218 protein-coding genes, 3 tRNA genes and 1 riboswitch (1 of these 222 cut by a window edge) are annotated in these 230,686 nt (G+C 50.3%); of the genes, 91 read left to right on the top strand and 130 right to left on the bottom strand.

Annotated features, from left to right (window positions below):
• Window positions 1-1,097, bottom strand: the 5' portion of a protein-coding gene (locus tag DU002_RS04030) for a porin family protein (protein WP_114337077.1). Its footprint begins 91 nt before the window's first position; 1,097 of the gene's 1,188 nt are visible here — the first part of the coding sequence; it begins with the start codon at window positions 1,095-1,097; its stop codon lies beyond the left edge, outside the window.
• Complete coding sequence (locus tag DU002_RS04025; RefSeq protein ID WP_114337076.1) at window positions 1,066-1,491, bottom strand: substrate-binding domain-containing protein; 426 nt, start codon at window positions 1,489-1,491, stop codon at window positions 1,066-1,068. The genes DU002_RS04030 and DU002_RS04025 overlap by 32 nt, the downstream gene beginning before the upstream one ends.
• 176 nt (window positions 1,492-1,667) lie before the next feature.
• Between DU002_RS04025 and DU002_RS04020 the strand changes: the two genes are divergently transcribed.
• From DU002_RS04020 to glgA, 3 genes are all read left to right on the top strand, one after another.
• Window positions 1,668-2,699 carry a methyltransferase gene (locus DU002_RS04020; protein WP_114337075.1) on the top strand — a complete coding sequence of 344 codons (1,032 nt, stop codon included), beginning with the start codon at window positions 1,668-1,670 and terminating at the stop codon, window positions 2,697-2,699.
• Between the two features lie 63 nt (window positions 2,700-2,762).
• Complete coding sequence (gene glgC / locus DU002_RS04015; protein WP_114337074.1) at window positions 2,763-3,989, top strand: glucose-1-phosphate adenylyltransferase; 1,227 nt, start codon at window positions 2,763-2,765, stop codon at window positions 3,987-3,989.
• The gene (gene glgA, locus DU002_RS04010; protein ID WP_114337073.1) at window positions 3,979-5,457 is read left to right on the top strand and encodes a glycogen synthase GlgA; all 1,479 of its coding nucleotides are present in this window, start codon (window positions 3,979-3,981) and stop codon (window positions 5,455-5,457) included. Before glgC (DU002_RS04015) ends, glgA begins: the two co-directional genes overlap by 11 nt.
• 4 nt (window positions 5,458-5,461) lie before the next feature.
• Here glgA and DU002_RS04005 read toward each other — a convergent pair whose 3' ends face one another.
• Window positions 5,462-5,860, bottom strand: coding sequence for a DUF3293 domain-containing protein (locus DU002_RS04005; protein WP_114337072.1), 399 nt, complete (start codon window positions 5,858-5,860; stop codon window positions 5,462-5,464).
• 146 nt (window positions 5,861-6,006) lie between these two features.
• Between DU002_RS04005 and DU002_RS04000 the strand changes: the two genes are divergently transcribed.
• Together DU002_RS04000 and arcA are read left to right on the top strand one after the other, a co-directional pair.
• Complete coding sequence (locus tag DU002_RS04000) at window positions 6,007-7,674, top strand: HAMP domain-containing sensor histidine kinase (protein WP_114337071.1); 1,668 nt, start codon at window positions 6,007-6,009, stop codon at window positions 7,672-7,674.
• A 167-nt stretch (window positions 7,675-7,841) separates the two neighbouring features.
• Window positions 7,842-8,549 carry a two-component system response regulator ArcA gene (gene arcA / locus DU002_RS03995; RefSeq protein WP_114337070.1) on the top strand — a complete coding sequence of 236 codons (708 nt, stop codon included), beginning with the start codon at window positions 7,842-7,844 and terminating at the stop codon, window positions 8,547-8,549.
• A 74-nt stretch (window positions 8,550-8,623) separates the two neighbouring features.
• On the opposite strand, the gene arcB is transcribed toward arcA, so the two are convergent.
• Window positions 8,624-10,939 carry an aerobic respiration two-component sensor histidine kinase ArcB gene (gene arcB, locus DU002_RS03990; protein ID WP_114337069.1) on the bottom strand — a complete coding sequence of 772 codons (2,316 nt, stop codon included), beginning with the start codon at window positions 10,937-10,939 and terminating at the stop codon, window positions 8,624-8,626.
• A 224-nt stretch (window positions 10,940-11,163) separates the two neighbouring features.
• Between arcB and folE2 the strand changes: the two genes are divergently transcribed.
• From folE2 to DU002_RS03975, 3 genes are all read left to right on the top strand, one after another.
• Window positions 11,164-12,090 carry a GTP cyclohydrolase FolE2 gene (gene folE2, locus DU002_RS03985; RefSeq protein ID WP_114337068.1) on the top strand — a complete coding sequence of 309 codons (927 nt, stop codon included), beginning with the start codon at window positions 11,164-11,166 and terminating at the stop codon, window positions 12,088-12,090.
• A gap of 418 nt (window positions 12,091-12,508) precedes the next feature.
• Window positions 12,509-16,972 (top strand): glutamate synthase large subunit, encoded by a 4,464-nt coding sequence (gene gltB / locus DU002_RS03980; protein WP_114337067.1) that lies wholly within the window; start codon window positions 12,509-12,511, stop codon window positions 16,970-16,972.
• A 13-nt stretch (window positions 16,973-16,985) separates the two neighbouring features.
• A complete protein-coding gene (locus DU002_RS03975; protein WP_114337066.1) occupies window positions 16,986-18,401 on the top strand; it encodes an FAD-dependent oxidoreductase in 1,416 nt (471 codons plus the stop codon).
• 133 nt (window positions 18,402-18,534) lie between these two features.
• Here DU002_RS03975 and DU002_RS03970 read toward each other — a convergent pair whose 3' ends face one another.
• Window positions 18,535-20,985 carry a carbohydrate-binding module family 20 domain-containing protein gene (locus DU002_RS03970; RefSeq protein WP_114337065.1) on the bottom strand — a complete coding sequence of 817 codons (2,451 nt, stop codon included), beginning with the start codon at window positions 20,983-20,985 and terminating at the stop codon, window positions 18,535-18,537.
• A 461-nt stretch (window positions 20,986-21,446) separates the two neighbouring features.
• Here DU002_RS03970 and mtnN point away from each other — a divergent pair, with 461 nt between their 5' ends.
• The 4 genes from mtnN to DU002_RS03950 all read left to right on the top strand — a co-directional run bounded on the left by mtnN (window position 21,447) and on the right by DU002_RS03950 (window position 24,447).
• On the top strand, window positions 21,447-22,145 hold the full coding sequence (mtnN, locus tag DU002_RS03965) for a 5'-methylthioadenosine/S-adenosylhomocysteine nucleosidase (RefSeq protein ID WP_114337064.1): 699 nt from the start codon (window positions 21,447-21,449) through the stop codon (window positions 22,143-22,145).
• A 40-nt stretch (window positions 22,146-22,185) separates the two neighbouring features.
• On the top strand, window positions 22,186-23,175 hold the full coding sequence (locus DU002_RS03960; protein WP_114337063.1) for a cobalamin biosynthesis protein CobD/CbiB: 990 nt from the start codon (window positions 22,186-22,188) through the stop codon (window positions 23,173-23,175).
• 153 nt (window positions 23,176-23,328) lie between these two features.
• Entirely contained in the window at window positions 23,329-23,949 is a 621-nt protein-coding gene (locus DU002_RS03955) for a trimeric intracellular cation channel family protein (RefSeq protein WP_114337062.1), read from the top strand.
• Between the two features lie 156 nt (window positions 23,950-24,105).
• Entirely contained in the window at window positions 24,106-24,447 is a 342-nt protein-coding gene (locus tag DU002_RS03950) for a hypothetical protein (protein ID WP_130566335.1), read from the top strand.
• Window positions 24,448-24,454: 7 nt separating this feature from the next.
• On the opposite strand, the gene DU002_RS03945 is transcribed toward DU002_RS03950, so the two are convergent.
• The 4 genes from DU002_RS03945 to tyrS form a co-directional block, all read right to left on the bottom strand.
• Window positions 24,455-25,831, bottom strand: coding sequence for an L-serine ammonia-lyase (locus tag DU002_RS03945; protein WP_114337060.1), 1,377 nt, complete (start codon window positions 25,829-25,831; stop codon window positions 24,455-24,457).
• Window positions 25,832-26,050: 219 nt separating this feature from the next.
• Window positions 26,051-26,479 (bottom strand): universal stress protein, encoded by a 429-nt coding sequence (locus tag DU002_RS03940; protein ID WP_158537954.1) that lies wholly within the window; start codon window positions 26,477-26,479, stop codon window positions 26,051-26,053.
• 15 nt (window positions 26,480-26,494) lie between these two features.
• On the bottom strand, window positions 26,495-26,887 hold the full coding sequence (gene crcB / locus DU002_RS03935; protein WP_114337058.1) for a fluoride efflux transporter CrcB: 393 nt from the start codon (window positions 26,885-26,887) through the stop codon (window positions 26,495-26,497).
• Between the two features lie 196 nt (window positions 26,888-27,083).
• Window positions 27,084-28,271 carry a tyrosine--tRNA ligase gene (gene tyrS / locus DU002_RS03930; RefSeq protein WP_114337057.1) on the bottom strand — a complete coding sequence of 396 codons (1,188 nt, stop codon included), beginning with the start codon at window positions 28,269-28,271 and terminating at the stop codon, window positions 27,084-27,086.
• Between the two features lie 160 nt (window positions 28,272-28,431).
• On the opposite strand from tyrS, the gene DU002_RS03925 reads away from it, so the two are divergent.
• The 6 genes from DU002_RS03925 (at window position 28,432) to DU002_RS03895 (ending at window position 33,944) form a co-directional block, all read left to right on the top strand.
• Window positions 28,432-29,742, top strand: a complete 1,311-nt coding sequence (locus DU002_RS03925) for a peptidoglycan DD-metalloendopeptidase family protein (protein ID WP_114337379.1) — start codon at window positions 28,432-28,434, stop codon at window positions 29,740-29,742.
• Complete coding sequence (locus DU002_RS03920) at window positions 29,742-30,863, top strand: anhydro-N-acetylmuramic acid kinase (RefSeq protein ID WP_114337056.1); 1,122 nt, start codon at window positions 29,742-29,744, stop codon at window positions 30,861-30,863. Before DU002_RS03925 ends, DU002_RS03920 begins: the two co-directional genes overlap by 1 nt.
• 117 nt (window positions 30,864-30,980) lie before the next feature.
• Entirely contained in the window at window positions 30,981-31,541 is a 561-nt protein-coding gene (locus DU002_RS03915; protein WP_114337055.1) for a cytochrome b, read from the top strand.
• 157 nt (window positions 31,542-31,698) lie between these two features.
• Window positions 31,699-32,073, top strand: a complete 375-nt coding sequence (locus DU002_RS03910; protein WP_114337054.1) for a DUF7674 family protein — start codon at window positions 31,699-31,701, stop codon at window positions 32,071-32,073.
• Window positions 32,074-32,156: 83 nt separating this feature from the next.
• Window positions 32,157-32,651: a hypothetical protein gene (locus DU002_RS03905; RefSeq protein ID WP_114337053.1), complete on the top strand. Its 495-nt coding sequence runs from the start codon at window positions 32,157-32,159 to the stop codon at window positions 32,649-32,651.
• 696 nt (window positions 32,652-33,347) lie between these two features.
• The gene (locus tag DU002_RS03895; protein ID WP_114337051.1) at window positions 33,348-33,944 is read left to right on the top strand and encodes a TrmH family RNA methyltransferase; all 597 of its coding nucleotides are present in this window, start codon (window positions 33,348-33,350) and stop codon (window positions 33,942-33,944) included.
• Window positions 33,945-34,124: 180 nt separating this feature from the next.
• Here DU002_RS03895 and gltS read toward each other — a convergent pair whose 3' ends face one another.
• The 5 genes from gltS to DU002_RS03870 form a co-directional block, all read right to left on the bottom strand.
• On the bottom strand, window positions 34,125-35,348 hold the full coding sequence (gltS, locus tag DU002_RS03890; RefSeq protein ID WP_114337050.1) for a sodium/glutamate symporter: 1,224 nt from the start codon (window positions 35,346-35,348) through the stop codon (window positions 34,125-34,127).
• 241 nt (window positions 35,349-35,589) lie between these two features.
• A complete protein-coding gene (locus DU002_RS03885) occupies window positions 35,590-35,931 on the bottom strand; it encodes a PBPRA1643 family SWIM/SEC-C metal-binding motif protein (protein ID WP_114337049.1) in 342 nt (113 codons plus the stop codon).
• Window positions 35,932-35,970: 39 nt separating this feature from the next.
• Window positions 35,971-36,705 (bottom strand): RluA family pseudouridine synthase, encoded by a 735-nt coding sequence (locus tag DU002_RS03880; protein ID WP_233496410.1) that lies wholly within the window; start codon window positions 36,703-36,705, stop codon window positions 35,971-35,973.
• Between the two features lie 136 nt (window positions 36,706-36,841).
• The gene (gene erpA, locus DU002_RS03875) at window positions 36,842-37,189 is read right to left on the bottom strand and encodes an iron-sulfur cluster insertion protein ErpA (RefSeq protein WP_114337047.1); all 348 of its coding nucleotides are present in this window, start codon (window positions 37,187-37,189) and stop codon (window positions 36,842-36,844) included.
• Window positions 37,190-37,245: 56 nt separating this feature from the next.
• Entirely contained in the window at window positions 37,246-37,980 is a 735-nt protein-coding gene (locus tag DU002_RS03870; protein WP_114337046.1) for a DUF6776 family protein, read from the bottom strand.
• Between the two features lie 95 nt (window positions 37,981-38,075).
• Here DU002_RS03870 and DU002_RS03865 point away from each other — a divergent pair, with 95 nt between their 5' ends.
• Both DU002_RS03865 and hemL read left to right on the top strand, forming a co-directional pair.
• Window positions 38,076-39,755, top strand: coding sequence for a chloride channel protein (locus tag DU002_RS03865; protein WP_114337045.1), 1,680 nt, complete (start codon window positions 38,076-38,078; stop codon window positions 39,753-39,755).
• 92 nt (window positions 39,756-39,847) lie between these two features.
• Window positions 39,848-41,128, top strand: a complete 1,281-nt coding sequence (gene hemL / locus DU002_RS03860; protein ID WP_114337044.1) for a glutamate-1-semialdehyde 2,1-aminomutase — start codon at window positions 39,848-39,850, stop codon at window positions 41,126-41,128.
• 78 nt (window positions 41,129-41,206) lie between these two features.
• Here hemL and DU002_RS03855 read toward each other — a convergent pair whose 3' ends face one another.
• From DU002_RS03855 to hrpB, 3 genes are all read right to left on the bottom strand, one after another.
• Window positions 41,207-42,073 (bottom strand): OmpA family protein, encoded by an 867-nt coding sequence (locus DU002_RS03855; protein WP_199405160.1) that lies wholly within the window; start codon window positions 42,071-42,073, stop codon window positions 41,207-41,209.
• Window positions 42,074-42,149: 76 nt separating this feature from the next.
• Window positions 42,150-44,516, bottom strand: coding sequence for a penicillin-binding protein 1B (mrcB, locus tag DU002_RS03850; RefSeq protein ID WP_114337042.1), 2,367 nt, complete (start codon window positions 44,514-44,516; stop codon window positions 42,150-42,152).
• An 11-nt stretch (window positions 44,517-44,527) separates the two neighbouring features.
• Window positions 44,528-47,044 carry an ATP-dependent helicase HrpB gene (gene hrpB, locus DU002_RS03845; RefSeq protein WP_114337041.1) on the bottom strand — a complete coding sequence of 839 codons (2,517 nt, stop codon included), beginning with the start codon at window positions 47,042-47,044 and terminating at the stop codon, window positions 44,528-44,530.
• Between the two features lie 75 nt (window positions 47,045-47,119).
• Between hrpB and thpR the strand changes: the two genes are divergently transcribed.
• Window positions 47,120-47,650 (top strand): RNA 2',3'-cyclic phosphodiesterase, encoded by a 531-nt coding sequence (gene thpR / locus DU002_RS03840; protein WP_114337040.1) that lies wholly within the window; start codon window positions 47,120-47,122, stop codon window positions 47,648-47,650.
• Window positions 47,651-47,692: 42 nt separating this feature from the next.
• Here the strand turns inward: thpR and pepB are convergent, their stop codons facing one another.
• Window positions 47,693-49,018, bottom strand: a complete 1,326-nt coding sequence (pepB, locus tag DU002_RS03835) for an aminopeptidase PepB (protein WP_114337039.1) — start codon at window positions 49,016-49,018, stop codon at window positions 47,693-47,695.
• A 134-nt stretch (window positions 49,019-49,152) separates the two neighbouring features.
• Between pepB and sfsA the strand changes: the two genes are divergently transcribed.
• From sfsA to panD, 8 genes are all read left to right on the top strand, one after another.
• Window positions 49,153-49,857 (top strand): DNA/RNA nuclease SfsA, encoded by a 705-nt coding sequence (gene sfsA, locus DU002_RS03830; protein ID WP_114337038.1) that lies wholly within the window; start codon window positions 49,153-49,155, stop codon window positions 49,855-49,857.
• Window positions 49,858-50,004: 147 nt separating this feature from the next.
• The gene (gene dksA, locus DU002_RS03825) at window positions 50,005-50,454 is read left to right on the top strand and encodes an RNA polymerase-binding protein DksA (RefSeq protein WP_114337037.1); all 450 of its coding nucleotides are present in this window, start codon (window positions 50,005-50,007) and stop codon (window positions 50,452-50,454) included.
• Between the two features lie 31 nt (window positions 50,455-50,485).
• Window positions 50,486-51,397 carry a tRNA glutamyl-Q(34) synthetase GluQRS gene (gene gluQRS, locus DU002_RS03820; RefSeq protein WP_114337036.1) on the top strand — a complete coding sequence of 304 codons (912 nt, stop codon included), beginning with the start codon at window positions 50,486-50,488 and terminating at the stop codon, window positions 51,395-51,397.
• A 160-nt stretch (window positions 51,398-51,557) separates the two neighbouring features.
• Window positions 51,558-52,853 (top strand): polynucleotide adenylyltransferase PcnB, encoded by a 1,296-nt coding sequence (pcnB, locus tag DU002_RS03815; RefSeq protein WP_233496409.1) that lies wholly within the window; start codon window positions 51,558-51,560, stop codon window positions 52,851-52,853.
• A complete protein-coding gene (gene folK / locus DU002_RS03810) occupies window positions 52,853-53,371 on the top strand; it encodes a 2-amino-4-hydroxy-6-hydroxymethyldihydropteridine diphosphokinase (protein WP_114337034.1) in 519 nt (172 codons plus the stop codon). The genes pcnB and folK overlap by 1 nt, the downstream gene beginning before the upstream one ends.
• A gap of 90 nt (window positions 53,372-53,461) precedes the next feature.
• Window positions 53,462-54,259, top strand: coding sequence for a 3-methyl-2-oxobutanoate hydroxymethyltransferase (gene panB / locus DU002_RS03805; protein ID WP_114337033.1), 798 nt, complete (start codon window positions 53,462-53,464; stop codon window positions 54,257-54,259).
• Complete coding sequence (panC, locus tag DU002_RS03800; protein ID WP_114337378.1) at window positions 54,259-55,122, top strand: pantoate--beta-alanine ligase; 864 nt, start codon at window positions 54,259-54,261, stop codon at window positions 55,120-55,122. Before panB ends, panC begins: the two co-directional genes overlap by 1 nt.
• Window positions 55,123-55,203: 81 nt before the next feature.
• Window positions 55,204-55,584 carry an aspartate 1-decarboxylase gene (gene panD / locus DU002_RS03795; protein WP_114337032.1) on the top strand — a complete coding sequence of 127 codons (381 nt, stop codon included), beginning with the start codon at window positions 55,204-55,206 and terminating at the stop codon, window positions 55,582-55,584.
• 93 nt (window positions 55,585-55,677) lie between these two features.
• Here panD and trmB read toward each other — a convergent pair whose 3' ends face one another.
• Genes trmB through DU002_RS03780 form a run of 3 tightly spaced genes read right to left on the bottom strand, consistent with a single transcriptional unit; the run spans window position 55,678 to window position 58,058 of the window.
• Window positions 55,678-56,361: a tRNA (guanine(46)-N(7))-methyltransferase TrmB gene (gene trmB, locus DU002_RS03790; protein ID WP_114337031.1), complete on the bottom strand. Its 684-nt coding sequence runs from the start codon at window positions 56,359-56,361 to the stop codon at window positions 55,678-55,680.
• The gene (locus tag DU002_RS03785; protein ID WP_114337377.1) at window positions 56,362-57,135 is read right to left on the bottom strand and encodes an ABC transporter permease; all 774 of its coding nucleotides are present in this window, start codon (window positions 57,133-57,135) and stop codon (window positions 56,362-56,364) included. It lies immediately after the preceding gene.
• Window positions 57,135-58,058, bottom strand: a complete 924-nt coding sequence (locus DU002_RS03780; protein WP_114337030.1) for an ABC transporter ATP-binding protein — start codon at window positions 58,056-58,058, stop codon at window positions 57,135-57,137. Before DU002_RS03780 ends, DU002_RS03785 begins: the two co-directional genes overlap by 1 nt.
• A gap of 116 nt (window positions 58,059-58,174) precedes the next feature.
• On the opposite strand from DU002_RS03780, the gene can reads away from it, so the two are divergent.
• Window positions 58,175-58,825 carry a carbonate dehydratase gene (gene can, locus DU002_RS03775; RefSeq protein ID WP_114337376.1) on the top strand — a complete coding sequence of 217 codons (651 nt, stop codon included), beginning with the start codon at window positions 58,175-58,177 and terminating at the stop codon, window positions 58,823-58,825.
• A gap of 26 nt (window positions 58,826-58,851) precedes the next feature.
• On the opposite strand, the gene DU002_RS03770 is transcribed toward can, so the two are convergent.
• The 4 genes from DU002_RS03770 to DU002_RS03755 form a co-directional block, all read right to left on the bottom strand.
• Complete coding sequence (locus DU002_RS03770) at window positions 58,852-59,508, bottom strand: flavin prenyltransferase UbiX (RefSeq protein ID WP_114337029.1); 657 nt, start codon at window positions 59,506-59,508, stop codon at window positions 58,852-58,854.
• Complete coding sequence (gene mpl, locus DU002_RS03765; protein WP_114337028.1) at window positions 59,505-60,869, bottom strand: UDP-N-acetylmuramate:L-alanyl-gamma-D-glutamyl-meso-diaminopimelate ligase; 1,365 nt, start codon at window positions 60,867-60,869, stop codon at window positions 59,505-59,507. Before mpl ends, DU002_RS03770 begins: the two co-directional genes overlap by 4 nt.
• A gap of 80 nt (window positions 60,870-60,949) precedes the next feature.
• A complete protein-coding gene (locus DU002_RS03760) occupies window positions 60,950-61,258 on the bottom strand; it encodes a hypothetical protein (RefSeq protein WP_114337027.1) in 309 nt (102 codons plus the stop codon).
• A 181-nt stretch (window positions 61,259-61,439) separates the two neighbouring features.
• Window positions 61,440-61,877 (bottom strand): hypothetical protein, encoded by a 438-nt coding sequence (locus DU002_RS03755; RefSeq protein WP_114337026.1) that lies wholly within the window; start codon window positions 61,875-61,877, stop codon window positions 61,440-61,442.
• Window positions 61,878-62,041: 164 nt separating this feature from the next.
• Between DU002_RS03755 and DU002_RS03750 the strand changes: the two genes are divergently transcribed.
• The 3 genes from DU002_RS03750 to DU002_RS03740 are packed head-to-tail and all read left to right on the top strand — an operon-like array spanning window position 62,042 to window position 66,240.
• A complete protein-coding gene (locus DU002_RS03750; RefSeq protein ID WP_114337025.1) occupies window positions 62,042-63,217 on the top strand; it encodes a sugar ABC transporter substrate-binding protein in 1,176 nt (391 codons plus the stop codon).
• Between the two features lie 7 nt (window positions 63,218-63,224).
• Window positions 63,225-65,438, top strand: a complete 2,214-nt coding sequence (locus tag DU002_RS03745; RefSeq protein WP_114337024.1) for a GGDEF domain-containing protein — start codon at window positions 63,225-63,227, stop codon at window positions 65,436-65,438.
• Window positions 65,428-66,240: a TIGR03899 family protein gene (locus DU002_RS03740; protein ID WP_114337023.1), complete on the top strand. Its 813-nt coding sequence runs from the start codon at window positions 65,428-65,430 to the stop codon at window positions 66,238-66,240. The genes DU002_RS03745 and DU002_RS03740 overlap by 11 nt, the downstream gene beginning before the upstream one ends.
• Before the next feature lie 9 nt (window positions 66,241-66,249).
• On the opposite strand, the gene cobA is transcribed toward DU002_RS03740, so the two are convergent.
• From cobA to DU002_RS03705, 7 genes are all read right to left on the bottom strand, one after another.
• Window positions 66,250-67,062, bottom strand: coding sequence for a uroporphyrinogen-III C-methyltransferase (gene cobA / locus DU002_RS03735; RefSeq protein WP_114337022.1), 813 nt, complete (start codon window positions 67,060-67,062; stop codon window positions 66,250-66,252).
• Between the two features lie 65 nt (window positions 67,063-67,127).
• Window positions 67,128-67,877 (bottom strand): phosphoadenylyl-sulfate reductase, encoded by a 750-nt coding sequence (locus tag DU002_RS03730; RefSeq protein ID WP_114337021.1) that lies wholly within the window; start codon window positions 67,875-67,877, stop codon window positions 67,128-67,130.
• Entirely contained in the window at window positions 67,864-69,576 is a 1,713-nt protein-coding gene (cysI, locus tag DU002_RS03725; RefSeq protein WP_114337020.1) for an assimilatory sulfite reductase (NADPH) hemoprotein subunit, read from the bottom strand. Before cysI ends, DU002_RS03730 begins: the two co-directional genes overlap by 14 nt.
• Entirely contained in the window at window positions 69,576-71,390 is a 1,815-nt protein-coding gene (locus DU002_RS03720; protein ID WP_114337019.1) for an assimilatory sulfite reductase (NADPH) flavoprotein subunit, read from the bottom strand. Before DU002_RS03720 ends, cysI begins: the two co-directional genes overlap by 1 nt.
• Window positions 71,391-71,607: 217 nt before the next feature.
• Window positions 71,608-72,387, bottom strand: coding sequence for a TIGR04219 family outer membrane beta-barrel protein (locus tag DU002_RS03715; protein WP_114337018.1), 780 nt, complete (start codon window positions 72,385-72,387; stop codon window positions 71,608-71,610).
• A gap of 9 nt (window positions 72,388-72,396) precedes the next feature.
• Window positions 72,397-73,383, bottom strand: a complete 987-nt coding sequence (locus tag DU002_RS03710) for a DUF2333 family protein (RefSeq protein WP_114337017.1) — start codon at window positions 73,381-73,383, stop codon at window positions 72,397-72,399.
• Between the two features lie 14 nt (window positions 73,384-73,397).
• On the bottom strand, window positions 73,398-73,856 hold the full coding sequence (locus tag DU002_RS03705; protein WP_114337016.1) for a copper chaperone PCu(A)C: 459 nt from the start codon (window positions 73,854-73,856) through the stop codon (window positions 73,398-73,400).
• A gap of 83 nt (window positions 73,857-73,939) precedes the next feature.
• Here DU002_RS03705 and DU002_RS03700 point away from each other — a divergent pair, with 83 nt between their 5' ends.
• A complete protein-coding gene (locus DU002_RS03700; RefSeq protein WP_114337015.1) occupies window positions 73,940-74,695 on the top strand; it encodes an enoyl-CoA hydratase-related protein in 756 nt (251 codons plus the stop codon).
• Here the strand turns inward: DU002_RS03700 and DU002_RS03695 are convergent.
• From DU002_RS03695 to dusA, 4 genes are all read right to left on the bottom strand, one after another.
• On the bottom strand, window positions 74,661-74,867 hold the full coding sequence (locus tag DU002_RS03695) for a PspC domain-containing protein (protein ID WP_114337014.1): 207 nt from the start codon (window positions 74,865-74,867) through the stop codon (window positions 74,661-74,663). The genes DU002_RS03700 and DU002_RS03695 overlap by 35 nt on opposite strands.
• A gap of 127 nt (window positions 74,868-74,994) precedes the next feature.
• Window positions 74,995-75,246, bottom strand: a complete 252-nt coding sequence (locus DU002_RS03690) for a hypothetical protein (RefSeq protein ID WP_114337013.1) — start codon at window positions 75,244-75,246, stop codon at window positions 74,995-74,997.
• Window positions 75,247-75,875: 629 nt separating this feature from the next.
• Window positions 75,876-76,166 carry a hypothetical protein gene (locus DU002_RS03685; RefSeq protein WP_130566297.1) on the bottom strand — a complete coding sequence of 97 codons (291 nt, stop codon included), beginning with the start codon at window positions 76,164-76,166 and terminating at the stop codon, window positions 75,876-75,878.
• Between the two features lie 228 nt (window positions 76,167-76,394).
• A complete protein-coding gene (gene dusA, locus DU002_RS03680) occupies window positions 76,395-77,381 on the bottom strand; it encodes a tRNA dihydrouridine(20/20a) synthase DusA (protein WP_267896990.1) in 987 nt (328 codons plus the stop codon).
• Window positions 77,382-77,627: 246 nt separating this feature from the next.
• Between dusA and DU002_RS03675 the strand changes: the two genes are divergently transcribed.
• From DU002_RS03675 to DU002_RS03650, 6 genes are all read left to right on the top strand, one after another.
• Window positions 77,628-78,011 (top strand): DUF3718 domain-containing protein, encoded by a 384-nt coding sequence (locus DU002_RS03675; RefSeq protein ID WP_114337010.1) that lies wholly within the window; start codon window positions 77,628-77,630, stop codon window positions 78,009-78,011.
• 235 nt (window positions 78,012-78,246) lie between these two features.
• Window positions 78,247-78,711 carry a chemotaxis protein CheX gene (locus tag DU002_RS03670; RefSeq protein WP_114337009.1) on the top strand — a complete coding sequence of 155 codons (465 nt, stop codon included), beginning with the start codon at window positions 78,247-78,249 and terminating at the stop codon, window positions 78,709-78,711.
• A gap of 2 nt (window positions 78,712-78,713) precedes the next feature.
• Complete coding sequence (locus DU002_RS03665; RefSeq protein WP_114337008.1) at window positions 78,714-79,136, top strand: secondary thiamine-phosphate synthase enzyme YjbQ; 423 nt, start codon at window positions 78,714-78,716, stop codon at window positions 79,134-79,136.
• Between the two features lie 69 nt (window positions 79,137-79,205).
• A complete protein-coding gene (locus DU002_RS03660) occupies window positions 79,206-79,973 on the top strand; it encodes a type 1 glutamine amidotransferase (RefSeq protein ID WP_114337007.1) in 768 nt (255 codons plus the stop codon).
• Window positions 79,973-80,950 carry a M61 family metallopeptidase gene (locus DU002_RS03655; protein ID WP_114337006.1) on the top strand — a complete coding sequence of 326 codons (978 nt, stop codon included), beginning with the start codon at window positions 79,973-79,975 and terminating at the stop codon, window positions 80,948-80,950. The genes DU002_RS03660 and DU002_RS03655 overlap by 1 nt, the downstream gene beginning before the upstream one ends.
• A gap of 103 nt (window positions 80,951-81,053) precedes the next feature.
• The gene (locus DU002_RS03650) at window positions 81,054-82,088 is read left to right on the top strand and encodes an acyltransferase family protein (RefSeq protein WP_114337005.1); all 1,035 of its coding nucleotides are present in this window, start codon (window positions 81,054-81,056) and stop codon (window positions 82,086-82,088) included.
• Window positions 82,089-82,141: 53 nt separating this feature from the next.
• On the opposite strand, the gene DU002_RS03645 is transcribed toward DU002_RS03650, so the two are convergent.
• Complete coding sequence (locus DU002_RS03645; RefSeq protein WP_114337004.1) at window positions 82,142-82,492, bottom strand: putative quinol monooxygenase; 351 nt, start codon at window positions 82,490-82,492, stop codon at window positions 82,142-82,144.
• Between the two features lie 178 nt (window positions 82,493-82,670).
• Between DU002_RS03645 and DU002_RS03640 the strand changes: the two genes are divergently transcribed.
• Complete coding sequence (locus DU002_RS03640) at window positions 82,671-83,201, top strand: GNAT family N-acetyltransferase (protein WP_114337003.1); 531 nt, start codon at window positions 82,671-82,673, stop codon at window positions 83,199-83,201.
• The gene (locus DU002_RS03635; protein ID WP_114337002.1) at window positions 83,201-83,437 is read left to right on the top strand and encodes a DUF2164 domain-containing protein; all 237 of its coding nucleotides are present in this window, start codon (window positions 83,201-83,203) and stop codon (window positions 83,435-83,437) included. Before DU002_RS03640 ends, DU002_RS03635 begins: the two co-directional genes overlap by 1 nt.
• Window positions 83,438-83,605: 168 nt before the next feature.
• On the opposite strand, the gene sstT is transcribed toward DU002_RS03635, so the two are convergent.
• The 3 genes from sstT to DU002_RS03620 all read right to left on the bottom strand — a co-directional run bounded on the left by sstT (window position 83,606) and on the right by DU002_RS03620 (window position 90,535).
• Complete coding sequence (gene sstT, locus DU002_RS03630) at window positions 83,606-84,826, bottom strand: serine/threonine transporter SstT (RefSeq protein ID WP_114337001.1); 1,221 nt, start codon at window positions 84,824-84,826, stop codon at window positions 83,606-83,608.
• A gap of 719 nt (window positions 84,827-85,545) precedes the next feature.
• On the bottom strand, window positions 85,546-88,809 hold the full coding sequence (locus DU002_RS03625) for an alpha-amylase family glycosyl hydrolase (protein ID WP_158537951.1): 3,264 nt from the start codon (window positions 88,807-88,809) through the stop codon (window positions 85,546-85,548).
• Window positions 88,810-88,981: 172 nt separating this feature from the next.
• Window positions 88,982-90,535: a helix-turn-helix transcriptional regulator gene (locus DU002_RS03620; RefSeq protein WP_114336999.1), complete on the bottom strand. Its 1,554-nt coding sequence runs from the start codon at window positions 90,533-90,535 to the stop codon at window positions 88,982-88,984.
• 113 nt (window positions 90,536-90,648) lie between these two features.
• Between DU002_RS03620 and DU002_RS03615 the strand changes: the two genes are divergently transcribed.
• Window positions 90,649-91,218 carry a DUF1287 domain-containing protein gene (locus DU002_RS03615; RefSeq protein ID WP_114336998.1) on the top strand — a complete coding sequence of 190 codons (570 nt, stop codon included), beginning with the start codon at window positions 90,649-90,651 and terminating at the stop codon, window positions 91,216-91,218.
• Here the strand turns inward: DU002_RS03615 and DU002_RS03610 are convergent.
• Both DU002_RS03610 and DU002_RS03605 read right to left on the bottom strand, forming a co-directional pair.
• Entirely contained in the window at window positions 91,215-91,892 is a 678-nt protein-coding gene (locus DU002_RS03610) for a penicillin-insensitive murein endopeptidase (RefSeq protein ID WP_233496408.1), read from the bottom strand. The genes DU002_RS03615 and DU002_RS03610 overlap by 4 nt on opposite strands.
• Before the next feature lie 81 nt (window positions 91,893-91,973).
• Window positions 91,974-92,330, bottom strand: coding sequence for a DsrE/DsrF/TusD sulfur relay family protein (locus DU002_RS03605; protein ID WP_114336996.1), 357 nt, complete (start codon window positions 92,328-92,330; stop codon window positions 91,974-91,976).
• A gap of 191 nt (window positions 92,331-92,521) precedes the next feature.
• On the opposite strand from DU002_RS03605, the gene DU002_RS03600 reads away from it, so the two are divergent.
• Both DU002_RS03600 and DU002_RS03595 read left to right on the top strand, forming a co-directional pair.
• Window positions 92,522-93,403 (top strand): LysR family transcriptional regulator, encoded by an 882-nt coding sequence (locus DU002_RS03600; RefSeq protein ID WP_114336995.1) that lies wholly within the window; start codon window positions 92,522-92,524, stop codon window positions 93,401-93,403.
• A 300-nt stretch (window positions 93,404-93,703) separates the two neighbouring features.
• Complete coding sequence (locus tag DU002_RS03595) at window positions 93,704-94,297, top strand: hypothetical protein (protein WP_114336994.1); 594 nt, start codon at window positions 93,704-93,706, stop codon at window positions 94,295-94,297.
• 83 nt (window positions 94,298-94,380) lie between these two features.
• On the opposite strand, the gene DU002_RS03590 is transcribed toward DU002_RS03595, so the two are convergent.
• Window positions 94,381-95,445 (bottom strand): MntP/YtaF family protein, encoded by a 1,065-nt coding sequence (locus DU002_RS03590; RefSeq protein WP_147271762.1) that lies wholly within the window; start codon window positions 95,443-95,445, stop codon window positions 94,381-94,383.
• 195 nt (window positions 95,446-95,640) lie between these two features.
• On the opposite strand from DU002_RS03590, the gene DU002_RS03585 reads away from it, so the two are divergent.
• Window positions 95,641-96,738, top strand: a complete 1,098-nt coding sequence (locus DU002_RS03585; protein ID WP_114336992.1) for an alkene reductase — start codon at window positions 95,641-95,643, stop codon at window positions 96,736-96,738.
• Window positions 96,739-96,825: 87 nt separating this feature from the next.
• Here the strand turns inward: DU002_RS03585 and DU002_RS03580 are convergent, their stop codons facing one another.
• From DU002_RS03580 to dnaB, 6 genes are all read right to left on the bottom strand, one after another.
• Window positions 96,826-97,206: a VOC family protein gene (locus tag DU002_RS03580; RefSeq protein ID WP_114336991.1), complete on the bottom strand. Its 381-nt coding sequence runs from the start codon at window positions 97,204-97,206 to the stop codon at window positions 96,826-96,828.
• Window positions 97,207-97,245: 39 nt separating this feature from the next.
• Complete coding sequence (locus DU002_RS03575) at window positions 97,246-97,785, bottom strand: DUF4377 domain-containing protein (RefSeq protein WP_114336990.1); 540 nt, start codon at window positions 97,783-97,785, stop codon at window positions 97,246-97,248.
• Between the two features lie 79 nt (window positions 97,786-97,864).
• Window positions 97,865-98,410, bottom strand: a complete 546-nt coding sequence (locus tag DU002_RS03570; RefSeq protein WP_114336989.1) for a VF530 family protein — start codon at window positions 98,408-98,410, stop codon at window positions 97,865-97,867.
• 301 nt (window positions 98,411-98,711) lie between these two features.
• Window positions 98,712-99,413, bottom strand: coding sequence for a TIGR02117 family protein (locus DU002_RS03565; protein ID WP_158537950.1), 702 nt, complete (start codon window positions 99,411-99,413; stop codon window positions 98,712-98,714).
• Between the two features lie 325 nt (window positions 99,414-99,738).
• The gene (gene alr / locus DU002_RS03560; RefSeq protein WP_114336987.1) at window positions 99,739-100,827 is read right to left on the bottom strand and encodes an alanine racemase; all 1,089 of its coding nucleotides are present in this window, start codon (window positions 100,825-100,827) and stop codon (window positions 99,739-99,741) included.
• 3 nt (window positions 100,828-100,830) lie between these two features.
• A complete protein-coding gene (gene dnaB, locus DU002_RS03555; RefSeq protein ID WP_114337375.1) occupies window positions 100,831-102,231 on the bottom strand; it encodes a replicative DNA helicase in 1,401 nt (466 codons plus the stop codon).
• A 218-nt stretch (window positions 102,232-102,449) separates the two neighbouring features.
• On the opposite strand from dnaB, the gene DU002_RS03550 reads away from it, so the two are divergent.
• Window positions 102,450-104,936, top strand: a complete 2,487-nt coding sequence (locus DU002_RS03550) for a S9 family peptidase (protein ID WP_114336986.1) — start codon at window positions 102,450-102,452, stop codon at window positions 104,934-104,936.
• Window positions 104,937-105,039: 103 nt separating this feature from the next.
• Here DU002_RS03550 and DU002_RS03545 read toward each other — a convergent pair whose 3' ends face one another.
• From DU002_RS03545 to DU002_RS03525, 5 genes are all read right to left on the bottom strand, one after another.
• Entirely contained in the window at window positions 105,040-105,216 is a 177-nt protein-coding gene (locus DU002_RS03545; RefSeq protein ID WP_114336985.1) for a DUF6435 family protein, read from the bottom strand.
• A 197-nt stretch (window positions 105,217-105,413) separates the two neighbouring features.
• On the bottom strand, window positions 105,414-105,836 hold the full coding sequence (locus tag DU002_RS03540) for a DUF3010 family protein (RefSeq protein WP_114336984.1): 423 nt from the start codon (window positions 105,834-105,836) through the stop codon (window positions 105,414-105,416).
• Window positions 105,837-105,965: 129 nt separating this feature from the next.
• Complete coding sequence (locus DU002_RS03535) at window positions 105,966-106,181, bottom strand: TIGR02450 family Trp-rich protein (protein WP_158537949.1); 216 nt, start codon at window positions 106,179-106,181, stop codon at window positions 105,966-105,968.
• A 161-nt stretch (window positions 106,182-106,342) separates the two neighbouring features.
• Window positions 106,343-107,170 carry a transglutaminase domain-containing protein gene (locus DU002_RS03530; RefSeq protein WP_114336982.1) on the bottom strand — a complete coding sequence of 276 codons (828 nt, stop codon included), beginning with the start codon at window positions 107,168-107,170 and terminating at the stop codon, window positions 106,343-106,345.
• Window positions 107,171-107,191: 21 nt separating this feature from the next.
• Window positions 107,192-107,422 (bottom strand): DUF350 domain-containing protein, encoded by a 231-nt coding sequence (locus tag DU002_RS03525; protein WP_114336981.1) that lies wholly within the window; start codon window positions 107,420-107,422, stop codon window positions 107,192-107,194.
• A 255-nt stretch (window positions 107,423-107,677) separates the two neighbouring features.
• On the opposite strand from DU002_RS03525, the gene DU002_RS03520 reads away from it, so the two are divergent.
• From DU002_RS03520 to malG, 4 genes are all read left to right on the top strand, one after another.
• Complete coding sequence (locus DU002_RS03520; protein ID WP_114336980.1) at window positions 107,678-108,832, top strand: efflux RND transporter periplasmic adaptor subunit; 1,155 nt, start codon at window positions 107,678-107,680, stop codon at window positions 108,830-108,832.
• 13 nt (window positions 108,833-108,845) lie between these two features.
• Entirely contained in the window at window positions 108,846-112,019 is a 3,174-nt protein-coding gene (locus DU002_RS03515) for an efflux RND transporter permease subunit (protein WP_114336979.1), read from the top strand.
• 353 nt (window positions 112,020-112,372) lie between these two features.
• Window positions 112,373-114,034, top strand: a complete 1,662-nt coding sequence (gene malF, locus DU002_RS03510; RefSeq protein ID WP_114336978.1) for a maltose ABC transporter permease MalF — start codon at window positions 112,373-112,375, stop codon at window positions 114,032-114,034.
• A gap of 2 nt (window positions 114,035-114,036) precedes the next feature.
• Entirely contained in the window at window positions 114,037-114,924 is an 888-nt protein-coding gene (malG, locus tag DU002_RS03505; RefSeq protein ID WP_114336977.1) for a maltose ABC transporter permease MalG, read from the top strand.
• Window positions 114,925-115,214: 290 nt separating this feature from the next.
• Here malG and DU002_RS03500 read toward each other — a convergent pair whose 3' ends face one another.
• From DU002_RS03500 to DU002_RS03420, 17 genes are all read right to left on the bottom strand, one after another.
• On the bottom strand, window positions 115,215-115,421 hold the full coding sequence (locus tag DU002_RS03500; RefSeq protein WP_114336976.1) for a hypothetical protein: 207 nt from the start codon (window positions 115,419-115,421) through the stop codon (window positions 115,215-115,217).
• Between the two features lie 10 nt (window positions 115,422-115,431).
• A complete protein-coding gene (locus tag DU002_RS03495; protein ID WP_114336975.1) occupies window positions 115,432-115,809 on the bottom strand; it encodes a Tse2 family ADP-ribosyltransferase toxin in 378 nt (125 codons plus the stop codon).
• Window positions 115,810-115,918: 109 nt separating this feature from the next.
• Window positions 115,919-116,248 carry a class I ribonucleotide reductase maintenance protein YfaE gene (gene yfaE / locus DU002_RS03490; protein WP_199405157.1) on the bottom strand — a complete coding sequence of 110 codons (330 nt, stop codon included), beginning with the start codon at window positions 116,246-116,248 and terminating at the stop codon, window positions 115,919-115,921.
• On the bottom strand, window positions 116,245-117,381 hold the full coding sequence (gene nrdB / locus DU002_RS03485) for a class Ia ribonucleoside-diphosphate reductase subunit beta (RefSeq protein ID WP_114336974.1): 1,137 nt from the start codon (window positions 117,379-117,381) through the stop codon (window positions 116,245-116,247). Before nrdB ends, yfaE begins: the two co-directional genes overlap by 4 nt.
• Window positions 117,382-117,563: 182 nt before the next feature.
• Window positions 117,564-119,894, bottom strand: coding sequence for a class 1a ribonucleoside-diphosphate reductase subunit alpha (nrdA, locus tag DU002_RS03480; protein WP_114336973.1), 2,331 nt, complete (start codon window positions 119,892-119,894; stop codon window positions 117,564-117,566).
• A 136-nt stretch (window positions 119,895-120,030) separates the two neighbouring features.
• Window positions 120,031-120,257, bottom strand: a riboswitch (cobalamin riboswitch).
• Between the two features lie 195 nt (window positions 120,258-120,452).
• Window positions 120,453-121,337 carry a DUF2167 domain-containing protein gene (locus DU002_RS03475; protein ID WP_114336972.1) on the bottom strand — a complete coding sequence of 295 codons (885 nt, stop codon included), beginning with the start codon at window positions 121,335-121,337 and terminating at the stop codon, window positions 120,453-120,455.
• Between the two features lie 269 nt (window positions 121,338-121,606).
• Window positions 121,607-121,861, bottom strand: coding sequence for a GrxA family glutaredoxin (locus DU002_RS03470; protein WP_114336971.1), 255 nt, complete (start codon window positions 121,859-121,861; stop codon window positions 121,607-121,609).
• A 61-nt stretch (window positions 121,862-121,922) separates the two neighbouring features.
• Window positions 121,923-123,005: an AI-2E family transporter gene (locus DU002_RS03465; RefSeq protein ID WP_114336970.1), complete on the bottom strand. Its 1,083-nt coding sequence runs from the start codon at window positions 123,003-123,005 to the stop codon at window positions 121,923-121,925.
• Between the two features lie 213 nt (window positions 123,006-123,218).
• A complete protein-coding gene (locus DU002_RS03460; RefSeq protein WP_114337373.1) occupies window positions 123,219-123,416 on the bottom strand; it encodes a (2Fe-2S)-binding protein in 198 nt (65 codons plus the stop codon).
• A 154-nt stretch (window positions 123,417-123,570) separates the two neighbouring features.
• Window positions 123,571-124,974, bottom strand: coding sequence for a DUF3373 family protein (locus tag DU002_RS03455; protein ID WP_114336969.1), 1,404 nt, complete (start codon window positions 124,972-124,974; stop codon window positions 123,571-123,573).
• Between the two features lie 32 nt (window positions 124,975-125,006).
• Window positions 125,007-125,333, bottom strand: coding sequence for a hypothetical protein (locus DU002_RS03450; protein ID WP_114336968.1), 327 nt, complete (start codon window positions 125,331-125,333; stop codon window positions 125,007-125,009).
• A 58-nt stretch (window positions 125,334-125,391) separates the two neighbouring features.
• On the bottom strand, window positions 125,392-125,982 hold the full coding sequence (locus DU002_RS03445; RefSeq protein WP_114336967.1) for a cytochrome b/b6 domain-containing protein: 591 nt from the start codon (window positions 125,980-125,982) through the stop codon (window positions 125,392-125,394).
• A 14-nt stretch (window positions 125,983-125,996) separates the two neighbouring features.
• Window positions 125,997-127,613 (bottom strand): tetrathionate reductase family octaheme c-type cytochrome, encoded by a 1,617-nt coding sequence (locus tag DU002_RS03440; protein ID WP_114336966.1) that lies wholly within the window; start codon window positions 127,611-127,613, stop codon window positions 125,997-125,999.
• A 297-nt stretch (window positions 127,614-127,910) separates the two neighbouring features.
• Window positions 127,911-128,354 carry a YeeE/YedE family protein gene (locus DU002_RS03435; RefSeq protein ID WP_114336965.1) on the bottom strand — a complete coding sequence of 148 codons (444 nt, stop codon included), beginning with the start codon at window positions 128,352-128,354 and terminating at the stop codon, window positions 127,911-127,913.
• Entirely contained in the window at window positions 128,354-128,797 is a 444-nt protein-coding gene (locus DU002_RS03430) for a YeeE/YedE family protein (protein ID WP_114336964.1), read from the bottom strand. The genes DU002_RS03435 and DU002_RS03430 overlap by 1 nt, the downstream gene beginning before the upstream one ends.
• A 4-nt stretch (window positions 128,798-128,801) precedes the next feature.
• The gene (locus tag DU002_RS03425) at window positions 128,802-130,484 is read right to left on the bottom strand and encodes an FAD-dependent oxidoreductase (protein WP_114337372.1); all 1,683 of its coding nucleotides are present in this window, start codon (window positions 130,482-130,484) and stop codon (window positions 128,802-128,804) included.
• A gap of 58 nt (window positions 130,485-130,542) precedes the next feature.
• Window positions 130,543-130,896, bottom strand: a complete 354-nt coding sequence (locus tag DU002_RS03420) for an ArsR/SmtB family transcription factor (RefSeq protein WP_199405155.1) — start codon at window positions 130,894-130,896, stop codon at window positions 130,543-130,545.
• 181 nt (window positions 130,897-131,077) lie between these two features.
• Here DU002_RS03420 and DU002_RS03415 point away from each other — a divergent pair, with 181 nt between their 5' ends.
• Window positions 131,078-132,193 (top strand): AI-2E family transporter, encoded by a 1,116-nt coding sequence (locus DU002_RS03415; RefSeq protein ID WP_114336962.1) that lies wholly within the window; start codon window positions 131,078-131,080, stop codon window positions 132,191-132,193.
• Between the two features lie 117 nt (window positions 132,194-132,310).
• The gene (locus DU002_RS03410) at window positions 132,311-133,024 is read left to right on the top strand and encodes a DUF3313 domain-containing protein (protein ID WP_114336961.1); all 714 of its coding nucleotides are present in this window, start codon (window positions 132,311-132,313) and stop codon (window positions 133,022-133,024) included.
• Here DU002_RS03410 and DU002_RS03405 read toward each other — a convergent pair.
• Window positions 133,021-133,683, bottom strand: coding sequence for a YitT family protein (locus DU002_RS03405; RefSeq protein ID WP_114336960.1), 663 nt, complete (start codon window positions 133,681-133,683; stop codon window positions 133,021-133,023). The genes DU002_RS03410 and DU002_RS03405 overlap by 4 nt on opposite strands.
• A complete protein-coding gene (locus DU002_RS03400; RefSeq protein WP_114336959.1) occupies window positions 133,680-134,306 on the bottom strand; it encodes a YitT family protein in 627 nt (208 codons plus the stop codon). Before DU002_RS03400 ends, DU002_RS03405 begins: the two co-directional genes overlap by 4 nt.
• Before the next feature lie 456 nt (window positions 134,307-134,762).
• On the opposite strand from DU002_RS03400, the gene DU002_RS03395 reads away from it, so the two are divergent.
• The 6 genes from DU002_RS03395 (at window position 134,763) to DU002_RS03370 (ending at window position 140,566) form a co-directional block, all read left to right on the top strand.
• Window positions 134,763-136,748 carry an FAD-dependent oxidoreductase gene (locus DU002_RS03395; RefSeq protein ID WP_114336958.1) on the top strand — a complete coding sequence of 662 codons (1,986 nt, stop codon included), beginning with the start codon at window positions 134,763-134,765 and terminating at the stop codon, window positions 136,746-136,748.
• Between the two features lie 10 nt (window positions 136,749-136,758).
• Entirely contained in the window at window positions 136,759-138,138 is a 1,380-nt protein-coding gene (locus DU002_RS03390) for a cytochrome c3 family protein (protein ID WP_114336957.1), read from the top strand.
• 25 nt (window positions 138,139-138,163) lie between these two features.
• On the top strand, window positions 138,164-138,727 hold the full coding sequence (locus DU002_RS03385; protein ID WP_114336956.1) for a Tll0287-like domain-containing protein: 564 nt from the start codon (window positions 138,164-138,166) through the stop codon (window positions 138,725-138,727).
• 10 nt (window positions 138,728-138,737) lie between these two features.
• A complete protein-coding gene (locus tag DU002_RS03380; RefSeq protein WP_114336955.1) occupies window positions 138,738-139,058 on the top strand; it encodes a c-type cytochrome in 321 nt (106 codons plus the stop codon).
• A 10-nt stretch (window positions 139,059-139,068) separates the two neighbouring features.
• The gene (locus DU002_RS03375) at window positions 139,069-139,491 is read left to right on the top strand and encodes a group I truncated hemoglobin (RefSeq protein WP_233496406.1); all 423 of its coding nucleotides are present in this window, start codon (window positions 139,069-139,071) and stop codon (window positions 139,489-139,491) included.
• 118 nt (window positions 139,492-139,609) lie between these two features.
• Window positions 139,610-140,566, top strand: a complete 957-nt coding sequence (locus DU002_RS03370) for a 2Fe-2S iron-sulfur cluster-binding protein (protein WP_114336953.1) — start codon at window positions 139,610-139,612, stop codon at window positions 140,564-140,566.
• A 113-nt stretch (window positions 140,567-140,679) separates the two neighbouring features.
• Here the strand turns inward: DU002_RS03370 and DU002_RS03365 are convergent, their stop codons facing one another.
• The 5 genes from DU002_RS03365 to rpsF all read right to left on the bottom strand — a co-directional run bounded on the left by DU002_RS03365 (window position 140,680) and on the right by rpsF (window position 142,816).
• Window positions 140,680-141,078, bottom strand: coding sequence for a rhodanese-like domain-containing protein (locus tag DU002_RS03365; RefSeq protein WP_114336952.1), 399 nt, complete (start codon window positions 141,076-141,078; stop codon window positions 140,680-140,682).
• A 244-nt stretch (window positions 141,079-141,322) separates the two neighbouring features.
• On the bottom strand, window positions 141,323-141,775 hold the full coding sequence (gene rplI, locus DU002_RS03360) for a 50S ribosomal protein L9 (protein ID WP_114336951.1): 453 nt from the start codon (window positions 141,773-141,775) through the stop codon (window positions 141,323-141,325).
• A gap of 38 nt (window positions 141,776-141,813) precedes the next feature.
• Window positions 141,814-142,041 (bottom strand): 30S ribosomal protein S18, encoded by a 228-nt coding sequence (gene rpsR / locus DU002_RS03355; RefSeq protein ID WP_114336950.1) that lies wholly within the window; start codon window positions 142,039-142,041, stop codon window positions 141,814-141,816.
• 11 nt (window positions 142,042-142,052) lie between these two features.
• Window positions 142,053-142,364, bottom strand: coding sequence for a primosomal replication protein N (priB, locus tag DU002_RS03350; protein ID WP_114336949.1), 312 nt, complete (start codon window positions 142,362-142,364; stop codon window positions 142,053-142,055).
• A complete protein-coding gene (rpsF, locus tag DU002_RS03345; RefSeq protein ID WP_114336948.1) occupies window positions 142,364-142,816 on the bottom strand; it encodes a 30S ribosomal protein S6 in 453 nt (150 codons plus the stop codon). The genes priB and rpsF overlap by 1 nt, the downstream gene beginning before the upstream one ends.
• Window positions 142,817-143,037: 221 nt before the next feature.
• Between rpsF and DU002_RS03340 the strand changes: the two genes are divergently transcribed.
• Together DU002_RS03340 and DU002_RS03335 are read left to right on the top strand one after the other, a co-directional pair.
• Window positions 143,038-144,288 (top strand): cation:proton antiporter, encoded by a 1,251-nt coding sequence (locus DU002_RS03340; RefSeq protein ID WP_114336947.1) that lies wholly within the window; start codon window positions 143,038-143,040, stop codon window positions 144,286-144,288.
• A 137-nt stretch (window positions 144,289-144,425) separates the two neighbouring features.
• A complete protein-coding gene (locus DU002_RS03335) occupies window positions 144,426-144,839 on the top strand; it encodes an HIT domain-containing protein (RefSeq protein ID WP_114337371.1) in 414 nt (137 codons plus the stop codon).
• A gap of 8 nt (window positions 144,840-144,847) precedes the next feature.
• Here DU002_RS03335 and rlmB read toward each other — a convergent pair whose 3' ends face one another.
• From rlmB to DU002_RS03320, 3 genes are all read right to left on the bottom strand, one after another.
• Window positions 144,848-145,588 carry a 23S rRNA (guanosine(2251)-2'-O)-methyltransferase RlmB gene (gene rlmB / locus DU002_RS03330; RefSeq protein ID WP_114336946.1) on the bottom strand — a complete coding sequence of 247 codons (741 nt, stop codon included), beginning with the start codon at window positions 145,586-145,588 and terminating at the stop codon, window positions 144,848-144,850.
• A 31-nt stretch (window positions 145,589-145,619) separates the two neighbouring features.
• Window positions 145,620-148,127, bottom strand: coding sequence for a ribonuclease R (rnr, locus tag DU002_RS03325; protein ID WP_114336945.1), 2,508 nt, complete (start codon window positions 148,125-148,127; stop codon window positions 145,620-145,622).
• Window positions 148,128-148,212: 85 nt separating this feature from the next.
• A complete protein-coding gene (locus tag DU002_RS03320; protein ID WP_114336944.1) occupies window positions 148,213-148,908 on the bottom strand; it encodes a tetratricopeptide repeat protein in 696 nt (231 codons plus the stop codon).
• Window positions 148,909-149,134: 226 nt separating this feature from the next.
• Between DU002_RS03320 and DU002_RS03315 the strand changes: the two genes are divergently transcribed.
• Entirely contained in the window at window positions 149,135-149,638 is a 504-nt protein-coding gene (locus DU002_RS03315; protein WP_114336943.1) for a hypothetical protein, read from the top strand.
• A 74-nt stretch (window positions 149,639-149,712) separates the two neighbouring features.
• Here the strand turns inward: DU002_RS03315 and DU002_RS03310 are convergent, their stop codons facing one another.
• From DU002_RS03310 to DU002_RS03260, 11 genes are all read right to left on the bottom strand, one after another.
• Window positions 149,713-151,011 carry an adenylosuccinate synthase gene (locus DU002_RS03310; protein ID WP_114336942.1) on the bottom strand — a complete coding sequence of 433 codons (1,299 nt, stop codon included), beginning with the start codon at window positions 151,009-151,011 and terminating at the stop codon, window positions 149,713-149,715.
• A 67-nt stretch (window positions 151,012-151,078) separates the two neighbouring features.
• The gene (locus DU002_RS03305) at window positions 151,079-151,279 is read right to left on the bottom strand and encodes a DUF2065 domain-containing protein (RefSeq protein ID WP_114336941.1); all 201 of its coding nucleotides are present in this window, start codon (window positions 151,277-151,279) and stop codon (window positions 151,079-151,081) included.
• Window positions 151,280-151,341: 62 nt separating this feature from the next.
• Complete coding sequence (gene hflC, locus DU002_RS03300) at window positions 151,342-152,220, bottom strand: protease modulator HflC (RefSeq protein ID WP_114337370.1); 879 nt, start codon at window positions 152,218-152,220, stop codon at window positions 151,342-151,344.
• A gap of 2 nt (window positions 152,221-152,222) precedes the next feature.
• Window positions 152,223-153,383, bottom strand: a complete 1,161-nt coding sequence (hflK, locus tag DU002_RS03295) for an FtsH protease activity modulator HflK (RefSeq protein ID WP_114336940.1) — start codon at window positions 153,381-153,383, stop codon at window positions 152,223-152,225.
• 71 nt (window positions 153,384-153,454) lie between these two features.
• Window positions 153,455-154,741 carry a ribosome rescue GTPase HflX gene (gene hflX / locus DU002_RS03290; RefSeq protein ID WP_114336939.1) on the bottom strand — a complete coding sequence of 429 codons (1,287 nt, stop codon included), beginning with the start codon at window positions 154,739-154,741 and terminating at the stop codon, window positions 153,455-153,457.
• Between the two features lie 20 nt (window positions 154,742-154,761).
• A complete protein-coding gene (gene hfq / locus DU002_RS03285) occupies window positions 154,762-155,019 on the bottom strand; it encodes an RNA chaperone Hfq (RefSeq protein ID WP_114336938.1) in 258 nt (85 codons plus the stop codon).
• An 88-nt stretch (window positions 155,020-155,107) separates the two neighbouring features.
• Window positions 155,108-156,046, bottom strand: coding sequence for a tRNA (adenosine(37)-N6)-dimethylallyltransferase MiaA (gene miaA, locus DU002_RS03280; RefSeq protein WP_114336937.1), 939 nt, complete (start codon window positions 156,044-156,046; stop codon window positions 155,108-155,110).
• Complete coding sequence (gene mutL / locus DU002_RS03275) at window positions 156,036-157,910, bottom strand: DNA mismatch repair endonuclease MutL (RefSeq protein WP_114336936.1); 1,875 nt, start codon at window positions 157,908-157,910, stop codon at window positions 156,036-156,038. The genes miaA and mutL overlap by 11 nt, the downstream gene beginning before the upstream one ends.
• A 4-nt stretch (window positions 157,911-157,914) precedes the next feature.
• The gene (locus DU002_RS03270; protein ID WP_233496405.1) at window positions 157,915-159,243 is read right to left on the bottom strand and encodes an N-acetylmuramoyl-L-alanine amidase; all 1,329 of its coding nucleotides are present in this window, start codon (window positions 159,241-159,243) and stop codon (window positions 157,915-157,917) included.
• A gap of 1 nt (window position 159,244) precedes the next feature.
• On the bottom strand, window positions 159,245-159,757 hold the full coding sequence (gene tsaE, locus DU002_RS03265) for a tRNA (adenosine(37)-N6)-threonylcarbamoyltransferase complex ATPase subunit type 1 TsaE (RefSeq protein ID WP_114336935.1): 513 nt from the start codon (window positions 159,755-159,757) through the stop codon (window positions 159,245-159,247).
• Between the two features lies 1 nt (window position 159,758).
• Window positions 159,759-161,264 carry an NAD(P)H-hydrate dehydratase gene (locus tag DU002_RS03260; RefSeq protein ID WP_158537948.1) on the bottom strand — a complete coding sequence of 502 codons (1,506 nt, stop codon included), beginning with the start codon at window positions 161,262-161,264 and terminating at the stop codon, window positions 159,759-159,761.
• Between the two features lie 4 nt (window positions 161,265-161,268).
• Here DU002_RS03260 and queG point away from each other — a divergent pair, with 4 nt between their 5' ends.
• From queG to DU002_RS03245, 3 genes are all read left to right on the top strand, one after another.
• Window positions 161,269-162,417, top strand: coding sequence for a tRNA epoxyqueuosine(34) reductase QueG (gene queG / locus DU002_RS03255; RefSeq protein WP_114336933.1), 1,149 nt, complete (start codon window positions 161,269-161,271; stop codon window positions 162,415-162,417).
• A 120-nt stretch (window positions 162,418-162,537) separates the two neighbouring features.
• On the top strand, window positions 162,538-163,449 hold the full coding sequence (locus DU002_RS03250; RefSeq protein ID WP_114336932.1) for an SPFH domain-containing protein: 912 nt from the start codon (window positions 162,538-162,540) through the stop codon (window positions 163,447-163,449).
• Window positions 163,450-163,451: 2 nt separating this feature from the next.
• Complete coding sequence (locus DU002_RS03245; RefSeq protein ID WP_114336931.1) at window positions 163,452-163,919, top strand: NfeD family protein; 468 nt, start codon at window positions 163,452-163,454, stop codon at window positions 163,917-163,919.
• On the opposite strand, the gene DU002_RS03240 is transcribed toward DU002_RS03245, so the two are convergent.
• Window positions 163,908-165,062, bottom strand: a complete 1,155-nt coding sequence (locus DU002_RS03240; protein WP_114336930.1) for an HIT family protein — start codon at window positions 165,060-165,062, stop codon at window positions 163,908-163,910. The two genes, DU002_RS03245 and DU002_RS03240, sit on opposite strands and share 12 nt — an antisense overlap.
• Before the next feature lie 113 nt (window positions 165,063-165,175).
• Between DU002_RS03240 and ppgK the strand changes: the two genes are divergently transcribed.
• Window positions 165,176-165,946 (top strand): polyphosphate--glucose phosphotransferase, encoded by a 771-nt coding sequence (gene ppgK, locus DU002_RS03235; protein ID WP_114336929.1) that lies wholly within the window; start codon window positions 165,176-165,178, stop codon window positions 165,944-165,946.
• Here the strand turns inward: ppgK and amrA are convergent.
• Window positions 165,943-166,563 (bottom strand): AmmeMemoRadiSam system protein A, encoded by a 621-nt coding sequence (gene amrA / locus DU002_RS03230; RefSeq protein WP_114336928.1) that lies wholly within the window; start codon window positions 166,561-166,563, stop codon window positions 165,943-165,945. The genes ppgK and amrA overlap by 4 nt on opposite strands.
• Window positions 166,535-167,323 (bottom strand): AmmeMemoRadiSam system protein B, encoded by a 789-nt coding sequence (gene amrB, locus DU002_RS03225; RefSeq protein ID WP_114336927.1) that lies wholly within the window; start codon window positions 167,321-167,323, stop codon window positions 166,535-166,537. Before amrB ends, amrA begins: the two co-directional genes overlap by 29 nt.
• Window positions 167,324-167,376: 53 nt before the next feature.
• Between amrB and amrS the strand changes: the two genes are divergently transcribed.
• A complete protein-coding gene (amrS, locus tag DU002_RS03220; protein ID WP_114336926.1) occupies window positions 167,377-168,465 on the top strand; it encodes an AmmeMemoRadiSam system radical SAM enzyme in 1,089 nt (362 codons plus the stop codon).
• Here the strand turns inward: amrS and DU002_RS03215 are convergent.
• The 9 genes from DU002_RS03215 to orn all read right to left on the bottom strand — a co-directional run bounded on the left by DU002_RS03215 (window position 168,455) and on the right by orn (window position 173,490).
• Complete coding sequence (locus DU002_RS03215; RefSeq protein ID WP_114336925.1) at window positions 168,455-169,150, bottom strand: aspartate/glutamate racemase family protein; 696 nt, start codon at window positions 169,148-169,150, stop codon at window positions 168,455-168,457. The two genes, amrS and DU002_RS03215, sit on opposite strands and share 11 nt — an antisense overlap.
• A gap of 42 nt (window positions 169,151-169,192) precedes the next feature.
• On the bottom strand, window positions 169,193-169,690 hold the full coding sequence (locus tag DU002_RS03210) for a GNAT family N-acetyltransferase (protein WP_114336924.1): 498 nt from the start codon (window positions 169,688-169,690) through the stop codon (window positions 169,193-169,195).
• 13 nt (window positions 169,691-169,703) lie between these two features.
• On the bottom strand, window positions 169,704-170,159 hold the full coding sequence (locus DU002_RS03205; RefSeq protein ID WP_114336923.1) for a hypothetical protein: 456 nt from the start codon (window positions 170,157-170,159) through the stop codon (window positions 169,704-169,706).
• Window positions 170,160-170,236: 77 nt separating this feature from the next.
• Window positions 170,237-170,713, bottom strand: coding sequence for an Hsp20/alpha crystallin family protein (locus DU002_RS03200; RefSeq protein WP_114336922.1), 477 nt, complete (start codon window positions 170,711-170,713; stop codon window positions 170,237-170,239).
• A gap of 129 nt (window positions 170,714-170,842) precedes the next feature.
• The gene (gene glgC, locus DU002_RS03195; protein WP_325048489.1) at window positions 170,843-172,138 is read right to left on the bottom strand and encodes a glucose-1-phosphate adenylyltransferase; all 1,296 of its coding nucleotides are present in this window, start codon (window positions 172,136-172,138) and stop codon (window positions 170,843-170,845) included.
• A 437-nt stretch (window positions 172,139-172,575) separates the two neighbouring features.
• Window positions 172,576-172,651, bottom strand: a tRNA-Gly gene (locus DU002_RS03190).
• Between the two features lie 29 nt (window positions 172,652-172,680).
• Window positions 172,681-172,756, bottom strand: a tRNA-Gly gene (locus DU002_RS03185).
• A gap of 27 nt (window positions 172,757-172,783) precedes the next feature.
• Window positions 172,784-172,859 (bottom strand) — tRNA-Gly (locus tag DU002_RS03180).
• A gap of 88 nt (window positions 172,860-172,947) precedes the next feature.
• Entirely contained in the window at window positions 172,948-173,490 is a 543-nt protein-coding gene (gene orn, locus DU002_RS03175; protein WP_114336920.1) for an oligoribonuclease, read from the bottom strand.
• Window positions 173,491-173,601: 111 nt separating this feature from the next.
• Here orn and rsgA point away from each other — a divergent pair, with 111 nt between their 5' ends.
• The 6 genes from rsgA (at window position 173,602) to DU002_RS03145 (ending at window position 184,154) form a co-directional block, all read left to right on the top strand.
• Window positions 173,602-174,654 (top strand): small ribosomal subunit biogenesis GTPase RsgA, encoded by a 1,053-nt coding sequence (gene rsgA, locus DU002_RS03170; RefSeq protein ID WP_114337368.1) that lies wholly within the window; start codon window positions 173,602-173,604, stop codon window positions 174,652-174,654.
• 99 nt (window positions 174,655-174,753) lie between these two features.
• Window positions 174,754-175,614, top strand: a complete 861-nt coding sequence (gene asd, locus DU002_RS03165; RefSeq protein ID WP_114336919.1) for an archaetidylserine decarboxylase — start codon at window positions 174,754-174,756, stop codon at window positions 175,612-175,614.
• Window positions 175,611-176,468, top strand: coding sequence for a DMT family transporter (locus DU002_RS03160; protein WP_114336918.1), 858 nt, complete (start codon window positions 175,611-175,613; stop codon window positions 176,466-176,468). The genes asd and DU002_RS03160 overlap by 4 nt, the downstream gene beginning before the upstream one ends.
• 121 nt (window positions 176,469-176,589) lie before the next feature.
• Window positions 176,590-179,850, top strand: a complete 3,261-nt coding sequence (locus tag DU002_RS03155; RefSeq protein WP_114336917.1) for a mechanosensitive ion channel domain-containing protein — start codon at window positions 176,590-176,592, stop codon at window positions 179,848-179,850.
• 156 nt (window positions 179,851-180,006) lie between these two features.
• Entirely contained in the window at window positions 180,007-181,407 is a 1,401-nt protein-coding gene (locus tag DU002_RS03150) for an SLC13 family permease (protein ID WP_114336916.1), read from the top strand.
• 512 nt (window positions 181,408-181,919) lie between these two features.
• Window positions 181,920-184,154, top strand: a complete 2,235-nt coding sequence (locus DU002_RS03145; RefSeq protein WP_114336915.1) for a carbohydrate-binding protein — start codon at window positions 181,920-181,922, stop codon at window positions 184,152-184,154.
• Window positions 184,155-184,382: 228 nt separating this feature from the next.
• Here DU002_RS03145 and efpL read toward each other — a convergent pair whose 3' ends face one another.
• The 4 genes from efpL to DU002_RS03125 form a co-directional block, all read right to left on the bottom strand.
• On the bottom strand, window positions 184,383-184,949 hold the full coding sequence (gene efpL, locus DU002_RS03140; protein ID WP_114336914.1) for an elongation factor P-like protein EfpL: 567 nt from the start codon (window positions 184,947-184,949) through the stop codon (window positions 184,383-184,385).
• Window positions 184,950-185,157: 208 nt separating this feature from the next.
• Window positions 185,158-185,634, bottom strand: a complete 477-nt coding sequence (locus DU002_RS03135) for a response regulator (RefSeq protein ID WP_114336913.1) — start codon at window positions 185,632-185,634, stop codon at window positions 185,158-185,160.
• Complete coding sequence (locus DU002_RS03130; protein WP_114336912.1) at window positions 185,621-186,994, bottom strand: ATP-binding protein; 1,374 nt, start codon at window positions 186,992-186,994, stop codon at window positions 185,621-185,623. Before DU002_RS03130 ends, DU002_RS03135 begins: the two co-directional genes overlap by 14 nt.
• Window positions 186,995-187,004: 10 nt before the next feature.
• The gene (locus DU002_RS03125; protein WP_114336911.1) at window positions 187,005-188,420 is read right to left on the bottom strand and encodes an SLC13 family permease; all 1,416 of its coding nucleotides are present in this window, start codon (window positions 188,418-188,420) and stop codon (window positions 187,005-187,007) included.
• Between the two features lie 233 nt (window positions 188,421-188,653).
• Between DU002_RS03125 and DU002_RS03120 the strand changes: the two genes are divergently transcribed.
• The 4 genes from DU002_RS03120 to DU002_RS03105 all read left to right on the top strand — a co-directional run bounded on the left by DU002_RS03120 (window position 188,654) and on the right by DU002_RS03105 (window position 194,428).
• The gene (locus DU002_RS03120; RefSeq protein ID WP_114336910.1) at window positions 188,654-189,397 is read left to right on the top strand and encodes a glycerophosphodiester phosphodiesterase; all 744 of its coding nucleotides are present in this window, start codon (window positions 188,654-188,656) and stop codon (window positions 189,395-189,397) included.
• 71 nt (window positions 189,398-189,468) lie between these two features.
• On the top strand, window positions 189,469-190,986 hold the full coding sequence (locus DU002_RS03115) for a carboxypeptidase M32 (RefSeq protein ID WP_114336909.1): 1,518 nt from the start codon (window positions 189,469-189,471) through the stop codon (window positions 190,984-190,986).
• 35 nt (window positions 190,987-191,021) lie between these two features.
• A complete protein-coding gene (locus tag DU002_RS03110; protein WP_114336908.1) occupies window positions 191,022-193,781 on the top strand; it encodes a DEAD/DEAH box helicase in 2,760 nt (919 codons plus the stop codon).
• A gap of 38 nt (window positions 193,782-193,819) precedes the next feature.
• Window positions 193,820-194,428, top strand: coding sequence for a hypothetical protein (locus DU002_RS03105; RefSeq protein ID WP_114336907.1), 609 nt, complete (start codon window positions 193,820-193,822; stop codon window positions 194,426-194,428).
• 126 nt (window positions 194,429-194,554) lie between these two features.
• Here DU002_RS03105 and DU002_RS03100 read toward each other — a convergent pair whose 3' ends face one another.
• The 11 genes from DU002_RS03100 to DU002_RS19620 all read right to left on the bottom strand — a co-directional run bounded on the left by DU002_RS03100 (window position 194,555) and on the right by DU002_RS19620 (window position 206,841).
• Complete coding sequence (locus tag DU002_RS03100; RefSeq protein WP_114336906.1) at window positions 194,555-195,433, bottom strand: DUF1444 family protein; 879 nt, start codon at window positions 195,431-195,433, stop codon at window positions 194,555-194,557.
• 165 nt (window positions 195,434-195,598) lie between these two features.
• Window positions 195,599-196,156, bottom strand: a complete 558-nt coding sequence (locus DU002_RS03095; protein WP_114336905.1) for a sugar O-acetyltransferase — start codon at window positions 196,154-196,156, stop codon at window positions 195,599-195,601.
• 207 nt (window positions 196,157-196,363) lie between these two features.
• On the bottom strand, window positions 196,364-196,729 hold the full coding sequence (locus DU002_RS03090) for a hypothetical protein (RefSeq protein ID WP_114336904.1): 366 nt from the start codon (window positions 196,727-196,729) through the stop codon (window positions 196,364-196,366).
• Between the two features lie 248 nt (window positions 196,730-196,977).
• Entirely contained in the window at window positions 196,978-197,976 is a 999-nt protein-coding gene (locus tag DU002_RS03085; protein ID WP_114336903.1) for a GGGtGRT protein, read from the bottom strand.
• A 10-nt stretch (window positions 197,977-197,986) separates the two neighbouring features.
• Entirely contained in the window at window positions 197,987-198,679 is a 693-nt protein-coding gene (locus tag DU002_RS03080) for an iron-sulfur cluster assembly scaffold protein (protein WP_114336902.1), read from the bottom strand.
• Between the two features lie 305 nt (window positions 198,680-198,984).
• Window positions 198,985-202,614, bottom strand: a complete 3,630-nt coding sequence (locus DU002_RS03075) for an alpha-amylase family glycosyl hydrolase (RefSeq protein WP_158537947.1) — start codon at window positions 202,612-202,614, stop codon at window positions 198,985-198,987.
• Between the two features lie 575 nt (window positions 202,615-203,189).
• Window positions 203,190-203,978 carry a metal ABC transporter permease gene (locus DU002_RS03070; protein WP_114336900.1) on the bottom strand — a complete coding sequence of 263 codons (789 nt, stop codon included), beginning with the start codon at window positions 203,976-203,978 and terminating at the stop codon, window positions 203,190-203,192.
• Window positions 203,978-204,928: a metal ABC transporter solute-binding protein, Zn/Mn family gene (locus tag DU002_RS03065; RefSeq protein WP_114337366.1), complete on the bottom strand. Its 951-nt coding sequence runs from the start codon at window positions 204,926-204,928 to the stop codon at window positions 203,978-203,980. Before DU002_RS03065 ends, DU002_RS03070 begins: the two co-directional genes overlap by 1 nt.
• Window positions 204,867-206,099 carry a hypothetical protein gene (locus tag DU002_RS03060; RefSeq protein WP_233496401.1) on the bottom strand — a complete coding sequence of 411 codons (1,233 nt, stop codon included), beginning with the start codon at window positions 206,097-206,099 and terminating at the stop codon, window positions 204,867-204,869. The genes DU002_RS03065 and DU002_RS03060 overlap by 62 nt, the downstream gene beginning before the upstream one ends.
• A 57-nt stretch (window positions 206,100-206,156) precedes the next feature.
• Window positions 206,157-206,471 (bottom strand): hypothetical protein, encoded by a 315-nt coding sequence (locus DU002_RS03055; protein WP_114336899.1) that lies wholly within the window; start codon window positions 206,469-206,471, stop codon window positions 206,157-206,159.
• A gap of 145 nt (window positions 206,472-206,616) precedes the next feature.
• On the bottom strand, window positions 206,617-206,841 hold the full coding sequence (locus tag DU002_RS19620) for a DUF2375 family protein (RefSeq protein ID WP_114336898.1): 225 nt from the start codon (window positions 206,839-206,841) through the stop codon (window positions 206,617-206,619).
• 378 nt (window positions 206,842-207,219) lie between these two features.
• Between DU002_RS19620 and frdA the strand changes: the two genes are divergently transcribed.
• From frdA to frdD, 4 genes are read left to right on the top strand one after another with little or no spacing between them, the layout of a single operon-like run.
• Complete coding sequence (frdA, locus tag DU002_RS03045) at window positions 207,220-208,998, top strand: fumarate reductase (quinol) flavoprotein subunit (RefSeq protein WP_114336897.1); 1,779 nt, start codon at window positions 207,220-207,222, stop codon at window positions 208,996-208,998.
• Window positions 208,995-209,834, top strand: a complete 840-nt coding sequence (locus DU002_RS03040; protein WP_114336896.1) for a succinate dehydrogenase/fumarate reductase iron-sulfur subunit — start codon at window positions 208,995-208,997, stop codon at window positions 209,832-209,834. Before frdA ends, DU002_RS03040 begins: the two co-directional genes overlap by 4 nt.
• Window positions 209,831-210,226, top strand: a complete 396-nt coding sequence (locus DU002_RS03035; protein ID WP_114336895.1) for a fumarate reductase subunit C — start codon at window positions 209,831-209,833, stop codon at window positions 210,224-210,226. The genes DU002_RS03040 and DU002_RS03035 overlap by 4 nt, the downstream gene beginning before the upstream one ends.
• A complete protein-coding gene (gene frdD, locus DU002_RS03030; protein WP_114336894.1) occupies window positions 210,223-210,576 on the top strand; it encodes a fumarate reductase subunit FrdD in 354 nt (117 codons plus the stop codon). Before DU002_RS03035 ends, frdD begins: the two co-directional genes overlap by 4 nt.
• A gap of 70 nt (window positions 210,577-210,646) precedes the next feature.
• Here the strand turns inward: frdD and DU002_RS03025 are convergent, their stop codons facing one another.
• On the bottom strand, window positions 210,647-211,207 hold the full coding sequence (locus tag DU002_RS03025; RefSeq protein ID WP_114336893.1) for an NnrU family protein: 561 nt from the start codon (window positions 211,205-211,207) through the stop codon (window positions 210,647-210,649).
• Between the two features lie 206 nt (window positions 211,208-211,413).
• On the opposite strand from DU002_RS03025, the gene DU002_RS03020 reads away from it, so the two are divergent.
• Window positions 211,414-212,694 (top strand): glycosyltransferase, encoded by a 1,281-nt coding sequence (locus DU002_RS03020; RefSeq protein WP_233496399.1) that lies wholly within the window; start codon window positions 211,414-211,416, stop codon window positions 212,692-212,694.
• Between the two features lie 66 nt (window positions 212,695-212,760).
• On the opposite strand, the gene DU002_RS03015 is transcribed toward DU002_RS03020, so the two are convergent.
• The 5 genes from DU002_RS03015 to DU002_RS02995 form a co-directional block, all read right to left on the bottom strand.
• Window positions 212,761-214,236: an MAC/perforin domain-containing protein gene (locus DU002_RS03015; RefSeq protein ID WP_114336891.1), complete on the bottom strand. Its 1,476-nt coding sequence runs from the start codon at window positions 214,234-214,236 to the stop codon at window positions 212,761-212,763.
• A 147-nt stretch (window positions 214,237-214,383) separates the two neighbouring features.
• Complete coding sequence (gene arfB, locus DU002_RS03010; RefSeq protein ID WP_114336890.1) at window positions 214,384-214,797, bottom strand: alternative ribosome rescue aminoacyl-tRNA hydrolase ArfB; 414 nt, start codon at window positions 214,795-214,797, stop codon at window positions 214,384-214,386.
• Complete coding sequence (locus DU002_RS03005; protein ID WP_114336889.1) at window positions 214,797-215,348, bottom strand: GNAT family N-acetyltransferase; 552 nt, start codon at window positions 215,346-215,348, stop codon at window positions 214,797-214,799. Before DU002_RS03005 ends, arfB begins: the two co-directional genes overlap by 1 nt.
• 201 nt (window positions 215,349-215,549) lie before the next feature.
• Complete coding sequence (locus DU002_RS03000) at window positions 215,550-216,218, bottom strand: esterase/lipase family protein (protein ID WP_233496397.1); 669 nt, start codon at window positions 216,216-216,218, stop codon at window positions 215,550-215,552.
• A 135-nt stretch (window positions 216,219-216,353) separates the two neighbouring features.
• Window positions 216,354-218,402, bottom strand: coding sequence for a VIT and vWA domain-containing protein (locus DU002_RS02995; protein WP_199405153.1), 2,049 nt, complete (start codon window positions 218,400-218,402; stop codon window positions 216,354-216,356).
• A 148-nt stretch (window positions 218,403-218,550) separates the two neighbouring features.
• Here DU002_RS02995 and DU002_RS02990 point away from each other — a divergent pair, with 148 nt between their 5' ends.
• Complete coding sequence (locus tag DU002_RS02990) at window positions 218,551-219,141, top strand: TetR/AcrR family transcriptional regulator (RefSeq protein ID WP_114336886.1); 591 nt, start codon at window positions 218,551-218,553, stop codon at window positions 219,139-219,141.
• 222 nt (window positions 219,142-219,363) lie between these two features.
• A complete protein-coding gene (locus DU002_RS02985) occupies window positions 219,364-219,963 on the top strand; it encodes a hypothetical protein (protein WP_114336885.1) in 600 nt (199 codons plus the stop codon).
• Window positions 219,964-220,012: 49 nt separating this feature from the next.
• Here the strand turns inward: DU002_RS02985 and DU002_RS02980 are convergent, their stop codons facing one another.
• From DU002_RS02980 to DU002_RS02970, 3 genes are read right to left on the bottom strand one after another with little or no spacing between them, the layout of a single operon-like run.
• Window positions 220,013-220,606 carry a DUF3833 domain-containing protein gene (locus tag DU002_RS02980; RefSeq protein ID WP_114336884.1) on the bottom strand — a complete coding sequence of 198 codons (594 nt, stop codon included), beginning with the start codon at window positions 220,604-220,606 and terminating at the stop codon, window positions 220,013-220,015.
• Window positions 220,606-221,121: a chalcone isomerase family protein gene (locus tag DU002_RS02975; protein WP_114336883.1), complete on the bottom strand. Its 516-nt coding sequence runs from the start codon at window positions 221,119-221,121 to the stop codon at window positions 220,606-220,608. Before DU002_RS02975 ends, DU002_RS02980 begins: the two co-directional genes overlap by 1 nt.
• Window positions 221,118-221,693 carry a DUF2878 domain-containing protein gene (locus DU002_RS02970; RefSeq protein ID WP_114336882.1) on the bottom strand — a complete coding sequence of 192 codons (576 nt, stop codon included), beginning with the start codon at window positions 221,691-221,693 and terminating at the stop codon, window positions 221,118-221,120. The genes DU002_RS02975 and DU002_RS02970 overlap by 4 nt, the downstream gene beginning before the upstream one ends.
• 162 nt (window positions 221,694-221,855) lie before the next feature.
• On the opposite strand from DU002_RS02970, the gene DU002_RS02965 reads away from it, so the two are divergent.
• Both DU002_RS02965 and DU002_RS02960 read left to right on the top strand, forming a co-directional pair.
• Window positions 221,856-222,413 carry a PhnA domain-containing protein gene (locus DU002_RS02965; protein ID WP_114336881.1) on the top strand — a complete coding sequence of 186 codons (558 nt, stop codon included), beginning with the start codon at window positions 221,856-221,858 and terminating at the stop codon, window positions 222,411-222,413.
• A gap of 200 nt (window positions 222,414-222,613) precedes the next feature.
• Complete coding sequence (locus DU002_RS02960) at window positions 222,614-223,780, top strand: DUF3179 domain-containing (seleno)protein (RefSeq protein WP_114336880.1); 1,167 nt, start codon at window positions 222,614-222,616, stop codon at window positions 223,778-223,780.
• Window positions 223,781-223,865: 85 nt separating this feature from the next.
• On the opposite strand, the gene DU002_RS02955 is transcribed toward DU002_RS02960, so the two are convergent.
• Complete coding sequence (locus DU002_RS02955; protein WP_114336879.1) at window positions 223,866-224,774, bottom strand: LysR family transcriptional regulator; 909 nt, start codon at window positions 224,772-224,774, stop codon at window positions 223,866-223,868.
• A 177-nt stretch (window positions 224,775-224,951) separates the two neighbouring features.
• Here DU002_RS02955 and DU002_RS02950 point away from each other — a divergent pair, with 177 nt between their 5' ends.
• The 5 genes from DU002_RS02950 to DU002_RS02930 all read left to right on the top strand — a co-directional run bounded on the left by DU002_RS02950 (window position 224,952) and on the right by DU002_RS02930 (window position 229,234).
• Complete coding sequence (locus tag DU002_RS02950; RefSeq protein WP_114336878.1) at window positions 224,952-225,143, top strand: hypothetical protein; 192 nt, start codon at window positions 224,952-224,954, stop codon at window positions 225,141-225,143.
• Between the two features lie 163 nt (window positions 225,144-225,306).
• The gene (locus DU002_RS02945) at window positions 225,307-226,284 is read left to right on the top strand and encodes an aldo/keto reductase (RefSeq protein WP_407642896.1); all 978 of its coding nucleotides are present in this window, start codon (window positions 225,307-225,309) and stop codon (window positions 226,282-226,284) included.
• A 17-nt stretch (window positions 226,285-226,301) separates the two neighbouring features.
• Window positions 226,302-226,694, top strand: coding sequence for a GlcG/HbpS family heme-binding protein (locus DU002_RS02940; RefSeq protein WP_114336876.1), 393 nt, complete (start codon window positions 226,302-226,304; stop codon window positions 226,692-226,694).
• A gap of 412 nt (window positions 226,695-227,106) precedes the next feature.
• On the top strand, window positions 227,107-228,618 hold the full coding sequence (locus DU002_RS02935) for a methyl-accepting chemotaxis protein (protein WP_114336875.1): 1,512 nt from the start codon (window positions 227,107-227,109) through the stop codon (window positions 228,616-228,618).
• A 49-nt stretch (window positions 228,619-228,667) separates the two neighbouring features.
• Window positions 228,668-229,234, top strand: coding sequence for a DUF6436 domain-containing protein (locus DU002_RS02930; RefSeq protein ID WP_147271761.1), 567 nt, complete (start codon window positions 228,668-228,670; stop codon window positions 229,232-229,234).
• A gap of 397 nt (window positions 229,235-229,631) precedes the next feature.
• Here DU002_RS02930 and DU002_RS02925 read toward each other — a convergent pair whose 3' ends face one another.
• On the bottom strand, window positions 229,632-230,609 hold the full coding sequence (locus DU002_RS02925) for an IS110 family RNA-guided transposase (protein WP_233496395.1): 978 nt from the start codon (window positions 230,607-230,609) through the stop codon (window positions 229,632-229,634).
• Between the last annotated feature and the right edge of the window lie 77 nt (window positions 230,610-230,686).

Below are 230,686 nucleotides of genomic sequence, written 5' to 3'. Positions count from 1 at the left end.
GCAGAGCCATCTACATAGTGGTACTCACCGCGCACCAACCAATCTTCAGCTACCTCATAGGTTAGCCCGACAGTCCAATCCTTGCTGTACATAAAATAACTCGGCGCACCAGTGGCTTGCTCAAAATCGCTGCCATCACGATCATCTTTGTTTAAGTATTTCGCATCGTAACGCCCCAACAAGGTCAACTCAGGGGTGAGGAAGTAGCGCAGCTGCAGATAGTAGCCATCACTGTGAGAACGGTCGCGAAACCCAGGATAGTAGAGACCATAAAGCTTGAATTGATCGTCAATATACTCAAAGGTCGCTTCCCAAGTCGCTGCACTATAACGTAGCGACGCGATTGACTCCCAAACGTAGGTTTGTCCGGAAAATGCTTGCGAACCATCGTCTGCATGAAAATCAAGATTGGAGCGGAGGACACTCAGCCCAGCCGTCCAAGCTCCGTCAGCGGTAGTGAAATAGCCGGAGCCCTGCACCACCCAGTCCTCCTGATATTTACCGCTTGACTCAGAACCAAGTACCCACTTTTCCATATCATCGTGAATATCAGTCGCACCACCACTGAACTGCCATTCGAAACTTCCCGCTTCGAGTTGATGAAAACCAAGCAGGGACAAGCCATCGGTATTTAAAGTTTGATCGCGGTACATATCCCAGTAGATAGACTGAGGTAAAAATATGCTCGGTTGTGCCGCAGGCACGTCACGACTGTCCCGATAGAGGCCATGTTGGTTTTTATACCGGCCTAATTGCAGATGAACCTCATCGTCCTCTCCGCGATAAGCTAATCGGTCCAACAGAAAATAGTCTAAACGCACCCCTTCCGGATAGCGGTTGCCGCCATTGAGATAAACCACCTGACCGGCCACACGCCAATTGTTATCAATTTGCCAGGACGCATTGACGCCAATCTCGGTTTGGCGTTCTGACCAACCGTTGTCATCTTCGACAAAACCGTTGTCGTCGGTATACACCGCCCCTTGCGAGAAAAAGCCATGGGTCTGCACTCTGTCTAACCAATCATTTTCCGCCGATGCGAACGATGAGTACAACGCAGTCAGGCTAATCAATAAGGATAATTTTGACACTGTCATCCACGTCCTCCTTCTTGATATAGCCAATAGCACCAGGGGTCGTTGCGACTGCGTCGCGCAGCTCTTCTGACGTCGCCATCTGCTTGGGCGCCTGACCAAAGCCTGAATAAACAAGTCGATTCCAAGATCGCTCCAATTGATAGCTAAAGAGCTCCAGATAACTGCGACAGAATGTTTCATGGAGACGATTTTGTTTTGGCAGCACGTAGACTGCGATCATCTGCCCTTCGGACCAGGCAGTCAGTCGCATGGAAAAAATGGATTTAAGTTCTTTAACGGTCAGTGCGTCGGTTTGCACGGATGGATGAGCCACGACAGCAATATCTGCCGCCCACGCTGTGGTGGGAACACAGAGCGATAGCAACAAGATAAATGGAAGCATCAATCCTTTCATCACCGTCCTTGGCTATGGCAGCCACAATCAAGACAAAGGGGAGCAAACTTGTTGGGAGAATATCTCTATATTAGTTATCAACAGCTTAATCGCCAATTATTGGCTTAATGTAGATCACAATTTGCAGATCTAGCAGACATTAGCGACAATCCCTAGCGCTTAAGCAGGAGCCCAACATGTCGTCGTTGTCACCAATCAGTGAGATAGTAATGCGTAATCTGGCGCAGCTAACTAAAGCGCCCTTATTATTCATCAACCCCCCTGCGGACAATTTATCGTTTGAACTCAAACAAGCTGATATTGCTGCCCATTTTTTCACCACTGATTTGATCACCGCGAAGCGGCTCGAAACCAATGGCGCGGACGTTAGCTTCGGCGATACGCCAGCCAATGACTGCCATCCATGGTCACAGGCCATCCTATGCTGGCCAAAAGCCAAAGCGCATGCTGAATTACTGCTTACCCAAACACTCCCTTTGCTAGCTGATGGCGCAGAGCTTTGGCTCGTTGGTGAAAACAGAGGTGGCATTAATAGTGCCGCAAAAGTGTTAAAAAGCCTCGGCTATAGGTGCCACAAGAGCGACAGTGCAAGACGCTGCTCTCTATTTTTCAGCAACATCACCTCTGCCGCGAAAAGCAGCTCTTATCAATTCCAATATTTTTCCGTGCCTTTTCAACAACAATCGTTCGAGTGCGCCAGCTTGCCTGGGGTGTTTAATCATGGAAAATTAGACGCTGGCACCTTGCTATTGCTGCAGACGCTAGAGCAATCCCCACCATATCAAGGACGCGCTGTCGATATAGGCTGTGGTGCAGGCGTTATCACAACGGCGCTGCATTACCACTCGCCGAAACTTGAGCTAACCAGCTGTGACGTCAACGCAATGGCCTTGGCAGCAACAAAGCAAACGGCCATTCACAATGGCTATCAAACGACCGTCGTTGCCTCGGATCTACTGACCAATACCGAAGATCAATTTGATCTGGTCATTTCCAATCCCCCTTTCCACCAAGGGCTAGCTACCGATTACGATATCAGCGCCAACCTGTTTAAGCAGGCATATGCTCGGTTAAACGCCTCAGGCGAATTGCGTATCGTCGCCAATGGGTTTTTGCCCTACGCCGAGCAGATAGGTCGCATTTTTGGGAACTGCAGGGTGTTATCTGAAAATCGACAGTTTAAAGTGTACTCAGCGACCAAATCTTAGGCAGTCAGATCTGGCAGGATCCCCGCCTATTTGTGGCAAATAGAACAATACGGAGTGTTTTTCATGGCTGGTATTTTGTCCGTTATATTAGCCGGTGGGGCAGGGACTCGTCTCTATCCACTGACGGAAACCCGGACTAAACCCGCGGTTCCATTTGGCGGCGGGTATCGCCTCATCGATTTTGCTCTCAACAATTTCGTCAATTCTGATCTATTAAAGATCTATGTACTGACGCAATTTAAATCTCAGTCTCTCAACGTTCATCTGCGCCAAGCTTGGTACCTGTCCAGCCTGACCGATCACTTTATTGACCCTATTCCGGCGCAGATGCGCATGGGTAAACGGTGGTATGAAGGGACTGCGGACGCAATATACCAAAATATGCGTTTAATCGAGATCCACGATCCCGACCAGGTCTGTATTTTCGGCAGCGATCACATCTATAAGATGGATATACGGCAGATGATCGACTTTCATAAACGGCGCAGTGCTCAGCTCACCGTGGCAGCCATTAAAGTGCCCGTCGCTGAAGCTCATCTATACGGCGTCGTTCAGGTAGATGAACAGGGGCGGATGACAGGCTTCGTCGAGAAGCCACAAAATAATCCACCAACCATACCCGGCGATCCAGAGCATGTGCTGGCGTCTATGGGGAACTATGTGTTCGATACCCAGACCCTGTTTGCAGCATTAAAAGCCGATGCAAAAGAGCCTGGTTCTACCCACGATTTTGGCCTGGATATTTTAACCAAGCTTTACCAAACCCACCCTGTTTACGTCTACGACTTCGCATCCAACGTTATTCCCAATGAACCCAATAGCACAGCCTACTGGCGCGATGTCGGTACCATAGATAGCTTCTGGCAATCCAATATGGATCTGCTGGCAGACGATCCTCCGTTAGATCTGTTTAACCCCAAATGGCCGCTGCGCTCATATCACCCACCCGTGCCGCCGGCCAAATATCTCGACAGCACCGATGGCCAACGCAGCGAAGTCAGTAAATCGATGGTGGCATCCGGCTGCGTCATACGTGGTGCCAAAGTAAGGCGTTGCGTACTTGGGTTTAATGTCGATGTACAACCAGGAACAGAACTTACCGATGTGGTATTTCTGGGGGACAGCGCCATCGGCCAGAATTGCCGTATCAGCCGAGCGCTTATCGATAAAGATGTCGAGATTGCCGATGGCGTGATAATAGGCGAAGACCTTGACGCCGATAAGGAACGCTATAAAGTGTCGCCGAGCGGTATTGTAGTAATTCCTAAAGGCAGTCGTATTGGTTTCTGACAGAAAGCTCAAGATCCTTTTTCTCGCTACTGAAGTTGAGGATCTAGCAAAAACAGGTGGCTTAGCTGATGTGGCAAAGGCATTGCCGCAAGCGTTGACTCGCCTGGGTCATGACGTGCGTATTGTCTGCCCCTTTTATCCCCAGGTACAAGAGCGTCTTAAAGAAGATAACCACCTGCACAGTGAGCTGTCTCTCCAATTAGGCAATTTGCAGTACCTCTACAATATCCACCAATTGCACTTAGGTGATGTGCCTGTTTATAGCGTCGACTATCCGCCCTATTTCTCCCGCCAGGGGCTTTATGACAACGGTTATCACGCGTATCAGGATAATGGCGAACGTTTTGCTTTCTTTTCGATGGCTGCATTACAAATTACCCAAAGTCTGGACTTTGCCCCAGATATTATTCACTGCAATGATTGGCATACGGCGATGGCGCCGTTTTTCTTACGTAATGAGTTAGCAGATAATCAATTTTTCTATCGCACGCGTACCCTGCTTACGCTGCATAACGCCGCCTACCAGGGGGTTTTCGACCTTGACAGCATCCCGTTCCATCAACGCTTTATCTCTGCTTTAAGTAGTGATCATATGGAGCAAGGGAATAAAATAAACTTCCTAAAATGCGGCTTGCTTACGGCGGATAAGATTAATGCCGTCAGTCCCTCTTATGCAGCAGAGTTACTCACGCCGTTAGGTTCCCACCATATATTGTCGCTGTTCCAACATCGCCACCGCGACTTCAGTGGCATCTTAAACGGCTGTAATTACGACGACTGGAACCCGGCCACAGACCCACTGCTTCCCAAAGCCTATGATCAACATAATTTAGCCGGGAAGGCTGAGTGTAAGGCACATTTACAACAGTACGTTGGCTTACCTGAGCAAGCAGATACCCCACTGTTCGGCATGGTCAGTCGGCTTACCGGACAAAAAGGGTTTCATCTCCTGCTACCTGCTCTGCAGCGTTTTTTAGAGCAAAATGTCCAAGTTGTGATCATCGGCTCAGGCGAACAAGAGCTGGCAGATAATTTGCGAGCCCTGGAAGCCCAATACCCTGACAAATTGATATTTCGAGAAGGTTACACAAGCAAGATCGCACATTGGGTGCAGGCGGGCGCAGACTACTTCCTCATGCCATCCCTGTTTGAGCCTTGCGGCTTAACCCAAATGTATAGTCTGGCCTACGGCACGCCGCCCATTGTTCGCGGAGTCGGCGGCTTAAAAGACACGGTAAAACCGGTCAAGCCCAATGGCAGCATTGATGACGCCACCGGGTTTGTCTTCAGCCACCCCGAACCTGATGCGTTACTCGATCTGCTGATGCAGGCTCTGACCCTGTTTAATGACGCACCTGAAGCGTTCAAGCAACTGCAACAAAACGGCATGGCGTATCGTTTTTGCTGGGAAGAAACCGCCAAAAATTACGTTTCGCTCTACCATGAGATGCTCTTACCCGCCGCTTAACCTACTACGCCGACACGATCACCCGCTGGCTAAACGTACCGATATGCTCTTCACTCTGATCTTTCAATAAACATGGCGTTAGATAGAGCTGATTGGCATCTACCCAATAGATAGCATTTTGCTGATATGCCCGAGCAAGAGTGAGCATTATCGATTTGTCCGCCAGTACAGCCCAGCTTTTTTCCCGATGAGAGAGATCTGGCGCGCTACCCCATAACTCACGGTAGGGCACATTGAGTCGCACGATATCTTGCTGCAGTCGATAGTCGAGCAAACGATTATAGGTATCGCTGACTTTGTCGCCTTGTGGGTTATGGGCAGTGATCACAGCAAAGCTCAGTTCTGGAGCCAACGGCTGCGCCATCAAAAAACAGGTCTGTTTATACAGATCCCAATCACTCATCACTCTGTTCTCCTTATGTATCTCTATCGCGCTAACCATGCGCTTACCATTATAGTGATTAATGTGACGTTTCAGAGGCAAATGCTTTGCTTCAACAAAGACTTATTCGCTAGACTGAGATTAATCCCGTCTTTTATAGGAAAGCTATGGGCACAGGCGCTCCCAGCCGTTCTATCCGCGGCTCGTTGATCATGGTCGTTATGCTGATCACGACGAGCTCGTTAGCGATCGCGTTGGGTATCAACCAATACTTCGATTACCAAACCCAGCGACAAGACCTTCTTGAACAACTCCAGACCCTTGCCAAGTTAACGGCTGACCACGCCCAAGACACTATCGTTGATAATAAGCCGGCATTAGAAACACGGCAGCTTAGAGCGCTTTCAGTTTATAAGTTTCTGCAATCTGCACAAACCTATCAGTTAGACCGGTACACGCAGCAACTCAATTTTTTCGCTGGCTACACCCGCAGCGGCGTGCTTCCGAATACGTTTACTGACAGTCAGCTACGCGCATTAAAACAGCCTAGGATCACCGCAGACACCATAGAAATAACATCAGAGATATCGTTTGAAGGTGAACTACTTGGCTTCAGCTATCTGCGTATTTCCCTCGATACTCTCAATCAACGGCTGTGGAACAACCTTTATCAGGCACTCGCCATTATTCTCGTGGCTTCAATATTCGCCTTACTCATTACGCTACAACTACAGCGGCGTTTTAGTCAGCCTATCGACACGTTGATCAGCCTCGTGCAACAGGTCGACTTAAACAAAGATTATGCGCTCAGGGCACCGACCCTTGAGTTGCAAGAGCTGGACTTTCTTGGCAATGCCTTTAATCGCATGTTGTCTCGGGTATCCCGGCGTTTGGAGAAACAACAGCAAGCGGAACAAGAGATACGCCAGTTAAACCAAAGCCTGGAAGATAAAGTCACCGAGCGCACCTTCGCGCTGAAACAAGCGAACAGCGAACTGCTACAAACCTTAGAAAAGCTGCACCTGTATCAGGGACAGATGCTGGAAAAAGAGAAGTTGCACAAATTAGGGCAGATGGTCGCAGGCATTGCTCATGAATTAGATACACCGCTTGGTCTTGGCATCACAACATCAACTTCGATGCAGCAGGCGCTTAGCGAACTAAAGCACTCACTGGAGCACGGAGAGTTATCGCAACGACGACTGAACCAGTTTCTATCACTGTCGGACGAAGCCTTTAATATTCTCACCAGAAACTTGCAGCGAGCCTGCCAATTAATCGAAAGCTTTAAACATGTCGCAGTGGACCAATGCTCAGAGCAGGATCGAACCTTTGAAGTTCATCACTTTATTGACGAAGTTTTGTTAACGCTCAAACCCAAATTAAAAAAAAGCAGGCATATTATTGAGGTGATATGCGACCAAGAGCTGACCATCACCAGTAAACCGGGTGCCATTAGTCAAATTTTAATCAATTTGGTTTTAAATTCACTCAAGCATGGGTTTAAAGATATCAGCCAAGGCACCATAGTTATTCAAGTAACCATGGATAAAGATTATTTAACGGTAATCTACGAAGATAACGGCCGCGGCATGAGCCAAGAAGTCAAAGCACAAGTCTTTTCGCCCTATTTCACCACAGCGAAAGAGAGCGGCGGCAGCGGTCTGGGCATGTACATAGTACAAAGTTTGGTGCAACAAGTACTCGGTGGAAAGTTAGAGCTAGAGACTGAGCCGGAGCAAGGTATTCGACTCAAGATGATGATACCTTTGGCCGATACAGAAACAAACCAGCCCGCTGTGGCGGATACAAATCAAACACATTTGTTAAGTTAATGTAACCAAGCTAAGATTGAATGACTATTGTTTGACCATGTTTACGTTTGCTAACAGTTGGTTATGGAACAATTAAAGAATTAGGCACTCTAACGTTGGGCATTACGTTAATGTAGTACCCGACCGGCCGGTCGAATTAACAGAAATTGACACGCGGAAAAAGACGCATGGAAATCCCAAAAATATTGATCGTCGAAGACGAACTGGTCACCAGAAACACGTTACGCACACTGTTTGAAGCCGAAGGTTATCAGGTCATTGAAGCCAGTGATGGCGAAGAGATGTACCAAAGCCTAGAGAAAGGCGTGGTAGATCTGGTGATCATGGATATCAACCTGCCAGGGAAAAATGGCCTATTGCTTGCTCGTGAACTCCGCGAAAAAACCGATATGGCACTCATTTTCCTGACAGGCCGGGATAATGAAGTTGATAAGATCCTTGGCCTGGAAATTGGCGCAGACGATTACATCACCAAGCCGTTTAATCCGCGCGAGCTGACTATTCGGGCTCGGAACCTATTACAACGCACCTTGCACCAGTCTGAAATCGACGGTGACGAGCCAGACCAATATAAATTTGAAGGCTGGCTGCTCGATGTAAATAGTCGCATGCTGACCGGCTCTGACGGCAATGCGTTCAAACTGCCACGTAGTGAGTTTAGAGCGTTACAACTGTTCCTGAAGAACCCTGGCAAGATCCTAACTAGAGCCCAGCTCTTAAAAGAGATGACTGGCCGCGAGTTACGTCCAAACGACCGTACTGTCGATGTCACCATCCGGCGCATTCGTAAGCACTTTGAAAGCGTCCCCGGCACCCCTGAAGTGATCGCTACCATTCACGGTGAAGGCTATCGTTTTAGCGGTTCACTAAGTTAGTTATCGAAAATTGATGGCATCAAAAAAGGGCCTGAGCAGGCCCTTTTTTATTGCTCGCTATCCGCAAGAGAACATCATTCACTTTCAGCGGCTTCTGCCTCTGTCAGCCAGCGCTTTAATACCATTAAATCTTGTGGGTAGTGATGCTTCATCGCATCCACCCAGTCAGGTACATTTTCCCACCAAGCCGGTTCATCTTTCTGCTGAGCTTTAGCTGCGATCTGTTGTACCCGCTTCAATCCCACAGAGCCCGCTGCGCCCTTAATTTTATGGGCTTCTGATGCCACTGCGCTCTTATCTTCAGCGGTTAAATTGGATTCCAAAATTTCCAGGTACTCTGGCATCAAGGTTTCCAGTAACTCAACACTGTTCAAAAGTGCACCCGCACCAATTACCTCACTGTACTGCTGCAACATTTCAATATCTAAAATGTCATCCAGCGCATCATCTGCTTGCGAAGCTGTTGGCACCGCAGTACCTGAGGGAGCGAATAGCTTAGCTAATGCACTGTGCAGCACGTTCATCTGAATTGGCTTAGTTACGATATCAACAATACCGCACTCCTCGTAGCGAGTTTTGTCCTTAACCGTATTGGCGGTCAAGGCAACAAGGGGAATATCAGCCGTCAGTGGATCAGCCTTAAGTTTCTCTGCGACATCAAAACCACTCATATCTGGCAATTGAATATCCAGCAATACCAGATCAGGTATCTCCGACGCCGCCGTCAACGCACTCTGACCATCCATAGCGACACTGATTGTGTGACCCATTTTCTCCAGTAGAGTTTTGGCAACCAGCACATTGAGTTCAATATCTTCGACCAACAGGATATTCAATGCTGGTACCTTTTTCGCTTCATCTGATAACACATGACTCTCCGGTGCTTCCAGTTTTGGTAGCGTCAACTGAATAGAAAAACAGCTTCCCACATCCACTTCACTGCGAAGCTTAATCTCCGAGCCCATGGCTCGAACTAATTGCTGTGATATAGCTAAGCCTATACCACTTCCAGTGCCGGTGTGATGTCCTTGGCGGCTGCCCTGGTAATACATTGCGAAGATCTTTTTCTGCTCTTCGTCCGGTATTCCCAGACCAGTATCCTCGATCTCAAACTGCAAATAGACGTTGGTATCGTCCTCTCGCGTTAAGGTTGCACTCAGCGCAACAAACCCCTGCGGCGTAAATTTCACCGCATTACCAAGCAAATTCCACAACACTTGGCGCAATCTCGCACCATCCGCTTCCACATACTCTGGCAGCTCAGGATCCCAGCGGCAGCGGAAGCTGACGCCATATTGTTGTGCCAGCAGCACTCCCATGTTTTCAACTTCAGCCAATAACGCCTTAAATGCTACCCGCGTCGGATTAAGCTTAAGTTGTTGTCGGTCTAAACGGTCAAGATCAACAATGTCATTAAAGATGACCCCAAGGGTTTCTGCACTGAGATAAATCGTGTCGACATATCGCAACTGCTCGGCTGACAACTCGGTATCACGCAAAATACGACTTAAACCGACAATGCCATTTAATGGTGTACGCAGTTCATGGCTGATGGTGGCAATAAATTCAGCTTTCTCATTACTTGCTTTACTCAGTAAATCCGCGGCCTGTTTTCTTTCGGTAATATCACGACCGAATGCCACCAACCCAAGGCGCTCACCTTTAGCGCCAAAAAAAGGCACTTTACTAAATTCAAACAAGGTCTTACGACCGTCGGGGTAACGCATCCACTGCTCAAACTTCAGCGGCCGATTACTCGCCATGACCGCCGCGTCAGTTTGAACCACTTGTTCAGCTAGCCGTTCGGGATACACATCAGCAGGAGTAAGACCCACAAGTTCCTCACGAGTTCGCCCCAAGAGCAATTCAGCAGCCCGATTGCAGCTAGAAAAATAGCCATTGTCATCACGATAGAAGATCACATCGGGTGAGCTATCAATCAAAGATCCCAGTTTTGCACTCTGTTCTGCCGCCTTTATCTCTGCCTGACGGCGCTGCATCACTTCAGCTTCCATCTCAGCAACCACCTCCGCTAACGCCTGCTCGGCCTTCACCCGTTCGGCATTTTCCGCTTCCAGCAAGATAAGTTGATGTTCCAGCTTCTCCGCCTTCTCACGATCTTTTGCCCGCAGGCGATCAGTACGTCGACGGGACAGATCAAGTTCGCGCACCACAAGTACAAAAAGAAAAACCGTGGGCGGAGTCAGAATAAAGCCCAGTAGGAGAGCCCTGGCGATATCCAGAGTATCCACATCACCGCTAATTGCTAGGCGCAAAGAAACGTTGATCGCAATCCCCAAAACAATAATGGAGCCAGCAACAACCAGCGTCAGGCGCAATACGCCAATTTCCGTCATCAAATTGATAAAGCGTTGTGCCCACAATTTCATGGCACCATCCTTGAAACGTCGTTAATTGGAAAGTCGATCTTGTCGCCCTAAAAGCCACAAGATTCAGCGGTGTTTATGTTGGTCAAAGCCCTTTATAATAGCTGCCCCGAAACGGGGAGAGATTCAACAGCGTCTCATTTTTGTGATATAAAGACGCTCTTTTTTTAACCGCCATGGCAATTTAGCAGAAATTTTCGCCAGTTAGCGCCCAGTGGAGTACCCCGATGCCATCCATCATGCCAGATATCGCCAACCACGCCAGTGCCCAAACAGAGGGAACATTAGACTGGGTTGGAATGGACAATATCGAGCTACCACTGATGGTAGAAGTGCGTGGGGAAGCGCCACGGCAAGTCAGCGCTCATGTCGGTGCTTTCGTAAACTTGACCCGTCCGAAAGCAAAAGGGATCCACATGTCCCGTCTCTATCTGCTGCTGGATACCCTATCTACCGAAGGCACACTGAATAGCCAGGCACTGATGACCCTGCTGGACAACTTCATCACGAGCCATGATGAGCTTAGCGATCACGCCAAAGTCTCTTTTACCTTCGACTACCATATGCGCCGGAAGTCACTGATCAGCGGTAAGCAGGGCTGGAAAGCCTACCCGGTCACACTAACAGGTGAGCTTAAGCAAGGTGAACTCAGCATTGAGATGGGTGTACAAGTCCCCTATTCATCGACATGCCCTTGCTCCGCTGCCTTGGCACGACAGCTCATTCAGGACGCCTTTGAAGCGAAATTTAGCGGCCAAGGCAGCATTGATCGGGCAGAGATGCATGCTTGGTTAGGCACGACTGAAGGGGTTGTTGCAACGCCACATAGTCAACGCAGCATTGCTGACGTCAAGATTAAGCTGGATAACGCCAACTTAGGTTTCCCGTTACGCCAGCTAATTGACCAGATCGAAGATGCCTTACAAACACCCGTACAAGCTGCGGTGAAACGGGTAGACGAACAGGAGTTTGCTCGCCTGAACGGCCAGAACCTGATGTTCTGTGAAGATGCCGCCCGTCGCCTCAAGCATCTACTAAACCAACATGCCGAATACAAAGACTTTCTGCTGCGCGTGAATCACTACGAAAGCTTACATGCCCATGATGCGGTCAGCATCACCGCCAAAGGTGTTAAAGGCGGATATCACGCCTAAGTAAACCGCCGTTATAATTTTTTGCATGGTCAGGAACTCTCCTGACCATATCACCAACAATTTCCCTTTTGCCCCAGCAACAACAAACTGCAACCATTTTCCCTTTCAGCACGATAAAAGTTGTTATTTTTCATCTTTGCCCCGCTACGCTACTACCCAACAGATAACAACAAAGCAGCAAAACAAATAGGCTAACAACCTGTTTTAATGCAGGTTATCTTTGATCTGCCCCAAACAAAACAGCCATTTTAAGTGATGGACTTCACATTGTTTTAACATTACATTAGTTGTACTAATGTAATGCCCTTTGCGGATCTTTCTTTTCATCAGCTCGAATTTCTACCGCAAAACTGGTCTAAAAATAGATAGTCAGCCGGAATAAATCATCGGGCTGCATTCTGCCTGCATGGGAGGTTTTATGAGCTTGTACGACCCGTCTTTAGTCAAAGACAACTGTGGATTTGGGTTAATCGCCCATATGGACGGCGAACCCAGTCATCGTTTGGTACGTACCGCTATCTCCGCTCTGGATCGAATGACCCACCGAGGCGGCATCGCCGCTGACGGTAAAACTGGCGATGGTTGTGGCCTGTTGATGCAAAAGCCAGATGCCTTTTTTCGCGCGATTGCTGAAGAAAACGATTGGCATTTAGGCAACCACTATGCCGTCGGTATGATTTTCCTCAGCCATGACGACAACAAAGCCCAAGCGGCGCGGGATGTTTTCAGTGAAGAGCTGCAACAGGAAACGCTGGAAGTCGTCGCCTGGCGTCCGGTACCGACAGATAATAGCTGTCTCGGTGAGATCGCCCAGCAAACAGTACCCTGTATCGAACAGGTGTTTGTCAACGCCAACCCAGGCTGGAGCATTCACGATATTGAACGTCGGCTCTATCTAGCGCGCCGCCGCGCGGAGAAGCGTTTGGCTGATGACAGTGATTTTTATGTGGCCTCGCTCTCCAACTTGGTGATTGTTTATAAAGGCTTGATGATGCCTGCAGACATCCCCAACTTTTATACTGATCTGGCGGATATACGCCTGCAATCTTCAATCTGCCTATTCCACCAGCGCTTCTCAACCAACACAGCCCCCCGTTGGCCGCTGGCACAGCCGTTCCGTTTTCTCGCCCACAATGGTGAAATCAATACCATTGAAGGCAACCGCCAATGGGCAAAGGCGCGGAGCTATAAGTTTAAGTCACCGCTGCTCCCAGATTTGCAAGATGCCGCCCCGTTTGTCAACGAGTCCGGCTCTGACTCATCGTCCCTCGACAACATGCTAGAACTGTTTTTGGCTGGCGGGATGGATCTGTTCCGTGCCATGCGTTTGTTGATCCCACCAGCATGGCAGTCTCATCCGAAGATGGATAAAGAGCTGAAGGCATTTTACGACTTCAACTCTATGCATATGGAACCCTGGGATGGCCCGGCAGGTATTGTTATGACCAACGGTCGCCATGCCGCCTGTAATCTGGACCGAAATGGTCTGCGCCCTGCCCGTTACGTGATCACCAAAGATGGCTTTATAACTCTGGCCTCAGAGGTGGGGATCTGGGATTACACCCCGGACGAAGTGGTGGATAAAGGGCGCGTCGGCCCCGGTGAATTGCTGGTAATCGACACCAAAACCGGAAAACTATGGCGCTCCCGCGAGATCGATGACGATCTAAAAACTCGCCACCCTTATGCCCAGTGGCTCGATAAGAGCTGCAAGCGCCTGATCCCATTTGAGGAGCTCTACGCTAAACAAGCGGTTAAGCGACAACTCGACGACGACCAGCTGAAAACCTATCACAAGCAGTTTGGCTTCAGTTTCGAAGAGGTGGATCAGGTGATCCGCGTACTCGGCGAGGCTGGTCAGGAAGCCACAGGCTCCATGGGCGATGACACACCAATGGCGGTTCTTTCCAGCCGCTCACGGAGCATTTATGATTACTTCCGGCAGAAATTTGCTCAGGTAACCAACCCGCCGATCGATCCGCTGCGGGAAAACCACGTGATGTCGCTGGCTACCTGTATTGGTCGTGAACAAAACGTGTTTAACGAAACCAGCGGTCACGCCAAGCGCGTACTGTTTGACTCCCCTGTGCTGCTCTATTCTGATTTCCAGCAGTTGCAGGACTTAGATGACACCCATTACAAGCCCTGCACCCTGGATCTTAACTACGACCCAGGCAAGCAGGATCTGCAACAGGCGATACAGGCGTTAACCGACGAAGCCGCAGCCAAAGCAAGTAATGGCTCGGTGCTATTGATCCTTTCCGATCGTCAGCTCAACAAGGATACTCTGCCTATTCCTGCAGCGATGGCGGTGGGTGCCGTACAACGGCGTTTGGTCGATGACAATCTGCGCTGCGACTCCAATATCGTCGTAGAGACCGCCTCAGCCCGTGACCCACATCATTTTGCCGTGCTACTCGGCTTCGGCGCGACAGCTATCTACCCCTATCTGGCGTATGAAACGCTGGCCGAACTGGTCGACAGAGGCACGCTGGATATCTCGAAACAGCAAGCGTTGGTCAACTACCGTAAGGGGATCAATAAGGGGCTGTTTAAGATCATGTCGAAGATGGGGATCTCGACCATTGCTTCGTACCGCTGTTCGCAGCTATTTGAAGCGGTTGGCCTGCATCAGGATGTCGTCAACCTCTGCTTTAAAGGTGTCGTCAGCCGAATTCAGGGCGCCAATTTTGACGATTTCCAACAAGATCTGACCAATCTCGCCCGTGTTGCCTGGCTGAAACGTAAGCCGATTGAACAGGGCGGATTACTTAAATATGTCCATGATGGCGAATACCACGCGTACAACCCTGATGTGGTCGCGACCCTGCAACAAGCCGTAAAGACAGGTAGCTACAGTGACTATCAGGAGTATTCACGACTGGTGAATGAGCGTCCGGTAGCCACTCTACGTGACTTGCTGGAGCTTAAGGATGACTGTCAGCCGATCGAGATCGACGCCGTAGAACCGGCGGAAGAGCTCTACAAGCGCTTTGATAGCGCCGCCATGTCGATAGGTGCCCTATCCCCGGAAGCCCACGAAGCACTCGCTATCGCCATGAACCGTCTAGGCGGCAAATCCAACTCAGGTGAGGGTGGTGAAGATCCCAAGCGCTATGGCAATGAGCGTGTCTCCAAAATCAAGCAGGTCGCTTCTGGCCGTTTCGGTGTCACCCCGCACTACCTGGTCAATGCCGAAGTGATCCAGATTAAGGTTGCCCAGGGAGCGAAGCCCGGTGAAGGTGGTCAGCTACCTGGTGAGAAGGTTAATCCATATATTGCCAAACTGCGTTTCTCAGTACCTGGCGTCACGCTGATTTCACCACCGCCGCATCACGACATCTACTCCATCGAGGATTTAGCGCAGCTGATCTTTGACCTTAAACAGGTCAACCCCACCGCTACCATTTCGGTCAAATTGGTGTCAGAACCCGGTGTCGGCACGATCGCCACCGGCGTGGCAAAGGCTTACGCCGATCTGATCACTGTCTCTGGCTATGACGGCGGTACCGGAGCCAGCCCACTGACCTCAGTGAAATATGCTGGCAGCCCATGGGAACTTGGCCTGGTTGAAACGCAACAGGCGCTAGTTGCCAACGGATTGCGGCATAAAGTGCGACTGCAGATCGATGGCGGCATGAAGACCGGCCTGGATATCATCAAAGCCGCCATTCTCGGTGCCGAAAGTTTCGGCTTTGGCACCGCACCTATGGTCGCTTTGGGTTGTAAGTACTTGCGTATCTGTCATCTCAACAACTGTGCCACCGGCGTAGCAACACAAGATGAAAAGTTACGCCGCGACCACTTTATTGGTCTGCCTGAGATGGCGATGAACTACTTCAAGTTCGTCACGCAGGAAGTGCGGGAGATCATGGCCAGCCTCGGGGTCGCAAAACTCACCGATCTGATCGGTCGTACCGATCTGTTGGAGGTTGTTGATGGCTTTACCGCCAAGCAGAGCCGCTTGGCATTGGAGCCGTTACTGGAAACCTTTGAACCAAAGAACGGTGCTGCACCCTATCATCAGGAGCTAAACCCACCGCACGATAACGGTGATCTCAACAAACAGCTACTGGCCGATATGCAGGACAGTATCGACGGCAAATTGGGCGGTTTTGGCAATTATCCAATCCGCAATACCGATCGTTCGGTGGGTGCCCTGCTCTCTGGCTATATCGCCAGCAAGCATGGCAACCAAGGCATGGCAGGTACACCGATCCAGTTGTCATTTACCGGTACAGCAGGTCAAAGCTTCGGCGTCTGGAATGCGGGCGGCCTAGAGATGGTACTGACCGGTGATGCCAACGATTACGTCGGCAAAGGGATGGCGGGCGGTAAACTGGTTATTCGGCCACAAAAAGGTTCGGAGTTCCTCTCCCATCAAGCCACGATTTGCGGCAACACTTGTCTCTACGGTGCTACCGGCGGTCGCCTCTATGCTGCGGGTAAAGGCGGTGAACGATTCGCCGTACGTAACTCAGGCGCCATTGCTGTGGTTGAAGGGATCGGTGATAACGGCTGCGAGTATATGACCGGCGGTATTGTCACCGTACTGGGTAAAACGGGTGTTAACTTCGGCGCAGGGATGACCGGTGGTTTCGCCTATATCTTTGATGAGCGCGATAACTTCAAAGTGCGGATGAATCCAGAACTGGTCGAGATCGTCGACATGAGTAAGATTACCATCCACCACGAACACCTGCGTGGCATGATCAATCAGCATTTAGATGAGACAGGCAGCTCGCGAGCCCAGGAGATCCTGGATAACTTCGAAGCCTACCTGCCACTGTTTAAGCTGGTGAAGCCAAAAGCGGCAGATATCAAAGCCCTGCTCGGCCATCGTAGCCGCAGTGAAGCAGAACTCATCGTCGAAGCGCAGTAAGGTAGGAATACAGATGGCTAAGAATGTTTATCAGTTTGTCGACGTCGATCGTGTAGACCCGCCAAAAAAGGCGATAGAAACGCGACGAGTAGAGTTTGTCGAGATCTACGAACCGTTCAAAGATGATCAGGCCCGTAATCAGTCTGATCGCTGCCTTGAGTGCGGTAATCCCTATTGTGAGTGGAAGTGCCCGGTGCACAACTACATCCCCAACTGGTTGAAGCTGGCCAACGAAGGGCGAATAGAGGAAGCAGCAGAGCTGTGTCATCAAACCAACAGCTTGCCCGAAGTCTGTGGTCGGGTCTGCCCGCAAGATCGCCTGTGTGAAGGCGCTTGTACGCTCAATGACCAGTTTGGCGCAGTCACCATCGGCTCGGTGGAAAAATATATCACCGACAAAGCGTTCGCCATGGGCTGGCGCCCTGATATGTCGAAGGTAGTGTGGACAGATAAGAAAGTCGCTGTCATTGGTGCTGGCCCAGCAGGTTTGGCCTGTGCTGATATTCTTATCCGCAACGGTGTAAAACCCGTGGTATTTGATAAGTACCCAGAGATCGGTGGCCTGCTAACCTTTGGTATTCCAGCGTTTAAGCTAGAAAAAGAGGTGATGACCCTGCGCCGTAAAATCTTTAGCGAGATGGGCATCGAGTTCCAACTGGAAACCGACATCGGCAAAGATATCCCGTTCCAACAACTGTTGGACGATTACGATGCAGTCTTTTTGGGCATGGGCACATACAAGTACATGACCGGCGGTTTTCCTGGCGAAGAAGCTACTGGCGTTTATGACGCGCTGCCTTTCCTGGTTGCCAATACCAATCGCCAAATGGGTTTCGAAAAGGATCCTGCTGACTTTATCGACATGGCAGGCAAAAAGGTCGTGGTGCTTGGTGGTGGTGATACCGCCATGGATTGCGTGCGCACCTCGGTACGCCAACAAGCGGAGCGTGTGATCTGCGCCTATCGTCGTGATGCGGCCAATATGCCGGGGTCACGGCGAGAAGTCGTCAATGCCCGCGAAGAGGGCGTGGAGTTTATGTATAACCTGCAGCCCACCGAGATTGTGGTAGATAGCGCAGGCAAAGCAACCGGAGTGAAGATGGTGAAGACCCAATTGGGAGCACCAGATCAACGCGGCCGTCGTCGACCAGAGCCGATCCCAGGATCAGAGCATATTCTGGAAGCTGATGCCGTGATTCAAGCATTTGGTTTCCAACCCAGCCCCTCGCCTTGGTTTGCTGATTTTGGCATTGAGCTGGACGATTGGGATCGTGTGAAAGCACCGGAAAATGGTGAATACAAATTCCAGACATCAAATCCGAAAGTATTTGCGGGTGGCGATATGGTGCGGGGCTCAGATCTAGTCGTCACAGCAATCGCTGAAGGCCGTAACGCCGCCGAAGGGATCATGGATTACCTAAACGTCTAACACGACCTGGCGCTGACCATAGTTAGCATGGCCATAAATAAAAAAGCCCGCCAAAACACTGGCGGGCTTTTTAGTTAACGAAGCAGCGGTTCACCCAGACCAAAATGAACCAACAACGTCACGAACTTAGGTTCTAAAACTGACTCTCAGTCTGATAATGGCTGTCAGTGCCAATTGTCAGCTGATTATTGTCACCAGATTGCCACTCCACGCCAGCAGTCGGGTTGTTTTCCTCACGCTTAACACACTTCCACGCCAACGCAGTGTTGGTCGGCAGCGATAGTGCCCCCTGCCATGTCGGATAAGCGTCAGAGCTCAACAGTAGAGCAGCAGCTGGATCCCAGTTTCCAAGCTCGGGCTGATTACCCACGACATAAACGCTCTGCCCTGGATACGTTTCGCCGTTGAAGCAGCGGAAAGTCACCTCACTGGTCGGCGCCGCATTCACATCACGCCATGTCACTGTCAGAGGCGCTGATACACTGCTCCCTTCAGTAACAACAAGGTAATAACTCCCCGCCGGCAAAGTGATGCTGGCATTGTCACCACCGCTAGTCAGGGTCGCTGATGCACCGATAGCACCGCCACCCCAGTTGGTAGCCCAGTCATTATTCAGCACTAACTTGTAAGGTGACGCATTCAGGCCACCAGTGGCAACCACCAACTTGCGCCACTGACCGTTTCCGATATAGGTCAATGCCCAAGCTTCGTTATCCATCATCCAATCATCGAAATCAGCACCACTGATTTTCAGATTAGCTGAGGCACCAAACACACTGTCACTCTGATCAGCGGAGATCACCTGCCAATCAACCTGCAGTGGCGCATTGGCATTATCACCTTCCGTCACCGTCAGACGGTACTCACCTGCAACCAAAGAGACTTTGGCATTGCCACCATCTCTTGCCAGCGCAACGCTCACACCGTCACCACTGCCACCCCAGTTCGTTGCCCAGTTCGCATCTAATACCAACTTATACTCACTGTCCGTCAAACGCTCAGGCACGGTCAAGGTCAGTTCCCAAGTGTGGTCATCAACCAAAGTCAGTTGATTCTGCGGCACATACAATGTCCACTCACCAAAATCAGCACCGGCCAATGTGAGTGATGGTGCATCACCAAGCACAGAGTCAAAGCCCTGCTGCGGCTCTAAGAGCGAATCAATCGCTGTCTGCAGGTTAGGTAGAGGCCCGATACGACGTGCTAGATCGCCGGTTTGAGGCGTCCCTGTTTCGCTAACCAAAGCGCGTACTTGCTGGGGCGACAAAGGGGCACCTAGCTGCGACTTGGCGATCCCTTGCAGTACGGCAACAGAGCCAGTCACGATAGGCGAGGCACTTGAGGTGCCACTAAAGTAAGCGGTATACCAGAACTGTTCATCTATGCTCTGCAGGTCACCATAGCCCATGGTTGTCACAAACTGACCCCAGCCGTGGGCATCAATACGCTCACCATGGTTAGAGAAACAGGAGGGTGAGCGTTGGTCGTAATCACTGGCACCGACCATAATCGCGCCAGAATCACGCACCTGCTTATCAAAGATACCGTTGAAAACCGGCGCATCCAGATTCACATCACCGTTACCGGCAGCTTCCACCACCGTGATCCCCATATCCGTGACCATACGGATGGCATCGAACACCGCTTGGTAATACTCCATCGGAACATAGTGACACTGCCCCTGGTTACAGGTACAGGCGGTGCCATCATCAGGGCCACGGCTATGCAGCTCAATCAAGATCACATCACCTGGTGACAGATGGCCTGCGGCCTGCAAAATAGCGTTGGAGGTAGAGTAGCTACCAATGCTGACGTAACCCATTTCAGCCTGATTCGCGATCCCCGTAACACCGTAGTTGTTATCCATGCCACCGATAACGCCTAACACTGCGGTGCCATGGTTGCGCCAACTCGAATTACTAATCTGTGTGCCCATGGTTAAGAACAGCGCAGGCATATCTTCGTGGGTAACATTCCAGCCCCCTTCGATATCGACCACTTTGATCTGCTCACCGCGGCCACCAGGGAAATCCCATGCATAACGCGCATTAATGCCGTTACTGCCGCTATTCAGATAACCCTGACGAGATTCAAAATCTGGGGTAAAGATCAGCGGTGTGACGACACTGTCAGAGTCTGTTGTAGCCAGCTCAGGTACAGGTTGCACATAGGCCAGTTCAACTTCAGGCAGCAGTTGTAACTGCTGATAGAGTTCAGCCAGTTTCTGCCGGTCAGTTTGAGGACTCAGCGGTAACTCGTAATAGCCTCCCAGACGAGTCATGGGGTCGAGTATCGGCGCACTGATATTTTGTTGCAGCCCCGACAGTTCGGTAGCGGTAAACAGCGGCTTTGCTTCAAGCTCCGCAGACGCAAACAGCGCGCCCATATTAGCCACCAGATCCTCATTACTGGGCCCACCGATACCGCCAGCCGAATGAGCTAGCTTGAACACCAGGCGTTGCAACGGGACATCAGCACCGTAGCCTAAAATTTCGTTACTGTTATCTGGGGGATCATTCGCCCAAACGGAACCGGCGAAGATCAAAAGTGACAATATGATTGAAGGTAACATCAAACATTTCATAGAAAGCTCCTTGCTTAAAACCGCGACATGTATTTCCACTACAGAGGTTTCTGTTCACGCCCCAACAAAATACAGCCGTGGCAGCGTTCCCCTTATCTGGGGCTTTCGTCGCCACGCTCTCGTTGTAGGTCGCTCAAGCACGCGTTCTTTGACACGTTCAATCTTTGAGGCTTGTCACAGTTCCAAAAAATGTGAGCGATATCAACTCCTACCAGTTGTTGATAATTAACTAATAAATAATAAGTTAACTGAAAAAATGCTCGATAAACCATTTGTTATCAGGCTGTTAATGGGATCGCTACCATGGAGATAGCAAGCTAAATAAGTGTATGATTTTTTTATGTCAGAGCAGTGTCATTTCGCTTTCAAGCAGCATTTCATAGAAGAAATTCAACCATCTATGTTCACAACCCCTTCTAATAGCTAAAATAGTCAGATACTTATCTAAGAGACTTAGCCCTATGAAAATCGGCATTATCGGCGCCATGGATCAGGAAGTGACTCAGCTGCGTTCGCAATTAACGCCAAGCGATAACGTAATCAAAGACGCAGGCATTGAGTTTTATCCTGGCGAGCTGCACGGGCATGAAGTGATCTTGCTTAAATCGGGTATTGGCAAGGTAGCTGCGGCCATCTCCACCACCCTGTTACTGGAGCGCTTTGCTCCCGATATTGTCATCAATATCGGCTCTGCCGGTGGTTTTGACCCAGCCCTTCAAGTCGGCGATGTGGTGATCTCCAGCGAAGTGCGTTACCACGACGTTGATGTCACCGCCTTTAACTATGAGCCGGGACAACTGCCAGGGCAGCCTGCAGCCTTTACCCCTGCGGCAGATCTTGTGGCGCTTGCCGAACAAAGCCTCAACGCCGTTGGTGAAGCCAAGGCGGTCAAAGGACTGATCTGTAGCGGTGATATCTTTATGGCCGATCCGGCACGGGTAGAACAGGCTCGCGCGTTATTTCCAACCATGGCCGCTTGTGAAATGGAAGCCGCAGCAGTAGCGCATGTCTGCCATCAATTTTCTGTGCCCTTCGTGATTATTCGGGCGCTTTCAGACATCGCGGGCAAGTCCAGTCACCTCTCGTTTGAGCAGTTCCTCGACAAAGCTGCTCATCACTCCTCATTGGTGGTCGCTGATATGCTCAAGCGATTGGCATAGAAGATCGGTAAAGCAACGCTGAACAGGTGGTAAATAGGGCGTGGATCAAGCATTGTTCATCGGCTGGTTAGGTTATCTAACCACACCACTAACAATATTGGCTGTACTGGCCTTAAGCCGTGTCGCGCCCATTCCCCCCCACTACCACCCACTGACCCTGCTAAGTGGCCTCGCCAGCAATTTACAGAAAAAAGTCTATCCCAATGCTGAGCGCCCCGTACTGCAGCAGCAGATCGCCGGCGCGCTCGGCACATTGATGCTGATTGCGCCATCATTAATCATATTGGCAATCATCGGCATGGTGTCTGAGTTCCCTGTGCTGTGGAATGCACTGTTGCTGTATCTGGCTTTGGATTGGGAACAAACTCGGCGCACAGCCATACGAATAGCCGCGCAATTGGAGAAAGGCTACAAGCTGCAGGCCAGAGAGAGCCTCAACAGCTTGGTGCTACGACAATCGGGACGGCTATCCTCCATGGGGATCGCAAAAGCCTGTATAGAAACTCTGTTACAGCGTGCAAACCTGCAGCTGTTTGCCGTACTGTTTTGGTTTGCTATCGGCGGTGGTTTGATGGCCGTGACTTACCGCGCTCTGCGCGAACTGGCGATGGTATGGAATGGCAAAGATCCTTTCTTTAAACAGTTCGCCTCGTTGCCTGCCGCACTGACGATTCTAATGGATGCCATCCCTACGCGACTGTTGGCCTTTAGCTACGCGCTATCCGGATCACTCAAGCCTTGGTTTAAACTCAGCTACCACTGGCAAAAAACGTTTCCTAACAATCACGCAGGATTACTGCTCAGCTGCGGTGGCAGCGCCCTAAAGCTAGGCTTAGGTGGACCGCTGTACTACCAACAACTGAAGCAGCAACGGCCGCGACTGGACACGGGTGCGGAGCCACAAGCCGTCGACATTTTGCGCACCCTGCGCCTAATTAATAACGCCATCAGCTTTTGGCTGGCGATCACCCTGGTTATAGCTCTGACCATTGGTCTGCTTAGCCAATTGTTACCATCTCTATCCAGTTGACAAAAATGATTCACTTTTCAACGGCTCAGGCACTAAACTCATCGCAGGCAGTTCAGTTTTTGCAACTGCGCTGGTCACATATAAGTTTGGTATAGCGGACATCGCGACAAGCAAACGCAGCGATAGTTTTGCAGTAGACGATCAGGTATAGCAATGACAATTCTTTATTGGCTCAACGTAATTGGTCTTGCGGTGTTTGCCATTTCAGGTGCACTGATGGCGGCACGATTAAAAATGGATCCCTTTGGTGTGGTGGTTCTGGCGGCGCTCACTTCAATCGGTGGCGGTACCATTCGAGATATCATCTTGGACGTGCCACAGGTTTTCTGGATCGAAGACCCTAGCTATTTAAACACCATCATCATTACCGCCTTAGTCACCATGGTGTTTGTTAATTATCTGCATCGTATTCCCGAGAAATTACTACTGATCGCTGATGCTGCCGGTTTAGCACTTTTTTCCGTACTCGGTGCGCAAAAAGCGCTGTTGTATGGGGCGCCAGGAGAGATAGCCGTGGTTATGGGGGTTATTACTGGCGCTGCAGGCGGTATCTTACGGGACGTCGTTTGTCGACAGATCCCTATGGTATTGCGCAAAGATATATACGCCACGGCCTGCTTACTCAGCTGTGTTACCTACACCGGCTTGCTTCTAATCGATGTCGACGATCTTACCGCGTCGTTAGTGGGGATTGGCGCTGGTTTTATCTTAAGATTGGCCGCGATCCAGTGGCATCTGCAACTGCCAGCCTATCAGTTGAGAAGACGATCATGATCAAATTGCTTAGGATTTCCTGCAACTCTCGCGCACTGCTGTGGTCTACCAACCAGACTTAATTTTTGCTGGTGGAAACCAGCCCATGGTTGTATGCGCACAATGATTATCAGTTGTACTTTATTGTTATCCTGGTTTGCAGCCGCGGACTCTTGGATGCCGCTATCTTATGCCGAGCAACCCACTCGCGGTTTCAACCGTCTGATCTCTGAATCTGAAGCTAAGCAAGAGAATTGGGTCAAAGACAGCGAACAGGTAGCATTGCACTACCTTGGAAATCCAGATGAACTGGAGATCCTGCAGCAACAGGGCGACGGCAAACAGCTTGAACTCACGGTACGCCAACCACTGGATCGAGCCGGGGTTGAGTCCGCTCTGTACCTGCTGCAGTTAAAGAAAACCGCACAAGGCACCTGGCAGTTACAGAACGCCCGCATGGCTTGGCGTTGCAAAAATAGCAGCAATTTTGATACCCGCCGCTGTCAGGCGAACTACTAAGTCACAGTTAGCAAAGTACGATATTGACCGCTAATCCCCCTAAAGCGGTCTCTTTGTATTTTGACTGCATATCAGCGCCTGTCTGTCGCATAGTTTCTATCACCGCATCCAACGACACCCGATGTTGACCATCACCCAACAACGCCAAGCGAGCAGCATTGATCGCTTTGATCGCCCCCATCGCATTCCGTTCAATGCAAGGCACCTGTACCAATCCTTTGGCGGGATCGCAGGTCATGCCCAAATGGTGTTCCATCGCCATTTCCGCTGCATTTTCAGCTTGCGCCACACTACCGCCTAACACCGCACACAAGGCGCCTGCGGCCATCGAACTGGCGACACCAATCTCACCCTGACACCCCACCTCTGCTGCTGAGATCGAGGCGTTACGCTTGTAAAGCCAACCAATCACCGCCGCCGTCAGCAGAAACTCCCGTGCTCCGGCATCTGTCGCCCCTGCAACAAAACGCAGATAGTAGGCTAATACCGCTGGGATCACCCCCGCCGCCCCGTTAGTCGGCGCCGTAACCACTTGCCCACCATTGGCATTCTCTTCATTGACCGCCAACGCAAACATGCTAACCCAGTCCATCAATGCCAATGGATCTTGCTGCAAGCTACGTACTTTTAAGCGTTGATGTAGTTGCGGTGCACGACGCACCACCTGCAAACCTCCAGGTAAGATCCCCTCCTGTTCACAGCCACGCTCGATAGCGCTGAGCATCACCCGTTTGATCAGATCCAGATGTTGATCAATAACCGCATCATCACAACCTAATGCCCGTTCGTTGCGCCGAGCAATCGTTGCTAATCTCACCCCTTCGTTTTGGCAGATTGTCAGTAGTTGGGCAGCGTTATCAAACGGGAAAGCTCGATGATCAAACTGCTCAGCTTGATCAAGATTAGCAATATCATCGGCAGAAACGATGTAGCCCCCTCCCACCGAAAACCAGGTTTCCGTCAACAAGCGATTACCGGCTTTATCGTCCGCGGAAAGGCGCATGCCATTGGGGTGGGCAGGAAGAAAAACATCACAATGGTAAAGAATATGACGCTGTGGATTGAAATGGATCGGCAGGCGATCAGCCAACCGTAATTGATTCCCGACTTTCACCGCAGCATAGGCTGCTTCAGCAACATCAGGTTCAAGGGTTTCCGGTTGCATCCCCAGCAATCCCAAGATCAACGCCTTGTCAGTGGCATGCCCCTCTCCGGTTAATGCCAGCGAACCAAACAGTTCACAAGAGACCGAGTAGACCTGCTCCCCGTGCTCCGCCATCAGGCGTTCGGAGAAAGCGGCGGCTGCGAGCATTGGCCCCAAGGTATGAGAGCTTGACGGGCCAATACCCACCTTGAACATAGGCAACACACTGAACGGTTCCATCGGACCAACCTCATCAACACACAAAAGCAACGTGTTTAAGTTTAGACAGCAGAATCAGCTTATCTTTCTGTGATGACTCTATATAGCTCTGACGGAAAAGGCAGGGGAAGAGGTAAACATTGCCCGTTGCAATAGCAGGCTCTGACGGCAAGTTGCCGTTACAAATCAGCCAGCAACGGCTCTACTGGGGGAGATCAGCCACGGCAGACAACAGCCAGTTCAACTGGTTTCCAGTGTTACCAACAGCAGGTCGCTGATCACATGGCCAGCCAGTGATTGTCCGGTATGCTGAGTAAACCAACGATGATCCATATGCTTACCCGCAACCAGCAGATCGGCCTCAGTGGCGGTGATCACTTTATTCACCTGACGATTCATCTCACCACTCATGAGCCATTGCCCAGTCACCGGATAATCGACATTGTCGCTAATAAACTCGGCCATCATCTGTTGGCGTTTAGGTTGAATACGCGCCGACAGGTCGAGTCCTAACTCAATCTCTTCCAAAGAGGAGTCGCCGATCCCGGGTTCCACCATCACAAAGGAGAGTTTAGCGCCGTAGGCACGCGCCAGCGCCGCCCCACGTAAAGCCACTTTTGCCGAATCCACACCTAAATCGATGGCGACTAAAATATGTTTGTATATCACCGACAGCTCCCCTATTTAGACGCCCGCCGATTTGGCAAACAACTGATAACCAGCCCAAGCGGCAAACACACAGCCCACAACATTCAAGCCAATATTCATCGCGAACTTCAGCCACTCCCCCTGCTGCATCAACACCACATTGTCCATAGAGAAGGTAGAGAAAGTGGTCAAAGCGCCTAGAAACCCCAGTCCAACCACAGGGCGCCACGGCGCAGCCACCAAGGTACCGTTCTCCAGCAGGGCAAACAGGCCTCCCATCATCAGGCTACCGGCAATATTCACCGTCAACGTGCCATAGGGAAACCCTTTACCAAACAGTGCCACACACCATTGTGAGACAAGAAAACGGCCACAGGCACCGAATGCGCCGCCCAGTGCAACAAAAGCTAAGGTGGTCCACTGCGACATAAAGGCTGGCTCCTGAATTGCAAAGATAATGTACGAGATGAATCGCTTAACAACCCGCTTGGCCAATGATAATGACCAATTTACAACGAGTTGCAATCACTGGATCATAGCATCCCAGCAAAGCGATGCAGTGACAACGCCAAGATCGAGAAACAAAAAACGGGCCGTAGCCCGTTTATCCAGTCAACGTGCCTGATTAAGCGAGTGTAATGCGGGCAAACTTACGCTTACCAACCTGATAAACCGCCGTACCGGCAGTCAATTCCACTTTCGCGTCAGCCACTTTGTCGCCATCAATCTTCACTGCGCCCTGTTTGACCATCCGCAACGCTTCCGATGTACCACCTACCAAGCCCGCTTCTTTCAGCAGGTTCGCCAGCGGTAAGCCGATGTCAAAACTGAACTCAGGCATCTCATCAGGTATCGCGTTCTTCTGAAAACGCTGAATAAAGTCCTGATGCGCACCCTCTGCTGCGGCTTCGTCGTGGAAACGAGCAATGATCTCTTTCGCTAACAAGATCTTATAATCACGCGGGTTAGCACCATTGGCGATCGCCTCACGGAACTCCGCCAACTCGCCCAACGGACGGAAGCTCAACAGATCAAAGTAATCCCACATCAAATCATCAGAGATAGACATGATCTTACCGAACATATCGTTCGGCGCGTCACTGATGCCGATGTAGTTATTCGCCGATTTGGACATCTTCTTGACGCCGTCCAAGCCAACTAACAGCGGCATCATCACCACACACTGGGCTTTCTGACCCGCATCTTTCTGCAGTTCACGCCCCATCAGCAGGTTGAACTTCTGATCGGTACCGCCCAGTTCAACATCCGCTTTCAGCGCTACTGAGTCATAGCCCTGCAACAACGGATACATAAACTCATGGATGGCAATCGGTTGGCTATCGGCATAACGCTTTTTAAAGTCATCACGCTCTAGCATGCGCGCCACGGTTTGCTTGGAAGCCAAGCGGATCATCCCCTCAGCACCCAGCTCGTTCAACCAGCTTGAGTTAAACTCGATGCGGGTTTTATCCGCATCCAGGATCTTAAAGATCTGCTCTTTATATGTTTCCGCGTTCTGCAGTACGTCTTCACGAGTCAAAGGGGGGCGCGTGCTGTTTTTGCCTGAAGGATCACCCACCATGGCAGTAAAATCGCCGATCAGGAAAACCACTTCATGCCCCAGCTGCTGAAACTGACGCAGCTTATTCATGATCACCGTATGACCCAGATGAATATCCGGCGCAGTCGGATCGGCACCCAGCTTAATAATGAGTGGGCGACCTTCTTTGAGCTTGGCCACCAACTCCTCTTCTACCAGGATCTCTTCGGCGCCTCGCTTGATTTCGGCCAATGCCGCTTGCCAGTCACTCATTAGGATATTTCTCCGTGAAAACTATCAATTCAAAATTCAGGGGGGGATTGTACGAAATGGCGCCGCAAAGGGAAACAGTGTATGCTGGGCGCGATAGTTGCATTGGCGTTATACTAGTCAATGTACCGGTTTTATAGCGATGTACAAGCAAGATCCTGATATGAATGCTTATATTGAACAGCTGCCTAAACAGCACAAAGTACTGGTAGCCATTATCAGTGTCATTACCCTACTGCTGCTTTTTATGCCGGCAGAAGACGCCAGCGCTTCCCGTAACACTGAAGCGTCACTAGAGCTTGGCAAGCGTTATCCCCTGCCGCTGGAAATCGCCCCCGTTGACGATGCCGTGCAACAACAAGCGAACCAGCCTGCACCACTGCCAGAACTCAGCTGGCAAACCTTTACCGTGAAAAGCGGTGATTCACTGGCAAAGATCTTCCAGCGTGCCGGTTTCAGCCCTCGCACCCTGCACAACATTGCCAACTTAGGTGACAGCACCAAGGCACTGAAAAAAATTCATCCCGGCGACCAACTTAAATTTGGCGCCGATCGTGACGGCCAATTGATCCAGCTGGTTTATCCGCAGGACAAGATCAATACCTTGACGGTGACCCGTTACGACGACACATACGTTGCAGAGCAACACGCCAAACAGGTCGAAACCCGTACCAATTTTGCCGCCGCAACCATCACCAGCAATTTCTATAATGCCGGAGTGGATGCAGGCCTTAGCCCAAATCAGATCATGAGCCTGGCAACCATTTTTGGCTGGGATGTGGATTTTGCTTTGGACCTGCGTAAAGGCGATAGTTTTAGCGTGATGTACGAAGAGCGCTTTGCTGATGGTGAGATGGTTGGCGAAGGCGCCATTGTTGCCGCAGAGTTTATCAACCAAGGCGACAGCTTTCAGGCAGTACGCCATACCGACGGCGTATATTACTCTCCTGACGGTAAAGCGATGAAGAAAGCTTTCCTCCGAGCGCCGGTTAACTTCAAGTACATCAGTTCCAGTTTTAATCCGCGCCGCTTGCATCCGGTCACCGGCAAAGTGCGAGCCCACAACGGCATCGATTACGCCGCTAAAACCGGTACGCCCGTCATGGCTGCGGGTGATGGCCGGGTAACCAAATCAGGTTACAACAAGCTCAATGGTAATTATGTTTTCATCAAACACGGTGAAGGCGTGATCACTAAGTATCTGCACCTGCATAAGCGTCATGTAAAAACCAACGCCAGAGTCAAACAGGGACAGAAGATTGGTACTGTCGGTGCAACAGGCCGTGTGACTGGCGCGCACCTGCATTACGAATTCCTGGTGAACGGCGTGCACAGAAATCCTCGCACCGTGAAGTTGCCCGATGCTAAGCCGATCAAAGCCAGCGATAAAAAGTCATTTATCGCCCATGCCGAGACCATGATCTCGCAACTCAATGCTAACCGTCGCCTACTACTGGCAATGCAGCAGGGGTAATGGCCGGTTACTATATTGGCCTAATGTCCGGAACCAGCATGGATGGTATTGATGCCGTGCTGGTGGACTTTTCACAACCCCAACCCGCTATTCTCGCTAGTCACCAGCATCCGCTACCGGAACAGCTGGTGTCTGGTTTACACCAGTTATGCCAACCCGCAGCCAATGAGATCAATCGCCTCGGCGCGATGGATCGAGAGCTAGGGCAGTTGTTCGCTGAAGCGGTTAATGCCCTTCTGGCAAAAACCGATATTCCAGCCAGCGAAATCACCGCCATCGGCAGTCATGGCCAAACCGTACGTCACCACCCCCACAGCTGTAAGGGCTTCACCCTGCAACTGGGCGATGCCAACACCATTGCCGTAGAAACCGGTATCGATGTGGTGGCCGATTTCCGCCGCAAAGATATTGCGCTGGGTGGCCAGGGCGCACCGCTGGTTCCCGCTTTTCACCATGCGCTATTGGCTAGCCCTGAGTGCGACCGCGTAATTCTGAACATTGGTGGCGTAGCCAATATCACCTGGTTACCCGCCACTGACCACACCGTATTAGGGTTTGATACCGGCCCCGGAAACACCCTGATGGATCAGTGGTGCTTAAAACATCAAGGCAAGCCCTACGATAATAATGGTGAATGGGGCGCCACAGGGACGGTGAGCAAGCCGCTGCTGAAACAGCTATTAAGTGAAGATTACTTCGAGCTGCCAGCACCCAAAAGCACTGGCCGTGAACTGTTCAATCTGTCCTGGTTGCAGCACCGATTAGACACCTTCAGTGCCTTACCACCGCAAGATGTGCAAGCTACATTGTGTGCTTTAACCGTACACAGTATCGCCGAACAGATAGCACAACTGCCGCTTGCGGATAACAAGCAACGCGCGGAACTCTGGATCTGCGGCGGCGGTGCCCGAAATGCACAACTGGTCTCAGGGTTGCAGCAAGCCCTGCCGCAGCTGAGTGTCGCGCCACTGGACGCCCTAGGTGTTTCTGCCGACGATCTCGAGGCCCTGGCGTTTGCCTGGCTGGCCTACCGCCATATTAACCGCCTGCCCGGTAACCTGCCAGCGGTCACTGGCGCGAGTCGCCCAGCCATTTTAGGCGCGCTATTCCCCGCGGGCTGACATTTCCCGCAAACTGACATTCCCTGCAAACTGACATTCCCTCCAAACTGACAAAGCAACTTCTACCTTCTAGGCTTCTGATACAACACCACACATCGCCCAAACAAGGTGGTTGCTATGCAACGAGACACACCGAATAAATTTAGTCCCACGACACTCGCCCTGCACTGGATCGTTGGACTGATGATGATCACACTCTTAGCCATCGGCGTTTTCATGGTCGAAACAAAAGCCTATGCCCTCTATCCATGGCACAAATCATTTGGCTTTATCATCTTCTTCATTGTCCTTATTCGCGTGTTCTGGCGAGTCACCAATGGCTGGCCAACCCCCGCCGGGAAATATAGCCAGATAGAACACCTGCTGGCGAAAGTCGTTCACTGGGCGCTGATCCTCGGCACTGTGTTTATGCCCATCTCCGGCGCTATCATGTCGACAATGGGTGGCCATGGCTTAATGGTATTCGGCATGGAAATCGTAGCAATGAATCCCGATCCTGCGGATCCGAGCAAAGTGATCCCCCACATTGCGGCTATCGCTTCTTTTGCTCATGCCTGCCACAGCTGGCTCGGCTATCTGGTTATCGCCGCCGTTGTGCTGCATATCGTCGGCGCACTTAAGCACCACATCATCGATAAAGACGGCACCCTGAAGCGCATATTTGGCGCAAAAATCTAGCCCTTGATTTAGCCTCTGGATGTGATATCAGCCAATACACAAGCTAAAACAGCAGGTTATGATGCGATTATGAAGCCTAATGAGGCGTGATAGATAGCATCGATCCGCTATCTGATTAGACCTACGATGTATAACTATCTAGCGTTAGAGTAAATTTATGCCAGTAATCGAACTATACAATGAGTTTCGTAATAGGTTCCCTGAAATCACAACAAAAGCTGATAGGGTGCATATCAAATATTGGGGAGATCTTAACCCTGAGTTTGCTTATTCATGGTTTGAAAGCTTGGCAAATACAATAAATAACGAAATGGCAAAGTGCATATCAGCCTCCAAGTACGCAGGCGTCTTTAGATACATTTGTGTCCAATGGAAAACGGGTGATGAAGAAATTAAAAACTGTATCGATGTAGCGTTTACAGAAAATTTGTTCTATCAAATTAAACCAGAGAAAATTGAGCCATATTGGAAAATACTACCCAGAGAGATAAAGTCTTTGTATGTTAACTTCCATGGCCATCACCCACTCTAACCAGAGCATGTTGCGGACAGTCATTACGCGTGGAATTTTGTGCGCGCAAATACAGGCGTTATACGTTTTAAGAAGGATTATCCATGACATGTGAGTGTGCGAAATATGATCACATCACTATGGATCGCGCAGCTATATCCAAGCGCGTTAGGGAAACGAAAAAACTACGCACTTGGCTAAAACCATTAGCGCGCAGCAATGACAAAGAGCATGAACTGTTTGTTTGCGAGGCGTGCTCGCAGTATTGGCAAAGTAGCCGAGCTTGGAACTGGGGAAACGATGTCTACTGCTTCAAGGTTCCGCAAACAACCGTTGATGAATGGTTACTACTAAGGTTTGTTAGTCCTGACGAGCTAATGGTTTATGGGTACGCAGTATCTGATTTTCTTAATAGCGGTATCGAGTTGGGTGATGTTGAGTGCAACGAGACGGATTGCACATCTAAAGCCATTGGTGGATTAAAGAAGTGTGTCAATCATCACCTAGCTAACTTACAGCAGGTTGGCTCATTTCCGTCAGAACCAGAGGGACGTTGGTTTTTTCCTTATGAAGAAAGAAATTTCAAACCAAACGTATAACAAGAAAAACCATTGGGACAAGTTAAGCAGCGCGGCTTTGCAGCTAACTTGATCCCTGTTTTAGGCGTTAAGTCGCTGCTTTGAATATGGAGTAAACTCAAATCAGATCTGATTTATACTATTCACCTCCTGTGGAATGGAGGCGAGAATACGTAATTCAAAGGTATGAGCAGCTAGCTAAATCTTTGAGGGTATGTCAGCCCATTAGCTTTGATGGCGTATCTAAAACTTCTCCGTCGGTATCGTCTAAGCATGCCCTTTGGGCCATATCACATGCTGTTGCCAAGGGGGATGAAGCTGCGATTAAGATAGCAAAGCAATTTGTTTTAGCTGATGTGTATTTTCATTACTCTGGTTTTATAAGGGCAACGATGGCTCGAAGGTTAAAGTCAGCAAACCTCTCTCTGCATGACCGAGAGGAGTTGAGAGAAGGACTTTACAAGCTATTCTACTCTGGGCAGTTTGGGCCAGAGTACAAAGAATTTTGCCGACTTCTTAGGCGTATTGGCCTAGGACACATGAAAGAAAAGTACAAAGAGCTAGGAAATATGGGGGGTAAACAGGTCAAGTTACTCAACTATTTAACGGCAGCAACTTAACAAGAAAAATCATTTGGACTAGTTATACAGCGCGGCTTTGCCGCTAACTTGCCCGTTATTTGGGCATTAAACCTCAATTCGTGAAATTAAAAGAGTAATGGAATCTAAAAAAAGTGCTATCAGACAGCAGGCTGATGAGATCAAACCATATCAGTGTAAAAACCTAATAGTTGTTTTAGAGAATCCAATGGATCCTAAAAATATTGGGTCAGTGATAAGAAATGTTAATGCTCTTGGGGCTGAGAAAATTTATATCGTCGATAGTGGTAAAACTCTCCCAGATGAATGGGAAAAAATTAGAGAACGAAAAACTATCTATAAAGTCTCGGTATCCGCTTCAAAGTGGACGTTTGTAAAGAGGTTTGATAGCACTGAGCAGTGCTTGGAGCACCTCAAAAAGAAACGGTTTACTTCAATCGTCACTTCTCCCCACGTCAAGGGCAAAGATAACTTCATCTTGCACGAAACTAATTACACTCACCCTAAGCTAGCCGTTTGGTTCGGAAATGAATCGAGAGGGATCAGCGATCTTGCAGTAGAGAGTAGTGATTTCTGTGTTTCTATTCCCATGTTCGGAATGATTGAAAGCCTCAACCTGGCTACTACAACAGGTATAGTTCTCTATGAGATCACTAAACAGCGACGAGCATACCAAGCAAAATATAAGCGTGCTAATCGAGGGCCTAAGGCCTAACAAGAAAAACCATTGTGATAACTTTTACAGTACGGCTTTGTCGCTAACTTGTTCCCAGTTTTAGGCATTAGAAACGCTACAATGATTAAAAGCGCAGACGAGTTCTTCCCAGCTCAGAAACTGCGATATTCAACAAAACATCAGCGTCATTTAGCAATCAGATCAACTCAGTGCAACCGCTCAATCAAGAAACCCAATGTAGCCCTGCAACACAATCAAATTTACGATATCGATAAAGAAAGCGCCCACCACAGGGACAACGATAAATGCCTGTGGTGAGGGCCCATTGCGCGCGGTGAGCGCACTCATATTCATCACTGCCGTCGGGGTGGCGCCCATACCAAAACCACATTGTCCGGCAGAGATAATCGCGGCATCGTAACTTTTACCCATGGCTCGAAAGGTCACGATAACCACGAAAGTGATAACCAGCAGGGTTTGTGCGACAAGAATTATCAACAAGGGCAATGCGAGGTTAAACAGTTCCCAAAGTTTCAAACTCATTAGCGCCATCGCCAAAAATAGCGTCAGGCATAGGGTACTCACCACATCCAGCACTTCGTTGTTAATAGTGTAGAGCTTGCTAACGTCGAGCAGATTGGAGAGCACCACACCAATAAACAAGGCGTAAACAAATTGCGGCATATTTAGCCAAGGAATATCGAGTGACACCACCCAGGTTTGCAACTCCATTGCACCCACAGCACAAAGCAGCAACAAAAACAGTATTTCAGCCAAATTGGTGGCCGACACGCGATCTTCTTCGCGGCGGTCGTAGGTCATCACCTTTTTATCTTTCAGATGGTGATTTTCTTTGTGGTTATAGCCTTCCCTGAGTTTATATTTGTTGATCAAACCCTGCCCTACAGGGCCACCCACCACACCACCAATGATCAAGCCAAACGTTGCGGCTGCCATGGCGAACTCCATCGTATTCAGGCCATAGTTTTCAGCAAACGTCTGCGACCAAGCCGCACCAGTTCCGTGGCCACCAGAGAGGGAGATAGAGCCCGCCACAAGTCCCATCAAGGGATCTAATCCGAGAGTTGCAGCTAACCCCACGCCGACGGCGTTTTGCAGGATCAGGAATAGCATCGCCAGCAGGAGTAAGACAAAGACCTGACGGCCCCCTTTTAGCAGCATTTTATAACTGGCAGAGAGCCCTACCGCGCTGAAAAAGAACAGCATTAAAATATCTTTCATCGGCACACTGAATTCGACCTGGATCCCCTGATACTTCAGCACCGTAACCAGAACCGCGACCACCAAACCACCGACAATCGGCTCAGGGATATTAAACTTCTTCAGTGCTGCAATCGAAGAGCAAAGGGCTCGACCGATAAATAAAACGAGGATGACAAGAATAAAAGAGTGCAACGCGCCGATCTGATAAGTGGTTTCCATCGATATCTCTCAAAGACAATGAGCTAAGCGTGACGAGAGCACCAACAAACTAAATAGTGCAGTGGTGATTTAAGCGTAGCCCAAAACTATAAGTGATTAAGTTAAGTCTCCGGTTAATATAGAAATTGTTGAGCTAGCGCGGCTCTATCGCAGATAGTTGCAGGCAAACCGTTAGCAGGCAAATTGATGAGTGCAGCACACCAAGCCTACGGCTCGGTGTCCCCGCCTAAGTCAATAACCGCTAGCCACAGCACTTTTTATATTTCTTGCCGCTGCCACAGACACAGGGCTCGTTGCGGGCAGGCACTTTCTCAACTTTAACGGTGTCACTTTTAGCCAATAACACAGTCAGTGCAGCAATCGATTCTTCAGCACCATCACGCGTGTCGACGGTGACTTGACCATACAACTGAGCCTCCGCCAGTTGCGCTTCGATCGCTAGTTTGCGCTCCTCACTGGTGACCACCAAGCTAAGAGGAAATTTCTTGCTGCCAGGCTTTTGGTTGGCTTTGGTCTGGTAACCTGACTGAACGTGGTTAACCCGCGCATCCTGACGCCCTTTGAAGAAAAATTTATCTGACATGTTCTGTTCCTGATCGCTGAAAATGGGTGGTTTAAACAGTTAAAACGGACAAACGCTACGGCCATGGATCGGCAAACCACTGGTGGGATGCGCAAACTGTAATTCTGTCGCATGCAGCAATAGCCGTTCAGCCATAGGTTCACTGCGTGAATTTTTATACAGATCGCAACCCAGTATAGGGTGCCCTATGGCTTGGCTGTGGATCCGCAATTGATGAGTTCGGCCAGTTTTTGGGGAAAAGCGCACACGGCAACGATCTGGCTGCTGCAGGCGTTCTAGCACTTGATATTCACTTCGCGCGGGCTTGCCGCTCTCTGAGCATACCTTGAGCAGCGGGAAGTTAGGCTTGTCTTTGGCAATAGGAAGGTCGATAACGCCCTGCTCATTCTCCAATTGCCCCTCTAAGATAGCGATATAGCTTTTGCTGACACTACGGGCCTGAAACTGCTTGCTGAGCTCAGCTGTGGCCCGCTTGTGCAACGCTGCCACCATGATCCCCGACGTGCCAAAATCTAAGCGATGAACTAGTGCTGCTATGGGAAACGCTTGTAGCTCCTCAGTATTGGCAGGCCTTGCGAATAGCCCCTTTAGTTGGCCCGTCACTAGGCGATAGTGCACGGAATCTTTATTCAGCGGGTGCTTACCTGACAAGCTGAGTAAGCCTGTAGGCTTGTCGAGCAACAGAATGTCATCATCCTGATAAAGAATACGGATCTCACCATGACACAGCGGTGCAATAAACTCATCAACAGGTGCAGATGGCGAAACAGTCACAATCACAAGCGCCTATAGGCAGCAGAAAGGGCGCGCATTATCGCACGGACTTGCCTCACTCGGTAAAGAAAACAAACCAGCGGCTTGCTAAAGGAGAAAGTCAAAAGGCCGCCAAAGCAATGGCAGCCTAGGGAATTTAGACAGAGAACGAAGAGCCACAACCACAGGTCGTGGTAGCGTTGGGGTTATTAACAAAGAATCGAGAGCCTTCCAGGCCTTCGGTGTAATCCACTTCCCCACCTACAAGATATTGCAGGCTCATCGGGTCGATCACCAAGGTGACGCCCTCTTTGTCGATGGTGGTATCACCTTCGTTCACTTTCTCGTCAAAGGTGAAGCCGTACTGGAATCCAGAACAACCACCACCAGTAACATAGACCCGCAGCTTCAGTGCTGGGTTTTCTTCCTCTTCGATCAGGCGCTTCACTTTATGCGCAGCTGATTCAGAGAATCCGATCGGTGTGGCCTCGGCGGCTAACGACATTTTTAAACCCTTTTCATCAAACAACGGCGAAATTATCTAATACCTGAGTGTTACGTTCAAGTATTGTCCAACAATTGTTGCCAGGTATACATCTTGGCGGTACTACTGGCTTTGCGCGAGCCACGCTTTGGCAGGCTCGCCCGGATCTCTACCCGCTCAGGCACAAAGCCCTCCGGCAGGGTAAAAGCACCCTCAATTTCCTGGAAATAACGGAAGCTGAATTTTTGCTGCTTATCTGTTAATCCGGCCAGTTCAGCGAGATTGAGCGTCGCAGGCTCGCCCGTCTGGCTGCCCTCAATGCGCAACTCTATCGCGCCTTTGGCAAACTGCTTCGAGCGTTTTAACTGCATCAATACCAGTCGAAAGCGGAAAAAGCCAGCGCTGGCAGTGGCACTAATGCCAAACTCATCGATCACCACGCCACTGGCTTCTTTTTCCGGTGCCATGATCTTGCGGTAGAAGGTCAGCTCGCGACGCTGCTCATAGATCTCGTTAAGGTGAGCAACCATCTCCTGCTGCATCGCGGCATTGGCCGCTTGCTCCACTTGCAACTCAGCGGTCAATCCTTCGATTTGGCTTTCTAACCTGACCTGCGTGGTGGCACCTTGGTCGGCTTGCGTCTGCCAGCCGTTCAATTGATTAAACAGTGAGGTTTTACCAAACTCACCGATCATCAGCCCCACCATTAGCGCACACCACACCCCCAGCAAGGGTTTGCGATGATCTCGCACCCACTGGAGAAAACTGATCGTCCCGTTACGAAAACGGTTTAAATTATCGTTATCATTCACTGATTCATGTAATCTATTGTTAATGTTGACTCATTATTGCCAGACTATGCACCTAATTAGGCATACAACACAGTCAAGCAGATACTGACAAAGGCATGGATAAGCTACCACTAATCAAGCATCTGAGATATTCGCTCTCTTTCCCTAGTGTAACGGTTTATCACTGTTTCATGGGATTGGTTGGCGGAATTTCTGCTGCCACACTTATCCTGATATTTCGCTTTCTTGTAGAATTTTGCCAGCACGCCATTCTCGGTCCCAATAAAGACTTTACCACGCTACCCGGCTGGGCGAACTTTATCTTACCCCTCAGTGGCGCCGCACTGATCTTGATCCTCGCCCTGACCATGGGGGTAAAATATTATCGACTCGGTATCCCCTTTGTCATCTATCGCGTTAAGTTTCATCATGGATTAATTCCCCTACGTAATACCATTAATCAGTTTCTTGGCGCCGCACTGTCTCTGATTTGTGGCTTCTCCGTCGGGCGAGAAGGCCCTGCGGTACATATGGGGGCGGCGGGCAGTGCAATGATCGGCCACTACCTCCGCCTGCCTTACAATGCCACCCGGATAATGGCAGCCAGCGGCATCGCCGCGGGTATCTCCGCATCATTTAATACCCCACTGGCCGCGGTCATTTTCGTTATGGAAGTGGTACTTCGCGAATACAAAGTACACATGTTCTTGCCGATTATGCTGGCATCGGCCTGTGGTTCGATCATGAGCCGCCTGGCCTTCGGCGAGTCACACACTTTTGAGGGGCTGGATTTTGTCATCCTCGATCAGTTGCATCACGTGCCGTTTTTACTCCTTTCTGGTGTCATCATTGGCTGCATGGCGGCACTGTTTAATCAGTTATTACTGATATGCATGCGCAGTGGTCAAAAGCTGCCCTTTTCAGCGCGGATCTTGACGGCGGCCATCGCGACTGGGGTGTTAGCGACAATGTTCCCAGAGATCATGGGCACAGAGGACGCATCGCTGGGTTTGGCGTTAAGCGAATCACCGGCGATGACGCTGCTTATTGGCGTGTTTGTCGGCAAGATGGTGGCAACGGTGCTAGCCATTGGCTTGGGTATTCCTGGCGGGATCATTGGCCCACTATTCGCACTTGGGGGGCTGGCCGGAATGATTGCGCTGCAAATCATGCTGCCTATCGCCCCTGATCTCGCCTCTCATCAGGGAGTCTATGTGGTGATAGGCATGGCTTCGATGATGGGCGCGTCACTGAATGCACCGATGGCAGCCTTGGTAGCGATCCTGGAGCTGACCAACACACCAGCAGTTATCGTACCGGCGATGCTGGTATTAATTTCGGCACAGTTGGTCGCCAGTCAGGTGTTTCGATCCCGCTCCGCCTTTTTAACCCAGATGGAGCTGCAACGTCTGCCGTATCAGATCTCACCTGTGGTACTTAACCTGCAAAAGATTGGTGTGCAGGCTGTCATGCGCAAAGACTTTGTTCTGCTGGAGCGCCCCGATGACAGCGTGATCCAGCATGCGCTGGAGCGCTCTGGCGATCGCCCTGTTCTCCTAATCAATCAAGGAGACCAGCCGTGGCGACTGGCGACGGCTGACAGCACCCAAGAGTGCGGTTACCTGTTAGAGCCGATGCCAGAATTAAGTGTTCGTCGCACGCTCGGCGACGTATATGAACAGCTATCAAAGAATCGCCGAGGCGCAGTAATCATCCATGCCGGTGACACTAACACGCCGATTGGTGTGGTGAATTGGCAGCACCTGACCCAACGTCTGCATACAGATCTCGGCTAGGGTCAATTCTCGCTGTCGATTTAGTTTGCTATAGTCCCTGCTTGTTGTTTAATTCCCCCAGTTAATATCTGGCTCATCCTGTTGAGGTATCCATGACTCGTTCTGCCGAACTCTTTTCCCAAGCTAAGCAATATATCCCTGGAGGCGTGAATTCTCCGGTACGCGCTTTCAACGGTGTCGGCGGCACACCTCTCTTTTTCCAACGGGCGGATGGCGCACGCTTATATGATGTCGATGACAACGCCTATATAGATTATGTAGGCTCTTGGGGACCGATGATCCTGGGTCATAACCACCCTGCCATCAAACAAGCGGTGCTCGATGCCGCTGAAAATGGTTTGAGCTTCGGCGCCCCCACCGAAATCGAAGTAACCATGGCCGCCAAAGTGGTTGAGCTGGTTCCTTCGATCGAGAAAGTACGCATGGTCAGCTCAGGCACAGAAGCGACCATGAGCGCGATCCGCTTGGCACGAGGCTATACCGGCCGTGACAAGTTACTCAAATTTGAAGGCTGTTATCACGGTCATGCTGACTCGCTGCTGGTGAAGGCGGGCTCAGGAGCGCTGACACTGGGCGAGCCGACTTCACCGGGCGTGCCGGAAGATGTGGCAAAACACACCCTGACCGCAACTTTCAACGATATCGACAATGTGAAGCAGTTCTTTGCCGAATATGGCGATGAGATCGCCTGTGTCATTGTCGAGCCGGTCGCTGGCAATATGAACTGTATTCCACCCCTGCCAGGCTTTCTCGAAGGGTTGCGGGCGCTGTGTGATGAGCATGGTAGCGTACTGATATTTGATGAGGTAATGACCGGCTTCCGCGTCGCCCTCGGCTGTGCCCAAGCTCATTACGGCGTCACCCCAGATCTAACCACCTTAGGTAAGGTGATCGGCGGCGGTATGCCGGTTGGTGCGTTTGGCGGGAAAGCGGAAATCATGGCCCATATCGCTCCACAAGGTGCGGTTTATCAGGCAGGCACGCTGTCGGGAAATCCGGTAGCAATGGCTGCTGGCTTAGCCTCGCTGACCGAGCTACAACAACCCGATCTGCACCTTGCGTTAAGCGCCAAGGCGAAGATGTTGGCAGACGGGTTTAAAGCCGAAGCAGACAAGGCGGGGATCCCACTGACTATTAATCAGGTGGGGGGGATGTTTGGCTTTTTCTTTACCGAGGCCGCCGAAGTGAGCAGCTTTGCCCAGGTCACCCAGTGTGATTTACAACGTTTCCAACAGTTCTACCACCTGATGTTGGCTGAGGGGGTCTATCTGGCTCCTTCTGCCTATGAAGCAGGGTTTATCTCTACCGCTCACTCAGAAGCTGATATTCAAGCCACCATTGCCGCTGCAGGCCGTTGTTTCGCCAAGCTGTGATACTAGGCTCGAAGCCGCTAAAAACAAAAAAGGGAAGCCATAAGCTTCCCTTTTTTATTCAGCGGTTAGACCAATTGCCTATTCCGGACTGACTTCTACCCGACGATTGAGGTAACGGGCACCCAAATCGTTATTGTCAGCCACAGGGTTAGAGTCACCATACCACTCAACGCGGATCATGCTCTCTTTAACGCCTTGACTAATCAGGTAGTCTCGAGCGGAATTCGCTCGTCGCTGAGACAATCGTTTGTTGTACTCTTGATCACCGACAAAGCAGGTGTAACCATCCAGCTCCAACGGGATGTTGGTCTCTTCATAGACCGCGGCAACACAGCTCAACACTTGTTGACCTTGCGCCTTGATCTTGGCGGAATCAAAATCGAACAAGATATGTTTGAAGCCAACAATACGTGGACCATCCATCATGATCATATCACCGCACGCTGCCACATAAGCCGCAGGGCCTGCTTGGGCTGGGGGACAGCCAAACTCATCTACCGCAGTATTCGGCGGTGTATTCGGACATTGATCTTTATAGTCAGGGACACCATCGCCATCACTGTCCAGTGGGCACCCCATGCTGTCGACTTTAACGCCTGTCGGTGTACCAGGGCACTTGTCCTGATAATCCGGCACGCCATCACCATCACTGTCGATAGGGCAACCTTTTGCGTCAACCTTTACCCCTTCAGGGGTCATGGGACACTCATCATCCTGATCGTAAACGCCATCGCCATCTTCGTCGTTGTTACAAACAAAGTAGCCTAATAAAGCACCCGCTGCAGCACCCGCCCCCGCAGCACCGGCACTATCAATCGCGCCTAATAAACCACCGCCGACACCGCCAGCCATGGCACACCACCCTTTTGTTGAAACCTGTCCAGTACTGGTACAACCCGTTACCCAGACAACCGACAGGAGTACAAACCATTTTAATATTTTCACGTGTCTTCCTCCGTGCCCTAACTCAAGTGATTGAAATCACATTTTTTAGTATTGCACACGGGAGAAATTTTGCCCGTTAACGACCAAACATTCGCGTCCACCAACTCTTCTCTTTGTTTGGTTGGCAGCCACGGTTGGATGGCAAGGCCGAAGTTATCGCTGGCACCTGGGTAACATCCTCACAATGTTCACCTACGGCGGTACCGCTGGCGGTATCAAAATAGGTCAATTGCACCCCCGCAGGCGGTGTCATCTCTAAAGACACCGCGCTGCGCCGTTTCAGGTAGTCGGCATACAGATTCAACGCACCGCTGGAACCGGTAAGACCAATAACGGCGTTATCATCACGTCCAATCCACACGGTCACCACATCACGGGCATCAAACCCTGCATACCAACTGTCGCGATTATCGTTACTGGTACCCGTCTTACCCGCCAACGCATAGCTAGGGAAACGCTTGCCCAAAGACTTAGCCGTGCCACGCACGGTCACGTCATGCAGTGCATAATTCAGTAGGTAAGTGGCCTTACGATCCGCACGTTGTATACGGCCAGGTGAAAGCTCAGCCAGCACTTCATCATCGCTAGATAACACTGAACGGATAAGATGCAATGGTTGATAACTGCCCTCTGCCGACAACGAGCTATAGAGCTGTGCCACCTCCAGTGGCGTCATGCTGACAGAGCCAAGCAGTGATGAAGGATAGAAACGCTGCGGGCTCTCGACCCCTAAGTTTTCCATCTGCAGTGAAACTTTATCTAGCCCTAAGCTCATACCCAAGTTGACTGTCGGTACGTTCAACGACATCACCAAGGCATCCATCAGACTGACATTGCCACGGAATTTATGATCATAGTTTTGAGGCTGCCAACGCTTACCTTGCTGATTCACCATAGATACAGGGCGATCAGCCAGTACGGTCGCCAGCGAATACTTCTTCGAGTCGGTTAACGCGGCCAGATAGACCACCGGCTTAATCAATGAGCCGATCGGCCGCCGCGCATCCATCGCACGGTTAAAACCCGCATAGCCCGGTCTGCGATCACCCACCAAGGCGCGAACACCGCCGGTGGCGGCGTCGGTCACCACAATAGCGGTCTGCAACTTACTGATGTTATGTCGTTTTTCGAGGGTAGGCAGGGTGGCCACAGCGGCTTTCTCTGCTGCTTTTTGGGCTAAAGGATCCAGCGTGGTATAAATCTTCAGGCCATTTTTAGCCACCAGCTGCGGTGCTAATTGACTCAGTTCACGGCGCAATAGCGTTGTTAAAGCGGGCTTTTTCGCCATTGCGGCTTCAGAGCGCGGCAGCACTTTAGTTGGCTGATTTACCGCCAGCTTGTACTCTTCGGTTTCAAGAAAATCATGCTCAAGTAGCAGCCTCAAAACCAGATCCCGACGTTCTAACAAACGCTCAGGGTGACGCCATGGATCGTAATAGGAAGGCCCTTTGATCATCGCCACCAACGAGGCCAGCTGCGCCACATTCAACTCCGCCAAAGGGCGGCCAAAATAGAACTGACTGGCTAGACCAAAACCATGCACCGCTGTGGCGTAATTCTGCCCTAGGTAGATCTCATTGAGGTAGGCTTCGAGGATCTCATCTTTACCGTAACGGGCATCAATAATCAGCGCCATATAAGCTTCGCGCAGCTTGCGTATGATGCTGCGTTCACGGGTGAGGAAGAAGTTCTTCACCAGCTGTTGTGTCAATGTGCTGCCACCCTGCACTGTGCGTCCAGCTTTAATGTTGGCAACCAGCGCTCGCGCAATAGACACCGGCGATACGCCATAGTGATGGTAGAAATCACGATCTTCCACCAACAGCAAGGCTTCGATCAGCATCTGTGGCACTCGCTCCAGATCCACCAATACGCGGTCTTCACCTAAACCGCTCTGCATCCGGTCTATCAAGTACGGCTCTAGATAAGCTTGATTCACGGCCTGACCATTCTGCTCCAACACAGAAATACGCTTACCGGTATAGCGCACCATCAGGCGCCGTGCAGGATCGGTTCGGTGACCGTCGCGCATCGGACGCGCATAGATCTGTACCGCATATTCAGAAGCTGCATATTCCCCAGGCGTCACCACCTTAGCGACCCGACGATAACCGAGCAGCTCTAACTCCTGCAGTAGCTCGCCATGGGAGACCGGCGCGCCCGCGGCCAATCGTAAAGGGCGGGCGTAGATCTGCGCAGGCAGTTCCCAACGTTCACCTTCAAATTTGGTCTTTATCTGACTATCGAGATAAACCCCATAACCCGCGATGGCGACCACCATCACCAATGACAGCTTAAACAGGGTAGAAAGGAGATAGCGCTTAATCGGCCGTGCTTTCTTCGCAGCAGCAGATGACTTCCCTCGTTTACTGGGGCTGCGTTTACGCGAGGTTTTAGCGCTGCGTTTTTTCGGTTGGCTGCCTTTTTCGGCTTTCTTAGTCATAGTGTTCCGGATCACTGATTGTTCATTGCCCGCTTGGTTTTACGGGTCGCTTGAGCGTTGCCGGGATCATCCGGCCAGTAGTGCTTGGGATAACGCCCTTTCATCTCTTTTTGTATCTCTCGGTAACTACCCAGCCAAAATGCCGCCAGATCTTGGGTTACCTGTAATGGTCGGCCTGCCGGGGAGAGTAGCTCCACCACCACGGGCACATCTCCAGCCACTGTTGGCGAGCTTTGCTGACCATACATCTCCTGCATTCTCACAGCAATACGTGGCGGACGACCATCATCATACTGCAATGCGATCCGCGTGCCTGTGGGCGCTGTCCAGTGGGTAGGTAACATCTGTTCCAGACGCTGCCCCAAATTCCAATCTAAACAGCTTTTCAACGCTTGCGCTAACTGCGACGAGGTCAATTTATCAGGATGACGAACCGCCGTCAGAAACGGCGCCAGCCAATCCCAATTCTCCGCCAACGTTTGATCATCAAGTTTCGGCCAAGGATCATTCGGTAGCCATTGTGCAGCCATCATCACACGTTGCTGCCACTGGCGCAGCGCCGGTGTCCAGGGCAGCCGTTCTACGCCACGCTGACGCAAACCATCGAGCACCCCCTGTTGCCAACGCGGGTCATCAGCACCGATAGCCAGCGGTTGGGTTTCTAGGGGCAACGCCTGAAGGTAACGCCCTTCGGTCGCAACAACCCGCCCCAAACGTTGATCCCATCCGACGTTGACTTGCTCCGAAATGAGCTCGGAGCAGTAGCGAACGAGATCTGCCTGCGTCAGCGGTGCCGCCAGGGCAACAATAGGATCGCCAGCAAAGCCATCACGCATGTCAGCCACCGCCAACAAGCTGGCCTGCTGCCAATGCGAGTCTCGACCTAACTGCGCACCGAAGCCATGGGCAGCTAAATAGCTGGCGCCCCGTTGACCAAGGATCCAACCGGGATATGCCACCGCAACGAGTACACCGCTCCAGGCACTATCAATCTGTTGCGCCTGCCACCGGCCAGCATTCGGCAGCAACTGCAGCCAAAGTTGCGAGCTGCGCGTTAAGATCCGCGAACGCAACTCCTGATGCGGCGCTCCTTTGGCTTTTATCCAATCAAGCCAACGGGGCAGATCATCAGCGAAAGGTTGTTTCGGTAACCGCTCTTCCAGCAAAGCCACTAGCGCCACGGCAGTTGCCTGAACGCCAGATAATGCGCTGTTTTTCATTGCCCATAACAGCAGCTGCGCAAACTCAGGGGTCGTGCCTAATTGCGCCAATGCCCGGCCATGGGCAGTAAGTTTGCCAACAGCATCAAGGGCGCCGAAGCCTTGCAGTCGTGTAACCGCACTGCGCCACAAACTGGCCGATGGTAGCTGCAGCCAATGCAACTGCTCAGGCTCGTGTACGCCCCACTGGGCAAGCTCAAGCACCATGGCAGTAAGATCTACCGTCATCACATCCGCTGGCGTTTGTTTCGCCTTACGACTCTGCAGCTCTTCCGACCATAAACGATAAGCGTGCCCCGGCATCAAACGCCCAGCCCGACCTGCCCGCTGTGTAGCTGATGCTTGTGAGATCTCCACCGTATCTAAGCGGGTATGGCCAATTTTATGGTGATAACTGGCTTGACGATGCAAACCACTGTCGATCACCAAAGAGATACCGTCGATGGTTAAACTGGTTTCAGCAACATTGGTCGCCAACACCACTTTGCGCCGACCTGGCGCAGCAGGGGCTATCGCAGCAATCTGCTCGGCAGCGGTCAAACCGCCGTAGAGGGGAACAATATCTATCTGCTGATGCGCAAGTTGTGCTTGTTTGCTCAGACGGTCAGCGAGCGCTCGCTGTGTTTGCTGTATCTCATACACACCGGGCAAGAACACCAGAGCCGAGCCCTCGTGCGCTAGCAGTGCTTGTTCAGTTAACTGCGCCAGTTGAGGTGCCAACGGTGCGCGCCGCTCACGACTTTGGTAATGCAATGAAACGGGGAAGCTGCGCCCCTGACATTGCACTAATGCAGCATCAGGAAAACGCTCGGTCAGCGGCATCCCTTCCAACGTGGCAGACATCACTAACAGGATCAGATCATCCCGCAGTCCCTGTTGCACATCGTAAGCCAGCGCCAACCCCAGATCCGCATGCAAGCTGCGCTCATGGTATTCATCAAAGATAACCAGATTGACACCGCTCAGCTCTGGATCTCGCTGCAATAAACGCGTTAAGACCCCCTCGGTCACCACCTCCAAGCGTGTACCGGCACTGACCTTGGTCTCTTGCCGCATCCGCAAACCAATGGTTCTACCCACCGTTTCACCCAACTGTTTGGCCAGAAAGCCAGCCACATTGCGTGCCGCCAAACGTCTGGGTTCCAGTAGCAGGATCTTACCGTCAGCAAATGCTGGATCTTGCAACAGCTGTAACGGCAGATAGGTCGACTTACCGGCACCTGGCGGCGCTTCGAGAATAACCATGCTGTGGCTGTTCAGCGCGCGGCAGATCTCGTTGGTTTGGCTGGCGATCGGAGGAAGTGGCACGGAGTTTAGTCATTCCAATTTCTATCAGGCTTGGCCTATTCTAACCTAACCGTCAGCGACAACTGAGTGCTTGTGATGACAAATCAGGGCAAACGCCTGTTTTTAGCTTTGGGCTTTAATCGAAAAATCCAGCGACAGATCAGCCAATATCAAAACCAATTTGCCACTTGGGGCAGTTTAGTAAGCACAACCAACCTGCACCAAACGCTGGCGTTTCTTGGTCAATTAGGGGAAGAGCAAGAACAGCAGCTGCGCCTGTGGTGCCGACAAATATCGGCAGCCGGATTTAAGCAAACCTGCGATCATTTCGGTTACTGGCGCAAGCCGCAGATCATCTATCTCGCGCCCGGCGTTCCGCCACCGCAATTACTCTCGCTGGTGACAAGCTTGCATCAGATCACCGATGCACTAGGCATAGAGCGAGAACAACGCCCCTACCAGCCCCACATTACTTTGTGCCGAAAAGTGCGGCAGCCACCAGAGCTGGCCGACCTCGCCGTCGATATCTCATTTCACGCCGACCATTTTGCGTTATTTCAATCGCGCAGTGAGGCAACTGGCGTCAGGTATATTGAGCTAGAAAGGTGGCCACTGCTTGGCAACTAGGTTAACAGCGCAGTCGCTACTCCCATCGTGTATCTAAAAGCGCTAAGCATCTCGCTTCGCGTCTTCGTCAGCCGAGTATTCACACAACAGATGAGCAATGGTCTGTACGCCCTGCGCGGTAGCGCCAGTATCCCACAGCGCATTGCCACTGCTATTAAAAGAGGCAGCCAAATCAAAGTGTAACCAGCCTTTGCCTTGGTTCGGCACAAACCGTGACAGGAAACCCGCCGCATTTGAGGCGCCGCCAGCGCCACCACCTTTCACCGCACGGCTATTGGCGGTATCAGCATAAGCCGAAGGGCAGCTATGCTGATGCCAGAGCGCTAAGGGCAGACGCCATAGCGGATCTTGCTCTGCGACTGAAGCCGCTAACGCTTTCTGCGCAGCCTCGTCGTCAAGGGCGAACAGGGCGTTGAACTCACGCCCCAAAGCAGCAACTGCAGCGCCGGTCAGCGTCGCCGCATCAATCAACAGCGGGGGATTTATCTCTGCGGCCTTTAGAAGACCATCCGCCAACACAATGCGCCCTTCCGCATCGGTATTCACCACTTCGACAGTGACACCGTTGCGATAAGTCAGCACATCACCCAGTTTATATGCCTCTCCACTAACTAAATTTTCGGCGCAGCAAAGTATCAATTGCACACGTTTATCCAAGCCCCGCTGGATCGCCAAAGCCAACGCTGCGGTGACAGTAGCGGCGCCCCCCATATCGGCTTTCATGGTCAGCATCCCTTCACTACTTTTCAGGCTGTAACCACCGCTATCAAAGGTGATCCCCTTACCTACCAACGCCACTTCGTATGCTTCATCCGATTCACCACTGGGGTTGAAATCGACCACCAACATCACGGGAGGGTGCTGACTCGCACGCCCGACGCCATGCAGGCCAATCCAGCCTTGCTCCAACAACTCTTCACCCTGCAGCCATTCATAAGCGATGGCGTCGCCCGCCATCTGCTGCAGATAGGTCAACGCGCGTTCGGCAAGCATCGTCGGTGTACATTGTTCAGGCCCTAGATGAGTAACCTCTTTCAGCCAGCGAAAAGCGCTATCTCTGGCAAGTAGCTCTTCATGCCCAGAAGCCTCCATCGGCGCCCATTGGATCTGATAATCCCCCTGCGTCGTGGCAAACCCTTGGGCAAATGCCCATTGCTCAGCAAGCTGCCAATGGTGACCATGCAGCTGTACTTGACGGATCCCCAGAGCAGAAAGCTGTCGCGCGGCTTTCTGGATCTGGCGTAACGGACACTCATCGTCGTTTTTCAGATGCAGCTTAACCAGCTCACTTTCAAAACTAAGGCCATGATTGCCCCAGCGCTCAGCAGCGGGAAGCTCGGTTAACTCAACGACGATCTGCTCTGTCATGGTTCGTTCCTTTGATTTTTCTGGTTAGCTAGTATTCAAGCGCCATCAACGCTGCTGGCAATTCGCTATCGACAGCACGCCCGCTTGTCTGTAATGCTTATCTGCCCGAGATGACTTAAGTGTAGCGACAGCGAATGAAGTTTACCCCCCCACTGGAAAAAGCACGGCTATTACAGCGATATAAACGCTTTCTTGCTGATGTTGAGCTTGAAAACGGCGAATTGATGACGCTGCACTGCGCAAATACCGGTGCAATGACTGGCTGCATCGGTGAGCACTGGCCAGTATTTTTCAGCCTAAGCGATGATCCCAAGCGCAAGCTGCCCGGCTCACTTCAGTTGACTCAAAATCCGGCTGGCGATCTCATCTGCGTCAATACCGCTTTGGCGAACAAGCTGGTGGCAGAAGCTCTCGCTGACCAGCGCATTAGCGAACTGCGCGGCTATGCCACGGTGCGCCGCGAGGTTAAGTATGGCAGTGAGAACAGCCGGGTCGATTTCCTCCTCAGTGACCATAGCGACTCTGCCGACTGCTATCTCGAAGTAAAGATGGCGACCCTATTACAAGAGGGCCAAGGTTATTTTCCAGATGCTGCGACCACGCGCGGTCAAAAGCATCTGCGAGAACTGATTGAGCAGGTCAAGGCGGGCTGCCGTGCAGTACTGCTTTTCTGTGTCACTCATACGGGGATCCATTCGGTCAAAGCGGCAGCTCACATCGATCCCGTTTATGCAAAAACATTGGATGAAGCAGTGGCTGCAGGGGTTGAAGTTATCTGTTACGGCTGCGATATTTCGCGCCAGCAAATAGTGCTCGACCGTTCATTAACATTTGGTTGATCAATCACCAACTAAAGCAAACTTGATCGCCAAGCTGTAGAGCCACTAACAAAAGCATGCAATCGAAATTGCGGGAAACTACACTTTCTGGTATAGATAGCGCCCTAATTTACTTAGGTACTGTTGTTTTAACGAAGGAGAATGGGCATGCCTCAAGGCAAAGCAGCTAGCAGTCTGGGCATTCTTTCGCTCGCAGGGGTTGAGCCTTATCAAACCAAGCCTGGTGAAGAATACATGGGCTTGCCTCAGCTTGAGCACTTCAGAAAGATCCTCGAAGCCTGGCGCAATCAACTTCGCGAAGAAGTGGATCGCACTGTAACCCACATGAAGGATGAAGCAGCAAACTTCCCTGACCCAGTGGACAGAGCAGCTCAGGAAGAAGAGTTCAGTCTGGAACTGAGAACCCGTGATCGCGAGCGTAAGCTGATCAAAAAGATTGAGAAAACTCTGCAAGCCATCGAAGAAGATGACTTCGGTTTCTGTGATCAATGCGGTGTTGAAATCGGTATTCGTCGCTTGGAAGCTCGTCCGACGGCTGATTTGTGCATCGATTGCAAAACGCTCGCTGAGATCAAAGAAAAGCAGTTAGCTGGATAATGATGCTGGTGGCTCTGCCACCGCTCTGCTGATGTCAGATAACGCTGAATCACAGCCGCTAATTAAAACGGCCGCGCCCTATCGCGGCCGTTTCGCTCCCTCACCTTCTGGCCCCCTCCATTTTGGCTCTTTAGTTGCCGCTGTCGGTAGCTACATGCAAGCGCGTGCTAACCGTGGGCAATGGCTCGTCCGTATCGAAAACATCGATCCGCCACGGGAGATGCCCGGCGCCACTGATATTATCCTGCGTCAACTGGAACTGTTTGGCCTGCACTGGGACGAGTCACTGCTCTATCAGAGTGACCGGAGCCAAGCGTACGACGAAACTCTGCAACGACTGGCCGACGCAGGCCTCAGCTATCACTGCAACTGCACCCGCAAAAGCATCATGGCACGCGGTGGTTACTACTCTGGCCACTGCCGTAAACGCGACCTTGGCCCAGACAACACCGCCCTACGTTTTGTAAATCACCATCCGGTGGCGGAATTTGACGACCAGTTACAGGGCAAAATCATCCTGCCCAGCGACTTCGCCAACGAAGATTTCATTATTCGCCGCCGCGACGGCCTCTATGCCTATCAACTCGCCGTGGTGGTGGATGATATTGACACCGGCATTACCGAAGTCGTGCGTGGGGCTGACTTGATCACGCCAACCGGGCGCCAAATAGCATTTTTTAATGCGTTGGGAAGCACTGCACCTGACTATTTGCATCTACCGCTCGCCACTCACGCCGACGGCCATAAACTCTCTAAGCAAACCCATGCCCCAGCCCTAAGAGAAGATCAACGAGTATTAGAGCTAATAGATGCATTGAGGTTTTTGGGGCAAAAAGTGCCCAACGAGTGTCAGGATGGCAGTGTCGATGAGGTTTTACAGTGGGGAGTAGCGCATTGGCAGCTCGATCAGGTAGCAAAATGTGAGAAAATTGCCATCGACTGATCCTTGCCAGTTTTACCCAGCTACACTCTGGTATATCATTAGCGCCCAAATTTTCAGCGTAATTTAGAGGTTAGCTATCCTTTCCCGCATCATAAAACTGTGCAAGCAAGCTGTTGGCAGTCAAGCCGGCGATAAATCTGGCGAAAAACTTTCGGCCACGGTGATCCCGCGCTCCGCACATTCTATCTCGCGAACGGATATCAGTGATAATGCACTGAAGGTACTCTATCGTCTGAATAAAAATGGCTACCAAGCCTATTTAGTCGGCGGTGGTGTCCGCGACCTCCTGCTGGGGCTCAAACCGAAAGATTTCGATATCGTCACCGATGCCAGCCCTGAGCAGGTAAAAAAACTGTTTCGTAACTGCCGTCTTGTCGGTCGTCGCTTTCGTCTGGCGCATATTCTGTTTGGTCGTGACATCATTGAAGTGGCAACCATGCGCGGTCACCACAGCAATGCCGAAGACGACACAGTTGGCACAGCCCACGCCGAAACAGGCATGATCCTGCGAGACAACGTCTATGGCACCATCGAAGAGGATGCCGAGCGCCGCGACTTCAGTATCAACGCGCTGTATTACGATATCTCAGACTTTAGCGTGCATGACTTTGCTGATGGCATTAAAGCGATCAAGAAGCGTCAAATAGAACTGATTGGCGATCCAGAAACGCGTTACCGTGAAGACCCAGTGCGCATGCTGCGCGCCGTCCGCTTCGCCGTCAAACTCGATATGAGCATCACGCCACGCAGCGCAGCGCCAATCAAAGAGCTGGCCAACATGCTGGCGCAGATCCCCGCCGCTCGTCTGTTTGAAGAGATCCAAAAACTGTTCCTGTCAGGCAAAGCGTTAGCTACGTACAAAATGCTACGGGAATACAAGCTGATGCAGCAGCTGTTTCCTGCGCTTAAAAGCTGTTTCACCAAAGAGGGTGACAGTGACGCCGAGCTTTTCCTGGAAGCCGCACTGGCAAACACAGATCGCCGAATTGCCGAAGGCAAACGTGTCACCCCAGCTTTCCTGTTTGCCGCCCTTTACTGGGGACCGGTACAACGCCGTTGTGATGAGTTGATGCTAGAGAGCGATCTGCCCTACGTCGATGCCCTTGGCCTTGCCAGCAGCGACGTGTTGGACAGCTCACAGAAACGTATCGCCCTGCCAAAACGCTTTTCTGTACCAGCCCGCGAGATCTGGCAGCTGCAGTTAAGGCTACCGAAACGTATGGGTAGCCGAGCGGCGAAACTGGCTGGTCATCCACGCTTCCGTGCCGCCTACGACTTCTTGTTACTGCGTGGTCAGATCGCTGGCGGTGAAGTAGCACAGCTGGGTCAGTGGTGGACCGACTACCAAAGCAGCGATGAAGGTCAGCAGCAGAAGCTAGTAAAAGAGTTGAAGTCCCGTGGTCCGCGTCGGCGCAATACCCGCCGTCGCCGCAAACCCGCTGAGCCAAAACAGTAATGACACGCTGTTATATCGGGATCGGCAGTAATCTGTCTGATCCCGTCGCTCAAGCCAAAACCGCTATCGATGCGCTTGCACAGATCCCACACACAGAGCTGATTACCGTTTCCGGCCTATATCGCAGTCGCCCGCTAGGGCCGCAAGATCAACCGGACTACGTCAATGCGGTCGCCGCACTGCAGACACAACTAGCACCTCTCACCCTACTTGATGCGTTACAGCATATTGAGCAAACGCAGGGGCGCACTCGCAAAGCGGAACGCTGGGGCCCAAGAAGCCTGGATCTGGATATCCTGCTGTTTGGAGATCAGTTGATCCAATGCGAGCGTTTGACGGTACCCCACTATCATATGCGTCAACGGGAGTTTGTCATTACGCCACTGGCGGAGATCGCTGCAGAGCTAGAGATGCCCGATGACCGTACGCCGATCAAAGCACTACAAAAACAGTTACCCGATAATGGGCTGCAAAGATTTGCGTACTATACTCCGCAGCATTGTCAGCTGGGCAAATAGTCCGCTGGCTTTAATCATCCATAAACCACTGATATAGTTTGCCGCCCTGATAACGGGCTGATTTGAAGTTAATTAATTCGGTTGAACGGCATGAGCAAAACAACAGTTTCGACATTGCAACAATACAAGCAAGATGGCAAAAAATTTGCCACCCTGACCGCCTACGATGCATCATTCGCCAAGCTCTTCTCTGAAGCAGGCGTAGGTGTCCTGCTCGTCGGTGATTCATTAGGCATGGTGTTGCAAGGCCACGCTGACACCGTCCCAGTCAGCGTTGACGATATGGCTTACCACGTTGCCAGTGTCAGCCGCGGCGCTGTCGATGCCTTGGTGATCGCCGACATGCCATTCATGAGTTACACCACGCCAATCCAGACCTATGAAACCGCCACCAAGCTGATGCAAGCAGGCGCCAACATGGTCAAGTTAGAAGGTGGTGAATGGCTATATGAGAGCATCAAAGGGCTGACTGAGCGCGGCGTACCCGTGTGTGGTCACCTTGGCCTGACACCTCAGTCAGTGCATCTGTTTGGCGGTTTTAAAGTACAAGGTCGGCAACAGAGTCAGGCGGACAAGCTGCTTAGCGATGCCAAAGCCCTAGAAGCCGCTGGCGCACAGTTATTGGTATTGGAGTGCATTCCTACCGAATTGGCCGCCACCATCACGCAAGCACTCTCCATTCCTGTGATTGGCATCGGCGCGGGTTCGGTCACCGATGGTCAGATCCTGGTAATGCATGATCTGATTGGCCTAACGCCGGGTAAACCGCCCAAGTTCAGTAAAAACTTCCTTACCGACGGCCGCGATGTACGTGGCGCGGTAGCAGCCTATATCGACGCTGTCACTGACGGCAGCTTCCCCGGTCCGGAACATAGCTTCTCGTCATGATGCAAACAGTCAAAGATATCACCGCGCTCCGCGCGCAGATCAAAGCTTGGCGCCAGGCTGGATCCACCATCGGTTTTGTCCCCACCATGGGTAATCTGCATCAGGGGCATTTGACCTTGGTCGAGGAGGCGAAACAGCGTGCCGATAAAGTGGTGGTTAGCGTTTTCGTTAATCCGATGCAATTTGATCGCCCCGACGATCTGGATCGTTACCCCAGAACACTGGAAGCCGACCAACAAAAATTGATCGCCACCGGCGTAGACCTGCTGTTTACACCCACCCCAGAGATCATGTATCCCAAAGGCCTAGATCAGCAAACCTATGTCGACGTGCCCGGCCTATCCAGCTTATTGGAAGGCGCCAGTCGCCCCGGTCATTTCCGCGGCGTCTCCACGGTGGTGACTAAACTGTTCAATTTGGTGCAACCCGATGTCGCTTGCTTCGGTCAAAAAGATTATCAGCAGCTAGCTTTGCTTAAGCAGATGGTGATCGATCTGGCGTTAGACATTGAAGTCATTGGCGTACCAACGGTTCGCGATAGCGATGGCCTCGCCATGAGCTCACGCAATGGCTACCTGACCTCCGACCAGCGCGATCTGGCACCCTTGTTGTATCAACATCTGCAATATTTGAGTGAATCGATTTCAGCGGGTAAAATACCCTTAGAGCAATTACTCGAACAAACCCGTGAACAGCTAGATACTCATGGCTTTCACACCGACAGTATTGATGTGGTGGATGCGGATAATTTACAGCCGTTAACACCGGACAGTCAGCGTGCTGTTGTACTGATCGCGGCCTTTTTAGGTGCAGCCCGCCTGATAGATAATCAGGTGGTAGAATTGCAGACAGCCGCAGATTGATCTATATTTGCGCGCCTCGTCGAATTTCTCGGTTTTTTGACGCCGATTATGCACACGGGGATAGCAATAAGGGGAAACTGAATGCAAACCACAATGTTAAAAGGTAAGTTACACCAGGCACGTGTAACCCACGCAGAACTTGAATATGAAGGTTCGTGCGCGATCGACCAGGATATGCTGGATGCCTCTGGTATCCTTGAATTCGAACAGATCCAGATCTACAACATTGATAATGGTAAGCGCTTCACTACCTATGCGATAGCCGGTGAGCGAGGCTCTAAAATCATTTCAGTGAATGGCGCTGCCGCCCATCAGGCTGAAGTTGGCAACCGTGTGATCATCTGTGCTTATGTTGCCATGAGCAACGCCGAAGCGATGACCCACAAGCCAAGCTTGGTCTATCTGGATCAAGGCAATAATATCGTTCGTACCAGTAAGGATTTACCAGTACAGGTCGCCTAACCTAGGCTCCTCCTACTGCTGGCTCAGAACAAACGAAGGCGAGATGCTGCAAAAGCACTCGCCTTTTTCGATCTAAGCTGCCTACCAGCTCATCTAGCCCAACTCACACACCAGTTGCCATAACGCCTGACCACTGTCTCGATATTTACGCTCAAACGGCGTCAGCGCCTCTGTGGCGTCAGTTAATGGCACCACCGGATGTTGCCCTTGGCCTGCGAGGGCTAATGCCCGTGCAAACTCTTGCAGATAGATAGGCCAGTTACTGCGTAACTCCAGTTGACCACCGATCTTAATCAGATCAGGAAACACCCCTGCACCATGCCAGCGCCGTTGCAGATGCTTCGATTTCGGCCAGGGGTTGGGATACAACAAGTAGTGATGGGTGATGGGCCAATCGGCGGCAGCAATTAGGCGCCACAGATCATTGAGATCGGCCCTTGCCAACAGGTAGTTATCGGCGCTGATAGCCAGATCAGATTGCCGTTCAATACGGTCAGCTGATTTGTCCATGCCGATCACTAATGCCTGCGGATGGCGCAAAGCCAAGCGGCGGGTACTTTCACCCACGCCACAACAGGAGTCCAACACCACAGGGCCACCATGCTGCTTGACCTGCTCGGAAAGTTGCGCAAACAGTGCCAATGAACGCTCGGCCTGTGGCTTTAAGAACGGTTCCGCAAGGTGTTTCAACACCACTTCATCGAGGCGCTCATGCAAACCGGTCTGATTACTCTGTACTGCACGGGAGTTACCTGCAGTTTCGCTGCCATCGCTCATCTAACTACGTAACCCTGTGCCTTTGCGAAGTAGGTGCATCACCCAAGCAAACAGTAACAAAATCATTGCTGACAAAACGGCCAGCGCAACGCTCACAGAGATATCTGACACACCGAGAAAACCATAACGAAACGCATTAACCATGTAGAGGATTGGGTTGATCTGGGATACGCCTTGCCAAAACTCGGGCAGCAGTTTGATCGAGTAAAATACGCCACCCAAATAGGTCAGCGGCGTCAATATAAACGTTGGGATAATACTGATGTCGTCGAAGCTGCGGGCAAAGATCGCATTTGCTAGACCACCTAGCGCAAATAAGACCGAGGTCAGCACACCGGTGATAAAAAGAATACCGATGTTGTGCAACGGCAATGAGGTAAAAAACATCGACACCAGCGTGACAATAAAGCCAACTAACAAACCTCGCGCCACACCGCCACCAACAAAACCAGCAACAATCACCCAATTGGGTACAGGGGCAACCATCAACTCTTCCACGTTACGCTGAAATTTAGCGCTATAGAATGACGATGCCACGTTTGCGTAGGAGTTGGTGATCACTGACATCATGATCAGACCTGGCACGATATAGGACATGTAATCAAAACCGCCCATCTCGCCAATACGGCTGCCGATCAGGTTACCAAAAATGACAAAATAAAGACTCATGGTGATCACCGGAGGCACGAGGGTTTGCACCCAGATCCGCATAAAGCGAATAACCTCTTTGCGCCAGATACTCTGTAGCGCGATCACATGACGACGATGGATCATCATTTGGCCTCCCTCCCCGCTTCAACTAAACGCACAAACAGTTCTTCCAAGCGGTTGGCCTTATTCCGCATCGACAACACTTCTACGCCCTGCGCTGCCAGTTGTGCAAAAACGTCATTCAACCCCTGCTCTTTCTCCACATCAACCTCAAGGCATGTCGCGTCTAAGCGGCGACAGACAAAGTTATTTAACGTTATTTCAGGACTGTTGGGAGCCAGATCTAACAAGAAGGTTTCCACATTTAGCTTAGAGAGCAGCGATTTCATCGAGGTATTTTCGACAATACGGCCATGATCAATAATCGCGATATTACGACACAGCATCTCTGCCTCTTCCAGGTAGTGCGTTGTCAGGATAATGGTGATCCCCTGCTGTTCATTAATCTGCTTGAGGAATTCCCACATCGAACGACGTAGTTCGATGTCCACCCCCGCGGTGGGTTCATCGAGGATCAATAGCTTAGGCTCATGCATCAAGGCGCGGGCGATCATCAATCTACGCTTCATGCCGCCAGAAAGTTCGCGGGCGCGCTCGTTGCGCTTCTCCCATAACCCCAACTGCGTCAGGTATTTCTCTGCCCGCGGCTTGGCCTCTGCACGGGTGACACCGTAATAGCCCGCTTGATGCATGACGATCTGCAATACCGTTTCAAACTGATTGAAGTTGAACTCCTGCGGAACTAAGCCGATCTCGAGTTTGGCGAGCTCTGGTGCATGTTCAATGCTATGGCCAAATACCTCAACATCGCCCTCGGTTTTATTGACGAGCGCACAGATGATGCCGATAGTTGTGCTCTTACCTGCCCCATTGGGGCCTAGTAATGCGAAAAAATCACCTTGCTGAACATTGAGGTTTATCCCCTTCAATGCTTCAACACCACCTGCGTACGTTTTCGCTAACGCATTGATACGCAAAGCATTCATAATTGATAACTACCTTTGGGAATGGGTGCAGTGGCTGATCCGTCCAGCAACAAAGAGTTTGACCTTAGGATAAAACACGCTAGCCTGCTGATAACCCACCAGATATGGAGTGTATCTTGGCAAATATCAAGCAGCTATTCGAAAATAATCGACTCTGGGCAGAGCGTCGTGTCAAAGAAGATCCCGATTATTTTCAGGAGCTGGCAAAAGGTCAGAGCCCGAAATACCTCTGGGTTGGCTGCTCTGACAGCCGCGTTGCCGCAGAACGGTTAACCGGATTAAAACCAGGTGAGCTGTTTGTCCATCGCAACGTCGCTAACCAGGTCATTCATACCGATCTAAACTGCCTGAGCGTATTGCAGTATGCGATCGATGTACTGAAGGTGGAAGAAGTGATTATTTGCGGCCATTACGCTTGTGGTGGCGTCACTGCCGCAATGCAAAATGCCAAAGTGGGGTTGGTCAATAACTGGCTGCTGCACATACGCGATATCTACCTAAAGAACCGCAACCGTCTTGATATGATTGAGGATGACACCGAGCGAACCAACCGCCTTTCGGATCTCAACGTCATTGATCAGGTGTTTAACACATGCAACTCAACCGTTATTCAAGATGCATGGGCCCGAGGTCAGAAAGTGAGGGTACATGGTTGGATCTACGCTGTTGAAGATGGGCATTTAAAAAATGTCGGTCTCACCATCGATAGTCCAGACGACTGCGAAGCCAAATATCGGCTCGCCTTAGACTCGGTCTTTGCCGACTAACAACTCAAGATCTGCGGCGCGAGTGACTAACGAGCGCCGCCATATCCCCAGCGCTTTACCAAGTCATGCTCAACCCCAAGGTGATCCAATATCCTAGCTACCATAAAGTCGACCAGATCTTCGACCGAAGCAGGTTGATGATAAAAGCCTGGCGACGCAGGCATGATAGTCACCCCCAAGTTCGCCAGCTTTAACATATGTTCTAGATGGATAGCAGATAGAGGAGCTTCCCTCGGTACCACGATCAATTGCCCACGCTCTTTAATCACCACGTCGGCAGCACGCTCTATCAGGTTATCGCTGCAACCGAGCGCAATCGCAGCCAAACTCCCTGTGCTGCAAGGGCACACCACCATTTTTTTCGGCGCAGCAGAGCCTGACGCTACCGGCGAAAACCAGTCATCACGACCATACGCCTTAATCAATCCAGGCTTAGCCCCTACAGCGTCGGAAAATACTTTCCCCATGGCGTCAGGGGCGGATGGCACTTTTAACTCATGCTCTGTTGCAAGTACAACACGGGCAGCCGAAGAGACCAACAGATGCACCCGCCAGTTCGCCTGGCAAAGCACCTGCAACAAACGCAACGCATAGGGAGCGCCGGAAGCGCCGGTAATTGCCAGCGTCACCTCCGCCTCAAATTCCGCGACGCCGGTTAGCTCTTTTGAACAATTCTCTGTCACGCGATCACTCCCGCTTGCAGCCCTGCAATCAGTTTGTTGTGCAAACCGCCAAAGCCACCATTACTCATCACCAAGAGCTGATCTCCCGCAGCGGCTTCTGCCAACACCGAAGCAGCCAGCGCATCAACATCCTGATGTACCTGCACCGGAGCAGTTAACTGCTCCGCCACCGCCTCCAATGACCATTCAATACCGGGCGGTTGAAACAGAAACACTTGGTCAGCCTGCTGCAACGCTTGCGCAAGTTCTTGCTTGTGGATCCCCAGTTTCATGGTGTTTGAGCGCGGCTCAAGGATCGCCAATATTCGTTGTTTGCCCACTTTTGCCCGTAAACCATTTAACGTGGTAGTGATGGCAGTGGGGTGATGAGCAAAGTCGTCATACACAGCAACACCAGCAATCTCCGCTTTCAACTCCATACGGCGCTTCGGGCTGACAAACCGACTCAGCGCATCCACCGCGACATCCGGCGTCACTCCAACATGACGGGCTGCGGCGATCGCCATTAGGCCATTATCAACATTGTGTCGTCCGATTAATGGCCAGTTCACCTGTCCTACCAACTCACCCGCCAATAACACATCGAACTGACTACCATCAGCACTGACATTAGCCACATCCCAATCGCGGCCACTACCGATCACCTGCTGTTCACTCCAGCAGCCCATTTTGATCACGTCAGCGAGAGCGGTTTCTTTTTCCGCCCACAAGATTTGACCAGAGCCCGGAACAGTACGAACCAAATGGTGAAACTGACGCTTAATCGCTTTCAAATCATCGAAAATATCAGCATGGTCGAATTCAAGATTGTTCATCACCAGGGTACGGGGGTGGTAATGAACGAATTTGGAGCGCTTATCAAAGAATGCGCTATCGTACTCATCCGCTTCTACTACAAAGAAAGGGCTATCTCCGAGTCGCGCAGAGACATTAAAATTGCCGGGCACACCACCAATCAAAAAGCCGGGGGCAATGCCTGCGTCTTCCAATATCCAAGCCAGCATACTGGCTGTGGTTGTTTTGCCGTGGGTGCCAGCTACCGCCAACACCCAGCGATCGCGAAGTAAGTAATCGCCCAACCACTGCGGGCCAGACATGTAGGGAAGTCCGTGCTCTAGCGTATATTCTACGGCGGGGTTACCCCGAGACATGGCATTGCCAATCACCACCAGATCTGGCGCAGGCTCAAGTTGGCTGGGGTCATAGCCTTGCACCAACTCAATGCCGAGGGCTTCTAGCTGCGTACTCATTGGCGGATAGACATTGGCATCAGAGCCGGTGACCTTATGTCCCAATGACTTTGCCAAAGCGGCAACACCGCCCATGAAGGTGCCACAGATACCGAGGATGTGGATATGCATAGAAATTTCGCGGTCAGTCGTTTTGTCGGGAGTGTAACAATACTACCATCGACAAACGTCAACGGTAGTCATGTTTCTAGCTAATTAACACCACCCATAAAACAATCTGAGCGAGGATGGTCAGGCTGTAAGCATTGCGTTTTATAACCAGTGACGCCATCCTCCTCGACCCAATACAGAGCACCTTTACCAATAGCAAAACCATCAATACATGGCCCTTTCCACTCAACAGAAACGGCATCCGGTACGTAGTATCGGTTCACCTTACAACCGTTATCAGATGGCAACCAGCCTGACGGATCATCATAGGAAGCCCAGTCTCCAGATTGTGGCTGGTAACTGCAGCCCATCACCACCAACATTAACAATGAAATCAATATGCTCTTCATAGTGCGCCTCAATTCTTAATATCGCTTCGCTGGCCAGTATTCTACTTCTAAACTGCCTCGAATACCGCCTCTACTATGTCTAACGCACATAATGGGTTTTAAGATCACCTCCGCTCCCAATGAGAGCCAAGACCATCGTACTCAAAAAAATAGCTAGTCAAAGTAGGCTATCATGCTCGATTTAAGGAGGTGAAATAGGTGCCATTGGCTTTTCTGGTGGCGGTAATGTCTCTTTTTCAAGCTGCTCTCTTCCCGGCTCCCGTTGCGACATATCTCGCAACTGCTGTTCATTCATCTGCAAATAATAGGTGCTGTTTGCTCCCCTGTATGGCCAGTAAAAACGACCGCCACAATCATAGTTACCACCTAGATCCTTGCGAATAATACAACCTGCCGGCAATTGCGAGATCCAATACCAATCCTGCTGATGGCGCAGCCATTGCTCAAACTCTTTCTCCTGTTTCAGCTGCTCGCGCAACTCCCATATGCTGGTTTCTCGGGGCTCCGAGCTCTTTCTCACCACCACTTTATCTTCTAACGAGACAGCTTCGGCTATGAATACCGGCAGTAGAAAAAACGCCACAGCCAAGCTCAGTAAGCTTTTCATCGGTTTAATCATGGTTAGCACCTCCCTTGTTTAGCCAAGCAAAATTTATCGCTTTGTATACATTATGATTGGCTAATTATGAATCAGACCACAGTCTCATTTTCTGGTTCACTGTAAGCTTGAAACTATCTGATTGAACTAGACTTAACGCAATCCCCCGACTTTGGAGTGACCCCATGCGACTGTTCACACGCCTACTGGTTCTCTTGAGCTTTATGTCAGGCTCCTTGCACGCGGCAGAACTAGAATTATGGCATGCACATCAGGCTCGTGCATTTATCGAGCAAGTTGTTGAAAACTTCACCAAGGAAACTGGCGTAACCGTCAATATCACACCATTTGCGCCAGCCAAGGTGAAAGGGGAATTACTGCTTGGTGCGGCCAGTGGCCTTACCCCCGACGTTGTGTTGGTGCCCTCCGACTTTCTCGGCCTCCATAACGAGCTAAAGCTGACGGCGCTAAACAGTGAGTGGAACGATCCCGCTCTCGACGAATCAGCCCGCCAGACCACGGTGATCGCAGGCAGACAATACGGCGTGCCGATTATTCAGGGTAATCACCTGATGATGTTCTACAACAAGAAATATATTCCACAACCCGCGGCAAGCTGGAAGCAACTGGCAGCACAGCAGAAAGAGTTAAAGCAGCGTGCAGTCAAAGCGATCGGCTGGAATTATGGCGAAATGTATTGGTTCGTTCCCTTTCTCGGTGCTTTCGATGGCTGGCCAATGGACAGTGACAAGGTCACACTGAATACACCCGCCATGATTAAGGCGCTCAATTTTTACCGTAGCCTGAGCGACCAAGGCTTAGTGCCGAAAGGCTGCAATTACGATTGCGCACAGGGGCAGTTCCTTTCGGGCGAGTACGCCTACTCTATTAACGGTGACTGGGCCTACAGTGATTTTAAAAAGGAGCTTGGAGACAGTTTAGGCGTTGCTCTGTTACCGACGATTGATGGCAAGCCCTTGAAGCCGATGTCCTCTAGTTTTGTGTTAGCGTTTCCTCGCATGCAGGAGAAAAGTGAGACAGCTGAGAAGTTAAAAACTCTCGCTCGCTTCTTTCAACAAGCTGAAAACCAACGCTATATCTACGAGCAGTATCGCTTACTACCAGTCAACGACACGGTGTTTTCACAAATTAGAGACAATGCTAAAGGTGATGAGAAAGTGATCCTTGAACAGCTCGCGCTAACCAAAGCGATGCCCAGTGAACCCGCAATGGCGATTACTTGGGAGGCCTTAGCCAAAGGCTACAAACGCTTTATGGATCACGGCTATTCGGCAGAGAAAGCCGCCGCTTATATGCAATCCTTAGCTGATCGCGAACTTAAAAAGTATCAAGGTAAGTAGGTAAACCGTGGCGTTTAAAGTTCGTAGTTTACTGGCGTTGGTGATTGTATTGGTGGCCATAGTGCCATCAATCACTATCTCCTTGTTGCTACTCGATGAGCAGTACAAAGCGAACGATGCCTCGATGCAGCGTAGCCTTAATCGTGCTCTAGACAACACCATCCAGGATCTGGATTTCAAATTTTCCATCTTTTCCACTAACTTCAAGCTATTTTCCCGCGAGCGCTACCTGATCCAAGCATTAGATAGCTTTCTCTTCAGCAGTCACGCATTCACGTCGATGAAAGATTTTGTCGAACAAACCACCTTGGTCAGCTCTATCTACTTGCTTGATACTGACCTGCAGATAGTTGAAGAGTATCAGGGATCAATTATCGGTCTGGAAGAGAGTGAACTGCTGACGCGGATGCAAGCCGCCATCGACGAAGATGATGTCAAAGATGGACGGCAACTGCTGTTCCAATTCAAAGATCAGAGAATGACCAGCGGTGCAGAAGGTGAGCAAAAGCTAAGCGATTACGGCGTTGCCGTGCTGATGCCACTCTACCTGCATGTGCTGCAGGAGGGTGTCAGCAGGGAGGCAGAAGGTTATATTCTGGCTGTTCTGCCATTTGATGCTATTTACAAAGTCATCAGTGCCCACTTGCAGGAGGGGGAAGCGGTCGAAATAGTGCAGGGACAGGTTCCCATTGCCGCTCATCCCAAAGCGAAAAAGCTCCGGCAGGAGCTGGATCACCAAATGGCGATTAAAAGCCTGAAAATAGGTGCCAACGTAACGGAGAACACTCTGGAATACGCCATATTCCTGCACGTACGTAAGTCCGCCCGTATGGCAGAGATGGCGCAAGCACAACAAACACTGAGCAGTAGCATCATCATCGCCATTATTCTCGCCATGGTGATCGCTTTCCTTCTCGCCCGTTTAATCGGACAACCTTTCAAAATCCTTTCATCGGTGCTGGAACAATACAAAGCAGGTAACTACATTGCCCCTACACTAAGGTTCAAATTTTTGGAATTTGAACAGGTAAGACAGCTAATTGCAGGGATGGGGGATACGATTACCCGCCAACTGACAAGCCTGAAGGATAAGAACAGAGAACTGCAGCATCTCAGTGAGTTGAAAGATGATTATCTAAGCAAACTGACAGCACTCAATGAGCAATTGGAACAACGGGTAGACGAAAAGACTGCCGAGCTGCGTAACTCGCTGAGTCGTGAAGAACTTAGCCGGCAGTTTATGCAGAGCCTGCTTAAGCTGTCGATTGAGCTGCAACAGTGTGAAAACAATGTCGCGGTGATTGAATTGAGCTTGCAGTTGATGTCAGACCTGTTCCCCAACGTCAAACTGGCGCTCTACTTTGCCCCCAGTCGCTATCAACCAGCCCATTTCAGCAGCGAGGGGATGACACTGACGGTGCAGACGCAGCTTCGCGATGAGCTGGAGACATATAGTGATAATAGACTCGCCCAGTTGCCAAAAACCATCAACTTACATGACGCTCATTGTTACCTGTTCCATCTCGGTTCGGTGAGCAATCAGTTTTTAGGGGCTCTGGTAGTACAAAGCGACACGCTGGAGAACGAGCAACAAAACAACTTCCGTCTGTTTGTTAAACAGATCAGTGCCATTGTCGAAACGCGCCTATTGACCGAAGAGCTGGGCGTCATCGCCAGAACAGATGAGCTGACAGGGCTACCCAACAGGAAAGCCTTTGAAGAGGCATTTGATAACTACGCCAGTATTTTTGAGCGGTACTCAGACCGCCACTTCGGCCTGTTTGTGGTTGATGCCAACGGGCTCAAACTTGCCAATGATAAGTATGGTCACCAGGCAGGTGATTCCTTACTCAAAGCCTTAGCCGCCTTGCTGTCTAAGATTTGCCGTAAAAGCGACAGTGTCTATCGACTTGGTGGCGATGAGTTCGCACTGTTGGTACAGAAAGGCACCCTAGAAGGGTGCCAGTTGCTTACGGATCGCTTGGTGCAAGAGCAAGGACGACACTCTGTCACACTCACACTGGATGGCGATAAGATCGAGTACCTCATCTCATTCAGTACAGGTTTCGCCTCAACAGAAGAGTACCCACCCAATCGTCTGTTTAAACTGGCCGATGAGCGGATGTATGACCAGAAACAGACCCATTACAAAATGCAACGGTTAGGTAAAACCTCCAACGCCGCATCAGACAGCGAAATCGATCCGAAGAATGAGCGATAAGTCAGGTCATCAGCGCACCACCGAGCCGCCCAGTGTTCGCGCACTGACACAAAAGTCGTTAGCCAAATTGGGCGTCATGACTGGCGACACACTTGAACAGCGAACTCTTGGCGAGCGCACCCGCTACCGAGAGCAACTGCTACAACAACAAAAGCAAAAAAATATTGAACAGGTCGTGGCGATTGCGCTGCAACACAGTTCCGACTCGGACGCTGGCACTGTCCTGGATCCAGATTGGCTGCAACATTTTGTCGAACTCGCCGAAGCGACACTCAACCCGCAAATGCAGCAGTTATGGGGAAAAATTTTGGCTGAAGAGGGGCGTAGCCCCGGCAGTTTTTCGCTGAAAGCCTTAGACACATTGCGCAGTATGACGATAAAAGAAGCCCACTACTTTCAACGCTTGTGTGCACTGCGTGCCAGCTGGGGAAGCGGCGGGCGAAGGATATTGCTGGGATGGATCGACCACCAACATTGGTGGCAAGTGATCAAAGGGGAAGTGGCGAAAACCGTCTCTTTAGGTGCCCATGGTATCAGCTACTCAGCGCAGCTGGCGTTAGCCGATATCGGCCTGCTTTATCCAACCGAGCTGGAATCTGGAGAGTTAAGCGCTGAGCCACTGGCGCTCAATATTAACGGCCAGCGTTTTATTATCACGCCTAAGCGCAGTGGACTGAAGCTGGTCTATCTTCGCTTTTCTCCGGTTGGCGACGAACTAAGCCAGCTGCTGCCGGAGAACGGACGACAAAGCTATCTTGATGCGCTGCATAAATTACTTTCTGAAGCGTTCGAAATTAAGTAATTCAGAAAGTTACTTCTCAGAAAACCAAGCCAACTTATCAGCCAATGCCACTACTTCGCCAATAATAATCAATGCCGGCGAGCCCACTTCTGCATCTGCGACAATCTCAGCCAACTGGTTTAGCTGACCTTTCACCACCCGCTGACGTGGGGTTGTTCCTCGCTCAACAATCACAAATGGGGTCGTCTCATCACGGCCATGAGCGATCAACGCCTGTTGGATATCCTGCGAGCGCAGTACCCCCATATAGATGACCAGAGTGTGAGACGACTTGGCCAGGATCTGCCAATCCAACTCCGCACCGCCCTGCTGCCGATGACCCGTAATAAACATCGCAGTCTGCGCATAGTCTCTGTGGGTTAACGGGATACCAGCATAGGCTGCACAACCGGAAGCGGCTGTGATCCCAGGCACCACTTCAAACGGCACCCCTTTTTCGACTAACAGCTCCAGCTCCTCGCCACCCCGACCATAGATAAACGGATCGCCACCTTTCAGTCGTACCACCTTGTCGCCATTTACAGCCCGCTCAGCCATTAGCAGGTTAATCTCGCCCTGCGGCACGCTGTGATTTCCAGCGCGCTTGCCGACACACACCTTCTCAACATGGGCAGGCACCAGTGACATGATCTCTTCTGATACCAGGTAGTCATACATCACAACATCAGCTTGTTGCAGGCGAATGAGTGCTTTGATGGTTAACAATCCTGGATCGCCGGGCCCGGCACCAATCAGCGATACCGGCACAGGCGGCCACGCCTGCGCCATTTTTTCAGCAAGGTTGGGCGCTAATTGACGCAGTGGGGCCATACGTTCAGTCATTACTTCATACTCCAGAAATAGCAAAGGGCCTATCGGCCCTTTTATTCGTTCAGCATAAGAACAAATTAAATACCGTCACCCATCACATTGGTATCGTGCAGACCACACTCTCGTTTCAGACCAAAGAAGCGAGTTTCCTCTTCCGTCATGCCCGCTTCAAGTGGCCGGCTACTGTGGTGATCTCCCACTGAGACATAGCCCTGATCCCACAATGGATGATAATCCAAGCCATTCTCTTTTAAGTAATAGTGAACGTCTTTATTGCTCCAGTCGATGATCGGTAACACCTTAAAGCGTGTATCGATCAAATCAACCACAGGCAGTTCTGCACGAGTAGATGACTGACTGCGCCGTAAACCAGAGAACCAGGTGCCAACACCTAAATCACGCATAGCACGCTGCATCGGCTCAACTTTGTTCATCTTGTTGTAACGGTCAATGCCCTCAATTCCTTGTTCCCATAAACGGCCATGACGCGCCTCCTGCCAGGCCGCACTTTCAGCGCAGCGGTATACTTGCAGATTGAGGTCTAGCTGCTCTGTGAGGCCATCAATAAACTGATAAGTCTCTTTGAACAGATAACCGGTATCCACCAAGATCACGGGAATATCAGGCCGCTGACGTGTCACCATGTGCAGCATCACCGCGGCTTGAATACCAAAGCTGGAGGAGAGCACAATCTCCCCAGGCAGGTTTTCCAGCGCCCAGGCAACTCGCTGTTCAGCAGTTTTCTGCTCCAGACTCTGATTCACCTCGGTCAATGCAATGCGCCGCTGCGCGGTCGGCAGCGTTAACAAGCTATCAGGAGTTATCATGGAAATCCCTCGCTGAGTCGATAACCGGACGCACCACACCAGCACGGATAACGAAGTCACCAAAACGCTCGCTACCATCGCGCTCTTTTGACCAGCGGCCAATTAAACTATCCAGTTCTGCTTTAATTTCGGTATCGCTGATGTTTTCGCGGTACATCCGCGGAATACGGGTACCGTTATGGTTACCACCCAGGTAGAAGTTATACTTATTTGGACCTTTACCCACTAAGCCAACTTCCGCCAACATGGCGCGACCACAACCATTAGGGCAACCGGTGACGCGAGTAATAATCGATTCTTCGGCAATACCGTGCTTAGCCAGCATCCCCTCAATATCGGTCACAAACTCCGGCAACATGCGCTCGGCTTCCGCCATCGCCAATGGGCAAGTCGGTAAAGCCACACAAGCCATTGAGCTCTGACGTTGCTCGGAGACGGAACTGTCCATCAGGCCGTGACTAACTGCGAGCTGCTCAATCTCATTTTTTTGCGCTTCAGGTACACCGGCAACCACTAGATTTTGGTTCGCCGTCATACGGAAATCGCCCTGATGGATCGCAGCGATCTTTGCCATGCCTGTTTTCAACGGCTTGTTAGGGAAGTCGAGGATTCGGCCGTTTTCAATAAACAGCGTCAAATGCCACTTGCCATCGATCCCTTTAACCCAGCCAAAGCGATCGCCACGCTCAGTGAACTCATACGGGCGGCTTGGCTCAAATTTCACACCAGCACGTTTTTCTACTTCCGCTTTAAATACGTCAACACCAACACGCTCAAGGGTGTACTTAGTTTTTGCATTCTTACGGTTAACCCGGTTACCCAAATCACGTTGCGTCGTGACCACAGCTTCAGCAAACGCCAGCGTGTGCTCCACCGGAATAAAGCCGAAATCATCCGCTTTGCGTGGATAAGTCGCCGTATCACCGTGGGTCATGGCTAAGCCACCACCAACCAACACGTTAAAACCGACCAACTTGCCATTATCAGCGATAGCAACAAAGTTCAGATCATTGGCATGCACATCGATGTCGTTGTGCGGCGGGATCACCACGGTTGTTTTGAACTTACGTGGCAGATAGGTTGACCCCAGGATCGGTTCTTCGGTCGATAAATGCTTTTCACCGTTCAACCAGATCTCTGCGTACGCCTTGGTTCGCGGTAACAGATGCTCTGAGATCTTAGTCGCCCATGCATACGCTTCTGCGTGTAGCTCAGACTCAACCGGATTTGAGGTACACAGTACGTTACGGTTAACGTCACCCGCCGTCGCTATCGAATCGATGCCCATGGCATCCAGCGTTTGATGCATCAGCTTCAGGTTGCGTTTGAGTACACCGTGAAACTGAAACGTCTGCCGCGTGGTCAGGCGAATACTGCCGAACATGGTGTTTTCTTCGGCGAACTTATCGATCCCCAGCCACTGCTGCGGCGTGATCACACCGCCGGGCATCCGGGCGCGCAGCATCATGGTTTGCAGCGGTTCCAGCTTCTGCTTGGCACGCTCAGCACGGATATCGCGATCATCCTGCTGATACATTCCGTGAAAACGGATCAGCTGGAAATTGTCAGAGGTAAACCCACCGGTCAAACCATCGTTAAGATCTTCAGCAATGGTGCCGCGCAGGAAGTTACTCTCACCTTTGATTCGCTCGTTGTCTGCCAATTTGCCAGACACTTTCAATTCATTCAGATCGCTCATTAGTAAACATCCCGTTGATAACGCTTCGCGCGACGTAGCTCGGTAACATAGGCTTCAGCATCTTCCTGGCTCTTTCCACCATGCTCTGCCACTACACTGATTAATGCTTCATGCACATCTTTAGCCATACGACTGGCATCGCCACACACATAGAAATGTGCGCCGCTTTCCAACCACTGATACAGCTCTGCCCCCTGTTCACGGATCTTATCCTGCACATAGATCTTGTGCGCTTGATCCCGAGACCAGGCCAGATCCACTTTCGACAACACACCACTTTTTACGTAGCGCTGGATCTCGGTTTGATAGAGGAAATCTTGAGTAAAGGTCGGGTTACCGAACAGCAACCAGTTATCGCCGTCGGCATCAGTTGCTTCCCGTTCCTGAAGAAACGCACGGAACGGCGCGATGCCGGTTCCTGGGCCAACCATAACCACTGGCGTATCACCGTTTTCAGGTAAACGGAAGTGGTCATTGTTTTCAATAAACACTTTTACGTCGTCACCCTCTTCCAGGCGTTCTGCTAAGAACCCAGAGGCGCCGCCCAAATGCTCAGAGCCAAATGCGTCGTAGCGCACCACACCAACCGTCAGATGCACTTCCTCTTCCACCTCTGACTGGCTGGATGCAATAGAATACAAACGCGGTGTAATGCGACGGAGACTGCTTTGCAACTGTTCAGCTGTCAGCTTAGCCGGATGCTCACGCACGACATCAATCACCTGTCGGTCACCGATAAATTCGCGCAACGCAGTGGCATCATCAGCCAACGCTTTCAGTGTCGCGTTGTCAGCCGATTCGGCGTAGCTTTTCACAAAACTAGGCACCAACTGCGTAAGTTCATACTTACTGATCAACGCATCTTTCAAACTGAAAGTTTCGTCATCCAACTTCACTTCGGTCGAACCATCAAGGCCAAGCAAAGTAAGTAGCTCATCGACTAACGCAACGTCATTCTCAAACCAGATCCCCAGCGAATCACCAGGACGATAGGCCAAGCCGGAGCCTTCAAGATCGATCTCGACATGACGGATATCTTTAATAGAATCACGGCCTGTGATCTTCTGGTTCGCCAACAAGTTGGCCGTAAATGGATGCTTTTTGTCATATTGACTTGCGGTGGCAGACACTGCGGTATTCGCCGACACGCCCGCCTGAACCGGTGCATGCACTGCACTCAACTCTTTCGCCAGCACGTCAACCAGCTGATTACGCCAAGTCTCAGCTGCAGCCTCAAAATCAACATCGCAGTCTACGCGGTCAAGTAAGCGAGAGCCGCCTTGCTTGGCGATGCGCTCGTCAAAATCTTTACCTGTCTGGCAATAGAACTCGTAGCTGGAGTCGCCCAGCGCCAAAACAGAAAACTTCAAGCCATCCAGTTTCGGAGCACGTTTAGAGCCTAACAACGCGTGCAGCTCTTCCGCTTCATCCGGTGGATCGCCTTCGCCATGGGTACTCACCACGATGGCCAGGTGGGTCTCTTTCTTCAGCTGTTTCACTGGGAAGTCAGCCATGGAGACCAATTTTGTGGGTAACCCCTTGGCTTCGGCTTGCGCCTGCAGCTGACTCGCCACCGCTTTGCCGTTACCACTTTGGGTGCCATAAAGAATGGTGAGAGCGCCGCCGGCAGCAGGCGCATCAACAGTGACCGCAGTGCCTGCGGTTGCTTGCACGCCGCCCGCATTAGCTAAGCCAGCCAAGTAGCCACTGACCCAGGTCAGTTGTGCCGGATTGAAGTCGCCTACCGCTTGTTGCAGGCGTTGCTGTTGCTCAGTACTGAGCAGTGCAGAAAGCAAATTATCCTTAGAAGCCATCGCTGGTATTTTTCCCAAAATAACAATTGGGCATAGCTTAAGCAGTCACAACGATAACTCGAAATAATAAAAACAGATTTTTTATAACCAAATGTAATAACAAATCGATTTTTAACACATTGGGGTTCTAAGCAGCTCAGGCGGCTTATCTGTAGGAAGGAAGGGCAACAAACAAAAACGGCACCAACAAAGGTGCCGTTCGCAATATCAACTCACTTTAGAAGTGCGCTTGCACACCAATAAAGCCGCCATCAAAATCGACATCAGCATAAATGTCGCTAAGGTCGTCGACGTTAAAGTGCAGTTTGCGGTAACCCAGTTGGATTTCAGCATCTATCGCCGGATTATCGAGAAACTTCCAGCTCACTCCGCCTTGCACGTCATACAGGTAGTTAGAGTCGTAGCCGATCCAGTTGGCTTCACCAAACAGCCCCAGTCCAGTAAAGGGGAATCCGACACCGCCAGCTCCATACAACATCGGGATCACGCCGTTGTATTTTTCACTGGTTGAGGTGGATACCGTCCCGCCAGCACCATCATCAATCTCGCCAGTCACTGCAACCTTGTAATCACCGTATTTGAGGTTTAACCCCAGATCCAGCCATACAGTATCGTTGTCGAGGATCTCGTAGTACATGATGATATCGAGATGATCCAGATCCAGATCGGTGGTCGCTAAACCATTGTAGGTTTCACCGCCAAACTCAAAATCAGTCACATCGGCTTCACCATCAGTGTCTAGCTGATTGTACCGAAGTTTCAGATTTGGCAACAAAGGTACCGGGTGCTCCAGCGCCAGCCAAACTGCGCCCTTGTCGTCATCGGAGAGATTGAAATCTTCCATCGTTGTATCTGAACCAACGGAGCCATCCGCACTCATATGCCAATACTGCGCACCGACATAGAGCCCGGCAATGGTGTCTGCCATCGCTGCCGGCGCAGCAATCAGTGCCCCGCCAGTCAAAAGTGTTGCGAAAATTTTATTATATCTGTGCATTGGTTGTGCCTACCCCTGCGAAAGCAGTCTGTTTAAGTCAATCACGGCGGCATTTGCTCGGGAAATATAGTTCGCCATCACTAAAGAATGGTTAGCTACCACGCCAAATCCGCCGCCATTGAGGATAATAGGGCTCCAGACGGTCTCTTGGGTACCCTCTAGTTCACGAATTATCTGTTTTAAGCTCACGGTTGCGTTCTTTTTCGCCAAAACGTCGGCAAAATCAACTTCTGCGGCATGTAAAAACTGCAGCAATGCCCAACAAGCTCCACGAGACTCATAGAACACATCATCAATTTTCCACCAACTGGTCTTGATCTGTTGGTAGTCAGGGATCGCTGTCGCACTCTTGGCATCAGGTTGGCCAGCAAGATCAATATTTAACCGTTCCCGTCCAACAGATGCTGAAAGCTGTTGTGACATGCTACCTAGACGTTTCTGCACCTCCTGTAACCACGCCTGCAGATTATCTGCCCGGGTATAGAACTGGGCACTGTAGTCGGCTGGATCGGCCAAACGGCTGCGGTAGCGATAAAGTGCTTCTATCCCTTTACGATACTCACCCTCGGCGCTGGGGAAGGCCCAACGGGTATGGTCAGTATTAAACTGCGGCTGAGCCACGGTCAGGTCCTGATCTTCCTGAGACTGAGTCTGTGAGCGACTGAAGTCACGACGCATCACCAATGCCAAGTCTCGGATCTGCTCCAGCACACCAAACTCCCAAGCAGGCATATTATCCATCAACACAGAGGGAGGCATCACATCATTGGCCAGATAGCCACCACTCTTGTCGAGCATGGTTTCACTGACAGCAATCAGTGCTGTCGTTGTGGTATAGCCAACCACAGGCTTTTCTGCAGCAGCCTCGGCATCGATGGTCACCCGCTCGGTGAGATCAATACTCCCCGGCTCAACGCTCCAATACACCGCAATGGCGTAATTAACGATGAGAAAAATAAAAACTACAGGCCAGATCCAACGCTTAAAACTCGTCATTGGTGAAACTCCCCTCAATGATGCTCATGGTGGTGATGTTGTTCGCGGAGATCTCTCACCTCGGCCATCACTGTTATTTTTGTTTCATCAGCAAATATAAGTGTTATCGGGATCTGCTGGCCCACTTGCGGTGAGTTTTTAATATCAAACAACATGATATGTAACCCCCCCGGTTGCAAAGTTACTTTCGATTTCGCTGGCACTTCAATCGAGTCAACCTGGCGCATCTTCATCACCCCATCTTCACTCAAATGATTGTGCAACTCTGCACGCGCTGCGATCTCTGTTTCCGCCCCCAGCAAAACGACCGATTCGGACATCGGATTCTCGATCACCAGGAAAGCGGCGCTGTTCGGAACCCCGGGCGGTAGCGCCCTGATGTACGGCTTAACAATATTTGGCTGTGCTGCCACGGCGAGATTAAAAATCATGCTGCTTAGCACGATAATCACTGAAACAAAGGGTCGTATCACAATTCAGCTCCCTGCAGTTGAGGTTGTCTCATTTTAGCCTAATCTGGTTAGACCACTGTAACCCATTATAGATAAACGTGATCATGTCTAAACATATTACACAACAAGTCACTAAGGGTGTTCTCATCCTGACAATAAATAGGCCTGAAAAACGTAACGCGCTGACTCAGGATATGTATCAGGCGTTAACCGATGGCTTGGAACAAGCCAGCAAACACGATGATGTCAGAGCCGTACTTATCCAGGGAAGCAGCAGTTGTTTCACTGCCGGTAATGACTTAAAGGATTTCCAGTCGATCGATCAACCACCAGAGAAGCTGCCCGTGGTACAGTTTCTGCGTTGCCTATTAGATTTTGACAAGCCATTGATTGCGGCAGCCGCTGGCGCAGCGGTAGGCATTGGTACCACGTTACTGCTGCATTGCGATCTAGTTTATGCTGGGGAAGATACGCGCTTTCAATTACCCTTTACCCATCTTGGCTTGGTACCCGAAGCAGGTTCCAGTTTGCTGCTACCACAATTAGTTGGCTACCCTCGTGCTGCAGAACTGCTCCTGTTAGGCGACGCGTTCGATGCCAAAACCGCCAAACAGATGGGTATGATCAATCAGGTTCTGACGAGCAAAGAGCTGCTCCCTTTTGCCAAGCAACAAGCACAGCGAATTGCCGCTCTTCCCACTGAAGCCATTGACGCCAGCCGTAAGCTGCTCCGCCAGCCCCGTCGTAAAGCGCTGCGCCGTACACTGGAAGCTGAACTCACCTGCTTCTTTAACGCGTTAAGCAGTAAAGAGAGTAAACGAGCGATTAAAGCCGCTTTGAAGCGTGTGAGTGGGGATTAGCCCAACGCATCGCAGCGTACGCAGCAATATAAAGGCTCCCTGCCAAAATTGGATTGGCGGCAAACAGTAGTACCGCCAGTCCTCGCATCACCCACACCGGACGCTGATATTTATCAGCCAACGCAGAAAACAGACCAAACACCCAACCATCATTTTGCTTAACCATGTTCATCGACGACTCCCAATGCAAAGATATCCGCTATCTAGATTCACCAGCCTGCCAACTGAAACACTACAAGTGTCAGGACAAGTCCCAGCAGCGGCAGCATCATCATTAAAAACAGAGGCAGAAACATGGCTTATTCTCCGCGCGCTAAACTAGCGAGATCTTCTGGCAACAATGAAGCCAGTGACGCTGCTAACGATTCCGCTATCTGCACCTGCAGCTCTGCCACGACCTGCTCGGTTTGAGCGACCACTTGCGCTTCCAGCGATTGCTCAACCACAGGTTGCAGCGCATCGGTGTCGATCTCATTAGCGCTGACGCTCATACTGCTAACCAATAACGCCGAGCCTACGAAAAGTGTCTTAGTGATGTTTGAAATAGTCATGTCAGTTCCTTTGGTGTTGAGTATCAGTAAAATTCGCTTTGATACTTACATAACTATTCAACCTACGTGCCAACTTCAAAAATTATTTTTTAAACCATTTAATTCAACAGGTTACATTAAATCCTAGATATTTCCAACGCTTCTGCGACCGGCCGACAACATTGGAAAAAAACTAATTATTGGTTAATTTAGCCAACTCTATTTTGACAAAATTATTCACGCTCGCTTTAAAGCGAAGATGGCAAATAGAACACTAAGTTGAAGATGGTTCGACGCAACCGCGACAGAGGCGGCCAACAAGGCGACGAGCGTTAAACAAAGAGTGAGCGCAAGCAAACCAAAGCACACACAGCGAAGCTGCAGTCCTCGCCAAGCCAGAATGCAAAAAGAATACGGTAGGTTTATCTAAGCAACTGAAACACACTCATGATAGGTGGGTGATAAAAGAGGGAGAATAATCAATAAGGGAATGATACTGCGTGAATCGCTCTATTCCGTCGCGGAACAGTCATCATTCACATTCAATCCCTTTAATCTTACGTAGCCTTGCGGCACTGATACTGAGATACGTCATGGTCTGGTATCCATCTGGCTTACATCAACATCTACAAATAGCCACATAGAGAAACCTAGCGACCCGCGATTAGCACAGACTCATCTGGGTTTTGCGCTTCTCGCTCCGCCAAATCAGCTTGGTTCGCAATCGCAATGTCAGCAGGTGCCAACTCAGCCATAGATGCAGCGACAAGTGCAGCCGCTGACTGTTGTAATTCATCACCCAACTCAACAACCACACGCTGGGTTTGTTCGGCAACTTGTACAGCAAGGTAGTCGGTCACATCGTTGCTGGTATCAGCCTGAGCGGAGAAACCAGTAAATACCAGAGTGATAGCGGCGGCAGTGTTAAGTATGTTCATCATCGTCTTCCTGAAAATTGATTAAGTGACGAACTAACTGTTTCAATTGCCGTGCCAGATCAAAGAAATAAAACTATCTCTTTATATATCAGCACGTTGAGGTGAGCAATGAAAGAAAAAATAACAAGAGAGAAAAGTGAAATGGTGAAATTAACCAGCGATATAGTTAATCTCACCATGTAGTTGGTAAATATGAGTAGGTGATCAACTGAGTGCTCTGCTATTTAAAGGCTAATCACAATTGACCTGTTGTAACGCCGCCTCAACCACTTCAACACCAGAGCCTGGTTTGTGAGCATTTTCGCTCAGATAGCGCCGCCAACGACGGGCACCCGGCATTCCCTGAAATATCCCCAGCATATGTCGACTGATATGGTTGAGATAGCCGCCCCCATCCAGATGGGCCTGAATATAGGGGTACATGGCTTCAACGACCTCACGCCTGGTTCTTGCTGGTGCGCTATCACCGAATAATAGGCGGTCGACCTCTGCCATCATATATGGATTCTGATACGCCTCTCGCCCCACCATTACGCCATCCACATGCTGCAGATGCTGCTGACACTCATCGAGAGTCTTGATACCGCCATTGATGACGATCTCTAACTCAGGATAGTCACGCTTTAGCTGGTAGACCCGTGGATAATCCAGCGGCGGGATCTCGCGATTCTCTTTGGGACTCAACCCCTGTAACCAAGCTTTGCGCGCATGAATGGTAAAGCTGTCACAACCGGCACTTTTCACGGTATCAATCAACTGGGTCAGAAATTCATAGCTGTCCTGCTCATCAATACCGATGCGCGTTTTTACCGTGATCGGCAAATCAGACGCTGCACGCATCTGTTCCACACATTGGGCGACCAACGCTGGCTCCGCCATCAAGCAGGCACCAAAGCGACCATTTTGCACACGATCCGAGGGGCAGCCGACATTCAGGTTCACCTCATCATAGCCCCGCTCCGCCGCCAGCTTAGCGCACTTAGCGAGCGCTTCTGGATCACTCCCCCCCAGCTGCAACGCTATGGGATGCTCAGACTCATTAAATGCCAGAAAATCCCCGCGCCCATGCAGGATGGCTCCCGTGGTTACCATCTCGGTATAAAGCAGCGTGTTATTGCTGATCAACCGCATAAAGTGGCGACAATGGCGATCGGTCCAATCCAGCATCGGGGCAACGGAGAACTTACGAGAGAATGGCTTACTAAGAGTCACGGGCACTAAAAGATCACAGTTTGGAATAAACCGCCATTGTATCACCCTCCTAACTCAAGACGTAATCAGAGCGAATAAGCGCTACGACCAAGCGCTTCTGACACTCCTGCACGGGATGTGGAATCATTAGTTGACGGTCAGAAGTCGCAAAAAGCGGTTATAAAAAGTTCATATCAGCGTCATCAAATTGATCTATGTCACCTATTTGTTAGTGTAAACACTCTAATGAATAGGTGTTATTAGGAAGAACAGATGATTCAGGGTCGTATTTCAGCCATTTTATTAGCCATCACTTGTCTATTGCTCTCCAGTAAGGCGATCGCTCTCGATATCAAGGCAGCCGAGAGCTTGTGTCATGCCATTGCCAAAGATGACACAGTAAAGGTGAAAAAAACGCTGAGAAAGCAAAGGGTGAAGCTCAAACGCATCTACCAAGATGTGATGTGCAATGGCAGAAGCTTGCTAAAGTTTGCCTTGGAACGCAGTGCAAACGAGGTCGGCCAATACTTGGTGGAGCAGCTTCCGGATAAGATGCTCAATGATGCCGGCCCAGATGGTTACATGGTGCTGAGTTGGGGTGAGCATAACGGCTATGAAGCCTCACCGATCCTTAAAGCGATCCGCCAACGCATCTAAAACCAGCACAACTGGCAGGGGCGCTTTGTGGCAAATCGGCTACAAAGTGTCCTCTCACCATTATTTTGCTTAGAAATATCTGAAACAAAGCCAACCCAGTGCACATTCTTCCCCGATAAGCTCTTTTCCCGCTATTGCCAAGTTGCGCCAACGCATTTAGCAGATAGAATAAAAGTAACTATCGCCAGCTATTTAGTAGCTTCAGTGAACGCTAAGGAGCAACAAGGCCTCACTTATGAATGTAGAATTTATTAATCCTTTCCTCGAGTCGCTAAATAACGTGCTCGGCACCATGGCATCTCTTGAACTTAAAGCTGGGAAGCCAAGACTTAAAAAAGATGAAAAGGCGCAGGGCGATGTCAGCGGATTAATCGGTATGGTAGGCCCACAAACCAAAGGCTCTCTCTCCATTACCTTTGAGGGCACCCTTGCCTTGGAAATCATGCAGCGGATGTTGGGTGAACGTCCCACCGAAATTAACGAAGAAGTGACCGACATGGTGGGTGAAATTACCAATATGGTCACCGGCGGCGCCAAGAACATTTTGGGTGACAAAGGCTACGACTTCGATATGGCGACCCCTGTCGTGGTTTCAGGCATGGGTCACACCATCAGTCATAAATCCGATGGACCGAAGATCCTGATCCCATTCGGCTCAGAATATGGCAATGCCAATATCGAAATCTGCTTCGACAAGTAACCATGTGGCAGCAAATATTAATTAGATTGAAGCCGCGTTGTCGCGGCTTTCATCTGATCAGTGATGAAGTGATTAGCCAACTACCACAACTGCAGCAATATCAGATCGGCTTAGCTCATCTGTTTATTCAACACACCTCCGCCTCTCTCACCATCAATGAAAATGCCGATCCCACGGTACGCTCCGATATGGAATCCCACTTCAATCATTTCGTACCAGAGCGAGCCAGCTACTATCAGCATACCTATGAAGGGGATGATGATATGCCAGCCCACATCAAGGCGAGCCTGCTGGGTAGTAGTGTTATGCTGCCCATTCGTCAGGGACATTTAGCGATGGGCACCTGGCAGGGAATCTATTTAGGTGAACATAGGGATCAAGGTGGTAGTCGCAAGATACTGGTCACGTTACAGGGTTCAAAATGATCGCTCTGGGGAGCAAATAGCGTATCTAGAGGTCAGAGCCTCTAATCACCTTTAAACGTTGGAGAGAAAATGCCCCACCGTGTATCCAATAAACCTCGTGAAGCCCTCAGAGTTTTACTATTGCAGATCCGCAACGACAGCGTCACGCGATTAGAGGAACTCACCAGTTTCGCCACGTTTTGTGGCCTGAACGAGGAACAATTTTCAGTACTTAACGTCTTTGATCAGCCACATTTCGAACCGGAAGTTATCGACAAATTTGACGCCGTGTTAGTTGGCGGCTCATCCGACGCCTCTGTTTTAGAGCCTATCGATTACCCATTTGTACCTGATGCAGCTGCACTGCTACGTTACTGTATCGATATCAAGATGCCCACTTTTTGCAGTTGTTTCGGTCATCAGTTGGCCGTAGTCGCACTCGGTGGTGAAGTGATCAGAGATGAAACAGATTACGAAATGGGCACGATACCCATTAGCCTCACCGCTGCCGCGCAAACCGATCCACTCTTTCACGACACAACGAACCCGTTTTATGCCGTGTCAGTGCATCGAGAAAGGGCGCCCCAGATCCCAGAAAATTGCACACTGCTCGCAGAGACCGCCCCTTGCAGTCATAGTTTCAAGGTTAACAACGCGCCGTTCTGGACCACTCAATTTCACCCAGAGGTGGATCGTCAGGTGCTTATCGACCGACTCAGTCTCTATGCCCATAAATACACGCAAAACTCGGCTCAACTGCACGCGGTGTTGTCGTCAGCGGTAGAAACCCCTGAATCGAACGCACTACTACGCAAGTTTATCGATCGCGTGGTTTTGGCTGCGCCGGCTAACGCGTAATGAACGACACAGGCAGAGCGAGCGTCATCGGCAGTCGCATCGGCCGATTACTGGCAGTGGCTATAGTTGGTTTATCTTTTAGTTTATTCGCTGCAGCAAACAGCCAGCCGATCACGGTCCCCGGAGGAACGCTTTCACTGGCGTTAGATCCGGCATTGAGCCCTAGCCAACAAGAAAAGGTGCGACGCTGGCTACAAGAGACAGCGCTTGTCGTCAGTAAGATCTCCGGCCAATTTCCTATTCCCATCGCTCATATTGAAGTTAAAGTAGCCAGCTATGGTCAAGGCCCCGTACCGTGGGGGCAGATAACCCGTGGCACACCGAATGGCATCACCTTTTATGTCAATCCCGAACAGTCTCTACGGCAATTCCAACAAGACTGGACAGGGGTTCACGAATTCAGCCACCTACTGATCCCCTTCCCTGGTAGTGCAGATATCTGGTTATCTGAAGGGCTTGCCAGTTACTACCAGAACATACTTAGAGGCACTCAAGGCATACTGACCGAAGAGCAAGTTTGGCAAGAGATGCACGCTGGATTCTTACGGGGTCAAAAAGATGCGATCCAGAAAGATAGACCATTAAGAGAACTCAGCGGCAGCATGTGGTCTACCGGCAGTTACAAACGGGTGTATTGGTCTGGCGCCGCCTACTTTCTTCTGGCAGATGTCAGACTGCAAAAGCTGGGCAGCCCGCACTCTATGGCATCAGTAATGGCAGGCTTTCAAGCTTGCTGTCGAATGCTGCCACAAGAGTGGAACGGCCCCGAGATGATCCTGCGCTTTGACCAACTCAGCGAAAGCGATGTGTTCAGTACCCTGTATGGCGAGATCATCGACCAAGCAGTGTTTCCCGATCTCACGGAGGCATATACCTGGTTAGGCTTAGACTTGATGGGGGGCCGCTTGGAGCCAGACTCCGCGACCAAGTTCAAACAGCGACGATTAAAACTGATCTATCCCCACAGAAACCAGTGAAATCCAACACATTGATGGTGTGGCAATTATCAGCTGTGCTTTAATCTATTCGGTAGGCCTATTCATTCAAGCCAAACAGTTCCAATGAGAGAGAAGTATTTAGATGTTCCTCAATAGCATTAACCAATTTCGTGGCATGGCTATCCTGTTTATCGTATTTGCCCATGTCTATCGCATGGCGGGTTGGCAGACAGACGGGTTTGTCAATGGCACCCTGTTTAACCTGATGATGAACGGCACCGTGTTTTTCGTGTTTATCTCCGGCTTTCTGTTCCATCATGTTTTCCATCATCGCCGCGGCTTCGCTAAGTATTTTGGCAACAAGTGTAAGTTTGTTCTGCTGCCTTACCTGCTGCTATCTCTGCCGTGGATCACATGGCATCTAACCAGCGCAGCCAGCCCACAGTTCCACCTTGAGGCGGGTATCGATAACCCAGCGCTGGCGGCTAGCTGGTATGTGATCACTGGGCGTACGCTCACCGCATACTGGTATATCCCCATGGGTATGATGCTGTTCGCTTTGTGTCCGGTATTTAAGTGGCTGACCAATAAAGGCTGGGTCATGTACATGGCGATCCCACTGCTGCTGATTGCCGTTTATGTCCATCGCCCTATTGGCAACCTAAATGCACTGCAATCACTGGTCTATTTTATCCCTATCTACCTGATCGGTATCTGGGTCTCTGCCCACCGTGATATCGCTTTCCCGTGGATGGACAAATATTGGTGGTTACTACTGGTTATCGCCGTGTCATTGGCGATGCTCCAAACCTACTTCTTTGAAGCGGGTCCAATGAACAAAGCCCCCTTTGAACCAGGCGCACCTGACTTGATGTTATTGCAAAAATTAGCGCTGGCACTGATGTTTATGGCGTTGTTCAACAAACTAGGCGATCGCCAAATACCGTTGATGCCGCAATTGGCGGATACCAGTTTTGCCATCTATTTTATCCATCCATGGATCACCACCCCTTGGTGGATGATTTTTGGCGAACCGGATCTGTTCGGTATGCAGGAATACGGTAATTGGTTTACCGCGATTATCATGACCCTAGCCATCACCCTGATTAGCATGCTGATCGCGATGGGGATTAAAAAGCTACTGGATAAACGCAGTCGCTATCTAATTGGCTGGTAATAAGAGAATGATTTCAGCGGCTTTGCTAAAACAGCAAGGCCGCTGCTAACAAACTAAGCAAATACTGGCGCGTCATACCCCTCAGGCTCATCGCTGTAAACACAGACGTTGTAATCTTCCACTAACCCGGTTTCGGCAACACACTGCGCCTCAAAAAATTCACTGATCTCTTTACGCTGACAGTGCGCTTCAAAACTGGCGCGGTCCCGCCATATTTCTTGAAACGCAATAGGGAAACTGCTTCCCGTGGCAAATGGGTTTTCAATATGGCGAGTCACCAAATACTGAATACAACCATCTTCTCGCTGGGTGTTGGGCTCTAACGCCTGTAGTACCTTAAATAGTTCATTCAACTTGCCAGGTTTAGGTTTAAACAGCGCGATACAGTAGATCTTGCTCGACATAGCGACGACTCTCCATCATCAATAATTAAAACCAATGAGATAAGCTCAAACAGCCCTGATAGTGGCTTCGCCAACGTATGCAACAAACAGTTACCAGGGAATAAGCAAAACGCTAGTATGTACCAATAAACGGCCTACTGCCGCTATGATCTCGGATGATTTTCCAAAGGAATGCGTAATGCAACAGCTGCAAGTCAACGAACTCACTCCGTACCTGCAGGACTTAGTCGCACTGTTAATTGACTGTGTGGATGACGGTGCATCCATTGGCTTTATTCCTCCCCTTGCCCGCGATGAGGCGCTACAGTATTGGCAAGCTGTTGAGCAATCTTTGGCAACGCCTGAACGCGTGATGCTAATCGCCTTAGACGACCAACAGCAGCTACTCGGCACAATACAGCTGTCGATGACTGCCAAGCCCAATGGCCACCATCGTGCAGAAGTGGAAAAGCTAATGGTACATACCCGTACCAGAGGGCAAGGCATAGGCAAAGCTTTGATCTTGGCAGCAGAACCTCTGGCAGTTAAACATGGCCGCCATCTAATGGTACTCGATACCCGTCTCGGCGATGTCGCTTCAGCGCTGTACCGCCGAGTCGGCTACCAAGAAGCGGGACAGATCCCCGGTTTCGCCCTCAATGGCGAAGGGACTTATGATGCAACCGTGTACTTCTATAAACGCTTATCGACCGCTTCTAAGGAGCCCTAATGGCAAAGATCAAGTTGCCTAATGACCAGCGCACCCCACTGCTGGACAAACTGCAACGCTATATCGCTGAGGAACTGGACTACGAGTTAGGCCAATTTGAAGCCGAATTCATGTTGGACTTTATCGGCGATAACCTGGGGCCTCATTTCTATAATCAGGGGCTACGGGATGCGCAGGCGGTGGTTGCTGATAGATTGGAATTAGTAACCGAAGCGATTGATGAATTAGAGCAGTAACTGTCTGCAGCAATCGGATTGCCAAGCGCAAAAGTGAGCATACATAGGCATTTATCGCCATCATAAAAACAAACGACAACTTAATCTCTGATCACTAACGACTGACAATCTCGTCGCAGAAAAAAGCCGCTCAAATAAGCGGCTTCTGATTGACGATGCAAGCAGCTTTTACTGTTTCGGTAACTCGGTTTGTCCACAAGCGGCAGCACTAAACACCACATCAGTTGAGCTATTAAGGGCGGTCTCAGCTGAATCCTGTACCACACCAATAATAAAGCCCACCGCAACCACTTGCATGGCCACATCGTTAGAGATACCGAATAAGCTACAGGCCAATGGGATCAGCAGCAACGACCCTCCTGCCACTCCCGATGCACCACAAGCCGAAACGGCAGCGACAACACTCAGCAACAGCGCTGTTGCGATATCCACTTCAACACCAACAGTGTGTACTGCAGCCAGCGTCAACACGGTGATGGTGATCGCCGCACCCGCCATATTGATGGTCGCTCCCAAGGGAATAGAAACTGAATAGGTATCTTCATGGAGTTTAAGACGCTCACACAATGCCAGATTCACTGGTACGTTGGCCGCCGAACTGCGGGTGAAGAAGGCGGTGACGCCACTTTCCCGTAAACAGAGCAACACCAGCGGATAAGGGTTCTTGCGCGTTCTGACAAACACAACCAATGGATTAACCACTAAAGCGATAAACAACATTGAGCCCAACAGCACGGCGAGTAGCTTGCCGTAGCCCGCCAACGCAACAAAGCCGGTTTCAGCGACGGTTTGCGCCACCAAGCCAAAAATACCGATCGGAGCAAAGCGGATCACCATTCTTACGATCAAAGTGACGCTCTCTGATACATCATGGAACATCTGCTTGGTCGATTTAGAGGCCTTATGCAGCGCTAAACCTAACGCTACACCCCAAGCCAGAATGCCGATAAAGTTACCCGTCATCAGCGCATTAACCGGATTGTCCACCACCTTAAACAGCAAGGTATTGAGTACCTCGCCAATGCCGCCCGGCGGTGCCATCGCAGCTTCCGGTGCCGTTAATACCAGCGTCGTGGGGAATAAAAAGCTCATACTGACGGCCACCAGCGCCGACGCCAATGTACCGATCACATAGAGCAGGAGAATCGGACGCACATGGGTATGTTCACCTTTCTTCTGATTGGCGATAGAGGACGCCACCAAAATAAATACCAGTACAGGAGCCACCGCTTTTAACGCCGAAACAAATAGCGAGCCCAAAAAAGCAATGCTTTTTGCCGTTGACGGTGACACGCTGGCCAACACGACCCCAGCGATAATCCCGATCAGGATCTGCAAAACCAGACTGCCACTAGTCAGTCGCTTAATAAGTGAGGGCTGAGTTGTCATAAACACCTTGCTGCGGCCAACATGTGGCAACGTAAATTTTCAAGGTGCAGGTTTTAGCAACTCTTAACTAACTGTGTCCAGTGTTAAGGAGTACTAACTTGATCTCCATTCAACCAAGAGTGTAAAGGGGGGCTAGGCGTAACAAGCGCATTACAAAAGCTGCACACGAAATAAACCTAGTATAGGAATGGTTCAAGATACCCCTCACCCAACCCTCTCAACTTGAAGAGGGCTTTTTAAAAGCGTTAAAGCTTGAACCGAATGACCACCAGGGATGGCGGGAAATGTCGGAAACGGGTGGCGCAATTCTCGACCCTACGTCCTGCACACAGCGTGCCCGCGCAGCGTTTTGGGTATCGCCGCTCTTGTGCATTAACACACCCCGCGAAGTGTATTGGGTGCCATGCACCTGCGGCAAAGCTCACCCCGCGTAGCGTAGTGGGTGTACGACCGTCAGGGATGGCGGGAATGTCGAAAATGCAGGAAGCAATTTTCGACCCTACATCCTGTACACAGCGTGCCCCGCGCAGCGTTTTGGGTATCGCCGCTCTTGTGCATTAGCACACCCCACGAAGTGTATTGGGTGCCATGCACCCGCGGCAAAGCTCACTCCGCGTAGCGTAGTGGGTATAAAAAAGGTCTGCATTCTTGCTATGAAAGAATGCAGACCTTGAAGGTTGCCGACAACTGTCGGCGTCTAGCCACTTAAAAGCGGATCCTTAGGGCAAGGTGATCAGCACCTCATCCTGTACTTTGGGATCACTCGGCTCTCCCCCACCATACTCCCATTGACTGCCGTCAACAGAGATAGCGCGATAGCCATCGGATAAGCCATCGATATCCCAAGTGGTGACATAAATCTTCACCCCTGCAAGGCTCAGCGGGTTGCCAAGCAACTGACTGCTGAACTGGAAGGTAACAGTGCCCGCATCTAGGTCGGTAACAACCGCTGGCGCAGGCGTCACCGGATCGCCCCACTCATCAGCGCTAGCACCATTGGCACTGTACGCCGCATTGTTCCAGCCATAAGTACGGGTCATCACTTGCCATTGCATATCTGCCGGCACGCTGCCATTCATCTTCGGCATCACAGTGGCGCCCTCACCTTCACCTAAATCGATAAAGATAGTGAAACCCACGTGATCAAAGCCGTTGCTTGGATTCCAGGTGTCAGTCACTTCAGCCATCTTCAAAGTTAGGCTGATATTGCTACCATTGGCAGTGGCACTGGCTTGCAAAATATCTTGTTGCGAGCCAAAACTTTCATCCAGCGGATAAGCGTAGGCCTCGTCATTGGCGGCGTCATCAACACGCACACCAGCAAACGGCACTGTGATAGGGGTAATGTCATCCATGATTTTCGCCTCTGTCGTGTCGCCACCACTATATTCCCACTGACCTCCGTCAGCGCTCAGTGCCCGCGGCGCATCTGATAAACCATCGATATCCCAGGTCGACGCATAGACTTTAGTGTCAGTCCAATCAGAGACCCCCAGTGCCTGGCCATCATAATTAAAGGTGATAGTCCGGGCATCGGCATCCACTTCCACGGTTGGCGCAAAACCTAAATTCTCACCGCGGGTATCGGCATCGGCACCCGTGGTGGAGTACATCAGGTTGTTCCAACCAAAGACGCGATGAGCAAGGTTCCAATCGAAGTCTGTCGGTGTCGCCGAATTCAACTCCGGCAATACGGTCAAGCCCTCTTCGCCCGGTAGATCGAAGAACAGATGCAGGGACGCATGATCAAACCCGTTGGTCGGATTCCAAGTTTGGGTAATTTCGCGCATGGTCAGAGTTACCGCCAGATTGCTGCCGGAAGCGAGCAACTTGACGCTCTCAATGTCTTGTTGGCGGCTAAAACTGGCATCCTGCGGGTAGCCATAGTTACCACTCGGTCCATTATCATCATCCAGCACATCATCTTGGGTGATTTCAACACCGGTCGGAGCGACATCAGCAGTGAAGCTCAACTGACTACTGGCCACATTAAGAGCAACCGCAAACACTTCAACGCTGTGCTGACTCTCTCCGGCGGCAAAGCTCTCCACTGGCAATACCGTTTGCCAACCACCCTCGCTGTCCGCAGTAAAGCTGATAGCGGCGGTGAGATTACCATCTATCACCAGCTGCAACGGCGCAAAGGCTTCCGTTACTGAGCCCGTCAGCAGGATGTTTTCACTCAGCGTTTGCCCCTGAATATCCTCATTAATCAGGATCTGTTCATCACCGGCATCAATATCGCCGGTTTCTGGCGATTGCATCAGGACTAGTGTTGCTCGGGGGGCCAACGGCATGGTCAGCTTGCCCTCAAAGCCGACGGTGACATCTTCACTGTATTCTTCGCCCATCAGCAGGGTCAGCACAGTACCGTTAGGCAAGCCGGTGTCTAAACCATTAAGCAGGGTCTCATTGTCTGCAGAGTTAAAGATGACAAATGCATTGTTGCCTTCGTAGCTCCGCTGGAACGCCAAAACGCCAGGAGCGGCAATGTTGTCTGCCAACAGGGTCATATCACCACGGGTAAAAATTGGATTGCTGGTACGGATCTGCGACAGTTCGGCGATAAAGGTAAACATCTCCGATTCGGTATTGAACTGATCTTCTTCACTGAGATAACCACCAGCAAACATCGCCTGGCGCGGCTCAGTCAAAGCCTGCTCTGTACCTTGCCAAATCACCGGTATACCGGGGATAGTCAGGATCGTCGTTAACGCCTGCTTCAAGCCAGGTAACGATCCTTTCGAGAGAAAACGCGCCACATCATGGTTGTCAACGAAGTTCGGCACGATCCACGGGTTCTGGTACTGACTCATATGTTGCTGCAAGCGATAGCTTAGATATTGGCTAGGCTGACCTTCAGCAAAAACGCGACTCAGTTCAGAGTAAAGCGGGAAACCAATGAGTGATTTGAACTCTGGCTTGTCAGGCGTGCCTTCATAACTTGCAAGCTTCTGCTCGCCATTGTTCATCAATGGATCAGAGGCTTCAAACACTTCTCCGAAGTAGAGAAAGTCACTACGCCCAGTCGCCATTGCAGCCGCTTCAATGCCGTCGGCATCATGAAAGAACTTGTTCCAGAAATCATGATCAACAAACTTGGCAGTATCGACGCGGAATGCATCAACGCCCACTTCAGAGATCCAGTAGTTGTAACTCTGTTTGAGCGCAGCCAGGACGGCAGGATTTTCGGTGTTTAAGTCATCCAGACCAGACAGTTGGTAACCCAACTCCTGAGCGGGATCCTGATAGTCATTAATATCCGGTGTCCAGTGGTAAATGTCCGCAGCCACATGATCGGCATTGTTACGATCATTCTGGTCAAAAGGGGCTTGAATCGGCGCAGTCACCGGCACATTGTCCGGAACAATAAGAAAGTTCTCCGCCGTATCGTCAGGATTGTAAGCACCGTCATAACGGAAGAAGTTACCGGTATGGTTCGCCACGATATCCTGGATCAAATACATGCCATTTTCATGCAGCGCATGGGAGAGGTTTTTATAGTGTTCGAGATCACCGTAATGCTCATCGACAGCCATAAAGTCCCGCGCCCAATAGCCGTGATAACCGGAGAACTGATTGAACGGGTCCCACCACTGGTTGGCGACTGGCGGAGTGATCCAGATAGAGGTCATGCCTAGGGCTTGAACATAATCCAGTTGCGCCTGGATCCCCTCCAGATCGCCCCCACTATAGTGACTTTCCAGGGCCGGATTATAATAGCCAGCCTGATCGTTATTGGTACTATCACCGTCATTGAAGCGGTCAATCATCAAAAAATAGATAATCTGATCACGCCAGTCAGGTGAAGCCACATGCAGATTACGCCCTTCTACACATTCACTTTCGTCAGCGTTAGCCACCATAGGCCAATCACATACCAGCGGCGTATCATCATCGTCGTCGGAACAACCAGACAGCAAAACTGCCGACACGGAGAGTGCAATCAAACTGGGCTTCAACCAGCGTCTATTGATAATCATTATGCTCATCCTAGCAAAGTTATTGATAGACTCCTTGTCCGTACCGGCCGACTAGCGCACAAGGAAGTATTTATTAGCAGGATGGAGAGTAAAGCAAATATGGGTCAAAACGTTGTCATATTGCGACAAAGCTGCTGTCTTTTTGCGCAACATGAAATCGCGCGTGATGAAGTTAACAATTTCGTGGACGGTAGCCCTCGCCAGCATTGTCATCCACCTCAACCCCCAACTGGCTATGGTGTTCAAAGCGCACCCAAGGTGCCGCCCCCGTTGGCAGTGATAGGGTAAATTGCCAGCCAATCGCATCCGATGCTTCAAGGGGAAAGGTATCTGCACGCTGGGTATGACCGCTGATCCAATCATGACTACTGACCACAAGATGCAATTCATCGTCACCATAGCGTGGTGTTAATGCCCGTCCGGTTAATAGCTGCTGACCATCGGCCAAAGTAAACAGCTCCAACGACAATACTGCCAGTTCATGGTCACCCAGCAGGTACCGCTGAGTGGCGCTCACGGTGTAACCACTGCCATCGTTATCATCGATATAAAGCCGGTTGCCAGAGCGAAACTGCAAGCGAAACCGCAGCGGGTCAAATACCGAAATATTCACACTGCTCCAAAGTTCGCGCCCAGGCCCTAGCCAACGCTCAAAACTGGCTGGATAACCACGCCAGATGCCATCAAGATCTTCACACATCACCGAGACATCTTTAGTAAAGGTGATATTACGTACCTCCATCCACACCCGCGCCCCCCGACGACTATTACGCCAGTCGGTCTGCAACAGGTTTTCCGCATAGAGAAAACGGATCGGCAGATGATCTGGCGCCACCTGATGCTGCTTGACCTGCTGGCGATAATCACTGGGCGAACAGCCTTCAAACTGGCGAAACGCACGAATAAAGTTACTCGGCTCGGAGAAACCTAGTTCCAGTGCCAGCCGCCGTACCGAGATGTTGGTATCGGCTAGCTTGGCTCGCGCTTGGCTTTGCCGTACCTCGGTCAACAAGCTGCTATAAGAGACCCCTGCCAGCTTAAGCTGGCGCTGTAAACTACGCCCGGAGATCCCCAACTCGCTAGCCAAACTGTCCACCTGCAATACGCTAGGTAATGCTCGAGACATCAGGCGCTTACAGCGCTCAACCAAGTTTAGCGAAGGGCCCGGATCTTTCAGTAATTGGCGACGGTAGTAATCCAGTAGGTTAGGTACGCGAGGCAGCACATCGGGGTACGCTTGCAGTTTTAATTGATGGCAGATCACCAACTGATTGTGAACGCCTCGTTCACAGCGAGTGATCCCCAAACCTTGCGCCTCCTGCCAACAGTTTCTCAAGACCCAATCCCAGTGCCAAGGATGTTGCTCAGACGATGGAAGGGTGGCAGCGAAGCGCTGCAGTCGCAGATCGACTGCCCGCAACATATGCAGTAACCACAGCGGTAAAGGACTATCACTTTCCAGCCGCATCACCATGCCGCTACCATGGGGGCGAATAGAGATAATGATGCCACTGGCTAGCAGGGTAAACAGACGAGCCCAGGAGTGCAGTCCATGCTCAAGATCTTTCCAGGCCAGCAACTGGTAGTCAGCATGTTGAAGCAAATTATCCAGCGTGTAGCGCCCATGAGTCAGCTCCATCGAGCGCATCGGCAGATGTTGAAAAGCCAACCCTAACTGCTGCTCAACCTCACGCTCTAATCTGTCGTTTTGCTGTTCCCCGCCCACCGTTTTCTCCCGGCCTGTTAACTAAAACTTATTGATTGTTAAGGCAGTTCCTTTGCAGTTGCTAACAGAGGCTTTATAGTGGAAAAGCGATCCCACGGACAGGAACTTAACTCATGATTGTGACCTCGCTACTGCTGGCCAGTCTGATTTCGCCACAACATGCGGCGACACCACAACTAGCTTTGGTGTATGCGGCGCTGGAACGCACGCAACATCAAGTACGCTACGATGGCAGCTATATCGCCATCGACTACCCCAACGGCGATGTACCAGACAACATTGGCGTGTGTACGGATGTGGTGATACGCGCCTATCGGGCGCTGGATATCGACCTACAACAGCGGGTTCATGAAGATATGCAGGCAGAGTTCTCTGCGTATCCATCGAAACGGATCTGGGGGCTGAACAAACCGGACAGTAATATCGACCATCGACGGGTGCCCAATCTACAAACCTTTTTCAGCCGTCACGGCGAAGTTCTGAGCGTCACAGCCGATGCTGGCGATTATAACACCGGCGATCTGGTCACCTGGATGCTGCCCGGCAACCTGCCCCATATTGGTATCGTCAGTGATCAGCGCAGCGCCAATGGCCACCCTCTCATCATCCACAACATCGGCCGCGGCCCCGAAGTTGAAGATATGTTGTTTGACTACCCAATCAGTGGCCATTATCGCTATTAAACTGCGGTACAAGGAATATCAAAATCAACATGGTAGTGCTCATCATGCCTGACCCATGAGCGTTTCTTGGAAAATTCAATATGGCTTGATAAATAGGCGCCGTAGGCAGTCTGGAATAGATGAGGTTGCAGTTCGGGAGCAAAAATGACGCGCCACAACCCATATCCAAGTGCGTTTGCTGCTTTATCTAAAGCCACGATATGTGCCGCCAGCGCCTCATAATCGATAACCATACCGTCATAGACTCCCAGCTGGTCGAACTCGATATTGTAGCCAAATTTATTAAACAGATTGGTTGGTAGATGCACCGAACGTCCTTCGCTATCTCGCACCGGTGTCATAAAGTCAACCGAGAGGCCGTTCATATGGGTCTTATGTGGTCGAAAACGTCCCCCCGATGCAAAACCTGTCTCAGCATATTTGTAAACCTTACTTGGTTGCTCTGTCTCCAACATACGATAAGCAGCAACGACAATATCCCGAACCGCAGAATGAACGTAGCTCCGCCCTGCCAGCCTCGCAATGTTGCTATAAGTAACATAGTTACTTCCTTCAGCCGGAAGCTCCACACCGTTTTCTAGATAGCCATTTGCAGTGGTACCGAAGCAAACGCTCTCAGCTCCCTGCGCAGCAGAAGCGCTCAGGCAACTAACCAAGAGTAACAATCTAAGCATTCCATGCTCCATAAATAAGCAAGACTGAATCGTCTAATCTTCCCCAAAATTAACAGTGTCAGCGAGCAAGGCAACTGCCATTTAGAAGGTCAGTACTTTATCGGCTTGCATTGTCCATTGAGATAGCTCAATCAAGGTGCCGATAGCGACCCCTTTGATCAGTGGCAACTCGCTAATACCACGGGCATCGGTGCAGGTTTTGCACAATTTCACCTCTGCACCTTGCTGCACCAGGATCTCCAACATCTGTTGTATATCATAACCTTCTACCGGTTGCTGTTTGGGCAAAGCCGCGGTCACCGCATCAGACATCATAAACAGACGAACCATCACATCTTCATCGAACTGCTCTTTTAGATTCAGTGCCAAACGCAACGCGTTAAAACACTTTTCCGATCCGTAAGGTGCATCATTAAGGATAAACAGTAGATTTTGCATACTCGTCCCAGTAATTCGATTTGATAGTCAGAATTAAACGTCAGCGCTGCCGATCCGGTCAATGAGAGTGGAGATCTCAGATCAACTGTTCGCAGAATATTGTTATGGCAGCAACATTGACCTGCTTCGCATCGCGATTACACTATTTCACCAAATACTCCTTTTCCAAATCTATTTTTGCAGGTATTGCAATGAAAGCACGCTCCGATGATCTACAACTGCTGCTTAGTGTGGTTGATTGCGGTGGTTTCTCTGCCGCCGCAGAAGCTCTGGATCTGCAGGTTGCCAAAGTCTCCCGAGCGATCAGCCGGCTGGAAAAGCAGCTAAACGTGACGTTACTCAATCGCACCACCCGTCGTGTCGAACTCACGGAGGAGGGGCGACGCTATATCGCGATTGTGCGCAAAGGGTTGGAGCAACTGCAGATGGCTGAAGAGGAGTTGGTCACCGGCGAACAAACCCCGAAAGGTAAACTGCGGGTAGACGCTGCCAGTCCGTTTACCCTTCATCAACTGGTGCCTTTAATTGGCGCCTTTAGCCTCGCCTATCCGGAGATTGAACTGGAGCTGACCTCCCATGAGGGCTACATCGATCTGTTAGAAAATCGCACTGATTTAGCGATCCGCGTAGGTAAATTGAAAGATTCAAGCCTCCATGCCCGACACTTAGGTGACAGTCCCCTGTTTATCGTTGCTTCGCCAGGCTACCTTGCCAGTCATGGCACACCCAAAACCATTGCCGAGCTGAGCGAACACCAAACTCTTGGCTTTGTTGCGCCTAAAGTGCTGAACCACTGGCCACTAGGAGTTGGCGTCGATATCTCCCCAAGCATTACCGCAAGCAATGGCGAGATCGTCCGGCAACTGGTGTTAGCCAGCAACGGTATAGCCTGCCTGTCACGATTTATGGTAGGGGAAGATATTGCCGCGGGGCGACTAGTGTCTCTGCTGGAGAATGAACGGATCAAGGATCACAACCGTGAGCCTATTAACGCCGTGTTTTATAAGACGTCAGCCGTGTCGAGACGGATCTCTGTATTTCTCGATTATATTCAGCCTAGATTGACTTTGTAGCTCAATCACTCAGAGCTATGAATTTTGTATAAAACAGGGCATAAAACCAATAACCAGCCCTCGCTCAAATAAAGTGAGCGTTTTTTAGCCAAACTTGTTTTCTATCAATAAATTACCAAATCATAAATGTCAGTTATATTTACAAAAAACCAAAACACTCCCACCTCTGCTTTTATATCCCTTTGTAAAAAATAGAAAAAAATAAGTCGGCTTGTTTTTTGCACTATTAGCAGCCAACTTTTTGCATAAAAAAATGCAAAACAATAAAACTCCAAAATAGAACATAAGGATTTGATAAAGATGAAGAAGTTCTTTGTAGCACCAGCCCTTTTGTTGGCATCACTTAGCTGCCAAGCGGAGCTTATCGGCTTCGAAGATGGTTTATCACCATTGTTTACCTACTCAGATATAACCTACTCGTCTGACTACTATGGTTACGCTGGCGAAGATGATACCGGCTATAACTCAGTGATCGATTTCACCGGGAGTAAAGCCCACGTTTACAATGGCTACGCAGCCTCGCCGTCTGATTTTATCTGGTCCGATGTAGATGGCAGCTTTGATTTAGGTTCGTTTGTCATCGCTGGCGCTTGGGGCAACCAAACTCTGACCATCGAAGGTTTCAATGATGGAGCGCTACTCTACTCTGAGCTTTTGGATGTTACCCGTGAAGCATTTGAAGCGATCTTTAACTGGAGCGGTATCGATCAGTTCCGAATCAACATCGATCCTAATGGTTATGTACATACAGCAAAAGCATCTGGCAGTGGCCAGCATTGGGCACTGGACAACATCAAGGTAAATGAGTTCGTTTCTAAAGATGTACCAGCGCCAGCAGCCATTTTTCTGGCCATGCTAGCAGGTATCGGATTGCTGTCAGCTCGTCGCCGCTAGGCTAACCAGCGCCAACAGCAAAAAAGGCACCTTAACGGTGCCTTTTTTAATTAGCCATCAGCAATCATCCTATAAGACTTAAGCTACTTCAGCTCAATCTTAATAGTCACAGGACCAATAATACTTAAGTCGACCTTCTGCCCCTCCATCACAGCAGAGGTTTCCAGCTTCATGGTACCGGAAAATTCAACCATCAGATCAACATAGCGAGACAGAGAACGAAATACCCGCCCTTCACCGCCGAAACTTAACTGCATCTCATTGCCGTCGGCATCGAGCGTCGTACCCGTCATCTCCAGTCGCTGCAGCGCAATTAAAGCAGCTTGCTCATTTTGATAATCCACCACATCTAAAAACTTCATCGTGGCACTGCCGTTAGCAGAGAGATAGCTACCGAATCCCATTAACTCTGCCAGTTCTCCGCCCGCAAACTGCCAACTGTCACCAATAGCTAGCAACCCCTCAGGATAGCTGCCAAAACCATCGGTATAGGGCAGCGCTAACTCTTTACTTTGCGCTTCATTCGGCTCCGCGCCCAGCAGTTGCTTATGCCATCTCCCCTGTTTGTATTGGATTAACAGGCTGTGGCCATGAAACACGCCGTACTCTGTTGTTATTTCCAGCTCTTCACCCAAAGATATCTCTGTTTCCACCATATCTTTTTCGACGCTGAGCTTTAGCACCGTAGGCCGTCCTTTCTCTTCGGCCAATACCTCCAACTGTGCGATCTCAACCGATTTTATCGTTGCCAAGCCATTCAGATATTGGCCATCCACATGCAACTTCAGCTGGCCACCGGCTAGGTGCACTCGGCTTTCTGTTGGGATCAGCAGCCCCTCTTCAACACGATCCGCACGTAGGCGGTACTTTTCTTGCGCCGTCGTCGGGCTTACTGACGACGGCTCACCGTGCTTAGTTTTGTCCACGGCTGCGGTTAACGGCTCAGGTCTATCGGCAAAATAGAGCCCAATACCACAGATTAGTAATACACCGCCCAAACCACCTGCCACCGCACGTTTCACCTTTATCGCCGACAGGTGCGCGCCGAGTTGGCCACCAACACTAATAAACAGAAAGATGATCCCCGCCACCACGAGGATGGTGGGGAGCGGTGTTGAAGAGAGAGAGGCGAGTATTTCAGCCATCATGCAGCTCCTTTGCGAAATCAAATCGATATCACTATTTATTTGAAGTTAGCGGAGTTTTTCACTTGTTCAACTTTTGCCCCTCGTTAGCCAGAAAGTTTATTGCTGTAATGGCAAAAATGAGTTGTGACTATCGCTCTTAATCAACAGAAATTAGTCTCTACACTGTCAGCTTCCTATTCCGCTGGAGTGACGCCGATGACCACCGCCCTTTTTAACGCTATTTCGCTGGGAAAACACAGCCTCAGCAATCGCATAGTGATGCCGCCAATGACTCGCTCTCGCGCATCCCAACCCGGTGACGTCGCCAATGATTTAATGGCGCAGTACTACGGCCAGCGCGCCACGGCCGGACTGATTATCAGTGAGGGTACCCAGGTATCGGAAATGGGCAAAGGCTATGCCTGGACTCCCGGTATTTATTGCCAGGAACAGATCGCCGGTTGGCACAAGGTCACCGATGCCGTGCATCAGGCCAACGGGGTTATCTTTGCTCAATTGTGGCATGTAGGCCGTGTCACCCATCCAGATAATATCGCCGGACAACAGCCGATCTCATCATCGGCAATGAAAGCGGAAAACGTGAAAGTGTTTATCGACAATGGTACCGATGAACCAGGCTTTGTTGATGTCGTTGAACCCCGAGCAATGAGTATCGATGAGATCCAACAGGTTATCGCTCAGTTCAAACAAGCAGCACTGAACGCAATAGCTGCGGGCTTCGATGGCATTGAGTTGCATGCAGCCAATGGTTATTTGATCAATCAATTTATCGATTCTGAATCTAACCAGCGCAGCGACCAATATGGTGGCAGTTTGGAGAATCGCCTACGCTTCCTCGACGAAGTGGTCGTGGCGATGGTGGATGCCATTGGCGCCGACAAGGTCGGTGTGCGACTGGCACCGCTGACGACACTCAATGGCACCGTTGACGCTGATCCAGAACAGACTTACACGGCGGCAGCCAAGCTATTGAACGAACATGGCATCGTCTATCTGCACATTGCAGAAGCCGATTGGGAGGATGCACCAGAGATGTCATCCGGCTTCAAACAAGCACTACGCGATGCCTTTAGCGGGGTACTTATCTATGCCGGCAAATACTCAGCGGAGCGGGCAGAGGATGCGATAGAGAATGGCCTTGCCGATATGATTGCTTTTGGTCGACCATTTGTCGCCAACCCTGACCTGCCAAACCGCATTAGGCTTGGTCAACCATGGAATAAGCACAACCCCGACACCCTGTTTGGTGGCGGTGCCAAAGGCTTTACCGATTACCCGCGTTTTAGCGAATAAGCCGAAAAAAAGCGCTGCAATAATCACTGCGGCGCTTAGTCGTGCATTCTTTAAAGTGCCGTAGTTGCTCAAGGTCAGCAGTTTAGGCTAGTCTCGCCTTTCCACCCGCCAAGGCGGATTTAGGCGATTTTCACCGGCCCAATACAGTTTGATTTTGTTGCCGGAAGGATCATGCAGGATCGCCTCACGCCAGAGATAACGCTGGTCGGTGGGCAGCTGTTCAAACTCAATCCCTTTGGCCTGCAACCTTGCCACCCACTCATCTAACGCTTCATGCTCAAAGTAGATAACAGCGCCACTGTTAAACTCTGCTGACTCCACAGCCAATGAAAAAGTTGCGCCGCCCTGTGGGCACTCAAATCGAGCGTAGTGCGGCGTGTCGACAATCTGGGTAAACCCCAAAGTACGGTAAAACTGTGTCGCCATATCCATATCAGACACAGGCAAGGTCACCTGATTTAAATTCATGGCTACACCTTCGCTGCTGACCCGTCTATGACGACGACCTTAATCCCAAGCGATCAATGCGATTTCGCCAGCACCAAGGTATTCGAAAGTAACATTCACCAAGCCACCACTATTGTTCATATCGACCAGTCCATCGCAGTCCACATCGGTAGCGCACTCAAATGGCTGACCAAGAAAGTAGTAAATATCATTGTCGACAGTAAAGGTGGACTCTAACAACTCCACCTCTTCATATGCATATTCAGTGGCTATTTCATCTTCAACACGACTCAACACCTCATCCAGCGAGTAACTGACATCAGAACCATCCTCGGCGGGCTCATCTAGCTTTGTTACCAAAACAGATAGCTCGTAGGTATGACCCCACACATGATTAAAATCTTCAATCTCTTCGTAAAACAACTCTTCGCCACCAAATTCCAACCGCACCAGGCAGAGTCGCTGCGACTCGCCATAACAGGGGGATTGGTAGGAAGCGATAGTGATCTCTTCTCTGGTTGAGTTAAGCGAACTGCCACTGCCGCCACAAGCAACGACTAAAAAACTGAAAAATGCGATGAATAACATCCGTATCGACATAAAAAAAAGTCCCTTGGTTTAATCATAAGTTTAAGTGAGAGCCAAGCGTTCGTTCGCCCAGCTAAAGGTACTGAACTAACTATTTTTGCTTATTTTTCCAATTCGCCCAAGGATCGTATTTACCGTCGGCGGTTGTGCTTTCGTTCGCAGATGATCTGCCCTCAGTATCGCGACCTCGAGAGTGTCGGGTATTCCCGCCACGCCCTTGTGCACGGCCTCTGCCGCCACCAGCTCGGCTGCCTCGCTCCATGCGCCGCTCTTCGGCCCTTTTTGCTCGCCGTTCGTGCATACGCTGGGCGTCCTCAAAGCTAAGAGCTTTCGGCTCTCTTGGTGTTTGTCCTTCTGGCACGACCCGCTCGCGCGGCGGCAAGGCAAACTGCTCATCTGATGCCCGAGGTAGATTCTTAAATTCATACAGATAAAAGGCTTCAACTTTGTGCCGCGCCCACTCTGTCTTCTTTAAAAATTTTTCGCAGGATTCAATGCTGGGATTAGTCTTAAAACAGTTGATGTTGAGGTAGGCATTGATGAGCTGAAAGCCATACTGGTCAACGATCTCCGTCAACAGGGTTTTTAAACCGACGCCATGGAGAGGGTTATTGGTGTAGTTGACGTTATCGCTCATGTTGGCTCTCGGAAAAAGTCGCTAATCTCGACATAATACATTCACCCGCCGAATAGGTCGCGTCTTCTGCTTATCTGATACGTTTTTTTTACGCCTCTCGCTTATTCGCTCAGTAATTCGCATCCCCCAAAGAACAACTTCACGACCAACGCTTCATTCGATGCTCCTTGGCCAGATGACTTATATCTGCCTTCACGCGCGTCACTCTTGCGCTGCCGATGGTAAAACAGGCAAAGCCAATCTGAAGATTATCCATCTTACCCCAGCCAAAACGCCAACCATCAGCGATTGTGACTTCGGCTCAAATGGCGCTCGTTACTGTTGTACTTTGCGACAAGCAACAAAGATATTCATCCAATGCGTCTTGCGTTTGCGATAACACGCTACTTGCGGTCAATGTCAGCGTCGTACGGATCGGCACCCCCGCCTGATCAAGCATTCTCGCCACCCAGCTATTGCAAGTGTTAGTCATGTAGTAATTGCCTTCGCCGATATAAAACCAACTGCGGCCATAGAGGCCTGGGCGGGTTTTAGTTGGAGCTCCATGCTTATTTTTAGCAAAGCTGGCAGCGATACCATCCAGCAGATGCTCAATAGCCTGGTGCGAGAGTTTCAGTTCAATCACTTCACTCTGGGGAAAATAACTCGCTGGCTCGGTTGGCAACGACACCACATGCATCACGCTCTCGGTAGGCCAGAAAATGGCCTGCACAGTAAGGCCGGAAGTGATCTCCTCCGCCTGATAGAAACCTTTATCACCCCAGCCAAATTCAAAATAATTCGCATTGGGCAATTGTTGTTGCAGAAAGTCGAATTTAGCACCAAGCAGATGGCTAGGCACAACAATCCCAGTATGCCAACCATGGCCAACCACATAAATCGATGTGGGGATCTCATCGTGTTCCGGCAGATAGCGCCACGAGTTAGCGGTACAGCCACCAATAAACAGTGTGAGTAACAAAACGAGTTGCAGGCGTATACCTTCACCAAGATAAGACAACAACGGCTGCTCTCCTTGCAAGCAGTTAAAAATTTCAGGCTCGACAGCCCGGCGATACTCAGTAGTAACGCAGCAAACCGCTAGATGGGGCTAATGAGTCACCTTTACTAAAGTACGCTATTGAACACAATCTTACGAAATTGAGCCGCCCAAAGGAGGATGGTAAGCGCAAAAGAGTTGACTGGTAGCTGGGGCGCAACGGCAATTACACGACATTTACTCGGTATGAACAAGAGAGCGCTACACAGGAGTCATTGGCTTGGGGTGCCACACTCATCATCCGCTAAAGCGAACCGGCGATAACCCCCAGCAAGTCGCTCAGCCCGTTCTATGCAGCGCCATTCTGATAGTGATACACCACCCGCGAGGTAACATTGCACAGCAGCTCATAGCCTAGGGTGCCAGACAGCGCGGCGATCTCATCTACTGACAGTTCGCTGCCCCACAATACCACTTCATCACCTTCGCTAATCTCTGCATCACCGATATCAACGGTGATCATATCCATAGAGACTCGACCCACGATCGGGTAACGCACGCCGTTAATTAATACCGGAGTTTGGTTAGGGACATGGCGGGGATAACCATCACCATAACCCATGGCGACAACGGCCAAGCGCGTGTCTTGCTCTGCTGTCCAGCTGGCACCATAGCCGACCGCACCACCGGCTTTTAGATCTCGCACAGCGATCACCCGTGATTTAAGGGTCATTGCCGGTTTTAGACCTAACGAGGCAGCACTGCGCCCTGCAAAGGGGCTGGCACCATACAACATGATGCCGGGGCGTACCCAGTCACGTTGCGCTAGCGGTTCATTGATAATGGCAGCGGAATTAGCCAGAGAGCATAAAGGTTGTTTAGATAGGCCTTGGCAACACCGTTGAAACTCAGCTAGCTGTGCTTGGGTTTGACCGGTTTCAGGCTCATCGGCACTGGCGAAATGGCTCATCAAAACGATCTCGTTGACCGATGGCGTTTGCAGCAGACGCTGATAAAAATGCTGAAACTGCTCCGGCTCCACACCTAAGCGATGCATCCCGGTATCAACTTTCAGCCAAACAGTGACCGGCTGATGCAGATGCGCCCGTTCCAAGGTTTCAAGTTGTGACAAACTATGGACACCGAGCTGACAGCCGTGGGCAGCAGCCACCCCCAATTCACCGGGATCAAACACTCCTTCAAGCAACACAATAGGCAGTTCAATACCGCCCTTGCGCAGTTTCAACGCTTCTTCTAATCGTGCCACAGCAAAGGCGTCGGCCTGTTCCGCCAAGGCTTCCGCCACAGCCAATGCACCGTGGCCGTAACCATTGGCCTTGATGACCGCCAATACCTGACTATGGGGAGCATACCTACGCACCTGCGCCATATTGTGGCGCAAGGCATCGAGATCAATAACAGCGTGGGCGGTGAGCAAGTGTTACAGCTCCTCTGGCTGAGGGCCTGCGTAATTGTCGAAGCGCGAAAAGTGGCCTTGGAAAGTAAGCCGCACACGACCAATAGGGCCATTACGCTGCTTACCAATGATGATCTCTGCGGTCCCTTTATCAGGACTGTCATCGTTGTACACTTCATCACGATAGATAAACATAATCAGATCGGCATCCTGCTCAATCGCACCCGATTCACGCAAGTCGGAGTTCACCGGCCGTTTGTCGGCCCGTTGCTCCAATGAACGGTTTAACTGAGACAGCGCGATCACTGGCACGTTCAACTCTTTCGCCAGCGCCTTCAAAGAGCGCGAGATCTCCGCGATCTCCAAGGTTCGGTTTTCACTCATGCCCGGCACCTGCATAAGCTGCAGGTAATCGATCATGATCATACTTAAACCACCGTGCTCGCGGGCAATACGCCGCGCTCGGGAGCGCACTTCGGTGGGCGATAAACCGGAAGAGTCATCGATATACATCTTCCCCTGTTCCATCATCATCCCCATGGTCGAGGAGATGCGCGCCCAATCTTCATCTTCCAACTGACCCGTACGCACTCGGGTCTGATCGACGCGGCTAAGGGAGGCTAACATACGCATCATGATCTGATCTGAGGGCATCTCTAACGAGAAAATCAGCACCGGCTTATCATTCATCAATGAGGCGTTTTCACACAGGTTCATCGCAAACGTGGTTTTACCCATGGAAGGACGGGCAGCAACAATAATCAGATCCGAACCTTGGAAGCCACTGGTCATTTTATCCAGATCAGAGAAGCCCGATGACACGCCGGTAATACCGTCGTGGGGGTTATTAAACAGCTCTTCGATTTTGGAGACAGTTTTGCCCAAAATCGAGTTCAGATCCTGCGGGCCCTCGTCACCCTTATTGGCACGACGTTCAGCAATGGCAAACACCTTCGACTCTGCCAAGTTCAACAGTTCGGCGCTATCGCGACCTTCGGTGTCAAAACCCGCTTCTGCGATCTCATTCGCCACGCTGATCATTTCGCGGACCACAGCACGCTCGCGAACAATCTCGGCGTAGGCGTTAATATTGGCGGCACTGGGAGTGTTCTTGGCCATCTCTCCCAGATAGGCAAAACCACCCGCTTCTTCCAGCAGGGTTTCATTTTCCAGCGTTTCGGAGATGGTCAACAGGTCAATGGGCTGGCCGGTTTCCACCAGACGCGCCATCGCTTCAAAGATAAGACGGTGCGAACGCTGATAAAAGTCAGCAGAGCCAACGCGCTCGGAAACACGATCCCACGCTTCATTGTCCAGCATCAGGCCGCCGAGGACAGACTGCTCTGCTTCCAGCGAGTGCGGCGGCACTTTCAGTGCCTCTACTTGCCGATCACGTTTGAAGTCTTTACGAAAGTCGCCTTTCATCGCCGACGTCGGTTTCATCGCCATGTGCTTTACAACCTGCTTTTATGGGGTCGGCTATTATCACCCATAGTGGGGGGCGAGATAAAGCAGGTATATCTAATCTGGATCACGCGAGGTTTTAAAAGCCGATTATTCACCTTATCAACTGCGGTATACTTCCCGTCAGGCTGTGACTTAGCCACTCCAGAGAGAAAACTAAAAAAAAGATAGGATCCAAGATGAATAAGGGCGTGATTATCGGTTTGAGCATAGTGCTGTCAGCCTGTGCATCTACCACCCCCGAGTCAGATAGCAGCAATACGCTCGCTCCACCGAGCAAGGTGACCCAAGCGGCACCGCCAACACTGTCCCCCGGCGCACCTCTGACATTAGAGCAGATCATGGCGCATCCAGACTGGATGGGAAACAGCCCGGTATCACCACACTGGGACAGCAACAGCAAGCAGATCTATTACCAACAGAAGATCGCCGGTAGCGAACAGTACCAACTGTTGCAGCACTCACTAACCGAGACTGGCAATGGCCAGATGATTCCGCTAGGCGAGCAATACAAGGTGGGTCATGGCACCGGGGTAACCAACGCAGATAACAGCCACCGCGCCTATATCTGGCAAGGTAATCTACTGCTGGAAACACTGAGCGATGGCAAGATAACGGTGCTAACCCAGAGCAGTGAACAAGATGCAGCACCACAGTGGTTAAACAGTGGCTTGTTAGCATTCCAACGTGGTAGTAACTACTTTTTTGTAGATATTCACACTGGCCATATTCGCCAATTAACTGATCTGCGTTTAGAGGAACAACCCGAAGCGGTGCCTGAGCCAGCCGATCATATAGCGCGTGAACAGCACAAGCTGATCGCTTATGTGGCTTTGAAGCAGCAGCGCGCCGCGGAAAAAGAAGCTCACCAAAAAGCTCGGCAGGCAGCCGATCCAACCAGCAATGTGTCACCCGTTTATCTGGGTAAAGATCAACGTATCGTTGCCAGCAGCCTCTCTCCCAGCGGTGACAAAATCATTCTGGTGCTGCAAGCCGTACAGTCACCGATGGAAGGCAATATTATGCCTAACTACATCACAGACGATGGTCGCATTGAGAGCGTCAAGGTGCGCGCCCGCGTACATGACGAAGTGGCTCCCCAAAACCAGTTTATGTTGCTTGACCTCAGCAACAACGAAATCGAAAAACTGGATACCAGCCTGCTACCTGGATTGGGAGATGACGTACTCGCTGCCGTACGCAAAGAAAACCAGCAACGCTATGGCGATGATTATCAGCCACCAGAGGAAGATAAGGGACGCAACTTGTCATTGATCGACGACTGGTACTGGTCGCAGTCTGCCATTCAGTGGAATAACTCAGGTTCTGAAGTGGCACTGATGCTCACCACATGGGATAACAAAGACCGTTGGTTAACCCGTCTGGATTGGCAAAACAAGCGCTTAGACAGTGTTCATCACCTCCGCGATGAAGCCTGGATTAATTATAAGTTCAATAGCTTTGGCTGGCTCAACACCCGCGACGATCTTTACTTTTTGTCGGAACAGAGTGGCTATTCACAACTCTATCTTGTTACCCCAGGTAAGCGGGCAAAAGCACTAACCAAAGGTGAATTTGAGGTTGATGAAATCACCCTCACTAAAGACGATGGCTACATCTACTTTCAAGCCAACGTTAAGCATCCAGGAATTTACGAGATATACCGCGTCGCTCTGACTAATGGCAAGGTGGAGGCGCTGACCAATTTGGCAGGCAATACTCACTACTTGCTAAGCCCGGACGAGTCACTGTTATTACTGACTCATTCAAAGTTGTCGCAACCTAATGAGCTTTATCTGCAAGCCGCAAAAGCGGGTGCCAAAGCGAAACGACTCACCCATACGGTCAGCAAAGCATTCAGTGACTATCCATGGACCATCCCCGATGTCGTGGCAGTGCCTTCCAGCCATACTGAGCAGCCGATTTATGCCAAGGTGTATTACCCCAAGGGCTACGATGCCAGTAAAGCGAACAAGTACCCTGCGGTGATCTTTAATCATGGCGCTGGTTACCTGCAAAACAGCGATCTAGGCTTCTCCGGCTACTTCCGAGAGTTCATGTTTCACAGCATGTTAGCGCAACAGGGCTACGTGGTGATGGATATGGATTATCGCGCTTCTGCCGGTTATGGCCGCGACTGGCGTACGGCGATCTATCGCGATATGGGGCGTCCAGAAACTGAAGATCTGGCCGATGGGGTGGCGTGGATGACAACCCATGCCAATGTCGACAAGCAACGTGTAGGTACTTATGGCGGCAGCTACGGCGGCTTTATGACCTTTATGGCGCTATTCACTCAACCGGATCTGTTCCAGTGTGGTTCAGCGTTGCGTCCCGTCAGCGACTGGGCTCACTACAACTACGGCTATACCTCAAACATCCTGAATACGCCGCAGATTGATCCATTAGCATACGAGCGCAGCAGCCCAATATACTACGCCGAAGGCCTGACTAAACCCTTATTGATTAACGCACCCATGGTGGATGACAACGTATTCTTTCAGGATGTGGTTAGGTTAGTGCAACGACTCATTGAGCTTGAGAAAGAGGATTTTGAAACCGCCATCTACCCGGTAGAGCCACACGGTTTCCGTCAACCTTCCAGCTGGCTGAATGAGTATCGCCGGATCTATCACCTGTTTGGCGAATGCTTAGCCACTAAGTAGTCATTATTGCATTAGCAAAAGTCACCGTCTTCGGTGGCTTTTTCGTCGTATGCCATACATCAGTGATTGAGACTGACCAAGGCGAACAGGCGCTCTATCGCACCTATTTTCGCGACTGTTGCAACGCCTCTATTTCGCCCCACAGAGTCTCGGCCTCAGCACTGATCATCGAATAGCTCATGATGTCGCCGCGACGCTGTGCCAACATTGCTGACTCCAACATGCTGTTGTAGCGCTTTTTCATTCGTTTAACGGGGTCTGGTCGTAAAAAATTAAGCATAACGGGCTCCTCGCTTGGTCATGACTTGATATACGCAAGCAAACCCGTTCTGGTTCATTGCGGTCAAAACATGAGCCTAATACAGAAGGATGACGTTTTTGTTACGCTGCAGATATGTTCAGGGGGGAGAGCAAGTCACAGCGCGGGAGCGAATTCATAACCAAGAATCCACTCCAACGCGAGACAAAAGCGGCTAACTAGCGAACCAGGTAAGCGTAAGCCGCAGCAAAGGCATGCTCTTGGAACTGCTTCAATCCGGTCGCTTTAAAATCGACAGGCATCGGATGACGCTTAATGGTTTCTTTAATCTCGGTTGCTGAGATCAGATCAACGCCGAGGCTTTCAATTAACTGGATGGTCGCTTCCAATTTAAAACTAACTGCGCCACCGGCGAACTTACCTTTAGTGATGCGCTCCTTAATCACCACATGGCTGACTTTGTAGTCTTCCATCAGCTTGGCAAAAGCAAACTGAAACTTTCGCACCTCTTCGGTGGTGGTGGATTTGGAGATAGCTAAACGGGTAGTGCGGCAATCAGGGATCTCAAATAACCCTTGCTCCAAAGACATCAAACACAAAATGGCTTCGCTGCCCTTCAACTCAACACCGCATACTTTCATCTGACACCTCAATTCAACTTCGACGAGCGAAGGAGTGTAAATACACGCCTTTAATGCCGCATAGTGTATGTGAATTTGAGGCGTTACGCAGAATTTTAGCGATAGTCGTAAAGATATTTCAGGTCGCGCTTACTTCCAGCCGTTTTGCCACCGGCGATTATCGTAAAGCTCCTGCCAATCAACGCTGACCTCATGGTGAGAACCAACCTCTTCCATGGTGCAAAATTCAATGGCCCCCGCTTCATCCATCACCACATCTGTCACCACGTAATGATTTCGGCGCCGTCCGGAGCCAACCGCGGTCCATTTGGTCATACGTAACTTTTCAGGGTCAAAGCTGTTCATCAAAAGATCCTCCCCTACATATATTAGCTCAAGCTGACACAACACGATGGCTGTCATACCTGATAATTAAACGTACAGTGAGATCATCTGGATCAATTTAACCAAACTCGTTTGGCAGGAATCGGAAGGGGAAACAAAAATCAGCGCAGTGAGTCAGCCGCTCAGCCAGAATGCCGCTTAAACAGCGAACGTTTCTGCCAGTGGGTGCCATCATAATCCCGGGTGGTGGTCGCCCCTTGGTTGATCCACAAGGTATGGCGATTAAACATCAGATCGGGTGCGTAATGGTTGGCTAAAATTGCTTTCGGGTAGTGGCGCCATGCTGCATGCTTACGTTTGTCGGTCGCTTCCAATAAAAAGGCCTCACCCTCGTTAAAAGCAACCACCCAAGCATGTCCCTCATTGCGGTATTTACCCATCACGACGCGGGCATCGATACCACTTTCAATCAACCAATCGGCCAACAGCAACGCATGATCTTCGCAATCACCACGGGTATATAGATAGGACTGTGCCGAATTCTGCCATAGATCTTGTTTACGATACTGTTGGCTATCTAACTGATAAGTTTTACGACTGGCCACGGTATACAACGGCACCCATAACTTATCCGTCACAAACGGCGCATACCCCACCAGATAGCTGTTCACAAAATGATGCCGATTGTCTAATCCCTGCGCCGTGGCGGTGCTGTAGCCGTCAGCTTCAAAACGCCAGAGATAAGTGGCCTCTGCGCTATTTCCCGCTTGCCGCATTTGTGCGCTGATATCGTCCTCATAGATCCGCCGACCATTGCTTAACACCTGTACCTCTCCGCGCTGACGACGGCTATCGAGCAGATCTGGTGGGATAGTGCTGACAGCCAGCTCCATCTGTTGTCCTAACTGACGGGCGAAATGGCTATCCAGACTAGTTGCGCCGTTTGGCTGCCACCAGACAATGCCGCAGCAGATCAACAGCAGCGCTAGCAATGGCCAATAATCTTTCATCGAACGAACTGTGCCATTAGCCTACGATTTCAATCCAAATGAGATGATCAAAGCAACAAACAGCAGAATAGTCGAAGCAAAAATAGCTACCGCGACATTACCCTCCTTCAACTCCTGCTCAATATCGATGTTTTTGAGCAACTTACTGTCGATAAAACGCAGCGCCATCACCCCCACCAGCAAAGAGACCAAGGTGTAGATCAGATTGATCGCCAGATTAAAAAATGTCGCTGCCAGAAATTCACCACCCATTACCACTCCTTAGTTTACACCTGGACTTCCCAGCTAACGCATTGAATATCCATTGTAATTATCATTGGGGCATTTCGAATGCCGTTCATTAAACCTTACCGGCAGCCATACACCAAGCGTTAAGCTCACACTTCATTCAGTGCGAAATAGAAAACACGCTGATAGTACAAAATAACAACCATTTACAATTTGTTAACTTGTTATCGGTTTTGTCGCGTTATTATGTAAAGGACTTAATTTGGACGATACTGGCTTATGAACAAGAAATGGTTGAAATGGGTGGTTCCACTGGCAGTACTTGGTGCAGGTGCAGCAGGTATGATGGCGATCGGTGCCACAGCGCAGAAATCGGAAGAAACAGCCGCCGTAGACACTCGCCCCACGGTCAGTATTCAAACCCTAGAAGCTATCGACTTCCAAGTAAAAATAGCCAGTTACGGTGAAGTGAAGCCGTTAGAAAGCACCATGCTTGCTGCACAGGTTTCTGGCGAAGTAGTCAATTGGAATCCAAATTTCACTGCTGGCGGCTTGGTAAAACGCAACGACATCCTGTTCAGTATTGAGAATGATAACTACGAGGTAGCCGTGCTGCAAGCCGAGGCTAATTTGAGCCGTGCCCGCGCCGCACTGATCGAAGAGCAAGCCAAGTCTCAAGTGGCACAAACCGAAGCGAACCGGATGAAAGACCGTAAGGTCTCCGACCTTTACCTGCGTAAACCGCAAGTGATGAGTGCCAAAGCCGATGTACAATCCGCCGAAGCTGCGCTAAAGCTAGCCCGCCGCGATCTGGAGAACTGCGAAGTTCGAGCACCTTATGATGCCTTGGTGATCGAACGGGATCTGGGTGCTGGCCAATTCGTCAATGTTGGCGACAAGGTTGGCGAGTTAAGCAGCATCGAAAGCGCCGAAGTGGTGTTCCCTATTCCTGGTTTTGACAGTGCTTTCCTACCTAACGAACTGACAGGGCGCATCGCCACAGTGATGACCAAAGGACGTATGCCGGTCGTTCGCCAAGCCACCATTGATCGCGACCTCGGCATTGTCGATAACGCCACCCGCATGGGGCACCTTGTCGCCCGTATCGATGATCCATACAGCCTCAACAGTGACGCTCCGAAGCTGAAGTTTGGCAGCTATGTTGAAGTGGCCTTCGATGGCATCGTGCTATCAGGGGTTTATCAGGTATCACAAGATCTGATCAGCAATCGTACTGCTTGGCTACTCGACGCAGAGAATAAATTACAGCCGGTGCAGGTCGATGTACTCAGAGAAGAAGGCGAAACCTTCCTCGTTAGCGCCGGACTCAACGATGGCGACAAACTGGTACTGACACTACCCGAATATCCCCAAAAAGGGATGGAAGTGAAGCTCAGCGAGACCGCAGTAGCTGCGGTTGCCAAGGCGGAATAAAGGGGCGAAAGCGATGTCTGCAACACAACAAGAGCCCAAGCAAACCGGCTTAATCGCCTATTTTGCCAACAATTCTGTCGCCGCCAACCTGATGATGTTTTTTATCCTCATCATGGGGGTGATCAGCTATTTCACGATTCAACGGCAGATGTTTCCCAACATCGAGATCAACTATATCCGTGTGACGGCAGACTATTTGGGGGCTTCACCACAGGAGATCGAAGAGAACATCCTGATCAAGATCGAAGAATCGCTGAAGGATGTCACCGAGATCAAGCGCAGTATCTCCCGTGCCCACCGCAATGAGGGCACTGTTACCTTGGAGATCTATCCTGATGAAGAACTAACCGATGTGCTGGATAAGGTCAAACTACGGATAGACAGTATTGCCACTTTTCCTGCCGAAATGGAGCCGGTCACCATTTCACAGATCGAGTTCCGTCAGGACATTATCGAAATGTCACTGGTGGGTGATTACCCGCTCACCGAGTTGAAACCGGTGGCCCGTGAAATTAAAAATGAACTGCTGCAGCTAAGTAACGTGTCGCTGGTTGATTTCAGTGCACCGGAAGATGAGATCGCCATCGAGATCCAACCAGAAGTACTGCGTAAATACGATCTGACCCTGCGTCAGGTCAGTGATGCCATTAGCCGTTACTCGGCAAACTTCTCCGCGGGTCAACTGCGTACAGATTCAGGCATTGTATCGGTACGTATCGAAAACCAGTTTTACAGTGGTGAAGAGTTCCGCAATATCCCAATTAAGATCGGCGCCAACGGTGCCAAAGTGTTACTCAAGGATATCGCCACCATTAAAGATCAGTTCACCGAAGGAGAGCGCTACTTCAAGTACTCAGGTGAAAACGCGATATTTATGTCGGTCAATGCCACCAAAGATCAGAACATGGTGCCGGTCGCCGAGTCAGTCAAAAGCTTTATTGAAGCGCGCAACAAAACCCTACCACCAGGTATGGAGATCAAGATATTGGTCGACATGACTTACTACTTGAATGCCCGCCTCGATATGATGTTGAAGAACCTGTTGCAAGGTTCGCTGCTGGTCGCGCTGATGTTAACCATCTTCCTGCGCTTTCGTTTGGCGTTCTGGGTCATGGTTGGTTTACCGCTCTGCTTTCTCGGCGCGATGATGCTGATGCCAGTGTTTGGCGTCAGCATTAATATTCTTTCGCTGTTCGCCTTTATCATGGTGTTAGGGATCGTCGTCGACGATGCCATTGTGATAGGAGAAAGCGCCTACTCCGAAGTAGAAAAACATGGCGGCGGCGTCGAGAACGTCGTGCGCGGAGCACGCAAGGTAGCAACTCCGGCCACCTTTGGCGTACTGACCACCATCGCGGTGTTTGCGCCGTTCGTGATGGCGAGTGGTCCAGAAGGGGCATTCTTTTACAACATCGCCGTCGTGGTGATCTTGTGCCTGATATTTAGCTTAATCGAGTCCAAGCTGATCCTACCGGCACACATTGCCCACACCCATTTTGCGCCAGTGGATGAGAACAGTTGGCGTGCGCGCTTTAATCGTCGCTTTTTTGGTTTTGTAAATGGCCCCTATCGCCGCTTTGTAGTGCAATGTACCGAGTGGCGCTGGGCGGTGTTTTGCGGCTTTATCGCCCTGCTAGTCATCAGCTTTGGCTTAGTGCAAGCCAATCACGTGCGCTTTGTGCCCAGTCCGAAAGTACCTCACGATTTTCCCAGCATCTCCATTGAGATGAATGAGAACGTCTCAGATCAACAGACAATTGACGCCCTGCGCACCATAGAATCTGCGATTCTGGCAATCGAAGCGCAAACCGAAGCCGATTACGGCCAAGGCATGATCCGCGATATTTTGGCCTTTAATGAAAGCCGTTCAGAAGCACGAATAGTGGTACCTCTGGTGGATGAGGAGCTACGCCCTTACGACACCTTTGAGCTGGCCCGACAGTGGCGCGATGCGATCCCGTCGATCCCCGGAATGAAATCCTTCGTCGTGCAGGATGACGTTAACGGCGGCAATGATGATGGCGAATTTGGTTACCTACTCTACGGTTCCGATATCGCCACACTCAATGCTGCTGGCCGTGAATTTATCGCCATGTTGCAGTTGCAAGAAGGCTTATTTGATATCAGCTCCACCATCGATCCGGCAAGTAAAGAGGTGCAGCTTAGTATGCGCCCAGTCGCTTACGACTTAGGATTAGATCTGGTCTCTATCGCCAGTCAGGTGGGTGCCGGCTTCTATGGTGGTGAAGCTCAGCGCGTACTGCGTCACGGTGAAGAGGTCAAGGTGATGGTGCGCTATCCGAAACTGACCCGCGAAAAGTTTGCCGAGCTGAAATACGCAGTGATCACCACGCCGTCGGGTGAAGAGGTGATGCTAGGTGACGTCGTCGAACTGACGGAAAAACCTGGTATCAGCTACATCCGTCGAGAAGGGGGTTTCCGCAGTGTTTATATCTGGGGCAACATCGATGAAGAGGTGGTTGAACCCAACGAGGTGGTAGCTACCATCGACGACAACCTGATGCCGGAACTGCAAGCCGACTTCCCTAGTATCAAAACCGAACTCGGTGGCTCGGTAGAAGAGCAGCAGGCACAACAAAGTGAACAGATCCTGTTCTTTATCGCCGGTATGTTACTGGTGTATGTGCTACTTGCTGTGCCACTGAAAAGCTATGCCCAGCCACTGATCATTATGTCGGTGATCCCGTTCAGTTTAACAGGGGCGATCTGGGGGCATTTCTGGTTTGGTATTGATCTGAGCATGATGTCGACCTTCGGCCTGATCGCTGCCGCAGGTGTCGTGATCAACGACAGCCTGGTGATGACAGATTACGTCAATCAACGTCGTCGAGCTGGCGCAAAAATCAGAGAAGCGGTTATTGAAGCTGGGTGTGCGCGCTTCCGCGCCATCACACTGACCTCTATCACCACTTTTGCCGGTGTATTACCGATTATGTTCGAAACCAGCCTGCAAGCCCGTTTCGTTATTCCGATGGCGGTAGCGCTGGGCTTCGCCGTGATGTTCGCCACCATCATCACCCTGATACTGGTACCTTGCATGTACCTGATGCTGGATGATTTGGCGGCTATATTCCGCGGCATATTTAGGAAGCTAGGCTGGAAACGACGCGGTGCGCAAATCGAGGAGATGTTAGAGCCAGTCGAGGAACTGTTAGAGCAAAAGTAGAAACAGCTCACCAAAGATAGTAATTCAAAGGCCCTGCACTTAGCTGTGCAGGGCTTTTTTTGCAGTGAAAAAATAGATAAACAACACGCAAGAACCCAACGACTTGTATGCTTCGATTAGTAATAACAGCTAAACCGACTACCCAGATTCACGGCCTCCCTATGATCTCGATCAGTCTCACATTTTTACTGCTAAATTAGCTATAGACAGGGCTAAATGTTAACCGTATGTTAGATCACACTTTTTACCCAACGGAGGCAATTTCACTTATTAGTCCTTTAGCTTGACCCTACTGAAAACTAATAAAGATCAGCAAATTAAACTGCTGACAGATAAAAGAAATAAGGATATTTATGACATCAATTGAGTCGACCCTCGGTCGCTATCGCTCCCCTACAAAGCCTCTTTCCAGTCTGCTTGCTCGTGTCGCCTTTATCATTCTATTCGTTATCTTATTTGCACTATTCAGCATGGGCTTAGTACGGCTGTATGCGTTAGGTGAATACGCCGTTGCAATCGTTTGTCTCATTATTGGCCTATCAGCCAGCTATGTAACCCTGAATAAACGCCTAGTGGCGTGGCGCTTTCTATACCCTGCACTGCTGCTCATCTTTCTGATGATGCTATTCCCCATCGTTTATTCCGTGGCCATCGGTTTTACTAACTACAGCAGCAAAAACCTACTGACTTACGAAAGGGTTGTGAATTACCACTTAGAACAAACCTACGCAGAGAAGAAGCAACGATTCAAATTCCAGCTCTATCAAGCTGATAACCAGTACCAAATCACACTCAATGATGGCAGCGGACTTTGGTTGCAAACGCCACTTCTAACCCTTAATCAGCCCCTTGATAAAGCCACAGAAGCAGGGCCTAAACGAGCCATTCCGCTGGCCGTTATATCCGCCGCGCCATCTGGCGAGCCTTTGGCTATGCGTGACGTCATCAAGCTCAAAGCCCAGCTAAAAATGTTAGCTCTCACCCGTGACAATGAACCTGATCTGATGATGTATGGTTTCCGCGAGTTTCTGCCGCTGCTACCACGCTATGAAATCAAGCAGCCCGACAACTTACCCATGGCTGAACGTCCCAACGAATTTTTGTATGACAATCAGGACAAGCGCTATCTGCAAGCAGACTTCAATAATGGCTTCTATACCTACCTGAATGACGCGGGTGAAATGACAGAAAAGACCTTGAGTCCTGGCTTTGTTACCCATGTCGGTTGGAAAAATTATCACACAATCTTTGCCATGGATGAGGACAGAAAAAACCTTGCCAAAGTGGCATTGTGGACCGTCAGTTTTGCCCTATTGACCGTATTAATGCAGTTCAGCCTAGGTATGCTTTTGGCCTCATTGCTAAATTGGCATCGCGTTAAAGGCCAACGTATCTTTCGCACCTTGTTGTTAATTCCGTTCGCCGTGCCTGCATTTATCTCCATCATGATTTTTCGCGCCATGTTCAATAGTGAATTTGGCGATGTAAATGCATTGCTAGAGTTCCTGTTCGGCATGCGCTTTGAGTGGTATTTCAATCCTTGGTTAGCCAAACTACAGGTACTGCTAGTGAACCTCTGGTTGGGGTTCCCCTACTTTATGCTGCTGGCAATGGGGATGTTGAAATCTATCCCGAGCGATCTTTATGAAGCTGCCAATATGGATGGCGCCGGCACCTGGTATAAATTCCGCTTTATCACCCTGCCAATGATCATTAAACCCTTGACGCCACTGCTGATCATGTCTTTCACTTTTAATTTCAATAACTTTCTTGTCATCGCGTTGCTCACCAGAGGTGGCCCGCGAATGGATGATGCCACGGTGCTCATCGGTGAAACCCAGTTACTGATCAACTATATCTATGATCTCGCCAATGGTTCGGTGCTGGGTTATCAGGCCTATGGCCTCGCCAGCGCACTCTCAGGGTTCCTATTTCTTGTCATTGCCAGCATCAGTCTGTGGCAATTCTGGCTCACCCGCGAAAAGTCCCCCCGTTCAGAGCTACAGGAGCATTAATCATGGCGATAGTTGAAGCAAAAAATACACGTTACCGCGTCTGGCTTACCTACCTGTTCCTGGCGCTCTTTATTGCCGGCATGATGTACCCGCTACTGGCGATGATTTCCATCTCCTTTAGAACAGGGAACCTGCTGAATGGCTCGCTGATCCCGGACAATCCCAGCCTGGAACATTGGCGCCTGGTATTCGGCATCGGTTCGGAGGAAGAACAAAAATGGTTTAAGAATTTTCCCGTACTGCTTTGGACGTGGAACTCAATTAAGATCGCTTTTATCACCTCTGCCATCAGTATTGTATTTTCATCCATGGCGGCGTATGCCTTTGCTCGAATGAAATTTATAGGCAGTAAGTGGTTACTGACATCACTGCTAATTATCGGGCTATTTCCAGCGCTAACCGGCATGGTGGCAATCCGTATCATGCTAGAAAAGATAGGCTACTTTATTCCGGCTCTCGGCTTTGATACCCATGGTGGCTTGATCTTGCTGTACCTGAGCGCCGTACTCGGCGAAATTTGGCTAATCAAGGGTTACATCCAATCACTGGATCCGGCGCTGGAAGAAGCGGCCACCATGGATGGCGCTCGCCGCTGGCAAACCCTGCGCTATATCGTATTACCGCTGTGTTTGCCTATTCTGGTGGTCACTTTTATTCTCAGCTTTATCGCAGCGTTTGGTGAATATGCCTTTGCCAATATGATGCTTTCTGATCCTGAAAAATATACCTTAGCACTGGGCATGCAGGGGTTCCTGCTAAGAGCCGAGGCTCCGCTTTGGGGAGATTTTGCTGCAACAGCTATCTTTGCCGCGCTACCTATCACGCTGGTATTTTTAATTGGCCAAAAATGGCTGATCGGTGGGCTAACCTCGGGGAGTGTTAAGGGTTAAGTTGTATCAATACGTACATCAAAAGTGCGCGAGAAATTGGGGAGCGGTTAATTCAACGCTCCCCCTTCTTCCCCTAAAAGGGAGAAAAGTACCAAGATAGATCAGGTGTCTAACGCCAATACCACTTCCGACACCGCCACACAGCAGCAGGGCAACACTTCACCAGAGGCTTTTTTGTGCGGTAATCTAAAATACATAAGACAACCTCGACAGGAGGTATGTCGACATTGTCTTAGCTGTTACGCACAATTGATTTCAAATAGATTTAAAATCCCTAAATTCCGCAGCGCCTAATACTCTCCAAATTTTTCAGCGAACTGCAATGCAATAGACGACTCAAGGCCTTTCAAAACTTCATTATCATTGAGCAGATCAGAGAGTGTATCTTCATCTACTGCATCATCGTCCAAGTCGTTGATATAGGCTATGTAGTGACGCAGTGCATCAAGAATAAGGGTTACATCTGAGCAGGGAAGCTTTAAATCCAGGGTTTCCATTATCGACTCCTTATGAAATTCGTTGGGCATGTTCACGCACCTGATCCATTAGCGCATGGAACTCACTTAGTTTCATGGTGACATTCGGTGCCAACATATAGTGGTTTTCGCGCCCAGGACGCTTATCTATGACCAGCTTAACCCCTTGAGGTAGCGGTGTGCCTTTGGGTAACTTCCATGTTCCCTTTTTGCCACTAGGAACGGATGAAAAAGCGCTGATCCCATTTCCATCAGCCAAAATGTACTTAATACCATTTCTATTTTGAATGATCGCATCTTTCATGGGACGAATATGATCGAACCGCGGGCTGGACGCGTTACCGAATCGATACAGATCCAAAAATAATTCGGTGTAATCAGATATAAAAATTTCTGCTGACGTGAGCACTTAAACCTCCTTGTTAAATTCAAAAACGCCACTCCATGTGGCGATAACAGATGATATCTGCTACTCGTTAAAGGCACAAATTAGCTAGCACTTACTTTCTAACAGTTTATCAGCCAACCTCCAGCACCACCTCGGAAATCGCCACGCAGCAGCATGGCAACACTTCACCTGGATTGACCCAGGCCAGTGGCGCGGAGGTATACGCCACTTCACCCGAGACTCTTTTAGTACGGCAACGTCCACAATAACCTTCGCGACATTGGTACGGTACCTCGATGCCCTCCGCTTCTAGCTGCTCTAACAGGGTATAACCCTCAGCAGCTTGGGTAACGGAGATCTCTGGGCTTTCAAGCTGAACAGCGTCATCACGCTGGGCGTTACTGGGCATGCAGGATACCAGCCCTTTATCTACAAGCTTATTACCAGTGAGTTCGCTCATAGCTCAAAGCCCGCTAACGCATTGGTATCTACGTCACTGTCGATGGCACCGACTAGGTAAGAACTAATTTCAGCTTCTTGCGGCGCAACCTGTACGTTATCACTCACTAACCAGCTATCCATCCATGGCAACGGGTTGGGACGCTGCGGGAAACAAGTTTCGAAGCCTATCGCCTGCAATCTTTGATTGGTAATGTAGTCAACATACTGACTGAGAATGTCGGTGTTCAAGCCGATCATCGACCCATCTTTAAACAGGTATTCCGCCCACTCTTTTTCCTGCTGTGCGGCGTCCTTAAATATTTGGATCACTTCCGGTTTAAGCTCTGCAGCAATCTCGGCCATCTCTGGATCATCCTGACCACTGGCCAGAATATTCAACATATGCTGAGTGCCTGTCAGGTGTAGGGCTTCATCACGGGCGATCAGCTTGATAATTTTGGCGTTGCCTTCCATGGTGGCACGTTCGGCAAAAGCAAAACTGCAGGCAAAGCTGACATAAAAGCGGATCGCTTCCAGCACGTTCACCGACACTAAGGTCAGATACAGTTTGCGTTTCAGGGCTGGCAAGCTGACTTGTACGGGGGTATCACTACCACTGATACGATATTCACCTTCGCCGCCAGTAGCATATAGCTGTGCATGTAAGATCAAATCATCGTAATAATGAGAAACCGCTTCTGCACGAGCAATGATCTGTTCATTGTTGATGATGTCATCAAACACATCCCCCGGCTCTGCCAAAATATTGCGGATAATGTGGGTATACGAACGTGAATGAATGGTTTCACTGAATGCCCAGGTTTCGATCCAGGTTTCGATTTCTGGCAGTGACACCAGTGGCAACAGAGCCATATTAGGTGAACGCCCCTGCACACTATCAAGCAAAGTTTGGTACTTCAGGTTGCTAAGAAAAATATGCTGCTCATGGGCGGGTAACTCGGCAAAATCTTTACGGTCGGTAGAAAGGTCGACCTCTTCCGGACGCCAGAAAAATGAAAGCTGCTTTTCAATGAGCTGCTCGAATACCGGATATTTTTGCCGGTCATAACGGGAGACATTCACGTTCTCACCAAAGAACATATCCTGCTTGAACGTCTCAAATTTGTTTTGATTAAAGCTTTTATAAGCCATTAGTTTGTTCCGCTTTTATTGTTCTGTTTGCGATTCATTTAAATACCCCTCACCCCAGCCCTCTCCCCTTGGAGAGGGGGCAACAGCACAAGCGCACTCCCGTCCGCTTTTCTTGTCTCCTTCTCCCTTGGGGAGAAGGGCGGGATGAGGGGGCTTTTTATCCTTTAAAAAATCCGCTCAGGCTAAATCTTACAAGCGCCGCCTTCACAGCCCTCGTCATCGTTTTCTACAACGGTCGTTTCAGCTGGGCGAGCCTCTCCCATTACTGGCGACTCGTTGGATAAATGCTTGTCCGTCGCACCGTCGCGAGTGTTGTGGTAATAAAGCGTTTTCAGGCCGCACTTATAAGCACTAAGTAGGTCTTGCATCAGCAATTGCATCGGCACTTTGCCTTCGCCAAATCGCGCGGGGTCATAGTTGGTGTTGGCAGAAATAGCTTGGTCGACGAACTTTTGCATCACTCCGACCAACTGCAAATAGCCCGTGTTACTCGGGATATTCCATAGCAGTTCGTAGCTATCACGGAGTGTTTCTAACTCAGGAACCACCTGCTTCAAGATCCCATCTTTCGATGCTTTAACACTGACAAAGCCTCGCGGGGGTTCAATACCGTTGGTGGCATTACTGATCTGAGAAGAGGTTTCAGAGGGCATCAATGCAGTGAGGGTGGAGTTGCGTAGCCCATCACGCAGAATGTCAGCGCGTAGCCCTTCCCAATCACAATGCAGCGGTTCATCGCAGTAACCATCCACATCTTTTTTGTAGTGATCTATCGGCAATTCGCCTCGGGCATAGGTGGTATCAGCAAAGGCATCACAAGCGCCCTGTTCACGCGCTAATTGGTTAGATGCTTGCAGCAGATGATACTGGATCGCTTCAAAGGTACGGTGGGTCAAACCCAGCGCTGAACCATCAGAATACTTCACGCCGTTTTTGGCCAAATAGTAGGCATAGTTGATCACACCCACACCCAGAGTGCGTCGTTTCAGCGAGCCTTGCTGCGCCGCAGGCACGGGGTAGTTCTGATAGGTCAATAAGCTGTCTAATGCACGCACCAATAGATCGGCAAGTGGGGCTAATTCGTCTAACGACTTAAGCGCACCGAGATTAAATGCCGCCAACGTACAAAGCGCGATTTCGCCCTCTTTGTCATTAATATCCTGCAGTGGCGTTGTAGGTAGCGCGATCTCAAGACACAGGTTAGATTGACGTATCGGCGCTTTAGCCGGGTCAAACGGACTATGGGTATTACAGTGGTCAACATTCTGAATGTAGATACGGCCCGTTGACGCTCGCTCTTGTAATAAGCGAGAAAACAGCTCAACGGCTTTAATGGTTTTCTTGCGAACGTTGGTGTCTTGCTCGTATTGCTGATAGAGCTTTTCGAACTCATCCTGATCAGCAAAAAACGCCTCGTATAGCCCCGGTACATCTGACGGACTGAACAGTGAAATGTCCGCATTTTTTAGCAGACGTTGGTACATCAGCCGATTAAGCTGTACACCATAATCCAGATGCCGAACCCGATTCTCTTCCACACCGCGGTTGTTTTTAAGTACCAGCAACTCTTCTGCTTCTAAATGCCAAAGCGGGTAAAACAGCGTCGCAGCACCGCCACGAACACCGCCCTGAGAGCAGCATTTCACCGCCGTTTGGAAGTGCTTAAAGAATGGAATACAACCGGTATGATTGGCCTCACCCCCTCGGATAGATGAACCAAGCGCGCGAATACGTCCGGCATTAATACCAATACCCGCACGCTGACTGACATAGCGCACAATCGCAGAGGTGGTGGCGTTAATAGAATCCAGCGAATCACCGCATTCAATCAACACGCAAGAGCTGAACTGGCGAGTTGGCGTACGCACGCCCGCCATAATCGGCGTTGGCAAAGAGATTTTGAACGTAGACACCGCATCATAAAAGCGACGTACATAATCCAGACGAATGGACCTGTCGTAGTTAGCAAACAAACACGCACCGATCAGCAGATAGAGAAACTGCGGGCTTTCGTAGAACTCTCCTTTCACCCTGTCTTGAACCAGGTATTTACCTTCCAGCTGCTTCACGGCAGCGTAAGCAAAGTCCAAGTCCCGTTGGTGGTCGATAAAACCATCCATCAGGGCGAACTCTTCCATGCTGTAATCCGTTAGTAGCTGGGCATCGTAACGTTGCAGATCCACCAACCGACCCACGTGCTGGTATAGCGAAGGCGGCGTGTATTGGCCATAGGCTTTTTTACGCAGATGAAAGATGTTCAGCCGGGCAGCCAGATATTGATAATCAGGTGTCTCTTCCGAGATCAGATCCGCCGCAGACTTAATCAATGTTTCATGAATATCTGACGTGGTAATTCCGTCGTGAAATTGCAGATGTGCTCTAAGCTCGACTTGAGATACAGAGACAGTATCAAGCCCTTCTGCCGCCCAGGTGAGTACCTTATGGATCTTATCCAGATCGAGCGGTTCATGGCGGCCATCACGTTTGGCAATTGAGATATTTTTGTTATTCACCTTGTCGAACTCCGTAGCGACAAGGCAGGGGAAGGTATGACGCCAGCCATGCTAGCGTTCAGGCGAACAGCCGGGCATGGTCGAGCCACACACCGGATCACCCCGCCCGATGTTTGACGAATCAGTTAGTTGGTGCGAAAAACACACCGCGACGGCAGGTCTCCTGGCTTGTGCGTCTTCGCCTTGACTCGCCTTCCCGGAATCTCATTCCAGTGGCTATTGAGCGTGGCTCTGCACTTACAGTTGCGGGGGCAGCTGCGGAATTATTAGCGAAAAAAACACCACTAATTCACCGCATTCCCTATTAATCCGTGGACATTCTATTGAAGAAGCCCTTGGGAACCGTTCGGCACATATAGTGGTTCAAGAATTGATTTACGTCAACATATAGTGTTTAAAAGGTGATTTGATATACAGAAGTTAAATAAAAAATGAGCATTACAAATGCAAAAATTAGATTTGCTCAATGCTCTCCATTCGGAGAGCATCAACTCACGCTAGGTGTTGACCCCAATATCCCCGTCGGCGACGCAAGGTTTACAGGGTAACCTTCAAAAACTAATTTTTCTTACCCGTGATAGCGCGGAATATGCCACCAATGGCAACTAAAGCCAGCCACCAAAACTTTTTCAACAGCAGCAAAAAACCGGCAATAGCACCCGTTTTCGCCGCCAGTTTGCCGGCAACAAGCGCACCTAAGCCATAAGCTGCTACCTCATCATAGGTGGGGTCAAAATCTTCGTAACGATGACCATCAACGAAGTTCACCATCGCCAGTACGCTATCTAAACTGCCATTGATCTGATCAAGTTGGTTCATACCAGCAACAAAATTCATCTCCAGCACGCCTTTGCGACCTAAGCTGCGGATGCTGTAGTTCAGGGTATGATTGGGATCGTGGTCAAACTCCAGCTCTTTCGCCCAATAGAGTTGATGACGACTTTTGTCGTAGTAAGGTCGAGCTGCCCAACCGACTAAATCAATTGAGCCATAACCTGCTGCTTCGCGCTCACCGCTCTCTGACCGGGTATCCGCCTGCATCTCTTCTAACAGTTCGTCATAATCAATGTTGTAGGCATCTTCATCAGAAACATAACCATCTTCTTCAAATGAGATGACAACCGCCCAGGAATCCTCGTCCAGCGGAGTCTGCCCAGCAGGCAATAACATCCCTAAAGCGCCAGTGCCTGGCGGGTTTCCCCAAGCCTCGCTGAGCACACGCTCGGCATCTTGCGGGTCGAGATAATAGAAATCATCCGACACATGAAGTCGAGCCATACTGCCCGGCAACAGGATCTCGCCGGTTTGCGGATCCAGCGATGATAAGAACTCCGAAGACCATGCCAGATAAGCCTGATCTTCAGCACTCAACATCTCATCTTGAGCAAGCAAAGTGCAGGGTAAAACAGATGCAATAAAACAGAGGGCGGGTATCAATCTCATTTTCAATTCCTTTTTAAAACAGCGAGACAGAAATAGGGTGCCTAAACCCTTAAGTGGATGTTCTGACTAAACAAAAAGCGATGACAATTAGCCACCTGCAGTCGTTTATGCAGCGCAAAACAGGTTAAATTTACCGCAAGAACATGCTAATTAATCTGATTAAAGATAAGAAGTGGGTGTTTTAAGCCTGCTTTTCTAGCAAGAGAACTGGCAAGTGCGATAAATAGAGGGAGAAAACTCCCTCTGCAAGATAGGTATGGCGGGAAAGCCTACTGCAAATGCTCTTTGGCATAGGCATCAAACTCGGTAAAGCCACCAACATGTTCCTGATCGATAAAGATCTGCGGCACCGTTTCTACCGGCTTACCAACCGTTTTTTCTAGATCGGCCTTACTGATCCCCTCTTCATGAATATCGATGTAACGGAACTTAAAGTCGTCACGATCCTCAGTTAACTTCTCCGCTAACTCTTTTGCCCGCACACAGAAAGGACAGCCTGAACGTCCAAAAATCACCACAAACATAATCGTTCCTCGCAATTAACCAATATATATCCAATGACCGCAACCCCCTGTCGGCAAAATATTAACGGCCGTCCTGATCATCGAGAAAATTAGAGAACTCTTTTTCGTATAGATGAAACAGCACCAGGGTAATAGAAAAGATCAGTGGCCCATATAATAGCCCAATCAAACCAAATACCTGTAAGCCACCGAGCAAGGAAAAGAACACCACTACGGTACTCATCGATGCCCCTTGCATAAACAAAGGCCGCAGGAAGTTGTCAATAGAACCAACGACGACAACGCCCCACACCACCATAAAGATGCCCCAGCCAGTCTCCCCTGTGACAAACAGGTAAATCGCGGCGGGTACCCATATTAAGGCGGTACCGACAAAGGGGATCAACGATGCAAACGCCATCATCGTACCCCAGAACAGCGCCGGAAAGCCTGCCATCCATAGACCTATGCCACCAACAAAGCCTTGAGTGATGGCAGTCAACAATGAGCCCAGTAAGGCTGACTTGCTGACCTTTTTAATATCAGCCAACAATGCATCTTCCTGACTACGCGACAAAGGTAATGCGTGGCGGAAAAACCGGATCAACTTTTCATGATCCCGCAGTACAAAAAACAGTACGAACAGCATCAGGGTAAAGTTCAGAAAAAAGGTGGTGATACTGCCCAGCATGGCGGTAGAGATGCCGACAAACTGTTTGCCCATGCCGCTGCCAACATCCAATACTTTAGCTTTAATGGTTTCGGGATGCAGGGCGTCTTCAGGCAGCAGTTGGCCAAGTAGTTGCTTTATCTTGATCACCCAAGGATGACCCAATAGCTGATGGACATTGCCACCGTCAGCCCACTCTCGCACGGTACTGGAATAACTGACGCCCTGTTTAAGGATCGCTATCATCACCAAAATCGACGGAATAAGCAGCACTAAAGAGAGCAACAGACAACTGACAATGGCTGCACTGTTCTTGCGACCATTGAACTTTACGACCAGCCAATCATGGGCAGGAACGGTCAGCATACCGATCAATAAAGCCAAAATAATCGGCTGTATATAGGGTTGGATCAGCGCATAACTCGCATACAAGGCAACCGCTAAAAATATCAACAGCACCAAGCGATTAGAGCGCCCTTCAAATAGGTTTGTCACAGCAACATCCCTGTGAGGAATCAGATAAGTAAAACCACTATAGCGAGCGACCCAAGTCGTCACAATGAGTTAGCCAAGAAGATGGGGCAAAGGTCTCACCCCTTGAGCAAGCTCGAGGTGCAAGTGCACTGAGAACAAAAGAGGGCTTTCAGTATGGCGGAGGAAAAGATAAAGCATTCAGCGGAGCGCAGGAGCGGGAGTGATAAAACGATATTAAGCCGCACTGACAAACAAGGAGTCATCGATTTCAGCCAAAGCCACTTGGATCACCTGCTTGGCTTTACAAGCACAGTTGCCACATTGACTGGCAACGCCCATCGAACGTTTCACATCAGCCAAACGTTGAGCACCGTTTGCCACGGCTTCTTTCAGCTGAGTATCAGTAATGCCATGACAGATGCAAACAAACATAAACGCCTCCAAACTTCGATGAAGGCAAATGTAATCTAAATGCGAATCGTTATCAATGCCATTTTGTTGATTTAGATCAGTCATTGGTTATAAGTCCTGCAAGCAAAAAAGGCAGGGAAGAGCTCCCTGCCTTGTCATCTTCGCAGCCGTTCAACTAGAACTGATAACGGATCACTGCGCGAATATCTTGCGCATTTTTTACCGGTGGCGGCATCCCCATCATCTGGGCCATCTGCCAAGCATCGTCAATACGCATTGGCGTGCCGGTGGCATTGCCAAAGAAACCGTTACTGCCGGTATAGTCGTAATCGATGTAGGTATAACGCAGTTGCAGTGTCAGCGCCTTATCCACCAGCGGTAGATTGTAGTAGGCCTCGTAGGCATCGCCACGTGCGGCGATCTTGGAGCCTATCATGGTGTCTTCACCATAGGTGAACGAGCGCCAGTATTTGGAACCGTGATTGAACTCAAAACCAAACGAGTCATCGTCGAAGAAGCCCGGTACATTGACCCCTAACCAATAGGAATAGCCACGCTCATCTTCTGTTGATCCCAACATCGCCATATCACTGTTGGGATCGGTCTGCGACATAGAAACAGAGGCAAACAGACGGGTGCCGTCGAGGAAATCATTAATAAACTCCCCCACCCCGTTCATCTCGGCTGACAAGGTAACGTTATTCAGATCACCGAAATCATAGAAGGTCTGCTCACCTGTCATCATGATGTCATTCATATCGAGACCAATCATGTTGTTGGCATGATATGCCTGCAGTTTCACATCGTATTGACCGTCGTTATAGGGGGTAAAGATAATGCCCACCATATCAATGTCGTCGGTTTTGTCTGGATCTTTGGCGTAATCGGTTCCCGCTGGACTGAAACGGGAAGTAGCATTGCTCAATCCCCGTCCCGCACAAAATTTCAGAGCATTACCTGTGAGTCCAGTCAGCTCTTCCAACCGCAGATTCAAGCTCAGGCCATCAAACTCGACGTTGATTGAGTGACCCAGCGGTGAGTTGGCTTTGTCGAACCCTTCGCGGTGATTAGCGAGAAAGCCAGTGGTCGAAGGACGCCGACCCAAACTGAATGTCCATGGCAGCTGCTCATTACCGAAGAAGGCATCCCCCAAATAGAGGAAATAGGCTTGTTTCACCTTAATGGTGTTGTCGTCTAAGTTTTCACTCACCACCCAATCAAAATCCGCATAGCCTGATTCGTTACGTTGGTTATGCATGGCGGTATCGCCAAAGGCTTTGTTGTAAGCCAACTGTCCACGAAACAGCAGCTTTTCGTTATACTGATAGCCCATATTCAACCACAAACGATTAGCCAGTAAGTCATCGTTTGAGGCGGTCGAACCATCCGCCAACTCATACTCAATGTTGTCCATCGACACACGATAATCGACACTGAAGTTAAGATGATTTCCGCCAGTTTTTTTCTGTAACTCGCGCACCTGTTGCTTGAGTGCTTCAACATCATCGTTCAGATCCGCCATCGCGGGCATAGAAAGCCCTAACAGCACGGCGGCAGCCACACCAGTTAATCTCTTCATTGGAAAACTCTCTTATTGTTTTTATAGGCCGGCTAGTTGCAGTCAGCTAATTCACCACTGTCAGCCGCATACTTGATGGCAAAATCAGCGACATCCGGGGCGATCTTTTGAAAGGTGTCACTTTCCAAAAACTCTTGTGCTTGCGGGTACTGCTTGGAGAATTTCTTGATGAACTTCTTACCGTCATTTTTAAAGAAGCGCTTCCACTCGACTTTCAGATGTTCTGACGCAAACTCCTGACCATTGATTTCAAAATAGGGACGCAAATACTTGAGGTAATACTTTTTACCTTTATCAGCATCAGCGTGGGCACTGAACGACAGCATCACGGCAATCATTACTAAGACTATTTTTTTCATCTCTTTAACCTCTTAACCAATCACAAATGTATGTTCTATTTCCGGTTCTCAAACACTGCTAAACCTCTTCCTTACCGGTGATCATCGCCCGCAGATGGGAGGAGATCCTTTTACCGAAGGTGATCATGTACAGGTGGATCACCAGAAAACTGAGCAAGGAATAGGCATTAAAGGTGTGTAGCCATGCCACCCAATCAATGCTCTGCAACCAACCGGCCGCGCGTAATTCAGGGAAGAAGAAGTAAAGGCAGCCGGTGGCAACTTGTAACGGCAACAACCCGAACACGATCCCCAGATAACCAGCTCCCTGCAGCGGATTGAACTTCTGTGCCGGTGTCATGTGATGGGGATGTGACTCACCCTTGAATACGCCAAGCAGGTAGAAACGCACGGTGGCGCCAAGTCCCTCCAGTCGCGGCAGATACTGACGCCACTCCCCGGAAGTGAAAATCCAGGTGAATGCCAACACAAGTAACACCGCCCACGAGAAGCCAGCCCAATCATGCAATGACACGGCATCAGCAAAACCAAACAAGCGGAAAAAACCGTGCAGCTCAAATCCGGTCACGATCAGCAGCAACACCATCGCCGCCTGCGCCCAATGCCAGAAACGTTCAAATCTCTTAAAAATGACAACCACAGCACTCATGTTGTTTTCCTGACTCAAGAAGTTTTGGCATTATTAACGGCACGACGCCGTGCCGACAGATAGCGATAGCCACTATGGCCAGCCACACCGAAAAGGCCGCCAAAAATAGCCAGGGCACCGAAGGCGTCGACCAGCGAATGGGAATCTCGTCCCAGCAGGTAGAAATCGTTCAACCCCGCCAAGCGCCCCTGTTGCTGGTGACATTCAATGCAGTCCACCGCTTGCTCACCGGGCGCCACCATATGTTTGATAGGCCAGTAGCCATTGGTCTCGATAAACCCGTAACTGCCACTGAATTCAACATGGTTATTGTCAGCCCCTACCTGCAATGCTCTTTGCCAATCAAATTCAGTCCAAAATGCACCGGAGCTTTTTTTGCCATAGAGCTTGATCGGCAGGATGCGATTAAATTCAGTGTCATAGGGTTGTTTGCCGCGATGGATCTTAAATGGCCAGATGCGGGCATCCTGATCACGGTAGTCACCGGTCGGCGGGTTAATATCAATAGGGGCAGCCATCGGATCGATGACGTCCTGTAGAGTTTTCTGCTGCAGTTCACCTTTGTACCAGCGATACTCTGGCACCACATTTTTACCCCAAGTAAAGGTGCCTTTCTTCGACATATAGCGATGGGCTTCCACACCGTCGAACAGCGCATCTTCAGAGAATGGCTTGCCATCTTTCAGCTGACCCGCGGTGGACCAATCCCAACTCAATTTGGTCAGGTAAGGGCCTCGGGCCATCTCCGGAATATGGCAGGAGGCACACGCTACCTTGGCGGTGTGGTTGTCGAGTTGCCTTTGATCGTGGGGCTTGTTGCCGTGACAGGACTCGCAGGAGAGGTTTTTGCCATCACGCTCGGCGCGTCCCATATCTAATTGGTGATCAACAAATGCCACCTTGCCGTTGTAACGTCCGGCGATCTCATGGCCACTAGTTTTATGACAGGTTTGGCAACTGAAATTGAGCTTGTCACTGCTCATGTGCACATCAAGTTCATGCACTGGGTCAACCAATGACATGTCGGTGTCGCCATGTTTTACACCGTTACCTCCGCCCCCGTTGGCATGGCAAGAGAGGCAATTTTCTCGCTGTGGTTGGCCGACATTCTGTGCCACACGGCGCAGATCCACGGCGGGGATCAGTTGACCACCAATCAAGGTATCTTCGTAGTAAGGGTGGCCAGACATGGCCGCGGATTTTTTATAGGTGCCCGTAGTGTCATGACACACCAGGCAATCGACATTCTCTTCCGCTTCAAAGTCGAATTTATCATTACGCCAACCATAGCCAGCGTGACACTGAGTACAGCTCTCATTACCGCGGGCAGCGACACAATAATTGTTAAAACCGTTCTCGCCTTTGCCTACCATTTTGCCGTCTACTTTCGCAGCCCAACGCCAATGAAATGAGTCATGTACCTGTTCAGCGGCTTCGGTATGGCATTCCAAGCAGGCTTCGGTGACGTCCGGAGCGTAATCAAACGCCTGATCCAGTTGTTCAAATTTGCTGTGATCGGCAGTCATTGCCGCACGAGGTTTTGGCGTACCATCAGCTTGTTCATTGGCCAATACATTGGTTAAAACCAAAAGCAATACGCTGGCAAACAGCAACAACCCTTTAATTTTCATCCCACCTCACCACTCACGATGTCGATATGCTGTTTCTGCGGTGGCTAGGATCGCTACTCAGCAGATAACGATCGGAAAATTAACATGGGGGTTACAAAGGAAAGGCGGGTTGAGATCAATATAAATAGTGAATTGCGTATTTTCTTAATTAATTTATTTCGAATGTGACTTGGTTAACAGCCGTTTATTCGATAGGCAAAGAACGGGGTTGTCGTTAATAACATTTAGGGAGGTGTCATTTCGGGAAAAACAGATGAGTCAGCAGGCATCTGCCTGCGAACTCATCCCCGAATAGGTCTAAGTGAAGCGTTTCGCCAACCACAGTCCGATTGTCATCGCTACGACAAACAGCAGCAGCTGAGTTCCGGCAAAACTGAGGGAGGCTAATGCCGGGCCAGGACAAAGCCCAACCATACCCCAACCGACACCAAACAGGGCAGCACCAGACACAAGGCGACGATCAATCTGTTTGAACGCGGGCAGCTTAAAGCTATCACTGAACAGTGGCTTAGCGGTGCCAGACGAATCATCCGCAGAACGCTCCACTCTCGGTTTAACCAGCAGAAAATACCCAGGCAGATACACTAACAGTGCACCGCCCATCACCAACATCAGTGAGGGATCCCAGTAGCCAAACAGATCGAGAAAACCAAGCACTTTCGTTGGATCCAACATCTGCGAAAATGCGAGACCGACACCAAATAGCAACCCCGCCAACAGCGCCGATAAACATGACTTCATCAGAGGCCTCCAGCAATCACATTGAACTGGTTGATAATCACGACCGTGACGATGGCGCTGACCATGAAGGTGACCGTGGCCACCAGCGAACGCGGTGATAAGCGGCCAATCCCACAGATGCCATGACCCGATGTGCAACCAGAACCCACGCCCGTGCCCAAACCCACCAGCAAACCGGCAGCCATGAGCCAAAGGACGCTATGCTTTGGAAAAATCGGCAATTCACCGCCGGCCAATTGCCACAGCTGCGGACCAAGTAACAAGCCAGCCAAAAACATCAGGCGCCAGCGTTTGTCAGCCATCGACAGTGAAAACAAGCCACTGAAGATGCCACTGATACCGGCTATTCGCCCATTGGCGAGTAGCAACCAAAGCGCTGCCGTCCCAATTAGCATGCCCCCCAAGAGTGCACTCACCGGAGTAAAGTTTGCCATATCGATCATCAGGCTACTCCCCTTCAACCACCAGCGGTGTCGCTTGACGACAGCCTTTAAACATCTGCCAGGTTTTAAAGCCACCGGTCAGATTTTTCGCTTTAAAGCCACGGTTTACCAACATGCGATAAGCCACATGCCCGCGCAAGCCGACCTGACACGCCACCAGATATTCGACCGTCGGGTCCAGTTCAGTCAGACGATCACGCAGTTCGTCCACCGGAATATTAATGGCACCGTCGAATGCCCCCACGCGCTCTAATTCAGCAGGTGTGCGCACATCCAGTAATTTCTGCTCTGCAGTTATTGCAGCGAGTTCTTCGGCAAAACAAAGATCTGTGTCACCCCGCAGCCAGTTCGCCGCGACAAATCCGGCCAGATTGACAGGATCTTTGGCCGAACCGTAGGGCGGCGCATAACACAGCTCAAGTTCTTCGAGATCAAACACCGTCATGCCAGCACGCTGCGCCACCGCTAGTACGTCGATGCGCTTATCAACGCCTTTTTTACCTAACGCTTGGGCGCCAAGAATTTTGCCTTCATCAGGGGTAAATAGCAGTTTGAGACTGATCTGCTCAGCCCCCGGAAAATAGGAGGCATGATCCATCGGGTGCACATACACCTTGCGGTAGTCGATCCCTGCGCGGCGCAGAGATTTTTCGTTCATGCCCGTGGCAGCAACCGTCAGATCAAATACCCGACATACCGCCGTGCCCTGGGTCTTGGTAAATGCACGCTTGGCGCCCAACGCATTGTCAGCAGCGATCCGCCCTTGCCTGTTAGCTGGCCCTGCCAAAGGAATAAGCGCAGGCTTGCCACTGACCCACTCGGTGATCTCTACCGCATCCCCCACCGCCAGAATATCGGGATCAGAGGTACGCATTTGCTCATCGACCTGAATGCCGCCACGCTCACCCAACGCAAGCCCTGCCGCTTTCGCCAATGCGGTTTCCGGGCGCACGCCGATCGCGAGGATCACGATTCCGGTCTCCAAATCACTGCCGTCAGAGAGCGATAAAGTTAAGCCGGTATCCGTCGCCGTCACCTTGGTTAATCCAGCGTGCAAACGCAGATCGACACCATGTGCCTCCAGCTCACTGTGCAGTGGTGTCGCCATTTCGATATCAACTGGCGCCATTACCTGACCGGAGAGCTCGACCAAAGTGGCCTCTAAACCACGCTGCCGTAACGCTTCAGCTGCCTCTAGTCCAATAAAGCCGCCGCCAACCACGGTGGCATGGGTTGGCCGTTGTTGCTCCAATATCCGCATAATGCGGTCCATATCCGGAATATTGCGCATGGTCTGAATACGGCCATCACTGATCCCTTCAACGTCAGGGATAAATGGAGCGGCACCAGGACTCAGAATCAGAGTGTCATAGTCAACAAGATAGCTAGTGTTCTGTTGCGCATCTTGCACCGTGATCTGCTTTTGTTCGCGATCGATAGCAATCACATCTGAGTGCAGCCGCACCTCTACATTAAAACGGCGCTTAAAGCTTTCAGGGGTTTGCAACAGCAGAGCATCACGCGACTGAATATCACCACCGATATGATATGGCAGACCACAATTAGCAAAGGAGATATAGGCACCCCGATCCAGCATGATGATCTCAGCATCTTCCGACATTCTACGCGCCCTTGCCGCCGCAGACGCACCACCAGCCACACCACCCACAATCACAATACGTTTCATCTCAACCTCACTGATTGCGATCTTATTCACCATGATCGCATCGATTATTTACTGCCGATTAATCGGCGCTTGGGCAGAAGACATCGTGCAGCGCATTGATCACCGTTGCCACTGAGGGCTGGGCAATACAATAGTAAACTGACTGCCCCTCCTTCCGGGAAGAGACCAGTCCAGCATGGCGCAATTGAGCCAAGTGCTGAGAAAAAGCTGGCGCAGACATACCACTGCCCTGTTGTAGCTCAGCGACAGAGTGCTCTTTTTCAATCAACCGGCACAAGATCAGCAAACGCTGAGGGTGAGCAAGCTGTTTGAGAAAGTCGGCCGCTTGCTGGGCATTTGCTTTCATCTGTTCGATATCATTCATGGGCGTCAGTAAACCATATTCGGAGTAGATAGTTAAGTAATTACGCAACTAATTAATGACCAATTAGTCCTATCCCATCATAGTACTCAAGATAAGGTATCGATTAAATGACTGATAAATCTGTCATCTGGGTTAATAAAAATCCCCCTAAGCTGTGGAAACTGATTAAACTCTTAATTGTCACACCAAAACTGCTTATTTGATCGGAAAAACAATAAGGTAACCTGTTATGTCACAAACGGATCTGCAAGCTGATCGTCAGTTCACAAAGCGCGCCTTAGAAGCAGCAATACGTATCGCTGCCGTATTCTTTATAGCGTCATGGTGTTACGACATCATCAAACCCTTCTTGGCTCCCATCATCTGGGCCGCCATTATTGCCGTTGCGGTAAAACCCGTCAGTGACTGGATCGAAGTAAAAACCGGCTTAAGCAGAAAGTTAACCGCCACTCTGGTAACTGTGAGCCTACTCGCCGCCCTCATTGCTCCGGCAAGTATTGTCGCGGATAAGATCACTGAAAATATTCAGACCGTGTCAGCGCAAGTCGAAAAAGGGGAGTTCGACCTGCCTAACCCAGAGGAAAAAGTGAAAGAGTGGCCACTCATTGGCGAGAAAGTCCACGCAGCCTGGGATGATGCCGCCAATAATTTAGAAGGCTTTTTGAAAAAGCATGACACGCAAGTCAAGGAAGCGGGTCGGGTAGTCTTTAGTAAAGCCGCTGGCATTACTGTTTCACTGCTTGTCATGGTGTTTTCAATCATCATTGCTGGTGTTTTTCTTGCTGGGGCTGACGGCTCGGAACGCTTTGTCACACGCTTATCGAAACGCTTAGCTGGGGAAAAAGGGGCCAAGTTCGCCAACCTTGCGAGCGTGACGGTGAGAAACGTGACCCGCGGTATTCTCGGCGTTGCCATCCTGCAAGCCCTATTAGCAGGCCTAGGCTTCTATCTGATCGACCTGCCTGCAGCGCCGCTACTGGCACTATTGGTGCTGGTTATGAGCATCATCCAGATTAATCCACTGCTACTGATGGTGCCTTTAGCCATTTATGTATTCTCCTTCGCCTCACCCGTGGTTGCGGTTATCTATATGATATGGAGCATCGCTGTCGGACTGATGGACAACGTATTGAAACCGTTGATCATGGGTAAAGGCTCACAGGTACCTATGATGGTGATATTTCTTGGTGCCGTTGGAGGCTTTATCACCATGGGGTTCGTCGGGCTATTTGTCGGTGCGGTGATTATGGTGTTGGGATATGAGTTGTTTAGCGCCTGGCTGAGTGATAATCAAGAAAGCAGCTCGCAAGCCACAGCTATCGAACAACCCGCAGAAAAAGAATAATTATTAACTGAACGAGACGGCAAGGGGTGCGTACGAAGTATGTGCCCCCTCTGCCGTTTCGTAGCTAACGCAGTATTGTTCTCGCAAGCCATTCAACAGTAGATTTGGAATAAATACATGTACAACATCTCTTCATCCCATCTCGTCATCATAGTTCTAGTTAGTGTCCTGTCTGGGTGCATTGCTAAGCCAGATGTAGCTGCAACCTACTCAGGTTTTTTAGGAGGCGGTAGCGACTACGCATTACTGAAACCTGTCACAGATAAAGATGGTCATGTCACAGCAATGCGCTATCGACACCCCTCTTTTACGCTAGACGCTTACGATCACATCATGATCGAACCGGTCAAATTTTACCTACGCACAGATTTGGCAAAAATGACCAGCTTAACCGATGAGCAGAAACAGGAGATTGGCCGATTATTTTCAAAAAAGTTGATAGCGGCAGTGGATGGACGCTTTACCTTAGTGGATAAACCCGGCCCTAAAACCCTAGTGATTAAGCCCGCAATCTCGGGCGTCGCACTCGCCCGTCCAGATATGGCCGGTACAGACTATTTACCGATTGGATTTGTGGTTCGTAGCCTCGATGAAATGGGACAAACGGCAGATCAGGTGACCGTGGTATTTTTTGAAGGAGAGTTCATTGACGGAGCAACCGGCATGCGTGTTGGCGCCTTGGTTGAAGGGCATCAGGGCAGAACAGTGGCACGAGGAGCATTATTGTCAATGGATGATCTTAAGCCCGCACTTACCTATTGGGCAAACAAGCTTAAAAGCGCACTATACCAAAATTCAGTAGGCAAAGAGACAGTAGAGCAAGTTAACTAGCTCTGCGCTTGCTCTTCTGCCTGCTGGCTGATGGGCGCTTTCTTATGATAGCGCCCCAACACCGAGCTCAGCACCACAAAGCTAAAGGCTGAATAAGCCACCTGCACCAACGGAAACAACATTAATCCGGCGGCAACAACAATCAGATCCATCATCAAGATCACTTTGCCTGCGTGAATACCGGTACGTTTTTCCATATACAGCGCAAGAATATTCACACCACCCAACGAAGTTCCGTGACGAAACAATAAGATCAATCCGATACCGATCAAGCCACCACCAATCAAGGCACTCATTAACGGTGGGATCTCTTCAAAACGGATCAAGTAGATCATCAAATCACTGGTTGCAGAAACACAAACAATACAGATCAAGCTGCGCCAGGCAAACGCCATACCCAGTTGCTTAATTGCCAATGCAAAGAACGGCAAATTGATAACAAAGAACCAGAAACCAAAGGTTACCGGGAGCAGCTCATTCGTGACGATCGATAGCCCGGCAGTACCGCTCACCAGCAACCCGGCAGCGGAAAGAAAGCATATTCCGAGAGAAACCAGAAAGCAGCCTTCCAAGCGCGCAAACCATTCATGCCCAAACTTTTTCAACGCCGCCATATTAGAAAACCTTTGCCAGAATCCGGCCTGTTGTAATGTATTCATAACGAACCCTTAGCCGTCATCGCTGATGGGAGCGGCTGGATTGGCTGCTTCACCTGTCGTGGATGATAACGACCAATCACAGATGCCAATACGGCAAATGCAATCAATGAGCTAACGACTGTTTGCCAATCAAAAATTAATAGCGACAGCAAACCGATGGAGATATCCCAAGCCAATATCACTTTTGCCGAGTGCCAACCCCATCTCTGTTCCAGATAGAGCGCTAAAATATTCACCCCACCAATAGAGCCGCGCTGACGAAACAGCACCACCAAACCAAAACCGATCAACAAACCCGCCAGTAACGCTGCCAATGGCTGTGGCATATGCACTTCCGCCAGCAGTGGCCCCAGCAGGTCGACCAATAAAGAAACAATAAAGCTACAAGCTAAACTGATCAGCGCAAACTCGCGGCGCAAACGCAGAAAAGCCAACACAAAAAACGGCAGGTTAGCCAATAGCAACCAGCTTCCCATGGTAAGCGGCAAATAATGGTGAGCAATCAACGCCAAACCCGGGCTACCACCGACGATGAGATCGGCATTGCCCAGAATGATGACACCGATAGCGACAAGGAAGCAGCCTTCGAGCAAGGCATACCAGCGTAACGCGTGAAACTTCATCACGACTCCATATAAAGATGCATCGGCCCTGATTGGGCACAAATAACAGGTAATACAGAAACAGGGGCGCTTTTATGATGGTTGTAGGTAGAGCCCGAAATGCGAACGGCATTATATCGGAGCCAGTAGCAGATAGATGCCAACAGTAAAGAATTCAAAACAACGACTACAGCGGCAAACTGTGAAGGCAAGTGTCACTTATTATTTACAGATAAAACATCAGCCAACAAACAAAAATACCCCCTAAGGGGTACTCTTGATTTGCACAGTTTTGAACACTCGCCATGCAAAAGAGAATCTTTTTGGTGAAATTGCCAGCAAAACAGAAGATGCAACATAGATACACCTTATAAGAACAAATCAATATATATCATACAGTTAAAACGAAAAAATCAAGCTGGCATAGATATTGGAACGCGCAGGTAGACCTGAAAACTATCGGTTCAGAGTAAACAAATGACATCTGCGATGTGCGTACAGACAGCAAAAGAAGCGATTCCCAACAGCCACCCCATTATCGTCGTGGGAACCGGCCCGGTGGGAATTCGTGCTGCCCAAGAGCTTCGCCAACGCATGCCGACACAACCGCTGACACTGTTTGGTGGTGAACCATGGCAACCATACGACCGAATTAAGCTCTCCTCTTTACTCGCTGGTGAGCTAGGCCTCGACGAAATCTCTTTGGAGCGATTTCGTCGCCAGGGCAATGATCATCATCAGACCCAACACCTCAATTGTCCGATCCTCGAAATAGACCGAACGAACCAACAGGTCAAAGACGTTCACGGACAATGGCATCATTACAGCAAGCTCATACTTGCGGTGGGCTCTCACCCCCATATACCGAAAATTGCTGGCACCGAACTGAAAGGTGTCTATACCTTTCGGAACCTCAATGATGCCCAAGCATTGATGGCACGCACAGCCCGTGCTCGTCATGTCGTCGTCATCGGCGGCGGTTTGCTCGGCTTAGAGGCTGCCAAAGCGATGCAATGGGGCAATACCCGCGTCACCGTTGTTCAACAGGGTGAAACCTTGATGAACCGGCAACTGGATAAGCTGGGTGGAAGCTACCTGCAGCAGTCGATAGAACAATCCGGGATCGACGTACTTACCGGAAATGGCGTGCGCGAGATCCGCGGCGTAGAACGAGTTGAACAGATAGTACTGCGCGATGGCACAGAGTTAACAGCTGACACAGTGATTGTGGCCGCAGGGATCACGCCGAACAGGGAGCTCGCGCTTGCCGCACATCTGCCGGTCGGTCACGGTATCCGCGTCAACGATCAACTGCAGACTGAAGATCCCAACATCTACGCCGTCGGTGAGTGTGCGGAGCATGGCGGTGTCACCTATGGCTTAGTCGCACCTGGCTACGAACAAGCTGCTGTCGCGGCGGAACATATCGCACATCAGCGTGGGCAGTACGTCGGCTCCCTCAATGTCACCGCCCTTAAGGTGGTTGGCGAAGAGGTTTTCAGTATGGGTGAGGTCACCCAACTACCGAAACGTATTGCGCAACAGGAACTGGTATTTCAGGACAATGAGCATTATCGCAAGATAGTGGTACACAAAGGTCGCTTAGTCGGCGCCATCAGTGTCGGCCCCTGGTCCGAAGTTAGGCGAATACAGGAGCATGTCAGACAGAAGCGACCGCTCTCCATCTGGCAACAATGGCGTTTCAAACGTTACGGCAACATCTGGCCAGACAACGACGATCTCAGCATTCAAGCTTGGCCAGCGGAAGCGATCGTTTGCAACTGCATGAATATCAGCAAAGGCCAGCTGGTTGATTGTGTGAATACCGGCTGCCAAAACATACAAGCGCTGTCGAATAAGACCGGTGCCGGTACTGTGTGTGGCAGCTGTAAACCGCTGTTACAAGAAGTCTGTGGCAGTCAACAACCTTTAGAGCCTGTGCGCTGGTCAAGGTCACTGGCACTGCTCAGCTTGTTGTGCATCATTGGCGCTAGTCTGTTTACCCTGTTCCCATCACCAATTAGCGAGTCGGTGCAACAGGGGTGGTGGTTGGAGCAACTGTGGCGCGATGGCACCTGGAAACAAGTCAGTGGCTTCACCATTTTGGGGTTGTCAGTCGCTGCCGCCCTATTAAGCCTGCGAAAACGAATTAAAAAATTCACCCTGATGAATTTCGAACACTGGCGCCTAGTACATACAGTGGTAGGCGCATTAACAGTCAGTACGTTGCTTATTCACACCGGATTAAGTTTGGGTAGCAACCTGAATCGATGGCTAATGATCAGCTTTTTAGCACTACTAACCATTGGTTGCGGTGCAGCGATCCATAGCGCAATCAGCCACAAGCTCTCGCTCAGCGGCAGTCGCCGCTGGCAGAAGATTTGGCTATGGGGCCACATTCTTGCGTTCTGGCCTTTGCCAGTGCTGCTGACCTTCCACGTGTTATCGGTTTATTACTTCTAGGGGCGCAGTGATGGCAGTAAAGAAGCTCGCTTGGAGTAGTTGGATAGCAATGAGCATTGCGGCCGCAGCCTATCTGGGCTACGTGATGTTCGCCAGTGCCGACAAAGAGCTGTTGCTGATAGGCGAAGCCAGCCATGGTCACTACCAAATCGAATTAGCCTGTAGCAGCTGCCATGGCGATGGCTTCAGCAGCGAAAAAGATCTGCAGAACGCCTGCATTAGCTGCCATGGCGAAGAGCTAGAAGTCGCCAATGACAGCCATCCGGTCAGCAAATTTACCGATCCACGCAACGCTGATCGGCTGGAGAAACTCGATGCCCGTTTCTGTGTCACCTGCCATGTCGAGCATCAACAAGAAAGAACCGGCGAGATGGGCGTTACGCTCCCCGGCGACTTCTGCTACGAGTGCCATCAGGATATTGCCGAAGAGCGACCAACTCACCAAGGGATGGGGTTTGATACCTGTGCCAGTGCTGGCTGCCACAACTATCACGACAACAAGGCTCTGTACGAAGATTTCTTAGTCAAACATGCAGCAGCACCCTGGCTAGAGCAAGGTGCTTCACTGCCTCTACTCAGCGGCGACGCGAAAATCGCAGCCCTCGCCGCTCTAGATATGCAACAAGCAACAGATGACGACGCTACGCCAGAGGCACACCAAAGCTTAGCTGTAACACCACCGACGCCGGACTTCCCTCAAGAATGGCAAGTAGAGGGGCAGTTGATCGCCGACTGGCACGGCAGCGCCCATGGCAACGGCCAGGTAAATTGCGCAGGCTGCCATCAGGACAGCCAGGAAAACTGGATTGAGCAACCCGGCATGGCGCAATGCGCGAGCTGCCATGAGGCGCAAACAACCGCTTTTACTCAGGGAAAACATGGCATGCGCATGGATCCAAGGTTAAACGCCTCGCTGACACCAATGCAGCCCAACATGGCCCGTCAGCCGATGCAAGAGGATGCAGGACACCTGACGCTGACCTGTAACAGCTGCCACTCTCCCCATCAGTTCAATATCCAGCAGGCCGCTGTTGAGTCCTGCTTAGGATGCCACGCAGACGAGCATAGCCAGAGCTATGAAGGATCTCCCCATGCTCAATCCTGGTTAGCAGAACAAGCCGGAACCGCAGCCGAGGGAACGGGCGTGAGCTGCGCCAGCTGCCATTTACCCAGAATTACCATCGGCGATGAAGTCATCGCCAACCATAACCAAAACGATAATTTGAGACCCAATGAAAAGATGCTCCGTTCAGTTTGCATGAGCTGCCATAGTTTGAGCTTCTCGCTCGATGCCTTGGCCGACCCGCAGCTGATTAAAAACAATTTCAACGGCCAACCAGCAGTTCATATCGAAAGCGTCGATATGGCTGTCGGCAGGCTTGAAAAATAAGACCTACCATCGGGAGAGAAGCACAATGACTACCAAACTACTCGCAATATCAGCAACTGCCGCAGCACTCATGCTGTCTGGTTGTGGTGAAGAGAAAAGCGCCGGCATTTCACCCCAGCAGTTTACCGATGCTCTGCATCTGGTGATGGATTCAGATCGTGCCGTATACACTAAAAAAGTAGTGGGCCGCCTCGCCAAGCAAGAGCAGGTGATTAAAGCCTCTGAACACTTTATGGATGACAAAGCACTACCGCTGCCCGCTCAGATGTTCCGATTTGGCGCAGAAACCGTGGCTGGCAAAACCGACAAGTTTAGCTATTCATTGCAATCACTTTGGCCCATCAACAGCCAGAATTCGCCTGTCACAGAAGCCGAAAAAGCGGGACTGCAGTTCATCATCGATAATCCCGGACAGAACTACTATGGCGAAGAGACACTGGGTGGGGTGACCTATTTCACTGCGGTATATCCAGATGTAGCAGTGGCGCCGGTATGCGCCAGTTGCCACAACGAACACAAAGATAGCCCTCGCACTGACTTTAAGGTGGGTGACGTCATGGGTGGTGTTGTGATCCGCGTACCTATTTAAGGAGTTCGCCATGCAAACAGCCAGATATTTGATCTGGCTGCCAGCCCTGCTGGTTATGGGCTGTCAGCCATCGGGTCCGGAGCCGGGCCAGCAGGTATGGGAGCAAACCTGCGCCGTATGTCACCTAAATGGCATAGCAGGCGCGCCCCCTATAGGTAATCAAGCTGCGTGGGCACCGCGGATCGCCAAAGGGCTAGATACCCTGGTCGGCCACGCCCAAAACGGCTTTGAAGGAGAGGAAGGCACCATGCCTGCCCGCGGTGGCAATACGTCCCTGACCGACACTCAGGTGGCAGAGGCCGTTAACTATATGATTAGTCAATCTCAATAAGGGATAGATCATGGGAATATTTTCTAGCCTGTTTGGCAAGAAGGAGCCAAAAATGGAAGCTGAAACCGAAGTAAAACTGAGTTTATATGAGCGTTTAGGTGGCGAAGCTGCCGTTGACGCTGCCGTTGATATTTTTTACCGCAAAGTGCTGATGGATGACCGCATCAGTGAGTATTTTGACGGTATCGATATGGATGCTCAGGCGAAAAAGCAAAAAGCATTTTTAACCATGGTTTTTGGTGGACCAGCGAACTACAACGGCAAAGATTTACGTACAGCTCACGCTGGTATGAAAGGTCTCAGCGACATCCATGTCGATGCCGTGGTTGAAAACCTGGGGGCAACACTAAAAGAGCTCGGCGTACCTGACAGCGATATTGCAGAAGTTGCGGCGATTGCTGAAAGTGTGCGCGATGACGTTCTCAATCGTTAAGCACCTTAGTTGCTATACCATGTGACCACGGGGCAGCCCCTTCTCGGTATATTGAGAAGGGCTTCCCGAGTCAGCGACATTACGCCCTTTGATACAACGAATAACCCCAGGTGACACCATGGCTAAAGTGCAATTTCAAGACGCCACAATAGAGATAAACCCAGACCAATCGCTACTCGAAGCCCTGCTGTCCGCTGACAAAAACATCCCCAACAGCTGCCGCTCCGGTCTTTGCCAAAGCTGCTTAGTCCAGTGCACTGACGGCCACATTCCCCACCCTGCTCAGAAAGGTCTATCGACAGCTGAAATTGAAACCAAACACTTGCTTGCCTGTCAGTGCTATCCCAGTACCGATATGACGGTGCAGCTCCCGGACAGTGGTGACCGCAAGATTGCCGCCACCGTAGTAGAAAAAACCCAACTTCCCGGCCAAGTCATCCGCCTTCGGCTCCATGCCAAACTCGACTATAAACCGGGGCAATACGTTAACCTTTGGCGCGATGAATCAACGATCAGGAGTTACTCCTTAGCCAGTGTTCCCGCTCTCGAAGAACACCTGGAATTTCATATTAGAGTGCAACCTGAAGGGCGTTTTAGCGGCTGGATGCAGGAATCTCTTCAGGTTGGCGATGAGCTACAACTACAAGGCCCGAATGGCCTTTGCTTTTACACTGCTGGCGACCCCGCTCAACCTATGCTGTTGGCAGGCATTGGCACGGGCTTAGCGCCATTGTGGGGAATTGCTCGTGATGCTTTAAAACAGGGGCATAGCGGCCCGATCCATCTCTATACCGGTGCCCGCAATGCCGACAACCTCTACCTGCATGAGGAGATAGCAGCGTTAGCGGCTGCCCATGACAACCTGCATTACCAGGTCAGCCTGCTTGAAACAGACACCCCCAGCGACGCGAAGACTATCGACCAGCTAATTGCCAGCCAGCATGATGCGTTAAATGGTTATCGTGTTTTTCTCTGTGGCTCGCCGCAGCGCGTCAACAAGCTGCGGAAGCTCTGCTTTTTGAAAGGAGCGAGCATGCAAGCGATCCAGTGCGATCTGTTTCAGCCCGCTGCTTAACGAAATAAAACAAACGTGCTAAATGGCCAATACTCTGGCCGTTCAGCTCACGAACCACCAATAAAACATAGCTTATAGGCCAGCTGAAACCGTTCATCTAACACCAAACAGCACTACTCAGCCTGTGCCAGCTCTGTCGTGGCCAAAGGCAAGTTAGCGGCTTTCCAGCCAATTAAGTCGCCCTCCAGATGACGCAGTTGAGTAAACCCCTTGGCTTGCAATAAGGCTTCAGCGATCCCTGCCCGGCGGCCACTGCGGCAATAAACCACAATCAACTCTTGTTGCTCACCGTCGAGCTCCTGCCAGCGCTTATCTAACTCATCATAAGAGATATTTATCGCCCCAGGAATATGACCGGCGGCATACTCTTCCGCGCTACGTACATCCAACAGGATCTGCTGAGGGTTATTCTCAGCTAACGCTAACCATTCCTGTTGCGAAATAAGCTGAATTTCACCAGCGGCTACCCAACTGCTCCATAAGGCACATATAGCGACAAGGATCCGTTTCATGATTAATACTCCCAACAATTAAAAGCCATGCAGGAAACGCGCTGTTTCGCGTGTCTCAGCGAAAGTGATTTCCTGCTAACTGAATGAGCTCTATTCAACACTGTCTGAGGAGCGGTTTCAAATTACAGAGGGGAAAAAATGAATATCAAAGCAAGAAACTAGAGCGAATGAAGATCGATGAGGATGGCGGAGATAAAAAAACACCGCCCGGAGGCGGTGCTTTCTACAACTTGCTAGTCAGCACTTAGGCTTCAGCAACAACACTCAGTTTAACGGTCGCAGTGATTTCACTGTGAACCTGAACGTCGATGTCGTATTCGCCAGTGTTGCGAATAGTGCCCAGCGGCAGACGAACTTCGCTCTTAACAACATCAACGCCAGCGGCGGAGATGGCGTCAGCGATGTCGCGAGTACCGATAGAACCGAACAGTTTGCCTTCGTCACCAGCTTTAGATGCGATAACCACATCTTCCAAGGCGCTCAGCTTGTCTGCACGAGCCTGCGCAGTCGCTTGTTGTGAAGCCAATTTAGCTTCCAACTCACTACGACGCTCTTCGAATACAGCCACGTTAGCTTTAGTTGCAGGAACTGCCTTACCGGTAGGGATCAGGTAGTTACGTGCGTAGCCAGCCTTAACGGTTACTTGGTCGCCCAAGCCACCCAGGTTAGCAATTTTATCAAGAAGAATAATTTGCATTACCTTTCCTCTTCAATTGGTCCGAGTTAGGCCCGGCCTTACTTATGCGTATCGCTGTAAGGCAGCAGAGCCAGGTAACGTGCACGTTTAATAGCGCGTGCCAGCTGACGCTGGTACTTTGCGCTAGTGCCGGTAATACGGCTAGGCACGATTTTGCCACTCTCAGTGATGTAACCTTTGAGTGTCTGGATATCTTTGTAATCAATTTCTGTGACGCCATCTGCGCTAAAGCGGCAGAATTTACGGCGGCGGAAAAAACGAGCCATGGCACGATCTCCTAAGCAATCATTTCAATCTGTTGGGCATGTAATACTAATTTTCCTACACCATTTGGTGTTCGATGATGGCTGATAAAGCCAGTCACATTAGCCACACTACCCTTAGTTAAATTTACAGTCTGGGGCTGAATTCCATGCCCGCTGGCGATAACGGTTACGTAACACCAAGCACGACGTGGAAAATCCGCTTCCATCTGCTGAGACTGATGTTCCAGTGCGAATTCGCAGTGGGGAACGCCAGCCGGACTTCTGCTCATCGCCGGTGTCGTTACGACCGTTCCGGTCAACACCAAACGATTATCAGCGTCCATTACTCAGCTTTTGGCGCTTCTTCAGCCGCAGGGGCTTCAGCAGCCGGAGCTGGTGCAGCAGCTGGAGCTGGCGCAGCTTCTTCGCGGCGAGCCGGACGTTCGTCACGGTCGTCACGACGGGCTGGACGCTCGTCACGTGCTTTAGCCATTGGTGACTGCTCAGTAACAGCGCTTTTGGTTTTCATAACCATGTTGCGCAGCACAGCGTCGTTGAAGCGGAAAGCTGTTTCCAGCTCGTCTACGCTTTCAGCAGTCGCTTCTACGTTCATCAGGACGTAGTGTGCTTTGTGCAACTTGTCGATTGGGTAAGCCAGTTGACGACGACCCCAATCTTCAAGACGGTGTACTTGACCGCCTGCAGCAGTGATCACGCCAGTATAACGCTCGATCATGCCTGGTACTTGCTCGCTTTGGTCCGGATGAACCATAAAAACGATTTCGTAATGACGCATTTAAACGCTCCTTACGGGTTAACAGCCTCTGGGCCTCGGCTCAGCCACACCGATATAGAGGCAAGGAACTTATGAAATGGCTGATTTCAGGGACGCGAATAGTACAGAAATTCATCGCCACGCTCAAGGACTATCTTTAGTAGCAGAACGAATAAAAATCCCGCCTTAACAGGTCTACTTCTATGTCACTTGCAGACAACCGAAGGAAATAAGGAACAGCTATGGCAATTGAGCAGATGATCATCGCCTTAATCATGTTGTTAGCTGCTAGCCTGTTTTCAGAACCTGTCGCTCAATGGTTACGCCTGCCCCATACTCTGCTGTTAGTATTTATTGGATTCATTGGCTCAGAGTTAGTATTGCTTGCTGGCTATGATACGGGGCTTCGTGCCGACACTTTTCAACACCTAGTGGTGTTTGTCTTTCTACCGATTTTGATTTTTGAAGCAGCATTTGCCATCAATGCTCAGGCACTGATAAGGCTACTCCTACCCATCATGAGTCTGGCAATCATTGGGGTACTGCTGACCACCGCGGTCATCGGTGCTGCACTGTATTACGCCATCGGTCATCCGCAAGGCTTTCCCTGGAGCTCAGCACTGTTGGCAGGGGTACTACTCGCCGCTACAGATCCTGTCGCTGTCGTCACACAACTAAAGTCATTGGGCGCGCCCGAGCGCTTAGCGATCATGCTTGAGGGTGAAAGCCTATTTAATGATGCCACCGCCATCGTCTTGTTCTCCGTACTATTGCTGATCGCCAGTGGCGGTAGCCAGATGAATGCAAGCGATGCCTTGCTTGAGTTTCTCCGCGTGTTTCTCGGTGGGGCAGCCATCGGCGCTGTCATTGGTCTTGTTGGCGTGTGGATTATGCACAAGCTAGTCAGTTTTCCGCAACGGGCACAGCTAACCCTGCTGCTGGCATACGGCAGCTTTAGTGCAGCTGAGATGTGGTTGCACGTGTCCGGCGTGATGGCGGTACTGATCTGTGGCCTGCTGGTGGGGAATCTAAGCCAACGACAAACCGAGGGTGCCTCTTTCCGCACGCAGCAGCCATCACTCCATGAACGCCTGCACCAATTGTGGGGGCTACTTGGCTACTTGGCCAACGGCCTGCTGTTTTTGTTGATGGGTATTACGATCACCCTAAATATGTTCACTGAACGCTACCTGGCGATGATGATTGGCATCTTCGCTATTTTGCTGGCTCGCGGATTGAGCATTCCATTCAGCCTGGCGATTGCCAGACTGATACGCGGCCCCAAAATAACACTACAAGAGCAACGCATTATGCACTGGGGGGGCCTCCGCGGCGCCATAACGTTGGTGTTGGCTCTCTCACTACCCACCTCGATTGAAGGCTGGTGGACCATCCAATCAATTGCTTACGGTGTGGTGATCTTTACCTTGCTGGTTCAAGCCCCCAGCATGCCATGGCTACTGCGTAAAAGTGGTTTAAACCGGAAAAAGTGAACATCCCTCAGCCAGAAAAACCGTTAGTTCACGGTATGTTTGAGCATGAAATGGCGCTTTCAGACAAAGCGGCTGTAACAAGGAGGTGAGATGACCCATAATCGATTGTGCCGTTAGTTGATCATGAGAGAGCCACCATGTTTGAGTTAGATCCATGCTTAGAGCAAGATTCTGTTTTCATTATCGACCTGCCGCTTTGTCAGCTACGCATGGAAAATGATCAACGCTTTCCCTGGCTGCTACTGATCCCCCGTCAACAAGGCCTGGTCGAAGTCACCGAGTTGTCAGCAGCGCAACAACAACAGCTCATACAAGAGAGCTGTCGGGTCTCTAACGCGCTGAAGAAACTCACCGGTTGCAAAAAGATAAATGTGGCCAGTTTAGGTAACGTCGTGGCCCAACTGCATTGGCATGTGGTGGCGCGTTTTGAATCCGATGCAGCCTGGCCTGGACCTGTGTGGGGCGCTGGCGAAGCACAGCCCTGGAACGAAAAAGAGCGCGACGAGTTTATCGCCGCGCTCTTACATCAATTAAACTTATCCGCGCCCTAAGGCACAGCTTAAGATTGACGCTGACGCACCACCTCATACAAACAGATACCCGCAGCCACTGATACATTTAGGCTGCTGACTGTCCCCGCCATCGGCAACTTAACCAGCTCATCGCAATGCTCCCTGGTCAAACGGCGCAAGCCTTTGCCTTCTGCGCCCATGGCAATCGCCATTGGCCCAACCAACTTGGTTTGATAAAGGTTGGTGTCCGTTTCTCCAGCGGTCCCTACGATCCACACGCCCGCATCTTGCAGATGTCGCATGGTACGAGCCAGGTTGGTGACAGCCACCAACGGTACTGACTCAGCAGCGCCACAGGCGACTTTACGCACGGTAGCGTTAAGTGAGGCGGATTTATCCCGAGGCACCACCACGGCATCCACACCGGCGGCATCTGCACATCGTAGACACGCGCCAAGATTGTGCGGATCGGTCACGCCATCCAAGATCAACAAAAACGGCTGTTCAGTGCGTTCAAGGATCTTATCCAGATCATGCTCATTGAGGGCAGGCGCGGGCTTAATACGTGCCACGACCCCTTGGTGAGTAGCACCAGCCGTTTTATCATCCAACGCTTTACGGGACATCTGTTGCACCGAGATACCGTTGCGCTGACCGAGATTAACTATCTCAGTCAGTTTTTCATCTAGCCGACCTTTTAACAGGTAAAGCTCAATAAACTGTTCTGGCGATTTCTTCAACGCCGCCGCAACGGCATGAATGCCAAATATAAGATCAGACTGATTCACCCAAATTACCTTCTAATTATCTGGTTGTTAGCTATTTACGCTTTTTCTTGGCTGGTTTTTTCTTCGCTTTACCGCCACCAAGCGCAGCAGCGGCTGAGCGCTGCGCCGCAGACATACCAGAGTTCTTACCCTTCTTACCGCGGCCTCCGGCTTTACCTTTCTTCGATGGCGCAACAATACCGGCTTTCATCTTGTCTCGCTCACTGACCGCTTTTCCGCCGCTTTTGCCACGAGAGGCACCCGCTTTATTCCGTCCAGCGCCACCACTCTTGCCACGCCCTTTACCACTGGAGTTACGACCACTGCCGCTACGTCCTTTATTCGCCGTGGCGTTTTCACCCGCCAGTTCAAAGTCGATCTTACGATCTTCAAGGTTGACCCCCACCACTTTGACGCAAACAGTATCTCCGAGGCGATAACGTGTATGGCTGTTTTCACCAATCAGCTGATGGTGCACCTGATCAAACTGATAGTAGTCATTCTTCAACGTAGAGACATGAACCAAACCATCGATCAACAGATCATTCAAACGCACAAAGAAGCCAAAACTGTTCACCGACGAGATCACACCGAACAACTCGTCACCAACGTGATCCTGCATATACTCACATTTCAGAAACGCATCAACATCACGGGTCGCATCATCGGCACGGCGCTCGGTCATCGAGCACTGAGGGCCAAACAGATCCATCTCTTCGGTCTGATAGTGATAGCCGCCGGTGGGTGTCCAGCGCTGCTTTTGATCGCCATGAGTTTCTTTCGCCACCAGATACTTCAACGCCCGATGGAGTAGAAGATCCGGATAGCGGCGGATCGGCGAGGTAAAGTGACTGTATGCAGCCAACGCTAGGCCAAAATGACCTTCATTATCAGCATCATAGATAGCCTGCTGCATCGAGCGCAGCAACATGGTTTGGATCAACTCCTGATCTGGTCGCCCCTCAATCTGACTGACCAGGGCACCGAAATCAGACGGTGTAGGCTTATCATCACCGCTCAAGTTAAGACCTAACTCACCAATAAAGCGCCGGAAGTTCTGCAGCCGTTCTTGCCCCGGAGATTGATGCACGCGATACAGTGCTGGCTCTTTGTGCTTACCGACAAAGCGGGCAGAGGCAACATTTGCCAAGATCATGCACTCTTCGATCATCTTGTGGGCGTCATTGCGCTCCACCGGCACTATCTCTTCAATTTTCCGCTGCGCATTAAAAATGAAACGGCTTTCTACTGTTTCAAATTCGATGGCACCACGCTGCTGGCGCGCACCTTTTAAAGCACAATACAGACGATGCAACTCTTGCAAGTGAGGAACCTGAGTCGCGTACTGCTCATTCAGTTTCTCATCGCCATCAAGAATGGCAGCAACTTTGTTGTAGGTGAAACGAGCATGGCTATTCATGACCGCTTCATAAAACTTATATCCGGATAGCTGCCCCTTCGCACTCACCGTCATCTCGCACACCATACAGAGGCGATCGACTTGCGGATTCAAAGAGCAAAGCCCATTGGAGAGCTTCTCAGGCAACATGGGGATCACCTGATTCGGAAAGTAGACTGAGTTGCCACGATTCTGCGCTTCGTTATCCAATGCGGTATCGGGTCGCACGTAATAGCTAACATCGGCAATGGCTACCCACAGGCGCCAACCGCCGGAGCGTTTTTTCTCACAATAGACGGCGTCGTCAAAGTCGCGAGCATCTTCACCATCAATGGTAACAAGCGGTAAGTCACGCAGATCTACTCGGTCGCCCTTGGCCTCTTCCGGTACCTCTTCACCCACTTTTTTTATCTGCCGCTTAACATCTTTCGGCCACTCATGGGGGATATCATAGTTGCGCAGGGCGATCTCGATCTCCATGCCCGGCGCCATATGCTCGCCCAGCACCTCGATCACCTTACCCATGGCATTGAAACGTTGCGTCGGTCGAGTTGTGATCTGACAAACGACGATCTGACCATGCCGAGCGCCTAATTTATCTTCCGGTGGGATCAGAATATCTTGATTAATACGGGTATCATCGGCCACCACAAAGCCCATGCCATTTTCCACAAAGTAACGCCCGACAATCTCCGGATTGCGCTCCTCCACCACACGAACCACACGGGCTTCTTTGCGCCCCTTTCGGTCAGTGCCGACCTCTTGTACCAGCACCTTATCGCCGTGCAGCACTGTGGCCATCTGGCGGTCATGCAGGAACAGGTCTTCTCCTTTGCCACTGGCCGTTTCTGGCCGGACAAAACCAAACCCCTCGCGGTGAGCGATCACTGTACCTTTAATCAAGTTCAGTCGTTCTGGCAGCGCATATTTTTTACTGCGATTAAACACCAGCTGACCATCTCGTTCCATTGCTCGAAGACGGCGTTTCAAAGCGATACTCTGATCCTCGCCCTGCAAATCCAACTGTGCCTTCACTTCATCATAAGAGAGGGGAGCCGAGCTGGCTTCAAACAGAGAAAGAAGATAGGTGCGGCTAGGGATAGGATTTTCGTATTTAGCCTGTTCCGAGGCCAATTCCGGATCTTGATGCGGTTTATTCACTTAAACTGCCTACTGTGTGGAGTTACCCACAGTATACCGGATCTGTGAACAAGCGCCGAATCACAGTTCCACTATGTATTATAAATTAACCCTTTATCGACGCTTGCTTCAGTTCGGCCACCACTTCTGGTGGCATATGAGTGGCCAATTGGGCAAGTAATTTGGCAGCACGTTGGTGGGTTGCCTTGTCGGCGATCACTGCTTCACTTAGCCAACGATAAGCATCCGCGTAGTCATAGGGACTCCCCTGCCCGGCAGCAAAAATCTCTACCAGCTCCAGTTGTGCACGAAGGTTGCCTAATGAAGCCGCTTCCCGCAGGTAAACAATGGCCCTATCGAAATTCTTCTGCACCAAGATGCCTCGATGATAGTAGCGGCCAAGTTGTTCCAATGCTGCAGGTAAGCCTTGACTCGCGGCACGCTCGATATAATGAATGCCTAACGGCGCATCCCGGTCATAACAAACTCCCCAAGCCAGCATGTCGCCATAGAGGAATTGATAAACGGGAACTTCCATCTTTTTAGCGCGCGCTTCGATATCAGCGACCAGCTGACAATCGTCATCCTTTACCTGCTGCAGATGCTTATTTGCAACAATCAACTGTCCTAACTGATCCTGAGAGTAGATCTGAATGGCACGCAAAGGCGGCGCGGTTTCTATCTCTGGTTCACCCGCCAACACTGGGGCGGTGTCAGCACCTGGTGCTGGGGCTGGTTCGTTGGCGAACGTCGTGACAGATAGCCCAAGTAAAATGCATAGGGCACTAAATCGAATAATCATCTTTTACTACCTTTGGTGCGATAACCCGTTATCGGCATCGATGGCTCAAGCTTTAGTGTAACCCAACCACTACATCTTAGTTGAGCCTACGCAGCGCTCAAATTTTGAACAAATAGATGTTCGCCAGTATGATCTTGATCCATTGAGGTGTCACTGAAGCCACCAGCGGCTGAGAAGTCGTTATACTCAACATAGATCAACAAGAGCCTATGCAGGGAGAGCCTAAATGTTGAGACTGATGTTGTTATGTTGTTCGTTATTTATTCTGTTTCCCGCCCATGCCAATAACCAACTAAAGGTGCTTTCTCCTGTTATTGGTCATTGGACAACTAAAGAGGGCAATGCCAGACAACATTTCTACTGGGGTGTGGGTGAGCGGATTATCCACGGTTATATGGAGATACCATTAGGTGACGGTTGGCAACGGGTCTCTGAAGGCTCATACCACTGGGATCCCGTCACCAGCAATATTCGTGGCACCTTCGTTGGCATCAACATGGGAATTTCCTTGTTCTATGTAAAAGGCGCAATGGAGGGAGGCAAACTGGTGTTTCATAACCGTACCCTCAGTGAACAAGGGCAATGGCTAGACAGCGTTGAAACATGGACCTTTGGTAACCCAAACAGTTTTGAATATGTTATCGAAAAAGTGGAAGCCGGTCATCGCAAGCCATGGTTACACGGCCAGTGGTTGAGAGTGCAGGAAGAACCAGAAGAAAACCAACGATAAAATAACGCGACTAAACGACAAACAATAAAAAAGCCGCATCAATGCGGCTTTTTTGCTCCCGTAACACACTTAAGCTATTCGGCGAAAGGGTGACGCAGGATCATGGTTTCATTTCGGTCTGGACCCGTAGAGATAATATCGACCGGCACTTCCAGCAACTCTTCAATGCGCTTGATGTAGTTACGCGCTTCGACTGGGAGTTTCTCAACCTCTGTCACTCCATAAGTCGAACTCTGCCAACCAGGCATTGACTCGTACAAGGTTTCAACCTCTTCGTAGCCATCAGCAGCCATCGGCGGAACGTCAACGACAGAGCCATCTTTAAGCTTATAGCCCGTACAGATTTTCAGTTCGTCCAAACCATCAAGTACATCCAACTTAGTCAGGCATAAACCTGTGATGGAGTTGATCTGCACAGCACGACGCATCACTACAGCATCAAACCAGCCACAACGACGCTGACGCCCAGTGGTTGCGCCAAACTCGTGGCCTTTGGTTCCCAGGTGGTTACCCACTTCACAACCAAGTTCAGTAGGGAACGGACCCGCACCCACACGAGTGGTGTACGCCTTAACGATACCCAGCACATAATCGAGATGACAAGGACCAAAACCAGCACCAGTGGCGACACCACCAACCGTGGTATTGGAAGAGGTCACATAAGGGTATGTACCGTGGTCGATATCCAGCAAGGTACCTTGAGCACCTTCAAACATAATGGATTCGCCGTTCTTACGAGCCTTATCCAATACGTCCGTGACATCAACGGTCATCGCTTTCAATGTATCGGCGATGGCAAGGCAATCGGCCAATACCGTGTCGTAATCCACTGCATCAACTTTGTAGTAATCGGTCAGCATAAAGTTGTGATATGCCATCACCTCTTTCAGCTTCACAGCAAAGTCTTCAGCGTTGAACAGGTCACCGACACGTAAACCGCGACGGGATACCTTATCTTCATAAGCGGGACCGATACCACGACCAGTGGTACCAATAGCTTTCTTACCGCGCGCTTTTTCACGGGCAACATCTAATGCCACGTGATACGGCAGGATAAGCGGACATGCTTCTGAAATGAACAAGCGCTCGCGCGCAGGTATACCACGCTCCTCAAGCATCTTAAGCTCTTTAAACAAAGCATCCGGAGCCAAAACCACGCCATTACCGATAAGGCATTTCACGTTGTCACGTAAAATTCCTGATGGGATAAGGTGCAGAACGGTTTTTTCACCGTCTATCACCAAGGTGTGACCCGCATTGTGTCCGCCTTGATAGCGCACAACATAGCTGGCTTGATCTGTTAGCAGGTCTACGACCTTGCCTTTACCTTCGTCACCCCATTGGGTGCCTAGCACTACAACGTTTTTGCCCATTTCTCAGGTCGCCACTGTTCTAACGGTTGCGAGGAAAAGCGGGATTCTAGCAGATCTGGTGGAGAGATCACCCTTTTTGCCTAAGGATCAGCCATAACAACAGCAAACCTGCTGAAACCATTACCAATCCAATTTGGCGAAGCAACTCTGGGGACTGCGCTGACATGCGCCGAAGTAGACGGCTCCAGCGGTTAGGAAACATGAGTGGACCAACGCCCTCAACAACAAGTAGTAATGCAAATCCAATCAATAAACCAGTTGTTAGCATGCTGTCTAAATTCCCTACTCAGAATACACGCAATAAAAAGGGGCCTGAAAGGCCCCTGTCGTCTATTTTAGTTCAGCTTGTTTCATGTACTGGAAGAATTCACTGTCAGGACGGATAACCAAAATATCCCCCTTGTTAGCGAAACTCTCGCGGTAAGCCCGTAAAGAGCGCAAGAAAGCAAAGAACTCAGGATCTTTGTTGTAAGCATCAGCAAAAACTTGTGCCGCAGACGCGTCACCTTCGCCTCGTAACGTACGCGACTGACGTTCAGCATCCGCCAACATGACTGTCACTCGGCGATCCACTTCCGCCATGATGATCTCCGCTTGCTCTCGCCCTTTCGAACGGTGCTCACGGGCAACAACTTCACGTTCAGTACGCATTCGGTTAAAGATCGCATCACGGATCTCTTCCGGTAGGTTGATGGTTTTCACCCGCACATCGACCACTTCGATGCCCAGGTCTTTAGCACTTTCCGCACCTTCGCTTAAGGCTTCCGCCATCAAATCATCACGTTCACCAGAAACGATCTCCTGAATAGTACGGGTACCAAATTCAGTACGCAGACCGTTCGTGATTTTCAGTTCCAGCAAGCCTTCTGCACGATAGCGATCACCACCGGTAGCCAGATAATACTTGGCAAAATCTTTGATCCGCCATTTAGCGTACGAATCAACCAGCAAATCTTTCTTCTCTTTGGTGATAAAACGATTTTCCTGAGCGCTCAATGTTTGCAGACGCGCATCCAAAATCTTTACCCCATCGATCAGAGGGATCTTAAACTGTATACCTGGCTCATAAACCACTGCCAACCCGTCTGCTCCACGGATGACCTTTTTAAACCGCTCAACAATACCGCGCTCGCCCTCTTTGACGACAAAGACAGAGGAATAGAACAGCACCGCAATCAGGGCAACTAAAACGACTCCAATACGTTGCATCATTAATTTCTCCCCTGACGGAAACCTTGGTCACGAACAGTACGTCCATTGACCTCAGGATAAGCATTATCACTAACAGATGAGTCGATCACCATAGGTGGCGTACCTGAACTTGGGCTACGCGCATTATCACGTTGCTGCATCATCTTTTCCAACGGCAGGTACATGATGTTGTTACCACCTTCGACATCGACCAATACCTTGCTGGTATTGCTCAATACAGACTGCATCATTTCGATATACAGACGACTACGAGTCACTTCAGGTGCCGCTTGGTATTGAGGCAACATTTGTTCGAACTGGGCCACTTCACCCTGTGCTTCCAACGTTACCTTCTGCTTATAACCTTCAGCCTCTTCCAACATACGCTCTACATGACCTCGAGCCTGAGGCTCTTTCTCGCGAGCGTAAGCGCGTGCCTTGTTGATGATCCGCTCTTCATCTTCTCGTGCCGCAACCGCATCATCAAATGCATCACGTACTTGCTGAGGCGGACGCGCATTCTGAAAGTTAACATCACGAATGGTGATACCGATGCCGTAGTTCTCGATAATCTTTTCTAACTCTTTCCACGTATCTTGACGCACCTGCTCGCGGCCTTCACTAAGCACGTCATCCATGCGGGCATGACCGACGACATAACGCAATGCGCTGTCCGTTGCCTGCTTCAGGGTGTCATAAGGATCCGGCACGCTAAATAGGAAGGCACGCGGGTCAACGACGCGGAACTGTACTTCCATCTCCACGCGCACCACATTTTCATCACGGGTTAACATGTTGCCACGGGACGGCATAGATTGCGTGGTGCTGACATCGACAGCGATATAATCGTCAATAAACACTGGACGCCAATGAAGACCAGGCTGTACCTCTTCGTGATAAGCACCAAAACGCAAAACCACACCGCGCTCAGCTTCCCGAATGGTATAAAAACCACTTAATGCCCAAACAATGACGGCAACCACCAATACCAAGCCGATAATGCCGGCAGAAAAACCGCCGCTGCTCGCACCCGAACCGCCGCTGCCACCAAAGATCCCGCCTAAACGGCGTGAAACATTTCGAATCGCTTCATCTAAATCAGGAGGTCCCTGATCGCGGCCACCTTTATTTCCCCAAGGGTCTTTATCTTGACCCCCTTTCCCCGGCTCATTCCACGCCATCGATGCTACTCCAGTTTTATGGATGCTCTATTAATCAAAGAATTACGTTAATCTATTCTTCTGCCATCCAACTAATGACAGATATATGACTCAATTGGTTCCGGTGAATGCTTAATTAATCTCTGCCAATCAGCACTTGGCATGCGCACCGTCATTAACCAGCCACCTTGTTCCGTATACTCATCTTGCTGCACACAATTCAAGCCATACAGCACCCCTCGCACCCTACCAAGTTGCGGAGGAAGGTTTAAACAGTGCTCAACCACCGTGCCAGATAAACGCTCACTTAACGCTTCAAACAGCAACTCAATACCGAGATCCTGCTGCGCCGACAACCAGACACTGACCGGTAAGCCATCATCATCCCGTTCAATACGGGGCGACATATCCTCGACCAAATCAATCTTGTTATACACCATGAGCACGGGCACTTCACCCGCATCGATCTCATCCAGCACCAAATTGACCTGATAGGTATTGTCTTGCAAACGTTCGTCTGCAACATCAACCACATGCAACAGCAATTGCGCTTCCTGCGTTTCCTGCAGGGTCGCTTTAAATGCCGCCACCAGATCATGGGGGAGATGACGAATAAAACCAACCGTATCCGCTAAAATAGTCGGTCCAACATCATCTATATCCAATTTTCTCAATGTTGGATCTAGGGTCGCAAATAGCTGATCTGCGGCATACACCCCAGCATCAGTAATACGGTTAAACAGCGTCGACTTACCTGCGTTGGTATAACCCACTAATGACACCGTTGGAATTTCCACCCGGCGCCTGGCTCGGCGACCCTGCTCTCGCTGCTTTGAGACCTTGGCCAATCGCTTGAGAATGTGATTGATACGCCCACGCAATAATCGACGATCAGTTTCCAGCTGGGTTTCACCCGGTCCCCGCAAGCCAATACCACCTTTTTGCCGCTCCAAGTGGGTCCAGCCACGGATCAAGCGCGTAGAAAGATGGCGCAATTGGGCAAGTTCAACCTGCAGCTTACCTTCGTGAGTACGCGCCCGCTGCGCAAAGATATCCAGGATCAGGCCGGTACGGTCGATCACTCGACACTTACATATCTGTTCCAGATTGCGCTCTTGAGAGGGAGATAGCGCATGATTAAAGATAATAAGGTCTGCCGAGGTTGCCTGAACCAAGGCAGCCACTTCATCAGCCTTACCTGCGCCAATAAAATATTTTGCACTAGGAGAAGGACGGCGGGTAGTGACCACATCAACAGCATCAACTCCCGCCGAATGAACAAGCATCTTTAACTCTGTTAAATCTTCCCGTTCACCCTCGTCTGTGAAATCAACATGAACCAGGATCGCCTGTTCACCAACGTCATAACGGTCAAACAAGCGTTATCGCCTCCAGTCCATTAACCACTTTGATCGCCATTTTCAGGCTTACCTGCGGTATGACTTGCATGTGAGATGGGACGTGCTGGAACCACGGTTGAAATAGCATGCTTGTAAACCATCTGGCTCACAGTGTTTTTCAAAAGGATCACAAACTGGTCAAATGACTCTACCTGTCCCTGTAATTTAATCCCGTTTACCAGATAAATAGAAACTGGCACACGTTCCTTACGCAAAGCGTTTAAAAATGGATCCTGCAAAGATTGCCCCTTAGACATCGCCTTATCCTTATTATTTTATTATTGCTAATTATTATGTGAAGAGATTTCCCTAAACAAGACAGTAGTATAAACAACACAGACCTGTCTAGCGAATGGCTGCAAGCAAGATTTTCAGGTTATTTTTATCATCACTTTGCAACCAGGTAACATTTGGCCAACTTCGTAACCAGGTTAATTGCCTTTTGGCCAATTGTCTTGTCGCCACAACACCACGAAAGATCATCTCTTTTTCATCATAACGGCCTTCGAGATATTCCCAAACCTGGCGGTAGCCAACACAGCGAATTGACGGCAGATCTATGTGTAGATCGCCACGCTCATACAAGCGCCTCACCTCTTCCACCAAGCCCTGCTCGACCATCTGTTTAAAACGCAATTCGATGCGCTGATGAAGTACCTGACGGTCATTCGGCGCAATCGCAAATTGCACGACATCAAAAGGCAAAGGCTCCGCAGATTGTTGCGCGATCCATTCTGATAAGCTTTTACCACTACTCCGATAAACCTCTATCGCGCGGGACAGCCGTTGCGGATCATTGGGGTGGATACGGGCAGCTGAGTCTGGATCGAACGAGGCGAGTTCGTCATGCAAAGCTTGCCAGCCTTTGCTGTCAGCTTCCAGTTCAATCTGTTTGCGCAGATCGGGATCAGCCTCCGGCAGCTCAGATAGCCCTTCCAGCAAGGTCTTAAAATACAGCATAGTGCCACCAACCAGCACAGGTAATTTACCCGCGGCCACGGCATTGTGCATAAGTTGCAAAGCGTCTTGGCGAAATCGTGCTGCAGAATAGGCCTCCGCCGGATCAATCACATCAATGAGCTGATGCGGACATTGCGCCAGCTCTGCTGAAGAGGGTTTCGCCGTACCGATATCCATCCCTCGATAAACCAATGCAGAATCGACACTGATCACCTCACAGGGATACGCCTCATTCAACGCCATAGCCAGATCCGTTTTACCAGAAGCGGTAGGCCCCATCAGAAATATCGCTTTAGGTTTGCTTACGTTAGCATCAGTGTTCATGGTGCTCCGGATAACGATTGCTAAGTTCGGCCATTGCACTGTTTAAGCCGATCTCAATACTGTTATTTCTTAGTAGAGAATCTATCTCATTGGACGGCAACACCTCTTGCAACCAATGTTGCAACTGGGCAAGCGATTGCGTCTGCTGAGCTGTCGCGAGCGGCATGGCCAACCACTTCACTAGCTGTGACAGTGTCACTTCGGCATTTTGCGATAAGAACTCTAACAACGGCGGTATGATTGTCGACCAGCTTACTTGCCGCAATCTTGCCGGGATCGTTTTCAGAATTAGCTTGCCCCTCTTCGGTTGCGCCATCTGCAATCCTAGCTGCGTAAGCAACGCCTCATGATGTTGCGCGGCATGAACAAGTTCGTCAGATAAAGAGAAGCTCACCGGCAGTAACAGAGGTTGCGCAACGATACCATCAGCGACATCCGCTATCAGAGCACATTGAATTCGCTGTTGATAAGCCGGAATTAATGCCGCTAAATACAACTGTCCATCATCACGAAACAGCAGGTAATGCTGTTGATGAATGGCCAACCATTGAAGATCCGTGCTTTGGTCACCTGATAACACAGGTGTAGCGGCTGAGTCATCGGCCGGCACCGTCATCAACTGGCTATAGGCTGCCGCGGCGGCGGGCTCAACAGCACCCTGCCCGCGATAAGTGGATGGCGCATGGCGAGCGCGACCGTCATAGCTGGCCGATTGTGGTTCAGCAATCCTTAATGCCGGTGGCTGGTAGCCCGCATCGTTGCTGGTCTCAGTTTTCGCCTCAGCAGCAAAGCTCGGCGAACTCCCGGAGCTGTCTGCAACAACACTCTGCGGCAGAGTTTCCGGTGCGGCAATTTCTCCCCAATTAAGCCCTTCATTCAATGCCTGATGCAAAACCTGATAGATATAGTCATGCACCAATCGGGACTGATGAAAACGCACCTCATGTTTGGCGGGATGAACATTCACATCCACCTGCCGTGGGTCGATATCAAAATAGAGCAGAAATACCGGCTGCAGATCAGCTGGCAGCAGCTCATCATAGGCCTGACGTACCGCATGATTAATCAGTTTATCGCGCATCACACGGCCGTTAACGTAACAGTACTGATAATCATGGCTCGGTTTGCAGGCTTGCGGATGCGCCAACCAACCCCGTATCTGCATATCATGGTGTTGTGCTTTGACTTGGATAGCTTGCGCCAAAAATTTTTGCCCAAATACCACCTGCAGACGTTTGCCTAAGGCAACGTCAGAATCACCACTACGAAATTGGCGCACCGGTTTGCCGTTGTGGGTCAGAGTAATGGACACATCTTGTCGCGCTAATCCAATCCGCTTAACCACTTCATCAATGTGATTGAATTCGGTTTTTTCGGTACGCAAAAAACGGCGACGGGCTGGCGTATTGAAGAATAGATCGGCCACCTCTACGGTAGTGCCTTGAGGGTGGCTGGCAGGGAGTAATTCAACCGCCATATCACGCCCCTCGGCTTTTGCCGCCCACGCTTCGCTCTGTTCGGCACTGCGGGAAGTGAAAATAAGGCGGGACACGGAACTGATACTGGCGAGTGCTTCGCCACGAAACCCCATACTGGTGATCGCTTCGAGATCATCCAATGTGCTGACCTTAGATGTCGCGTGGCGGCTCAGTGCCAGTGTCAGTTGCTCCTTTTCAACACCACAGCCATTATCACGAATACGGATAAGTTGATGACCGCCGCGAAGGATATCGATCTGGATCCGCGTTGCCCCTGCGTCCAAGCTGTTCTCCAACAACTCTTTAACCACAGATGCGGGGCGTTCGACAACTTCACCCGCCGCGATCTGATTAGCCAAACGCGGGGGTAGGATTTGAATGGGCATCGACTCAGGAACTCGGTATTGTCAGCACTTGACCTATTCTGAGCATATCGCTTTTTAACTGATTGGTCTTCTTCAGTTGCGTGACCGACGTATTGTAGCGCTGAGCTAGCACAGATAAAGATTCACCGCTTCGAACCGTATGCGTGCGCGGATGTAAGCTGGCGTAAAGGCTACCTTCAGGTGGCGCTCTGCGAAAATACCGACTAACGCCCTTAAAGATCGCTTTCGCCAATCCTACTTGATGGGATTTGCTATTAAGTAGCTTCTCTTCTTCCGGATTAGAGATAAAGCCAGTTTCAATCAATATAGAAGGGATATCTGGTGATTTCAGCACGGCTAAACTGGCTGATACCGGCTCTTTTTTATGTAACTTGGTCACTTTACCCATGTAGTAAAGAATGTCTTTACTCGCCTCATAGCCTGTCGCTCGGCTGTTATCCATCGACATATCAAGCAAGGTTTGCGTTAAGTATTTTTCACTCTGAGCATCAGACAACACCTCGCCAGCGCCACCGAGCAATTCTGAATGTTTCTCGGTCTTCTCCAGCCAACGGCCGATCTCTGTTTTGGCTCGACGGTTCGACAAATACCACACCGAGGCCCCCCGCGGCTGTGGCGAAGTAAAGGCATCAGCATGGATCGATAGTAACAGATCAGCACCGTGTTGGCGGGCCAGTTCAGAGCGACGGTTGAGGCCGACATAATAATCACCGGTGCGCAACAGCACCGCCTTCATGCCCTTTTCCGCGTCAATAAGCTTACCCAAACGGCGGGCAATTTCTAACGTCACTTTTTTCTCGTAGATACCACGGCCACCGATAGAGCCAGGATCTTCGCCACCATGACCAGCATCAATGGCGATCACAATCTCACGTTTTTGCTCACTGCGGTTATTGGTGATCACCGCCTTTTTTTTCTTTTCATCAAACAGATCGATTACCACCCGATCGCCATATGGCTCGGTAGGCTTCAAGGCAAACACCTTTGGCTTCAATGCCTGTTTCAGATCTAACACCACGCGCAGGGTGCCTTTCTTGGGTGGTTTGCTGGTACGTACCTTTTTAACCAGATCGCTGCCTTTAGCAACATTTCGCAAATCTAATGATGTATTTGAAGATTTAAAGTCAAATACCAGACGATCAGGATTTTTCAACGCAAAATAGCTGTACTCTGCCGGTGCTGACAGATCAAACACCACACGGGTATTGTCCGGTGATGGCCACACCCTCACACCATGCAACTCCGCAGCCATGGCACTCAGACTGACCGCCATCGCTACCCAGACGGTTGCGCCTATTCGGATCAGTTTACCCAACATCTTCATACCACTCATGTCACTCATTTTCTGTTACGCTGCTAAACGCAGTACCGCTCTTTAATGCTGCCAAGATAGCAATACCGCGCACATTTTTTGCTGTCATTGTCAGCTGCCTCGCCTCGCCCTCATAAGCCAAGGAGACAGTGAGATCCGCCTCGGGAAGAAACCCCTCCCCACGTTGCGGCCATTCTATTAGAGAAACGTTATTGTCTGCAAAGTAATCACGAACCCCCATAAATTCAAGTTCCTCGGGGTCTGCAAGGCGATAAAGGTCGAAGTGGAACACACTTTGCTCTCTAAACTGGTAACTCTCCACCAAGGTGTAGGTCGGACTTTTCACATTGCCATTATGCCCTAATCCTTGCACTACACCGCGACTAAAGGTGGTTTTGCCTGCACCTAAATCACCATACAGGTAGATCACTGCTCCCTGCTTCAGCGCCGGCGCCAAGCATTTGCCAAAGGCGACAGTGGCATCACTGTCAGGCAGTAGGAAGTTCAACTGTTTGGTGTCTTCTGTTTCTGTCATCTTACGGATTCACTAACGTTCGAATATGTGGCAATAAATCAGTGGCACAGGTACCACGCTCTCCCATGATGGTTGCCATATCTGCAGCATCTCCATGAATACAGACAGCCAACGCGGCGGCATCACTGATCGTCAAACCTTGGGCAATCAATGCGGCGATTATACCGCAAAGTATGTCTCCCATCCCGCCACTGGCCATACCGGGATTTCCCACCGTCGCGACAGCGAGCTGTTGGCCGTCATAAATGAGCGTGCCGGGGCCTTTCAGAACCACGACCCCCCCCAATTTTTTCTGCAATGCCCGCACGGCCGCATACCGATCTTGCTCAACCTCTTCAATATCACAGCCAAGCAGACGCGCCGCTTCGCCAGGATGAGGAGTTAATACCCAATTATTGCGATATGGGATATCCGGCATCGCGGCCAGCAGATTCAAGGCATCGGCATCAACGACCAACGGCTGAGGTTGTTGCAAGGTGGCCTGGAGATGTTGTAACCCCCAAGAGCGCCGCCCCAGACCAGGACCGACGACCACCACATCAGCCCAATTAAGTCGGTTTTCAACCAGCTCATCACTCTCGGCGGACTCAAGGCACATCAACTCAGGCTGCTGTGCCAACATCACCGCCTGATGACCAGGATGCGTGATAGTGGCAATCAAACCCGCCCCAGCCCTTAACGCAGCTCGCGCCGCCAATACTAATGCGCCAGCGTAACTCTGGTCTCCACCAACCAAACTGACTCGGCCATAATCTCCTTTGTGGGAAACCTTTGAACGGGGCGCGATTAACGGATTAAAGGTCTGACGCCGAACTAAACCAACACAAGATTCAACGAGTCCATCAAATGCCGCGCCAATACCTAAATCATTAAACTGCAGCTCACCCACATGATCTGCGGCGCTACCGGTAAATAGTCCCAACTTACGACCAACAAAACAGATGGTTGCCGTGGCGTGCACTGCGTAGGATTCAACCCAACCCGTATCGGCATTCATCCCCGACGGAATATCAATAGCAAGCACAGGTACACCAGCATTATTGATGCAGGCTATCACCTCATCAAAGGGCGATCGCAGTGGACCTTTTGCCCCAGTACCTAACATGGCGTCAACAATCACATCCGCTTTGGCTAATAGCTCCGGCTGCCAACCGGTAACCTCACCCCCTGCGGCCATAAATGCCGCTTTTGCCTTGGCGGCATCACCAGCGGATTGTTCCGAATGTCCCACTTGACACAGAGTGACCTGCAACTCTTCCGAAAGCGCCAAACGGCCTAAGACAAAGCCGTCACCACCATTATTCCCCCGTCCGCATAATACCAATATATTGGTGGCTAACGGCCACCGACTCCGAAGTGCAAGGTAAGCGGCATTGCCCGCCCGTTGCATCAAATCCCAAAGTGACAAGCCGACCGAGATAGCAGCTTCGCCTTCATGCTTTTGCACTTCAGACGCGGAATAGAGTGGGTATGTTAGACTGGAGCCCTTAAGAGTCGAACGATCCATATTCATGTCGATTAAAACTTCACCGGATTTAATTCAGTTAACTGAAGATATCAAGCGCTGGGGCCAAGAGCTAGGCTTTCAGCAAGTTGGTATCAGCGATCTTGATCTGCGCGATCAAAAACAGGGGATGGAGCTGTGGTTAGCCAATGGCTATCACGGTGAGATGCAGTACATGACGGCCCATGGGGATATGCGCTATCACCCAGAGCAGTTGCATCCTGGCGCACTAAGAGCGATCACTGTGCGTATGGACTACCTACCGGAAAACGCGCAGTTTGCTGCCAACTTAAGCGATCCCAATCAGGCCTACATCAGTCGCTACGCCTTAGGGCGCGATTATCACAAATTGATCCGGAATCGGCTAAAGAAATTAGCCCAACGCATTGCCGAACAGATCGATGGTGTGAATGCCCGCCCCTTTGTCGATTCAGCGCCCATACTGGAGCGACCATTGGCTGCCAAAGCGGGGCTGGGGTGGATCGGAAAACACAGCCTGTTATTAGACGAGCAGGCTGGAAGCTGGTTTTTCCTAGGTGAGTTACTCATCAATCTACCGCTACCGGTCGATACGGCGAGTGACACCGCCCCCGGCTGTGGCAACTGCAAAGCTTGCATCACCATCTGTCCGACGCAGGCCATTGTTGAACCCTATGTTGTTGACGCCCGCCGCTGTATCAGCTACCTGACCATTGAACACCCAGGGATCATTGATGAAGCGCTACGCCCACTCATGGGAAATCGCATTTATGGCTGCGATGACTGCCAGTTAATCTGCCCATGGAATCGCTATGCGCAACTGACTCAGGAGGGGGACTTTTCACCACGACAACAACTGCATCCACAAAAACTATTAGATCTGTTTGCTTGGGATGAAGCCACCTTTTTGAAAAATACCGAAGGCAGCCCGATCCGGCGGATCGGCCATCAACGCTGGCTACGTAACATCGCCATCGCCTTGGGCAATGCGCCGTATAACGAGGCGATCGTTACTGCGTTAACTAACGTAATACAAGCTGAGCCATCGGAGATGGTTGGTGAACATGTTGGGTGGGCGATTCAACAACAGAGAAGTAAGTCCGCTGATTATGAACTTCGACGGCAAACCCAGCGTCTAATCAACAGTGTCGAACGCGCGCTCCCCAGAGATGCGTAATGGCGACACCCAATTAACAATTGCTAACCAAAACTCTGCTTTGGTTCAACCTAATGTCACCAAAGCATAGATATACTAACGCCTGAACTTTGGGTTAAATAGAAAAGGAATCAGTCAGTTATGGATGCAAATCTTTTACCCTATATCATCGTCGCCTTGGCTGGCGTGGTGGTTTACTCCGGCGTAGTCACCGTCAGACAGGGCTTCAACTACACCATCGAGCGCTTTGGTAAATATACACGAACCTTAGCGCCGGGCTTTCACTTCGTCATTCCGTTTATCGACAAGATAGGTAAGCGCATCAATATGATGGAACAAGTGCTGGATATTCCTAGCCAAGAAGTGATCAGTGCTGATAACGCCATGGTACGTATCGATGCACTGTGCTTTTTCATGCCTGTGAATGCCGCCAAAGCCAGTTACGAAGTGAATGATCTGGAACATGCACTGCGTCAGCTCACCATGACTAACATTCGTACCGTGCTTGGCTCCATGGAACTGGATCGTATGTTGTCAGAACGGGACGAAATCAACTCTCGCCTATTAAACGTGGTCGATGCCGCGGCCGCGCCGTGGGGGCTCAAAGTAAACCGTATCGAAATTAAAGATATCAACCCGCCACAGGATCTGGTGGAAGCGATGGCGAATCAGATGAAAGCGGAGCGTGAAAAGCGTGCCAACATCTTGGAAGCAGAGGGCTTTCGTCAAGCTGCCATTTTGAAAGCTGAAGGTGAAAAACAGTCACAAATCTTAGAAGCTGAAGGTCGCCGTGAAGCAGCATTCCGTGATGCAGAAGCGCGGGAACGTGAAGCCCAGGCCGAAGCGAAAGCCACCAAAGATGTATCAGAGGCGATCGCAGCAGGTGATAAGAACGCTCTTAATTACTTTGTTGCACAAAGTTATGTCGGTGCGATCGAAAAACTCGCGTCCGCAGACAACCAGAAAGTGCTGATACTGCCGACCGAAACCACCGGAATGCTTGGCGCACTGGATGGCATCAAAGAGCTACTCGGCAGTACCAAAGGAGGCTAAGGATGATGCCCATAATGGAATTTATGCAAACCATGGGACCGGAAGCATGGGCAATTCTTGGCATCACTTTAATTATTATTGAGGTGTTCGCGCCCAGCAGCTTTCTGCTTTGGCCCGGTTTATCTGCACTGACGGTGTCAGTCGGCATGTTGTTGTACCCACTTGCTTGGCAAGACCAATTCATCGTGTTTGCCGTATTGTCAGTTGTCATCACCTTAGTAGGGCGACGATTTTACAATCCGCAGCATATTATTAGCGATCAGCCTGAACTGAATATTGTCAGTAGTCGCTACATTGGTCACATCTATACGCTGGCAGAAGATAGCAACAATGGTCGTGGTCGCGTCAAGATCGGTGATTCTCTTTGGTTAGCAGAAATTGAGGGGGAGAAAAATCTCACCGCAGGCACACCAGTACAGGTGGTTGCTCAACGTGACACCGTATTGAAAGTGAAAGAGTTAGAGCCCTAGCCCTAGCCCTTCCCGCTGCATCACCTTCGTCAGCAGTTGCGCCGAATCTTCGGGGTGCTGCTGACAAATCCACATCCCCATCCGCTCAAACCCTCCCATCGCTTGGGTGATAGGAAAAAATTCGACATAAAGATCATTCCCCGGGCCAATATGCCAAGCATAGTTAAACGCGGGCTCACAGTTCAGGGCAGGCATCGCAGCACGCAATAGCTTGACCCCAAGCTGTACACCTCTGGTCATCGCGCTGAGCTGAGCAGCACTTAACTCATGCAAATAGCCTGTGCCGGTCGTTTTTAAGTGCAACATCATATGCAGCGGGCGGCGCATAAAATAGGGGATCAACAGCACCGCTTCACCGAGATCGGCAATAGTTAAATTAGCCGGATTTTCTGACAATAAAAAGTTGCTAAAGCTGCGCTGATGACGACGTTGAAAACTCCAATCATGAAAGCTGCGCTGCGGCATGATATTGCAAAAACTTATCTGCTGATGACCATGGCTTAGTGAAGCCCCTGCGGGAGCGCCAAAATTTTTGATGACCGACAGATGACCAAACTTATCAGCCAAAGCATCACTCGGCGGCATATAGCCTTCAGATGTCGTCAACAAGCGCTGCTCGAGTTCAGCGAGCCGTTGCACGGTAATCTCAAGATCCGCCAGCGGCATATTATGCCAATCCAGTTCATGAATAGAGCTGGTCCATTGCAGCAGATGCATGCCGTAAGTTGCCCGCCCATTACGCTCGGGATCTGGATAAAGGGGTTTATCTAATAACGATTCGTTCATCCGTTCGCAGGGAAACAAAATCGGATATAGGTTTTGCGAAATAAAAGTGAAGCCTCGGGACAGTGGCGTATAGTCGACAAAGCGAGTTTCAATACCCTCGCAGATCGGACAACCTTCATGCTCATCGTGCTCCGTCAGCGCGACCTCTTCCAAATCATGATGACGCAATGCTCGCGAGGCATTATAAATCACCATATTGCCGTCACGTGGATCCAGCTGACATAGCTGCTGCGGCACATGCCCTTCTATTTTTGGATCATCAGCCAACCAACTGCGTAATAACTCGGTATCCGCTTCCGCTAACGGCTTTGGCGGCAATAAATGACTGATCGTCTCGAAATCCAACTGTTTAGGCATATGTTTTTGGGACTTAATTACAATTCAACTCCTTAAATTTTTAGTACACTTTGCAGAAATAGGGGCTTATTTTAAATAATAAACAAGCCAAACTTAATCTGGAGAGGGCTGGGATGCAGGTTTTAGGCATAGATATCGGTGGTTCAGGCATTAAAGGCGCGGTAGTCGACTTGACCACAGGAGAGCTGGTCACCGAACGCCACCGGATCCCCACTCCGCAACCTGCCACGCCAGAACAAGTCGCCAACACAGTGGCTGAGCTGGTTGAGCACTTCGCGTGGAAAGGTCCCGTCGGTTGTGGTTTTCCCGCCGCGATCCAGCACGGCATTGCGCGTACCGCAGCAAATATCGACAAAAGCTTTATCGGCACCGATGTTGCCAAGCTGTTCAGTAACATAACAGAATGCCCCTGCTACGTACTCAACGATGCCGACGCTGCTGGAGTGACCGAGATGCACTTTGGTGCCGGCCGAGGGATCAAAGGTGTTGTACTGATGGTCACCATCGGCACCGGATTAGGCACAGCACTGTTCAGCGACGGTAAACTATTACCCAACACTGAACTAGGGCACATCCTGCTGGAAAATGGCCTTGAAGGTGAGCAGTATGCATCATCGGCGGTGCGCGAACGCGAAGAGTTAGGCTGGGGTAAGTGGGGTAAGCGTTTTAATACTTACCTGCAACAAATGGAAGCTCTGTTTTGGCCCGATATTATTCTTCTCGGTGGCGGTGCCAGTAAGAAATTTGAGAAATTCAGCGATAAAATTGAGGTCGATGCCTTGGTGACACCGGCAGCATCACTGAATCAGGCTGGGATCATCGGTGCCGCACTGTATGCTGCTGAACAGCACACCGGCGCAGATCTGACACAGCTGCCTGCCTAGCCGGGCAAATCAATATCGCTAGCGGTGAGAGCCTGCATCAATGCAGATTGACAGCTAGCAACTTCAAAGGTGCTCACTTTGATCTGTTCTGGCCAGCCATCAGCTGGCCAACCACCTTTTTGCAATAACGCCCGCAAAAACTGATCGGCAGAGGGTAGCTGATGCCATACCTGAGGCAAAAACACGGCTCTGCGCGCTCCCTGCTGTAACAGCACACCATCAATGTTGGGTCTTAGTTGATGGCATAACGCCTGATAATCCTCCGCCAAACAGGCCACTAAGGGCGACAACACAGAGACCTCCAGCGTTAACTCAGACAACTCATCACGCCCAACCGGGGCAAATCGTGGATCACGAAAAGCCGCATCATAAGCGTGCTCAATCAGATCTTGCCAAAGCGGTTGGATCGCCGACAAACCACCAATACATCCGCGCAGCTGCTCAGCTTTGTGCAAAGTGACAAAACAGCAAGCATACTCTTGCAGCCAAGCTGCTGAAGGGATCTCCGGAGGACGCCAGTGCTGTGCGCTGTCGACCGCTGACTCGATCGCTTTTGCGGCCAACCATAACAGTTGCGATTGCTGATTCTCACTGAGCGTAAACGGCAAAGCTGGCATAACCGACCACCCTGTTTTTATCGCCTGTGCTATCGCCTGAATTACACTGTGCTAACAGGCTTATCTCTGCTTTCTGGTTTTGCAGCAACGCCATGAGCCCATTGATGGCACGACAACCACAGGCGTCAGCTCCCTGCAGCTGCATTGACTTACTTAAGATCTGAGCAACGGTTTGTTGATCATGCCGCTGCGCGATTGGGTAACTCTCGAAATGGCTGAGATCACTGCTAACGACGATCAAGCAGCTTGGATCATGCCAAAAAGGCTCCAGTAACGCCGCCAGCGTTGTAGCGGGGATCTCGCCGACCACCACAGGCACAATCTCAAATTTCTGCAAACTGAGCTGCAAAAACGGCAGCTGTACCTCTAATCCATGTTCCAAACGGTGGGCTTCATCATGCCATTCTGCCCACTCTGAGGTTGCCAGCAACGCCAATGCGGCACGGTCCAACAGCAGCTGCCCTAGTGGCGTCGAAAACAATTCACAAGTTGGCAAAGCTAAGCCGTGCAACGGCACCCTGTGGTTAGGCCCCAACAACAGGACAGTACGGATCTGTTGCGCCCGCCCTTTTAACTGTGCGTAGCCTGCCGCAGCGACTTCACCTGAATACTGATAGCCGGCATGGGGAACAATAAGCGCTTTAGGCATACGTTCAAGTTGCGGCGTATTCATTAACCAGCAAGCGATCTCTGCAGCCAAGAGATCACCGTCGTCCGGGTAAAAGCTGCCCGCATGGGCTGCTTCACGAACCGTCATCATTCCTCCGCCAGCAACTAAACTCTTCTATGAGTATATCTGTTACTGGGATAAATATGACGGCGCCCCCCTCAAGTGACTATCATCCGACCCAATATTGGCAGCTCATGCCAGACAAAAGGGTGCAATGTACTCTTTGCCCTAAGCTCTGCACTTTACGTGAGGGCAAGCGCGGTGCCTGCTACGTGCGCATGGCACATGCAGGGAAAATTGTGCTCACCAGCTATGGTCGCTCTAGCGGATTCTGCATCGACCCTATCGAGAAGAAACCGCTCAACCATTTCTACCCTGGCAGCTCAGTGCTTTCATTCGGTACCGCTGGCTGCAATTTAGGCTGTAAGTTTTGTCAGAACTGGGATATCAGCAAATCCAGAGAGATGGATACACTCGCCGCAACAGCCAATCCGCAACAGATTGTTGCAGCAGCGACGCGTTATCAGTGCCGAAGTGTGGCTTTCACCTATAACGACCCGGTGATTTTTCTTGAGTACGCCACCGATGTCGCGCAAGCTTGTCGCGAACAACAAATTGAGGCTGTGGCCGTCTCCGCAGGCTATATCAACCCCCTACCCCGTGCGGATTTCTACCAAGCTATGAGCGCGGTGAATATCGACCTCAAAGCCTTTACTGAGCGCTTTTATCGCAAGCTATGCGCTGGCCACTTGGCGCCAGTGCTCGACACGCTGCTGTATCTCAAGCATGAAACTCAGGTGTGGCTGGAGATAACAAACCTAATCATCCCCGGAGAAAATGATTCTGCAGCGGAAATCACTGCGATGTGTGAGTGGCTAATCACCCATCTAGGCGCAGACGTGCCGCTACACTTCAGCGCTTTCCATCCAGACTTCAAAATGCGCGACACCCCAAGCACACCGAAGGAGACACTGCTTGGTGCACGTGACATCGCCAAACAGATAGGGCTGCACCATGTCTACTTGGGTAATATTCATCACTCGCCCTCAGACAGCAGCTACTGCGCTAACTGCGGCGAGCGCCTGATCGAACGGGACTGGTATCAGTTGGGTGAATATAAGCTAACAGCCGATGGCTGCTGCCCCAAATGCCAAAGCCCACTGGCGGGCCGCTTTCACCATCACGCAGAACGTTTTGGTGCCAAGCGGATCCCCGTCAGCATCAAGGGTTAAGCATCCATTGCATAGCGTACTCCACATGCAGGAGGGTAGAGTCAAGTAATGGGATATGGTGAGTCTGTTCGCGCATTAGCATCGCTAGCTCGGTGCAACCTAACAGAATCGCCTGTGCCCCCTGTTGCTCCAATGCATCAATGGTCAGCAATAGCTCGGCCTCGGATGCATCGCGGATCTCACCATGGCAAAGCTCTTTGAAAATAATATCGTGGATCAGCCTTTGAGTCCGCTGATCTGGCGTGATGACGTCGATACCATGTACCAACTCCAAGCGTTCACGGTAGAAAGGTTCTTCCATAGTGAAGCGGGTGCCCAGCAAACCAATCTTCTTAATCCCCATCTGCTTGGCTTTAACGGCAGTGATATCAATGATGTTTAGTACCGGGATCGACAACTGATTTTCCAGCTGTGGTGCCACCTTGTGGATCGAATTGCTACACAACAATAAACCTTCGGCTCCCGCTCGTTCCAACTTTTGCGACGCATGCAGGATCTTCTGACCCACCGCAGTCCAGTCTCCTTGCTCTTGCAACGTGGCTATTTCACGAAAATTGAAGCTGTATATCAAAGTGCTGGCGGAATTAAGACCACCTAAACGCTCATAGATCTCTTCATTCAAGGACTTATAGTAGATGGCTGTCGATTCCCAGCTCATTCCTCCTACCAAACCAATTGTTTTCAACTCAAACCTATCCTTACGTCCAGCGACGTCCTATTCTCAGCGTTAAACCCGATCAACCGGAATAGCTGCCAGCGATTTTCCATACCAAGTGTCACAGCCACCGTGGCCAGTGCACCCCTTAGGTTGTTGCAAACGACGATAACCTTGGCACAAATACAACGCATTTGCCGCCGCCATACTGGCCAAAGTCTCCAAATAACAATAGCAGTAATGTTGCGCAGCCCACTCCTCTAAACGCACTAACAATTGCCGTCCCCAGCCGAACCCTCTGCCTGCAGCAGCTAAATACATTTTTTGCAGCTCACAAACGCCATCATCGTTCCCTGCCAGCGGGCCGATGCCTCCGCCCCCAAGCAGCACACCATCCTGCTCAATCACCAGATAGTGACATTTTTCATTTTGATAAGTCTGATACATCTGATCCAGTGACGGATCTTGCCATGCAAAGCCCGGCTGATTGGCACCAAATTCAGTTAATACACGACGAATAACGGCTGCTAAGGCAACATTATCCCTAGCTTCAATCTCACGAATAATCACAATCTAGCCATCACTACATATCATCCATTCTTGCGACGCCATGCACCATACGTCGTTGACGCTCCTGCTCATGGCCGATCAAATTGAGCAGTAGCTCCTCAGTCTCTGTAGACACCGCGTTTGGCACTTGCTGTGATAACAATGCCATCAGCTCATTGTCGAATTTAAGCACCAGCTTCAGTAACTGATGCTCATCAATATCCTCTGCCAGTTGGTAGGCCTGTAGCCGCTCCAATAAATCGGTTTCCCCGGTGTTTTCGAACCAAGTATCCAAAGCCGCCGCAGGCGCTAACTCCATATATTCAACCAGTGCTTGCTGCTGCTCACGCTCTTTACTGGCAAGAAACTGCAATAACAGCTGGCTGCGGGGGTTCTTTAAGTCAGGCAGCCAGGATTGATATCTGTTCGCCAATGCCAAGCGTGCTTCAGCGACAAACGCCAAAAGTTCTCGAGCTTGCTTAAAACGCATATAGCCTCCTCAGCCCTGCCCTGTTAATGCCTGAGGCAGGTACAAAAAGGGCCCGCATCGCGAGCCCTTTCACTGGGTTAATCGGCAAACTTAATGCCAATATCCTGATGTTGGTCTCTGGCTTCCGCACTTTTGGGGAGCACTACTTTTAGCACCCCTTTACGATATTCAGCACAGATCCCTTCTCTGTTAATGGCTGCATGAAGCGGTATCCGGCGTTCAAAATGCCCGTAGAAACGCTCCTGTAGATGGTAACCACGGGGATCCTCTTCTTCATCCCGCGCCAACTGCTTTTCTCCCTTAAGGATCAGCTGATCACCATCAAACTGCAGCTGAATATCCTGTTCTTTAATATCAGGTAACTCGGCCGTGACCACAATCTGGTCATCTTTCTCAACGACATCGACGGCAGGTGCGTTCCAATCTGCCATTCCATGTTGAGCCCATTTCAGGCCTGTCCCTGAAAACTCATCAAACAGACTATTTATACGTTGCTGCAATGTGTCTACTGGCATCGACTTGTCGCCAAACAGAGATGGAAAAAGCGGTTTCATAACGCCTCCTCCTCACCATTCAGTGAGTAAACACCTACACATCAGAGGCCACAGACTACTTGGCCTCACTCTTAATATAGCGCGGCAGCTGCACCGCGATAGTGCAATTAGACTTGGCAATGATCGGGATCAAGAATCAGTTTTTGCTTGTTCACGCTGCCACGCATCGATCATTTCTGGCACCACCACAACGACGCCATTGCGGCTGACATAAAACCGCTTTGCATCTAGAACCAAGTCTTCTCCAATCACCATGCCATCAGGGATCTCGCAGCGCTCGGCGATCACGGCTCTGCGAATACGGCAATGCCGTCCAACTTGTACCGACGGCATTAACACGGCGTCCTCAACACTGGAGCCCTGCTCAACCGTCACTTTGTATGAGAGTAAGGAACGCTTAACCACGCCCCCAGAGATAATACAGCCAGCTGAAACCATGCTGTTTAGCGCCATGCCACAATACTTTTCATCCTCAAACACAAACTTGGCGGCAGGAAGCTGCTCTTGATAGGTCCAGATAGGCCAACGCTCATCATACAAATTAAGTTCAGGGTCAATGTTCACCAGGTCCATACTGGCCTGGTAATATTCATCAATGTTCCCTACATCTTTCCAATACGGCTGTACCGATGCGCTATCATCCTCGTAGCAATAAGCGTAGGTATTATGATGAGCCACACACTTAGGAATAATATCCATACCAAAGTCGTGGCTTGAATGAGGATTACTGCCATCGGCCATCAGCATTTTTTCTAGAAACGCCATCTCAATTACATAGATACCCATGCTGGCTAACGTCATATCTTCCCGTCCAGGCATAGGTGTTGGCTGTTCCGGCTTTTCAACAAACTCGGTAATACGATGATTGTCATCAATCGACATCACACCAAACTCAGCGCCCCGCTCTTTTGGCACAGGAATACAGCCGATGGTGATATCTGCACCGGTTTCCACATGCTGGGAGAGCAGCAAGGTGTAATCCATCTTATATACATGATCGCCACCGAGAATAAGCACACGTTCAGGTCGTTGGTCGCGCAGAAAACTCAGATTTTGATAGATCGCATCTGCCGTCCCGCGGTACCAACTGGTACCGATCTGCTGCTGCGCCGGAATGATATTAACAAACTCGCCAAACTCACCGCGAAAGTGACCCCAAGCGCGCTGCAAATGGATGATCAGTTCTGAAGCCTTGTATTGCGTCAGCACACCGATACGCCTGATACCGGAATTCACGCAGTTAGATAGGGTAAAGTCGATGATGCGATATTTACCGCCAAAAGGTGTAGCGGGCTTGGCACGGGCACGGGTCAAGTGCATTAAGCGCTCGCCACGACCACCAGCTAAAATCATCGCCAGTGTTGAGCGAGTTAACTCATTGACATAATTTCCCGGGATCCGAGAAGAGGGCATTCCGTTTTTCACCGTTCCTTTCCGCTTCGACAGCTTAACGACACTTCACAATCTAGTTGCTTAGTGCAAAGCAAGCGATAGCCAATGGTAAAAAAATATTGAAAAATCGATGTTTATAACGAAATAAGCTCGCAGTTGCCGGAATATTAATCGCCAACCTCGACAGCCACAGAACAATTGGCGCAGATTAACCATCTAGAGCCGCTTCTGATGGTCTTAATGAACACAGCAATGGTCTCATCGACCATCAAAAATATACTGCGGGTGCAGTCAATCAAGACAACGAGCTTGATTCAAGCGCTTGCTTGTCAGCTCAACGCTTGCTGAAAATACCAATGGTGAACAATAAATCGATGATCGCGAAAAGCGATCGGACGCAGCTTCAGAAGATAGCGAATATCGAATAGCAAGAAACGAAAAATGAGAATAATGAAAAAATAGAGGAAAATTGGAGCGGCACACGAGGTTCGAACTCGTGACCTCGACCTTGGCAAGGTCGCGCTCTACCAGCTGAGCTAGTGCCGCTTATAGAAGATGCCTTAAGAAGAGAAAATTGGAGCGGCACACGAGGTTCGAACTCGTGACCTCGACCTTGGCAAGGTCGCGCTCTACCAGCTGAGCTAGTGCCGCTTCGTATTTCTGGACATCATGTTGAATTGGAGCGGCACACGAGGTTCGAACTCGTGACCTCGACCTTGGCAAGGTCGCGCTCTACCAGCTGAGCTAGTGCCGCTTATCAACGTGCTTTGCGGAGGTCATTCCCACAAGGCGAGCCGCATTTTACAAAATTAAGAGGGCAATGCAAGCCCAGATGCCAATTTTCACTTAAAGAAGTGCGCTCGATAGTACTTCAACTCTGCAATTGACTCGCGAATATCATCAAGCGCCAGATGCGTACCTTGCTTGGTAAAACCAGTCAATAACTCCGGCGTCCAGCGCCGACAAAGCTCTTTAATAGTACTGACATCGATATTGCGATAATGGAAGAACGTTTCTAATTCAGGCATATAGGCGTCTAAAAAGCGGCGATCCTGGCCAATGCTGTTACCACACATAGGTGACTTGCCAGCGGGCACCCATTGCTTGAGAAATGCCAGTGTTTGCTCGATGGCGTCTTGCTCAGTGACCTTACTGGCTCGAACACGCTCCACTAGGCCACTATTGGTGTGGGTTGTCGTGCACCACTCATCCATTGCCGCCAGCGCTTCCTCCGGTTGGTGGATCGCCAGCACAGGACCTTCTGCCAAGATGTTCAACTCCTTGTCAGTGACAATGGTCGCCATCTCGATTATCACGTCATTACGCGGATCTAAGCCTGTCATTTCCAGGTCAACCCACACCAGATTATCTTCGCTGACTACCATCTCTATCCCCTGCTAGCTGCCCCACAACGAATGATGCGGTCATCGCAGCCCTAAATGCAGTATCATACTGGTAATTTGCAAAACCCCCAACCCGGACACTGGATAGAGTTTGTGGCTAAAAAGAAGAAACTGACCAAAGGGCAGATCCGCAGAGTTCGCGCAAATCAAAAGCGCCGTCTCGACAAAGCTGAGGGCTCCTTAGATTCAGCGCTGCCAGAAGATGACCAACTCGATACGCCACAAACCGGCGTGATCGTCAGCCGCTTTGGTCAGCACTGTGACGTTGAAAGTGAAGACGGCAAGATCCGACGCTGCAACAGTCGCCGCACCATAGAAAGCCTGGTGACCGGTGACAAGGTGATCTGGCGCGCCTATAAGCAAGCAGATGAATCCAGTGGTTTAGGTGGCGTTGTCGAAGTGGTACAACCCCGAACCAGCGAACTGTGCCGTCCCGATTTCTACGATGGCCTAAAGCCCGTCGCAGCCAATATCGATCAGATCCTAATTGTCACCTCCGTGTTGCCGGCATTTTCCAGTCAGATCATTGATCGTTATCTGGTGGCTTCAGAAAACATCGAAATAGAACCCGTCATCGTGCTGAATAAAACCGATCTATTGGATGATGCAACGCGGCAAGAGATAGCGCCAGTATTGGAGAATTATCGCAAACTGGGTTACCGAGTTTTAGAAGCCAGCAGCCTCACCTTTGAAGGCTTAGAGCCGATCAGAACCGCCCTCATCGACCGTATCAGTGTGTTTGTTGGTCAGTCCGGTGTCGGGAAATCATCGCTGATCAATTCACTGTTACCAGAAGCGGAAGAGGTGATCGGTGATGTATCCAGTAATTCAGGCTTAGGCCAACACACCACCACTGCGGCCAAATTATTACACCTACCGGGCGGAGGCGATTTAATTGACTCACCTGGGGTGCGTGAGTTTGCCTTATGGCATCTAGAGCCTGAGCGGGTGACCTGGTGCTTTAGAGAACTTAGAGAGCTGATTGGCGGTTGCCGCTTCAGAGACTGTAAACACGGTGACGATCCTGGCTGTATTATTCGCGAAAAAGTGGAACTCGGCGAGATTAGCCAACTCAGATATGACAACTATCATCATATCTTAACCACCATGGACAGTGACAAACCGAAGCGACAGCGTCCTTTATAGGCGCAGCCATAACCGAGCTGCGATGACAGTCAACGGCTGATGGTCTAAAATGCCGCAGCACTGCACCAAGAAATTTATTTATTTTTAAGTGAGAACAACGTGTTAGATAAACTAAAAGTCGCCTTACAATACTGTTTCCCACAACATGGTTTATCCCGCTTAGTCGGTTGGATAGCCGCCGCAGAAGCGGGCAAGGTCACCACAGCGTTTATCCGTTGGTTTATCGGCAAGTATCAGGTCAACATGTCGGAAGCGGTGGAATCGGCACCCGAAGCCTACAGTAGCTTTAATCAGTTCTTCACTCGCCCTCTTAAAGAGGGTGTCCGCCCTCTCGATGAAAACAGCCACTCATTGGTACACCCTGTCGATGGTACCGTCAGCCAATTGGGCCCAATTGAAGAGGGGCGAATTTTCCAGGCCAAAGGGTTCCACTATACGAGTACTGCACTGCTTGGCGGCGATCCCGCCACCGCCGAACCATTTAATCAGGGTGACTTCGCTACCATCTATCTTGCTCCGCGTGACTATCATCGTATGCACATGCCGCTCGACGGCACACTCAAAGAGATGATCTACGTGCCGGGTAAGCTGTTCTCGGTAAACCCACTGACCGCAGAAAATGTCCCTGAATTGTTTGCGCGTAATGAGCGTGTTGTTGCGATTTTTGATACCGAAGTTGGCCCAATGGCGATGGTACTGGTCGGCGCCACCATCGTTGCCAGCATCGAAACCGTTTGGGCTGGCACCGTCACGCCTCCAGCAGGCAAGCAAGTATTCCGTTGGACCTATCCCGCTGAGGGCAACGAAGCCGTGAAGCTTAAGCGCGGCGAAGAGATGGGCCGCTTCAAGCTTGGTTCTACCGTGGTGATGCTATTCGGCAAAGACGCCATCAACTTCAACCCTGAGCTTGAAAGTGGTGTGGTAACACGTATGGGCGAGGCGATGGCCAGCCGCAAATGACCGACAGTGGTCGCAGCTTATGCTACCTGCATGGATCGGTACTGCTGTTTGGCGGTACCGCCCTGTTTGCCAAGTTAATCCCACTACCCGCGCTTGAAATAACGGTCTTTCGCTGTGTAGTCGCCGCCCTTTTTCTTGCCAGTTTTCTGCTCGTTTCAGGTAAAAAACTGCGCTTGGCCTGCGGTAAAGATTATCTGATCGCGCTGTTCCTTGGGGTGTTGGTGGGTTTCCATTGGGTAACCTATTTTGCCGCCATGCAACTGGCCGGCATTGCCATCGGCATGATCGCACTATTTAGCTTCCCGGTGATGACCGTGGTATTAGAACCACTGTTTAACAAGCAGTTACCGCACAAGGCCGATCTGTTTGCCGCCGTCGCTGTGCTCGCCGGCATTATTTTGATGGTTCCCGCACCATCATTCGGTAATGAAGTGACGCTGGGTATTGCCACGGGACTGTTTTCAGCACTGCTATACACGTTACGCAATATTTTTCATAAACGTCTGTTTAGTCGCTATAGCGGCCCTCAGGCAATGAGCTACCAAACTGCTGTTGCCGCCATCATCTTGTCGGCACTGCTTGAGATCCCGCCCACGGATGTGAGCCCCCATAGTTGGATGTTATTAGCACTCTTGGGCATCCTATTTACCGCTATGCCCCATGCGATGGTGGCAGAAAGCCTGCGTAAGTTACCTGCAAAAACCGTCGGCTTAGTCTCCTGTCTGCAACCACTTTATGGCACCCTTGCAGCCATCTGGATATTGAATGAGTATCCATCGCTCACCACGGTCATAGGTGGCAGCATTGTGATCAGTGCTGCGATTTGGGAAACCTGGCGCGCCCAGCGCCGTTAAAACAGCCCCCCGTCACCACCAGCACCGTATCCTCGGAATAATATTCATCAGCAAACAAAGACTTGCCTGTTATGCGGCGCTGCACCTAGGATAAAGAGATAACAATAAGGATCTCTTATTTATGCGCTTTCTAGTTCTCACTCTGAGCCTATTGCTTTGCAGTCACCTGTCTTTCGCCGCGGGGGATAAAACCGACATCCCTGACGCTACCGAACTGGAAGCCAAATTAGCGGCATTGAATACCGAAAGTTCCCCGGAGCTGGCGCGTATCTATGAGAGTATTTTGTCGGAACTCAGATTGACCCATGATGCTGAAGAGACGCGTTCGCGTTATCAAAAAATTATCGATAACTATGCCGACCTAAGCAATCAACGAGCTGCCGAGTTCACTCAATTACAAAAGCAGAAGCAGGCCGCCGCGCCCAAGGATGACAGTCAATTAGAGCTACTGATTTCGCAAAAAGATGCTGAGTTAGTCCAAGAGCAGAGTCGACTGAGCGCCCTAGACCAACGTATCACACGCATAAACCAACGCATCCCCTTGATCCCGCAAGATATCGACAAGCTGAAAACCGAACAACGCGCATTAAGGCAACAACTCAGTAAAGCCCCTGCCGCCAGTACAGCGAAAGAGGGGGAAGCCCAACAGTGGCTAGTCATCGCTAAAATCAACCGTATTGCCGCCGCGGTACAGGCGTTAGAGATTGAACAGCTTAGTAGCAACAATCGTCTTGAACTCTACCGTCTAGAGCGTGAATGGGTGTCACTGAAGCAAGACCAACTCAATCAACAGCTCAACGAGTGGCGAGAGCGATTAAGTAAACAGCGACGCGCAGACACCGCCGAACTGGTTGAAGCAGCAAAGCAGGGAGCAGAATCTCAGTTACAGGAGCAAGACCCGCTACTCACCGAACAAGCAGCGAAAAACGAAGAGTGGGCAACACACCTCACCAACCTGACCGAGCTAATCGAGCACACCTCCAGCTTACGCACTCAGACCGCCGCAGCATCTAACGAGTTGATGCAAGAGCGCTCGTTACTACAGGAACAGCTCGGCTTAAGCGACATGGGCGCCGCATTAGGTGAACGATTACTGGGCCAATATGAATCCCTCAATCAGGTTAAACCCGATACCACACTTGAAGAGCGTATCGCTAAGGCACGCGTATGGCGTTTCCGCTATCGAGAACAAGCCGACCTACTGAAAGACAGAAGCGGTCTGATACAATCGCTATTAGCCGAGCAAAAAACCTTACTCACCCCTGCGAAGCGCGAGCGGTTAAACAAGCTACTGGATACCCGTGAGCAACTCGTCAACCAACTCACAAACCTGCAAGAAAAATATATTCTCGAGCTGGCAAAGTATCAGGGCGAAGAGAAACAACGCCTGGCAAATGCCGAGGCTTTGCGAGAACTGATCAGCCAGCACCTACTATGGGTGGCCAATGCCAAACCGATCAGCTTTGGATGGCTTACCAATGCCATTAAAAGTGTCCCACGTTTTGCCGATCAGGGTATTTGGATCGATATAAAGCTCGCCGCCCAAAGCTCACCGTTGAAACTAAGCCTGTTTATTGCCATCTGTTTGCTGACCTTGTTGCTGCACAACACCAAACGACGTTATCTGCAACAAGAGATCTCCGAGCTAGCGAAACCGGTTGGGCGTGTTACCCAAGATGACATCAGCTACACGCTGAAAGCACTGGCATGGAGCTTCTTCGCCGCCGCCATCTACCTACTGCCCCTGCTTGGGCTCGCTTGGTTGTTCCACGTACCGCCATGGGAACACCCCCATGCATCTGCGGTAGGCAGTTCAGCCCAAAGTACCTCCTACACTCTAATGGTCGTGCTGCTTATTCATCATCTATGCCGCCCAGACGGCGTACTCTGTTGCCATTTTGGCCGCAATGTTAAGGTCACCAGTGCTTTTGCCAAGGTTATTTACCAGTTTGGTATGGCCTATATCCCCATCGCTGCAATCTCCTCATTCAGTAACCACTTTAGCGATCCGTTGATCAATGCCGGGCTGGGTAGAATGCTGTTTATGGTGATGTGTTTGTTGCTTATCGTGATGCTGCAACGCGTTACCTACGTTTATCTGCAACACGTCAACTTCTCTTCGCAACAAAAGAAATGGTTCACACTGTTCCGCTGGACGCTAATTTGTGTTCCATTCGCCGCATTCATCGCCTCGTTTAGTGGTTACTACTATTCCGGACGCGTGTTGCTAAGCTTGGTGGCCGACTCGCTAATTATCAGCAGTGGATTTTGGCTAATCTATTTAGTTGCCTACCGCTTTATGGCCATCCAGGAACGCCGAGTGGCCTATGAACGAGCCAAGGCAAAACGTGCAGAACTGATTGCGCAACGCGAGAAAGAGCAAAATCAGGAAGACACCAGTGTTGATAAAACGATTGAACTGGAAGAGTACGAAGTAGACGTTGATCAACTCAAAGCGCAAGCGCTGCGCTTAATTCGCACCAGTTTACTACTGGGCCTCGCATTTGTGCTGATGGCCGTATGGAGTGATGTACTGTCTGCCCTAACCTGGCTGGACGACATTGTGGCTTGGCAAACGCAAAGCGGCGATGTCACCGTGGATATCACCTTGAAAAAGATGCTGACCGGGGCGATCACCCTGATCATGACCTTTATTATTGCCCGCAACCTGCCTAGTTTAATAGAGCTGGCCATCTTACAACGTTTAACATTGGAGCCCGGCGTCGGCTTTGCCATCTCCACCCTCACCCGTTATGGCGCAACGCTCATTGGTTTGCTCTGGGGCTTTAGTATTATTGGCTTTGAATGGTCTAAATTGCAGTGGCTAGTTGCCGCGCTGGGTGTTGGCTTGGGCTTCGGCCTGCAGGAGATCTTCGCCAATATGGTCTCAGGTCTGATCATCCTGTTTGAACGTCCTATTCGACCAGGAGATACCGTCACTATTGATAACCTCAGTGGTACGGTGAGTAAAATTCATATCCGCGCCACTACTATTGTTGACTGGGATAGAAAAGAGATCGTTATCCCTAATAAGACCTTTATTACTCAACAATTTATCAACTGGTCGCTCAGCGATGGCATCACCCGCGTGGTGCTTAAAGTCGGGGTCGCCTATGGTTCAGATGTTGATTTAGTGGAAAGACTGCTGCGTGAAACGACGCAAGAGTGTGCCAATGTATTAGACACACCTGAGCCCAGCGTGTTTTTCCTTGGCTTCGGTAACAGTACCTTGGACTTTGAAGTGCGTGTATTTACCTCTGAATTGGGTCAACGCCTACCGGTCACTCATCGTATGCACCAGCTGATTAACGCCAAGTTTAATGACCATGGCGTGACTATCGCCTTCCCGCAACTCGATGTGCATATGTTTCGAGGTAAATAGTCTTAGAAAGTCAGTGATTGATAGTGATCAAAGGGCAGGCAGATAACTGCCTGCCAGCTCAATTGGCAACGAGAATGCCGATCATTTCAACAGTTATAAGAGCAACTTAACGATAAGCTGAGCGCCATTGATTCAGTACAGGAACGGATACGTGTCATGGTTGAATGGAAAAAAATGCTGTTCTGTGTGATTTGCTTTGTGGTCGTCATGCTGATGCCAATAGAGTGGATCCCCCTGGCGGGCATTAACATCGTTCAGCAACGTCTGCTGGCCATATTTGTACTGGCGGCATTACTTTGGGTACTTGAGCCTATCCCTGTATTTGCCACATCACTGCTCATTATCAGCCTGCTGTTGACACTGATTTCCAATCAAGGGCTGGCTCCCGCCATCTCAGCCATACAGCAGCAAGATCCAGCACTGTTACTGCACTATAAATCTATTTTTGCCGCGTTTAGTTCACCTATTATTATTCTGTTTTTAGGTGGCTTTGCTTTGGCCGTGGCCGCCACAAAATATGAGCTAGATATCAACCTCGCCCGCGTGCTACTGAAACCGTTTGGCACCCAACCCAAGTTTGTGATGCTGGGGCTGATGCTGATCACCGCTGTCTTCTCCATGTTTATGTCCAACACCGCAACCACAGTGATGATGCTCGCGATCTTGGCACCGGTCCTTAGCGGCTTACCTGACGAAGACCCTGGAGTACGCGGCTTGGTATTGGCCGTGCCGGTCGCCGCCAACGTTGGTGGTATTGGTACCCCGATTGGCACGCCACCTAACGCCATTGCGCTGCAATACTTAGTGGGTGAACACAGCGTCAGTTTTGGTACTTGGATGGCCTTCGCTATCCCATTTGTTATCGTCATGCTGGCATTCGCCTGGGTACTGCTACAGAAACTATTTCCAACCCAGTCAGCGGAAGTCAAAGTTAACATCGACAGTAAGTTCCGCCGCAGCCCTCAGGCATGGATCGTCTACATCACATTCGCCACCACTATCCTGTTGTGGTTGACCACCAAACTGCACGGCATGAATGCCTACGTGGTGGCGATACTGCCGCTCACGGTATTCACCATGACCCGGATTATCACCAAAGAAGATCTGAAAAAATTCAACTGGGATGTGATTTGGCTCGTCGCTGGTGGTATCGCCATTGGTGCAGCACTAGAAAATACCGGGCTCGCCTCGTCACTGGCCCACAGTGTTGACTACTCGGTGATGACCGTCTTCTGGATCATCGTATCACTGGCAATATTGTGCTGGATGATGGCGAACTTTATGTCCAATACCGCCACGGCTAACTTACTGATGCCAATTGCCGCCGCAATGGCCACCACCCTCAGCGCCAGTGGCCAGCTCGAAGATGTGCGACTGCTGCTGATTATCGTGGCGATGTCCGCTTCGATGGGCATGGTATTACCGGTAAGCACCCCACCCAATGCACTGGCGTATGCGTCTGGCAAAATCAGCAATGGCGACATGGCCAAAGTAGGTATCATCGTCAGTAGTTTGGGTATCTTGATTTTACTGGTGGTCGCGAAATTAATGCTCTAACCAGCAGCTCGAATACTTAAAAAAATATAGGTATGCCCCAAACGAGGGGTAATATCACCAATGACAAGCACTTGTTCACTCTCCTTGAGACTGAACAAGTGCAAAGATCGTGCGTAAGAAAGCACCATCAAGCCTATCGATATTCACAACGCCCCCAACCGTTAGTAAATACTAATTACTCCCTGTGCACCACTCACTAATAATACTTTAGACGCTAAAAATATTATTAATACGCTCACAACAAAAATCTCTCATTAACTAATATAACAACCGCTTAAACACTATTTAATGATTAAATTCATTTAGTTGCACTTACTATTAAGACTCTTTATCTTGGGGAACCATAAGGATCATATAAACCGATAGTTAACTGATTAATACATTAGATTAATGAGGTTGAAGCTTTATTTTACCCATCTCATTTTCTGAATAATAAATATCAATCAGTTTGCCGCATAAAATGCAGCCTTCGTTGGTTGTATGAAAATATTCCCCACCTACGGAGAGCAAGGATGAAGAAAGTAAAATTTCTAGCATACGCAAGTGCCTGTATGTTTACGGCATTTTTTTCTTTATATAGCAGTAACAGTTTAGCCATCACCCCAAAAAAGAATTGGGCAGACAGCTACTCTAGTAATGGAAAATGTTATTGCGCCAGTACATTTGATCACGGCATTGGCGATTACAAAGTAGCAACCCCCCAAGGCCAGAAAAGTGTGAGAGAAGTATGCGCGAAAATCGGCCCGGGGCCAGGCAAAGGCAGTAACCCAGTCTACAACACGGTTCAGTGCGGCCATGAACCAGGCCATGACGACGCCATCACTATCGACGGCAAAAAGGTCAAAGACGAGAAAGTCTGCCCGGGACGTGTCGACAAAGGCGAAAGTGGGTGCTCACTTATAGGTCCTAAATGGGATTTAAGTGTTTATAGCAGTGACTCAGACATTGTCTCTCAACCTGCCCCCACCAACCCTCCATTTGCGGCGCCCGCAGGCTACAAATGGCAACGAGTCGATGCACTTTCTGACAACTTTAATGGCAACACGCTCGATAGCACTAAATGGTATGACTACCATCCTGGTTGGTCAGGGCGTCTGCCGTCACAGTTTAAAAAGGGCAACTCATTTGTAAAGGATGGCTTTTTGTATCTTCGCAGCACCAGTCGCATAGACAGTATGTCGGAAGTATCAAAGCCATATGAGGATGTGTGGGTCGATGCGGCTGCCGTTTCTTCCAAGACCAAAATGGCACAACCAGGATGGTATTACGAGACGTCGATGCGCGCCTCAGATACCGCCATGAGTTCTTCATTCTGGTTTCGTATGGGCAAGTTCTCCGAGATTGATGTAATCGAGCATATTGGACACGCAACTAAAGGCGATGTCGATAAAACTAAATCGTATCTATATGAAGCCAATACACATATTTATGGCACTCAGTCTGGAGCGTCAAAAGCAAACTCTTATAAGATGGCAACCCGAGGTAGAGATGAGTTCCACCGTTATGGCTTATGGTGGAAAGATGCTAATAACTTATGGTTCTATCACAACGGTAAGAAGGTATTTGAAATAAAACCGAATACCGCATTTACCGAAAATCTACATATGATATTCGATACAGAAACGTTAGCATCGCAGTGGGTAGGGTTGCCCACCATCGAATCGTTAAAAGATAACTCCAGAAACGCTATGTTGGTCGACTGGGTGCGTACTTGGAAGCTTGTGGAAGGTAATAACGAGGTACCACAACAAGGTCAAATCCCCGGAAAAATAGAGGCTGAGTCTTTTTATAATCAAAGCGGCATTAAGACTGAAGCAACAACCGACCATGGCAAAGGAAAAAATATTGGTTATATAGAAGATGGTGATTCAGCAATATATAAAGTGAATGTTGAAACATCTGGCACTTACCAGTTTAAATTCCGTGTTGCCAGTAAAACTGCCGGCGGAAATATAGTTTTAAATAGCAACAATAGTCGTTTAACGTCCATCAATGTTGCAAATACAGGTGGTTGGCAAAGCTGGAAAACAGTAACCGCAGAAGCCGTATTGGCTGCGGGTCTGCAAGACATAAATATCACATTCTCAGGTGGCAAAGGCTACTTACTAAACCTTAATTGGTTTGAAGCAGAACTCATTGACAACAGTGATGGCAGTGCATTCAAAACCCACGCTATCCCAGGCATTATTCAAGCCGAAGATTACGACAACGGAGGGGAAGGCATCGGCTACCGTGATAACTCAACAGGCAACCATGGCGGTAATTATCGTAAAGATGACGTCGATATTGGCATTGCCTCAGATATCGGTGGCGGTTACATGGTTGGCTGGATCGCGGAAAACGAATGGCTGCAATACACCATTGGTAACATTGCCAGTGGCTACTATGACATTCATATGCGCGTGGCTGCTGACGGCTCAAGCGGCAAAAGTCTCAGCTTAGAGTTGAACAATAAGCCGTTAGGTAGCATTAACTTCAATGGCACCGGCGGTTGGCAAAACTGGCAAACAGCAGTCTTGGAAAATGTATATATTGATGACCAAAGCAATCAACAGCTTCGTCTATATGTGGACTCAAGCCTATTTAATATCAACTGGATAGAGTTTAGGCCGGCGAATGAGTTTGGTGAGGATCAGTGCAACACGACAGCCCAATGTAGAAACATCTTTGGGAGTGGTGCAACTGACTGTCTAAACAGTCGTTCAGATGAGAGTATTTGCATGTGCGGTACATCGCAGTGTAAATAGAAATAGCTGACTGACGCTTCTCCCGCACGCCTCTGCGGGAGGGGCTCGGCCAAATGTTGAAAAGATTGGCATTTTCGTCCGCAGCTTAGGTGTATTCATCTTGCTGATTGTCGCGAAGTAAACTGCTCTAACAGACAACAAAAAAGGTGTAGGAACGCTATCCTACACCTCTTGCCACTATCACATGACATTAAGCAATATGCTTACGCCATCGATCTCATCGCTTAATCAAGCTCTGCCAGTGAACTTACGCTCTTCGACATTGATCTTAATTTTGTCGCCACTGGAGATATGCTCTGGCACCTGCACAACTAATCCGGTCGATAGTGTGGCGGGCTTTGTTCGCGCTGTCGCCGAACCGCCTTTAATTGAAGGATCAGTTTCAACAATTTCCAATTCTACCGAGGTCGGCAAGTCGATGCCCACTGGCGACTCATCAACGATAACGACCAATACGCCACTGGTGTCTTCATTGATAAACAGGATCTCATCGGCGATCGATTCTTTGTTGATGTGATAAGGCGTGTAGTCTTCATTGTCCATGAACACATACTCGTCACCATCGATATAGGAAAACATGACGGGGCGACGCGTTAAATCTGCAAGATTAAGCATGTCTGAATCTTTAAAGGTTTCGTCGACCTTGCCGCCATTCACCACGTCATACATGCGCATACGGTATAAGCTGCCACCGGCACGCCCTTGCGGAACAGAGCGCTCGATGTCTCTTACCACTAAGACTCTGCCATTAAATTCAATCGCCGTATTTTTCTTTATTTCACTTGCCTTTGGCATCTTCTTTAGTCCTAAGATAAAAACGCTATCAAACTACCATATTCGTCTATTTACGCAATAGATGAGCAGGCGTACAACTTATAAAGCGAAATATTATGCTTTATACATCAGTGCGTTATAGCCAGAATCCCTGTAACCAAGTCAACTTCAGCGCACAAGCCGGCAGCAACAACACGCAACGGCCACCCCCTTCGCAAAAGAATAGAGTTCAGCCTTTTAATTTTTTATACAAGGTTGGCTGATCTAACGCGGGTAAAATCTCTTCGTAATCCAAGCCCTGATCCAGAATAAACTCGGTCAATAAACGACGACAAGTCTCTGTCAATTCATCCACCTGCCAAGGCTTCTCGAAGTAATGATCTATACGGGCAGCATTGATGGCATTAATAGTATCTTTGTGCGTAGCCTGCCCGGTTAGCAATATCTTTTTGGTATGAGCAAAACGACCATCTTCCGAGATCTGTCCCAACAGATCGACACCGCTGGTTCCCGGCATCACATGATCAGAAATGACCAAACCAACAAGCTCGCCACGGGCTTCCAACTCATCCAGCAGATCCAAACATTCGTCAGCAGATTCCGCTTCTTCAATATTAAAATGCACCGCCAGCGTCGACAGATCTTTTATCACTGCATCCAGCACTTCCGGCTGGTCATCAACGCAGACGATATTAATAGTTTCCATGCGTGCCCCCTATCGGTAACTTGACTTTAAATGTGGTTTTACCCGGTCGGCTACGCAAAACCACTTCGCCCTGATAGCTCTCAACCAAGCGTTGCACAATAGCCAACCCTAATCCCAAGCCGAACGACAAACCGCTCTTCTTAGTGGTGAAATCAGGTTGGAATATTTTCTCTTTTAATTCTTCTGGTACACCCGGACCGTTGTCAGTCACACTGACTTCCAGATGATATTTATATACTTTCGACTTCACCGTCACGGTCGGGTTATTGGTCTTGGCGATCACCATGGCATCAACGGCATTTTTCAATAGATTCACCCAGACTTGAACCAGCTCGGTGATATTGCCAAACACAGTGGGCAGAGGTTGCAGATCTAACTCGACATTGACCGCCCGCAGATCTGACTTCACCAAAGCGATCGCTTCAACGATCGACTCTTCAATATCAGTCTCAGGGCCCCGCTCAAAGTCACCACGCCCCAGTACTTTCACCGATTTAACGATATTGGCAGCGTGATAGGCTGCGAACTCCATATCATGGATATCCCGTCCCAATTCCCAGTAACGCGCCATATTATCGAGCTGAGATAGCACACCGGGGCCAAGACTTTTGGCGTCATCAATGGTCGGGGCTATACGCGCCAACTGCTTCGCGGCAAGCCGAGATATATCAAAAGCGCGCTGATAATCACGCACCCGCTTGCGCATCTCAGCACTAACGCCATGCTCTCCACTTTGCCGACCTTTCCGATAAAAGCGAGCTTCCACAGGCAGGTGTGTCTGCAGTAGTTCATCAAGGAAGTTCGACATATATTCAGTTTTACGAGAGATCACGCCGATGGCATTATTCATCTCATGGGCTAAGCCTGCCGCCAACTGACCTAACGTTGACATCTTTTCGGCACGGTATAGATTTGCCTGTGCTTCCTCTTTCTCCGCTGCGCGTCGTGTTGCACGCAGTGTGCGCGCAGCCAACTCGCTGACCATCAAAGGCATAAACTGTTCAACGAATGATCCATATTTTTCTGGTTCAACCGCAGTCACGCCGCGGTCGATATAAGCCAGCTCGGCGTCATTTTCAACCACAATACGGGTCGAGCTGATGTAATCACCGGAAAAGAAACTGTGCATCCCCACAAACGCACCAGGGCCGGAACGAAACACCTCAATCAGATCTTTTTGACCATCCTGTTCATGTTCACGATAGCCAATCACCCGCCCTTCTAACAATAGATAAAGGCGTTCATTGCGCTCCCCCTGATCAACCAGCATCTCACCCTCAGCCAAACGCAAGCGTCGATCATCATCATCGAAATATGCTCTCTTCAGCCGCTCCATCTTGGCGTGGATATCACTGGTCATCTAAATTCCCCTAAACGAAGCCTATCTGACGCAGAATAAACACCATGGCGTAAGTCATCAGTAGGCCGACAATGCCAATGATCACACCGACTTTAGCCATGTCACCGGTCTGCATATAACCCGTGGCATGGGCCAAGGCGTTCGGTGGCGTACTGATGGGCAGCGACATACCTAACGATGCAGCAAAGGTGACACAGAGAATCAACGCTTGGGTCCCGCCCAGCGGGATCAGTGAATCCATCGACACGGCTAACGCCACCACAATTGGCATCAGTAAGTTAGCGGTAGCGGTATGGGACATAAAGTTTGCCATTAACAAGCAAAGAGCACTGGCGGAGGCTATCACCAAGTAAGGCGAGAACTGATCGAACGGAATAGCGGCCACCATGTTTCGTGCCAAGCCGCTCTTATCCATCGCCAGCCCCAGCGCAAAACCACCCGCGACCAACCAGAGTACATCCCAGCTGATTTTCTTCAGATCTTCTTTGGTGATCACCTTGGTAACACTGAATACCGCCACAGGGATCATCGCCACCACATAGGAGTTCATGCCGTGAGCACTGCCAAATAGCCACAGCAAAATCGTCGCCGTGAAAGTGACATATACCAAAATTGCTTTTGGCGAGCGCTGAAACTTGCCACGAATATTAAGCTCAATTTTTTCCTGGGCAGCGGGGAACATCTTCACCAGCAAGACCCAGGCAAATGCCAGCATGATGATCACGAAAGGCACAGCGAAAGCCATCCAACTACCAAAACTGATAGCGTCTTCACCCACGAGGTATTTCAACGCAATAGCGTTTGGCGGCGTGCCAATCGGGGTGCCAATACCACCGATATTGGCTGCCACAGGTATCGACAAAGCAAAGGCGATACGCCCACGATCTTCCGCTTTAAACAGCCCTAATACCGGCGCCAGAATAGAGAGCATCATGGCCGTGGTGGCCGTGTTAGACATAAACATGGAAAAGATCGCCGTGATCCCCATCAATCCCAACATCACCATGGCAGGGTTCTGGCCAAAGGGCTTTAATAGCACCCGCGCTAGGTTCACATCCAAGCGGTATTTAGTCGCTGCCATCGCGAGAAAAAAACCACCGAGAAACAGCATAATGATCGGCGATGCCATGGTGGCCATAATCGCTTTATGGCTGATCAAGGTGCCAAAGCCTTCACTTTCCGCGCCACTGCGCAAAAAAATCAGTCCTTTATCAGACACCAGCAGCAGCTCGATAACGATCACCAACACTGAAGTCGCATAGATTGGAAAGGGCTCCAATACCCAACACAGCGCCGCAAGCAAAAAGATCGCGATCACCCGCTGCTCAATCAGCGACAGCCCCTCAATCGGGAAGGCTGTGACTGGCAGCAATAACACCACGAGAGGCAATCCTAAACAGATACCCAACTTAATAAATATGTTCATTTTGAAACAACTCGACCTTTTGCCGGCACAAAACCTGATTACAGGTACACAATAGCGCCTAGTGTGAAAGTCATTGATTTTTCTTGCCTTGAAGCGGGTCAAAAACCGCTCATTCAGCTCATATCGATGCCGGAGATGTGCGGATGATCACACTATGAAAATTGGCAAAATTCACCGTTCTGCCATACAACTGTGTCAAAGGTAGGTGTAAATTTTAATTCGGAAGTTTGCTCATGCTTGTGATCGCCCACCGCGGTGCCAGTGGCTACGCCCCGGAAAACAGTCATTCCGCCATTTGCCGTGCGCTAGAGATGAATGTCGACGCAATTGAGATCGACCTGCACAGTGTCGAAGGGGAGCTGTTAGTCATTCATGACCGCTGGTTGCACCGCACCACACAAGCCCGCGGACAACTCAAAGATTACACGCTGGCACAACTGCGAGAAATTGATGCAGGCGACGGTAAACCGATCCCAACTCTTTGGGAGGTGTTGCAACTGGTGGATGGTCGCTGTGACCTTAATCTGGAACTGAAATGCGAACACACCCTCATCCCCACGTTAAAAAATCTGGATCAAGCGGTTAACGCCCTCAACTTTACGCCCAATCAGTTTCTCATCAGCTCGTTCAACCACCATCTACTCAACGAATCGGTATCACTGCAGCCAAAATTCGCCACAGGGGCATTAATCGCCAGCTGTCCCATTGATTACGCCGCGTTTGCCCAGCAGCTAGGCTGTTACGCCATTCACCTGGATATCGACTTTATCAATCAAGCTTTTGTGGATGACGCCAAGGCAAGAGGCCTAAAAGTGTTTGTTTATACGGTCGATGAAGAATCAGATATCCGCTATTTAGAGGAGCTAGGTGTCGATGGCATTTTTAGTAATTATCCAGACAAAGCGCTACGGGCAGTGAAGCGTCTTGATGCTGAATATCCTCATCAACGCCAAGGGCTCATCCAGCTAACCCGCTGAACGCATACGATCTATTTCCAGTTTTTCTATGTTAGCCTTGGTCATTACGTTACTCAGTTTAAGCCTCGTCAATGAACAAGCCTTATCAATGGTTGGAAGCCCGCTTTAACCGCCTTTCTCAGCTCGCGCACTTCAACCATTTAGCCAACTGGGATCAAGCGACTCAGATGCCTAGTGGTGGTGCGGCTGCACGCGGAGAAGCGATGGCAGAGCTATCTTTAATCCGCCATGAACTGCTCACCGCGACAGAGGTTGCAGAACAACTGGCAATGGCATCCGGCGAGGCGTTAACCGCCATACAGCAAGCCAATCTGCGCGCCATGCAACGACAGTACGACCTCAGCGTCGCTGTACCAGGCAAATTGGTCAGAGCAAAAACCCAAGCCGCAATGGCAGCAGAAAATGCATGGCGGCAGCTAAGGCCAGCCAATAACTGGACAGAATATGCGCCCATACTGAAAAACATGGTCGATCTGGTGCGGGAAGAGGCTGACGCGCGGGTGGACTACGCAAGTAAGCAAAACGCTAACATCACAGCAGGTAAAGCCGCGCGCTATGACCAACTGATTGATCTCTATGAACCGGGTTGCAGCAGTGCTTTTATTGCCCCTATTTTTGCGCGGTTAAAACAAACCCTGCCGGCGCTTATCAATCAAGTCAGCGTAAGGCAGGCAAGCCAACCCCTGATGCCACTACCAACCCCCTTGCATGCCGAGAAGCAGTTTCAATTAGCCCGTGGCGTCAGCCAGAAGTTAGGCTTTGATTTTGAACGGGGACGTATGGACCTGAGTCACCATCCTTTTTGTGGTGGTGTACCTGACGACATTCGCATCACCAGTCGATTTGATCCTAACGACCTGTTTGATGGCTTGATGAGTACCATCCATGAAACCGGCCACGCCCTGTATGAAGCGGGACTGCCCAAGTCGCTGCGCGGACAACCTGTCGGCGAAGCACAAAGCACCGGATTACATGAATCACAAAGCCTGCTGTTTGAGATGCAGCTGGCCAGAACGCCTGAGTTTGTCAGCTTCCTTCAGCCCCAAGTAGAACAAAATTTTGGTTCCCACTCGGCGTTTGCCTCGGACAATCTGTATCGCCATATCACTCGCGTTTCTGCAGGCCATATCCGCGTCGCAGCCGATGAACTGACCTACCCAATGCATATCATCCTGCGCTACGAAATCGAACAAGCATTGATGCTGGAACAGATAGAAGTGGCCGACATTCCAGCGTTATGGGATGAAAAAATGCAGCAATATTTGGGCGTTGCTACGTTAGGGAATGACAAAGATGGTTGTATGCAGGATGTGCATTGGGCAGCAGGGGAATTTGGCTACTTTCCCACGTATACACTAGGCGCTCTATATGCTGCGCAGTTGACCGCATCACTGCGTAAGACACAACCTGACTTTGGCGCAGCCATTGCCCAAGGTGATTTTGGCTCGATCAAACATTGGCTATCACAACACGTCTGGCAACACGGTGGCCGTTACACTACTGAGCAGATCATCACCATGGCGACGGGCGAGCCGTTAAACCCCGACTTTTTCGTTAACCACCTAAAACGTCGATACCTAGATGAATAACGGCCTAAGCAGTGCACGAGCCCGAGCATGATGTAATGAGTGATAAAGTCAGCGACCTGATCCGCTACTACCAAGCGTGTTATGCGCTAGATAACGCCAGCCTCAATCTTTGGAACCTGCATAAGATTAAGGCCGCAGATCGTGTCACCTTGACCGGCAATGAACTGCTGCTGAGCGATCAAATGCCCGGTGCGCCGATCGCAGATGAGATCGCCGAGCCGCTATATAAGCGGGTGCAGCTTTACCAACGTGAACGTCAGCTGATTTACGCTTGCATGTTTATTGCTGGAACAACAGAGATCAAAGGGGAAAAACGCCAACTGGCCAGCCCTCTGGTGTATATCAACGTCACACTGCACCAAGACGAAAAAGGCTACTACGTGACGGCCGACAACAGCGAATTTGTACTGAATGAGGCGCTGTTAGCCGAACTGATACCTCAAGATGCTTCATCCACCGGCGGTACGCACACCAAGGACAAGGCATCTGCACTCTCGCTAATCCCAGGAGAGTTTAAAGCGGTGACATTGGCAGATATGCTGCGCGCCTCTTCTCACGCTATCGACCTGCTGCCGGCGCTAAAATATCCCGCACTCGCAGCAAAAAGTGTCCTCAGTAAACTATCGAAGCAGCACGGATTAACCCTCGTTCCATCGGCGATGGTGGCACTGATAGAAAAACCCAAAGGCACACGGGGCGTTATCCATGAGCTGGAAAAAATCTCTGCCTGCAGCGTTCTTTCACCCCCGATACGGCAGCTGTTTGACACTGTTCCGCCATCCACCAGCGCAGTTACCAGCCAAGCAGACCTGCTGCCAGGGCTACTTTCCAACGTACAAACGCAGGTAACCCAGATCGCCGCCTCGGCGCCGCTTGGATTTGTCTCTGGCCCACCAGGCACAGGAAAAAGTTACACCATCGCCGCCGTCGCCGCTGAGCATATGGCGCGGGGAGAATCGGTGCTGATCGCCACCTCATCAGAAAATCCGCTCAACGTCATCGCCGACAAGATAACAAGCCAGTATGGCCTGAAAGATGTGCACGTCAGAGTGGGCAGCCCAAACTATCTACGTCAACTAAAAAGCTATCTAAACGACCTTCTCAGCGGCTACCAACCCAACATCACAGAACAGGCCCTCGCCGCACTCACGCAGCAGGTGGTCAGCCTAAATGAACAATTAAGTCGTGCTGAAACTCGGTTAACAAAGAAAAATCGCGCGGGCGTCAAACGCGGACAACGGCTCAGTAGCCTAGAGCAACGCTATCCGCGCCTGGGCCGTTGGTACTTAAAACTGGCTCGCCAACGCATACGTAAGATGAGCCAACTATGGCCCTTGCTGCAACAGATCCATCAACAGCAGCAGCAACGTGAATCCCTCGCCGCTCAGTTGTTACAGCAGCAAACCCAGTGGAATATCGCAAACCTACTTGGACAATCCCGCTCAACACTGCAAACCTTTAACAAGGCGATCAGATCCAGAGCGTCAGCAACCCAAGCGGATCTGTTCGAGCAGATTGACTACCGGCTACTGTTAAAAACCTTTCCGATCTGGCTGGCACAACTGAATAGCTTGCATCGTGCGATACCTAATCAAGCCGCGCTGTTTGATCTAGTGATCATCGACGAAGCCACACAAACCGATATCGCAAGCTGCCTGCCCGCTCTTTATCGCGCCAAGCGCGCACTGATCGTGGGTGATGACAAACAACTACGCCATGTGTCATTTCTGTCTTACGCCAAACAACAAGCCGTGGCCGCAAAATACGCGCTGCCTTCCACACAGAAAGGGGTTTTGAGTTATCGAGACTGCAGCATTCTGGATCTAGCCCAACAGGCCATCAACAACCAAGACCATGTTGCGTTTCTTAATGAACATTTCCGTAGCAGCGCAAAACTGATCGATTTCAGTAATCAGAAATTCTACCGCAACCAACTTAAAATCATGCAGCAGCGCCCAGATCATGAGAAAGGCGAGATGATTATCCACCATGTTGCAGGAAACAGAGATAGCCAGGGCACCAACGACATCGAAGCCGAAGCGCTACTTAACCGGCTGGAAGTCCTGATCCGCGATGCTGACGCGCAACAGCAGCCAAAAAGTATCGGCGTACTCTCCCCGTTTCGCGCCCAAGTAGAAAAGCTCACCGCGGCGATCCAGTCCCGCATTTCGCTCGATCAAATAGAACGTTTTAACATTACCGTCGCCACCCCATATGGCTTTCAAGGCGAAGAACGCGACATCATGCTTAGTTCATGGGTCGTAGACCCTTTATCTAAACGAGCTGCGGTCTATCTCAACAAACCTGACATGTTTAATGTCGCCGTGACCCGTGCTCGTGGTGCCCATGAGCTTTTCGTTTCCGTCACCGAATCAGAGCTTCCCTCCAACTTACTCACCGAATACCGGGCCAACCTGCGCAACTACGAAGCAAAACAGCTCGAAAGTGCTGTTTGCGACCAGTTCCAACAGGAGGTGATCCACGCACTGGCACAGCACAATATTCGCTGTTGGAGTGGAGTACACATTGCGGGCACAGATATCGACATTCTGTGCAAATACGACGACCACTATTTGGCGATTGATTTAATCGGCTTTCCGGGGCCTTGGGTAGATTTCTTCGACCTGACGACGTACAAAATACTCAAACGCGCAGCACTTGATGTGGTTCCAATCAGTTATGGCCTGTGGCGTGTAGACTCTGCCCTTTGTGTTGAAGAGGTGCTCAACCGACTTAAAAACGCCTCAACAACGGTTGCCAGTGAAGCCCTAACCAATTGCAGGATAGACAAATAGACACTGATATTGTCACCACCAAAACATGGATCACCGAAATGATTTGTTCTGCCACTAAAGCCCTGCTCATCGCCATCTTAAGCCTCTCACTGTTTAGCCTGCCAGCCTTGGCTAATTCAGTACCCAGCGACCAAGAGCTGGAAGATATGGCGAAAAAATTTGAGGACGCAAATAAATTCATGGAACAGATGGAGGGCAAATTAACCCCCATTCTCGAACACAGCGCCCGCCTGGCGGATATGATTTCACAGGTCATCGATCAGAATGAATCTGCAGACACGATTGATTCACTCATTGCTGCGGCAATGAACGGCGACGATGGTTTAGAAGCTCTCGGCAAAGCGATCAAATTCACGCCAGAGCAAAAAAGCGCTATCAATAAAGATCTCACGCAAAATCTCACCCTGTTCGACAGTTTTCTCACTGAATTGATTGCCACCACGCCCAGTGCCACATGCCACAGCCAAGTACAAAAACTGCAAGGGCAACTGCAAGAGGTCACCCCCTACTTTGATGACTTCAAGCAGCTAGACGTCACCCATAACGAACAGCGCGGAGAAGCTTACATCCAACTAATGAGCTTTACAGGCTTAGAGTTGTTGATTGGACAATCTGGGCTTGTTCTATTTAGTTGCAGTATGGCGTAGTCAGCACGCAAGTCGGGCTAGGACAACTAGCCCTTATCTTCCAAACGGGTGATTCTGAAATCCGGTCGCGGGCAGTGTTAAGCCCTATCGCAGCATGTCACTGCTCTCAATATTGCCTCGGGAGGTTTACTCCATCACCGCCCACGACTCTCCATCTCTGATATACAGATGTTCGGATAAAGCATGAGTCTCGCTGTAATCAAACGATTGCATTGTCTCTTTTAGCTTAGCGATGGCATCGGGGCTATTTCGAGGTGCATACAGTACATAGTCACGATGCGGAATAGCTATCACAACAGCATCGTTAATCTCGCCCTCTATTTGCTCCCAAAGCGGTGAGAACAGGACGGCATTGGCAATCATGTTGTTTTCACAGCTCAAGGAGAAAAAGCCGTCATGTTCGTTTTTGCGGATATCTTTCAAATACAGCAATACGTTTTGTGTTGCTGTCGCTTTGATCGTATCAAGGTCAATTCCGTGTTGTTTAGCCAGAGCTGGGCTAAGCGCAATAAAGTTATCCCCATCATCAATGGCGTAGGTCAGCCACAAATCCGAGAACAAGAACTCAGAAATGGGTCGCATTTCATCGGTCATCTGCGGTATGTCATCCATCGCTTTAACAAAAGCATGGTTCTTCAGTCGTGGCACAACGAAGGGAGTGGAGGCCTCCTCTTCCGTTTCCTGAGTAAGCTGATCTTGAGGTAGAAGTGTGCTTTTTACTACACCAGACTTAAGTCCAACGTAGTAAGCAAACTCTGCAATCAGCCACCAAGCAACAACCGCAACCATCACCACTGAAAAGGTGTAGCCTAAGTATTTCTCAATCAACAACCATAGGGCGATAGCGACAACCAAGCCTACCGCAGCAAACCCCCAAGCATGAGTTTTGTCTACGCCGATATCTGAATCACAGCTTGCACAGTTGATATTGGCCGGGCTAGATGCGGTCACCACCTTTCTTAAATCAAGTGATTCTCCGCAATGGCTACATACACGTGTTGTCATAACTCCCCCAAAAAGGCTTCCTTGTCTCTAAAGTGGGGGCAGTATAACGAGAGGAATTAGACTTGTATGCGCTGAGATTCGGGAGGGTGGGCATTCATCAGAGTAGATATTAACGCCGCAGCCACGTGCTGCCTGATATCCAAAGAGCGAAGAGGAGTTGATAAGCTACGTTGTCAGCGCTTTTATAACGCGAGCTGGGTTGCCTGCAACCACAACGTTATCCGGAAAGTTTTTAGTCACCACCGCCCCTGACCCGACAACGACATTGTCACCCAGACGAACCCCGGGATTAATGGTCGCATGACCGCCAATCCAGCAGCTATCGCCAATCGTGATAGGCTTTGCGAACTCAATACCTTTATTGCGCTCGATGGGGTCTAGAGGGTGACAAGCCGTATAGATACCCACTTGAGGGCCGATGAAACAGTTATCGCCAATGCGAACTTCAGCACAATCCAAAATGACACAGCCGAAATTCATATAGAAGTTGTTACCAACAAAGATGTGCTGACCATAATCACAGTTGAAATGAGGTTCGATTTTAATCTCGCCACCAATGCCACCCAATAACTGCGCAAGTAATTTTGTGCGTGCTGCCAGATCTCGACGTGGAGTCACATTGTAACGAGCAGTGATTTCACGCGCCTCTGCTCGCAACATTGTTAATACTTCATCGCTGGGATCATAGATATCACCAGACAGCATTTTTTCTAATTCGCTCAACCTAGTCATCCAGTATTTTAAGTGGTTGAAATGACTTACTACAGAGTTTAGCTGGTCACCGGATGAAAAGGACTAATGCCGCGTGCCACCGAATGTCTTGCCGGTGCGGCGTTCCTTACCGCGAATCTCGACAAACCAATTGATCTGACGCCTCTGGTCGCGAAGTGGCCTTGTCCAGTGACGAGCTAGTGACAGGGATTGTTATACCTAAAAGTCGATACGCCAAACATTAAGAATTCTCATTGAGAGAAGAACTACAGCTAATGTAGCCACCAGAAAAAACGCAGCTACGATGTAGTAGAACCATCTGACAACCCTTACCTTGGCGCGAAAGAGCAAATTGCATGATTTGTCCGGAACAGCGGGGATGTTAGGAAAAACGGCCAGAAGGAAGCTGAATAGCAACGTCCATAAAAAAACCACTACGCTGGGGATGAGATAAACATCTTTACTGGCTCCCTCAGCGATCAAGACAACATATAGAAAAGCTGACAAAGACACGACAGAAGCAATCGTAACAACCGGTTTTAGCCATCCTGCTTTTGTGGAAGCAGAATTGAGAACTTCAAGCATTTAAGAGCTCCTTATCAGGGATGTGACACTTGCATAAGCGGCACAAAATGCTTGGCTATAATTTGCGATAAACGAGCACAAAACAAGCTTTTTGCGTCCGCATACTCGGTAACTTGTTGCCTAATCTCAACAGATTAGCGTTGTTTCGCAAGCGGTTGGCTCTCAATTTTTACTTATGTGCAGACAAAGGAGGATTGGGGAATTAGGCCTGTCATCCCCAATCTTATTTGATGGTTGGCTCTGGCCGCCTAGTGACAACTCTGCTCAATCGCCACGGCCACTGCAACACTCGCCCCCACCATGGGGTTATTCCCCATGCCGACAAACCCCATCATTTCAACGTGGGCGGGCACCGAAGATGAGCCTGCAAACTGGGCGTCGCAGTGCATCCGTCCCATGGTGTCGGTCATGCCATAGCTGGCGGGTCCCGCACCGACATTATCGGGGTGCATGGTGCGTCCGGTACCGCCACCAGATGCCACGGAAAAGTATTCCTGCCCTAGCAACAATCGCTCTTTTTTATAGGTGCCAGCAACCGGGTGCTGAAAACGAGCGGCATTGGTGCTGTTGCCGGTGATAGACACATCCACCGCTTCATGATGCATCACCGCAACCCCCTCCACCACGTCATCGGTACCGTAGCAGCGGATACCGGCACGTTCGCTGTGACCAAACCTCTTTTCCCGCACGATGGCAAGCTTGCCAGTGGCATAATCAAGTTGGGTTTGCACATAGGTAAAGCCGTTCATCCGCGCGATCAGATAAGCGGCGTCTTTACCTAAGCCGTTCAAAATCACCCGGATCGGCTTTGCTCTGGCTTGGTTCGCATATTGCGCGATCTTAATCGCGCCTTCTGCCGCCGCGAATGACTCATGGCCCGCCAGGAAACAAAAACATTCGGTCTCTTCATCCAGCAACCTTGCGGCCAAATTGCCATGGCCTAACCCCACCTGTCGCTGCTGCGCGACAGAGCCTGACACACAAAAAGCCTGTAATCCTTCACCTAGCGCGGTAGCTGCCTCTTTTGCCTTATGGGCGTTAGAGCGCAGTGCAATGGCTGCGCCCAACACATACGCCCAAGCGGCATCTTCAAACGCGATGGGCTGAGTTTCAAACACGATCTGATACGGGTCAAAGCCCCGTTCGCTGCACAGCTCCCGTGCGGCTTGTAAGTCTGCCAGTTGATACTTCTTTAATGCTGCTTCAATGCTTTGCTGGCGGCGCTCAAAACCTTCAAATAGATTCATTTTTCGCCCCTTAAGATTTGCGTGGATCGATGGTTTCTACGGCATCATCGAAACGGCCATAACGGCTCTTGGTTTGTGCCAGTGCGTCGTTGGCATCCATACCGTCGGCGATTTTGGCCATCATCTGGCCCATATTGACGATCTCGTAGCCGATGATTTCCCGATCCTCATCCAAGGCCAGTTGAGTCACATAACCTTCCGCGATCTCTAAATAACGCGCCCCTTTGGCCTTGGTGCCATACGCGGTGCCCACTTGTGAACGCAGCCCTTTGCCAAGATCTTCAAGCCCAGCGCCCACAGGTAATCCCCCTTCAGAGAACGCGGTTTGGCTGCGGCCATAGGCCAAATTCTTAAATATCTCCCGCATTGCAACGTTGATGGCATCGCACACCAAATCGGTATTGAGTGCTTCAAGTATGGTGCGCCCGGTGAGGATCTCTGATGCCATGGCGGCCGAATGGGTCATACCGGAACAGCCGACGGTTTCAATCAGACACTCCTCTATCACGCCGTTTTTAACGTTCAATGACACTTTGGTTGCCCCTTGGTGGGGCGCGCAAGTACCGACGCCGTTAGAAAAGCCCGAGATATCCTTAATGCCAATGGCATTAACCCATTCACCTTCAACCGGAATGGGCGCATTCGCGTGATCTGGGCCGCGGGTCAACGGGCACATGTTTTCAATAGTGGTGGTGTAGTTCATAACTATCCCCATAAGCTGAAACGTCTTCAATGAGTTTAGGCTCATTGACGCAGCATGCGCCAAAACGATGAACAATTAATAGCCAATAAAATATGACGATTCTAATTGAAGCGTGTGAGCGACAGTCATAAGCGAAAACTGCGGGTACGGCGGCCATGCGATTTTTCTCTGAACAGAGAGGGTGGAAGTGAAACGGGAGCAAAAGAAAAGGCATGCTGGATGGATCCTCACCAGCACGCCTTGATCAAGGGTAGACGCGCTCTTGCCACAAAGGACAAGAGCTAACATATGTCTTTCAACACTGTTTAACTACATGTTTTCTCGACGCCTTCCAATAACAACACACCATTGTTGCTGGTAGGGAAAGTCACCTTGCCGTTTGCCACAGTCGCTTTGTTGTTATTGTAGAACTCTGTCACTTCCCAGCAGTCGCCGAACACAGATGACACATCCACCGTAACATTACCGCTGGCACCAAATACAACGATCACCGCGTCACCATCTTTCTCACGCTTAAAGGTGTAAGGTGATGCGCTGAGTTGGGTATGGCTACCGGCACCCACTGCAACGTGACGCGCACGGAACTGCCCTAAACGCTGCCAGTGGCTATGCACGTTCTGATCGATACTGCTCCAGTTCATAAATGAGCGTAGCGTTAGGTCGCCAAACGGCGCATCAACCAATGGACGTGCGGTTTCATCACCGTAATAGATCTGCACGGCACCCGGCGCCATCAACAGCGCTGAACCACCATCAATCAAGTTACTGCGGCTATACATGTTCTTATCATGGCTTGAAATGTAACTCAGTACGTTAAACGTTGGATCCGTGTTGATGGACGCAGCATAACTGCTGTAAACACCTTCAATACTGCCCAGTGACACACCGGCAAAATTAAAGTTGATCATCGAATCAAAACCAAAGTCGAACCAATGGCTGCGCCCTACCCCATGGTCGAAGTACTCGCCCGTCATCCAGAAGTCCAGTTCTTGCTCATCTGGCAGTTTGTTAGGATTGGCAGCACGCCATTCATTCAGTGCGATAACCGATTGATCTTTCAGACGCTTGAGCACCTCTTCGCCCTGGCCTTCCATATTTTTAACGGTGTCCATACGGATACCGTCAAAGCCGTATTCACGCACCCAATCGGTGATCCATTTGATAAAGTGATTACCTACCGTGCGTGGATAACCGGTGTTGTTGAAGAAGGCATCCAACTCAGCCTGTTCTTGGCTCAAGCGACCCTCTTTCGCCCATTTGTTTTGCAGTAAAGGGGGTAAAGAAACGGTGGCGTTACTTTCTAACTTCACATCAGGTAAGCCACCACCACAATCAAAAGCACCATAGGCTTCAGCACAAATGTCGTAGCCAGTTGCTTTGGTATGACGGATCCAATCTCGACCCCAGAACTGGCTCCATGCGCCATCGCTGTAGTTAAAATAGTTACCGTAGGTTTCATAGTGGATGGTACTTGGATCACTGGTGTAGTAGTAATCTTCCCAGCCAGCATTAAGCGCACCATAAGGCTGCTGAGAGGCATCGATCAGGTTGTCGTAGCCGACGTGATTAATCACTACGTCAAGCACCACACGGATCCCCTTCTCATGTGCGGTATCAACGAATTCAAGCAAGTCAGCCTCTGTGCCCATATTGGCGTCAACAGCAGTGGGGTCGAGCATCCAGTAACCGTGGTTACCGTAGTACTTGAAGTTTGTACCACCAACAAAACCGTGGATCTGCTCAATGGGTGATGTCAGCCAAATCGCAGTGATGCCTAAGTCGTTGAAGTAATCCTCTTTCAGTTTTTGCGTCAGCCCTTTTAGATCACCGCCTTGGAACGCACCTACACGGTTTTCATAACCGGCATATGGCGAGCCATTACGGTCCTTCTCACGACCATAGCTGTGGTCATTGCTGGTATCTGCGTTTAGGAAACGATCGGTCAATACGAAGTAAACAGTGGCGTTGTCCCAGCTGAAACTGGATGCCGACGGTTTTTCAATTTTTTCAAAAGTGTAACGTTCGCTAGCAGTAGATACGTCATTACTCGCCCAAAGACGCAGTTCGACTGTATCGCCAATTTCCAGACCTTCACCCAACGGGATCTGGTCGCCTGTGTTGTATGGCGTGCCCGCCATTGGGTCTGAACCATCTAGGGTGTAGCGACCACCAGTGACGTCGTCACCATCAGCTTCCAAGGTCACCAAAATCGACGCTTGCCAGAACTTCAACTTAGCACCACTGATACCCACTTCGACAGGCACTGGCGGCACATCGCAGCTGTCTGTCCAGCGGTTGTCAGCATAGTAGTAACAACCATCCGATGAACGGGTCAACGTGTCTGTTTGGCTGGCGCCATTGTTGTTAAAGATCATTTTGCTAGAGCTGCTATTGGGGAATTTATAGCGGAACCAGTCTTCGCCCAGCTCTTTCATGTCATCACCGCTCCAATCGGTGTCCGGCCATGAGCCTTCTGGTATGGCGTCCCAGTGGTGGATCTTGGCATCCCAGCCACTGGGCGCTTTCAACCACACAGTAAAACCAATTTCTTCCGGATCGCCTTTGGTATAGGTGTACGTAGCAGAGTCGCTACCCACGTCATTGGCAACCTCGACATAGAGATCAACCGACTGACCGATCTCTAAATCAGCGCCTACGACAATGACATCGCCATTTTCAAATGCAACCGCATCACCCGTGCTGTCGCTTAACAGGTAAGTCGCGTCTGTCGCTTCACCTTTATAACTCAGGGTGACCGACAAGTTATCGCTGGTAAACGTTTTGCTCTGGGGGCTTACCGTCAACTCTGGAGCAGACGGACCCACAACTAACTCTGCATCAACCTGCTTAGCGGTTTCATCAAAGCTGATTAGAAATTTTTCACCATCCGTGACAGGAAAATCTTGCGTGGGATAGGATTCCTGCCAATCAGTAGAACAGCGTGCCACTTTAAAGCGCGCAGGATCTTCTTCACCATTAAACGGCTGCAGCAATTCAAATAACCCGGTATCTGGGTTGTATGGCATCACTGTCTTTGTCCAGCCGTTAGGCGTTCCGCGGAAGCACCAGTCGGACTCTGGATCACCCGTCACATTCACAGTGACTGAAGCTGTGCCCTTGGCTCCACCATCGTCAACCACAGTCAGAGAGATGCTTTGCTCACCCAGTTCATTGAAGGTGAATTGCGCGGTTTCTGTGGTTTCGCGATTACTCCATGCATAACTGGCGATCTGCCCATCTTCATCCCAAGAGTCACTGCCGTCAAAGATGATAGAATCACCCAGCTCGACCTCAAGCGGCCCCTCAGGCGTGATCACGGCATGGGGCGCCATATTTGGATCACCATTGATGCTCAGGGTATTTGAATTCTCATTTACTTCGATGCTGTAGCGCCCAATGACCTGGGTATATATATCGCCGCCACTTTGTACCAGCATGATCGGGTCGCTACTGTCGCTGCTGCCGTAGTTCAAGCTCCAGTCACCATACACATCTAGCTTAAAGCGCTGGTCCTGACGACCATCGAAGTCAACCTCCACCTGCCACACACCCTCTGTCTGCTCGACAAAAGGCGTGATATCCCAATCATTTGGCGTGCCGCGGAAGTAAAGGGATGGCCATCCGTCTGGCTCACCCTCACAATCGGCCACTTCCACACGCTCAATGTGCTTGCTGTCGCTGTAGAACGTAATCTGGTAGCTAGTATTGGCAACGACGGATATATCATCTTGCGGGTAGCTTTCTTGCCAATTTCCCCAACGGTCAATTTTGAATCGGGGGTTATCACTGCCGAAAGTCTGACAAGTCTGATATTCAGTGCCTTGTACATGCGTTAACGGTGTTGTTTTCCAGTCGTTTGGTGTGCCGCGGAACTCCCACTCTGCTTGCGCAGTAAAGGAAGCAGCGAACATACCAACGAGCAATAGCTTCTTCATCATCAATTCCCTTGTTTAAGGCTTCGCCTATCGAAAGCCTTAGATAGTGATCCTGTCGGTGGCGGCGTAAACGCCGAGAAATCACCGACAAAAATAGCGCCTCACTGGCGCCACTCGGGTTGACCATCGCAACCACGATGATCCGCTATCACTTCTAATACTTGCGCCCAAAACCTCATGAAAAAGCACACGCGAAGAACGCTATTGATGTGCCGCTAGGCGAGCACTCCTATTGCTCGCTGCCCTATCTAAATCATGAAGAAAACTGCTTGCACAAACCGCCACCAGAAGTTAGCGGTATCATGCTAGCAATAGATATCGCTAACACGAAGGCAATCTGTTTACTTATTGACCTTTGTCATATTCGAATAAATGAATGCGCTGAAACTGAGATCTGTATCACGCGGCAAATATAGCCAAATGACGATTTCATAAAATGGAAATATTTCTTTATTAACAGAAGGAAAGATGAAGGTTGTGTGACAATAAACGAGAAGACAAGTACCGTGATAAAGAGAATGCGATGGCGACGCCACAAACATCACGGTGAAGCAGTGATATTTGTGGCTTCAATGTTAATCCACTACAACAGCTGTCTTTTTCTGGTGCAAAATGTTACTTATCATGCGAAAAATAAGCCCAGTACAAGCCAGTGAACAAACCACGGTTGCTCCACTTGGCCAATCCAGCATTGCGGAAAGCCCCAAACCGATAACATAGGCGACTACGCCAACGCCGTAACCACACAGCAGACGCATAGGCCCTGGGGCTAACAGCCAAGTAGCCAACGTCGGCATAACTAATGATGCGAACACCAAATAGACACCCACTAAGCTGACAGAGCTAGTTATGGCGATAGCGAAAAGTGGATAGAACCAGCCACTCTCGATCAATTTAGGCCGCAAGTAAGTCAGCAGCAGTATGCTCAGGTAAATCAATCCATGTACCCACAGATCTTGCCAGCTGACCCAAAGGATAGAGCCTGAAAGCGTCTGTTTTATCAGTTCAGCACCGTGTGGGTCATGAGAGAGCAGCAGTAACGCCAACGCCGCAGACACCACATAAACACAACCGATTACCGCTTCCAGTTCTTGCTTTAAACGCGTTTCGAGCCACGCCAACAAGCCCGCCCCCACCAATGCAAAACCGGCAGAAGCGAGGTAAGTGGCCCAGGCACCATAATGCTCGAAGTGCATTAACTGCGCAAAAACCACACCTAACGCGGCCACTTGGGCAATCGCCAGGTCGATAAAGATGATGCCACGTTTAAGTACTTGGTAGCCCAAAGGCACATGGGTTGCTAACACTAAGACACCGGCGCAAAGCGCCGGTAACAGGATCAATGTTAGATCCGCAAACTCCATCAGGCTCTCTCCACCGCTGCCAACAATTGTTGAATTATGCGTTGATAGAGCATAAACAGATCAGCAGTGTCATCCGCCCCCACACTGTACGCCAGTGGGATCACCGGCTCGTCAGATTTTCCACCCAGCCATTGCGCTGCTTTCGGATCTTGATAGTTGGCGTAGATGATACCTAACAACGGTTGCTCCTGAAGCTGTTTCAACACGCTGGTTAGGTGGCCACTGGTGGGTGGCAACCCCGGCTTAGGCTCCAGATCAGCGATCTGGGTAATGCCCAACCAGTCAAACAGATAACGGAAAGAGCTGTGGTAAGCCACCACCTTCTGTCCCTGCAACGGTTTGGTTTGTTGTTCCCATTCAGCCAGTGCCGCTTGCCAGCGTGTGGTAAATGCTGTCAGCCGTTGTTGATAGTTATCGGCATTTTCAGGATCAATCTGCTGCAAGCGTTTAGCCAGTGCAATGGCAATCGTCTGTATGCGATGGGGATCAAGATGCACATGGGGATTCCCTGAAGCATGTACGTCGCCCATCAAGCGCGATACATTCTCCAGCACATCGAGCCGTTCAACCTGCTCGGCGGCGTAAAATGCCCCCGGCTGGCTATCACGGACATCACTATTATTGGCCTTCATCTGCAGCGCTGGTAACCAGCCGGTCTCCAGCTCGGCACCACTGCAAATAAACATATCTGCACGCCGCAGTTTGGCGATCAAACTCGGCCGAGCTTGCACCATGTGTGGATCCTGATAGGCGGTGGTAGCGCTGTAGATATCAGCGTCCGGCACCAGCTCCTTGGCCAGCGCCGCCCATTCAGGTTCACAGGCAAAAATGTTCAGCGCCTGCACCTGCGGTGCCAACAATAGCAACGCAGCAAGCAGGGTTAAGCGTTTAGAAAAGGTGCGCACCGTGAGCCCCCATAGATCCAACGAACTGAATGGAGAAGATGTCATCATCCATATCTTCCATGCTCTCATCGCGGGTGTACTGTAAACGCACAGTCGCAAAATGGGAGTAGTTCCAATCCACCATCAGATCGGTGGCTTTAGGTTTAAATCCGTCACTGTAGGTATCAGACGGCTTCAGTTCACTGTAACGGATGCCAGCCGACCAGTTAGGTGACCAACGATAGACCACGCTGCTATACCAGCCTGTATTGTGGTCGTCTTGGCGCAGTTCGCGCTCAAATGCACCCTCATGCTCTTCACCGTACCAGCCATCTTCCTTAACGTAGAAATATTCACTCTGCCAAGTCAGGCTCTGGTATTTATAGTTGCCATTCGGCGCCCACTTCCAGACAAAATCAGCAACGTAGAAATCTTTGTTACCGTCAAAATCACACGCGCCAAACTCAAAGCCATGATCGTCGTGGTCATCATGATCGTCATGATCATCGTGGTCGTCATGATCATCGTGGTCATCGCCATGATCATGGGTGGAACACTCACCAAAATCATTGTCTGTGCGGAGCCAGCTAATACCCGCCTGCCAGCTATTCGACTCATCAAAGTCATCACCGAATTTTGCGTAAACATTGGTCGCGCCGATGTTGCTACTGGCCGCAGCGGGGAACTGACCGCCTTTAAATGCCTCGGCTCCCAGTTCAATATAAGTCTCGGTTGGGGCGATCCAATTCAGTCGCACACCGTCATCATAGTAATGACTGCCAACAAAAGCACGGTACACCAGCGGACGATCAACATAATTATCCGTGTGGGTGTGCTTACTGTTGAGATACCCTAGGTTCGACATAAATCGACCACCACGCACCGACAAGCCATAAGGCATCGCCATGGTTTGGACGAATGCTTCTTCCAGCTCTACTTCCGTACTGCCATCATGCTCTTCCAACACGGTGGTGACCTTGCCGTAAAACATCTCATCAAACGCGGCGGACAGCGCCAATTCAGTGTGATCTAACCAAAAGCCATCGTCAGGGCCTGCAGAATGATCGCCATCGATGGGCAAGTTACCTATGCCATGAAAGTCACTACGATCGGTATAACCGACATTAATCACAGCAGAAATATTCGGGTTAATACCTGTTTCCGCGAGTAGAACAGTAGGCGCCATTGCGCCGATAAGCGTGCAGGTCAAGGCACGGGAAATTGCATGCAGTTTCACAATAAACTCCAAAAAACCAAAAAAGGTCGAAAGTTAAAATCGAATTATTTGTTTTGATTAAGCAGAGTAGGAAGGAGGACCACGGATGGAAGTACGACGAGAGGCCTGTTCGATCTGAACGACAACCAGCCCCTGATAGCCACCAAAATCAGCGACCAGCTCAGGAACAACAATGCCGGCAACAGCAAAACCTGGTTGCGCCTGCTGAAAATGGACGGCACAAACCGCATCGCTGTCCTGCAGATGGATCGGGTGCTCGGCATTGTGGATGCACTGCATGCCTTGCCAAAGCAACATGAAGACGAATAAAAGCCGTCCCAGCGACAAGCGCTGCAACACTGCTTTTTTTGATTGGCCGTTAATTGCGCCCACTCGTCTCACCCAATAGTAATAACAGGGGGATTGTATCGTTGAATTTGATAGTGGCAACCCTGGCGTTACACTTGGTCACAAAAAGATCACGAGCAGAACACAATAAAAAAGGGCCATTCAGGCCCTATTTCCAAATACTCAGTCGCTAAAAGTTCGCAGCAGGCGGGAGTTGTGCGTATCGCTCTCCAAGCGTATTCAGCACTTCACAGTCTCCCTCCAGCACGGCGACAATCAAAGATGTCTGCCGAAAGTGCTCAGGCAGAATAACTCGTCCGCCTTTGGTATCCTTCATGTTGTAAAAGCAGCGACGTCTAATCTGCTGCAGATCCTGTATGTCGTAATATAAAACTGTAATCGTATCGTGTTGCATCGCCAGCCCTCCAGGTCGCCGTCAATGCGCTCTCCCGACGCATAGCACTACTCCATTGCTGCGCACTTCTTAATCGCTGCGTTAAGTAGAGTGTAGACCCGCATGTGAAGTAACTCTAATCAGAGTTAATAACGATTTGAACTAGCAAAGCGATCAACTTAAACAAAAACTAGTTTAGCGACTGCTAAATAATATAAGTACTTATACGGATCGATTTCACATATTTGCTGATAAAACAGGCTGATCGGCAAGGAACACTACGACTTGCAACGAAATTAGATTTAACTCAAAACCTGTGTGCCGCTGATCGCTACTATGGGATCAGACTTATAACTAGAAACACTCCTATAACCATCTTGCCTCGTCAGGAGGATACCCGTGCAAACGATTACCACAGATATAGCTATTGTGGGAGCCGGAGGAGCAGGCTTACGGGCGGCCATCGCCGCTGCTGAAGCCAATCCGGAACTGGAGGTTGCGCTAATCTCCAAGGTCTACCCAATGCGAAGTCATACCGTTGCTGCCGAAGGTGGCGCTGCCGGTGTGATCCAAGATCATGACCAACTCGACTATCACTTCAATGACACCGTGTCCGGTGGCGACTGGCTGTGTGAGCAGGATGTGGTGGATTACTTTGTCGAAAACTGCACCGAAGAGATGATCCAGCTGGAACACTGGGGTTGCCCCTGGTCTCGTAAGCCAGATGGCAGCATTAACGTACGTGCATTTGGTGGCATGAAGATTGAGCGCACATGGTTTGCCGCTGACAAAACCGGCTTCCATATGCTGCATACGCTATTCCAAACCTCAACCAAGTATCCCCAGATCAAGCGCTACGATGAGCATTTCTGTCTTGATCTGGTGGTCGAAGATGGCCGCTGTCAGGGTGTGCTAGTCCAAGACATGGCAGAGGGTGAAACAAGCTTTATTCAAGCCAAGTCAGTGATTATCGCCACCGGCGGTGCAGGTCGTGTTTATCGCTACAATACCAACGGTGGCATTGTCACCGGTGATGGCATGGCGCTGGCGTTCCGCCACGGCGTACCATTACGGGATATGGAGTTTGTTCAGTATCACCCAACGGGCCTTCCCGGCACTGGCGTACTGATGACAGAAGGCTGCCGCGGTGAAGGCGGCATTATGATGAACAAAGATGGCTACCGTTATCTACAAGATTACGGCTTAGGGCCAGAAGTGCCGCTCGGCACAACCAAAAATAAGCATATGGAGTTAGGGCCGCGAGATAAGCTCAGCCAATGCTTCTATCAGGAACAGAAAAAAGGCCGCACCATCAAGGACGAGACCTGGGGCGATGTGGTTCATCTAGATCTTCGCCACCTCGGTGAAGCCAAAATCGACGAACGCCTGCCCTTTATCCGTGAGCTATCCAAAGCTTATGTAGGTGTTGACCCGGTACACGCACCTATTCCAGTGCGACCTACGGTGCACTACACCATGGGCGGTATTGAAACCAACGGCCAATGTGCCACCTCCCTGCCCGGCCTCTATGCGGTCGGCGAGTGTGCCAGTGTCGGGCTCCATGGTGCCAACCGTTTAGGCTCAAACTCGCTGGCCGAGATCGTTGTGTTTGGCAAAGTTGCTGGTGAGCAGGCCGCACAGTTTGCTTTGAACAATAGCAATAGCGACAGTGCCAAACTGCAGGAGCAAGCCCAAGCGGGTCTCGATTCAGCGATGGCACTGCTTAACAGCGACGGCGATGAGTCGATGCCAGCGATCCGTAATGAGCTGGGACTGACCATGGAGGAGGGTGTTGGCATCTACCGCACCGAGGAAAGCATGCAGAAGTCCTGCGATGCGGTAGCGGCGCTGAAAGTACGCTTCAAAAACATCAAGATCGAAGATAAAAGCACGGTATTTAATACCGAGTGGCTGTACGCGATTGAACTTGGCTTCCTGCTCGACGTAGCGGAAACCATGTGTCACTCGGCGCTGCAGCGCAAAGAGAGCCGAGGCTCACATCAACGCATCGACGGCTATGAAGCCCGTGATGATGAGAACTTCCTCAAGCACACATTGGCCCATTTCAATGCGGAAGGCGCCCCAGAACTCAGCTATAGCGACGTTAAGATCACCAAGAGTCAGCCCGCTAAGCGTGTCTATGGTGCCGAGCTGGAGCAACAGGAGGCTGCGAAATGAGTTCAGCCCAAGAAAATATCACAGTAGAGGTACTGCGCTACCGGCCAGAGCAAGACGATAAGCCCTGGCTGCAAAGCTTTGACATCCCTTACAGCTATGAGATGTCGATCCTTGATGCGCTGCATTACATCAAAGATAACTGTGACAGCTCACTCTCCTATCGCTGGTCGTGCCGTATGGCGATCTGTGGTAGCTGTGGCTACATGGTTAACAAAGTGCCCAAGCTAGGCTGTAAGACCTTCTTACGGGATTACATTAAATCGAATGGCGGCTCAGGCAAGATCCGCGTCGAAGCACTGGCAAATTTCCCGATAGAGCGGGACTTAGTCGCCAAAATCGATGACTTTGTCGAAAAGTTGGAAACCATCAAGCCCTACATCATTCGGGAAACCGAGGAAAAACTGGCCGATGGGGCTTATCAGCAAACACCAGAAGAGATGGCTCGTTATAAGCAGTTTTCGATGTGCATCAACTGTGGGCTTTGCTATGCCGCCTGCCCTCAATATGGCTTGAATAATGAATTCATGGGCCCAGCAGCGCTAGCCTTGTTACAGCGTTATAACCGCGATTCCCGAGATCAGGGCAAAGGTGAACGCCTGCCAATTCTGAACTCAGAAGAGGGTGTTTGGGGCTGTACCTTTGTCGGCTACTGCTCGCAGGTTTGCCCAAAAGGCGTCGATCCTGCGGCAGCGATTAACCAAGGTAAGGTCGAAAGTAGTACCGACTATGTGTTGAATCTCGCTGGCATGAGCAAGGCTAAACAGTACAAAAGCGCCAAGCAGGAAAAACAAGCCGACTGCGGTAAAGGCGACTGTGGCTGCGGAGGTAAGTCATGAGTAAGCGTAAACCTTATACTCGCCCCATGGGGCCAACTTGGTGGGCGAGCCATCCCTATTATCGCTTCTATATGCTGCGGGAAGGCACCAGCGTATTTGTCACCCTGTATACGCTCGCGCTGGTTTGTGCACTGTTTGCTCTGGTGAAAGGGGAAGCCGCCTGGGATGCCTATGTCTCTGCCATGAGTTCACCAGCAGCCATTGTTTTCCATCTGGTTTGCCTCGCTATGGCGATGCTCCATGCGGTGACTTGGTTCTCCCTGACCCCGAAAACTATGGATATCTGGATCAAAGGGAAACCCTTGCCTGAGAACCTGATTGTTGGCGGTCACTATGCTGGATTTGTAGTGGCGTCCATTGTCGTCATCGTTGCGATTGGAGGTTGGTTATGAGTTTTCAACGTTCTCACGAACCCATCGTCTGGTCGCTATTTGGCGGCGGCGGTGTGGTTGCCGCGTTCCTGCTACCCGCACTGATACTGGTTACCGGGATCATGGCACCTGCCGGATTATTAGATGGCGACGCGCTGTCCTATGCTCGCGTGCTGGCCTTCAGCCAGCACTGGTTGGGTAAACTTTGCTGGCTCACCGTGATCAGCTTGCCGATTTGGCATGCTATGCACCGTGTCTATCATGGCTTGCATGACCTGAAAGTGGGTGCGCGCGGTCTGTTCTTTGTACTTTGTTATGGCTTCGCTTTAGTGGTGACCATCGCCACAGGGACGCTGTTACTGGCACTGTAAGCAAGCGTACTAACCGCCAAAAACAAACAAAGCGCCTACGGGCGCTTTGTCTTTATCTGCAACGATTGTTCTATACCAGATAAGCACCAAACAGCTCTCCGTGGAAGCGCACGCAGATGGCATAAAGCAGTGCACCCAAGGCAACGACCAGCGCGTCACGCCAGTTCGCTTGCGGTGGCAAAGTGCATAACTTCTCTTGTTTCAGTGCCGATACCACAGCAAAGATAGCAAACAGGCCAAAGCTGCCAAACAGCAGCATCGAAGCCAAATCACCATTGACGATCAGGTGCCCCCAACTCCAAAAGGCGATACCGAGTAGAAAAGGATGGTGCAAACGGCGTCTTAGATTACAAGGGATCAGCATTGCCATCAGCAGAATGAAAAATAGCAGGGAAAACGCATAGGTTAAATGACGCAAAATACCGGGCCAAACAGGCGACCAGAGATAGATATAACTGGCGATCGCCTTGCCATAAATAATCAGCGCCAGCCCACTCACGGAGAGCAAAGAAAACCCAATCTTATAGCCTGAATCGCCAAGGCGACGCACCAACATACCACGAATAGCAGGGCGATAAGGCACCAGATGCACGGCAAAAAACAGCAATAATCCAAAAGCCAGAATAGTCATAGTTACTCCATTAGACCCATGACAGGAACGGAAGTTAATTGTCGTCTTTTAAGCATGGCATATCGAGATGATTAGTCCCAAGCATTCCCTGCTGACAGCATATAAATCAACGAAAAAACTGTCTCATATCAGCTCCATTGGATCAGTGTTCAGTTTCAGGCACACTCTAGGTTTAACTTATCCTCCACCGAAGCGAAGTCACACCATTGAAATCAACGCCGCCTAATGCAACAACTCAGGTACTGATCATCGGCTACGTCTGGCCGGAGCCAAACTCCTCTGCGGCAGGCAGCCATATGGTTTCATTCATCAAGCTGTTTCTCGCCCAAGGCTGGCAGGTCTGTTTTGCCAGCCCTGCGCAGCTAACCGAGCACATGGTGGATTTGCAGACGATGGGCGTTAAGGTACGGGCGATCCCACTCAATGATTCTGCGTTTGACAGCTTTGCTGCTGAGCTTAACCCCGACATCGTACTGTTCGACCGCTTTATGATGGAGGAGCAGTTCGGCTGGCGGATCAGCCAACACTGCCCGAATGCGATCAAGCTATTGGATACCGAAGATCTGCACAGCCTGCGTCATGCTCGCCATATTGCTCACAAAGCAGAGCGGTCAATGACAGATGAAGATCTGGCCAGCGATTATGCCCTGCGAGAAGTCGCCAGTATCTACCGTTGTGACCTTAGCTTTATTATCTCGGATTTCGAGCTAGCGCTTCTGCAGCAACACTTCAACGTGCCAGCGCAACAGCTTTGTTACTGCCCCTTTATGCTCGATCTGGCAAACCTAGATAATCAAGTACCAAGCTTTGATCAACGAACGGATTTCATCAGTATCGGTAACTTCCGTCATGCGCCGAATTGGGACGCAGTACTCTGGCTTCGTGAGACTATTTGGCCTCTGATCCGTAAGCAGCTACCACAGGCACAATTGCACATCTATGGCGCTTATCCGCCACCAAAAGCCACCGCATTGCATAACCCCAAGCTAGGTTTCTTAGTTAAAGGCTGGGCACCGAGTGCTGAGCAAGCGGTAAAACAGAGTCGGATATTATTAGCGCCTCTAAGATTCGGCGCGGGCATTAAAGGTAAGCTCACCGACGCCATGCTGTGGGGCACCCCCAGTGTGACCACAGAGATCGGTGCCGAAGGGATGGCAGAAGCAGATCAATGGCCTGGCGTTGTCGTCCATTCAGCAGAAGCATTTGCTGACGCAGCCGTAGCGCTATACAACGATCAGCAACGCTGGCAGCTGTGCCAACAACAAGCTGTTTCGGTATTAAAACAGCGCTTTGATGGTGAACAGATAGGCCAGCGAGTTATTGCGGCAGTGACAGAGTTGCAAGCAAATTTATCCCAGCACCGCCTGCGTAACTTCACCGGTGCCATGCTGCAACACCATCACCATAAAAGCACTCAATATATGGCACAGTGGATTGAAGCGAAGAACAAGTTGCTGGCCTTGACCGATGAAAATGGCTCAGACTGAAATACAGGTATTTGCCGCACCGAGTTAGCTAAGTGATACCAACTCGGTGCGCCGAACGCTTGCGGTTTAACTTGCCTTATCGCTTCGCCAAAGGGTGTCCCACATATGCTTGCTATCTGGCCGCTGACACTGGCATTGAAGCTTGCTTTTGACAAAGTGGCAGCTTTTATTCGGCCCGGTATCTTTACCGGTGATTTTAGTCGTGTAGTTAACCACGGCACTCAGCTTGTCTGCGCCACGATTCACACAGTGATCGCCGTGACATTGGCAATAGGCTTTGCCTGCATTGTAATGACAATCATCGTCATTCCGACAGCCCATCGCCGGACGCTGACAACCATATAATGCCGTTGCTTTATCAAGCAACGCGAACTTACGCAGCATCACCTTATCTTTTTTATCCATCACTTTGGCACAACCGCAGCCATGTAACTGTGAGCAATTAAAAGAGAGAAAGCCTTCAAAATAAGCCTGCATCGACTTCGCTATTTTCTGCTCTTTCGTTCCGGGTTCGAAACGGCTTTCTAACAGCTGCCAAATTGGCATCAATTCATATTTCACACCGTCTTGCAGAGTTTCTCCGGTTTTTGCGAATTCGGCCAACAACTCTGGTGTGGCTGCTTTGCCAGCTCCAAGCAGCTGTCTAAGCTCCTCACTGCCGCCAAACGCTTTTGAGTTGACCTGATAATCAGATAGGCTAATCGCTTGCTTCTGCTGACGGGTCACTCCTTCACAACCCTTCACTGACGCTTGCCCCTCTTGGGTAGGCCCTTCCGCTGACAAGCAGGCGGCCACCGCTAGCTCACGCTCCTTTATTGCACTACTGCTTTTTAATGTGACAAAACTACGATAACGGGCTCCAGCAAACAATTTCGAGACAAAGTGAGATCCATACTTTTTTAGGAAACGATCATAACTCTCCCAAGAAGACTCCATTTCTGGCTTATTGACCGGATAGGGTAAAGCCTTATAGTCCGCCAGAAAGTCGGCTGCCAAACTGCCTTTGCCATGCCTACCTGTAATGCAATCATCAGCCAAGTCGAAACGTTGTTTGTACGCATTGAATTCAAATACCGCACCAAGCAATGAGGTATTCTTTTCATTGCTGGATTTGGTAACCACTTTCACTGTGGTGCCTAGCGTCACCGGCCCTTCCAGACTGGCGTCAAGTGATGTGTCACTGCTTAGATATTCGTAAAAAGCGGTCGACTTAGTCCACGTATGAACAACACTGTCTGACGACTTGGCCAGCTCATCGAACACCACACAACCGTCACTTTCCAACGACGCAAACAATTGCTTGGCGGTACCTTCACCTAAAGGCTCTGTCAGTAGTGTTGCTGGCACATAAACAGCCGCGCCAACGACGGTACGACTGGCACCCAAAGACGTTGCAATATTAGGGGAAGTATCACTACTGGCGACGGATCCTGCCGGCGTTTTCGGCGCATCCTGGCAACCATTCAAAAAACATATGGAGATGGCCGCGCAAACAACATAAAAAAATGGAATAACACCTCTTGATCTGTTGAAAGTATTCATTATGAAAATCCTTTTTTATAGAAATTTTCATCCGTACATAATGGATTGATTGAATTCTAAGGATAGGGTGGTAGACATTAACAGAGGGGAACGGGTTACACTGAATGAGACTAACTTATAACCAAAATCAGGCGTACAAAGCGATACTCAATGATCCACCTTACCCCGCAGCTGCTTGGTTTTACCGTGGAGCGTCTTCTTATCCATACGGCGGCGTTGGGATCCACGAGTGGGTTTCGTAGGACGTCGGGTCTTCTGCTGTACCGTCGCAGATAAGATCAACGCTTTAAGTCGCTGCAGCGCATCATCACGATTCATCTCCTGCGTTCGATACTGTTGCGCCTTAATTACGATCACCCCCTCTTTGGTGATCCTATGGTCTTTTAGGTTGAGCAGGCGCTCCTTGTAAAAAGCTGGCAGGGTGGAACGCTTAATATCAAAACGCAGATGAATGGCACTGGAGACTTTATTGACGTTCTGGCCACCCGCGCCTTGGGCACGGATCGCGGTAAGCTCAATTTCCCACTCGGCGAGGGTGACACTACTGGAAATTTCTAGCATTAATCTGTGCTCTTATTCATGTTCAGCCGGTAATACACCACGTCCATATCCCCCAATGGATCTTTATGCAGAGCTTTCTTCTCGAACCTCATGCCGAGCTTGGTCATGATATTGATGGAAGCATGATTATCTTCTACCGCTAAGGCACTGAACTTAGTCACAGCTGTCGTCTGCGAGATTGTCATCATGATCTGTCTCGCCGCTTCAGTGGCATACCCCTTACCCCAGGCAGCGCGCTTAAAGCGCCAACCCAACTCTAAGTCGCTGTCATCACGGTCGGCAGAAAAGAACGCCATCGGCCGCACCAGTACCCAACCAATAAATTCATCGCTTGCCGATTCAACAACCTTCCACAACCCCCAGCCTTTTGTTGGATTACGATACTGGGCCAGGCGCGGCAAAAACACCTGCAATACATCGTCATAAGAGGTTGTCTTCCCGCCCGAGATGAAGTGCATCACTTCTGGATCTTGGTCCAGCTCAAACATCAGTGGCGCATCGGATGCATCCATCAAAGAAAATGTCAGGCGTTCACTTGGGAGCACGTCCATAAATTGATATCTCGGGGTCGTTAAACCCATACAAAGTGCAATACATCGCTATTGTTGCGTTTTATCGATTGGGAGTCGAGCTAAGACCTGATTTTGCAACTTGCGGGCTTAGGAAATATAGGGCTCCAGCCTAGGTCGTTAAGCCCGCGCTCTACTTGAAGCCGCCAAGACTTATGCGACAGGCTAGTAAACTCACCCGGCTCAAGTCGAAAAGCTCCCTGTTGTAAGAAACCTTTTCACTTGCTCAACCACCATTGGCCGCCACATCAACATAGGATGCGAAACAGGGACAACGATGAAATCTTGCATGCCTGTCACTTTCGTTCGTTCAATAGAAACCTTACCGTCGTCACTACCGGGCAACCAGCGCGATAGCAATGGATTGATACTGCGATCGCCCGCAATAACTCCCACCTCATAATTGACAGCACCTAACGAGTGTGTGATGCCTGCCCCCTGAGTAGTTAACTGCCTTGCAGCCGGCCCTAACAACGCCAGGACGCGCGGAACATCAGCTAGATGGTCGATCACTTCACTGCCCTGATTGGGTGGCCCTAACATCACCACACGTCCCAAATTTTCAATCTTGTGCTCTGACAGGTAATGCCGTAACAGAATTCCTCCCATCGAATGAGTGACAAAGTGGATCTGACGATATTGATCCCCTTGGCATTGGCTGATCGCGGCGCTGACAGTTGGTTCAGATAGCTGCTCAATCGGTTGACTCAAGGATGGATAGCTCTGATTAATCACTCGATAATCTGCGCTTAATTGCTGTTGTAGCCACCACATCGACCATGATGATTTACCCAGGCCATGCAGTAGCACCACGCAATCGGCCGGTTTGTTTAATAACGTAGGTACTGTCACGCCCCCTCCCTCTCGCCAAAATTTGGTCACTTGAATGGCTCGTTCTTGGGCAGCGAAAAGGGCAGTGGCCCCGCCTCCTAACAGGGCCACCAATATCGTGCTCACTAAAAATCTACAGCATGAAACCATTGTCGATTAGCTCCCCTGAGCCATACGGCGACGCATACCAACAAACTGGCGTCCAACGACAACAAGCAGTAACAACGTCAACCCACTCCAGCCCATGCTGCCACCGCCACCGCTAAAGCCTGAGCGGGGCTTGTTGTATTGCGGGTTTTGCTTATCCACCTGGCGATCAACCACCGGCTGCGATTTTCTTATTTCACGGGCTTTTTGCTCGGTCGCAATGCGCTGAGCATTTTTTTGCTCAATCCCGTGTTCGGCAAAGCGATCCGCCTCTAATACCAGCATCGAGGTGTATTCAGTCACTAAGCCGTACTGTTTCGCCAGATCTACCACAGCATCTTTCCGGTCGGCGTCTTCACCGAAATCACGTTGTTCTGCCATCAGCTCATCAATTTGCGCAAACGCCCACAAACGTTCGATTTCAGGGAGTTCGGTTGACTGCTCAGGCAGCTTGAATTGGGTACGGTAAGAGATTGGTTGACCACCACGTTTGGCTTTCACCGTCACTTTCACGTCACCGCCTTTCCAGTAGTGACCAAACAGTTGCAACTGCTGACCGCGATACAAACTGCCAATGGTGGCTGGCTGTAAGTCGCCAACCTTTACGCCGTCCACTTCCACTTCGATATCATGCAATGCTTGGTGATTTACCTTACTGGCGGCCAGGGTCAATTGCCCCATGATGTCGTCAGCGTTAGAGACCTCCAGCGCAAAGCCGTTACTGCGTTTAGCTAGCGCATCAAGCAGTGGGCGATTCGCTTCATTGCCCAGAATCATGGTAAACAAACGCAGATCTTTATCTTTGATAACTTCAAGGAACTTTTTCTGCTGGGTTTCACCAACATTGGCAACACCATCAGTGACTAACCAGATCCCGGTAGTGCGGTCGGCATCCAAAGATTTGATACCCATTTTCAGACCGGCCATGAGGTTAGTGCCGCCACCGGGACTGCGCGCCGCTAAACGGTTCGCCAAGTCATCTAAGTTAGCTGGTGTCGCGTTGACGTAGCCGCCACTGAAATCTTCCGAGCTGTTATTAAACAGCACAATACGAACCCGATCTTCAGGGCCAAATTTTTCAAAACCACGGCGTACGCCTTCAATCAGTGTTTGGTATTTGCCGCTCATTGAGCCAGACATGTCGAGGATCAATACCCAGTCACGCCCGCTGTTCAGTGGCTGCAAGTCATCTGATGGGGTCAGTGTCAGCATAAAGGTACCCTGGCTTTTCGCATCTGGCTTGTAGCTGACCAGCTCGACAGCACCTGGCAACCCTTGCTGTAAACGCCAGTACAGTAAAATATCTTCATCTAGAGAGAAATGACTGGCACTGCCGTCTTCCGCTATTTCTGCACGACTGTCATAGTGGGCACGCCAGTGTTGCGGGCCAAGTTGTTCAAGCTGGAACTGCGCATGCTTAGGGAAGCGCAACGCCTCAACCGGGAAGCCACTTTTCAACTCCAACTCAAAAGAAAACTGCCCTTTGACTACCGGATCAGTACTCCAAAACGCCTTCTGTGCTTCATCGACACCGCCGCTCTCGAGTGGGTAGAGAAATCGACCAACACCGTGGTCAACCTCTATTGGCTGCAGATAAACCAATCGTATTTTTACGCTATTTTGCGCCTTAACCGGAAATACTCGGATCTCGAAACGCTGATAGCTTTCCTGCTCAGTTAAGGCAACGTGGTTACCCTGCTGCTTTTCCTGCTCATAGATATCTCGGGCCTTTTGCTTTTCAACCACTTCACCGTGTACTGGCGCGCCATCGATCCAGTAAGTGAACTCTCCAACGGATGCGCGACTGGGCACAGGAAAGCTATATATCGCTTCCAAATCCTGGGCATGGGGATTGGCAAAAACCTGCTCCACTGTGGTGGTAGCAAAGCCATCAGCAATGGTGACTTTCACTTTGTGGTCCTGCAGCGTCAATTCGCTCTGACCACTGTTTATCGGTGTCATCAACCCTGCGGCTTGTGTCGCACCGGCAATACCTGTCAGCAGTAACACCGCCGCGCTGATTATTCGTTTTAGTTGCTTCAAAGATTGTTTCATCATCGGATCCTCGATCTAATTGAACAGCGTTCAAAATAAGTCCGTTAAAAAACGCGGTTACAACACCATCTAATGATTGATATTGAACAGCGTTCAATTAAGATAGAGCGAATCCGATAGCAAAGTCAATTATTTTTAACACTGTTCAATTATGGCCAGACGAAACGATCACAGTCCCGAGCAACTCCGCGCACTGACACTCACCACAGTGACAGCCTTCCTTGAACAACAACCCGCTGCCGACTTAAGTTTGCGTCAGGCCGCGAAACTGGTGGGCTATTCTGCCGGCACGCTGATCAACCTGTTTGGCAGTTATTCATATCTACTGTTGGCATTGAACGGCCATACCATGGATGAGATGAGCGGTGACTTGTCCGCCGCAATGGACCAAGCCTCGACGGCAAAAGATAAACTGCGGGCGATGGCAGAACAGTATCTGGCGTTTGCGCAGCAGCACCCTCATCGGTGGCGTTTAGTGTTTGAGCATCGATTAGCCGAAGGAGAAACCCTGCCCGATTGGCAGCAACAACGTATTGACCGCCTGCTTGCCTTGGTTGAAGAGTGCATGCTGCCGCTTTATCCAGACGCCTCAACCACAGAGATACAGCTAAAAATACGCACGGTGTGGGCCAGTGTTCACGGCATCGTGCATCTCACCTTGGAGGATAAACTGTTTGCGACACCAGCCATCAGCGGTAAAGCACTGATCGATGATCTGCTGACGCGGTATTTGCCAGCATAGCCGCGCCCTAGGTAGCAGGATGCAATCGATTCGTTATGCAAAAATAGGAGTCGGGTTTATTTACACGGGAACCAAAAAAACCACACAAATAAAAGGGCTTTATTCATAAAAAAAACATATAAATTCAAACAGATGAGTTAATAGTTAATTTAGTGGAATAGTTCCTGCTTCGTAGCGACAACAACAATAAAAAAACCTATAGTCCGAAGCTAAGGAAGTACTATGTTCTCAATTAAAACACTGCAAAGCTGGTTAAAAACAACGGCTATTATCTCTGCAACATCACTGTCGTTCGGCGCAAATGCCGGACTGATGGGTGACAGCGTCGAAGGTGCTTTAAGCACAGGAAACCAAACAATCACAACCCAATTCTCCTCTCCCGCCATTGTCGATGCCGGCGTCGAGTTTGAAGGAGTCATGACCGACGTATTCAATCAAGTCTGGAGTATCAGTGTCGACATCGCCGACACCTCTTTCTCGGTATCAATCACAGAAAGTACCCGCAACGGTGACGGGAATGTTTCCTCTGGCAATGATTTGCTGATGATCTCACTATGGGATTTAGTCGCTGTTGATGAGGTTATCCTAACCGATTACACATGCTCTTCCACTGGAAGTTCATGCGATTGGGGCGGCAACAATAGCCATCTAGCAACGCTCGACTACACGCCAACGTCCCTTAGCTTGGGTTTCAACGCGTTATATGACGGTGAAACATATACCTTCTCCACCCTCTCGCAGGCTGATGTACCCGCCCCGTTGACAATAGGCTTGATGTTGATTGGCTTGGCCGGTGTAAGGGCTGCACGCGGTCGCAAATAACGCTTGTAACGAAACAATCAGAAAACCGCTCTTTCCATGGGCGGTTTTTTTATGCCGCCATAGCACAGCTGTTAACGCCCTCTCGCTTTTCGAAAAACAGCGTTACCTGGCCCACAGTGAGACCAAATTTAATCAGTTCGCTACGATTAAACAGGCGCCTCTCATCCATCAGATACATCCAATCATCTACCTTTATCTGATACTCGGTAACACTGCCATCGTCATCTTTGATCGGCACCAGCAGTTCATACTGCCAATGAAAAACCGAGCCCTCCGCTCGTCCAGATGCCTCCCCCACCACATCAGCGGCATTGCCTGTGTAGTGGTGGGATCCCTGATCATCAGTATGGCGTACCAGATGCCAGATCCGTTTGCTCTGCTCACCATCATCAAAGAAAAAATCCTCATCAATGATTCCGCGCAGTACGCCATCCTCGCGCTGCCAAACACCATTTATTTCGACACAGAAGCGTCGGGTCAATTTGTTGCTGTAATCTTGCACCATGCCATAAGCAATAAGATCACCATCAAAATAGCTTTCTAACTGAAATGCTGGCGTACTGCCGCGATACTCTTCAACATCGGTGGAGCAGGCTGACAGCAACAACACAGCCAACAACAAAATTGGCAATCTATTAGCCATTACTCGGCTCCTAACAAGGCTAAACGAAGTTGTGGTCTGCTGGTATTCGGGGAGAGCCAGATATCAACAAAGTGCTGACCAAAGTCAGGATCCTCGACCCTGCCTATGGGTGTGTTGTTGAGCAAAAATAAGCTATGGCCAGCATCATCAATAACGATCGCAAGCCGGTCATTCTCTGTAATATCTGGCCACATCATTTCCAAGGTTTGCAGCCAAAGCACTTGGTTGGGGTGATTCACTCCGAGGTGCTTCCACTCCTCTTTCGTCCTGCTGATCAGATCTTCGGCATCTATGTCCATCAAGTACTCTATCTCAAGCTTGATAGGCCGCTGACCGTCTACGTATCGTCCACTGGGGCTGTATAGACGTGAGTAATATACATCCCAAAACATCACCTTCAATTTTGCTTCGCCAACCACATTCATCATCTGTGCGTTGGCTTGAAGAGCAAACATCAATGCGACGGCTGCCATCGCAAGCGCTAAGATCCTGGTCACACGCATTAAGCCTTTCATGGTGAACCTCCAGTGCGCATTGTTGATTTAATCGGGCGGGATAAAAACTCATGTAATAGAAGTAATAACGGCAACAGTATTGCCCATAAAAAACCTAGCAATACCAGCGTGGTGGATAGTGGAAAGCCAAATTCAACAGCGCCCAGTTTCTCCCCCCCCCAATAGCTGAGTGGGCCAAAAAACGCCCCCGTCATCATCGCCAACCAACGGCGAGCAATCAGCGGTCTTAAACTGCGCCCCAGCGTTGAAACAAAACCCAACCACAGACAAATTAACCAGACAGGGATAACGACATCATGATCGAATTTAAATACCCCAGCGACACTCAGCCCACTGTCGACAGCAATGCCAAACAGTCCCAATACGGCCCATATCCTGAGTTCCACCAGTTTTTCACTGATCAACAGAAGGTGTAACGCAAGTAGTGCAACGGAAGCGGGAAACCAAGCGGATTGACCAACAACACACGTAAGCCAAAATAGATCGAACCACAGCACATTAACCAGCAGTCTGTCGCCCAATCCAGATACTCTGAAGCCGCTTGCTTGAGTCAATGACGCTAACGTACCCATGATTATCCGTCTTAAAGTTTGCCTTACTCACTCATACGAACCGTGGTAACAAAAAGATCCCTTTGCTTTGCGTTGGCTCAGATCTATGCCTGCAATGCTGCAGGCGAAGATGATGCTGAATAGGTATACTTGCCGCAGCAAATTTGAAAGAAGGTTAATCCGATGTCTTTGAGCAAGACCCTGAGCCAACGTAGCGGCGACAAATGTGAACTGTGTGGTGCAGAAAATGATCTGGCGGCACAGGAGGTCAGTGGTAGCGATCAGATCGGTGATGCCAGCACAGTAGCCGCTTGTATCAAATGCCGCGATGAAATCAACGGTGACACGTTAGATATGAATCACTGGCGCTGCCTTAATGACTGCATGTGGAGCCAAGTACCGGCAGTACAAGTGGTGGCCTACCGCATGTTACATCGCCTCGCTGGTGAAGGTTGGGCGCAAGACCTGCTAGAGATGATGTATCTAGAAGAAGATACAAAAAAGTGGGCTGATGCCGGCCTAATAGAGGTAGAAAAAACACTCGACGTGAATGGCACCGAACTGAAAAAAGGTGACAACGTGACAGTGATTAAAGACCTTCCGGTGAAAGGCTCTTCACAGGTGATTAAGCAAGGCACCATGGTGCGCGGTATCAGCTTGGCAGATGATCCAACGCTGATCTCTGGCAAGGCCAATGGTCAATCTATGTACCTGATTGCCGCTTACTGCCGGAAGAAATAACCCAACAGCATCGTTATTGATAAAAAAGCACCGTTCAGGTGCTTTTTTAAGCATTAAAATAGGTCTCTTAGCCAACTAAGCAGCTTTTTCACCATAAGACATACCATATTTGGTATACCAGCTAGTCTCTGCTGTGGCTGTCTCAAGCCCCCCTCTCCCCCTAATATCTTGCGATATCAACTTCAAGGGGGATACGACCTATGAACACAGCCAAAACACAACGCATTTGGTTTCGCATCGTCGCCTTCGTCACCGCGGCATTTTCAATATTTAGCGCGGTCTTAATGACTGAGCCAGGGCAAAGTTTAGATCTGCCACGAGAATGGATTGTCACCTACTATCAATACCGTTGGTGGTTCATCGGCTTGAATCTGGCCATGATGGGATACCTATGGCACCTACATTGTCGCTACAAAATGTGGACCAAGTTCTGGATGACGATGGCCACCAGTGGCGTATTAGTCTGTATCATCGCGGCTAATTTCCTACTCGCCGCTTTCTTCCCTTCCTATCAGCATACGGCTAACTACGTAAGCGTTATTGAGGCTGATGTGATAATAAATGACGAAGACATTGTCTACGCAGTAGAGATCAACGGTGACGTACGCGGCTTCCCGCGCAAGCATCTTGAAATACCTCACATTGCCGGTGACAACATCGGCGGTAAAGAGGTCACCATGACGTTCTGTGCGCTAAGCAATCTACCCGTGGTTATTGAGCAAGATCTCGGTCAAGGTGAGTCCGACATAGGTATTTTAATCCAAACCAATAACAACCTAGTTATGGTGGACCGTCAGAGTGGCGACCTCATTCAGCAAGTCACCATGACTTCAGAGTTTGGCAAAACAAGTCCCGTAGAGCATCCCAACACCATGATGACCTGGGCCGATTTTAAAGAACTCTACCCGCATGGTACGGTATTTATTTATGGCTTTGACCGCGCGCTAGACGACTTCTTGCTCACACTCTTTGAACAACCCATGAAAAATCAATTCAGTGAAGAGCATGGCCCGATTTTCCCCACGCTGGATATGAAAGATGAACGTGTTGGCTTTAAAGAGCAGGTGTGGGGCTACCGTGGCGACAACAAAGAGATCGCTTTCACCCTGGATTTCGTCAAGAGTCAGCCTACCTATGAATTCGAGTTTGAGGGACAACCCATGGTACTGGTGTACGACGAGCAGCGCAGTATCACCAATTTATTCAGCCGAACAATCGACAACCAAACAGTCTCTGTCGACAGTCTTGGCACCATCGATATTCACGGCAACACGGCACTTGGTCGACTAGAACAAATCCCTATGCTCAACGGTATATTTTGGATGGTCTGGTCGCACTGGTTCCCCAACACAGAAGTGATGAACTAACGGCTGAGACACCCAACATGCTCTAGCTTGGCGCCGAAAGGCGCCTTTTTTAGTTCTCGGCACAAATAGACTAAGTTGGTAAAGCTCACACATCCTGAAATAGCGAACTGATCACTTGTGTTAACCATTGATACTTCTTAGTCCGGTGCTGACTGTTGTGATAGAGCAAAACCACCGGCATATCGATGCCTTTATCTTGATGACTGAGCTCAACAAAACGAAAACGTGTCTGCATCTGCGTGGTGTAACTGCTTCGGGGCGCAATACACAAGGCGTCAGATGAAGCCGTATAATCGAGTATGGTACTTAGTTGCTGGCTTCTGAATTTGGGCTTCAGATGCTGACCAGGTTTAAGGAGCTTTTCTATCTGCATGCCTTGCTCATTGAACTCAGACAGAATTAACCCCGCAATGGGATAGCGCAGCAGATCATCTGCGGTAAACACCTGTCCTTGTATAGGGTGGTTCAATTGACAGAAGGCCCCTACCGGGGTGCTTGTTATCTTAGTCTGACGTATCTCTTTCGACACTTCTAACGGATAAAAACTGATGGCCGCATCGATGGTTTGGCGAACCAATTGGATCTGTGTGGATGGACTGTAGTTATGTAGCTCTAGTTCTATATTGGGGGCTTCAGACAACACTGCTTGGCAAATAGCAAAACCATGACTTTCGGAGAGATAGTTATTGATCGCCAGACGCAGTTTTCCGGTCAGTTGGGATGGCTCAAACTCCTGGCCTGCCAAGCAGCTTTCAAGCTTAGCCAATACGTCAGGCAGTTGTTCAGCCAACTCTACCGCTCTGTCAGTTAGCCCCAGTCCTCGCGCCTGCTTCACGAACAGAGGGTCATCAAAATGTGTCCGTATTTTCGCCAATGAACGGCTCACTGCGGGCTGGCTAACGCCTAATCTTTCTGCCGCTTTACTGGTGTTCTTCTCTTGCAGCAACACCATTAGGCATTTTAATAAATTCAGGTCGAACTTAGACAGATCCATAGCTCATTCACGATGTAAATGCTCGAACACTAAGCCTAACAGAGAGTTATCAACGGATGAAAACAGTTTACAGTTTTACCCCTCCGACCTAGCCCCCCCTGCAACAGACCGTTCCTTCATAGCGCGCATCTTCAACTATACTTAGCCGGATGGCCGACCTCATATTGGAGCACTCTTATGGATGTTTCAAAAGCCAAGTTGGGCAATTTCTGCGCAACAAAAAAAGGCGATGGCCGGATACGCAGCATCGATAAGGAGCATCATCTGTTGTTGATGGCTGACTATGTAGATGATCATGAGTTTGTCGTACGCTTCGACGAAGTCATTAATGACCCGCAGGTACATAACAGCGATGACATCTACTACTGACGCGGATCGATGGATGCCGACAACGGTAGCCCCCTGCCACTGTAGGCAAACATTCTATCGATGAAAGCTAAACGAAAAGCTCGAACTATAGTTCGAGCTTTTCGTTCTTTAGTACTTGGCACGCTTTGCTGACCGATTTAGGATTAGCCCAGTCCGAACAGGAGTGACCATGAATAAGACACCTATACAAAACCACCTACCTAAAGCCAGCCGACTGATATATGGCTGTATGGGACTGGGCGGTAGCTGGGATAACGCCCCCTATAGTCAACAAGATATCGATCTGGCCCATCAAGCCGTCAATACCGCACTGGAGTGCGGGATAAACTATTTTGATCACGCTGATATCTACACCATGGGTAAAGCTGAACAGGTATTTGGCGAAGTGCTTAAAGCCCGTCCAGAGCTGCGTGAACAGATCATCTTGCAATCCAAATGTGGGATCCGCTTTGAAGATGCTCATGGTCCGAAACGTTATGACCTATCCCCTGAGTGGATTGAAGAGAGTGTTAATAACATCCTTAGTCGCTTAGGTACTGAATATCTGGATACATTGCTGTTGCATCGCCCGGATCCACTGATGCAACCCGAACTGATTGCGGAGGCATTTGACCGCTTGCAAAGCGCGGGTAAAGTACGCCACTTTGGTGTCTCCAATATGAACCAACACCAGATCTCGCTGCTACAGTCTCAGATTAAGCAGCCATTGGTGATCAACCAATTACCCCTCAGTTTGAGCCAAGCGGATTTTGTTGAAGATGCTGTGCTAGTAGGCACTGGCGATAGCGCTAATGTGGGTTATACCGCTGGCCTGACGGATTACTGCAAGCAGAACGACATTCAATTGCAATCATGGGGTTGTTTAGCACAAGGGTTATTCAGTGGCCGCAACCTTGATGGCCAACCACCCCATGTACACGCCACCGCCGGATTGGTCAGAGAGATGGCTCACGGCTATCAAACCAGCGCAGAAGCTATTGTTCTGGCTTGGTTGATGCAGCATCCCGCGACTATCCAACCGGTATTGGGTACCACCCACGAAGGCCGTCTTCGCGCCTGTGCGATGGCCACCCAGGTGCAACTCAGTCGCGAAGACTGGTACAAGCTTTTCGTTACCGCCCGTGGCCAAGAGCTACCTTAAGCAACACAGGAATGAACATGGATATCAGTTTTTCTCACGCTCAAACATTACTCAATAAATCGCTCGAATTGGCCACAGCCAAAGGCGTGGTTATTGCAGCGGCCATCGTCGATGCCCATGGTGAACTGGTCAGTTTCGCCCGTATGGACGGGGTGGCGTTTCATGCCGCTGTTCTGGCACAAAACAAAGCCTATACCTCAGCGAGGGATCGTCAACCTAGCGCGAATTTGGCGCAATGGGCGCAAGAAACAGGCAAAGATATGGGCTATTGGAGTGACGCTCGTTTCACCGGTATCGGTGGTGGTGTTCCCATCTATGTGGACGGACAGGTGGTGGGTGCCATCGGCATCAGCGGTATGAGTGAACAGGATGATGCCGCTTTAGGTCAAGCTGCTATCGACGCCCTTTAAATAGTTTGTTCAGGCTTTTCCCTATTCACGCACAGAGGCGGCCAAGTGTCGCCTCTTTTTGCGCCCACTTTTCCTGCTCAGCTTCAGCGCTAACCACGCCCACTCACTAGCACCACAACTTCCTCGTATTTGATCCCTCAAGCACACGGGCAACCCATTGGTGATTTACACCACAAAACCACTCACCATCGGCCGGAACGATGATCCAAAATGTGGCATGTTTCCTATTATTTAACAAAAAGTTGTTTAGCCTTACATCAAGGATTTAGATGCTCCTAGCCGCGATGCCGCTGCATCTGTATTAACGCTACGCTGAACAAGGCACGATGCCGGGGCAAAGCCACTAAACCATTCTCTGGCTTGGCCGATAACTAAAGCAGCCGCGAAAAGCCATTTAGCCAATTGGAAACCTATGTCTATGTCAGAACCCACGCTTCCATTCCGCCGCCAAGCCGATCAACTGATGCAGATCATTCTAGTGGCACTATTTGCCCTGGCACTGATCCTGGCGATCTCAGGTGGTAGCTGGCTCGCTGCGATCTTGATCGGTGCACCGGCGATGCTCATCCCTATCCTATTGATGAAGTCTGCTCAAGATTCTGCCCTGGCGCGGATCGCTGTGGGGGTCGCCCTCATGGTATTTGCGGCATTGCATATCCATCAAGTAGAAGGGCTGATAGAGATGCATTTCTCTATTTTTGTGTTGTTAGCTCTACTGATCATGTACCGCGACTGGAAATGTATTCTGGCTGCGGCCGTGGTTATTGCACTGCATCACATCAGCTTTCTAATGCTGCAAAACAGTGGTGCCGGAGTTTGGGCATTTGAAGAGGGGCATAATACCTTCGGTTACATGTTGATCCACGCCGCCTTTGTCGTCGTCGAAGCAGCCCTACTCATCATCATTGCCAAACGCTCTTTCGCTGAAGGGGTAATGGGCACCGAATTAGCTGAAATAACCAAGCAAATCACCCGAGATCCTAATTCACTGGATCTAATGGCGCGCTGCCAGAATGAAGATATCCCTCTGCTGAAACAGTTCAATGACATGCTGGCAAGGATGTCTCAACTGCTATTACAGATAGACCACTCAAACACCACACTGCAAGGTGCCTCCAGCGGCATGAATCGCGCCAGTGAAGATCTTAACCGCATAGTCAATACCAAGCGCGGCCGCGTGGAGCAGATCGCCGCGGCAACCGAGCAGATGTCTCATTCCGTCGTACAAGAAGCAGAGATGGCGCAGCAAGTGATGGGCGCCATGGACAATGCCAACGGCCAGATCAACGATGGCCAAAGCACGATTAATGAAACTCGAGTTATGGTTACTGATCTGGAACAGTTGCTGCAAAACACGAGCAGCACGGTGACCGAATTAGCCGCTTCCTGCGAAAGCATCAGTGCCGCACTCAACGTTATTCAAGCTATCGCCGAGCAAACCAATTTACTCGCCCTCAATGCAGCGATTGAAGCAGCTCGCGCTGGTGAGCAGGGGCGCGGTTTCGCCGTCGTTGCCGATGAAGTGCGTTCACTCGCCTCACGGACACAGGAGTCGACAGAAGAGATTAAAGGGATCATCGATTCCCTACAACAAGGCAGCAGCGCCTCTGTCGACGCGATGACAGCTTGTTTAAGCAAAGCGGGTGGGAGTGTTGAAGCGGCCAACCAGTCTGAATCGGCATTTGAACAAACCCGTATCCAATTGACAGAAGCACTGGAACTGACCCGCTTGATGACCTCGGCGATTGATGAACAGCAAGGTGCCAGCGCAGAGATCGCCGCCGCGGCCTCAGAAGTGAGGGACGTAACAGAAGAGGAAGCAACCATCAGCGAAGGGGCTGCTAACCGCGCTAAGGAGTTAGAGAAACTATCTAACAGTTTGAAAGATGCGCTGGTCAGCTTCCATCTCGAACAGCGCAATTAACCCAATATGGGGCTAGTCCAAATAGCCCCTTATTCAAAATATTGGCCCGTTGAAACAGATCGTCACTAGAAAATATCTAGCAAGCTTTACCCTATTCGTGGTCTGGATAGGGTTTACCGCTTGGGCATTTTGGTACACCCAATTTGCCCCGCTGATTCTTTTTGATCAGCATGACCGCGTGCGTCCGCTCACTGAATCACCGGCAACATTCACTGCAACCCTAAGACAGCATCTCCCCATAGCAAGTGAACAGAACGGCGCCGTGATGGTCCATTTCACCCAACAGGGTTGCGACTGCCGGCCCCGCGCCAGTCGCCATATAAAACAGCTACAAAAACAAGCCACCGAGCTCAAAGTAAGGAATATCACGCTGTCATTAGAGCAGCACCCTGTGCTAGCACGTTGGATACCGGCGACACCAGCAACCCTGTTGCTCGATAGTACGGGACAATTACGCTACTTTGGCCCTTACTCTGCTGGCCTACTGTGCAGCAGCCGCAATAGCCTGGTGGAAAGTATCCTCAAACAGATCGCCACGCCCCATCCGGCGGTGATGCCGATGGAAGTGTTAGGTTGTTATTGTCCGACTGATACACTTAGTCAGCACAACGTTTAGACATAACTCCAACCGGCCCCGGCCAATTATTATCGATTTAACAACAAGAAAAAGCCCCCTCATCCCAACCTTCTCCCGCAAGGGGAGAAGGAGCAAAGACAGAATAGCCGAGCAAATTTTCAATTCGCCGGCAGCACGATATTTCTCTTGTCCCCTCTCCTAGGGGAGGGGGCTAGGGTGAGGGGTATTTTGGTGTTTTGGTGTTTTGGTGTTTTGGTGTTTTGGAGTTTAGCGTCACCTAATAAGCCCCCTCATCACAGCCTTTCCCGCAAGGGGAGAAGCAGCAAAGACAGAATAGCGGAGCAAATTTTCAATTAGCCAGCAGCGCGGCATTTCTCTTGTCCCCTCTCCTAGGGGAGAGATACCATCTTGCTCGTCATGCCTCAAGCAGTGATTTTCACGCTGTTTGAGGCTGATACTCGCTCTGGTGCTTAAGCACGCCGAAGCAAATATGAGTCAGCTTGCGCATTGCCGCAGCGAGCGCCTGCATTTTTGTTTTACCGTTCTTTACCAGTCGGTCGTAGTGTTGCCGGATATCCGGGTTGACACTTTTAGCGACCACCGCAGCCATGTAGAGCTTGGCCCTCACATTTGCCGGACCCTGCTTGGTTAGCATGGTTCGTCCCTTCATCGTCCCCGACTCTCTCAGGCGAGGTATAAGGCCAAGGAATGCAGCAAGCTCTTTAGCGCTGCTGAAACACCGGCTGCCGATAACAGACAGCATCATGCGTGATACCACCGGCCCCACACCCGGAATGCTTTCCAGCAATGCTCGGTTCTTTTTGAGGTCCGGGTGATTATCAATGTGGTCATCGATTTCACTCAACAGACGCTTGCGCTCAGCTTCAAGCGCTTCCAGCATCGTTGTCAGTGATTCAATGACAATCTCCGATGCCTGTGTCAGCTCTGCGGCCTCCAGACGATTATTCTCACGCTGAAGGTCCTCATCCAGGGCTTCAAGGCGTGCTATCAACGCCTTAAGCTGGCGTATTTTCCTCGGCTCAGGCACCCACAAAGCCAGTTTTGCCTGCTCGCCGAACTTCGCCAGTATCACACTGTCTTTTTTATCGGTCTTATGAACATACCCCATCGACTCAGCAAACTTCTTAGGCCGTGCTGGGTTTACAACGCTGACCCGAAAGCCCCTGTCGTACAACTGCAGAGCAACAGCTTCGTGATAAACGCCTGTGGCTTCCAATACCACATGGATCTCATCCGGCTGACTGCCAGTGTTCTTTACCAGCCAATCACCCAGGTGTCTGAATTCGTCAGGCTGATTCTTAAATATTTTGCACTTAACTTTGTTCTTTTGTGAATCCCGCAGCCAGCAACAATCGAGCTTGGCTTTACTTACATCGATCCCAACAGATTGCATAATTAACTCTTACTACCCTTGTCCATGCAGCATCACCGCTAAGCGGGCGCTTGGATACCATCCAGTGTTAGAGAAAA

It is taken from the genome of Corallincola holothuriorum (assembly GCF_003336225.1).
Lineage (GTDB): Bacteria > Pseudomonadota > Gammaproteobacteria > Enterobacterales > Neiellaceae > Corallincola > Corallincola holothuriorum.
The sequence above is the reverse complement of the archived record's forward strand: the minus strand, read 5'-3'. Positions and strand labels throughout refer to the sequence as shown.

Bases quoted from the DNA above. Each gene is read 5' to 3' on its own strand.
- DU002_RS03100 (WP_114336906.1), bottom strand. From the start codon at position 195,433: ATGACAACACGTGTATGTAGCCATTGCGGAGAATCACTTGATTTAAGA.
- DU002_RS03200 (WP_114336922.1), bottom strand. From the start codon at position 170,713: ATGAAACCGCTTTTTCCATCTCTGTTTGGCGACAAGTCGATGCCAGTA.
- DU002_RS03585 (WP_114336992.1), top strand. From the start codon at position 95,641: ATGACCACCGCCCTTTTTAACGCTATTTCGCTGGGAAAACACAGCCTC.
- DU002_RS03070 (WP_114336900.1), bottom strand. From the start codon at position 203,978: ATGGAGTTTGCGGATCTAACATTGATCCTGTTACCGGCGCTTTGCGCC.
- DU002_RS03440 (WP_114336966.1), bottom strand. From the start codon at position 127,613: ATGAAAATTAAAGGGTTGTTGCTGTTTGCCAGCGTATTGCTTTTGGTT.
- DU002_RS02950 (WP_114336878.1), top strand. From the start codon at position 224,952: ATGGATGTTTCAAAAGCCAAGTTGGGCAATTTCTGCGCAACAAAAAAA.
- DU002_RS03130 (WP_114336912.1), bottom strand. From the start codon at position 186,994: ATGACCAGTGATATCCACGCCAAGATGGAGCGGCTGAAGAGAGCATAT.
- pepB (WP_114337039.1), bottom strand. From the start codon at position 49,018: ATGACAGAGCAGATCGTCGTTGAGTTAACCGAGCTTCCCGCTGCTGAG.
- priB (WP_114336949.1), bottom strand. From the start codon at position 142,364: ATGGACGCTGATAATCGTTTGGTGTTGACCGGAACGGTCGTAACGACA.
- DU002_RS03675 (WP_114337010.1), top strand. From the start codon at position 77,628: ATGATTCAGGGTCGTATTTCAGCCATTTTATTAGCCATCACTTGTCTA.
- DU002_RS02960 (WP_114336880.1), top strand. From the start codon at position 222,614: ATGAACACAGCCAAAACACAACGCATTTGGTTTCGCATCGTCGCCTTC.
- DU002_RS03920 (WP_114337056.1), top strand. From the start codon at position 29,742: ATGGCCGGTTACTATATTGGCCTAATGTCCGGAACCAGCATGGATGGT.
- malF (WP_114336978.1), top strand. From the start codon at position 112,373: ATGACATCAATTGAGTCGACCCTCGGTCGCTATCGCTCCCCTACAAAG.
- DU002_RS03475 (WP_114336972.1), bottom strand. From the start codon at position 121,337: ATGAGATTGATACCCGCCCTCTGTTTTATTGCATCTGTTTTACCCTGC.
- DU002_RS03540 (WP_114336984.1), bottom strand. From the start codon at position 105,836: ATGAAAGTATGCGGTGTTGAGTTGAAGGGCAGCGAAGCCATTTTGTGT.
- DU002_RS03885 (WP_114337049.1), bottom strand. From the start codon at position 35,931: ATGTCAGATAAATTTTTCTTCAAAGGGCGTCAGGATGCGCGGGTTAAC.
- DU002_RS03600 (WP_114336995.1), top strand. From the start codon at position 92,522: ATGAAAGCACGCTCCGATGATCTACAACTGCTGCTTAGTGTGGTTGAT.
- rplI (WP_114336951.1), bottom strand. From the start codon at position 141,775: ATGCAAATTATTCTTCTTGATAAAATTGCTAACCTGGGTGGCTTGGGC.
- DU002_RS03520 (WP_114336980.1), top strand. From the start codon at position 107,678: ATGAACAAGAAATGGTTGAAATGGGTGGTTCCACTGGCAGTACTTGGT.
- panD (WP_114337032.1), top strand. From the start codon at position 55,204: ATGCAAACCACAATGTTAAAAGGTAAGTTACACCAGGCACGTGTAACC.
- DU002_RS03395 (WP_114336958.1), top strand. From the start codon at position 134,763: ATGACATCTGCGATGTGCGTACAGACAGCAAAAGAAGCGATTCCCAAC.
- DU002_RS03205 (WP_114336923.1), bottom strand. From the start codon at position 170,159: ATGCGTTTTAAGCAAGCTCGAGAACTTTTGGCGTTTGTCGCTGAAGCA.
- frdD (WP_114336894.1), top strand. From the start codon at position 210,223: ATGAGTTTTCAACGTTCTCACGAACCCATCGTCTGGTCGCTATTTGGC.
- DU002_RS04000 (WP_114337071.1), top strand. From the start codon at position 6,007: ATGGGCACAGGCGCTCCCAGCCGTTCTATCCGCGGCTCGTTGATCATG.
- ppgK (WP_114336929.1), top strand. From the start codon at position 165,176: ATGCAGGTTTTAGGCATAGATATCGGTGGTTCAGGCATTAAAGGCGCG.
- DU002_RS03575 (WP_114336990.1), bottom strand. From the start codon at position 97,785: ATGTCGATACGGATGTTATTCATCGCATTTTTCAGTTTTTTAGTCGTT.
- DU002_RS03120 (WP_114336910.1), top strand. From the start codon at position 188,654: ATGCTTGTGATCGCCCACCGCGGTGCCAGTGGCTACGCCCCGGAAAAC.
- DU002_RS03610 (WP_233496408.1), bottom strand. From the start codon at position 91,892: ATGCTTAGATTGTTACTCTTGGTTAGTTGCCTGAGCGCTTCTGCTGCG.
- DU002_RS03365 (WP_114336952.1), bottom strand. From the start codon at position 141,078: ATGAAACGGATCCTTGTCGCTATATGTGCCTTATGGAGCAGTTGGGTA.
- DU002_RS03005 (WP_114336889.1), bottom strand. From the start codon at position 215,348: ATGGACGTGCTCCCAAGTGAACGCCTGACATTTTCTTTGATGGATGCA.
- DU002_RS03025 (WP_114336893.1), bottom strand. From the start codon at position 211,207: ATGACTATTCTGGCTTTTGGATTATTGCTGTTTTTTGCCGTGCATCTG.
- DU002_RS03915 (WP_114337055.1), top strand. From the start codon at position 30,981: ATGCAACGAGACACACCGAATAAATTTAGTCCCACGACACTCGCCCTG.
- DU002_RS03240 (WP_114336930.1), bottom strand. From the start codon at position 165,062: ATGCCTAAACAGTTGGATTTCGAGACGATCAGTCATTTATTGCCGCCA.
- rpsF (WP_114336948.1), bottom strand. From the start codon at position 142,816: ATGCGTCATTACGAAATCGTTTTTATGGTTCATCCGGACCAAAGCGAG.
- thpR (WP_114337040.1), top strand. From the start codon at position 47,120: ATGACAAATCAGGGCAAACGCCTGTTTTTAGCTTTGGGCTTTAATCGA.
- sstT (WP_114337001.1), bottom strand. From the start codon at position 84,826: ATGACAACTCAGCCCTCACTTATTAAGCGACTGACTAGTGGCAGTCTG.
- DU002_RS03110 (WP_114336908.1), top strand. From the start codon at position 191,022: ATGAGTGATAAAGTCAGCGACCTGATCCGCTACTACCAAGCGTGTTAT.
- DU002_RS03695 (WP_114337014.1), bottom strand. From the start codon at position 74,867: ATGAACATGGTTAAGCAAAATGATGGTTGGGTGTTTGGTCTGTTTTCT.
- DU002_RS03390 (WP_114336957.1), top strand. From the start codon at position 136,759: ATGGCAGTAAAGAAGCTCGCTTGGAGTAGTTGGATAGCAATGAGCATT.
- orn (WP_114336920.1), bottom strand. From the start codon at position 173,490: ATGGTAGTCAGCGAAGATAATCTGGTGTGGGTTGACCTGGAAATGACA.
- DU002_RS03450 (WP_114336968.1), bottom strand. From the start codon at position 125,333: ATGAAAAAAATAGTCTTAGTAATGATTGCCGTGATGCTGTCGTTCAGT.
- DU002_RS03595 (WP_114336994.1), top strand. From the start codon at position 93,704: ATGAAGAAGTTCTTTGTAGCACCAGCCCTTTTGTTGGCATCACTTAGC.
- DU002_RS03525 (WP_114336981.1), bottom strand. From the start codon at position 107,422: ATGGGTGGTGAATTTCTGGCAGCGACATTTTTTAATCTGGCGATCAAT.
- hemL (WP_114337044.1), top strand. From the start codon at position 39,848: ATGACTCGTTCTGCCGAACTCTTTTCCCAAGCTAAGCAATATATCCCT.
- mtnN (WP_114337064.1), top strand. From the start codon at position 21,447: ATGAAAATCGGCATTATCGGCGCCATGGATCAGGAAGTGACTCAGCTG.
- DU002_RS03375 (WP_233496406.1), top strand. From the start codon at position 139,069: ATGGGAATATTTTCTAGCCTGTTTGGCAAGAAGGAGCCAAAAATGGAA.
- malG (WP_114336977.1), top strand. From the start codon at position 114,037: ATGGCGATAGTTGAAGCAAAAAATACACGTTACCGCGTCTGGCTTACC.
- DU002_RS03155 (WP_114336917.1), top strand. From the start codon at position 176,590: ATGCGCTTTCTAGTTCTCACTCTGAGCCTATTGCTTTGCAGTCACCTG.
- DU002_RS03135 (WP_114336913.1), bottom strand. From the start codon at position 185,634: ATGGAAACTATTAATATCGTCTGCGTTGATGACCAGCCGGAAGTGCTG.
- DU002_RS03955 (WP_114337062.1), top strand. From the start codon at position 23,329: ATGACAATTCTTTATTGGCTCAACGTAATTGGTCTTGCGGTGTTTGCC.
- hflC (WP_114337370.1), bottom strand. From the start codon at position 152,220: ATGCAACGTATTGGAGTCGTTTTAGTTGCCCTGATTGCGGTGCTGTTC.
- DU002_RS03665 (WP_114337008.1), top strand. From the start codon at position 78,714: ATGTGGCAGCAAATATTAATTAGATTGAAGCCGCGTTGTCGCGGCTTT.
- DU002_RS19620 (WP_114336898.1), bottom strand. From the start codon at position 206,841: ATGCAACACGATACGATTACAGTTTTATATTACGACATACAGGATCTG.
- mutL (WP_114336936.1), bottom strand. From the start codon at position 157,910: ATGCCCATTCAAATCCTACCCCCGCGTTTGGCTAATCAGATCGCGGCG.
- dksA (WP_114337037.1), top strand. From the start codon at position 50,005: ATGCCTCAAGGCAAAGCAGCTAGCAGTCTGGGCATTCTTTCGCTCGCA.
- DU002_RS03750 (WP_114337025.1), top strand. From the start codon at position 62,042: ATGCGACTGTTCACACGCCTACTGGTTCTCTTGAGCTTTATGTCAGGC.
- panC (WP_114337378.1), top strand. From the start codon at position 54,259: ATGCAAACAGTCAAAGATATCACCGCGCTCCGCGCGCAGATCAAAGCT.
- DU002_RS03550 (WP_114336986.1), top strand. From the start codon at position 102,450: ATGAATAAGGGCGTGATTATCGGTTTGAGCATAGTGCTGTCAGCCTGT.
- DU002_RS03405 (WP_114336960.1), bottom strand. From the start codon at position 133,683: ATGAATACATTACAACAGGCCGGATTCTGGCAAAGGTTTTCTAATATG.
- DU002_RS02965 (WP_114336881.1), top strand. From the start codon at position 221,856: ATGTCTTTGAGCAAGACCCTGAGCCAACGTAGCGGCGACAAATGTGAA.
- DU002_RS03380 (WP_114336955.1), top strand. From the start codon at position 138,738: ATGCAAACAGCCAGATATTTGATCTGGCTGCCAGCCCTGCTGGTTATG.
- amrB (WP_114336927.1), bottom strand. From the start codon at position 167,323: ATGATGACGGTTCGTGAAGCAGCCCATGCGGGCAGCTTTTACCCGGAC.
- DU002_RS03535 (WP_158537949.1), bottom strand. From the start codon at position 106,181: ATGAACAGCTTTGACCCTGAAAAGTTACGTATGACCAAATGGACCGCG.
- arcA (WP_114337070.1), top strand. From the start codon at position 7,842: ATGGAAATCCCAAAAATATTGATCGTCGAAGACGAACTGGTCACCAGA.
- DU002_RS03895 (WP_114337051.1), top strand. From the start codon at position 33,348: ATGGAATCTAAAAAAAGTGCTATCAGACAGCAGGCTGATGAGATCAAA.
- DU002_RS03125 (WP_114336911.1), bottom strand. From the start codon at position 188,420: ATGAACATATTTATTAAGTTGGGTATCTGTTTAGGATTGCCTCTCGTG.
- DU002_RS03040 (WP_114336896.1), top strand. From the start codon at position 208,995: ATGAGTTCAGCCCAAGAAAATATCACAGTAGAGGTACTGCGCTACCGG.
- DU002_RS03785 (WP_114337377.1), bottom strand. From the start codon at position 57,135: ATGATCCATCGTCGTCATGTGATCGCGCTACAGAGTATCTGGCGCAAA.
- DU002_RS03455 (WP_114336969.1), bottom strand. From the start codon at position 124,974: ATGAAGAGATTAACTGGTGTGGCTGCCGCCGTGCTGTTAGGGCTTTCT.
- DU002_RS03545 (WP_114336985.1), bottom strand. From the start codon at position 105,216: ATGCTTAATTTTTTACGACCAGACCCCGTTAAACGAATGAAAAAGCGC.
- DU002_RS03615 (WP_114336998.1), top strand. From the start codon at position 90,649: ATGATTGTGACCTCGCTACTGCTGGCCAGTCTGATTTCGCCACAACAT.
- DU002_RS03910 (WP_114337054.1), top strand. From the start codon at position 31,699: ATGCCAGTAATCGAACTATACAATGAGTTTCGTAATAGGTTCCCTGAA.
- efpL (WP_114336914.1), bottom strand. From the start codon at position 184,949: ATGCCAAAGGCAAGTGAAATAAAGAAAAATACGGCGATTGAATTTAAT.
- DU002_RS03740 (WP_114337023.1), top strand. From the start codon at position 65,428: ATGAGCGATAAGTCAGGTCATCAGCGCACCACCGAGCCGCCCAGTGTT.
- DU002_RS02935 (WP_114336875.1), top strand. From the start codon at position 227,107: ATGTCTATGTCAGAACCCACGCTTCCATTCCGCCGCCAAGCCGATCAA.
- DU002_RS03760 (WP_114337027.1), bottom strand. From the start codon at position 61,258: ATGAAGAGCATATTGATTTCATTGTTAATGTTGGTGGTGATGGGCTGC.
- DU002_RS02985 (WP_114336885.1), top strand. From the start codon at position 219,364: ATGTTCTCAATTAAAACACTGCAAAGCTGGTTAAAAACAACGGCTATT.
- DU002_RS03655 (WP_114337006.1), top strand. From the start codon at position 79,973: ATGAACGACACAGGCAGAGCGAGCGTCATCGGCAGTCGCATCGGCCGA.
- hflK (WP_114336940.1), bottom strand. From the start codon at position 153,383: ATGGCGTGGAATGAGCCGGGGAAAGGGGGTCAAGATAAAGACCCTTGG.
- DU002_RS03075 (WP_158537947.1), bottom strand. From the start codon at position 202,614: ATGAAGAAGCTATTGCTCGTTGGTATGTTCGCTGCTTCCTTTACTGCG.
- DU002_RS03970 (WP_114337065.1), bottom strand. From the start codon at position 20,985: ATGAAATGTTTGATGTTACCTTCAATCATATTGTCACTTTTGATCTTC.
- DU002_RS03335 (WP_114337371.1), top strand. From the start codon at position 144,426: ATGTTTGAGTTAGATCCATGCTTAGAGCAAGATTCTGTTTTCATTATC.
- mpl (WP_114337028.1), bottom strand. From the start codon at position 60,869: ATGCATATCCACATCCTCGGTATCTGTGGCACCTTCATGGGCGGTGTT.
- DU002_RS03780 (WP_114337030.1), bottom strand. From the start codon at position 58,058: ATGAATGCTTTGCGTATCAATGCGTTAGCGAAAACGTACGCAGGTGGT.
- DU002_RS03400 (WP_114336959.1), bottom strand. From the start codon at position 134,306: ATGAAGTTTCACGCGTTACGCTGGTATGCCTTGCTCGAAGGCTGCTTC.
- DU002_RS03470 (WP_114336971.1), bottom strand. From the start codon at position 121,861: ATGTTTGTGGTGATTTTTGGACGTTCAGGCTGTCCTTTCTGTGTGCGG.
- DU002_RS03570 (WP_114336989.1), bottom strand. From the start codon at position 98,410: ATGAGCGATAACGTCAACTACACCAATAACCCTCTCCATGGCGTCGGT.
- DU002_RS03515 (WP_114336979.1), top strand. From the start codon at position 108,846: ATGTCTGCAACACAACAAGAGCCCAAGCAAACCGGCTTAATCGCCTAT.
- DU002_RS02980 (WP_114336884.1), bottom strand. From the start codon at position 220,606: ATGGCTAATAGATTGCCAATTTTGTTGTTGGCTGTGTTGTTGCTGTCA.
- DU002_RS03080 (WP_114336902.1), bottom strand. From the start codon at position 198,679: ATGAACTACACCACCACTATTGAAAACATGTGCCCGTTGACCCGCGGC.
- DU002_RS02940 (WP_114336876.1), top strand. From the start codon at position 226,302: ATGGATATCAGTTTTTCTCACGCTCAAACATTACTCAATAAATCGCTC.
- DU002_RS03145 (WP_114336915.1), top strand. From the start codon at position 181,920: ATGAAGAAAGTAAAATTTCTAGCATACGCAAGTGCCTGTATGTTTACG.
- hfq (WP_114336938.1), bottom strand. From the start codon at position 155,019: ATGTCTAAGGGGCAATCTTTGCAGGATCCATTTTTAAACGCTTTGCGT.
- DU002_RS03435 (WP_114336965.1), bottom strand. From the start codon at position 128,354: ATGAAGTCATGTTTATCGGCGCTGTTGGCGGGGTTGCTATTTGGTGTC.
- arfB (WP_114336890.1), bottom strand. From the start codon at position 214,797: ATGCTAGAAATTTCCAGTAGTGTCACCCTCGCCGAGTGGGAAATTGAG.
- rpsR (WP_114336950.1), bottom strand. From the start codon at position 142,041: ATGGCTCGTTTTTTCCGCCGCCGTAAATTCTGCCGCTTTAGCGCAGAT.
- DU002_RS03925 (WP_114337379.1), top strand. From the start codon at position 28,432: ATGAATGCTTATATTGAACAGCTGCCTAAACAGCACAAAGTACTGGTA.
- DU002_RS03905 (WP_114337053.1), top strand. From the start codon at position 32,157: ATGACATGTGAGTGTGCGAAATATGATCACATCACTATGGATCGCGCA.
- DU002_RS03640 (WP_114337003.1), top strand. From the start codon at position 82,671: ATGCAACAGCTGCAAGTCAACGAACTCACTCCGTACCTGCAGGACTTA.
- DU002_RS03015 (WP_114336891.1), bottom strand. From the start codon at position 214,236: ATGAATACTTTCAACAGATCAAGAGGTGTTATTCCATTTTTTTATGTT.
- DU002_RS03370 (WP_114336953.1), top strand. From the start codon at position 139,610: ATGGCTAAAGTGCAATTTCAAGACGCCACAATAGAGATAAACCCAGAC.
- DU002_RS03650 (WP_114337005.1), top strand. From the start codon at position 81,054: ATGTTCCTCAATAGCATTAACCAATTTCGTGGCATGGCTATCCTGTTT.
- erpA (WP_114337047.1), bottom strand. From the start codon at position 37,189: ATGTCGTTAGCCGCCGAGGCCACACCGATCGGATTCTCTGAATCAGCT.
- gltS (WP_114337050.1), bottom strand. From the start codon at position 35,348: ATGGAAACCACTTATCAGATCGGCGCGTTGCACTCTTTTATTCTTGTC.
- DU002_RS03865 (WP_114337045.1), top strand. From the start codon at position 38,076: ATGGATAAGCTACCACTAATCAAGCATCTGAGATATTCGCTCTCTTTC.
- DU002_RS02970 (WP_114336882.1), bottom strand. From the start codon at position 221,693: ATGGGTACGTTAGCGTCATTGACTCAAGCAAGCGGCTTCAGAGTATCT.
- DU002_RS03305 (WP_114336941.1), bottom strand. From the start codon at position 151,279: ATGCTAACAACTGGTTTATTGATTGGATTTGCATTACTACTTGTTGTT.
- DU002_RS03715 (WP_114337018.1), bottom strand. From the start codon at position 72,387: ATGCACAGATATAATAAAATTTTCGCAACACTTTTGACTGGCGGGGCA.
- DU002_RS03755 (WP_114337026.1), bottom strand. From the start codon at position 61,877: ATGATTAAACCGATGAAAAGCTTACTGAGCTTGGCTGTGGCGTTTTTT.
- DU002_RS03625 (WP_158537951.1), bottom strand. From the start codon at position 88,809: ATGATTATCAATAGACGCTGGTTGAAGCCCAGTTTGATTGCACTCTCC.
- panB (WP_114337033.1), top strand. From the start codon at position 53,462: ATGAGCAAAACAACAGTTTCGACATTGCAACAATACAAGCAAGATGGC.
- tyrS (WP_114337057.1), bottom strand. From the start codon at position 28,271: ATGAGTGACTGGCAAGCGGCATTGGCCGAAATCAAGCGAGGCGCCGAA.
- DU002_RS03085 (WP_114336903.1), bottom strand. From the start codon at position 197,976: ATGAATCTATTTGAAGGTTTTGAGCGCCGCCAGCAAAGCATTGAAGCA.
- DU002_RS03685 (WP_130566297.1), bottom strand. From the start codon at position 76,166: ATGATGAACATACTTAACACTGCCGCCGCTATCACTCTGGTATTTACT.
- cysI (WP_114337020.1), bottom strand. From the start codon at position 69,576: ATGAGCGATCTGAATGAATTGAAAGTGTCTGGCAAATTGGCAGACAAC.
- DU002_RS03460 (WP_114337373.1), bottom strand. From the start codon at position 123,416: ATGTTTGTTTGCATCTGTCATGGCATTACTGATACTCAGCTGAAAGAA.
- DU002_RS03950 (WP_130566335.1), top strand. From the start codon at position 24,106: ATGCCGCTATCTTATGCCGAGCAACCCACTCGCGGTTTCAACCGTCTG.
- dnaB (WP_114337375.1), bottom strand. From the start codon at position 102,231: ATGAAAGGCGACTTTCGTAAAGACTTCAAACGTGATCGGCAAGTAGAG.
- DU002_RS03660 (WP_114337007.1), top strand. From the start codon at position 79,206: ATGCCCCACCGTGTATCCAATAAACCTCGTGAAGCCCTCAGAGTTTTA.
- DU002_RS04020 (WP_114337075.1), top strand. From the start codon at position 1,668: ATGTCGTCGTTGTCACCAATCAGTGAGATAGTAATGCGTAATCTGGCG.
- DU002_RS03500 (WP_114336976.1), bottom strand. From the start codon at position 115,421: ATGGAAACCCTGGATTTAAAGCTTCCCTGCTCAGATGTAACCCTTATT.
- DU002_RS02955 (WP_114336879.1), bottom strand. From the start codon at position 224,774: ATGGATCTGTCTAAGTTCGACCTGAATTTATTAAAATGCCTAATGGTG.
- DU002_RS03445 (WP_114336967.1), bottom strand. From the start codon at position 125,982: ATGAGTGCTGTGGTTGTCATTTTTAAGAGATTTGAACGTTTCTGGCAT.
- DU002_RS03065 (WP_114337366.1), bottom strand. From the start codon at position 204,928: ATGACATCTTCTCCATTCAGTTCGTTGGATCTATGGGGGCTCACGGTG.
- DU002_RS03035 (WP_114336895.1), top strand. From the start codon at position 209,831: ATGAGTAAGCGTAAACCTTATACTCGCCCCATGGGGCCAACTTGGTGG.
- DU002_RS03590 (WP_147271762.1), bottom strand. From the start codon at position 95,445: ATGATGGCTGAAATACTCGCCTCTCTCTCTTCAACACCGCTCCCCACC.
- DU002_RS03430 (WP_114336964.1), bottom strand. From the start codon at position 128,797: ATGATCGATATGGCAAACTTTACTCCGGTGAGTGCACTCTTGGGGGGC.
- DU002_RS04025 (WP_114337076.1), bottom strand. From the start codon at position 1,491: ATGAAAGGATTGATGCTTCCATTTATCTTGTTGCTATCGCTCTGTGTT.
- folK (WP_114337034.1), top strand. From the start codon at position 52,853: ATGACACGCTGTTATATCGGGATCGGCAGTAATCTGTCTGATCCCGTC.
- DU002_RS04005 (WP_114337072.1), bottom strand. From the start codon at position 5,860: ATGAGTGATTGGGATCTGTATAAACAGACCTGTTTTTTGATGGCGCAG.
- gluQRS (WP_114337036.1), top strand. From the start codon at position 50,486: ATGTCAGATAACGCTGAATCACAGCCGCTAATTAAAACGGCCGCGCCC.
- DU002_RS03635 (WP_114337002.1), top strand. From the start codon at position 83,201: ATGGCAAAGATCAAGTTGCCTAATGACCAGCGCACCCCACTGCTGGAC.
- DU002_RS03105 (WP_114336907.1), top strand. From the start codon at position 193,820: ATGATTTGTTCTGCCACTAAAGCCCTGCTCATCGCCATCTTAAGCCTC.
- DU002_RS03270 (WP_233496405.1), bottom strand. From the start codon at position 159,243: ATGAGTGGTATGAAGATGTTGGGTAAACTGATCCGAATAGGCGCAACC.
- DU002_RS03415 (WP_114336962.1), top strand. From the start codon at position 131,078: ATGTCACAAACGGATCTGCAAGCTGATCGTCAGTTCACAAAGCGCGCC.
- crcB (WP_114337058.1), bottom strand. From the start codon at position 26,887: ATGTCGCAGTGGACCACCTTAGCTTTTGTTGCACTGGGCGGCGCATTC.
- mrcB (WP_114337042.1), bottom strand. From the start codon at position 44,516: ATGACTAAGAAAGCCGAAAAAGGCAGCCAACCGAAAAAACGCAGCGCT.
- DU002_RS03150 (WP_114336916.1), top strand. From the start codon at position 180,007: ATGGTTGAATGGAAAAAAATGCTGTTCTGTGTGATTTGCTTTGTGGTC.
- folE2 (WP_114337068.1), top strand. From the start codon at position 11,164: ATGCCATCCATCATGCCAGATATCGCCAACCACGCCAGTGCCCAAACA.
- DU002_RS03710 (WP_114337017.1), bottom strand. From the start codon at position 73,383: ATGACGAGTTTTAAGCGTTGGATCTGGCCTGTAGTTTTTATTTTTCTC.
- DU002_RS03260 (WP_158537948.1), bottom strand. From the start codon at position 161,264: ATGGATCGTTCGACTCTTAAGGGCTCCAGTCTAACATACCCACTCTAT.
- DU002_RS03160 (WP_114336918.1), top strand. From the start codon at position 175,611: ATGACCGACAGTGGTCGCAGCTTATGCTACCTGCATGGATCGGTACTG.
- DU002_RS03315 (WP_114336943.1), top strand. From the start codon at position 149,135: ATGTTGAGACTGATGTTGTTATGTTGTTCGTTATTTATTCTGTTTCCC.
- DU002_RS03410 (WP_114336961.1), top strand. From the start codon at position 132,311: ATGTACAACATCTCTTCATCCCATCTCGTCATCATAGTTCTAGTTAGT.
- DU002_RS03580 (WP_114336991.1), bottom strand. From the start codon at position 97,206: ATGAATTTAAATCAGGTGACCTTGCCTGTGTCTGATATGGATATGGCG.
- DU002_RS03115 (WP_114336909.1), top strand. From the start codon at position 189,469: ATGAACAAGCCTTATCAATGGTTGGAAGCCCGCTTTAACCGCCTTTCT.
- DU002_RS03975 (WP_114337066.1), top strand. From the start codon at position 16,986: ATGGCTAAGAATGTTTATCAGTTTGTCGACGTCGATCGTGTAGACCCG.
- miaA (WP_114336937.1), bottom strand. From the start codon at position 156,046: ATGAACACTGATGCTAACGTAAGCAAACCTAAAGCGATATTTCTGATG.
- amrA (WP_114336928.1), bottom strand. From the start codon at position 166,563: ATGCCAGCTTTGCCGTTTACGCTCAGTGAGAATCAGCAATCGCAACTG.
- trmB (WP_114337031.1), bottom strand. From the start codon at position 56,361: ATGAGCGATGGCAGCGAAACTGCAGGTAACTCCCGTGCAGTACAGAGT.
- DU002_RS03090 (WP_114336904.1), bottom strand. From the start codon at position 196,729: ATGCTTGAAGTTCTCAATTCTGCTTCCACAAAAGCAGGATGGCTAAAA.
- DU002_RS03340 (WP_114336947.1), top strand. From the start codon at position 143,038: ATGGCAATTGAGCAGATGATCATCGCCTTAATCATGTTGTTAGCTGCT.
- DU002_RS03720 (WP_114337019.1), bottom strand. From the start codon at position 71,390: ATGGCTTCTAAGGATAATTTGCTTTCTGCACTGCTCAGTACTGAGCAA.
- cobA (WP_114337022.1), bottom strand. From the start codon at position 67,062: ATGACTGAACGTATGGCCCCACTGCGTCAATTAGCGCCCAACCTTGCT.
- DU002_RS03385 (WP_114336956.1), top strand. From the start codon at position 138,164: ATGACTACCAAACTACTCGCAATATCAGCAACTGCCGCAGCACTCATG.
- DU002_RS02925 (WP_233496395.1), bottom strand. From the start codon at position 230,609: ATGCAATCTGTTGGGATCGATGTAAGTAAAGCCAAGCTCGATTGTTGC.
- DU002_RS03425 (WP_114337372.1), bottom strand. From the start codon at position 130,484: ATGAAACGTATTGTGATTGTGGGTGGTGTGGCTGGTGGTGCGTCTGCG.
- gltB (WP_114337067.1), top strand. From the start codon at position 12,509: ATGAGCTTGTACGACCCGTCTTTAGTCAAAGACAACTGTGGATTTGGG.
- queG (WP_114336933.1), top strand. From the start codon at position 161,269: ATGTCGATTAAAACTTCACCGGATTTAATTCAGTTAACTGAAGATATC.
- DU002_RS02995 (WP_199405153.1), bottom strand. From the start codon at position 218,402: ATGATGAAACAATCTTTGAAGCAACTAAAACGAATAATCAGCGCGGCG.
- sfsA (WP_114337038.1), top strand. From the start codon at position 49,153: ATGAAGTTTACCCCCCCACTGGAAAAAGCACGGCTATTACAGCGATAT.
- DU002_RS03250 (WP_114336932.1), top strand. From the start codon at position 162,538: ATGGATGCAAATCTTTTACCCTATATCATCGTCGCCTTGGCTGGCGTG.
- DU002_RS02975 (WP_114336883.1), bottom strand. From the start codon at position 221,121: ATGAAAGGCTTAATGCGTGTGACCAGGATCTTAGCGCTTGCGATGGCA.
- amrS (WP_114336926.1), top strand. From the start codon at position 167,377: ATGACGGCGCCCCCCTCAAGTGACTATCATCCGACCCAATATTGGCAG.
- arcB (WP_114337069.1), bottom strand. From the start codon at position 10,939: ATGAAATTGTGGGCACAACGCTTTATCAATTTGATGACGGAAATTGGC.
- DU002_RS03690 (WP_114337013.1), bottom strand. From the start codon at position 75,246: ATGACTATTTCAAACATCACTAAGACACTTTTCGTAGGCTCGGCGTTA.
- DU002_RS03670 (WP_114337009.1), top strand. From the start codon at position 78,247: ATGAATGTAGAATTTATTAATCCTTTCCTCGAGTCGCTAAATAACGTG.
- yfaE (WP_199405157.1), bottom strand. From the start codon at position 116,248: ATGAGCGAACTCACTGGTAATAAGCTTGTAGATAAAGGGCTGGTATCC.
- DU002_RS03945 (WP_114337060.1), bottom strand. From the start codon at position 25,831: ATGGAACCGTTCAGTGTGTTGCCTATGTTCAAGGTGGGTATTGGCCCG.
- DU002_RS03245 (WP_114336931.1), top strand. From the start codon at position 163,452: ATGATGCCCATAATGGAATTTATGCAAACCATGGGACCGGAAGCATGG.
- DU002_RS03530 (WP_114336982.1), bottom strand. From the start codon at position 107,170: ATGAAAGATTATTGGCCATTGCTAGCGCTGCTGTTGATCTGCTGCGGC.
- DU002_RS03605 (WP_114336996.1), bottom strand. From the start codon at position 92,330: ATGCAAAATCTACTGTTTATCCTTAATGATGCACCTTACGGATCGGAA.
- glgC (WP_114337074.1), top strand. From the start codon at position 2,763: ATGGCTGGTATTTTGTCCGTTATATTAGCCGGTGGGGCAGGGACTCGT.
- DU002_RS03700 (WP_114337015.1), top strand. From the start codon at position 73,940: ATGTCTAAACATATTACACAACAAGTCACTAAGGGTGTTCTCATCCTG.
- DU002_RS03645 (WP_114337004.1), bottom strand. From the start codon at position 82,492: ATGTCGAGCAAGATCTACTGTATCGCGCTGTTTAAACCTAAACCTGGC.
- DU002_RS02990 (WP_114336886.1), top strand. From the start codon at position 218,551: ATGGCCAGACGAAACGATCACAGTCCCGAGCAACTCCGCGCACTGACA.
- DU002_RS03310 (WP_114336942.1), bottom strand. From the start codon at position 151,011: ATGGGCAAAAACGTTGTAGTGCTAGGCACCCAATGGGGTGACGAAGGT.
- nrdB (WP_114336974.1), bottom strand. From the start codon at position 117,381: ATGGCTTATAAAAGCTTTAATCAAAACAAATTTGAGACGTTCAAGCAG.
- tsaE (WP_114336935.1), bottom strand. From the start codon at position 159,757: ATGACAGAAACAGAAGACACCAAACAGTTGAACTTCCTACTGCCTGAC.
- DU002_RS03730 (WP_114337021.1), bottom strand. From the start codon at position 67,877: ATGATAACTCCTGATAGCTTGTTAACGCTGCCGACCGCGCAGCGGCGC.
- DU002_RS03320 (WP_114336944.1), bottom strand. From the start codon at position 148,908: ATGATTATTCGATTTAGTGCCCTATGCATTTTACTTGGGCTATCTGTC.